The organism is Amycolatopsis sp. NPDC051758 (genome assembly GCF_044453095.1).
Taxonomy (GTDB): Bacteria; Actinomycetota; Actinomycetes; order Mycobacteriales; family Pseudonocardiaceae; genus Amycolatopsis.
Genome location: NZ_JBITCJ010000010.1, coordinates 240,696 through 427,543, shown reverse-complemented (window position 1 = coordinate 427,543; position 186,848 = coordinate 240,696). Strand labels below are relative to the sequence as shown.

Sequence of the window (186,848 nt, the reverse complement as noted above, 5' to 3'; positions counted from 1 at the left end):
AAGTCCTCCGGCCCGGCCGGTCGAGATGAACCGCGCTGTGCGGTCGGGTTGTTCGCCGGCGGTCGGGTGTAGCGCGGTCCACGTCGACCGGCCGAACCTGCGGACTTGGCCGTCCGCGCAAGCGCGGACCCCCACCCGGCGCGCTGAGGCAGAGCCGCGCCCCACAGACACCCCAGCCCCAGGAGGCACCGATGGACACCCAGACCCTCACCGGCACCGGCAACTGGCGCGAGTTCACCGACCGCGACGCCCACCAGGACCGCATCGCCGCCGACCTGGCCGCCGACAACGGCGAATGGTGAGGACCCTGCGATGCCACTGCGGTACCAATTCCTCGTCTACGCCGGCCTCACCATCCTGATCAAGCTGATCATGTTCCTGTGCGACGGCACCATGCCGTGGTGGCTTGCCACGATCATCGCCCTGGTCGTCGGCGCAGCCATCGCACTGATCACCGAAGACTTCTGGCTTGCCCGCGATGACGCGACACCCGAATCCGGCGACGACAACGCCTGACGGTTCTCACCCCTCCCCGGGTCCGGCGCAAAACGCGCCGGACCGGTCCGTCGCGACATCCCCCCCGATGGAAGGACCGCGATGTCCCGCACGAATCCAGACCCGCTCGACCAGTTCCTCAACGAAGCCGACGCCCAGCGCCGTCGCGTCGATCGCCAGCTGTACCCGGCGAGGCTGCTGGACATCACCAGGCAGGTCCGCGCCGCGGTGCCTGACGCGAACGCACTGCTGCTGGATCTCAGCACCCGCTGGGAAAGGCCGCTCGGCCCGACCGTCACCGCCGTCCGCTCGACCGCCACGTTCTCGGCGATGTCCCCACCGCAATGGCTGCGGGACTGGCGCGATCCGCAGGGACTCGAACGGACGTCTGTGGTCGCCAGGGTCCAGCAGCACCTTGCCCTCGCCCTGGGCCTGGGTGAGCCGGACGACCTCGGCTGGCACCACATCGACAACGACGACGAGGACGACAAGTGGCGGCTGGACCTGCTCGACCCGCTCGCCGTGAACGCTCTGAACACGTTCCAGCAGTAAGTGTTCGCCGACGCCGGGACCGAAGGCCAGTGGATCTACCTGGACTTCTTCAGCGCCGAGGACGGCGCGCGCCACTTCGCCCGCCGCGCCTGCCCGGCATGCGAGGGCGGCGGCCTGGTTGAGATCACCCCGAAGCTGCCTCACGGCGGTGACACCGACACCTGCCGCTGCGTACGCCGCCTGCCAGCCTGACCTCGGCACGGTGCGGAGCCGGACCGCGCGCCGCCTCCGCACCGCGGTCACCGGTGCAAGAACGGCACCAGGCGAATCTGAGCATCGCGATATCCGTTGCGGTGGCGTTTCAGTTTATCCGCGGAATGAATACTGTTCCTATTGATCGGACGGTTTGGTGAGCCTATTGCGTATCGCGCCCGGGCTCTGTTTGGTTGTGGTAGCCGGGGCGCTCGCCGCCCCCGGACCCCCGGCAGGCCTCTGGAATGAATCGGGGGTGAGGGGAAGCTGCGGTTTCGTGGTGGACCAAGGCGATTAATTCCGACATCCAGGCCAAAGAGCTATCACAGGCCATCAAGGGGGGTCAACACCAGGAAAAGCGCCTGGTGTTGACCCCCCTTGACAACCTGTGATGGCCGCTCAGCCAGGATGACGGAATGAATCGCCAAGGCCCCCCACTTTGCGGGTCGGAATTTTGACGACCTAGCGGTAGTCGAATTAGAAAATTGGCCAGAAGTCCCGGAAACCCTTTCGAATGATTGGTAATGTTGGTAATGTAGGCGTTGTCAGGGGAGCACGAGAACCCCGCCGGAGCTGCCAAACTCCGGTCACCACAAAGCCGAAGGAAACAAAATGACCTCCAGCACCATCACCCGCACGGTTCGCTCTCGCCGCACCCCGTTCGCCGCCAACCCGAACCGCTTCTGCAACGCGTGTGTCATGGAACTGTCGCGGACGGAGCAGGCGCAGAGCCGCGAACTCAAGGGCCGGTGCGAGCGGTGCGCGGAAATCGAAGCCCCTTCCCTCCGGTCGTTCTCTCCCGCAACCGTCGCGGCCGCCGAGCGCATCGAAGAGCGCGCGCGGCTGACCTCCCTCGGACTGGACCCCGAAACCGGCGACAGCCGCCGCTGTGGGTCGTGCGACACCAACATTTCCGCTCTCCCCGGCGCGGAGTACTGCTCCGGCACGTGCCAGGCCGACGCAGCCGAGCAGGCCGCCCCCGTCGCCACGGCCGTCAAGACCGCCGAGCCGAAGCCGCTTCCCAGCGACGTCCGTATCGCCGTTCTGTGGAGCATCCGCGAAGGGCTCACCGACCACGAAATCCGCGTCGGACTCAACAGCGCGTGGAACCTCCGCGAGGGCAACCGGTTCACCCCGGACGCCGTCGCCGCCGCCGCCCGCGCATGGTTCGAGGACTACAACCGCGAGACGTTCAAGCGCGGCGAGCGCAACACCAAGGTTCTTCGCACCCTCAACGCCGTCCGCCGCCTGGTCGAGGGCTGACCACGGCCACCGGCGGCCGGGTGCGACACCGCGCCCGGCCGCCGGTTCGCGAAACATCGGCGTGGGGGGGGGGGGGGGGGGGGCCCCCCGCCCCCGGGGCCCCCCCCCCCCCCCGCCCCCCCCCCCCCCCCCCCCCCCCCCCCCCCCCCCCCCCCCCCCCCCCCCCCCCCCGTACGNNNNGGGTTCCACCCACCCCGCGGGGGGGGGGGCGCGCGCGGCCGGGCGCGTGACCGGGCCGCCGCACCCCCCCGCCCCCGGCCCCGCCCCCCGGGGGGGGGCCCGCCCCCCCCCCCCCCCCCCCGATACGAGGGGGCTCGCGCCCCCTCGTGCTCCCCAGCGCCCACCCGCCCACCCGGCCCGCCTGCCGGCGGGCACTGAATCGGGCCTCGGCGCCAGGGCGCCTCCGCCCTGGTGCTGCGCATCTGGCGGGGCCGGCGCCTGGCGGCACCGTCCCCGCGTGCTCCGCGCCTGGCGGCGCTCCGCAAAACGCCACCCGGCCATGGAATCCGGGCTCCGGCGCCAGGGCGCCTCCACCCGGATGCCCCGCCTTTGGCCGTGGTGCTCGGCGCCTGACGGCGCTCCACGCACCGAGCCGGTGCTGGGCAACGACAAGCCGGACCACCCTCTCCGAACGTCACCGTGCTGCCGTCACGCCGTCACCGACGAGGACCGGAAGCGCCGCGCCCACGCCGGCGGGTCGCCTGCGGTCCTCAACGCCAGCCATCCGTGGCCGGGGCGCTCATGGAACGCCCGAGGGCAGCACCGCGCGGCAGGGGCACGCGCCGATGAACCTGCCCACCCGGGCGGGCGACGGTCCTCGCTGGCGCTGCGGGCCGCCCGCCCGGGCGAGCAGAACCCCCGCCGTCCTGCGGACCCCTCCCGCGCCGCGCTGGGCACCACCGCGTTCCACCAGCACCCAGCCCAGGAGGCGCGATCGTGTCCGAATACCCCGACCTGTACGCCACGCCGACGACCAAGCAGCTGCGCGACTGCACCGCCCGGCTCGCCGAGTCCGGCACCGCGATGCTCGCCCAGCTCGACCACATCGGCGCGCAACTCGGATGCAAGCGCGTGAACTGGTCGTGGAACACCGACTACGACTACCGCAACCCGGCGCCGCGGCTGCCGGTCCTCAACGGACTCGTCGACGGCCGCCCCGCCGCCGCCCGGCAAGCCGCGCGGCAATGGGCGAACGTGCTGGGCTTGACCGAAGCCCGGAAACCGAGCCGGGGGACCGTCACCTACGAAGGCGAGATCGACGGCATCAAGGTCACGGTCTGGGCCGTCGTCGACAACGTCGCGTTCGGTGGGAAGTTCGCCAACCTCAAGGTCTACGCACCCGACGTGATCCTGACCGCGATGCTCGCCTTCTCCACCGTCGCCGCCGGCGTGCTTCTCGCCCGGCACCACGAGCTCGCCAAGGCCCTCACCCGGTAGACGAGGCGCTGGCCCCGGCCAGGCGGCCGGGGCCAGCGCCACCTCCGAAGCACCATCCGGACCATCCCACCGCCCTGTGCACCGGCGTAAAACACCGACCACTACGGCCCGGCAGGCCGCGTCGCGGCCTACCGCAACGTCCGCCTCCCGCACACCGACGTCGTCTGCTCACGCTCCCCGACGAACTGCGCCGACCCGCAGAACCGGTTGAGGACACCGGCCGCCGCCGTCCACCTCGCCACGCGTCCTGTGCACTCCGTCGCAGCACCGATCCAGCCTGCACACTCGGACCGGGAGCGGCGGGTCACAGCGTCACCTCGCGGCAGCGGACCGCGAGCTGACACCACAGGTCAGCACACCACGCAGGGGCTTCGCGGCAAGCCGTCCACGCCCGTCCGGGCGGGTGAGACCAGCCTCGCTGCGCTCGGTCGCTGCGCGATCCCACCCGCCCGGACGAGCCCTTCCCACTTGCCGTCCTGCGGACCCCTGCCCGGCGCGCTGAGGCCACGGCCCGTCAGCACACCGAACCGCAACACGGGAGGCACCATCCAATGACCAGGCACTACCTCACCCCGAAGAACCCGGAGACCGCCGACACCATCGTGATCGGCTACGACCGGCCGCTGCGGACCTTCTTCGCCCAGGTCTACAAGGACCGCGAAGACGACGAGCCCACCTTCCTGCTGATGACCGGCTACCAGACCGGCCAGCACCCGTACGCGTACACAATCATCGACCTGGTCAGCCAGTACGCCTACACCCCCGAAGACCTCTACGCCGCGCTCGACGACGATCGGATCTGCGCCCCGTTCCGGACGATCCAGGAAGTCAACGCGATCACCCACTGGCCGGAGCACGGCCTCGCCGAACCGGTCCCCGCGACCTGACCGAACCCGGCGGCGCGGCCATCACGGCCGCGCCGCCAGACATCAGCTCCGGCGCTCCCACTCTTCCCTGATGCGACCCGGCGACACCCCGAGTCCCCACCTCGCCGAACAGGCGCACCGCCAGCTGGAGAACGTCGGCGACCTGAACAGGACCGCCGACGCGAACGCCGACGTCCAGGTCTACCGCTACAGCCGCCCGACCTGGAACACAAAAGGGTGGCTGAACACTCCGACGACCAGCTCACCGCCGCACTGCGGCACCTCGCCTCACCCCGCACGCACACGGCCGAGCTGCCCGTTGACCGCCGCCGAGTCCCCGGTGGCCAGCCCCCGTAGTGATCGAGCCCGCCACCCTGGGGGGAGGGGCGACGGGCTCGATACCGAACAAGTCGCGGCACCAGCCAGCACCGTTACGACCCGCTCTCCGGTTTCGCCGCGGCCCTGCAATCACACCGCCGCGGCCGCGTAGCTTCACATCTTGCCGTCCGTGGGTGCACGTCCAGGTGTTCACCGCACAGCCACTGCCCGGTCGCGCGGTCGCGTGCCGAACACCCGAGCCCGCGGCGCTCGACGCGGTGCCGGATCCCAAAGACGCCCTCCGCCCACGCCGAGCCCACCAACCGCCTTTTCCCACCCCGGCGCCACGAGCGGAGTTCATCGGCCGCCAGCCCCGAGGTAGGTCACCGCTACGCTCGTCCCGTCCCGGCTCCCGCGCAGCGCCCGGACCGTGCCGAAACGCCTCACCTGCAGCCGATCCGTTCGGGATCGCCGATCGCCTCGGACGGGCTCCTCATCACGCCTGATCCCGCGCCCGGTGCCAGTGAACCGCCCGGAGGTCAGCAGACCGGCGGAAGGACAGGGCGGCGATGAACCGGCCCGCACCGACCGGGTGAGACAAGCCCCTTCGGGGTCGCGCACGCGCGATCCCACACCGCTCGGCGGAGCCGAACCCCCGCCGCTCCTCGCTACAGCTCGGATCCCTCCGCCGCCCGCTGAGGCAGAGCCGCGTTCCACCGACACCGAGCACCAAGGGAGCCAGACCATGAACGAGATCACCGTCACCGGCAACGTCAGCAAGATCCACAAGACCCGCCACACCGCAGCCGGTGCGACGATCTTCAGCTTCGACGTCGCGATCAGCGATGGCTACTTCGACAAGGTCCGCGACAAGTGGATCTCGCGTCCGCCGGTCTTCCAGCCCGTAGTGGCCTATCGCGAGCTCGCCGCCAACGTGGAACAGACCATCCGCACCGGCATGGAGGTCATCGTCACCGGCAAGTTCCTCGACGACTCCTTCACCCCGAACGGCGCCCAGTTCCCGGTCCGCCGCACCAAGCTGGAAGCGTCGGTCATCGGCCCGAGTCTCCGCTACGCGACCGCAGTCGTCACGAAGACCAGCAAGTCCCGCGAAGAGGAGGGCCGGGAGCACAACCGCGAGCAGCTCGCACCCGCGGCCTGACCTTCCAGCGCCGGCACCGGGACCCCGGTGCCGGCGCTTCCTCCATCCAGTTCCAGCGACCACCGCAAGGCAACCGATGAACCGAATGCAGGAGAAGCCGTGACCGAAACCCACTGTCCCGTCATCACCGAGCACGCCGCGGAGATGAGCGGCGGCTCGATGCGGGTGTTCCCCGACGATCCGGAGATCGAGGCCGTCTATCCGATAGCCCGACGGATCCGCGCGAAGCAGCGCTTCGGCGGCCACGTCTACCGGCGCCGCATCATCGTCGTCGACGACTGGACGGAAGTTCCGCCGGCCTGACCGGCCAAGCCCCGCAGCGACGTTCGCCCGCGCACCAGGCGGGCGAACGTCGCGAAAACCGTCGGTACCCCCGGCTTACCCTCGAACGGATGACGGCGGTCGCCAGCCCGAAGACCGCGGCTGCTCAGCGGCGGCCGCGGCCGCAGCTCGTGGTCGGTCCCGTACGCCACGCCGCGGAAATCGAACGTTTCTGACGCAACGTGGTGATGCCGTCCGCCGCCGCTGACGGACCGCCCAACCCGCAGAGCGCTCCGACCAGCTCCGCGACGTCGTCGCCGAGCACGGATGGGAAGAGGAGCGCATTCGGGGATCCCGCCCAGACCGTCCTGTTCTAGCCAGCCGCCCCGTCGACCGCACCGCCGACCCCTGAAGGGTCCGGCGCCGCGACGACCGCGTACGCCGTGGCCCGAGGCTGCGGCTCCGCCGGCCCGCCGTGCCCACCACGAGCACTCGCCGTTTTCCTCGCCAGCGCCACGTCGGCGTGCTTCGCCAGCTGCGCCCAGCGGCGCAGGTCCTCCACTCGCTGCTCGGTCATCTCGGCGAGCTTCGCCTGCGTGACTTTCAACGTCGTGGCCGCATTTATCGCCCGCCCCGCCGCCAGTTCCGCTTCGGCTGCCTGCGGGTTGTCGGTGAGCGCGGACTCGAACGCCTTGCGCAGCGCACCGACGCGCTCAGCGTCGCTGTCGCGGATCTTCAGGGCGGACTCGAACGCCTCGCGCAGCGCAGCGTCGTTGGCGGCGCGAGCCTTGACCGCCGTCTCCGTGGCTTTGGCGACGGTCAGCACCGCGTCCGTACGGCGCTTCCGCTCGTCGTCCTCGTCCCTCTTCATCTTGGACCGGATCTCGCGTGCTGATGGCACAGCGACCTCCCCCGAAGTCGTAGGTTCTCGCCTCTGCGCCCACCACGCTAGATCAACGGCCGACCGCCGCGCATCCGATTGCCGCAGCTCACAACGTGCGCCGAGTCGCCTTTCGACGCCCGGCCCGGGCACCGGCCGCACGGCCTGACGGTTCCCGCGCCACCGCGATCCTAAGGTTTCCGGCACGACACGGGCGGGCTGCTTCGTCGTCACCGCGCCGGCGGCCGTACCTCGCCGTTGGCGAGGTAAAAGGACGACGGACGGCCTGACGGCCGGCCGTGTTCTGCCCGCTTCGCGGGCCCTGTGGGCGTGAGAAACACGCCCACAAGATCAACAACTTTGAGCTAAGGTATCGCTACGCGATACGAGGGAAAATGATCTTAGGGGGATTGTTTTCCCAGCTCACCTTGGGGGAGGTGACTGGATGGCGTGGGTTACGCCAATCGGGTCCGACCCGGCTCAGGTCGACTACCGGCTCGGCCTCGGACACGGCTGCGTAGCCGAGGGAATTAACGACGCGCAGCTGGACTACCACACTGACATGCGCGAGCGTCCGCTCGTGTGGGTCGGCAAGGGACTGGACGACCTCGGAATCGAGGCCGGAACAGAGCTCACGCCCGAAGATTTCGACAAGGCCCGCGCTCTGGTCAACGGCTACCACCCGATCACCGGAGAGCAGCTGGTCGCGCACAAGAAGGGCGTTCCGCACGAGGCGAAACTCGCGCTCGCCCCGCTCGTGCGCAAGATCGAAGGCATCGCCCGCGAAGCCGATGTCCCCGTCAACGAGGTGCTCACCAGTAACCGGATGCGCGCGATGTACGGCCGCGCTCAGCGCGCCGTCGAGCGCCAGGGTGAGGCCGCGGTGCTCCGCGCCGACTACGCCGGCCAGCTCGCCGACGCCGCGGGCCTCACCGTCGAGGAGGTGTGGGGCGAGGACGTCTTCACCGCCGCCGTCTCCCGGCTCACCAAGACCATCACCCACCCCGACGGCACCCAGGAACAGGTCGACGACCGCGTCACCATCGGCAACCTCGCCTACGACGTCACCCTGACCCTCGACGGCGACTTCCGTGCCGCCTACGGCCTCGTCGACGACGAGACTCGCGCTGAGCTCGACGGCATCTTCACCGACCAGGCGATGGAGACCTTCGGCTGGCTCGAGAATATCGCCGCGTACGGGATGCGCGGCCATCACGGCGACGGCCAGACCGCCGAGATCACCGCAGGAAACGGCCTCGCCGGCTGGGCGATGTTCCACCGCACTGCCCGCCCGGTCGACGGCGCGGCCATCGGCGACCCGCACTGGCACGTCCACTACACGCTGGCCAACATGACCAAGGGCGAAGACGGGAAGTGGTCCACCATCGCCGCCGGCGGCCGCGACCTGATGCGCCACGCCCCGGTCGTGGACCGGCTGCTGCAGGCCTCCGTCCGCGACGTGCTCACCCGCCGCTACGGCGTGCAGTACCGTCGCAACGACAGCACCGGCCGGTGGGAGATCGACTCCATCCCCGACGAAGCGATCCGCTTGTTCTCCAAGCGGGGGCAGGGCATCGAAGCGGCGCTGGTCGAGATGGGTCTCAGCCCCGAGGAAGCCACCAACGCGGTCCGCCGCGTCGCCGCGTCGATGACCCGCGAACGCAAGAGCGAGAACACCATCGCCTCCGACGAAACCCTCGCGAGCCATTGGCGGCAAGAAGCCCTCGACGCCGGGCTTGACCCCGACCAGATCACCCGCGACACCTTCCGTCGCGACCTGGCCGATGGCACTGGCACGCAGCCGCGGCCGAGCCTGGACGAACTCGCCACCTTGCTCCAGGACGTCGATTCCGGACTCACCGCGCACACCCGCCGCTTCTCCCGCATCGACGCGCTGGCCGCGGTCGCCGACGCGCTGCCCGCCGGCGGCAAGCACGCCGAGATCGAGCAGCTGACCGACCAGGTCCTCGAGCACGCCGGGTTCGTCAAACTCGCCAAGACCGCCAGGCCCGCCAACGCGCCGGAGCCGACCAACGGCGAACGCCGCCAGCTCGGCGCCGAGCACATGGCCAACGCCACCCTCTACACCACCCGCGACGTCGTCGACGCCGAAAAGGTCGTCGTCGCCAAAGCCGAGGCCAGCACCCCGGACCAGACCCGCATCCGCGTCAGCCGCGCCACCGCGGAGATGGCGGCCGGCACGATCGAAGCCACCGGCGGCTTCGAGCTGTCCGCCGAACAGCGCCGCGAGCTACTGCGGATCACCACTTCCGGCGCCGGGTTGGACTCGCTCGTCGGCCCGCCCGGCAGTGGCAAGACCACACTGATGGACGCGGTGCGAGCGGCGTACGAAGCCGAAGGACTGGTCATCGCCGGCGCGGCCACGCAGGGCATGACCGCGCAGACCTTGCAGGCCGAATCCGGCATTCCCAGCCGCACCATCGCGCAGTGGCTCTGGCGCATCTACAACGGCCCGGGCCTGCGCGGCGTTGACGTCCTCGTGCTCGACGAGGCGGGCATGATCGACGACCGCGCCCGCGCCCGCCTGTACATCGCCGCCGACGCCGCCGGCGTCAAGATCCTCGAGATCGGCGACCCCAAGCAGCTGCGCGGCGTCGGAGTCGGGAGTTCCTTCGGCGTGGTGCATGCGCTCGTCCGTGGCGGCGAACTGGAGGAGAACCGGCGGCAGTCCGAAGCCGACGAACGCGCCGCCATCGCCGCATGGCGGCGCGGCGATTACAGTGAGGCGCTCACCTCCTGGGCCGACCGCGACCGGCTGGTCGTCACCGAAACGGGAAACGAAGCCACCGCCGCGATGCTCGCCTCCTGGGTCGACCAGCGCCAGGGCGCGCCGGACGCGTTCACCGAGCAGCGCGGCCTGCTCATGGTCGCGGCCACCAACGAGATGGTTGACCGGCTCAACGACGGTGCCCAGGCTCTGCGGGCGATCGCCGGGGAACTCGGCCAGGACCGGACCTACGACCTGCCCGGCGGCCGGACCGTCACTTTCTACGAGGGTGACTACGTCATGGTCCGGGTCAACGAACGGCAGAACGGCGCACCGGATGTCCTCAACGGCTACCGGGGCGTCATCGACGCCATCCGCGACGATGGCAGCCTCGACGTCCGGTGGGAGCGCGCCACACGCGAAGGCCGCATTGTCGAATCCCGGGTGCTCGGTCCGGAGTTCGTCGCCAAGGGCGGCTTGAGCAAGGGCTACGCCCTCACCATCCACAAGTCTCAGGGCCTGACCATCGGGGCCGACGGCGCCGCCTGGACCGGGGATGACGGCCAGCGGCGTGGGGGCGCCGTGTTGTTCAGCGTTGCCGGAGCCGACAACCCCGGCAGCTTCGTCGCCGCCAGCCGGCACAAGCTGGCGATGTGGATGTTCCTCGCCCGCCAGGACGTCGAAGGCTCCCAGGACGAATATCTGCTCGGCCTGCCGCGCACCGCGGGGGAGCGCACCCGGCGCGTGATCACCAAGCTGGTCGACCGCGCGAAAGCCACCGAGATCAACCGCAACGACACCCCCGTGCTAGTCGACCTCGGCCTCCTCGAAGACCCCAACGCGCCCGCCCGCGACACTGCGTCCGCGCAACCACCGGGGCGGCGAGGGCTGTCCCCGGAAGAAGTCGAACAGCGCCGCGCGTTCCGCGCCCAGCGGCACGCCGCCGACGTCGTGCGCCGAGCCAAGGCCGAAGTCATGCTGCGCGAGGAATGGGGCGAGCACCCCGCAGTCGACCGGGTCATCCGCGGCGCCGCGTTCCGGTCCCTCGCCACCGTGCTCGACCGCATCGACAAGGCCGGCGGCGACCCCCGCGACCTGCTGCGCGCCCTCGACCCGGACGACATGATCGCCCCGAACGTCCGTGACGCCAGCCGCCTGACCACTGCGCTGGTCAAGGAGGCCGCGCTCGCCGACCCGGCGACGGCGCGCCCGCAGCACCGCCCGCTGACCAAGGCCCAGCGCGAGGCCCGCGCCGAAGCCGCCGAGCAAGCGCAGCGCACGGCGACCGCAGACCTGTTGCGCGAGGAATGGGGCGAGCACCCGGCGGTCGAGCGCGTCATCTCCGGGCCGGCGTTCGGCGCCATCGGCCAGAACCTTGCCGCCGCCGCGGCCGCGGGGCATGACCCGCGCGTCATCGTCCGCGACATCGACCCCGACCTGCTGGTGCGGCCGCGGATCGAGAACCCCAGCGCGTTCGCCGCCGCCCGGATCCGCGCCGCCACGTCCCGGCCCGAGCACGCCGACCCGGCTGGCACTCGCGGGGCCCGGCAGCCGGAGGAACCGCAGCCGCTTCCCTCCGAGGCGACCGCCCGACTCGACGTGCTGGTGCCCTCCTACGAACGTTCCCTCGCCCAGTTGGCCACCCGCCCGGCGCCGATTCCCGCCGCCGTCCCAGCGGACGCACCCGCCCAGCCGCCACCGGCCGCTGCCCGCCGCCGCGACGCGATGTGGCCCAGCTGGCTGCCGACCCCGCCCTCGCCGGAGCCGCTGGCCGGACGCGACCGGGCAGTGGCCGCCGCCACCGCCGACGACGGCCGGCGAATCCGCGCCCGCGTCGTCGAGCTCGGCCGGGACGCCGCCCGAAACCGACCAGACTGGGTCGAACAGCTCGGTCCCGCCCCCGAAGGCGCCGCACCGCGCGCCCGCTACCTCGCCGCCGTCACCACGATCGCCGCCTACCGCGAACAACACGGCATCACCGGATCAGACCCGGTCGGCCCGCCACCACCTGACGAACGCGTCCTGCCCGCCTACCAGGCCGCGGCCCAGGCGCGCATGCAACTGGAACGGGCGGCCGCAGTCAGCGCTCCGCCTATCACGACCGGGGATTCCAGAAGCACCGCCGACCAGCAGAGGCACAGCTCCACACCAATTCCCGGCGAAGCCAGCCGCAATGCAGGCACGGCCGCAGACGCTCGGCAACGTGCCGAACGGCTCGCCGAGCAGCAGCGTCGCGCCCAGAAGCCCCGGCCGGTCGAGGATCCACCCAGTCCAGGACCGAGCCAGGGCTCTCGCCCTGGTTACTGACCTCATCTGGCACGGCCGTCCGGCGGCACGGTGACCAATCGCTGGGTTGCGAACTGGCCCAGTTGGCTACGTCTCGCGAACGCGCCGCCCGGCTCGGCGCGACCCCGCACGAGCGAACTTCTCATCGCGTACGGGTCGATCCGGTGCGCCGCGCGCGGGGTGGCCACGCGCAACGGCAGGATGACGACCGTGCGGATCTCCTGGGACGAATTGGCCGAATCTCCGAAGAAGGCCGAGCAGCTGTTCGACCTGCTCATGCACGCCGAGTACGGCGACCGGGTGCGCACGATCAACGGTTCCGGAGGCGATGGCGGCCGCGATGCCTGGATCGAGGACATCCGCCGCGCGGTGGAGTTCAAGAGCTGGACGAAACTGGGCAAATCCCAGCGCGCGCAGGTCGTCCGCTCCGTCAAGCGAGCAGTCGGAACGGAGACCGCCTCGTGGGTGCTCGTCGCGCCGGTGCACCCGACACCGGGGGACTTGCAGTGGTTCAACAGCCTTAAAGGGCGCTACCGCAGCTCGTTCGAGATGGTGTTCCGCGATGTGCGCTGGCTGGAGCTGAAGCTCGCCGAGAGGCCCGACATCGCACGGTACATGTTGACCACCCCGCACCAGGAGGTAATCGACATGCAGCGCGAACTCGGCCAGGAACAGTCCGGCCTGGTCGAAGGCGTGCCGGACCTGCTCAAGCGTCTGGACGTCCTACGTAGCCGGGCTGACGAACTCTCACCGGTCTGGGGCCTGGACTTCGCCTCCCGAGGCGGACAGAACTCGGTGTTCGTGCGCCTCAAGCCGGGCAGCCCGCCCCAGCGCATCGAGGTCTACCTCGATGTCGTCGACGACGACCCGGCGGGGTCCGCCGTGACCGAAGCCGTCGCCACCGCGCTGCACTACGGCAGTGGCGCGGTCATCGAGCCCGGCTATATCAACCGCGTCGAGAACGAGGCGATCACCGCGCTCAACCTCCCGTGGGAGCAGGTCGCGATGGTGATGCCCGACCGGCGCGTCACCGCGGGGTTTCCGCGCGCGGCCACGTTGCGCGCTCGCACCGTCGACGGCGCGACGGGGCGCCCGCTGCACCTGACCCTGCACTATGCCACCGAGGGTTCACTCGGCATGTACGTGCACGGCACCGACTCGACCGGCATGCTGCGGCTGCGCCTGCGGATCGACCGCCCCGCCCCGGAGCAGGGATCGAACGTCGGGATGCTGCTGCAGTACGGCCCCGAGGACGCCCAGCACGCCGCCTCGGTCGACCCGGACGCGCTGCTGCGCACCGTCACCGTCCTCGACTCCCTGGACCAGGCGCCTGGCATGGTCCTGGTGCTGGACACCGAGCAGATCGACCTGGACGCCCAGACGCGCGAACCCACCGGGCACTTTGCACCGATCGCGCGCACCTTGCAGGACTTCGTCTTCGTCCGCGACGAACTCGACGTGGTCCTTCCGATGCCCACCCGCTGGTCGCGCCGCGACGAACGCAACATCGCCATCCTGGCCGGCCTGCTCCGCGGCGACGAGGTTTCCATGCCGCTGAGCACCACGGTGTGCCACCAGATCAGCACCGCAGAGGAGGCACGGCTCTACGTGGACCTCCTCGAGACCGGGCACGGCGGGCGGATCGACTTCGAGATGGTCGGTCTGACTCTGCCGGTCGGAGAGGTAACGGTGCCGGTCGACCCGCTTTACATCGCATTCTCCCGAGCACGGATCATCAACGCCAGTGAGGTCGCCGAGGCCTTGGCCGCCGAAGCGGAGTTCGTACCGATTGACGTCGGCCCGGCTCGCGGCTCAGCCGTCCTGGGGCGGAGGACGCCGTTCCCCGGTCCTCATCCGGATGGCGGGCCAGCGACGTCATCGGTCTGACCGCGTGTGGCAGGTCGCCCGGGTCTCAGCCGCCCGGAGAGAGCTTGACACGGTCAAGTGCGGCCGGCCACGTATGGAGAACGCATCACCGGGGCAACTGCGGCCACGGACGAAGCAGATTGAGTGAGACGCCGCCGATGCGCATCTCACTCAATCTGCTCCGTCGTGCGGTACGTCTCACCGATCCTGCTCTGCCCTCCGACTTGTCATCCGCCGCTCTCGATGGTGACTCACCCGGTCGAGGATCTTGTCCCCGGCGCCGTCTTTGGTCCACAACCGCGGCCGTTCTTGCGTGGTCTTCCACGGCCTATACCGCTCGGGCAGATCACGCCACGGGGGCACTGGTGCGCAGCTTCCACAGGATCGCGTTGATGACCTGGCGGTGATCCTGCCACCGCCGTCCACCGCGCTGCTACGGCGGCTCGATCACCGCCCACGCCTTCTCCGTCAACTCACCGCGACCAACCACCGGGCACAGCTACCAGACCGGTAGCTCACCCGCTTACAGGACGCGCCCTAGCCACGTTTGCCGACCACTTCCCGGAGACCCGGCGGACCTCTTCTCTCGGGGCGTACCCGACTCCGACGCCTGGCACCGATGGCGGCCGCTGTGTGCACTCTGCCCCAACCGGCACACCGGGCAGACCAGCCGGGGAGGTTGGAATCGCGGGCGGACTCAGTTGCCGGAAATGACGCGTCGATCGCGTTTGTACACAGGAGCCCTCGCAGGCAGGCCCGGCATCCGTCGATATCTGTACACGAGCTTGTAGCGTCGCCCGCCGCTCGTAGTCATGAATTCATGCGGTTGTTTTCTGTTTTGTTGGCAGTACGCGAGCGTCCTCGACAGCTCTCGCTTGTCGTTAGCTCGATTCTTTGAGATTACTTTGATGCGAGATGGGATTCCGTCGAATACTGCAGTCGGTAACTGCTCGGCTACCCACATTAGCCGCTTGCGATGTGGCAGTGCCTCAAGCTCCGCAGGTAGCTCGCGTCGACGGGGATGTCCTGCGGGGTAGACAAGCACAATCAAGTGCATCACAAATTTAGGGAAGAAGCCGAACGTTGCAACTGTTAAAGCCATCGTTCCAAGACCCCATGAGCTGATGAGTTCCAATAGGCCATTCATGCGAACCCCCATCCGGGATTCTTGAAACGCTCATCGCTTGCGGCCTTGCTGAGGATTGCACCTAGTTCGATTTTCCCCTTGTCGGTCAGATGGTAATACCTGCGCGGCGGTCGACCGGACGTCTCGCCGGCAGACTCCCAGCCGTCCGTTAGCCATCCCTCTTCGAGCATCGTGCTCAAGCGCGGGTACATCGCACCTGAGCGAACCCCGGACGCGCGAGACAGCTCGTAGCCCCAGTGTCGCTCGTCAGGAGCGTTCATGAGAGCTGCGGCAAGTCGGACCAAGGCGTAGGTGACGCGCATAGAGCTATTCTGACCTATGTCGTCGAAGGATGCAACATCGCCGGGACGGCGGAGCCGCTTCGACCTGCGCTCCTAGCTGGCCAGCAAACCCGTCGAAGCCATCGTGGACCGGGCACTAGCCAGGCCTCTCGAACTGGTGGTGAACTCCGGCGGCGAACCGCTGCTGTGCCAGCATCAGGCCGGGTGGACGCGGATGCTCAGGACGCTACGTGCAGTCGGGCCGATTTTGAGGTCGAGACCAACGGTACCATCGCACCCACAGCAGCGGCGCTCGAACCGGACCTCGCAGTCCGCTTCAACGTCGGTCGAACCCAGGTTGCAGCCAGCGCAGCAAACTGTGCTTGGCGTCCTCGAACAGGACCTGGGTCGCCGCCGTATGCGGGTCGGAAGCAAACTTCTCGTTGCTCCTGCCGTACTGATCGACAAGTATGGGATGTGATGCAGGTACAGCCTCGATGTTGCCGGACGGCCGGGGGATCACTGCCGGCGGAGGGGGAGACATGTTCGACCCAGACGTGGACTACCTCACGACGCAGTCTCGAGCTCTGTTGCGGGCAATCCAGGAGGAGGTCGCCGCGGCAGACGCCGGCCACGTAGAGGAAAACGGGCGGAGTTTGCGCCTGGCTGAACACCTGGCGGCTGAGGGTGGTGTTCGACGGCACGACATCCTGGCGGCCCGCGAGTTGCTTTTGGCGACCAGTGCATGGTTCCAGGGGAACGAGGAGGTGGCAGACCGCTTTGCGGCCAGAATGCACCGATTCGATCCGAGTTCGAAGGAGCTACTGTGTCACCTGATGCTGCTCGAAACTGGCTGGGACCTCGGGTGGCTTCCGCTCCAAGAACATCAAAAACTGCTGGAGTACGCACGAGCTGTCGGCCGGCCCGACATCGAGCTCCGTGCCGGGAAGATCACTCCGCTAGTCGTGCATCCGCCCTGGCCGAAGCGATGCCACCCCTGACCGATCCTTCCTTCCCGCTCGGCTTCGTCGGCCACGGCATGACCCCGGAGCGCGCTCGGGGGCGCTTCGCGATGTTGGCCTCGACGAACCTGTCAAAGTCGTCGTCGGTCAGATCCTGTCGCGCAGCGGGTTCGACGTGGCGCCGGGTCTCTTTGCACTCCCGCCAGGTCGCGTAGGTCGCGAGTCGGTTGAGCGCCGGCCACAGCCAGCGGTCGCGCCAGGCTGTCATCGCCGTGGACGGCCGGCTGCTGGAGCAGTAGGCCTCACGCCACGCCGCGTAGAGGTCGGAGAGCTCGTCGACGGCGACGCTGTGCCGGTACCAGCAGGGCGGAATGCTGACCTCACTGATTAACGGATATCGGCGGATCAAGTAGTCGACGAACCACCGTGTCTCCCGCCAGAGCTGCGCAGTCTCGTCTTGAGTGAGGAACTCCCACGTCCAGCGGGACGGCCGCGCCAGGTTGACCCGCTCGGTGAGGCTTTCCTCGAGCGCCTGGAACGCCTCGTCCAACGACTCGACCCGGGTGGCCAGGCGCCCCAGCTGGTCACGCTGCTCATCACTGGTGGCGACCAGCTCGGTGACAACCTCGGGCAACATCGACTCGTCCAGAAACGGGACGTCATCCGGGTCTTCCGGCGGGCCCAGCACCTCGGCGGCGGCCTGCGCGGCCGCCTTCTCAATCATGTCTCCGTCAAGTACGCCGTGCTCGCCCGGGGAGCGCCGCTTAGGCATGGGGCGCACCGCCGGATTCGCCACGATCGGTGTCGCCATCGTCGGGTTCCGTCTCCGGCGGCTCAATCGGCATCACCCCACCGGTCGCGGCGACCAGCTGTCGGGTCTGTGCGCGGGAACCCTGGACCCGATCGGCCAGGTCTGGGGTTTGCCACCAGCCGGGCAGGTCGACGAGGGTGGCCGGCATGTTGCGGTAGAACAGCAGGCCTTGCCCGTCGACCAGCTCCCTGATCTGGTTGATCGGCAGTGCGCTGCGGTACCGCTGCGAGACCTGTACCTGCGACCGACCTGGTCCGGTCGAGACGCTGGTCTGGTCGATCGCCCGTTCCTGCAGCAGCCGCGACATGGCTTCGAGGTCGCGGTAGTTGGACAGGCCGCCCAAGATCAGCTTTGTCGACGCGTTGTCCCAGATCTCGATCGCCTGCTCCGGCCCCCAACGCTGCCTGAGCTGGCTGAAGCTCTGCACGAAGACGTACAACTCAATGCCGCGACCTCCCGAGTCGGCCAGCCGCATGCTCAAGTCTTCCTGGGGACTGACATTCGCTGCTTCGTCCATGACGATCCTGAGTGGAGGATCGAGTCGCAGATCGCCTTCGGCAAACGCGGGGGAGGCCAACTGCTCGTCGGTCTGGAACTGGGAGAGTATTTCCGCTCGGTGCAGCACCTCCGACATCAAGGCGTTGACGATCGGTGCTGCGCTGTTCTTGCGGCCCCGGCTGACCAGGTAAAGAGTGTCCCGGCCGGACCGGACGAGGGCGTCGATGTCCAGTTGCGATTCACCGGGCCGGGGCGTGCAGGCGTCGCGGGTCTTGGGCGAGGCCAGCGGCCGCAGCAGCAGCGCGAGCGTGGAGTAGATGGCCCCGCCGCCGCTGGTGTCGTTGTTGCTGGCAGCGCTGTCGAGGATGCCTCGCAGCTCCGCGGCCACCCCGAATGCCGCGGCGGGGTGGGTGTCGAGGATCTGTTCCGGGCGCCGAGACTTCGTGGTGGTCCACAACCGCAACTCGTCAACGACGGCGCCAGACAGCGCCGCTGCGTGCAGCAGCGCGGCCATGACGCCCTCGGCCTGCCCGCCGAAGTACCCGCTGCCCTTGGTGTCGCCCAGCGGCCGGGCCGAGCAGATCGCCACCGCCCGGCGCAGCGCGGTGTCGTAGTCCTCGCACCCGGCGATCGGCGACCAACGCATTTTCGTCGGCCACGGAGTGCGGCCCTCCGGGTCGAAGACCATGACGGTGCCCAGCAGCTGGCGCTCCATGATCGTGAGCTCAAGTAAATCGAAGCGTGTGCTCGTGGCCACGATGGAGCCGGGCGCGAGCATAATGTCCTGGACCGCCTGGCGGCCGGTCTTGCCCATCCGGACCGGCGCGACCACCAATTTGCTGTCCTCGTGGGTGGCGAACAACGGGTTCCCGGTCTCGCGCTGCACCGCGAACCGCGCTCCGGCCTGGTCGGGATCCGGGTGCTCCTGCGCCGCCAGCGACGGTCGCAGCCGGCGCGCGGAACGGATCACGGCGTCGGCGCCGAGCCGCTCGTCCAGCACATCCGGCTTGGCCAGCCCGTCCTTGGACGGTTGGCGCTGCTCACGTCGCTGTCGGCGGTGGCGCAGCCACCGCAGAACCGCAATCACTGCCACGATCTCGCCGCAGAGCGCAAGCACCATCAGCAGGTAGGTAAGCAGCGACGGCGGCCACGCCGGGACGCCGAACAGCGCGTGCGCGAGCAGCGTGCTGTACAGGACGTCGCAGACGAGCAGGAACAGCCCGGTCAGCAGACTACCGGTGAACACCCCGACCATCGGCTGCGCAGCGGGCAGCTCACCCGGCTCGTAGGGATCAGGCTGCATCGCGAAGGACCCCGGTCAGCGACCCGTCGGTGTCGGTCAGCGCTACCTCGCGAGGGGAACGCTCATGACGCAACAAGATCGGGTCGTACACGCCGACTTTCATCAGGCACGTGCCCTGCTCCAACGACATGATCGTCTCAGCTGTCCCAGCAGGGAGGTTATACAGCTCGACGCACGCCTCCGCGTCGTCGAGAGACCCCTGGCCGTAGATGAACACCGTTTCGGCCTCCTGCAGAAGACTGCGGGCGGGGGAGTCCACGGGCATGTCGGAGAGGTGGTGAAAGCCGCCGACGTTGGCCAGCCCGAGACCTCGGCTGAGTTTCGTGTTGCGCCGATAGATCGTGCCCACGTTGCCTTCTGTGACGTGCCAGCCCTCCTCGATCACGTTCACCGTTTGCAGTTGCTGTTCCGATCGGCGGGCCAGCATGTTGGTCTGCCAGGTGTTGATCAGGGTCATCACCACGCGCAAGGCGGGGCCGTCGAGCGGGAGTCCGGAGATGTCGAAGTGGGTGAAGCCGCTGGGGTGATCGAGGTGCACCTCCGGGCTGGTCTCGGCATCGACCAGTCCGGCCAGGTCTTCCTCGATCATGCGCTCGAGCGCGAACGCCGGATCGAGACCCCAGTCCTGCAGCTCGTCGACAGTGCGGTTGAGCACCTCGGCGTCGTCAGTGGAGGGATGCAGCAGATGGTGGACGATGTCGCCGATCACCGGCACGCGGCCGCGCTCGCGGGCGCCGCGCGTCGCGGCGACCAGCGCCTGCCGCAGGGCCTTGCCTTCCCGCTCGGCGACGGGCCGGCCGAGCGCCTCGCCCAGCACCGCGCGCAGCAGCATCATCTGCCCGGTCGGGCGGGACAAGGCCGACCCGGACTCGGCGTCATCGAGCTGGTCGTCGCCGAGCGCGATGACCGGATCGAGCAGGTTCAGCCGCGACCCGCGACCGTCCACGGTGAACCTGATGGAGGGCGCGCCGAGGAACCGAGCGAGCCTGGTGTACTCACCAACGCCGGATTGCAGCTTCTTATCCACGACGACGACGCGGCGATCGTCGAGAAGCAGCTGCCGGATACATCCCCACGTCTTCAACAAGCTCGACTTGCCCTTGCCGACGTCGCCGATCACCGCCGCGTTCACGCTGGAGATCCGCCTGTCCTCGTAGGCAACGAACAGATCGTGGGTGACCAGCTGTCCGGTGAGCAGGTCCGTGCCGACGATGAGCCCGCGATAGGACGTCGGCGGCGAGCTGAGCGCCAGATTGAGCGCTTCGGCCTGGCGGGTGGTCGAATGCATCGGCTCGACGCGCGGCTCGTACCAGCCCCACCGATCCAGCCATCGCCGGCGACGCGGTGGCGGCAAGATCCGCGGAACGTGGGGTTCCGGTGCCGGCCGCGGCGGTTGCCATCCGACAGGTGCCGCGGTCTTTCCCTTTGCCGCAGCTTGAGCGTGGGGCGCCATCACGCCGCATCCCGTTCCGCTGCCAGCTGCTCACGCCGCAGCCGCCGGATGATCTGATAGTCCGGCTGAGCGATCCCGCCCCAGGAGCCGTAGACCTCGTCACGCACCAGCGCGGCGGCCAGGCACTCGCGGCGCACCGGGCAGCCGCGGCAGAGCCCATCGACGCGGGCACGTTCGGCGTCCAGCTCTTCGCGCCGCAGGAATCGGGTGCCATCGGGCAGGAAGAACTGCTCGGGGTCACCGCTGCGGCATCGTCGGCCGTCTGCCTTCTCCACACCGAGTTGCAGCTCATGAGGATCGGCGATGAGGAGATCCTCCACTGAGGACAGGCGCTGGTGGTGGAACTCTGTGGGGCCGCGCATCACGCCACCGCCATTCCCCGGGCGAGCGGATAGGTGGACAGGACCGCGAGGTCGTGTGCCTCGTCTTGCCACACCAGGTCGGTGATCGCCGAGCCGGCGGCCTCGTTGGCGACGCGCATGCACGCGCGGCGTAGCTCGGCCGGGTCGGCGGCGGTCACGGAGATCGCCATCGACCAGTCGACTCCCTGGTGCCCGGAACCCGGTGCCAGATCGCGGAGGCGTCGTTGCGACGCGGAGAGCAGGACCGAGTCGGTGCCGTCGTCGATGCTGCCGGACTTCGCGTCGCCCAATACCGACGCCGAGTCCTGCGTGACGTCCTTGACCGCGCGAATTCGAGCGGTCTTGTCGGGCACGAATTCCATCCGTACCGACAAGGTGCGGATCACCGACGGGCTGACGCTAGTCAGCAGCGGCGCGAGCCATCGCGGTCCCAGCGGGGCCGGCGCGATGCCGTCGCGCGGCAACATCGCGGTGCGGGTGTACCAGCGCTCGTTGACCACCAGCTGCTCGGCTGCGGTGACGTAGGACTGCCAGCAATTGTCCCACCTGGCGCCTTCATGGCGGTCGATGGGCCAGGACGGGTCTTGTAGGGAGCGCAGGACCGCGCAGGTGCGCTGCTCGCCGAGCACCTGTGGCCGGCTCAGCTCGGCCCGGGAAGCCAGGTCGGCCAGCCGGGCGAGCTCTTCGCGCACCAGGCCGGCCCAGCCGACGACTCCGGTCCCGAACGGCCGCGCCTCCTCGTAGAACTCGAGGGTGAGCGGAAATCGGGCGACGAGGTAGTTGCGGTGCTGTTCGGCGACCAGCGCGGTGCCGTCGACGAGGTCCTCGTAGGCCTCGACCAGGGCTGCCAGGCCGGGGCGTGTCGAGACCCGGCTCGCGATGAATGCACGGTGCAGGGCCGGGTCATGCGGCAAGATTCGGTTGATCTGCTGCAGCCCGCGGATGAACGACCCCTGCTTGCCCAGCTGGGCCAGCAACACGCCGTAGCGGATGCTCGTCGTGTCGTAGGAGTGCTCTGATCGCAGGCCAGCGGCCTGTCCCTGTACCTCGAGCACGACCGACAGGTACGGGCGTTCGCCGGGATTGTGGTGGTGCAGCACGAACAGGTCGTCGTATCCGGTGTCTGTCAGTGGTAGTGGTTCCACCCGTCCGAGCGGGACCGGTAGTTCCCACAGCAGTCCGGTTGCGTCTTCGGCGGCCGTCGCGCGGACGCTTGGGGCGATGAACTGCGTGTGCCCGGCTCGCCGGCGTAGCCGCCACCGCAGGGTCCACAGCCAGTTCTCGATGAGGGATCGACGGCCTGACCACGGATGCACGAGAGCCCAGGTGCCCCCGAGCAACAGGATCCCGACGACTCCGCCGACGACCCCGCGGACGCCGATCCAGAACACGAACGCGCCCGCAGCGGCAACGCCAAGTGCGGCGTAGGCCGGTTTGCTCAACGATCCGAGGAAGCTGCGGCGGCGAACCTCACCGCCCAGTACCGCGACACGCATCAGTTATCACTCCTTTGAGCGGGATCGAGATCGAGTTCGGCGCCGTGTCGGCTGTGCGCCGCGGTGCGGAGCCGGTTGAACGCCGCGACGCCGGCGTTGGCGGCGACTCCCCACGGACCGCTGGCCATTCCCGTGAGCGCTCCGAGCGCTCCGGCGTTCGCCGGGGTGCGGGCGAGCCCGGACGCAGACCGCGCGGTGGCGGCGAGGAAGCCGCCTGGCTGCTCGCCACCGGAGCCTTGGCCGGCCGGTGCATCGCCAGCCGAGGTTGCCGCCGACGTGGCTGCAGCCGCGGTGCGGGTCCACAGCGCCTGAACGGCCGCCGGGCCTCCACGCAGGACCTGCGCGCCGCCAGGGCGCGGCGCTGGGCCCGCCCCGTGGAGGCGTGCAGCGGCCGAGCCTGCCGGTGCGCCCGGCGCAGCGGACACCCGTGCGGCTTCGGCGGCACCGCGCGCCAGCCCCGCAGCCTTGCCGGGTTCCCGGCCGAACCCCAGCAACCGGCTGGCGGCATTGCCGACTGTTGCGCTCGAGGCTGCCTGCGCAGCGCCACGGGAGGTCGGTGACGACGTCGGCGTCTTCGGGCGCGCCGAACTCAGCCGCGCTCCGGCAGTTCCAGGCTGCGGTCGCGCAGGAGATGCCGTCGCCGGAGGCTTCGGCCCCGATTCGTAGGTCTGGGCGATGGATCGCTTGCCCGCGTCCTGCTGAGTGGCGCCCTTTGTACGGTGCCGGTCTGCGAGCGCCCCGACGGAGGCACCGACCGTCGAGGCCGTGCCGAAGCCGGATGACGGTTGCGAATCCATGCTGTCGGCAGCTGTGGGCAGTAACGGGAAGTACTTCAGCAAGGAAAACGGGGCCAGGCCCATGATCAGCAAGATCACGATGATGAAGACCAGCTGCGTCAGCAGCGGGATGCCGCCGGACTTCAGCGCCGGGATCGAGGCGTTCCCGTCGATCGCTTTGAAGCCGAAGCCGATCAGCAGGAACGTCACCGGCTTCGCCGCCAGTACCCCGCCGTAGGTCATCGGGACGCGCAGCGCCTTCTTGCGCTGTTTCGGGTGCACCCACATGCCCCACGCGATCCCCGCGACGAACCCGGCGAACGGCAGTGCCACCGACTGCATGGCCAGGCCGACGAACATGCTGAACGCGCCGATGACCATCAGCAGGAAGATGATGATGCCGATGATGACGCCGCCGGGGACCGCGGCCGCGGTGACTGTGCCGATCAGCGCCAGCTTGGCGACGGCGGAGTTGAGGGAGCCGGCTTGCCAGGTGGCGATGCCGTCGGTCAGGGCGTCGGTGATCTGCCCGAGGAACGTCGCGATCCCGGGCGCGAACACGGCGAGGAACAGCCCCAGCGGCAGGTTCTTGAACAGCGACTCCTGCAGTTCCTCCCGTCCGCCGCTGCCGCGGGCGGTGCGGATGATCATCAGGACGGCGCACAGCGCCATGACGGCGATCCCGATCCCGGCGGACGCAGCGTAGGCCTGCAGGAACCATGGTGCTGAAGGGTCGAACTTGCTGGATGCGGCCAACCCTTGAAGGACCTTGGCCGTGAGGTCGGTCGCGGATTGGTGAAGGGCGTTGGCGAGGTCGTCGACCGCGCCGGCCGGGTTGACCACGAACTTCGCGATCTCGACTGCCACGCCGAGGATCCCCATGAACGCGTCGACGAGGGCCTTGCCGCCGATGACCACGGCGGTTCCGACCGCGCCGAAGAATTGCCCGATCTTGTCGGCCCAGCTGGTGTGCTGGTCGATGTAGTGCGCCATCCCGGCGAAGAGATTGGCCACGCTGGCGTTCCAGGCGGTGCAGCGTTTCAGCATGTCCGGGTTGGACAGTGTCTTGCCGCAGTCGACGAAGAACGCCTTCTGGCAGAACGGTGATCCGGTGTTGCCGCACGGCTTTGCCATGAGATGGATCAGTGCGTCCGGATCGTCAGCACTTGCCGCGTACGGCTTCATCGCCTCGAGCGAGTCCGGGTCCGGTCCGGGCGCCCAGGTGAAACCCCACGCGTTGTCGGCTGGATTGGACCAGGTGCGCAGTTCGTCGGCGCAGTAGTTTTCGCTGAGGTGGTAAGCGTCTCGATCGGCTGCGCTGGCGGGGAAGGTTCGCGGCAGTTCAGGTGGTTCCTTGTTGGGGTCGCCGGCCAGCGTGCCCCACATCAACGTGCGGGCCTGGGGAGGAGCCGACCAGTACAGCAGGCGCGGCTCGTCCTGCATCACCGCGTTGATGTACATGGCCACGTTGCCGCCCTTGTTCACGCAGTCCGGGTCGTGAAACCACGGCCCGTCCTTGAACTCCGGTGTTCCGCCGACGAATCTCTTCAGGTCGGCGGGGAAGCCCTGCGGGACGTCACCGGCGGGGTTCGGCTGGGCTGGCTGCGCGAGGGCGCTCGGCGCGCTGAACGCCAGCAACGCGGCCACGGCGATCAGCAGCGCGGTCAGGCGCTGGATCATGCTCCCCCCAATCGTTCATGTCAGTTGATGAAGACGGTGTAGAGGCCGTTGGTCAGCGGCGGCACCGACGAGCCGGTGCTGGACTGCCCGTCGCCGGGCTGCGGTCCGTTCTTGGTGCGGAAGGAGACGACCTTCCAGTCGTCCTTCTCCCAATTGAGCGTGTAGGTCTGGGTCGACCACGTCTGCGATGTGGTGACGCCACCGCCGATGCCCGCTGACGACCCGACCGCGACGATCCACACCTCGACCGTGGTCGCCGAGCCGGCGAAGCTCGTGACTCGGGTCGTGACCGGCGTCTTGGACGTCTGATCGTCGCCCGGCGCGCCGGTGGCGGCCGACAGCGCCGCCCGGGCGTGCGCGTCGGCGGACGCAGCGATCCAGGTGGATGCGGTCTCGGCGCCGTCGGCGTTGCCGTGGGCGACTGCGGTCTGCACCTGCACGGCGTTCACCGCGGCGTTCGCTGCACCGGCCTGGTCGTGGGTGTAGCCGGATGGCACGCCGTTGCGGATCACCTTCGGACCGTGCGGCGCCCCGAGCCCACCGGCCGGCGCCGGTGCGGTCGGCGTACTGGCCGAGTTGGCCGAGCCGCTGCTCGCGCTTCCGATCAGCCAGCCGGATGCCCCGCCGACCAGCGTGGCGACGACGATCGCTGCGATGATCAGCCAGAGTCGGCGCGGTCGGGTACCCGAGGGACGGGCGGGCTGAGGTGCGTAGGTCGTCATCTGCGTGCTCCATGGTCAGAAAAGGGCGATCACTGCACCGAAGATGATGCCGATTCCGGCCAGGGCGGCGAGGGCAATTCCGGAACGTTTCGCGGACTCGCTGTGCTCCAGAACCGATCCCGGATGCCCACCACGACGAGCCGACTGCAGTTCGACGACAGCGCGGATCGCGCCGAAGGCGATGATCACAAACCCGATGCCCCACGCCCCGGCCAGCAGTTTCTTCCACGCCGAGTTGAACTTCATCCCGAAGAACGAGAAGTCCGGCGTGACACCGTTGAATGGATTCGGCGGGCTCCCTCCAGTGGGATCCGCGGGTACGGACGGCGACTGAGTGAGGAACTGCACACCCAGGTCCAGGTAGTGGTGGATCATGTCTATGCCTTTCTGAACGGCCGCGCGGTGACCGACGCGCCGAGTCCGTGTGAGTCCTGACGTACGACCGGTGCACCGCGCGCCGGCGGGTGCGAGTGGGTGGTGGCACGGCGCTGGTCGGGACGTTCGCGCCGGACGGCGGCAAGCTGGTCGGTTACTGCCGCCGTGACCATCACCCACGCGCGGCGAGTCGCGGGCGAGAGCCGGTCGATGGCTATCGGCGCGCCGGCCGCCAGCTGCGGATCGTGCGGAATCTCGAGGACCACCCCGCAGCGCGCGTGGAAGTGCTCGAGGATCCGCAGGCGGGTGGCGTCCGGGGGAGTGGTCATGCCCGGGCGCACCAGCACCACCGCGTTCGCGACCAGGTGCGATCGTCCGCCGACGAGGAGCGTGTCGAGCATCCATGAAGCCGCCTGCGCGACGTCGATGTCGAGCGTGATCGGAACGACCAAACAGTCCGCTGCAGCCACTGCCCACCGGAACCGGTCGGTGTGGACATCGTTGCCGCTGTCGATCACGGTCAGCCGGGCGTGCCGTTCCAGGAGCACCGCGATCCGTCCGCATTCACCGGACCCGACCGGGTGAGGCCGTGCCGGGTCGGTGTCGCCGACCAGGACTTCGGCGCCGGATGGCTGGCTGCGCAGATAGTGAGCCATGTCCCCGGCTGCGGTTGCGGAGGTTACGAGGTGCTCGGCGGCGGCGAGCAGGTGGGAGACCGTTGTGGCTGGGGTCCGCACCTCGGCGCGGTCGCCGAGATTGCCGCGGGCGTCGGTGTTGTCCCATGCGACGACGCTGCCGCCGCGAGCGACGGCGAGTGTGTGGGCCAGCACCAGCGTCGCGGTCGTCGTTCCGGATCCGCCCTTCGGGCTGGCCACCATGACCAGCCGCGACCCGCCGAGGTGCTGCCGGGCGGCAGCTTCTGCGAGCCGGTACTGCAGTTCGGCGTCGCCCGGCTTCGGCTTGAACAGCCCGCCGCTGAGTCGGCGGAGACGACCGCGCCATCCCCACCGGGCCGGTGCAGTGGCCGCCGACGGCGAGGGAGCTTCCAAGGACTGCTCAGCAGCGCCCGGCGGCTGCTCTGGCTGAGGACCCTTGACCGGCTCGACGTGCGGGGTTGTCGACCTGCTGAGATCGACAGGCGGTTCGGCGCCGTAACCTCGGGTATCTTCGCTGCGCAATGTCTATTCACCTCCTGGAACGGGGCGAGCGGCGACTTTGCGGAAATCTCCGCCGAGCCGCACGTCCGAGACCTTGACGACGTCGCCGCTTTGCGGCGCCTCCACCATCACGTGCCTGCCTGCGGCGACGCCGAGATACATCGCGACGTGGTGCTGCCCCCAAAACAGCAAGTCGCCCGGCTGCGCTTGGGAAAATGGGACAACGACCTTCGCGTTGGTGAGCTGGGTCCGGGACGGTTTGGTCAACGTGACGCCGGCCTGCGCGTAGGCGTAGAACGTCAACCCGGCGCAGTCGAAGCCGACCTTGTTGTAGTCACCGTGCTGGTCGGCGACCCCGCCGTCGTGGATCCCGCGAGTCGGTCCGTTGGCGTCGCCGCCGCCCCAGGCGTACGGGGTTCCGAGCCACGACAGCCCGGCTGCGATCGCCTTCGCGATCTGCGGAGACGCGGCGGTGACCTCTCCTTCGACCCGGGCCTCCGGCGGCAGCGTCACGACGTTCCCGCCTCGGATGTGGACCTGGATCTTTCCCTTCAGCGACTGGTCTTGACACTTGAGCGGGCCGCCGGCCGCGCCGTCGAACAGCGTGGAGACCAGCGCCTTGGCCAGCGGTTCCCACTTGGCGTACCGCTCGCCGTGCCCGCTGGCCTCGACCATTTCGGCGAGCTCGTCGTTCGTGCGGGGGTCGGTGTCGTAGCCGGGTGCTCGTTTCGTGAGCACTGTGAAGAACCCGCGGGTCGCCGGTCCGGGGGAGCCTTTGGGGTTGTAGCCGACGTAGGCGTTGTACGGTCCCGGCTGGATTTGCTGGAACAGCCCGAGCGCGTTGCCGTTCTGTGCGTCGGGGTTCAGCGTCGATTCCTGCATCGCTGCCTGGAGCGCGATCGTGGTTCCCCGGGCGGTGATGTTCAGGCCCTTGGCCGTGCTGACGATCGTCTGTGCCGCGGAGATCTGCGGCGGGGACAGCGTGATTCCGCCGAAGATGCTGCCGCCGGTCGGTGGCTGCGGCGGGTCTCCCGGTGCCGCGATCGGTGCGGGCGCGCTGCAGGTCGGCGGTGGCCCGACGGCTTCGGCGCGGTCGTCGTTGCCGAGGACGAGCACCGTCGCCAAGGCGGCGGTCACCGCCAGCGCTGGGACTGCGAGTAGCGCCTTCATCAGCCGGCGTCCACGGCGACGTCGACCAGCCAGCGTCCGTCGGTCTGCCGGACCACGGCCCGGGTGCTGGATTCGGGAGCGGTCTGGAACGGGCGGCCGTCGGCCATGCGGGTGCGGTTCGCGGTGACGATCACGAACACGCGGTTCTGCCCAGCGGGCGCCTCCGGGTCAACTTCGGCGGTGACGTGATCGCAGGCGCTGCTGACCTTCATGTCCTGCATCTGCCGGTAGGCCCCTTCGGAGTCACCGGCGGCGAGGTCGGCGGCTGCGGCGAAACTGGTTTGCAGCGCGGCGGCCCTCTGGACGTTGTCGTTGCGCGGCTGCCGCCAGTCGGAACTGCACCACTGGGTCATCCAGGCCGTGGCCACGGAGACCGGGGAGACGTAGGCGTCGGCGGTGAACGGCGGCGCGGGCGCCGGGGACGGCACGCCGGTCGGCGGGTTTGCCGTGGTCGTCGGGGGGACGGTGGCGGTGACGGGCGGCAACGCGACCGACGGGCTGGTCGTTGGTGCTGGTGCGCTGGCCGTCGCTTCTGCAGCCGGCGTGGGCGCGCCGGCCGAGCAGCCCGCGGCGAGGCTGGCCGTGGCGGCCAGGAACACGGCAGTGGCAGCCCGGGTGCGGGTGCTCACGAGGCACCGCCGGTTCCGTCGGCCGGCAGCACGTCGGTGAGCCACCGGCTGGCGAAGTCGGTGAACTCGCCGCCGTCGACGGCCAGGGCGAGGCAGTGTCCCGATCGGGGTTGCACGTACGTTGTCAACGGCGTCGAGAAGTACGGCTGCTCGGCCGCGTGCAGACTCTGCGGGCTGGTGCAGTCGACTGCGGTGCAGGCCCACGAGTCTCGGCCGCCGTTGGCTTCCAGTACCGGAACCGTGATCGAGTGGGACGTGACAGGGGACAGGCCGAGTAGGACTGCGTCGGGTAGCTCCGTGGCGCTGGAGGCGTCCTTGCTCGCTTCGTCGGCGGTGACCACGGCGGGGTCGACGTCGTCGGCGGCGTGGAAGAGCCCGGCCCGGACGCTGGGACGGGTGGTGACGTAGCCCGGATCCAGCGGACGCCCTTCCAAGGCCGCCGGATACATCGATGTCAGCGACGTGAGCAGCTGGTCACCGGAGATCAGGTGGCTGTAGCCGGTGAGGATCACAGCGCCGATGTCGCCGGGGTAGCGCGCGGCCGCGATGACAGCGGCCATGCTGCCCAGCGAGTGGCCGACCAGCGCGACGAGGCTGTGGTGGTGCCCGTCCAGGGCGCCGGTTCGGGCGCGGGTGATCAGCTGGTGCACGGCGTCGGCTTGGACGCTGGCGGTGACCAGTGCGCTGAGTGGATGGCTGCTGTCGCCGGTGCCGATCCGGTCCACGGCCAGCGTGTCGAAGCCGGCTGCGTTCGCCCGGCGGGTGTAAGAGTAGGCGTCGAGGCCGAGCCCGGCCCAATACATCCGGTTGTAGGTGCCACCCGAGACCAGGACCTGCAGGGGAGCACCGCCCTGCGCGGCCGATGTCGAGCAGAGCGTCGCGTGCATGGTGGCGGCGAGTAGTCCGGAGTGGACTGGTTCATCCAGCTCGGCGCATGTCGTCTGGCTCGCGGCCGACGCCGGCAGGGCCATCCCGGCGAGCAACGTTGCGACGAGCAGAATCAGCGTCGGCCAGAACTTGCCCCATGCCCGGCTGCCCGCCCGGTGCCGGCCTCGGTAGGCGCCGCTGCGGCGTCGAGGCGGATCCGAAGGGCGGGGCCGGCGAGTGTGTCGTCCTTTCACTTCTTCCCCCTGATCAGGCATTGAGGTCGCGGCATGCGACCGTGCGGGATGAGCGGTCTTCCCGCTCGTGGTCGGCGGCCTACCGGCTCGCCGAGGCGGTCCAGGCGTGTACGAGATTCGCGGCGAGCGCGGTGTTCGCCGCGGCGGCGGCGTTCGTGCGGCGCCCGTGTCCGCAGCCGGCACCGACCCCCTCCACGGGCCCTGCCAGCGCGTCGACGACAAGGCCGAGCGCCGTTCGGGTCTGGTCCGGATACGACTCGGCCACCACTCCCGCCATCACAGCGACGCCCCGTCGCAAGTCCCTCAGTGCGGCGTAGAACTGCGAATCGGTGGGTGGCGCAGCATCGCCGCAGGTAACGGGAAGGTGCACCGTCGGCATCGCGATGCCGAGTTCGGCCAGCAGTTCGGCCAGTGCGTTGAGGAACTCGACGGCGGTGGAGAGGTCAGTCGGCACGATCAGTGGCTGGTGTCCGATGTCGCCGTAGCACAAGTGAAGCACCCACTCGGAATTCGGCGCGGCGGCCACGAGCCCAGCAACTTGCGTGGCCAGCTCCCGGGTCAGCAGCGGCCAGTCCTCGCGCGGAGTCCTGGCGTAGGCCAGCAGGATCGTCACAGACTCGAGCTGGAACACGACGCCGTCGCTCCAGCGGTCGGCGATTTCGCGGACTTCGCCGGCGACCATCGCCTGCATCTCCGGCATCCACTCCGCCGACGCCTCCGCCGAGCCGGATACGAAGAACGCAAGATCCAGGGCGTTCGGGATGCTCACCTGAAGCCGAGACGGGATGGCATCGCCTACGAGGCGCTCCTTCACGCGAAACGCCTCTTCGGTCAGCTGGGGGCGTCCCAGCGCCAGGTCGGCGACAGTCAGGCGATGACCGTCGGCGACCGCGTAGTACGGCATGTCGTCGTAATCACGACTGGACCCGGCGCGCACCTGTACGAGGCCGGGCACCTCCGCTCGGGCGTTGAGCCAACCTATGACCCAGCCGGAATCGGCGTCGAAGGGCAGCGCCGACAAACGCGTGCCGTGGCGGTGATCCAGGTGCCACTGCATCGTCGAGAGGGGATCATCCCCGGTGCCCGCCGGCGCCGTCCCCACAGCGTAAACCCGCAGCGGTTTCGGAGCCCAGGGCGTTGTAACAGGCAGTTCTGCGGCCAAAGTGGACATGCGGTTCTCCTGGTGCCAAGTTCGGTGGAGCGTGACGGCGGCTGGGTCGTGTGGACCACGGGCCCGGACGACACAGCGCCGCCGTGCGGTTGGTGGGCAGGTGACGTACCTGCCCACCAACCGCGGGATAGCGATGCGTGAGCTGCGGTACGCCGGAGTCAGAACCAGATTCGGGTTCCGTCGGGGCCGACGCTGCCCTCGCGGGTACCCGGTGTCGCCCACCAGATCCGGACGCCGTCCGCGGAGATTCCGAGTTCGCGATTGGCGGGGTCGGTGACGTTGATCCGGGTCCCCTCGGCGAACACGGTCAGTTCGCGGTTGCTCGGCTGCTCTGCGGCGCCCGCCGTCGCCGTGGTCAGCAGCGCCGAGCCGCCTCCGAGCGCGGCGGTCAGCAGCAGGGTGCCGGCGGCCATCTTCTTGGTGTTGTTCAACATGGCGTTTCCCTTTCGGTGTTGGTGGTGCCTTGCGGTGAAAACTGGTGGCGGTGGGCCTCCCGGCAGGGAGGCGCGAGAAGACGTACGAGGCTGATCAACGAAGCGGCAGACCAGATGACCTCGAGGACGACTCCGATCTGCATGGCCAGGGCGAGCCCTCCCGCGAGCAGCCCAGAGCCGACCCAGTTCAAGATCAGGTAACTGGGCGACGTCGTCGCGATCGAGGAGCTCTGGGCGAGCAGGAACGCGATCAGCAAGAGGATCGAGCCGGTGAGCTGCAGAATTTGCGCGCTGGTCATCGGCCTCCTCCGCTCGTGGCGGTGGCGGCGAACTCGGCGAGGGGAACGTGCAGCCGGGGTGCCCGCTCCCCTGGGTGGTTGCGGTTGTAGGCCGCGATCAACTCCTCGTAGCGGGATGCGAGGGGATCGTTTGCCGGCGGAGCCGCGGTCAGGGCGTCGAGGCGGTGACACATGCGGTGGTAGATCTGGTCGGTCACGCGCGCGCGGCCTTGGCGGTGGCGCTCCAGCGCTGTGTGGCAGTGGGTGAGCAGGCGGCTTTCGTGGACGTCTCCGCCGTCGGTTCGGGGGCGTTGTGGCCAGCGATCGCTGGTTCCCTGGAAGCCGAGCTCGACCTCGATGAGCGCCGGGACCAGGTGCAGGTCGATGACCTGGGAAGCGCTCAGCTGCGCTGCGGGCGTGCTGTGGTAGGTCGCGAAGGCCTCGGCCAGCGCCGTCATCTCAGCATCAGTGAAGCTGGTCATGTCCGCGGTCCCGCCGACGTTGGCCGCGCGCTCGTCGAGAATCGCGCGGTTGGGTAGCAGGCTCGGCTTGTCGTGGTAGACAGCGGCCACGACGTCCCAGGTGTTGTAGGCCCAGAACGTGAACTGTGCGCGGACCAGTTGGTCATCCTCGACGTTGAGGTGGCCCGAAGGCGGCTGCAGGCGCGCGGCACGTGCGGCGAGTTCCTCTCGCGTCTGCGGCACGTGCGGGACGTCGTTCTCGGCGAGGATGCGGATGTAGGCCTGGACGAAGTGGACCTGCAGAGCCTGCGATCCCTGTCCATGCTGGAATCCGATGTAGGCAAGCCGCTGCACGTGGCGGGCGAGCGTCATCGGCGGCCGGTGGCGCCGTGGCGGCGAACCGGGGCGGCCAACTCCGCGGAGCCGTGTGACGTACCGCAACGCCAGGGCGATCAGCGGGCCGCTGGCCAGGGCCAACACGGCTGTGCCGGGAGCGGCGATGCCGGTTCGCACGGCGTCGGCCGGTCCGAGGATGGCCGTGGCGGTCCCGACGAAAACGACGTCGATGCCGATGCGGACCAGTGCGAGCCGGCGACCGCTGCGGCCGGTTGCGGACCGGTCGCCAGCCAGCACAAGCATGAGTCCGTCTCGTGGCAGCGGGCCGAGGTCGGCGGCCAAGTAGGTCGCGACACCGGCGCTGAAGATGATGCCGCCTGCGGCGAAGAAGATGAGGCGAGCGACGATGTTGGTCAGGGGCGGCAGTGCGGCCAAGACGGCGTCCGCGGTGACCGCGGGCACCACGAGACCGAAGACAGTGCCGAGGCCCGGTCGCAGCCGCAGCGGGATGAACGTGCCCAGCAGAACCGCCTGGCACAGGAGAATGCCGCTGCCGAGTGTCCAGCCGAGTGTGTGGGCGACGGCCAGGTGCAGGGTATCCATCGGCACCATGCCCAGCCGGCTGGTGACCAGCAGCGCGATGCCCACGCCCATCGAGAGGGTGCCGGCCCCCAGCAGACCGACACGTGCCCAGGGCAGCCGCCACGCGAGGGCAGCGAGGATACCGTCACGCCCGGCACGATCGGCAAGCGTGCGGTGTCGAGCATGGTAGCGGCCGGACCGATGCGCGGCTGGTATCGGAGACTTGCGCCCCCAGCGAGTTTCCTGTGCACGGGACGCGGTCTCGCTTGGCCTGACGCTCTGCTCGGCTGGGGCTGACTCGCTTCGTTGACTGGCCTCCGGAGCAGAGGTCGGTTCATCCGGGATAATGTCCATAGCTCTTACTGGTCCACGATGTGCACGCTCGGGGCCATCAGCTGGTCGTCGAAGTCACCGCGGGCGTAGCGACGTTGCAGGTCTGTGGCACGCTCGGCCGCGAGTTCATCGAGATCCGGCCGTCCCACGACGTCCTCGTTGAAAGCCTCGTCGGTTCGCGCCTCGAGCAGCTCGGCTGCGTCGACGGGATCGAGGTTGACGCCGAGATGCACGATGCCGGGTGCGATCCACAGCACCGAGCCGGGCGCGTGCAGGTACGGCTTCATGTCGTCGCCGACCAGTGAAGCGATCATTCCGGTGTGGACAAAAACCAAGATGGGCGTGTGCTCGTGGATGTGCGCGACCGCGTGGTGTCCGCCGTTCATTTTCACCAAGCCGCACGTGAGGCCCCTGGGATTCACGACGCCGGAGTGCACCAGCGGTGCCAGCTGCTGGTTTTGCGCGCCGAGAGCGTACGGGGGGAAGCCGGGAGTCTGAACGCGCAGATTGAGGTCGGTCGACATGGTTTTCCTTTCGGAGGTAGGGGAAATGCGTCTGGTGGGGGATGCGGTCGTGCCGCGGAGGAGGTTTGGGTCAGTACCGCAGCGCGTACCTGACGCGGCGGGCGAGCGATTTGTGGCGGCGGGCGTGGTGAAGGCGGGCGTCGGCATCGAGGACGTCGGTGGCCGCGCGGACCCGGTCCTGCGCCTGGTCGATGGCGTCGGGGATCGGGACGGCCAGGGGGAGGTCGAACAGCTCCACGATTCGCGCGACCCGGTCAGCGATGCTGCCGCGGACGACGTAGTACGGCAGGCCGAGTTCGTCCAGCGTGCGCAGCAGCAGTTTGTCGGACAGCAGCCGAAACTCCTCCGACACGGGGCGGTGGCCGTCGACGTGCATCGGGAACTCAACCGGGAGATGGATGTAGGCGTCGTAGAGGCGGCGGGCGCGGGCCTTCGTCAGGTCCCCGTAGATGTCCATGTACTGCTGGTAGAACCGGCGGACCCGGAACCCGGATGCCTTCTTGAGCGTCCGCAGTCCCCAGCTGGCACCGGGGTTGATCCCGACCCGCATCCGCGCTTCGCCGTACACCCACTCATGCACGACGGAGCCGTCGCTGATGAATGACCCGGGCAGCGATTCGTTCGCGACGCGTTCTTCGAACCGTCGGAGCCCGAGCTTGATCAGCTCCATCGCCGAGAGCTCCTGGACCTGTTTGCCGGGCACGACGTCCATGAGGATTTCGCGGGATGTCTTGGCGTGCGTTCGGGGAATTCCGGTGGCGATCGACAGCGCCTCGGTCGTGGTGCTCTTGCCGGTGGAGTAAGTGCCCGAGATCGCCAGGCGTAGGACGGTGGTGCCGGTGCCAGCGGTGGTCATGAGGGCCCTCCGAAGAAGATGCGGTCGGCGGCGGGGATGAGGTCGTCGACGGGTGGATGACCGGAGCGCAGCCAGCGCGCGAACCGGACGTGGGCGAGGTCGCTGGCCGGTGGTGTCTCCAACAGCAGTGGAGAGCGCAACTCGCGGGGAGTGGCCGTCAACATGGCTCTGCTGCCCTCGAAGAACTGCCGGCCGCGGGCGCGCAGCTGCGGCGGGAGCCAGCCGAGGAACGGGATCTCCAGTTCGCCGACGTACCCGGTGAACTCGGCCAGCTTGACCAGGTCCTGCGGTGCGTCGATCAGCTCCTCGGGCAGGATCGGCACGATCGTCGGCATCTCCGCGAGCACCACCAGCAGTGGCGCGCCGGCGTCGACGTGAGCGGCGATGGCGGCCTGCTCGTCGCGGCTGGGCCACAGGCCGATGGGGCGCCACGTCGCGACGCTGGTGCGCGCCCAGCTGAGCCGGGCTGCGCCTTCGGCGACGATGAGGATGTCGCCATGCCGAACCGCCGGTCGCGTGGTCATCGGCCCTCCCGCAGTCCCGGGAGCTCGTGAGCCAGCCGATAGTCGAACCGCAGACCGCTGAACTGAGCTCGCCACTCCGAGGTTCGCCAACGGCCGCCGGCGAAGTCGACGATCCCTGTGCGGACGATGGAAGTGGCCGAGCGGAAGGGCGCGCCGAGCCGCTGGTGCGGCGGCGGCCCGGAGACGTCGACGCGGCGCATCCACAAGGTATTGCTGGCCGCGCGGTCGATGTCGTCAAGTGCGTACAGCAGGCTCTGTGCGAGTTGGGCCAGCACGATCATGCCGTCGATGAACGTGATGGCGGGTTGGTACTTGCCGGTCATGCCGTCCGGGTGGATTGCTTCGCCGGAGATCCGGGTGGTGGCGGAGACGGCCGTGAAGTCGTCGGCGACGACGACGTCCTGCAGGTCGTAGTCGCGCTGCTGGTATCCGCGGCCGAAGTAGCGCCGGGTTGGTTCGCCGAGCGCGTCACCCACGTCGATCGTTTCGGGGGAGCTGGTCCGACGTGGGCGGCTGTGATCGTCAACGACCTCGCACACGGTGGCCAGTGCACCGACGTGGCCTTCCAGACGCGATACCGTCGTGCCCGAACGCTGCTCGGTTGCGGTGCACCGAGCCGAGAGGGCGACGTCGTCGAGCCGTTCCTGCGGTGCCGCGCCGGCCTTGATGCTCAGTCGTCGGATCCACAGGGCGCGGCGTTCCTGTTCGTCGAGTCCGTGGGTCGTCGTCAGGTGCAGCTCGGCGAGCTGCGCGGCCAGCACCGCGGCGTCCAAGGTGCTCAGGTGCGGGGTCAGCTGGGCGGTGGTGGATTTCGCCGACCAGTCGCTGGGGTAGCTGAGGTGCGCCCGGGCGAGCAGCTGGTTGACGTCCGAGTCGAGGGTTGCCTCGGTGATCTGGTGGGTGACGCGTTTGAAGCCACTGCCGAAGAAGCGTTGGTTGCGCGGGCCGAGCTGGTCGTCGATCGAGGCGAACCGACGCGGCGAACACGGGGCCGGGCTGGTGGTGCTCGATCGTGCGGCGTGCATGGGTACTCCTTGTCGTCGAGGGTTCGGCGGGTACGAAGCCGGGCTGGGTTGCGCGGGGCCGGGTGGGGAAGCCGGACCCGGCCCCGCGCTGGGATCAGCCGGTGACCGCGAGGTGGCCCGGCTTCGGCGTGACCGGAGTCGCGTCCTTGTCCGGGGTCTTCGCGGTCTTCGGCTTCGTGGTGGCGGTCGGATGCTTGCCGGGCTTGCTGGTCGGCGCGCCCGTCGGGACGCCAGTGGGCCGGCCCGTCGGCGGGGCGGGCTTGCTGGTCGGCGGCTCGCCGGTCGGCGGCTGTGTGCTGGCCTTGTCGCAGGAAACTCCGGCAGCGCGGACGGTTTCCGAGACTTTGCCGCTCTTGTCGGTGATCGTGACCGTGACGCCGGTGGCGCTGGGACCACCGGACTTTCCGAAGTGGACGTGGAAGAACGGCGTGTCCTGGTCGCCGCCGCTGTGGGAAACGGTGGTGACTCCTTGCTTGCAGCTGGCGGAGACCGATCCGACTGCCTTGCCGCCGACGGTGAGACTGCTGACCGAGGCCTTGGCGTACCCGGCTCCGGTCTCCGTGGAGATGCCGGTGGCGGAAACCGTCGGGTTGGACAGGGAGCCGGAGTCGGCGCTGAGGTTGACCGTGTTCGAGGCGCGGACGCCGAACGCGGTCGACCCCGAGGCGGCCGCGGCCGGTGACGCCGGCGTGCTCAAGGAGATGCCGACGATTCCGGCGGCGAGGATGCCGCCCAGGCCGGCGGCGGTCAGCGCCCGCTGGGTGGCGCGTCGTTCGATGGTGCGGACCACGTGGTCCCCCCTAAGGTGAGTGGGTTGAGGTGTTCACGCGATCTCGACGACGCTGCCCGGAGGCACGGTCTTGGAGATCACGTCGAGTGCGTCGCGGGGAACGCGGACGCATCCGTCTGAGGAGGCCCGGCCGTACACGTTGTCGGTGGGCCAGGTGTGGACGCCGACGGTGCCGGGGCCGGCGCCGAAAGTGAGGTGAGTTGCGGAGTGGGTGCCTAGCGGCATTACGATCGGGCTGAACGGCTTCGGGCCGTTGTCCAAGATGGACGCGAGGATGAAGGTTCGTCCCGGGGGTGTGACTGCACCGGCCTTGCCGACGCCGATGGTCCAGTGGCCGATCGGAGCGTCGTCGCGGTACAGGTCCAGGGTGAAGGTTTTTCGGTCGACGTCGATGCGGAATCGGCTGTGCTCGGTGGTGACAGCGGGGTCGTCGAGATAGATCCACCCAGTGGAGCTGTTGGGCCGGCTGGGAAGCAAGATCTGTGCCCAGCCGGGCTGCTCGGCGACGATCGGGACATTCGTCTCGGTCGCCAGGTCGGCGAAGCGCTGCTGAGCTGGCAGCGCCGCGATCGGCCGGCCGCCTGGCGTGGCGTAGATGGCGATCGTTGTCGACGGGTGCGCGATCTTGCCCGCGGTGCGTGCGGCAGGTGCCGGGTCGAGGGGAGCTCCTGCGACGGTGGCGAAGGTGTCGGCTACCGGCAGTTTCGCCAGGTCCTGGGCGGTAACCAGTTGCGGCGCTACCACGAGCTCGTTCTCGTCGGCGGACCCATCGACGGACGGCGTCGTTATGGTCGGGCTTTCGCTGGCTTGACCGGCCTGCGTGCCGGTCAATGCGGCTGTCAGGCTGCCCAGAGCGAGAACGACGGCCAGCCCGTAGGCGGCGAGGATCAGACCGCGTCGGCGGTTCCTTGCACCGGAGAGCGGCTCCGTAGTGCCGCTGGCTCCCGAAGGGGTAGTCGGGCCCGGTGAGGCGTCCGGCTCGGCCGCGTTCGGATCCGGCTGCGTGGCCCGGCCGTCGTCCGCGCTGTCCATTCCTCCTCCTTCCTTTGCTGTAGGGGGGTTTCGAGGTGTGGTGGCGACGCCGCGCGTCCCCCGAGGCGGCGGTGCCGCCACCACACGTGCCGGTGCTACTTGCCGAGAGCTGCCACGAACCCGGCATTCGGCGTGCCGACGCCGGTCACTGCGTCCCAGCCGGGGCCGCTCTGCAGCGTCTGGGGCTTGGCGTCGAAGTCGATGAAGTACGAGCCCCGCGCCGACGGGACCGCCACGCCGCCGTAGCCGAAGACCACGGGCGTCCAGACGCCACGCTTGTGCGGGGTGACGTCGGCGATGGCCGAGCTGCCCGCCAAGTCGTAGATCGCCGGGTTCAAGAACCCGAGACGGTCGGAGTTGGCGGCCTGGGCGGAGTTGGCCGTCAGGCCCGCGATCAGCGGCGCCGCGAGGCTCGTGCCGCCCGAGCCGTACTCGACGTAGCCCTGTCCCGGCACGGTCTGCCCGACCGCGAAGCCGGTGTAGGCGTCCGCCAGCGCCGACAGATCGGGGACCATGCGCTTCGTCCCCGCGGGCACCTTGCCGGCCTGGTAGTCGGGCCGGTCGAAGATCGACGACACGCCGCCGCCGGCGCCGCCGGCGAACGGCCCGTCCTTGTCCTGAGACGGGACGAAGGTGTTGCCGGACTGCACCAGCGCGGTGGAGGTCCAGCCGGTGTCGAACAGCTTGCGACCGGAGCCGTCGACCGCGACCGACGTCCCACCCACCGCGGTCACCCACGGGTTGGACGCGGGGAAGGCGGGGCTGGGCTTGCCCGCGACGCCGGAGTTGTCGCCGGCGTCGCCGGAGGACACGACGATGCTCTGGCCCTGGATCGCGGCCTGCACACCGATCGCGTCGACCTGCTGGCGGGTCGCGGCGGGCACGGTGCTCTCGCCGCCGTTGTAGCCCCAGCTGTTGGAAACGACACTGACCTTGTTCTCGGAGACCGCGGAGTTCAGCGCGGTGTACAGGCTGAAGCAGTCCTTGGCCGCGTAGTACCGGATCGTCGCGGCCGGGGCGATGGTGTGCGACGCCTGCACGTCGAGGGCTTGCTCGCCGGCCCAGGAGTCCGGCTCGCAGGACGGGTCGTTGTTGAATCCGCCGCTGGGCAGCGCGACGGAGTACTGGCCCGCGGCCAGGGCCGGGGAGCCGAAGTGCGCGGCGGCTCGGTTCGCGTCGGCCAGCGTCGTCGCGCCGTTGTAGGCACCGACGATGCCGATGCTGGTGCCGGCGCCGGTGTTGGCCGCGGTCAGGCCGTAGATTCCGCGGGTCTGGGAGGTGTGGTAGCCGCAGACCAAGTTGCTCTGCGCCCCGTCGCCGTAGACCTGCGGCACGGCGGTGTTGTTGGTCTGGCCCCATGAGGTCGCGCAGCTGGTGCCGGCCTCGGCCGCGGCCGCCGGAGTCGGCTGGGCGATGCGCTGCGGGGTGATGGTCTTCTCGGAGTCGTCGAGGCCGAGCACGCTGGTCACCGCCGCGCGCAGTGACCTCGGCAGGGTGATCGGCCGCTCCGGCGCGACCAGGGCGGCGGTCTGGCCTCCCTTGAGGGTGTGCCTGAACTTCGCGAGGGTGGTCCCGAAGGCTCGCTCAAGCGTCGTCGTGTCGGCGCTCGCCTCGATGAAGTGCCGGTTGCTGGTGACGCCGGCGACAGCCAGCCCCTGCTGGCGCAGCCAGGTGGTGACCTGGTCGACGGTGTCCTGGGTCGCGGCGAAGCGGTTGGTGAACTCGGCTGCGGACAGCGTGTGGCGGAACTGCGGTGATCCGGGCGTGCTGACGGCCTTGGCCAGAGCTTCGGCACCGGCCTCGTCCCTCAGCGCCAAGGCCACCTGGACGTGGCGCGTCATGTGGGTGTCGACGCCGCCGAGCTTGGCGGCTGGGGTCGCCCAGGCCGGGGTGCTGCCGGTGACCGCCACGCGGTCGCCGGGCCCGGCCTGGTTGTTCGCTGCGGTGGCCGGTGTCGCAGCCGCGATCCCGGCCAGTGCCGCGCATCCGGCGATCGCACTTGCCGCGCGAGATGGTCGTAATGCCATGTGTCGTAGCCCCTACTCGGTTTCTTTCGGAATTCACCAGGCGTGTTCGCAGTGCTATTGCGGAACCAGTTAGCTACGTGCGTTGGATAGAACTCGTGCAACGAACCTGTGTTGAGCACGGTGAATCGATCGGCTCGCGAGCGCTTCTGCACCTGGTGATCGCCAACGTTCCCCTGCTGGCTCTGTGAGCTGCGTTTTCTCAACTCGACTTCACTGTGCCCAAGGTTCGGGTTCGATGTCAACCGATGTTGTTGTGGACTTTCGAGAAACAAATTGTGCGTTATTTCGGGCATGGCGAAGTCCCTGGTGTCGCTTGGGTGCACCAGGTCTAGGAAAGTGCGTGAACGCGTTTTTTGAACGTCAGCGCTGTTCTATTCTCTCCAAAACAAATGGGATGCCCGAGCCGCACACGGTGGCACCGACTTTGTCGCGTTGCGGGACAAAGCCGGTGACGCGCAGGCGTTCACTGCGAGGTCCAGCCCCGAGTGTTGCTCGTTCGTGGTCGGTAGCCACCTGGCCGATAAGGCGCAGATGCTGGTTGTTCGCCGTGACCATTTCTGCGCATCCGATGTGCGCGGTCCGCCACGTCACCACGCCATCCACCTGGACTCGCGGTCCCGCGCGATCCGGTTGGGGCTGTTCCAGGGCGGTGCCTGGCGGTGGCGAGGCGCCGGATGGGAGCGCGGGGCTCGGAGGGCTCGAGCAGCCGGCCAGCGCTGCGACGGCGACGGCTGCCGCGACGGCCGTGACACGCGGAGCGCTGTGCGTTCGGTTAGTCACCGCAGACTCCGAGGATCACCGTCGCGGGAGCGATGCGCGATGGCCGCCGCCGCCAAGATCAGCGAGTTCGGTTCCTGCATGCGCGTGATCAGCGGCTGAAGCAGCTCACGCGCTTGGGGCGCGGTGAATCCGCGGCCGAGTAGCCAGACCTCAGCCGTCTGCTCGTGGCTGCGCCGGACGGCATAGATCTCCTGCGTAGCTCCGATGTGGCCGACGGTCCAGCATCCGCGCCGGGCGAGGGGTTGGTCGACCGGGTCATCGTCGTCGCGCCGCCAACGCGTTCCGAATGCCCTGCCCTCGATCGCATCCGGCCCGCGGCCCGAACCTGCTGCACGTCGAGAGTCGGCGAGGAAGTAGGCCGCGTCGCGAAATACCGATACCTCCGCTGGCACTGCAGAGCTGCGCGACCACCCTGCGGCGGCCTCCGCCAGCAGGCGTTCGTGCGGTGCGAGCGCGATGACGAACGACCGGAGGAGCTCCTGGTAGGTGACGACTTCCGTCCTCATGGCGGTGGTGCGCGCGTGGACGTCCGCCGCCGCCTGGAGGGCTGCGTGCGCAGCCTTTCCACGTGCGAACCATGCTGCACGAGGGGTCCTCAAACGCTCGCGCTGAGTCGCGAGCGCACGGGCCGCCTGGTCGACCTTGGCCGTGAGACGTCGTTCGAGAGCGCGGAGCTCTGCCTCCACTCGCAAGACTTCGGCAGCGATGTCGGGCTTCGGATGCAGCCAACGAGGATCCGCCAGCATTTGTGTGACGGCCGCTGCTGGGCTCAACTCGCTGGCGCGGCGGTCGGTGGGCAGCGCCAGCCCCCGAGCCAGTGCCGGTTCCCGATCACGAGGACCTTCGGTGTGATGGGGGAAACTGATGTGGACAGTCATGCCATCTCCTCGCCGCCGAGCTGGGCGAGCGGGACAGCGGCGTTGTCGGGGTTCGAGGTGGCCGGCGGTGCGACCCGCAACGCGACGCACTGGCGGGTAGGGCGTGCTCCCCTGGCGGCTTGGACGACGCCGGCCGCCAGAATCACCGAGTTCGGCTCCCTCATACGGGCAGCGACCCGGCCGAGCAGAGCGAACGCGCGACGCTTCGCAAATCCGGAGCCGAGCAGCCACACCTCATGGGGCTGGCCCCCAACCCGACGCGCTGCGTATATCTCGGTCGTCTGCTCGATGTAACCCAGTGACCACGGACCGGCTTGATCCCAGTTCTCGGCCTCCGGGTCGTCGTCGCCGTCGCGGCGCCAGAAGTGTCCGAACTCCTCGACACCGCCGATCACAGTCCCGCCCCACGCGGACGTGGCGCCGCGCCGGCTGTCGGCGGCGAGAAACGTGTTCTCGTCGGCGAACCCGACGATGCTGGCCGGGGCGGCGGGGGAGCGGCTCCAGCCGTCGGCTGCCCCACGCAGTTCGCCGTCCTCAGGGCCGAGAGCGATCACGAACCCGCGCAATATGTCAACGAGTGCCTGCGCGTCCTGCTGAGCCGCGATCTTGTCGGAGTGGCTAAGGATGGCCTGCCTCAGCCGACCGGTGGCCAGGCGACCGTCCCGACGGTTCTTGCATCGGCCCGGCTGCGCAGTTCTCCTCACGGCGTCGCGGGCGGCGGCGACCGCCTCCTCGGCGTTCTGACTGCTGGCCTGAAGCGCCGCGGCGGTAGCCCGCAAGCGGGCCTCCAGTCGGAGCACGTCCCGTCCGGCGTCGGTGGTGAGGCCCAGTCCGCCGGGGCCGATCAGCCACTCGCCGATCGGCCCGGGCACTTGACGTGCTCGATGTCCTGCTCGCAACACAAGACCGGCTCTGGTGTGTTTCCACACCAGTTGACGGTGCGCTGACATTCCTTTCCCTCCCCGTTTCCGAGCGACTTCGGCCGGCGCGCCGTCGTGCTCCTGGTGTCCGAGCACGGGCGACACGGCCCGCGGGCCGTCGTCTCCCTCAGACCAGCAGTGGTGTGCTGGCCGGCGCGCAGGCGGCGATCGTTCCTCCTCGCTGCCTGCGCGCGCCCCCTCTCCGGTCTGGCTCCGGCCGACGGGGCCATGCGCACGAAGGGTGCAATAAATGCGTTGTGGTGGTGCTGCGCAGCGCGGGTGACCAGATGCCCGTAATGGGTCAGGTCTCGCCGTGCACGCGCCCCATGCCGCTGCCCCTCGTGCTCGATCGCCAAGTGCTTCGATTCGAGTACTTCCCCAGACCCCTGCGCCGGGGAAGTACTCGATGCGATGGTGCCTGGTTCCGGCGCTGAACCGAGGTTCGAACCGTGCCCAGTCGATGCAGCAACAATAGAGCAGAGGGGGGATGCGTCAATGCGGGCAGTGAAGTTTTGTGTCCAGTTTTTGTCATTCCCACGAATAGCTTAAGTGAGATCACGCGCGTGGGCGCCCAGGCCATACCTAGCTAACTACTCTGGGTAGTATGTACTGATCAGGCTGTTGATGCCTCGAGGTCTGCCGGTGGGCGCGAGATGGTTGGTGCATCTTGCATGTTCGGAAATAATTGCGTTTCGATTCACCGAGATCGTCGTTCGAATTACCCATTTGCGATTAATCGCGAAGTCTGGAAGGCTCCTTCTTGCGCCGACGGTAACCCGTGATTAGGTAGCCGTTTCGCGTGGCTTAGGTAACCCGGCGTGGATCGTTAGGTACTGATTTCCCGCAAGTTGCGTGTGTTTGCCGATAGTGAAGACGTGCACGTTCACGGATTCTGGTTCTGACCCGTCTAAGCGCGTGTCGAACAGATTGTCGCCTGAAGGGGAGCCCCGAACCGTGGGTACACGCATCATCAACGCGTTGAAGTCGTTCCAACCGCATCGTCTCGCTGCGCTGTTCCAGGCGCGTACGTCGACGACGGAGCGCTTGTTCAGTGACGACTTCTGGGACAGGTCCCTCGCTATCGGGGATGCCCTGCGCGACAAGGCCGCCGTGCACCGAGGTGTTCTGGCCAACGGGCTGCAGGTCTGGGTCATCTGCCGCTACGACGAGGCCCGATCCGCACTGGCCGACCCGCGCCTGAGCAAGTCGATCGACGGGCTGAAAGCCGTGATCGAGGACCAGCTCATCCGCGCCGGCCTCGACCCATCGCTGTCGAACATGTTCTCCGGCCACATGCTCTTCCAGAACGACCCCGAACACGCCCGGCTTCGGCGCCTTCTGGCTGCAGGCTTCACTCGCGGACGCGTGGAGGGGCTTCGTCCGCGGGTCGAGCAACTGACCGCGGAGATGCTGGCCGAGCTGCCGCTGGACCGGCCGGCGGACCTGATCGACCGGATCGCGTTCCAGCTCCCGCTGACCGTCATCTGCGAACTGCTCGGAGTGCCTCTGCACGAGCGCGACTCGCTACGCGAGTGGACCGAGGCGATGATGGAGGATCACCCCGACCAGACCATACCTGCCTCGAAGGCCCTTGAGGCCTTCTTCGAAGAGCTGATCGCGGCCAAGCGCCAAACCCCGGAGGATGATCTGCTGTCGGCTCTTATCCAGGTCGCCGACCGCGAGGACCGGCTTGACGAGGCCGAGCTGATGGCCACGCTGTTCCTCATTTTCGTCGCTGGCCACGAGACGACGACCAACGCCATCGGCAATGCCGTGCGATGGCTGCTGCAAGACTCGCGGCGGTGGCGGCTGCTGGCCCAGCGGCCCGCCTTGGTTTCCAATGCAGTCGAGGAGTCGATGCGCTATGACTCCGCAGTGCGGAATGCGACTTTCCGTTACACCGACGAGGATATGGAGGTCGGTGGCGTGCGAATCCCCGCGGGGGAGGTCGTGCTGGTGTCCCTACAGGCTGCCAACCGTGATCACCGTCGGTTCTCCGACGCCGACGTGTTCGACGTGCATCGGGGCGACGCCCGGGCGCACCTGAGCTTCGGCCACGGAATTCACCACTGTCTCGGCGCGTCGCTCGGCCGCATGGAGCTGGAGATCGTTCTGGGTGCCCTGACGAACCAGTTCCCGAGTGCACGTCTGGCTGTCGGCGAGCGCCGGCTGCGCCGCAAGCACAGTGCGATCATGAACGGCTACCTCGCGCTGCCGGTCCATCTCGCGCCTCGGCGATGGCAGAAGTTGATCGACGATGTCCGGGTAGTTGTTCTCCGGGCGAAGTTGACGCTCGCCGGCTAGGCCCGTGCGTCGCGGTCGCGCGGCGCACAGGCCCGGGGCCACCACTAGGTGTGCCGGGCGGGGCTCGCCTGCGCGACGAACCACCTGGTGACCTCGACTCGCGAACCCAGATTCAACCTTCTGAAGATCCGCTGCACGTGACTGTCGATGGTCCGGCGGCTGAGCTTCAGCTCCTCGCCGATCTCGCGGTTCGTCCGGCCGGTGGCGACCAGCTCGACGATCTCGTACTCCCGTTCCGTCAGGCCTCCGGGGCGTACGTCCGGCGCGGCTGGAGGGGCTGCGGGGAAATCGTCCGTCACCAACTTGAGCAGAGCTTTCCTGGCCTGCAGCCCCCGGCCCCGTGGCTTCCCGATCTCGAGCTGCGATTCCCATCTCGCGTCACCGAGCTGCCGGCGTGCCATTGCCGTGATGGACGTCTGCAGCCGCAACCAGGGGAGTAGGCCAGGCAGAGATACCTCCGTATCCTCCTGGGCCGTCATCGTGGCGCCAAGAACCTCACCGCCGAGCTCGTGGAAGCCGAGCAGGATCGCGATCAGAGCGATCAACCACACGGTCCAGACCCAACCCCACTTGTCGCCGATGTCGTCCTGAATCCGGAGAGCCTGCTGCGCCAGTGAGAGCGCCTTCCAGGGATCACCGAACCGCATCTCCACCAGCGCGCAGGCCCACAGGGCCCACGAGATGCACCACTTCGCTCCTGCGGCGCGCGCTTCGGCCAGCAGGGCCTCGCTTTCCGCGATCGCGATGTCGCGTTCGCCGGCGAAGCCGGCGTCCATCACGCGAAAAAGCCACGCCATCCACCGAAAACCGAAACTTCCTTCGGCTTGAAACGCGTCCATCGCGCTCTGGAACAACGCCAGTGACTCACCATTTTGCACAGTGCCCGACGCAGTGAGCCACAGGCTTGTCGCCCGCGCGTAGAGGATGGGGCCGTAGGAGTCGAAACAGTCCAGCTGGTGCGCGGCGGCTTCCGCGGCGGCGAGCAGTGGCGCCGCCCGCTCCTGATCGCCCTGGCAGAGCGCGGTGTGCACGGCCAACGACAGGGCCGCAACCTGCAGCAAGGTCGGCTCTTCAGGATGCGCCTTCAAGCCGAGGTCCAGCATCTTGCGGCCGGTATTGAGGTTGCCGGCCAGAAAGAAGTACCGAGTTCCGACGACGCTGACCGGCAGTATGAGCCCGCGGAGCGCGGTGTCCGGCGCGGAGAGCAGGTGTTCCTGCGCCGCCCACGAGTTGGGCTGTTCCGCGTCGAGGTCGTCCAGCAACTCGTCCTCGTTCGGGCCGAACCAGGTTTCGGCTACCCGTCCCGTCCATGCCTCGAAGTAGTCAGCGTGCGCATCGCGCAGCCCGGCTGCTTCCGCTTCGGTCAGCAGGTCCTTGCCGAAGCTGCGGATCGTTCCCAGCATGCTGAACCTGGTCCGGCCGCGGTGTGGCTCCCGGACCAGGACGGACTTGCGGACTAGCGCACCCAGCAGCGGACGAACGTCGATCTCGTCGATGCCGCGGTCTCGGCAGATCGCTGCCGCAGCGGTCGCGTCGAAACTTCCTTCGAAAACGCTGCACAACGCCCACATCCGCTGTTCCGGCTGTTCCAGAAGACCGTAGGACCAGGCGATGGTGGAGTGCAGCTTGCGGTGGTGACGCTGCTCGGCTGATCCATCGACCAGCATGTTCAGCAGATCCGGGGGTGGGGAGGCAACCATCTCGCTCACCGACATCGCGCCCAGCGCGCCGGCCGCGAGTTCGATCGCCAGGGGTAGCCCGTCCAGAACCCCGCACAACCGCGCAGCGACCGGGTAGTCAGCCGGGTCGATTGGGTAGCCGCGGGCGTCCGCTCGATCGAGGAACAGCGCGAGGGCTTCGTGCACGTTCCGATCGACCACGCCTGCCTGCGCGGACAACTCCGCGACGTGCAGCGGAGGCACGTGCACCACCTTCTCGCCCTCAACGCCGAGCAGGTCCCGGCTTGTGGCGACAACCTGCAGTCCCTCGGCGTTCGGCAGCAGGGTTCGGAGCAGGCGGGGAATCTGGTCCTCACCGAGGAGGTGTTCACAGTTGTCCAGCAGCAGAAGCATCTCCCGGTGTCGTAGATGCTCGAGCAGGCGCGCGAGGGGATGCTTCTTGGTAGAGTTGTTCAAAATGCCGAGCGCGGTCGCCAGCGCCGACTCCAGGTGGTCGTCGACCGGCTTGACCTTCTCGAGCCAGACCGCGACCACGCCATCCCGGTAGGTGCCGGCGGCAGCAAGCTCCTTCTCCAAACGCAACAGAAGCCTGGTTTTTCCGACTCCGCCGGGGCCGGTCAGCGTCAGGAGCTGCGTCGAGGACAGCCGCTGCTTGATCTCGTTGAGGAGGTCGGTGCGGCCCACGAAGCTCTTCATCTCCGCCGGTCGTACCAGCGGCTGGACGGCGCCGTCGCTGGCAGTGCCTGCGCCGCGGCTGCCGACATCGACCTCTGGGTCGGCCGTGGCGTGAGCCATGTGAATCTCCCCCTGATCACGAACGTCTCCGGCGCTGCTGGGGCACCGATGAATCTTGAAGCCGATGACCGCGTCGCACGCATCCGCAATGGATGCCTGAGCGAACCTCGTGTCAACGAGGTCGTCGGCTCTCACCCCTTCCCGGCCAGCGCCTGTCTCCCGCAGGCTTCTGACCAGCGCCGACGCCCTCACGCCGATGGCTCTGGACACGGCTCTGGGTGAAACCATCGACACTGTTAACCTCGGGCCAGCCGAGCATAGGTGAGACGGGCGAGATGCGGATGGATCTGCTGTTTCGTCCTTCTGTGAAACTTTCCTGGGGTACGCGGCGGATGGCCGGTCACCTCGGACCGTCAAGAATCCGCAGGTCAGCGCCGATGTGTCGAGCCCGTTCGCTGGCGGAAGCGTGAAGCGGTCTTCTCTGCGAACGCGGATTCAGTTAAGGTTCACCTCGGACGTGGTAGCCAGGCGTACCCGCCGTGACACAGCTTGTTACCGGGGGCGGGAACGCGGCGCGTCCTGGGGGGACTGCACGCGCGACGGCGGGAGATGAGCCAGGTGGGACCGGTGGACAGGGGTGATCCCAATGGCACCTTCTTCGAAAAGCTACGTTATCTGCGATTTACGCATCGCGGGCTGAATAATCAGATTTACACGTACGCGCAGATCGCTGAGCATGTCACGAGGGTGACTGGACGACGCTGCGGAGAGGGAACCATCGAACGCCTATTTACTCCCGGCGCGACAACCAAGTATCCGTCTGAGGAGCGTTTGGCGGCAATTCTTTCGTTGTTTGGAAGGACCCCCGACGAGCTCGAAGCGCGAGGTGATCCGTCCGGCACATTCGGTCAGCGTGTCGCCCATCAACGTTACCTTTTCGCACAGCGAAATCGGGCCGGGAAACCTCCCAGCCTAGAGGAGATCGCCAGCTACATTCGTGGCAGGACCGGCCGGAGTTGTTCGGCGTCGTACGTGAGTCAACTGTTGTGCGACCGGGTCCCGTATGGACCTGCGAGGGACAAAATCGAAGCGCTGGCCTCATTTTTCGACGTCAGCCCGGCCTTCTTCTTCGGTGACGAGCAGTCGCAAGCGGTGATGGGCAACGAGCTGCTGCTGCGGGGCATGCGGGACTTCATCGACGCGCTGTACGACCTGGCACAAATTCGTCGCGAGGGGGTCGCCGACGTTTTCGATCACGACAGGCCGATGCATCTTGACGAATTCTCCGAGCTGACCGAGAGGGTGCGTTCCTCCATTGCCGAAGTTCGGGCCGAGCGGCTGCTCTCAACGCCGAGCGAGCAGGTGATGCCCGGATAGCGGGCGAATGGCGTATAGGGCGGGACTGCTTGTCGTCGAGGGCTCGGCCCTGCGCCGAAGCTCTATAGAATAAATGCTGTCGGCGGCACGGGGCGCCGCGACTGAAGGTGGGGAGAAGCGAATGCGAAGCAAACTGGTGGCCGCCATGACGGTGGCGGTTCTTGCAGGCGCGGCGACGGCAAGCTGCACGTCGGCGACGGACCCGGCAACCGGCCCAGGCATCATCCGAGTGGCGATTATCCTCGGAGGCATCCAAAACGATGGCGGGTTCAACCAGGCCGGCGCCTCAGCCGTGCGTGCGTTGCAGGACGAAGGGCAGATATCCGGCCAGATTCGTGAGTCGGTTGCCACCGCGCGAGACGCTGAACCGATCGTCCGCCAGTTCGCGGCTGATGGCTACGACCTCGTGATCGGCTGGTCGGCCACCTTCGCGGACTCGCTGTACCAGGTCGCCGGGGAGTTCCCGAAGACGAAGTTCATGGTGACCGGCGACGCGACCGACAAGCAGAAGACGACACCGAACGTCGAGACCTGGAACTACTCCGCGGAGGAGTTCGGCTACCTGCTGGGCTGGATCGCCGGGCAGACCAGGCTCACGCCTATCGGCGTCGTGGACGGCCAGGCTCTGCCCTCGCAGAAGCGGAAGTGGCACGGCTTCGAGCTTGGGGTGCACGCTGTGAACCCCGGTGCCGAGGTCCGCGCGCCCGTCTACACCGGCAGCTGGGAAGACGCGCAAGCAGCCAACCAGGCCACCGTGGCCCAGCTCGGCGCCGGCGCCCACCTGATCGCCACCAACAGCGAGGGCTACTCGCCTGGCGTCGCAGCTGCCGCGGCCGCGCGCAACGTCGCGACCGTCGGAATGAGCTCGGCCACCAGCGACGCCGCGAAGAAGGTTAATGTCGGACGCGCCCGGCTGGACATGCTGCCGATCCTGCGCGCCGTGCTGGACCGCCTCAAGACGGGCAAGTTCGGCGGCCAAACCTCTGTGTCCACCATCGCGAACCATTCGCTGGTGCTGGACACGATCACCAAAGTCGAGGCCACGCCGGCGCTTCCCGATGACCTCCAGGCCCGTGCAGCGGACTTGGCGCAGCAGCTCGCCGACGGGAAGATCAAGATCGGGTCGTGACCGCCGCACTCTCACTCAGCCGCGTCTCCCGCAGGTTCGGGATCGTCCAGGCGCTGCACGAGGTTGACCTGCGATTCGAACCAGGACAGGTCCACGCCGTGCTGGGGGAAAACGGCGCGGGCAAGTCGACCGCGATCCGGATCCTGGCCGGCCTCGACCAACCCGACAGCGGCACCGTCGAGCTCGACGGTGTCCCGGTCGATTTCCGTTCCCGCGCCGCGTCGATCCGAAGCGGAATTGGGCTAATTCCCCAGAACGGCAGCCTCATCGCCGAGCTCACGCTGGCGCAGAACTTGGCTCTAACCCGGCCTGAGGCCGTCCTCCGGCACCGTCGGCTGCGCGCGGTGCTCGAGGAGGCGGCGGCCTCCATCGGCGTCATGGTCGAAGTCGGCACCCCGGTACGCCGGATGGGACGAGCGCAGCAGCAACTCGGTGAGCTGGTCCTGGCCGCTGCCCAAGGAGCGCGGATCCTCTTGCTGGACGAGCCGACCTCAGTGCTGGACGCCACCGAGATCCGTGGGCTGTACGGCCGGCTGAGAAGGTTCGCCGAGGCGGGAATGACCGTCATGCTGATCACCCACCGGCTCAGCGAGGTCCGCGCCGTGGCCGACGTCGCCACCGTCCTGTCCCACGGAGAGGTGGCGTGGACCGGACCGGTCGCAGGGGTCAGCGACGCCGAGCTGGCACGCGCGATGGTCGGCGAACTGCCCCCGGACCCGCCCGCACAGCCCGCGCGGGCCCTTCCCGGTGCCGCCACCGTACTGAACTTGCGGGACATAGCGGCGACGACTGACGACCTGGCACCGATCCGCGACGTGAACATGGACGTCCGCGCAGGCGAGGTCGTCGCGGTCATCGGCACTGCAGGCAGCGGGCAGCGCGCGCTGGCGGAGGTCGCCGCAGGCGTTATCGTCCCCGCGCGCGGAACCCGCACGACGACCGGGCAAGTAGCCTACGTCCCCGAGAACCGTGACCGCGTACTCTTGTCGGCCTTGCCGGTGCGGTGGTCTGCGGTGCTGGCGCGGCTCAAAGAGCCGCGTTTCACCCGTTTCGGGATGCTCCGTACCGACGAGGTAACCGCCTTCGCGCGCGCACTGCTTACTCGGTACGACGTTCGCCCGCCCGATCCTGAGCTACCGGCGGGCGCCCTGTCGGGCGGCAACGCGCAGAAGCTGGTCGTCGGCCGCGAGCTGGACTCCGCACCCGCGGTCGCGGTGCTGCACGCCCCGACTCAAGGCCTCGATCTGCGGGCGGCCCGCGCTGTCCGGGCGATCATTCTCGACGCGGCCGCCGCGGGGACGGGGATCTTGCTGGTCTCGGCTGATCATGAGGAAGCGCGAGCGCTCGCCCATCGGATCCTTGTGTTGCGTGAGGGCCGGATCGCCGGCGAGTACACCGCGACGGCCTACGATCACGCTGTCCACCAGCTCGTGGAGGTACCGACGAGCGGCGGGCGGCCAGCATGTTGAGGATTCGCCTGCTGGTCGGCAGCATGGTGCGCACCCACGCGGTGACCGCGGCCTGCATGATCGGCGGGTTCGCGGTCGTCGCCTTGGTGGTCACGGCCACCGGCGGAAGCCTGCAAGCCGCGATTTCGGGCTGGGCCCGCGGCGCCTTCGGCACGCCGTACGCGGCCGTCCAGACCGTCGCCTACGCGGTGCCGCTGGTGCTGATCGCGCTCGGTGTGTCCCCGGCGTTGCGAGCGGGAGTGATCGCTGTCGGCGCCGAAGGCCAGATGATCGCCGGCGGCATCGCTGCCACCGCGTCGGTGTTTGCCTTGCCGCGTGACGCCTCGGCAGTGCTGGCTGTGCCTGCAGGAATGCTCACCGGGATGGTGGCCGGTGCAGCATGGTCGATGATCGCTGCCGTGCCCCTGCTGCGGTGGCGCGTGAACGAGATTCTCAGTGCCTTGATGGCGAACTACCTGGCTGTGCAGCTGCTCACCTACCTTCTTCGGACTTCGCTAGCCGACCCGGAGGGGTACTCCACCCCGCGCAGCGCCGACCTTCCCGCAGCGGCTCGGATCCCTTTCCTGCCCGTCCCCGGCCGGCTGACCGCCGGGGCGCTCGTCGTCATGGCGTTGGTGGCGGTCGGGATCTGGTGGCATCGAACCCGTTCGGCCCGGATCCTGGACATTTTCGCCGAGGACCGCTGGCTGGCCGCGCGGCTCGGGTTCACCCCAGCACGGGCGATTCTGGGCAGCGTCGGCGCGTCCGGGGCCGCTGCCGGGCTCGCCGGGTGGATGCAGATCGCCGGACCGGATGGCCGGCTCACGCCCGGCATCGCCGGGGGGATCGCGTTCACCGGCCTGGTGGTTGCGGTGCTGGGGCGCAATCGCCCGGTGCCGATCCTGGTCGCCGGCCTGATCATCGCCTCGCTGACCACCGGCGCCAACGGGATCCAGCTGCTGTCCGCAGCGACACCGACAGCGATCGGGGTTGTCACGCAGGGCGTGTTGCTGATCTCCGTCGCCCTTGCGATCGCGCTGTCCCGGCGGTCCCGCGCAGGTCGAGGTGCTGCGCATGGCTGAGCTGGTGATCCTGCTGTTGGGCAGCGCGCTTGCCGCGGCTGCGCCGCTTATCCTGGCCGGGCTGGGGGAACTGGCGCTGGAGCGGTCTGGGGCAGGGTTCAACCTGGGTATCGAGGGTGTCATGTTGTGCGGCGCGCTGGCCGGCGTGCTTGTCGGAGCCGCCGCCGGGCCGTGGGCAGGGGTCGCTGCAGGTCTCGGAGTCGGGCTTCTGTTCGGACTCGGCTTCGCGGCCAGTGCGGCGCTGGGCATCGACGTTGTCCTGATCGGCATCGCCATCTCGATCATCGGCGCCGGCGTGTCCACCTACCTGTTCCAGGTGATCGCCCCGGCTGGGCGGACCAACATCAGCTCGTCGCTGCTGCCGGCGGTTCGCATCCCGGGCTTGTCTGAACTGCCCGTCTTCGGGGCACCGTTTCATGCGGTCAGCGTCGGATTCGTTCTCGCGGCCGGGTTGGCGGCGCTGGCCGCGTGGGCTTTGCGCTCAACCCGGTTCGGGCTGCGGCTGCGTGCGGCCGCCGACGCGCGAACCGCCACTGCACAAGGCATCTCCGTGGCACGGTATCGGCTGCTCGCCGCGCTGATCGCCGGCGGACTGGCAGGGGTCGGCGGAACGGTGCTGGCGATCGCGACGGTCGGCAGCTTCACCCCGCTGATGACCGGCGGCCGCGGCTTTCTCGTGCTAGCGGTCGTGATCATCGGACGCCGGACCGCGGGCGGGGTTGTCGCTGGCGCCCTGCTGTTCGCCGGAATGGACGGCCTCGCGGTGCTGGCGGAGACCCGTGACCTGGGGCTTCCGTCGGAGGCTTATCACGCGTTGCCGTACTTCGCGGCGCTGGTGGTGCTGTGCGCACATGCCCGGTGGGAGACGAGACGAGCCACCAAGATCGAGAAGGCGGTGACCTTGAAAGAATCCGCCCGATGATCGGCCACCTCCCTGGTGGTCCTGTTTCCTGATCCTCACGTGAAAGGCGGTTCCATGACCGGCCCCGGCGACCTCTCCTCTGCCGCGCAGCTGTATGACTCCCTTGGGCAGAATTACGAGGACGCGTTCGGTCAGCAACCGGCAGTGGGGACTGCATTGGCTGACTTGCTGCCACGGCTGGGAGGCCGGGCGCGGGTTCTCGACCTCGGCGCCGGGACTGGCCGTCCGGTTGCCGCGGCGATCGCCGCGGCCGGGCATGAGGTCACCGGTTACGACGTGTCGGAGACGATGGTGAACCTCGCGCGCAGGCATGTTCCGCAGGCGCGCTTCGAGGTGGCCGACATGCGGGCGCTGACCTTCGCAGACGGGAGCTGGGACGTCGTGGTGACTATGTTCTCCATGTTGCAGCTGTCCCAGGCCGACCAGCGCGACATGCTGGCGCGAATCGCGCGGTGGCTTCAGCCGGGCGGGTTCTACGTCCTCGCGACCGTGCCACACCCACCGGGTTGCAATGGCCGGATCGGCGAATGGATGGGTCACACGGTGGAGACCTTCAGCTTCCCCGTGGCGACGCTGCGGCAGCTCGTCGGCGATGCGGGTCTGCAGGTCGTTCGCGAGGACGTCGTCGAGTTCACTCCGGCCAGCGACCAAGCCGACGTCGAACCGCAGGTGTACTTGACCGCCTCCAAACCTGCGGTCGAGTAAGAGCCGAATCAGGCAACGTCACTCTCTGGCCTGGGCGGTAATCCTCGCCCAATCGGCTTCGTAGAAGCCAGCTACCCGCCGATCGATCTGCGAGAGCCGGTCAAGCGCGTCGGTAAACGTCGCGCGCGCGTCCTCGTGCTGCCCGAGTTCGGCGAGGGCCAGGGCCCGCTCAGCCAGAGCCTCGGCATGGCCTTGGAAGTCTTCGCGGTGCCGGAACGCGGTGACCGCCTCGTCGCAGAACCGTATGGCCGCATCCAAATCACCGGCAGTGCGGTAAGTGCGTGCCAAGGGGACTGCTGCGACGCCCATGCCGTGGTAGTCATCATGGGCGCGCAGAATCTCGAAGGCGGCGAGCCCGTGCTGGATAGCGAGATCCAGCTGGCCCAGCTCGCGGTAGGCGCTTCCGAGGTGGGTTCGCGCGAGGGTCTCGCCGACCCGGGCCGCGACCGCTTGTGCGACGTGCAGCGCTTGTTCGCACAGTTGCGCACTACGCTCGTAATTGCCACGCCTGAACTCGATGTTGCCCTGCTCGATGTAGGCGAAGGCCACGAAGCGAGTCAGTGTGCCCCGACAGACTTCGATAGCGCGACTGGTCAGCACGTGTGCGCGGTCGAGGTCTTCCGGATTGCCGCGACGAAGGTAACCTTCGGCCAGTTCCTCAGCGGCCTGGGCGATCCGCAGAGACTCCCCGGACTTCTCGGCTGCATCGACGGCTACCTCAAGACTCTGGATCCAGACTGACACCGGACGGTGGTGAATGTAAAAGTCAAAGCTCTCCACCGGGATCCGCCACGCGGCAAACAACAGGCCGTGCTCCCGGGCGAGCTCGGTAACGCCGGTGATGGTCGGCAGTTCCCGCAGCGACCAAGCGTAGGCAGCATCGAAGTCCTCGAATGTCGGCGGTACGACCCCGTCCGGTGGCGAGTCGAGCCGGATGTGGTGTTCGGGGCGTTCCGGGGTGATCGCCCACGCGGCGTGATTCACCGCGTGCAGGTACCAATGGACCACGCGGTTGACTGCTCCTGCGCGTTCCTCATCCCATTCCGGGCGCCCCGCCTCTTCGGCGGCGTAGTCGCGCAGCAGGTCATGCAGCCGGAACTGTTGTGCGGGCAAGGCCTGCAGGAGTGACAGCTGGGCCAGCTGGTCCAGAACGCGAAACGCGTCTTCGGTGGCAATGCCAGCCAGCGCCGCCACGGATTCGGCGCTGAACTGCACGCCGGGATGCAGTCCGCACATTCGGAACACCCGGGCTTGCGTCGGGCCGAGGTGGTCGTACGAGTAGCTGTAGGCAGCGCGCACTCCGATCGTCTCGTCGTCGTCGACCTGCAGCTCGAGTGCGCGATGAGCGAGCATCTCGGTGTGCTGCTCGATGGTCAGTGTGTCGTTGGCGGCGATGCGTTCAGCGGCGATGGTCAGCGCCAACGGCAGAAACGCGCACAAGCTGGCCAGCCGTGCGACGGCCCATGGCTCGGCGTCCGCGCGTTGGTCTCCGACGAAGTTGCGAATTAGTGTAGCCGCGTCGGCCTTACTCATCGCCTGCAGCGCGATCGCCTCCGCACCAGAGTTGATGACGAGGCCGGACAGACGGACCCGACTGGTGACCAGGACCGAGGCACCGCGTGAGCCGGGAAGGACCTCGGCGACTTGCCGGGAGTCTCGCGCGTTGTCGAGCACGATCAGCACCCGATGATCGACGTTCGCGCGGTGTTCCAGCTGACCTCGCAGCAGAGCCAGCTGCATGTCCGGATGAGCCGGGATGCGGTCGTCGTGGACACCGAGCCCGCGAAGCAGCCGCTCGAGGGTCTCAGGCGCTTCCGCCGGCTGCCGGCGATCGAATCCGCGCAGGTCGGCGTAAAGCACGTGATTGAAATCTTCCTGGTGGCTGTTGGCCCACCACCGGGCCAGTGCCGTCTTGCCCACCCCGGGGGGCCCGAACACAAACGCCACCGTGGACCGATCCGAGAACGTCTCGTCGATCAATGTGCTGGTCAGCGTCTGCAACGCCTGCTCCCGACCAACGAACTGAGGCGGCTTGGGCGGCAAACCCGCATACGGCTCTGCCCGCGCGAATTCGGCTAGCGTCACCAGCGCACCGCGTGCCCCGAGTGCTCTGTCGATCGCCTTAGCCGCTTCTCGAGTAGGCGGCAGTTGTCCGAGCTCCATGCGACTGAGGATGCTGCGGGAGTAATTGACCAGCTCACCCAGCCGCTGGAGCGTCATCCTCGGCGTCTTCCGGAGACGTAGTCGACGCATGGCTGCGCCGAACTGCTCGGCCGCGGTGAGCGGGCGTCCCCCGGTTGCGGCAGCCTCATTCTGGTCGGACATTTCCGGCATCAGCCCCCTCGCGCACGCCACAGTCGATCGTGCCACATCGGTGATCAACACGGCGATACCCGCTCCGGGTGCTTTCGGTGGCGATGAGCAGGTGCGCCATCAGCGAGCTGACTGCTCCCGGGTGCGGTCGATGTGGCGGGCGCTTTGGAGCGGCACCACACATGTCCCTGGGCGGACTGCAGGCACGCGCGACTAGGCCATTGACACGCGATTCTTGCCGAGCGGTAGCTGGTCGCCGATCTCGAGATCCTCGACCAGCACTATGCAGATGTCGTTGGTGACGACGACGGGCGGGGCCTAAACTCCTTCGCGGTCTCAGGGGCAGAGCTGGTCAGTGACCTTGACGAGCGCGTCGGCCGGGTCAGTGTCGTCGAAGGTGCGGACGTGTTCGATCTGCAGCTCCACCAGCGCCTGGCGGGCATAGCAGTCGCCGAGCATCGTGCGGCGGGCCAGGCGCAGTAGCAGCAGGGAGCTGGTGTCGCGGCGGTCGACGTCGTCAGGGACGTTGAGCCGGTAGGTGTTCCAGAGGTACTCGGCCGCGGCCGCCCGGGTGACCGAGCGAGCTTCGCCAGGGGGAACGCGCGACAACATCGACGACGAGCCGGGCAAACTGGCGCCGATGAGGGCGAGGGCCAGGCCCTCGGGGTCGGGGCTGGAGGCCGGGAAGTCGAAGGAGCTGATCTCGGCGAGACGGCCGGCCTGACCATGGAGGTTCGCCACGCGCAGGGCCGCCAGGTAGGCGATGTCCTCGCAACCGAACTCGACCCAGGTCATGGTGTCCGGGCGCGGACGGTCGGCGGTGTTGGCCGGGTCAGGCGATTTGGGCCAGACCCGCAGGACGTGGACGGTCAGCATCCGTCCGGAGTAGACGTCGCGTGGCAGGTCGCCACGCGGAGCGCCGGTGACGGTGAAGGTCATCGCTAGTGGTGCTCCCTTCAGTGGTGCGATGGACAGGCGGTAGGGGGATGGTGAAGGTCAGATGCCGAGGCGCAGGAAGGCGAACGCAAGCAGCCCGGTGATGAGGTCGGCGATCAGCAGGTCACCGAGGAGGCCGTTGCGCCGGTGCTTGTGATGGCCAAGCGGCGCGAGGATGGCGAGTTCGGCTGCGGCAACCTCGAGGCGGCTGTTCGCGCGGTCGCGGAAGTGCTGCACCAGCTCGGCGGGCGTGAGCACCACACCGATGAGCCAGCCGGTGTTGGCCTCGGTGATCTCGCCGCGCGGCGGGATGTTCGAGCGGATCGTTCGAACGGCGATCACGAAGCACACCGCGAACAGCGCCGCGAACAGGACGGCCAGGCTGGCGCCGATGAGGTGCGCCGGGGGTAGATAGGGAAGGCTGAACGCGGCCGCCGTGCCGAGGAAGCCCAGGGCTGTCAGCTTGGCAAGGGCCGTTTTGCCGGCAGAGCGGATCTGCTCGTAGGCAACCTTGACGTCGTTCTCGGCGATGACGACGGCGTCGCGGTATTCGCGGATCTGCATCTCGGCGCTGAGGTTGGCCAGCAAGTCGGTGGCGGACGGGGTGACGGCGGATGGTTCGCCAGGGTGGCTCACTGATCAGTCCTTCCGGGCACTTGTGGAGGTCGGTCACGGACGCAGCACCTTCGGGGTTGACCAGTCGAGCCGTTCCGCGAGTTTCTTGAGGCACGCGGCCCCCCGACGATGACAGACGGTCGTGCGTACGCGCAGACGGTGCGCGAACAGGGTTCTGGGGGACGGACGGGCAAGCAACAGTTGACGAGATTCGGCCAGGTCGGGTGTTTGAGGTACTTATTCAAGCTGATCCTGCATCGCTCGCACCTCGGCGCGGCACTGCTCCGCGCGGGACCCGGACTGTCCATCCAGGAGGATCAACAGCTCATCGCACAGGGCACGGGCTGCCGCCAAGTCGCCCAGCTGTTCGTAGGCGCGGGCCGCGGTGAGCTCGGCGTCGACTCGATGGCGGCTCGCGCCGGCGTTCGCGACGTAGCCGTGCCCGCGGCGCAGGGCATCCAAGGCGAGACCGGGTCGGCCGGCGGCGAGGTATCCGTTCGCGAGGTAGGTCAGCGAACGCGCGTGTCCGGCTTGATCGTTAGCAGCGGCCATCTGGTCGACCGCCTGCAGCAGCAGTTCCACCGCACGGGCTGTGTCGCCGCGGGACTGGTGGGCTTGGCCGAGCCGGCGAAGGCGCAGGGCGATGCTGGGCAGGTCGCCGCGCTGGCGGTCCAGCACGAGCGCGGCGTTGAGGTCGGTTATCGCGTCGTCGAGGTGACCGGCCGCGGTGAGAGCCCGGGCCCGCGTGGACAGCGCCATGGCCTTTGCCCAGCTGTCGTCGGTGCCGTGCGCGAGCTGGACGGCCTCACCGGCCGTAGTGATGGAGGCTTCGGGCTCTTCGCCGAGCGAGGTCAAGGCGAAGGCAACGCGCGCGATTATCACCGCAGAGAGCGCGGTGCTGACCATGACCGCGGATCGGCTGGCTTTGGTCTGGCTGAGGACGATGTCCTCGAGGTGGTAGCCGGTGCGCAAGGGGTCCCAGACGGCCTCAGCTAGCTGAACTAACAGGTCGTCGAAGTCGAGTTCTGCGGCGGTATCGAGCGCCGCCATGATGTTGCGGCGTTCGATTTGGAACCACGCCTGGGCATGAGCCGGGGATGGGTGCCGGTGCCGGTCGGCCCGGCCGTCGGTGAACACGGGTGTGTAGCGGTGGGGCGATGGCTTGATCGTGTTGGCCGCGCCAGCGCACCGGTGCAGGTACCAGGTGATCAGTCGGCGCAGCTGTTCGTCCCTGAGGTCAGGACTGTCGACCTCATTCCGGAGTCGCTGGGCATGTTGGCTGACGCTGGTGCCGAGCGCATAGCGGCCGGGGCCGGTTTCGGTGACCAGGTGGGCCTGAAAGAGATCGTTCATGGCGTCTTCGACCGCGGTGAGCGACTGGTCGAGCGCGGCGGCGAGCACGGCGACAGTGCAGTCCGGCCCGGGATAGTCGGACAGCAGCCGGTAGAGCTGCCGGGCACGTGCAGGCAGGTTGTCGTAGACGACGGTCAACAGGTCTCCCAGGCAAGGACCGCCGACCGTCAGTGTGTCGGCGGGGCGGCGGCCAAGGGCAGCGGCGAGGTCGGCGGGACTCGTGTGCCTGTGCGTGGCGAGGAAAGCAGCCGCCACGCACAACGTCAGCGGATGACCTCCGCAATGGATGGCGAGATCGTGCCAGCCGGAACTATCGTCCGTCGGCACGGCTTGATCGCGGTAAGTGGCCAGCAACGCCGCGGCGTCGGACACGGGCAGCTCGGCCAGCGGGTAGAGCGCGAAACCATCGCGGACGAGGTCACCGAGCCGCAGGGGGCTGGTGACCACAACCGTGCTGGAATCTCCGCTTGGGATTAATGGGCGGACGTCTGCGGCGCGGCTGGCGTTGTCGATCAGCACCACGACCGGCGTGTCGTGGGTGCGCTGCCGGAAAGCATTGCTGCGTTGCACGAGGCTGGGCGGGACGTGCTCGGGGGCGACGCCGAGCTCGCGCAGCCATTGCCCCAGGACATCGTGGACAGTGACCGGATGACCATCCGCGGCGTTGAGCGTTGCGATCAGGGACGCGCTGCCTTGGGGTGCCTTATGGCCGGCGAGCCACGTTGCGGCGAGCGCGGTCTTGCCGATGCCGGGCAAGCCATGCAGCAGGATCCGCGTTGGCCCCGGCGTGGAGGCGCAGTCCTGCAATGCACCGAGTGTGTCGCTGCGGTCTACCCAGATGTGGGGCGCGGACATCGGGAACGGAGCCGCGGGGGATGAAGGTTCGCTAGTCAACCGGACTGGCTCCTTGCATCGTTGCCGGATGCAGACGCTGGTCGAGACTGGCGGCGTTGTACTCGCCGTAGTGCTGGCCGCGCCGCTGGATCCGGACCGGCAGGCTCCCCGCCTCGTGGACGCCGCCGCCGAGCAGGAAGTTGAGGCGACCGTGTCCCCCTGCCGGTGTTGCGGCATTCGGAAACGCCGCACCCTGTGACTGAACTGGTTGTTTGGCACAACCGCAGCGCTTCAGGGATGCGGTAGAGGACACGGCTGCCAGCCCAATCTTGAGCTCGCAGCAGACGCGGACACCGTACGTCATCAGGGTTTCTTTCTTCTAGTGAGCGGCGACGGCGTGTTGGGCGATCGTTTCGTCGATCCAACTCCGGAACTGTTCAGCGTTGCTGAAGGTCGCCGCGCCGTCGCCGGGAATCGCGCCGGTGGCGCGACTGAGAGTCCCGACAACGCTCGGCCGGCCGGCTTCCCAGCGGACGGCGGGGCCGCCCGAGCCGCCGCTGCCAGGTGGGTTGGAGGTGCAGAACTCCTTTTGCGACGGTGCGTTCTCGGCACAGTCGCTAAGGTCGGCCACAGTCACGCCCACCTGCTGGAGCTGGGTAGGCAGGCTTTTGGGGTGTGGGTCGTTGGACGTGCTGGCCCAACCGTAGAAGGTGAGCAGCTCGCCATCGAGTGGTGGGCGGCTGGCGAGGGGCACGGTCTGCACATTCAGCAGTGTGACGAGATGCATCAGGCTTATGTCGTCGACCTCGTCGGTTTGATCGCCCTGTTTCCACGTGAACCCGGGATTCTCGTAGATAGCGTCCACAGTCGAGGTGGCTCCACCTTGGGTGCGGTCCAGCGAGCCAGCCCGGACGTGGAACTGCTTGATCGCGTTGGGGACGGGCGGCCCGTCCTTGTGCGGGGGCTCACCCGTCTTGGAGCAGTGGGCTGCAGTCAGCACCCATTGCGGTGCTAGGAGTGCGCCAGTGCAGGTCGGTCGATCCCGCACGCCATAGCTGAGTGCGTCGTACTGCACCGACACCGACCAGGTCGCGGCCACGGGCGCGGGTTGACTGACGAAGTTCGACGCGTCCTGGGCGCTGCACGCGGCCGTGCCGATCACCGCCAGTGCGAGACCTCCGGCCTTGAACACGGAGATCGGTGTGATCTTGAAGGAACGCAAGGCGTGTTCTCCTTCCTCAAATTTCCGCGTGTGCGGTTGTTTCTCGAGCGGTGATGGTTCGGGCAGCGTTCCGGCGGCGTAGTCACGGGCCCCCAACGCGTCCTCGGCTCTCACCAGAGCGGCCTCGCCGAGGTCCTGGACACGCTCGATCGCCTCGGTTGTTTAGTCCTGAGCTCGATTCGGATGACCGTCGTTCACGGCGACTTCCGAACTGCAGCAATACGTGCGTCTCGTGGACCGGAGCCGGTTCGGCCCGGCACACGGCATGCCTGCTGCAGGCGCTCGATGGCGGCGTCGGGACGTCTGGCCCGGGCGTTGATCCGGCCAACCCGAGAGACCCGCGCCGCGTCCTTTTCGTCGCCGAGCGCGGTCAACATCTCCAGCGCTGTCCGTAGGTGCGCCTGTGCATCGAAATCGCGGCCGGCCTGCAGCAGCGCGTCCGACTATGCGACAGTGCCGCGACGGCACCCCACGGGAGATATCGAGCTCCGCCTCGATCGGCCGGCTTTGCTTCGTCGGTGTTGGTCATCCCGCGCGCCTCCTCGCGCCGCCGGGGGTGGCGACATCGTCGCATTGCGGCCGCGGTGGCTGCTGGCCGCAGTGTTCGAGGTACGCGCCAGTACGGCTTCCAGCGTCAGCCGGCAGTGACCTCGCCGCGGCCGCGTCGCGATCAGCGCCGTTGAGTACCGCTGTATGTGGCGGGCGACGGAGGCGGCTCCGAGGATCACGCCACCGCCGACGATGACGACTGCGAGAGCGATCCAGATGTGGCCGGGCTTATGCGGCCAGCGCGCCGTCACCGGCCGAACCTTGCGACGACGCGGATGTCGGGGCGCGTGTGGAGGGTGGGCCCGGGTCGGTCGACCCGTTGCTCGTCGGCGAATAACGGTCGGGTCGTGGTGATGTCGTCGCGCAGGTTGGCGGTCAGGATGGTGGCACTCCCTGTCGTCGGTAGGTGATGCAGGCGGCGTCGGCGTCGAGCGTTTGTCGCGACGGTGATTCAGATCGTGGTGGCGAAGCTGAGGACCAAGAGGTGGCTCGGTCGTTCGAGGTACTGGCCAGGCGGCAGCTGCTCGACGGGCGTGTCGGCACTGGCGACGGTGATCGTGGGATGGGCCTGGCGATAGGCGTCCCAGGCACGCACCTGATCGATGTAGGTGGTGGCCTCGCGGGCGGCGCGCCGGCCGTACGCGGCAGCACCGAGTTCGTATCGGCGGGTGGCGTCGTGCAAGGGGGCGATTTCGCGCCGGGTGAGATAGGCGATGCTGCCGTAACCGACGAGCGCGGGGGTCCCCGCTGGGATGGCGAGTGGCGGCAGGTCGCGTAGCTCGCCGGCGGCGGCGAGCTCGCAGGTTCCGACTGCTGTCGAGGCGAGCCGTAGCCACAGGCCATCGCACGATTCGCCCTGGTGAACGATCACTCCGGACCAGACCAGAAGCGGCCGGGAATAGGTCTGCAGCGCGTCGAGCCCGTGCCCGGTAACGATTTTCTGCTGGTCGTCGTCCCAGGTGAGGTTGAGCCGGCCGCCGGGGCCGATCCGGCTGGTGTATTGGCGGTCGTGGTTTGCGCCGATCAGGTGGGGGAGACTGCACCGTCGGCTTTCGCGCGCCTCCACGGTGTCGCCCTGGCGCTCGAAGACAAGGCTGCGGCTCGTACCGCGAAACCGCAGCGGCACCACCAGCCGGCCGCCGGGGGCCAGCTGGCTAACCCAGGCGTGAGGAAGGTCGTAGGCGCTGGCGGTGACGATGATCCGGTCGTAAAGGCCGGGAACGCCTTCGCCGCCGTCGCCTTTGATCACCTCGATCCGGTCGTAACCTAGGGAAGACAGGGCGCGGCGAGCTTGCGCGGCGACGTCTTGGTCGCGGTCGATGGTGACGACCCGGCGGGAGCCGGCTTGCTCGGCGGCGAGGGCAGCGGTGTATCCAGTTCCGGTGCCGATGTGCAGCACCGTCTGTCCGGTCCGAATGCCGAGCTGGTCGAGCATCATTGCAATCGTGAGGGGCTCGATGCCGGTGCCTGGATACGAACCGGCGGCGGCCTGCCGGTAGTCGTAGGCGTCGACGACCGGGACGCCGGGGATGAAGCGGTGTCGGGGCACGGTCGCCAGCGCGGCCTGGACTGCTGGGTTTTGGGCGTGTCCGGCGGTGACGATGTCACGGACCATCGCGTCGCGTAGCCGTGCGGGATCAGTGCGGAGGTTCATTGGATCCCTTGAGCGCGGTGATGCCTGCCGGTGCGAGGCAGGGAAGTGATCGGAGGTGCAGGTTGTTCGAGGGGACCGTTGAGCAGCGCGAGGGTGTCGTCGAGTAGCTGTTGGACGTCGCGCTCACGGACGTGCAATTCAGCTGCGATCTCGGCGATCGGGCGTCCGGTGCGGTGGCTGCTGCGCGCGGTCATCAGCTGTGCGGCGGAAGTGCCGACCGTCGCGGGTCTTGCCGATCGAGAGTCGGTCGCCGGGATGCACACCGCCATCGCGTCGGCCGGGGGGAGCGATTCGGCGTGGACGATCTCGGTCGGCTGCACGCTCAGGCGCATCGTGTCGGCGTGGTGGACGCCGCGGTCGGGGAGGAAGTTGAGGTCGCTGCCCTGCTGGGGCGGGCTCGGCGACACGGTGCACGAGGTGACCACTCGATGTCCCGATGTCTCGGCGGTGCCGAGTTCCCGGAACAGCTCACGGCGGCAGCGGACTGCACTGCTCATTTCTCGGCCTTGATGAGTGAGCAGTCCCGAAGGGGTGTCGCCTGCTGCCGAAATCGTTCGAATCGCTCGACGAGCTTGTTGAGCGTTCCGGTGTCCTCGACCTGCTCCAGCTCGTCTCCCCGGTCAACGAAGGCCACGACCGTTCCGGCGACGACGAATATCGAGAAGTGGCTCCCCAACCCGTCGTACACGCCGTCCATGATTTGGATGGATGCCCTGCGCGAGGAATCGAGTTCACGCAGCCAGGCATGTTGCTTCGCCATGGTTTCGTCGGAGCCGACTGGCCGCCGCAGAACTGATGCGTCCAGGACGAACGCTGCCTCGCGCATGCCACTGCGGAGGAAGGCGGCTCGGCGGGTGGCGCGCACCGCGATGGTGCGATCGATCAGCTCGGAGGGATAGCGGTAGCTGAAGTGACGCACCACGGCTTCGGCGTACTCAGGTTCCTGCAAGGCGGCAGAAATCAGCGACGGCTGGAACTGCCGCGTGGCCGTGGCTCGGGCTTCAGCCTCGAAGTACGCGATGAGCGTATCCGGATAGTGTCCTCGGTGGGCGTTCCACCACGGTTCGGCGGCGGCGGGCGTGGTTTGGTTCGTGAGCATGGTGATCCTTTCGCGAGGGTTCAGCTGTCGCTGGTCGTCACGTCGTGGTGCCGCTTGTGCGGCGCTTGGGTGCGGCCGTTCAAGGCGGCGAGGGCATGGTGGGCTTCGTCCAGTGCTGCGCCGCCGAGATCTTGGAGAAGCTCGACCGCCTCGGTCAGGTAGCCGCGAGCGTCTTGGGGGCGGTCGGCGCGATCGGCAGCCTCCGCCAGGGCGAGCAGCGCGCTGGCCTCGTAGACCACCGAGCCAGGACGGCGCAGCACCTCGCGGGCAGCCGTCAGGCGTTCGATGGCCCGGGCGGTCCGGCCTGCTCGCACGTCGAGCCGCGCCAGACTGATGTCAACGCGGGCGAGGTCCTTGTCGTCCCCGGCCGTGGCCAAGATCTTCCGGGCCGCGGCCAGGTGTGGCGCCGCCTCGGTGTCGCGGCCGGCGTGCAGCAGGGCGTCGGCGATGCGGCGATGGCGGGAGGCAACGCCACGGTCGATGCCGAGTTCGGCCTCGATGTGCTGGCTCGTGGTGTAGCACTCGATCGCCGCGTCGATGTCGCCGCGGGCATGGTGCACCCGCCCGAGCTGCTCCAGCGCCGCGGATTCGTTGCGTCGGTCGGAGGCGTCTTGCGCGAGCGCGACCGCGCGCAGCGTTTCTGCTTCGGCTGCGTCCGGCTGCCCGAGGTCGAGGTGAACTCGGCCGAGCTGGTAGCGCAGCCGGGATTCGGCGATGGTGTGCCTGCAGCGCTGTGCTGCGATGATCCCGAGCTGATGCGCGCGCAGCGACTCCGAGAGGGGTTTGCGGTAGAGCATCAGCTCCCACAGTGCCTCGCACAGCTGCCAGGCCAGCTCGTCGTGCCGGTCGGCGACCGCCTCCTCCAGCAGCGCCATCACGTTCGGCAGCTCGTGAGCCAGCCAGTCCAAGGCGTCGCCGTCGGTGTCGAACGGGGAAGCCTGGCCGGCCAGCTGCTTGGCCACGGGGCTGACACGCCACCGCAGCGTCGCCGGGATGATCGCCAGGTTCGCCCGGGTCAGCTCCCGTAGGTACCAGGCGCCGGCGCGGGGAATGACATCGTGTCGGTCGGTCTCGGGTTGGGCGCGCGCGTGTAGCCGGACGAGGTCGTGGAAGCGGTACTGGTCGTGCCCGGTTTCCTCGAGCAGGCTCGCATCGACCAGCATCTGCAGGCCGGCGCCGACCTCGTGCTCGGCCAGCTCGGTGACCGCGGCTGCCACGCCGACGCCGAACTCGGCCGCGGGCAGGGAGCCGAGCAGCCGGTACAGCCCGGTCTCCACGGGGTTGAGGTAGCGGTAGGACCAGTCGAACAGCGCCGTGATGGAGTCCTCCGGGCTGGCCGGGTGCGACAACGCGGCCAGCCGTGACCTCTCGTCCCGCAGCTGGGCGACCACCTGGGACACCAGCCAGCGGGGGCGGGTGATCAGGCGCGCCGCCGCCACTCGCAGCGCGATCGGGAACCGCCCGCACAGCCGGGCCAGCTCGGCCAGCGCGGCCGGCTCGCGGAAAACTCGGCGTGGGCCGAGGAGCTTGGTCAGTAGCGCCACTGCTTCGTCCTGCGTCAGCGGCTGAACTTCGACCAGCTGCGCGCCGTCGCCAATCAGGCCGTCCAGCCGCATCCGGCTGGTCACGAGGACGACGCTGCGGGTCGAGGTGGGGATCAACGGCCGGACCTGGGCGGCCGATGCGGCGTTGTCCACCAGGACTAGCAGCTGCATCTTCCGTCCGGCGGTGAGCGTCCGGTACAGGCCTACCTGTTCTTCTAGCGTGGCCGGGACTCGTTCCGGCGGGACGTTCAGGGCGCGGAGGAATCTGCCGAGGGCGTCGACGGGCGCCACAGTGGTGTCGGAGGAGAAGCCACGCAGATCGATGTAGAGCTGGCCGTCGGGGAATCGCTGGGCCTGGGTGTTGGCCCACTGCACCGCCAAGGCTGTCTTCCCTACGCCGCCGGGGCCGATCACGACGGCCACGCTGGCTCCCGACCCTTCCTCGCGGGCGGAGTCGCTCATCAGCTCGGTTAGGCGTTCGAGTTCGTCGTGCCGGCTGACGAAGTGTGTCGTCATGGCCGGAAGCTGGCGAGGCCCGGCGGGCTGCGGATCCGCGGCGGGCGCGCGGCTCGGCTGATCAGCTGACTCCTCGCCGGCCTGGTGCTGCCTGCCGCGGTTCTCGGCGTCGCCGGAGCGGGCTGGGGTGGCGGTCACCGCCGCGCCGTCGGGTGTTGCGGCGTCGTTCATCGCGTCTGTCCACTCGTGATTGGTCGTGGTCTGGGTTTGCGCACGTCGGCGACGGCGGCCAGGCACAGCGATTCGACCGGGCGTATCCCGGGACGAGGGCGGGGGTTGTGCCAGGCGGAGGTGTGGGTGATGCCGGGCTGAACGAGTCGGAGGCCGGTGAGAATGTCCTGTAGCTGTTCGGTGGTGCGCAGGTGACGCGGCGGTTGGTGGGCGGTGTTGCGGTAGGTGCGGCAGAGCTGTTGCCGTCGCTCGGCCAGGGCCGCGTCCGCGGCGTCGCCGGTGTCGAGGCCGTCGACGGTGGCGTGGGTGGCGACGACGAGGCTGCCCGCCGGCAGTCGCTCGGTGTAGCACCGCAATGTGGCCGTGGCGTCGTCGGTATCGGCGATGGTTTCCAGTACCCCGGTGAGCACCACGCACACCGGGGTGTCGTCACGCAGCAGTGCGCGTACGGCATCGGCGAAGAGGATGGTCCCCGGTTCCAGGAAGTCGCCGCGGACAGCGCTGACCTGAGGTAGGTCTGCCGTGAACAGGTCCAAGTGCGCCGCGACATACTCGTCGGGTTCGGCGTAGACGACCAGGCCGTCGCGGTGGGGGAGGACGTCGTCGTGCACCGGCCGGGCGAACGGCAGTCCGGCGCCGATGACGAGGAATCGGTGGATGCGCCGCTTGCGTTGTGCGAAGCGGATCGCGCGGTGCAGGAAGTCGCGCTCGTCGCGATAGATCCACGGCAGGCTCGCAACGAGGCGCGTGGCGTTGGCGCACCAGTCCCGGTCGAGGGCGAAGGACTTATCCCCTCCCAGGAAGAAGTCCCTGATCCGGGCTGGACTTGCGTTCGCCAGGTCCAGTGGCGGCGGCTCCCACTGGTCCGCCGCAATCTTCAACGCCGTGTCCGAAATGGATGGACAAGTCGTGAGAGCCGTGCTGACTCCCGGGGGCAGCACTACCTCCAGGGCAAGGGAGGAGCCGGCAGACTCCGGCTGCAGTGCCATGGGATCACCCTCCTGGCCGGGCCACGACGTATTGCGGTGTCCGGTGGTGGTCGGGGACAGGAGCGCGGTCATACGAGCTGTCCGGCGAGGATGCTTTCGGCGAGATGCCTGGCTCGGGCGCACGAGTTCTCGATGGCGTCTCCGGCGAGGCCGTTGACCAGTACACTGAATCCCTGGCTCGGGGCGACGTCGACGATGCTGTGGCAGGAGGTGGCACTGCCGTCGCGTCCATTGCTGAGAATCCATTGCCCGGCGGGGTAAGCGTCCACGGACGTCGGGGTCGGCGCGGGGGTGAATCCGGTGAGCAGCGGCAGTGGCCGGGATGCCGGGTAGAGGCGGAGTTCGGCCACGCCGGTCAGCGGCGGCGCGGCGGAGATACGGCACTGGGCTTGGGATCCGGCGCCGATCAGGACGTTCTCGTGCCGTTCTTCTCGTCGCGTCAGCCCGAGGCGTTCGGTCAGCGCCACCGGGACCATCGAGCACGGCGCGGCGAGGTAGCGGGTGAGGTCGAGCGGCCGGGCCGTGATCGGAGCAGGGGCCGGTGCGGCGCCGGGCGGGGCGGTGTCGGTGGGGCTGGCGCACGCGGCCGCGGACAGGACGGCTACGAGGCCGATCAGCGCCATGCGCTGGCGCGAGGCGGTCCGATGCGCGGCGCGCGTACGTGTTCCGTGGGGCTGGCGACGTCCGCGGCGGTCGTCCTGAGTACGCGAGGTAGTGGCGGTCAGCTGGGGCGGTGGAAGAGTCATGTGGAGGTCGTCTCGTGTGCAGGTGGCGGATGGGGGACCGGTCGGCTGCAGCCGAGGGCGGCCAGGATGGTGCGGGTTTGCTGGTCGGCGGGAACGACGCCGAGGTCGCCGATCTCGGCCCGGTCCGGCGAGGGCCACGAGTGGCCGGTGATGGCGAACCGCAGATCGGCCCACGCTGGGGCACGACGGTGATGGTGTCGACGTGCAGGGACAGGGCTCGGACCGCGGCGCGGCAGTAGTCAGTTCCGGCGAGGCAGCCACCCCGGTGTCGTGGAGCGAGGCGAGGTAGTCGGGAACGAGCGCGTCGCCCTGGCCGTAGCTAACGCCGGCCAACCACAGCGCAAGCGGGGGTCCGGTGAGCAGGTATCTGCGCGCCCACCCCGCCGGCAGCCTCCGCCACGACACCAACAGCCATCCCACCCCGGCGCCACCGCCGCCGCCGGCGAGGACTACGCCGAGGTACTGGGGGAACGGGACGTGCAAGGCGCCGCTCCAGGTCAGCGGGGTCATCGCAGCACCACGGACAGGACGAACGCCGCGCCGAGGGTGCGGCAGGCCAGGCGGAGGACCGGGTCGATAGGACGGCCTCTGCACAGCTGGGCGGGACCGGCGGTGAGGACGACGAGATCCGCGGCCGCGGCGCCGTACGCGGGCAGGAACTGGTCCAGGTACAGCCGCACGGGCCAGCAGCCGTCGCTGTCTGGGCCTGGGTAGGTGAGGCAGCGCCCGTCGAACACAAAGGACGCCAGCGCCGACACGCCGTAGGCGGCGCAGCCGCCGCAGAACAGCAGGATCAGGTGCTGCACCAGCCGGACGCTCGGCCTCACGCCGCCGGTCACCGGCTCTGCCCGTTCGCCGTCACGGTCCTCGCGGTCAGCAGCACCGTCTGCACTCCCGGGGCCGTCGACGGTGACGGCATCGCTGCGGCGTCACCCTCATCGACTGTGCCGCGCAGCTGGAACGCAGCGATCGTCGCGTCGAGGGCGCCCGGGGCGGCGACCGCGATCGGGATGCCGGCATCGGCGAAGCGCGCTGCGACCTCGGCGACGTCGTCGTCCGAGTGACCGATGGTGAGCTGGGTGAGGGCCTGCTGGCTTCCGGGCGGGGCGACGGTGAGCAGGGACAGGATCGTGGCGAGGGTGATGCCGGCGGGCCGCAGCAGAGCAGTGGCGAGGACGCCGACCGGCGCGCCGCACGCGAGCAGCTCTGCCACCTCGGGCAGCTGTGGCAGGACGTGGTGCCGCTCGGCGGGCACGTGCAGCACGAGCGCTCGGTCGGCGGCGGCACCACCGTCGACGAAGTCGTGCAGGTGCCGGGTGACCGGGTCGTGCTCGAGCACCACGATCCGCGCCCGCGCGGTGTGAAGGCTGGCCAGGGCGGCGTGGTTTGCCCAGAGCGGCATCCCGCCGGTGCCCAGGATCAGGAAGTGCCCGATGCTCTGGTCCAGCATCAGCTGGGCGGCGTCGCGGTCCCAGCGCGCGGCGGTGGCGGCCAGCCGCGGGAGCTGCGGGTAGGCGGCGACGAGGCCGGCCGCGAAGTCGCGATCGACGGCGGATTTGATGCTGCCGCCGAGCAGGTAGTCCCCTACCGGGTCCCGGCGTGGGCTCTCGACGTCGACGTCTGGATCGCCGGGGCGTCGCGGCGTCGTGGGGTACCACTTGTCGCCGGTCACCACAGATCGCTGCCTGACCCGGAGCTGGATCGGGCGGGCTGGTGCTCGCCCGTGATGCCCGCGTCCAGGCTCGCCTCTGCCCGGTAGAGACGGGCGGCGATCCGTCCGTACGTGTAGGCCAAGGACCGCAGGTCCGCACCCAACGCGCCCGGTGCCTGCCGGGCCGGCGGGTTGTCAGCCACCTGTTTTTCCAGCAGTGCCAACGTGATCCGCAAGCGTCGGAGAATCCTGTGGAGTTCCTCGGCCGCCTCGGCCTGGGTGTGACCAGTGTCGTGCCAGCGCACGTAAAACCGCGCGCCGGAGGCCATCGCTTCGAACGCGGCATATTCGTAGGCGGCGAGCGCCTCGTCGGCGCCGGTCCCGTCGGCGATGACGCTGGTGATCGCGGCATAGCAGGCGCAGGAGAGGCTAGCGGTCATGAGCCTGCTCCCGGTCGGCGCCGGACCTAGCAGCACCGGAAGGCCCTACTGCGGGGCAGAGCAGCAGCCAGCGGTTCGTCCGCGGACGCGTCGGTCGGCCAGCGAGGCCGCACCGTGGTGCGGCCTCGTGTGTCCGCCGGCGGAGGGAGACGGACGTCGCGGCCGGCTGAGCGAGCCTGTGCGACGTCGGATCGTCCGAAGCGGCGGCGGAGCCAGAGCCTGGCGGGTGGTGGGGCATGGGACGGAACTTCCTGCGAGACGGGAATCCGGCGCGAGGGCCGGGGGCGACCGACGATCGGCAGTCCTATTGCGACGGTGGCGCGACAGGCGACGTCGGAGGTGTTGCGGGCGGCGCATCCCGTGCGGTGTCGTTGCGGGACCGGGATGCGCCGCCGAGCGTTCTAGGCGGGTTCCGGTTCGTAGTGGCCGCCGAGGTGTTTGGCCAGGAACCGCTCCGCGGCCGCGGTGAAACTCAGCCGGTTCGCCGGTTTCACCAGGCCGTGACCTTCGTCGGGGTACAGCAGGTACTCGGGAGGTACGCCGTTGCTCCGCAGGGCAGAGACGATCTGGTCGCTCTCGGACTGGGGGACCCGGGGGTCGTTGGCGCCCTGGGCGATCAGCAGCGGGATCTTCATCTTCTCGGCGTGGAACAGCGGTGAGCGTGACCGCAGGAACTCGGTTTCGCTCGGGTGGCCCACCGACGCGTAGAACTCGGCGGCCATCGGGCCCCAGTGGGGCGGCATCGATGCCAGGAGCGTCTCGAGGTTGCTGGGCGCGCACAGGGCGATGGCGCAACGGAACAGGTCGGGGGTGAACGCCGCGCCGGCCAGGGCCGCGTAGCCTCCGTAGGAGCCGCCGTAGATGGCGACCTTGTCCGGGTCGACGTGCCCGGCTCGCACGGCCCACTCCACCGCGTCGACGAGGTCGTCCTGCATCTTGCCGCCCCACTCGCGCTGGCCCGCGACCGTGAAGTCCTTGCCGTAGCCGGTGGAGCCACGGAAGTTGACCTTGAGGCAGAGGTAGCCGCGGTCGGCCAGCCACTGCGCTTGCGGGTCCAGCTCCCAGGTATCCCGCATCGGCGGTCCGCCGTGCACCAGGAGCACGGTCGGCAGGTTCTCGGTGCGGCCCTTCGGGAACGTGAGGTATCCGTGGATGTCGAGGCCGTCGCGGGCGGTGAAGGAGAACGGTTCGACGGGCGAGAGCCTGCCGGCGAGACGCGGACGGTTGTGGAACAGCAGCGTCGCCTCTCCACTGGTCCGGTCGTAGACGTAGGTGGCGGTGGGGTCGTCGGCGTGGATGTAGGACACGATCCACGTGGTGTTGGCTCGGTCGGCGGAGACGATCTGCAGGTCGCCGTCATCGACCTCCGCCAGACGGTCGAGGTCGTCCCGGACCTCCGAGGCTATGGCGTGGGTGTGCAGGCGTTCCCGCCGGATCGACACCGTCAGCGGCTCTTTCGTCGCCGGATCGGTCCAGACGGAATGGACATCGTAGACCGGGTCCTCGGCGATGACGTCCTGCTCATCGGTCTCGAGGTCGATCCACAGCAGCCGGGCGGCGTTGGCGCCGGCCGAGGTCTTGACGAGCAACCGGCGACCGTCGCGGTCGAACCCCACCGGCTCCGTGCTCTGCGCGTCGGGCTGGTCGACCGTCAGCACGGGGCACCACTGGTCTCCCTTGCGCACCAGGATCGTCCGGCCGCCCTCCGGATCGGGGGCGATGGCGCCTCGCACCTGCAGCTCGCTGTCGGCCAGGAAACCAATGAACTCGCGGTTCTCGAGGACCTGGGTCAACTCACCCGTCGCAACCTCAATCTCGTAGACGTCGAAGAGCTCGGGGCGGTTCTTGTTGAGCGCGACCAGCACCCGGTCGGTGATCTGCGCATCCTGGCCGACCATCAGAGCCATGACACGGTCGAACGGCGTCAGGTCCCGGACGTCGCCGGTGTGCACCGATACCGCGTAGAGGTGCGTGTTTTCGTCACCGTCCTCGTCGCGCGGGTAGAGGAGGTGGTCGCTGTCTGGTGCCCACTCGTACTTCTGGATGCCGCGGTTGCGGTCGGTGGTGACGGGCCGGGCGCCATCGTCGGTCTCGAGCTCGATGGGGCATACCCACAGGTTCAGCACGCCGTCGACGGGGGCGAGCCAGGCCAGCCACTGTCCGTCGGGTGAGATCGAGGGGATTGCGCGCTCGGGATTGCCGAACAGGTCGACGCGCGGAATGAGCGAATCCGCGTGTTCTGCGGCGAGTTGCGGGTGCTGGGTCGTACTGGTCACGCTGGTAGGACTCCTATCCTGGTCGGAAACTGCCGTTGACGTCGGAATGCGGGACTGTGCAGGCGCAAGGTCACCGGTCCGCGTAGTCCTCTGTGGTGACGAACGTGATGCCCGCGGTCGTCTCGATGAAGTCGCGGTGGGCGTTGAGGTCGACGACGAGGGCCGGGCTGGGGATCGTGTGGTCGCCGATGGCGGCGCCGCGGCTGAGGAGACCCCGGACCAGCGGCTGCGTCTGAGTTCCGGGCTCGGGCAGGATCACAGCGGGCGCCCCGGAGTAGCCATTGCCCAAGTCCCCGGGTTCGGCGGCGTTGGCGACGCAGAACTCGTCCGGCCTGATCCCGCCACCCAGCCCGGCCTGGCGCCGGATGGTGTAGGTGTCGACCTGAGTGAGCATCCCCGGACCGCGGTGGCCGTCCGGCCAGCCCAGGCAGCTCACGGCGGTGCCGTCGGGGATCGGGCCGGCGAGCAGGCGGGTGGGTGCGACGTCGGTCGGTTCGGCGAGCCGGAGCAGCGCGAGATCGGCGTAGGGCTTGCGGCGGTCGGCGCGCGGGACGGGGCCGGCGAACATGGGCCGGTAGTTGTTCTCGACCCGGTCGAGGATCTCGTGGCGGGTGCCGGTGCCCAGGCGCGGGTCGCCGAGGAGGACGTGAAAGGTCTTCTCGGCGGTCGGGGGTTCCCCGGTTTCGGGTAGGTCGTAGGCCGGGCAGAACAGGTGCGCGCACGTCAACACCCAGTCGGGGGCGATAGCCACGCCGACGCCGGCGAAGTAGCCGCGCCGGTCGCCGCCGTCGTAGTGGATGGCGGCGACCCAAGGGGCGTCGATCGGGACTTCTGCCGTGTGGGGCGGCGTGTCGAGCGCCGCCAGTGCCTGCTGGTACACCAGCCGAGGGCCAGCCAGCAGCATTTTCTGCATGGTGCCTTGAAGGAATCGGGGAAGCATGTGCAGTTGTCCTTGTTTCGCAGGAGATTGAGGTTCAAGCGAGTGACGGGGCTCGTGTTGGCCTGCGGCCGTTGATCGGCCTCTGTCGCAGCGCGGCAGCTCGGGGAAGGGGCGCGTCTTGGGATTCCGGGCTGTGCCGGGTCAGGGGGTCCAGCTCAGGAACGCCGCGAGCAGCCTCGCCGCAGCGACGGCCAGAAGGCCCTGGCTGCGGTCCCGGATGTCGGGCGGATCCGCGCCGAGAGCCGGGGTGGTGATCGTGGTGGCGTCGACAGCTGTAGGCGTGGGCACGAGCAGTTCTCCTTGGGACAGTCCACGGTTCCGGCGGCAGTCGCCGTGCTGTCCTGGGCTTGGGTTCGTTGGGGGATCTGGTATTTGGTGGTCGCGGAGCTACTCAGGCTTGCGCAGCATCGGGAAGGCCGGTCTGGCCGTCATGGCTGAGATTTGGGCGGCCACACCGGCGCCGCGCGGCAACCCGAATTCAGCTGGTCGTCGTCGGCGGCGACGCCGACCGGCATCGGCAGCGCGGCGAGGGCTCTGACTGTATTTCTGAACCCACGAGCAGAAAAGTCCCTTCACGGTAACGAGATCGGTGGTGTCGCGGGAATACGACACACTAAACGGTGCGGACACCTGGCCGAGCACGAGGATGAAGGTGCGCGGCCAGGCGTCCGCGGGATCCCGCACACCACCGAGGCCATGTTCTTGACCGCGTGCACGAGAATTGCTGGCCACTCCACAGTGGCCGGTCGAGTCCGGACTGGTGCCATCAGACAGAAATTTCGACTTCTGTGGTGACGACGCCAATTCCGGGAGCCCTGGCTGCCCGCGAGGTCGGGATAATGGCGGTCAGGGAGTCATCAGTGTCCAGCCAGGGCGGCTCCGGCAGGTCCTCGTCCGGTCCTGGTTTCTGGGCAAGAACCGCGGCGGTGAAGTGCCCGCACACAGGTGGATCCATCGGCGGTCCCTCGGGGTACCACGCGAACGCCGGGCCGATCCCGGGCGGCAGCACGGTCGTGCCGCGGATCATCGCCTCGATCTCGGCCTGGGTGGCGAGGCTGCCCGTGCCGGGTCCGTCGTTCTTCAGCGCGGCCTCGAACTCGCGGGCCTGCGCGGCGAGGTCGGGGTGCTCGGGCAGGAACAGGTGCGTCATCGCCAGGAACGCGCCGACAGGCAGCCGGCCGAGGTGGGCTTGCACCACCTCGGCGACGTCGGCGCGGCTGCCGCCGTGGAACGACATGACCCCGCCCAGCAGCAGCGCGATGCGGTCGTGCGCGGGGGAGACCAGGCCGGGGTTCTCGCTGCCGGTGTTGTAGAGGGTGTCCCACATCGCGGTCGGGTCCCAGGGGTCGGCGTCGACGACGTGAACGCCGGTGTCGGCGTGGGCGAGGGTGCGCAGCTCGGCGAGAATCAGCGGGTCGCGGTCGACGTAGATCACGCTCGCGCGATCGGCGGACTGCTCGCGATTGAGAATCGCCGTTTCCCTGCGGCGGACGATCGAGTGCAGGTCGTCGTCGCGCGCGATGTTGGGCATGCCCGCCCCGGCGACCACGAGGCTGGTGACGCCGTGGCGGCCGGCGAGGTAGGCGGCCACGCGGTCGAGAAACTCCCGCTCGGACCGGAACACGAACCCCGCACCGGGCACCGACGCAGCGAGCTTGCCGGCGGCCTCGGGTTCCCGGGCGTGGGCGAACTTGACGCAGGGCCTGAACCGCTTGTCGCTGTCAGCGGCTACGCGGAAGGCGTCATAGAGGTAACCGACGTTGACCCTGTTCTGATCGACGCCGCACGGACGCCACCACCACGGCGCGCCGTCCGCGCGGAGGTTGGCTGGAACGGGGTGTTCGGTGCTGAGGTGAGTCATGGGTGCAGTCGCGCCTTAGTGACGTACGGAGTTGAACACGGACGTGGCCTAGTTGCGGGTGCGGGTCGCGGTGACGGGCAGGTGGGCGGGGCCGCGGGTCCAGGGCGAGGGGTGCAGTGGCACCTCGGTGGCGGGGATGTCCAGGCGCGCGTCGGGCAGGCGGTGCTGGACGGTCTCCACGGCGGTGCGGGTGATCAGGCGGCTGAGCCGCTTCGCGGGGCAGGCGTGCGGTCCGACGCCGAAGGCCAGGTGTGCGCGGTTGGCGCTGTCGAGGCGGTCCTGTCCACCGGCCCAGGGGTCGGTGTTGGCGGCGGCCAGTCCGAGGATCAGCGCGTCGCCGCGGGCGATGCGCTGGCCGGCGAGGACGGTGTCGCTGGTGGCCCAGCGGGTGGGCTGGTTGGCCATCGGCGGATCGGTCCACAACACGTGATCCAGGGCGTCGTCGATGCCCAGGTGCCCGCCGCGGACTTGGGCGGCGAAGCGGGGATCGGTGAGCATGATCCGCAGCGTCTGTGCGATCCACACCTGGGTGGTTTCCCATCCTGCTCCCAGCGCCAGCAGCATCGAGGCCAGGACCTCGCCGTCGTTGTGATGGCCGGGGTGATCGAGGAAGGCGGTGGTGAGGTCGTCGGCCGGTGCCGCGCGGTGCGCGCTGATAACGTCGGTGAGGATGGCTTCCATCTCGCCGAACAGGGCCTGGGCGTCGGCGCCGGAGCCGAACAGCGCGATGACGCAGGCTTGCAGCCGCTCGCCGAGGTCCGGGGTGATACCGAAGAGCGCGGCGACGGTGAGCATCGGTACCTGCGCGGCGTAGGAGGTGACCAGGTCGATCGGTCCGTCGGCGGGGAGCCGGTCGATGAGCCGGTCACAGGTTGCGCGGATGAGGCGGGCCGTGCGTTGCTCGTCGAGCCCGGCCAGGCCTGCGTAGATCGGGGCCCGCAGCCGGCGGTGTGTGGCGCCGTCGGAGAAATACGCGTTGGCGCGGGGAGCCATGATCGGCAGCAGCCCGGATTCCGGGCTGATGCGGCCATTGCGCAGCAGACGCCAGTGGTGGGAGTCGCGGGAGAAGCTCAGATCATTGCGCACCACGGCCCGGATTTCCTGATAGCCCATGACCAGCCACGCTGGGATCCCGCGATCAAGGTCGACCGGCGCGACTTGCCCACACTCTTCGCGCAGCTGCTGATAGGCGGATGCGGGATTGGGGCACATTGTGGTCGCCGAGAGCGGGGTCAGGTCGGTCAACTCGTCGAGGCGGTCGTTCGAGGGGGTGGTCATCGGATTCGGGCCTCCGCGGCGTCGAGACGGGTCAGGGCATGGCTGACCAGGGTGATCAGGGCGTCGACCGACGAGCGGCGGTCGAGGGCGTTGCAGTGCAGCAGCACTGCCTCGGGCAGGGCGAGCGCCTGGCGCACCTCGTCGTCGGCGTGGCGGGGCGCGTCGGGGAAATCGTTGATGGCCACGACGTAGGGCAGCCCGGTGGCCTCGAGCCGGTCGAGGACGGCGAAGCTGTCGTCGATGCGGCGCAGGTCGATGAGGACCAGGGCGCCGATCGCGCCCTCGGCCAGGCCGTCCCATAAGGACCAGAACCGCTGCTGGCCGGGGGTGCCGAACAGGTACAGTACGGTGTCGCCGGAGTCGCCGAGGGTGACCCGGCCGAAGTCCAACGCGACCGTCGTGGTCGTCTTGTTCTCGACGCCGTGAAGGGAGTCGACTCCGACGCTGGCGGCGGTGATCGCCTCTTCGGTGCGCAGCGGTGGGATCTCGCTTACCGAGCCGATCAGGGTCGTCTTGCCGACGCCGAAGGCACCGACCACCAACAGCTTGGCCGATCCGCTGACGGTATTGGGTACGTAGCTGATGCTGGTGGAGTCACAGCTTGCGGAGTCCGGCAAGGACCTTCTCCATCAGTTCGCGTTTCGGCCCGGCAGCTCGGATGCAGAGCAGTCCTTCGTCGATCAGGTCCGAGGCCAGCACCCGCACCACGCTCACCGGCAGTCCGAGGTGGGTGGCGGTCTCGACCAGACTTAATTGCCCCCGGCACAGCTCGAGCAACTCCCGTTTCTGGGGCGCCGTCCGGTCGGGGACGGGCCGGTGGAGCACCGCGGACAGCAGAGTCTCCGGCCGCAGGGTGGATTTCGGCTGAGTGCGGCCGCCGGTGAGCACGTAGGCCGGAACTGGGCCTGGCAAGTACCCGTCGTCGGAGTGGGACATCAGCCGCGGGCGGGAGTGCTCAACGTGGACTCGCCGACCTGCTTGACCCGCTCGGCCATCGAATGGGCGATCAGGCCGGGGCTGATGTCGGCGGCGGTCGCCACGGCCAGGCACGTCCGGTCGCCGGCACGGCGGACGAACAGAAAGCCATCGGACCATTGGCAGAAGGTCTGCTGGAACGAGCCTGCGAAGCCGGCGACCTCCTGCACCGCGGACGCGCTGCCGACCAGGGCTGAGCAGATCGCGGCGATCGAGTCTGCTCTGTCCTTGTCGATGCCGTCGGTGTGGGTCACGACGAGACCGTCGCTGGCCAGCACAACGCAGAAGCGGACGCCGGGAATCTCGGTCAGCTCCGCCAGCATCCAAGGATCCGTCGTGGACGTCATCGTGTTCCCTCGCTTTCGGTTTCGGCAGACGCTTCGCTGTCCGTGTGGGCGGTGGGGTCGGAGAGCGTGCCCTGATGCACGAACTCGGCCATGAACTTGCCTTCGGCGGCCGGATCCGGTGCTGCAGCAGGCTGCGGGGTACGGGTGTTAGTCCGGGTGCCAGCCGGCTCCCCCTGCGGGACTCGGATCGGCAGCCCGCCGGCGGTAAGCCCACCGCTGGGCGCAGCAGGAGCGAGCCGCGACTCCAAGCCCTCCCGGTGCTTACCCGACGTGGCGGGTGGCTCGGTGGGGCCCGGTTGCCGCGGCGCCGGTGTCACCGGGGCTTCCACACCGGCGGCGACCGGCACGAGCATGTGGCCGGGGACTGTCGTCACCGCGCGAACGCCGCCGTTCGCGGTGCTGTCGAGCCGGACCAGAAATTCGTGTCGCCGGGCGAGTGCGCCCACGACGGCCAACCCTGTCTGGGGTGGTTCGCCCAGATCGTGCAGGCTCACCGGGACGCGGCCGGACACACGGTCCTGGGCCCACGGCAGCAGCTCGGCGTCCAGGCCGTTCCCGTCGTCGTGGACCGTGATCGCCCATCCGGCGTCCACCGCCTCAAAGGTGACGGTGACCGTCGTCGCGGGCGGTGAGTACCGAGTGGCGTTGTCCAGCAATTCGGCCAGCAGATGGATCAACTGCTCGGCCAGAGTGTTGATCACCGCAACGTCCGGGTTGCCCATCACCTGGACCCGGGGGTAGTCGACGATCCGGGCGCACGCGTGCTGGACGACCTTGGCCAGCGCTTGCGGCTGCGGCCACTGCCGGCCCGGGAATCTCTCGGCCAGCACGGTCAGCGACTGCGACGCCCGAGCTTGGGTGGCCGCGGCGTGACTGATGCTGTAGTAGTCGCGCAGCGCATCCGGGTCGTCGGGATGCCGCAGCAGGATCTGATCGGCGAGGTGCTCCATCTTGTTGGCGGCGGTCTGCCAGCGCTGCGCCAGCGACACGAACGCGCTGACGAGGCCGGCCTCACGATCCCGTCTCTGCTCGACGAGCACCCGCACGGCCGCCACCGCAGCGTCCGTGACGGCGTCGCCGGTCGACACGGGCACGGGAGGGGGCTCCACGCCGCGGTTCATCGCGTCGAGTTGGCCGACGACCGTGTTGAGTGCCACCTCGCGGTCGTCGGCCAGCTGCTGGAGTGCGCGCAGCATCTCGTCACGGCCCTGGTCGGCGTCGCGGCGCCGGTCCAAATTGGTGTTGGCTCGTCGTGCGGCGTTAGCCAGCACATCGCCTGCGGTGGCCAAAGCATTGAGGCCGACCGCTCGGAGTCGTGCGGGGGTCTGGTGAGTCATGAGTGATTTAGTCCCGATTGTCCTGTTTGGCGAACCTGCGGTAGGCGTGACGGTGTCGGCGCCGTCCTGCGTGAGGTTTTCTCATTGCTGCGGTCCGGTACTGCTCGATCGCCTTGAGCTGCATGCGAAAGGGAGGCGCGGCCCCGAGAGTCGAGCCCGGTCGCAGGTCGGTTGGGCGGCCTCGCTGCGTGCCTATATGCCGGCGCCGCAGCAACACCAGCCATTAGTGCGGCGGTAGCGGGAAGGCGAGGTGGGATGGCGCAGCCGTGGCGTGGGCTGCCGGGGGAGTGCCACCCCACCGCCTGTCCGGTCGGGGGTGGTGCCGGACATCGAGGAGCCCGGATCCGGCGGAGGGGGACCACGTCCGCCGGTCGCGTGCGGGTGTGGGACACGCGACGGGCATCCCGAGAACGTCGGCATCGGCGCCAGCGGACGTCGTTACGACCGTCGATCGGTCCCGATGCGGTGACCGCCAGCAGGTGCCCGCTCTGTCGCGACCGCGCGGTGCTTACTGCGGCGGCGGTCGCAGGGCGGTCGGGCTCATGGGCGGATGTCATGACGTCCTTCGCAGAAAGGAGGATCTTGAAATCAGAAGTCACCAGGTGGCCGGCGGCGCGGTGAGCAAGGACCGGTCGAGCTCAGTGCACACGACACCGCGGGCGAGACCGAGCAGTCCGCGGTGTTCACCGCCGAGCTGGATCTCGGGCTGAGTACCGCGGGCGAGAATCTGTTTCACGGTTGAGCAGGCAGTCGTCGACGAACTGAAGGTTCGCTTCGGGCTCGTCGACCCAAAAGACAATAGACCAGGCAACGCCCTTGTCAACACGGTGAATGCAATTAATCAACGCCTTTTTTCGAGTCCTACGAATGGGCTACGCGGTATGACGTAGGACGGAGTCTTGCCACCGCTTAGTCGCAGGCTGGGTCGCTACGTCGTCGGCGTGTTCGCAGGCCACAGCGCCGAGGTGACGGTCCGGTGCACCCGGACAGCAGCCACGCCCATCGCGGCGGGAGAGGTACGGGTGCAGGGCGTGCGGCGTGTATGTGAGTGCGGCTACGTGGTGCAGGAAACGACTACGTCGTTTGGGTGGCCCCCAATACGCGGTTCTCCCAATGGCGCCCGGGGCGACGATCGCCGATTCTGAGTGGGGTGCGCACCCCTGCGCACCGGCGACGCAGCACGCGCCGCGCCGGCTCAGACCACCCCGGGGTGTCGGTGCGACCGCCAGGTACCCCCGCTGCAGCTCTCAACCTGGGAGGAGCACCGTGAGAGCCCCCCTACTGCCGCGCGCCGGGCGGCCCAGTGTTGCCGTTCGCGGGGGTCTCTCTCGCTCGTCCCGACGCACTCATGCGACGCGCGTGAAACCCGCGCAAGTACAGGCGTCACGTAGAAGAAGGGCACCGTGATGACGATGGAGATCGCGTTTTTCGGACGCGACTGGTGGAACCACGCGCACGACGTGGCGGCAGCACTGCGGGAGCGAGGCGCGGTTCATCCCGCGATCGTTCCGTGGGGCGAACGGGAAATCCCGGTCTGGGTCATCGCGCGCTACAACGAGGCGCGCGAAGCGCTGAATGACCCGCGGTTGTCCAAGGACGGCGCCGGCCTGATCAAGATCATGAACAAGCATCTCACCGTGGACGGCAAAGAACCTGAACTCAGCGCCATGTTCACCGCCCGCCACATGATCTTCCTGGACCCCCCGGACCACACCCGGCTGCGTCGCGTGCTCGCGAAACACTTCACCCGAGCGCGCATCGACCAACTGAAGCCGCGGATCGAGCAGATGATCTCCGAACTGGTTGACGAGCTTCCGCTCGGGCGTCCGGTCGACTTGATCTCCGGGTTGGCTTTCCCGCTGCCGCTCTACGTGATCTGCGAGCTGATCGGTGTGCCGGAGCGGAAGCGTGGGCTGCTTCGCGCGTGGACCTACGCACTGATGGAGGATCTCCCCGACAAGGCTGAGGCCGCATCGCGCAACATGCAGACGTACCTTATCGAGCTGATCAACAGCGCCCACGCCAACCCGGGGGACGACCTTCTCTCGGCGTTGGTTCAGGAGACCGCAGAAGATCGGCTCAGCATGGAGGAGCTGTTGGGCACCCTGTTTCTGCTGTTCGTCGCCGGGCACGAGACAACGACCGCGCTCATCGGCAACAGCATCGCCTGTCTGCTCGCTGACAACGGGCACCTGTGGCACGAGGTGGGACAGCGGCCGGAGCTACTTCCCCACGCGGTCAGGGAGTTCAGCCGCTACGACAGTGCCGTCGCTACCGCGACGCACCGGTACACGAAGGAGCCCGTCACCATCGGCGGGACGACGATCGACGCAGGCGAGATCGTGCTCGTTTCCCTCCTGAGTGCCAACCGCGACGAACGTCAGTTCGGCCGTGCCGATCAGATCAACATTCACAGGGAGGAGCCAAATCTGGCGTTCGGCTACGGCATCCACTACTGCCTGGGTGTCCACCTGGGCGTCCTGGAAACCGAGATCGCTCTTGGCGCGCTGACCCGACGGTTCCCGGCTGCTCGCATGGCCGTCGACAAGGCAGAGTTGGTCCGCCGGCAACCCGCGATGATCCCAAATAGCTTTGTAGACCTGCTGGTGAATCTGGGCTCGCGGGCAGCCGTGGACGACGCGCGCGAGGTCATGGCGACTCCAGGTTCCTGCCCGCAGGATCGGCATCCATGGTGAGATACCACGCGGCGATCCCAGTTCGGCTTTCCGTGCCCAGCTTGTGGTTGAGGTTGGAGATATGCGTGCCCACGGTGCGGGGCGCGATCGAGAGGTGTTTGCCTATCGCCGCATTCGTCCACCCTAGAGCTACGAAGCGGGCGATCTCGAATTCGCGGTCGGTGACGCCGTAGGGAAGCGTCTCCGGCGCTGGTGTGACCAGCGGCTCCAGTGCCAGGGCGTGCATCTTCCTCTTGGAGAGGTTCTGCCCGACCGATACGTAATGGTCCCACTGTTCGTCGCCGAGCTCGTGGCGTCCGACAGCTTCGGTCTGGCGCTGCCGGCGTAGGAACGGCAAGAGCCCAAGCACGCTGGCCTGGGTCGATTCTTGGCGAGCTCCGGCACCGCCCAATACCTGCGCGGCGGTCTTGTACTCGCCGAGTTGCGCGGCGATCAGCGCGATCAGCCACAGGCTCCATGCCGGTCCCCATGCGTCGCCGATCGCGCGCTGTAGCTGTAGGGCGTTCTGGGCCAACGTGGCGGCCCGCCGCGGGTTGTCGTCGAGCAGTTCGATGAGCCCGCACGACCATAGGGCCCAAGAAATGCACCACTTGGCTCCGGCTGCCTCGGCGTCGGCCAGCAGGGCCGTGCCTTCGGCCCGCGCGACGTCAAGGCAGCGCAGGAACGCCGCAGACATAACAAGGAACAAACGAGCCATCCACTCGTCACCCAGCGCGCCAATGGCCCGAAAGGACTCTGCAGCTCGCCGGAACCGATCCAGCGACTCGCGCGCTCGGTCACGGTCCGGCTCGACGAGCCACAGCCAGGTTCCGTGCGCGACGTCGAGCGGGGCGAACGCGTCGGCGATTCCGAGTGCACTGGCCGCGGCCTCAGCTTGCTCAAGCAGGGGCTTGGCGAGGTCATGCTTGCCCTGGATCAGCGTGACCCACACCGCCTGGGACAGCGCTCCTACTTGGAGCACAGAGGGTGCGTCAGAGTGCCGGTTCAGACCGGCAACCAGCATTCGGCGCATATCGCTGAGCCGGCCACCGAAGATGAGCGCGCGGGACTGGCCCAGATGGACCGCCAGTTGCAGTCCGCGTGTTGCGGTCTGCGAATCGGCGAGGAGCCGCTCCTGGGTTGCGGTCAGGTCGGGCTGGTAGTCGTTGACAGGCCACATCCATTCCTCCTCGCGTGGCCCGAACCAGTGCTGGACCGTGCGGGCGGCCAACTGCTCGCAGAAGGACGTGTGGGCTTGGTTCAGCCTGCCATCGTCGCCGGCCGCCGCAGCCCGTCGGCGCCCGAACTGGCGGATCGTCTCCAGCATCCGGTACCGCATGCGGCCATCGCGGTTCTCGGCCACGAGCAGCGATCTGCGGACCAGCCGGACAATCACGGCCTCGACCTCGGGTGGATCAACGTCGAGGCGAGACACGACTTCGACGGCGGCGACCAGGTCGAAACTGCTGCGAAAGACCGACAGCAGCGCGAACACGAGCCGTTCGGTGTCGTTGAGGAGATCGTAAGAGCGGGCGATGTTGCCAGCCATCGAACGATGCTGCAACTGCTCGGAGGTCCCATCCACCAGCGTCGGCAGAATGTTGTCCGCCTCGGCGCGGTCGAGCAGTTCCTGCAGTGTCTTCACGTCGAGCCGGCCTGCCGCGAGTTCGATGGCCAGGGGCACGCCGTCGAGCCGCCGGCATAGCTGCTCCGCGACCGGATAGTCGCGGCCGCTGATGGTGACCCCCAGCTCGGTCGCACGGTCGAGCAGCAGTCGAAGGGCGTCATGTACTCCCTCGTGGCTGGTGTTCGCGACCGACCAGTGGCCTTGGCCGTCGACCGGCTTGAGCTCGACGTCGGTGACACCGAGTACGTTGGCCACCCACCCGACGACCCGTTCGGTGGGCTCGGCGCACGCAGCCGTGCCGGGGCAGGGACGGAAGTGCTCGCCGATGAAGCCGACGCTTTCCTGCTCCGCGCCCAGCACCCACTGCGCCTGCGAGGTGTCGCCGTCGCCGAGTTGCAGCAGGTACCCGGTCGGCCTGACGCCGCAGTCGCAGCGGTCCTCATCCCCGACGCACAGCGGCGGAACGGGTAGCACGCGCTCACCCTGCACGCCGAGCCGCACGCGGCTGGTCGCCATGACCTGCAACCCGGCCGCGCGTCGTAACAGCGAGTTCAGTAGGCCCGGTACCAGGCCGCGTCCGGGAGTCTCGCCGACCAGGTGTTCGCAGTTGTCCAGCAGCAACAGCAACTTCCGGTCGCGGACGAAGTCGCACAACCGGTCCAGCGTTGGCGCTGCGGTGGTCTGCGGGATGTCGAGCGCGTCAGCGATGGCGGCGTACAGCCCGTCGATGTCTTCGTCGACGTCGAGAAGGCTGACTACGACGACGCCGTCCCGGTACCCGCGTTCCTCTTGCAGTTCGCCGGCTATCCGCATCAGCAGCCGGGTCTTACCAACGCCGCCGAAGCCGGTCCAGGTGACCAGCCGGGTGCCCGGGGTGCGCAACAGCCGTCTACCGCGTTCCAGCAACCCGCCGCGCCCGATGAAGGAGTTCAGCTCCACTGGTATGGACGGCACAGGGCGACTCTGCGCGTCTGGATTGAGGAATTTTTTGTCGCCGTTGCCAGTAGTCATTGTTGCGCTTTCACCCGGCAACGGCCGTTTGCCGGGTTCCGGATCGGGATCGACCTGTTCGGGCCAGGTGGAAGCCCACGGCATCACTCAACGTCGGGCGGCTCGGCGCCGCGCTGATGCCGATCACTGCGTGTCCGCCGGGTCGCTGCCAGTCTCCTGTGGACTGCTGGCAGCGAGTAGACATGAGATGCAGGGCATCCCCGTCCCGACAGCGACGTCTTCGGCGTCGCCCGGACTGATGGCCCACCCGCAGAGAGCCGTGAGGTGGTCGGGCATCACCGCCGGGCCGACTACTGGGAACAGATGTACGACGCGATCGGTTTCACCGACGATCCGGCCGCTCGGAAGTTCGATTCCCCGCCGCAGACGGGCAGCGACGATGCCCGCCGTCGAGCGCCGTGCCGGCGAGGGGGATTTGATGGGCCCATTCGCGGACACTTCGCCATGGGCGGAACCTGGAGGAATTGGTTGGAAGTCCATGATCAAGGGGTTCTGTCGTTCTGAAGTGGACGGCGGCGAGGAAAGCCGCCAAAGGCGGGCTCGCTACGTGGGCTACAGCCGAGGGCGAGGTTGGGGCCGCAACAGCCATGTACGGCCCCAACCATGTGGATCAAGTCCGTTCCTAGGCGGTCGGCGGGTGCTCGATGACCTCGGTGTCGCTCTCGTCGTCGTCGCCGATACCGCCGACGGCCATCGAGTTGGTGGTGAACACGTCGTTCATGGATTCCTCCCCTCCGGGGTGTTGTGTACGTGCACGACGATGCGTAGTCGGGGAACTTCGCTCGCCGTCCGGCTTGGTGTTGGCCGCGAGGTTGGTCAGCGGCCGAGCTGGGTGATGCCGTCGCGGCGAATCGGTCCGTCGTGGATGATCACGGCGGCGGTCGCGTCGTCGCGCGTGCTAGCTTCGGACGCAGCGTCGACGAGGGCGGCGGCACACGCGGCTGCGTCTCGTCCGTGCTCGCGGAGGATCATGACGATCTGCTTGGAACTAAGCGTGCGGTGGACACCGTCGGACAGGAGCAGGACGACCTCATCGAGAGTCTCGGCGAGCGCGACAGTGGTGGGGGTGGCGCGCGCAAGGGATGTGATGACGATGTTGTCGCGCTTCGCCGCGACGTCCTCTTCCGCGCCAGCGGCTCGGAGCCGTTCCCCCTTTGTGTGGGCCGTGGTGAGAAGGGTCAGCTCCTGGCCGTTCCAGCCGTACGCGGCGACGTCGCCGAGGTAGCCGATGGCAGTGGGCTGAGCAGGCCGGCACACCGCGAGAGCCATCACAGCGTCGGGGGTAGGCATCTCGTCGCCGCTGTCTTCGAGGAGTCCCGCAGCGGTCATGACGCCGGGCAGGACCCCCTTGCGGGCGCCGAGACGAACCGAGGCCTCCGCGCACAGTGGCGCAATGGCGGCGACCTCGTCGTTGTTGCCGATGCCGTCGACGACCGAGACCGCGAGCACTCCGCTGTTACGGAAGAGGAACTGTGAGGCGGCATCGCAAAGCAGAGGTCGGCGGCCGCGGCGGGAGGCTAAACCTGCGGTTGCTTTGGCGGGCGGTGCGCTCATGCGTCATTCCTTGTTATGCACTGACGGGAGTTCATGTGAGCCCTATAGTTTTGTCGATAGAAGATTCGAATTTGACCGTCAGTGCGGCTTCGGCTAGAACTTGCTCGTTGTAGGTAGTACGCGACGTCTCAGTTGCTCTCCTTGCATAGACACTTCCGCTGGTCGCCTGCCGCCCACGTTCAGTTGCTGTCAGTGGGCCGAGGCTCTTACCGTGCTCGTCCATCGTTGATCAAGCTGGATAAACAGTAGCATGGGACGAGGCTGTCGCGCACCTGCGAGGCGGTCCGGTTTCCCTCGGGTCCCTGCGTGGCGTTGACCTGGGGTTCCGTGGAAGTTGCCCATCGCAATGGGTAGCGGTAGTGTGGGCTCTGGCGGTCGGTGAGCCGCAAAACGGGTCGACGGGGGTTTCGTAAACGTGGCTGGAAACCAGAGTGGATCTCCTCAAGCGCGCGGGCGCGAACTCGCGAAGCAGGGTAGAGAACTGTTCGTCTCCTGTGGATCTGTGAAAGCGGCCGCCCTGGAGCTGATGAACCGTCATCGGGACCTGCCCAGCATCCAGGCGTTCCGGTACTCAGCTGGGCTATCGCAAGATCAAGCAGCGATCCGCTACAACGAGGTGGCCGGAAATCAGACGACGCTGGGGGGAACGACGATCAACGCGTGGGAAAGTTGGGCGCGAACGCGCGGTGCTCCTGGAGTTGGGTCTCCGCCATCATTTGCGAGCTTGCTCATCCTGGCACAGGCGTATGGACTAGGTCCGCACGGCGCGGGTAGCGAGGTCATTTTCCCGGGCGACCTTGTTCAGGAGGCATACGAGAAGCTGGCCCCCGAGGATCAGTTGGCACTGAAGGCCGCAGGCGACCACGCGCCCGCCGCCGCTGCCGGCGATTCACTTCAGGTTTGCAACTCGGTGGTCGGCGGCGCCCATGCGACCGATAATGCAGTCGGGCATGACTTCAACCTAGTTGTTCCGACTATCGATCATGGAAACCCGGCCATCTGTGTGTTCTCGCTACCTAACCCCAATCCAGGTCAGCTGCTCGACTTGACCTGGAACACCTTCGGGTTCGGCATCCAGCGACTGATGCGACAGATCAAGAGCCTAGGGCGACGGCTCGACGCGGACATCTGCATCGGAATAAACGAGGCAGGTTTGGTCATGGCAACCTTCTTGGCGTCCGCCCAGTTCAATCGCTGCTCCATCGGGTACCTCAGGTGCAACCGTGTTCGGAACGAGATCACGTTTGCGGCCGAGTCTCACTACCCTGAATCGGTCGATGCTCCGGTGATCGTGATCTGTGACTTCGAGGTCAAGCATGCTGACGTCGTCGGGCTCGTGGCGCGAGAACTGCGCGAGCGATACCCGGGAGCAGAGTTGTACTTCGCGGTGTTCGGCGCCATGACCAAGGGTAATTCGCTGGAGGTTCAAAGCTTTGACGATCTCACCGGCGCGGCAATTATGCAGGCAGCCAAGTTTGAGGCAGTGTTCATCGCCGCGACGATGAGCCCGCCGGGTATTGAGCCGCCTTTGGAGCTTCGCTGAGTAGATGGGAAAGACAGTGATGGAGAAGGTCAATGGCATCCCGGATCTTGCCGCCAAGATTGCCGAGATGGTACGCGGCGTGATGCGGGAGCTTCGTCCCAAACTAGTCGAGGCGGCACTAACCGGTCGGCGCGGCGAGAGCGAGAATCCGCGACACGAAGACAACTTCTTGTCGGAGCATGACCTGTGGATGCATCGTCGCTACCGCGAGCTGCTCACCCCGATTCTCGGGGCATTCGTCTACGCCTCCGAGGAGGCGGAGCCAGAGTTAGTCGGCGACGATTCCGACCCGGACCTTTGCGTGCTGGTGGACCCCTTGGACACCAGTGAACTCGCCGTCCGCGGGCTGCTCGGCTACACGCATGTCATGGTTTACTCCCGCGCCGCTGCGCGGCCGGTCATCGCGGTGGTCGGCGATATCTTTCATCACCTCCAGCTCTACGTCGGCGCGCGCGACGAGCACGGCATCGACCGCGCCTTCGTCGTCACAGCCGACTCTCAGGCATACGAATTGCGACAACACGCAAGTAAGCGACTCTCCGAGTCCCTGGTCACCAATTTTCTGATGCGTCCGGGTGAACGGTTCCTTCCGCTCGCACGGAAGTCGAAGCTTCTCGAAGCGCTCGACATGCCAGGCAACGACGGCAAGAGCAGGGGACGAATTGGGGTGGACTTCGGTTCCGTCAGCCTCTGCCATGTCGCGGCGGGCATGACGGAAGCTACTGCCGAGTTCGCCAAGGGTTTCGCCGTCTGGGACCTCGCCCCTGGGCACTACATCCTCCACGCGTCCGGCGGCGCCGTGCTCGATCTCGACGGGAAGCCCCTGCCGCTCGACTACCACTTTGGCTCGATTGCCGAGATCGCCGAGGCCATGGAACGTCGACAGCGGTTCGTTGCTGCCGGCACCGCTAGCCTCGCCGCGGAGATTGTTGAGAGTCTCCGCTAGCGACCTACGCCGCGACATCGTCTGGTAGCAGGCTAATCCGCGGTGTCGGCGACAGCGTGTGCAGCCGCCGCAACGGTACCGCCAGGTTGGTTCGTGAGGCAGCTGGCGCGGTGGGCCGGTGGGCCAGAAGATGGCGACTGCGTTGGCCGCGAGGGCCGGCCGCTCGCCCGACATTGGCGTCAGGGCAGCCCGTTTCGCGCTGTCCGGCCAGTGATCCGCAGGGTCGCATTCAGGACCTCATTCGCGTTCGTTCTCCTCGTCGGGTGTGTCAGACGGCCATGCAGGCGTGCTTGGTGAAGCCGAAGATGTCGGCGGCCACAGGCGGGGATGAAGCTCGAGTGGGACGACGTCACCGACCCGGAGCTGCGCTCGCTGCACGCGGTGGGCCGCGTTGTGGAAGTAAGGGCACGGCCAGAATTTGCCTGGGCACGTCGAGCACTCCGCGGGTGTTCCTGGGTCAGGCAGGTGCCGGGTCAGGTCGTTGATCGCCTCGGCGGCCAGCCCGGCTGGGCTGCTGGCTGCGACGATCAGTCCGGCCACCGGCCGGATGTTGATCCCCTCCATCAGTTCAGGCCAATCCGCTCGAGCCGGTCGGCGTCTGCAGCGCGGGAGGCCGGGCCGTGCCCCCGTCGAAGGTCCGTGGCCAGGTCGTCGTAGCCGCGTTCCAGTGCACTCAGTTGGGGCGATGCAACGACCCGGATCTCTGGCTCGGTCTGGGTGACGTGCGCGTCGGCCGGAGCCGGCCGGGCATCCAGATTGCCGCCACCCGGTCGATGAGCTGCCCGAGCGACTCGGTGTGCAGCATGCCCGCACGACTCTCGATGTGTTCGGTGACGGCGCACGGATCGACGCGATCGACTCAGCGCCGCGCATGCGTCGGCGCAGGAACGTCCTGGCCGCGCGGCCGCGCCGACCATCGGGTCGTCGGCGCGGTCACCGACGACCTGGGGAGTTTCCGGGCGCAACCGGAGTCCGACGGCGAGCGCGGCGGCCGGGACGGGATGCGGGTAGCCCCTGGCCCGGAGGAGGGCGAAGGCTCGGACCGCGGCCGCCGCGCGGGTCGGATCGGCCGGTTTGTCGAATGCGGCCCTGGGGCGCTCAGTTGCGCGGGTCATGAGGCCGGCCTGTCCGGTACGGCGGGACCGGCGACGCCAGAGCGGGTCATCTCCGATCGGGTGACGTGAATGACGATGCGGTCCCACAGCGTCGGGTCGCCGACCTCGGCGACGTGCATCCGGACACTGTGGGTACGGACATCCCAGCACGCGAGGACCCGCACACCTGCCCAGGCGGCAGTGTCGAGGAACAGGTGCTCCTCCGTGTGTCGATGCAGTGTCCGGCTCTGGTGCTGCACGGTCGGTAGACCGGTGCGCACGATCTCGGCGGCTGCGGGGTCCGCGATACCAAGCAGGGAGCATGCCGGGATTAGCTGGGCGCGCCGTAACTCGGCGATCAGCGCGGCCTGGTCGCCGCCGGGGCTGGTGGTGCGCGATGACTGTCTGGTGCGGGACGGCGTCGACTCAGTCCGGGTCGCGTTCATCAGTCCACCGCTCCGCTCACATTAGGCTTCGCGCGGGCGAGGGTGCTGGTGATCGAGTAGCGGTTGCCGCGCTCGCGGTGCCATGCCGGCGCGGTGATCTGAAGCGAGAGTCGCGTCATCCGTGCAGGCCGCCTTCCTGGTTGATACCCCTTAACTGCTGTCGCCGTACATGCCTCGCGTTGGAGTTAAGGGGTATCAACCGGAGGCTAGGCGCAGTGGTCCATTCAGTCAAGGGGTCTAAACTTGGTGGGGTGAGTTCTGATCGCATCTTCGATGAGCTGCGCCGTGACCCCGATCCGCTTCGCCGTGGGCGCCGGGCGACGGAATTGCTCACGCTTCACACCCAGCTGGCCACCGAGCTCGCCCGCATCCGCCGCGACGCGGTCGAGTGCGCTCGACGCGAACTGGACATGAAGGACGTCGACATCGCCCCGGAGGTTGGGGTGACCAAGAGTCGGTTGTCGCAGGTGATGAAGACTGCCCCGGCGGTCGAGCGCCTCTTCTTCGGCCACGGGCCGGTCAGTATCGGCGTGCCGTTCCGCTATCAGACCACCGATCGCGAACGTCCGCTGATCGCCGCCGAGGACGTCGAGACCGCCGACCGGCTCGCGGATCTCCTCCGCTCCCTGTCCTTCGTGGTCACCCGACAACAGATCGAGCCCGATCAGACGGAGCTGCCGCACGGCGATACCATGGTCGTCTGCGGCCCGAAGTCTGCTCCGGTCGGCGCCTTCCTGCTAGAGGCTGACCCCGCACTCCGCATGGTCCAGGCCGGATCCCGTTGGTGTATCGAGGAGATCGCCAGCGGTGCGCGACACGGCTCACCCGCCGACGAACCAGTGCCGGAATCCGGCGACATCGCCTATATCGCCCGGCAGATCCGAGATGGTCGGGTCCTGGTGCACGTCGCTGGCATTCACACAACAGGATCACTTGGCGCCGCTCATTTCCTGACAAACCAGCTCGCCACGCTCTTCTCAGCGACGGGAGACATATCCTGCTCGATGGTAGTGCGCTGCGTGGTCGACGATCGACATGTTACGGCCAGTGAGCTTCTCGCTGGGCCGTTCGTTTGGTGAGCACGGTGGACACTTTCGCCGCTCAGCTTCCGGCCATCGATGCCAGCGACGACAAGGTCGTCACAACGACCAATAGCGTGATCATGCTCGACGGAGCTTCAGCGTTCGTTCCTGTTCCGATTCCTCCTGCGGTCTATGCCCACGAGCTCGCCGCCACCCTGCAACGGCAGCTCGCTCACGTTCCCGGCGGCGATCTCAAGGAGCTTCTGGCCGAGGCTATCCGCGAGGTTGCCACGCAGTTAGATCTTCGTCCCGGCCGATCGCCCTCAAGCACGGTCACGATCCTGCGCGAGCACGATGGATGGCTGGATATCCTGCTGCTCGGCGACAACCTCGTCGTGCTACCCGAAATAACGATCACGGACACGCGGCTCAGCCGACTCGATCTCGCGCCCAGCAAACGATACCGGCAGCGCCTCGCCAACGGCTGTGGCTTCGACGAAACCCACCGAGCCCTCCTGCACCAGCTACAGACCCAGCAAGCCGCCCGGCGCAACCGGCCCGACGGGTACTGGATAGCTGAGGCGGAACCTGCAGCAGCGCAGAGCGCCGTGGTGAGTCGTTTCCGAACCGCCACGGTGCCGTGGGTAGGATTAGCCACCGACGGTGCATACAAGCCGATGCAGCATCTCCGCTTGGACGACTGGCCACAGCTGGCCTCCGCGGACGCCAACACACTCAGACAGATTCTGCGCCGATGCGAGGACTGGGAAGCTCAGGACGATCCAGCGGGGACGAAACTGCCGCGCGCCAAACGTCACGATGACAAGAGTATCGCGATGGTGCGATTCGCGTGACTCCGGAGACGGGGCCTGCCCACGCCCGTGCCTGGTGGCCCGGCATCGTCGCAAGACCTCGTAGGCCTCCTTTAATCCGGGCGTGCTGATAAGCGGCCATCGACTCCCGGTTGTGTGACCCAATGGCGATCAACCATTCGGGTACACAACACGGGCCGCCTGCTGACTGTCGACTCCGTGAGGCGTGGCAAGCTGCTGGCGGACGAAGAGTTTCGCTTCCGACCGCGTAGACAGAAAGAGGCACCTTGTGAGCACCGATGTCCTCGGTGAAGATCGTTGCGACGGGGACCGCGCGATGCGACTCCTTGTCACGGGCGGCGGGACCGGCGGTCACACCTATCCCGCGTTGACGGCAATCCGTACGACAGATTCTCGACTTAGCGCCTGCGGAGCGACGGTAGAGGTCCTGTGGGTCGGAACCGCTGCTGGGCTGGAAGCGCGCGTAGCCGAGAGCGAGGGCATCAGTTTCGTCGCGGTGGCCGCAGGCAAGATCCGGCGCGCGCGAAACCCGCTAAAGATGCTGTCTTCGGCGAATCTGAGGGACATGCTCAGGGTCCCGTTTGGGATGGTCCAGGCGATCCGGGCGGTCGCGATGTTCCGGCCAGACGTGGTGCTGGCGACGGGTGGTTACGTGTCAGTGCCGGTGAGCCTGGCGGCGTGGGTATGCCGGCGGCCGCTAGTGGTGCACGAGCAGACGGTCCGGCTGGGGCTGGCCAACCGATTGCTGGCCCGAATCGCGACGACGATGGCCGTGTCGTCGGCGTCGACACTGCCGTTGCTGCCCGGCAAGGCCAAGGGACAGGCGGTGGTTACCGGTAATCCGGTGCGGCCGGAGGTGCTGACCGGGAATGCCGCCAAGGCGCTCGAGGCGCTGGGACTGGACGCCTTCGACTCGGCGCAGCCGACGGTATACGTCACCGGCGGTGCCCAGGGCGCGTTGCAGATCAACGCGCTGGTCGGCGAGCTGCTGCCGTGGCTACTGGAGCGAGCGAACGTAATCCACCAGTGTGGCCCGGCCGCGGTAGAAACGTTGAGAGCCGCCGCGGCTCGCTTTCCGACCGATCTGGCGGGCCGGTACCTGCCCGTCGCGTTTGTCGGGCCCGAGCTACCGGACGTGTTCGCGCTCGCGGACGTGGTCATCTCGCGCAGCGGCGCCGGCACGATCGCCGAGCTGACCGCCTTGGGGTTGCCGTCGGTCCTTATCCCGCTGGCGTCCTCAGCCGGCGGAGAGCAAGCGCACAACGCCCGGCACCTCGCGGACGAGGGCGCGGCCAGCGCGCTGCTGGGCGAGGTCACGCCGAGCGTTCTGCGGGAGGCGCTCGAACCGCTGCTGACCGACCCCGCCCGCCGGGAAACGATGGCAGAGATGGCCCGCAAGCTCGGCCGCCCCGACGCCGGTGACCGGCTGGTCGATGTCGTGATGGAGGCAGCCGGAGCCGACGTCCGCTAATCCGGGCATCGGGTCAGCACTAGTTGCCGGTCAGGCGGGAAACCCGGACAGCGCGCGAGTCCAGTCGGAGCGCTCGCCCAGCAGGTGGTTGTCCCGGCTGTAGTGCGTCACGGCCAGTGTTGGGTCCTGCGGTCGGGGCTGGATGCGGTCGAGCCGGGGGAGGGTGTCGGTGATGAGTCGGCGGCCGTGAGCAATGGCCCGCCACCAGACGTCGCGGACTTCGTCGATGTCGGGCCAGATGGAGAACAGAGCCTCAGCGACGATGGGGCCCGAGTCGACGCCTTCGTCGACGACGTGAAGGGTGATTCCGGCGAGGTTGTCGCCGTTGCGGAGCGCCCAGTTGACGGGCCGCACTCCGCGGTAGTGGGGGAGGCGGCCGGGGTGGCAGTTGATGATCTGCGGTGTCGCGTGGATCAGCTTGGGTCCGATGATCTTGTCGTACAGGACGCTGACGACGAGGTCGCATCGGCCGGGCTCGAGCTCGCGCCAGTCACCGGAGTCGACGACGTGGACGTTCGGCCAGCGAGACCGGACGACCTGGGTGAGGCTGACGTCCCAGCTGGGTTCGGGTGTGGTCGGGATGACCGTGTCGAGGGCGGTGTCCGGCAGTTCGGCGATGGCTTCGCAGGCGTGGACGGCGAGGGCGCCCTTCCCGAGCACGGCGGCGCGGCGCATCACCGCCCGCCCCACTGGCTGGCGAGCGGCGTCGAAGGGCCGGTGAGTGCGGCAGCGAGAGTGGTGGTGATCTGGCCGATGTCGTCGTCGGTTAGGTCGGGGTGGAACGGCAGGCTGAGGATCTCACTGGCGACGGCCTCGGTGGCGGGGAGCGGTCGTGACCAGGGGGCGAAGGCCGGCTGGAGGTGGTTGGGCGGGTAGTGCACCCCCGCCTGGATGCCGGCGGCGTGCAGCTCTGCGTGCACGGCGTCCCGGACCTCTGAGGGCACACGGATGACGCAGTTGAACGGCACGGTGTTCTCGATGTCGAGATCGACCAGGGTCGTGTGTGGGATGCCGGCCAGGGCGGCGGCGTAGGTGCGCCACAGCTGCTGCCGGCGAGCGGCAACGGCGGGGAACCCGGCGAGCTGGACGCGTCCGATCGCGGCATGAAGCGTCGAGAGGTGATATCGGAACCCGAGCTCGTGCACTTCGTAGGACACGGCTGCGGTGCGCTGTTCGCGAGGAGTTCCGATGCCGAGCAGCCGGGCCCGCCGTAGCCAGCGGGCATCCTCCGGTGTGCGGGGGACGATGGCGCCGCCGTCGCCGCAGGTCAACGGCTTGATGGCATCGAAGCTGAAGCATGTCAGCACGCCGGTGGCCCCGACTCGGCGTTCGCCGTGGCGGGAGCCGAAGGCGTGTGCGGCGTCCTCGACGATTGCGATGTCGCGGTCGGCCAGCTGCGTGGCGATGGTGGTGAGGTCGACGGCGCGGCCGCCGTAGAGCACGGGCATGACCGCGCGGGTCGCCGGGGACAGGGCGGCCTCGATGTGGTCGGCGGTGACGCAGAGTGTGTCGGGGTCGACGTTGGTGAAGCGTGGCTCGGCGCCGGCGGCGCGGATGGCCTGCACGCTGGCACAGAAGGTCAGCGACGGAAGCACGACCTCGTCGCCCGGGCCGACCCCGGCGGCCAGAAGCGCCAGGTGGAGGGCGGCGGTGCCGGTCGCGACGGCGACGACGTCGTCGACGCCGAGGTAGGTGGCGAGGTCGTGTTCGAACTCTTCGGTCTCCGGGCCGTGACCGTATTGGCCGGTCGCCAGCACACGTTCGATCGCGGCCAGTTCGGTGCCGTGCAGGAACGGGCGCGCATTGGCGGCCGGTCCACTGGGGCTGGTCACGATAGTCATGCCCTCGCCGCCTCGCGCAGGTCCGAGCTTGCGGCCGTGGTGTGTTTCGGAGTCAGTCGTTCGGGGCGAGCGCGATACCAGGCGATCGTGTCCGCCAGAGCGTCGGTGAAGTCCCGGCGCGGGGTGAAGCCGAGGGCCGCGATTTTGTCCCAGGTCATGCTGTAGCGGATGTCGTTGGCGCGACGGTCCGGCACGTAGGTGATCGCGTCGGCATTCTGCCCGGTGGCCTGCAGCAGGAGCTTGGTCAGCTCCAGGGTGGTGAGGTCGATGCCGCCGCCGACGTTGTAGATCTGCCCGGGAACGCCGTTGCGCAGGACGAGCTCGATGCCTGCGCAATTGTCCTCGACGTGCAGCCAGTTGCGCGTGTGGCGGCCGCGCCCGTGAATCGTGACCGGCTCTCCGGCGAGGAGCAGCCCGAGGAACCGGGGAATCAGCTTTTCCGGGTGCTGGCGCGGACCGAAGTTGTTGGAGCTGCGGGTGATGCACACCGGTACGCCGAGGGCGACGTGGTAGGAGTTCGCGAGGATGTCGCTGCAGGCTTTGCTGGCCGCGTACGGCACGGTCGGCAGCAGCGGCGCGTCCTCGTCGGCGGTGCCGGTCGGGAGCGGCCCGTACACCTCGTCGGTGGACACGTGGACCAGTTTGGTGATGCCGGTGCGCATCGCGACGTCCAGGATGACCTGGGTGCCCATGACGTTCGTGCGCACCGACTGGCCGACGTCGTGCAGCGACCGATCGACGTGCGATTCCGCGGCCAGGTGCACCACCCAGTCGTGCCCGGGCAGGAGCGCGGAGACGACATCGTGGTCGCGGATGTCGCCGTGGATGAACCGCAGCTTGCCCGAGGCATCGGCGTCGGTGAGGTTGCGGCGGTCGCCGGCGTAGGTCAGCGCGTCGAGCACGGTCACCCGTTCGACGTCGTCGCAGGAAACGAGCCGGTCGACCAGGTGCGATCCGATGAATCCGGCGCCGCCGGTGACGAAGATGTTGTGCATGGTGTCCCTCTCTTGTGCTGTTCCAGCGATGAGACGGGGGATGCTCTAGTGGGCCTGGGACGTCCTGCCGGCAGCTGGCGGGCAGGAGGCATAGGCGGGCAGCAGGCCCTGCTCACGAGCCTCAGATAAGGTCGGTGCGGCGGCGTCTTTCGCCGACATCAGCGGAGCAGCCTCGTGCGGCCAGGCGATAGCCAGATCAGGATCGAGGGCATGCACGCTCCGTTCGTGCTCCTCGCGGTGCAGCTGAGACAGCAGGTAGAGCACGGTGGCGGGCTCCGACAGCGCCAGGTAGGTGTGCCCGAGTCCCGGCGCGAGGTAGAGCGCGGTCCGGTTGTCCGCTGTGAGGTGCTCGGCGTGCCAGTGTCCGTAGGTCGGTGAGCCGACTCGCACGTCCACCACTACGTCCAGTACCGCGCCGTGCAGGCACGTCACGTACTTCGCCGGTCCGACGGCGGTGCTCACCCGGATCCCGCGCAGCACGCCGCTGTGCGACGTCACGCAGTTGGCCTGCGGCACCACCCAGCCCACCCCCGTGGCGGCACCAAGCTGTCCACTGTGGAAGAGCTCGTGCAGGGAGCCGCGGTCGTCGGTGAATTCCGTCGTGGTGACTTTCCAGGCCCCAGCTATCGGCAGCGCCTCAACTTGTGACTGCATTCTCATCTCCTTCCTGGAATCGGCAAATCGCCGAGGCTGCGCGGCCGCACCGAAACGGGTCACGTTGCGCGCTGCGCGGGTCCGGTACCTGCGGGCGTCCAGCAGGGCCGCGAGTTCTTCGGCGATGACCACCTCGTGCTGGGTGTTGTGCAGCCATCGGCGGCAGGAGCCGCAGCCATCGAAGAGGTTGCCGAGGTCGCGGTAGTCGGCGGGGCCGATCATGTCGGTGGGATGCGCGAGGTCGTAACCGAGCGAGGCATGACAGACCGGGTGAACTTGCTGGTAGCCACTACTGGCGAGGTCGTCGGCGGGGTAGGCGTGCCGGTGGCGGTCACCGCTGTAGCGCCTGATCACCACACGCGCTGGTCTCGTTCCGCAGGTCATCGCGGCGCCCGCTCCTTCTTCCACCAGTCGTGACGGTGGAAGGACACCGCGGGCGCGGGGTGTGCCGCTAGGCTGAGACACGACTCACGGTGCGTTCACGCACACTCACGGTTCCCTAGGTTGGCGGAGGCGGCAATGACGACGGACACCACGGACACCGGCGGTCCGGAGGCCGAGGTGAACGTGTTCGCCGCCGAACTCAAGCGCTGGTATGACGTCCGCGGGTTTTCCCGTACCAGCCTGGCCAACAAGATGGGCTTCGACCGCTCCTACATCTCCAAGGTGCTCTCCGGCACGGAGAAGCCGTCCGAGTCCTTCGCTCAGCATGCGGAGAAGGCGTTGCACGCCGGCGGCGCGCTGCTCGCCGCGTGGCGCACCTACGACGCCGATCGCCCGGCCAAGAACCGCCCGACCCTGCTGCCGCCAGACCCGTCGGCGGGAGCCGGCGGCTTGGTGGTCGACCACGATGACGCTGTCCTGCGCTACCAGGATGGGGTCTACCGGTTGACCCAGCGTCGGCACCTGGTCAACCACGGCAGCGAGCCGATCACCCGCTACATGATCCGCATTTCCGTCGATCGCTACCCCGGTGACCCGGAACGTTCCAACCAGCTCTACAGCGAGAATCCGCTGACCTGGGAGGAGATCGGGCTGCGGGCCTGGCACGGGCAGGACCGCGCCAACCCGATGACCTGGACCGCTCACCACGACCGCGACGCGCTGAAGGAAGTGTGGCTGCTCTTCTCCGGGGAGCACGGCTACTTCCCGCTGTATCCCGGGGAATCCTGTTGGATCGAGTACGAGTACACCGTCACCGAAACTCACTGGGGGAACTGGTTCCAGCGTGCCGTCCGGCTCCCCACCCGCACGCTGTCGGTGTGCCTGGACTTCCCCGCCGCGCTCGCCCCGTCGGTGTGGGGACTACATACCTCGATGACCGCCCAAGCCATGCCGTTCCCCACTGCAATCGCCCGCGAGGACACCGGCGAACGTCACATCTTCTCCTGGTCCTGCGAAGACCCGCCGCTGCACGCCCGCTACCGGCTCGAATGGGACTTCCGCGGCCGCCCCGCCCACACCGACGGTCCACCCCCGAAGCCAAGTGAAACCATGGCCGCTCTCGGCATCATCCAGGACACCGACCCGCAGCTGCGCCGCCCCGCACGGCGCTTCGACCTCCCAGCTGAGGCCGAAGACGCCCGCCGGGTCGTCACCGCACTGAACTCCGCTGCTGAGCGGGTCGCCCAGGCCCACACGTTCGGCAAAGGCATGGGCATCGCGGCCCCGCAGATCGGCATCGACCGCGCCGCCGCGATCGTGCGCACCCCGGACGGCGAGTCGATCACCCTGTTCAACCCCACCATCATCGAAACAGCCGGCGACACCGACGAGCAGTACGAGGGATGCCTCTCGTTCTTCGACGTCCGCGGGCAGGTTCCGCGACCGCACCTCATCCACGTCGAGCACACCACCATCGACGGCACGATCAAGATCACTGTTTTCGAACGCGGTGACGCCCGCCTCGTCGCCCACGAGGTCGACCACCTGCACGGCACGCTCTACACCGACCGCATGCGCGACGGCGTCCAGCCCATCCCCGTTGAGCAGTACCGAGGAACCGGGACCAGTTGGACCTACAGTTGACACCGGTTTCTGGCGCCGCGGTGGCAGTGCCGGAAGGAGGTTTGCCTGCCGCGGGCGATGCACCGACGGCGTTCGTCGCTTGGGCGGCCGGGATTTGGCCGGCCGCCGACCGGCACTTCCGGCGGGTATTCCCGAATGCCAACTCGTCCGCATCGCCCACAGCGAGCAGATCGGCACAGTGGGCGGTTCCAGGGGGTGGCACGCAGTAGCTACGGCGTCCGCTCTGGCCGTTTGAACCAGCGGGGTTCGTGGCCGTAGGTTAACGGGTCAGCGGATGATCGTAACCGACCAGTGGCCCTGGTCGTCGATGAGTGTGAGCTCGACGTCGGTGACGCTGAGGACGTCAGCCACCCACCCAGCGACGTCTTCGGTGGGTTCGACGCCCGCTGCTGTGTCGGGGCAGGGACAGAAGTACTCGCCGAAGAAGCCGACGCCCTCCTCCTCGGTACCCAGCACCCACTGCGCCTGCTGGGTGTTGCCGTTACTGAGCCGCAGTAGGTACGAGGTCGGCTCGGCGCTGGACGAGGTCATCATCGTCATGATCCTTCCTTCGGTGGCGGCCAGGCAGCCCGGTTCGCCGGAGTGCAAGCTGTAGGCGCCGTCGGTACAGCGCCGCGCCGCAGCGGCCGAAGTGCGCTGACAGTCGCTCGCATTGAACCAGGTGACCTCGACCATCTCATGTGAACGAACTGCTCTGGCAGCGTCGGCGCTGAAGCCCAGCTTTGTGAGCCTGCGCAGCTGTCGCCGCGGCGCTCACGGCATCCTCCTCCGCTATTTTGGTGGCTTGCCACCAAAATAGCGGTCTGGGTTGTTTGGTGGCAAGCCACCATGTGATGATGGTCGCTATGCCCAGCAAGCACGGTGAGCCGGCACTGACTGTTCGGGCGCCCGTGGGCTTGAAGCGCGACGCGACAATGGAACTGAGCGGCCGTGGCCTGGAGATGCGTGCGTTCGTGGTGGCCTGCCTGACCGTTCTGACGAAGGATCCCGAGCAGTTCCTCGAAGTGCTGAAGCCGCATTGGCCGGAAAAGAAGCCGTATCTCGGTGGTCGGTCGGTGTCGAAGCCTCGGGTGGACGGATAGCACGCTGTCTGTGTCTGGGCTGCATCTGCGGCCTTTGAGCATGTGCGTTAGGGGGTGTTCAGCGGTCGGCTTCCTCCCGTCGGTGGACGCAGGGTGTTATTGCTTTGGGGAACGGGATGCGGGCGCGGAAGGACGCGCCGGCACCGCTCTCGGGAAGAGGTGCGGTCCAGGTGAAGGCAGGTGCGCGAGCGTGGGTTGCGGCGACAAGGACGCGGCCGTAGCCGAGACGGCGGTGATCGGCGGTGACGTGGACATAGTCAAGGGTCGCGGCACGACACGGCGTACACGCGGTGAGCGTGGCGCTGCCCACGGGCTTGCCGTCGAGCCACAGTTCGACTTTGCAGATCGTCGAACTGGTGGTGTGTGGGAGCGCGACGAGAACAAGCCCTTGCTCGGGTGCGGAGTCGGGCGGGTGCTGGCTGGTGATGTCGAGGTGGGCCCATTCGGCCAGGCGGCGTTCGCGCGGTTCGCGGGCTTCGACCTGGCGACATTCCTCGCAGAGTTGTGCACTGCTGGTCGTGACCGGATGATCTTGCGCGATGAACACCAACCTCTGGCAGGTAGTCCTCACCCGCGCCGAGCTGCCAACCGCGACACCACAGCCGCCGTTCGTGAACGCCCTGCTTGATGGGCGTGTCGACTGGTTGCGGCAGGAGCGGCTGACCGATGGCACGCCGTACTTGCTGTCTCCGACGTTCCAGTACGAGGTCGACCTCAACGACTTCTTCCGGTCGGCGGTCATGGCGCAGCGAGCACCGCTCACGCGACAGGGCTACGCCCGGGATCTTGCGGCGTTCCTGTCCTTCCTGTGGTCGGGGCGCGGACGCCGGTCCTGGCGCGACGCTTCCGAGGCCGATCATCTGGCCTACCTGGTATGGCGGCGCCAGGACCCGGCTGGGCCGCGGGTGTCCGGCGCGACGTGGGACCGCGAGGTCGCGGCGGTCAACCAGTTCTACCGCTGGGCGCTGCAGGCGGGACATGTCCAGGCGAATCCCATTCCGCAGACGTCTCGGCGCCCGCTACCTGCGGGTGTCGGCTGGGCTGGGTCTCGGACGCTGGACGAGCAGCGTCCGGCGACGTACTCCCACGACGGCGTCCGCGACCGTGTGGCCTGGCTCCCGCCGACGGCCTACCGGGTGTGGCGCGACGTCGGCCTGCGCGGCTACGGCCCCGACGGTCTGCCACGGCCAGGATTCCGGGGGCGATGGGCGGCCAGGAACGCCCTCTTCAGCGACCTGATGGTCCGCACCGGACTTCGACTACAGGAGCAGTCCGCCCTGACGACGTTCGACGTCCCGGCCGGTGGCGGCGCGGCGCCCGGGTATCGGCGATTCTGGCTGCCGGAGGCGATCACGAAGGGCACCTCGGCTCGCTGGGTGTACATCCCTGCCGGTGTGCTGGGCGAACTGCACGCGTACCTGACGTTCGACCGTGCAGCGGTCGTCGCCGAGGCCCAGGCCGACGGGCGGTACCGGCGGCTGCCTCGCCCGCTGGTCGTGGAGGATCCGGCCCGGCCGGTCGTGGCTCGCGCCGGGGTGGCGCGGTCGGTGGATGTCGCGCGGCTCGGGCCGGGGGAGCGGCGGCGGCTGCTGGTCGACGGCGAACGTGGTCTCGAACCGGCTGCGCTGTGGCTCGGCGAGCGGGGATGGCCGATCACGATCTCGCGCTGGAAAGGTGTGTTCGCTGAGAGCAACGATCGCTGCCGCACCGCGGGCCTCGACGCCCATTGCCACCCACACATGCTGCGCCACTCCTTCGCCGTGATCACCCTGGAACAGCTGCAGCGCGGGCACCTGGCCGCGCTGGGTGAGCTGACGGCGGCTCAGCGCGGCCAGTACACCCGGATCTTCGGAGATCCCCTGGACTGGGTCCGCCGGCGGTTAGGCCACCGATCGGTCGTGACCACCCAGATCTACCTGCACGCGCTCGCCGAGCTGGAGATGGAGACGCGCACGGCGCTGGTGCCGGACGGCTGGGAGGACCCACGCGAGCCGGCGGTACTCGGCATGGTCCAACAGGACGAGGCCGCGTGGTAACCGGTGACGGCCGAGGACGCACGCACCGCGGCCGTCGCGCAGAACTCCCCAGCACGGCGTTCTACCAGCCACCGTCCATGCCCGCCGAGTCCGGCCAGGACGACACGGTGGTGACGTTCGTCGGGGCGGACCAACGCGAGCGCCTCTTCGACGTCAGCGCACTTCCCCTGCCTGACTGGCATCCGCTCCTCGCTGCCGGTCTGCGGGCCTTGATCGGCCCCGGCGGCAGCCGCCGCACCGTGGCGTCAGCCAAAGGGACGTGGTCGACGATGGCCAGGTTCATCCGCGCCCTCGCCGAGCTGCCCGACCCGCCGCACCATCCACGGGCCCTGACGCCAGCCCAGGTCGAGAACTATTTCACTGACCAGCGGCGGTCGATTTCGGCTCAGTCCATCGGTGCCGAGTTGCTCCGCCTTCGTGGCTTGTTCCGCACACCGGCGCTGCACGCCGAACTCGAACCCACGGTGCTGGATCAGCTCAACCGCCGCACGACCATCCCGCGCACCGCCGGGAGCTCCGGCTACAGCGACGGCGAGCTCACCCGCATCCTGCGCGCCGCCCGCCACGACGTCGCGCAGCTGCGGGACCGGATCGACGCCGGCGAACATCGCCTGGCCGCGCTCGACGACGAGCATGCCGCGCTGCGCCAGCTCGCCGACACCGGCACACCCGTATGGACATCGAAGGGCGGCGCGAGCGCCGAGATGCGGCGCCGCCGCGACCTGGCCGGCCAGCTCTTCGTTACCCGGGCCGACCTCGAACCGCTGCTGCTTCTGCTGGTCGCCGTGACCCAGCGCAACATCGAGACGATCAAGGAGCTACCCGCCGAGCACCGCATCCTCGAGGGCCGCGCGGTCGAGGTGCACCTGACCAAACGCCGCCGCGGCCGCCAGCGGTGGCACGACACCGTCACCTGGGAAATCGGTCCACAGCACCGAGAACTCCATACTCCTGGCGGTCTCTACCTGCTGGCCCACCGGCTGATGGCCCGCGGCCGGGCGCTCAGCGGCTCGACCTCGATCTGGTCGATCTGGCGCAACACCCTCCGCAACCGGGCAGCCGACGGAGAACACGCCGACCCGTTCGCGCGCACGCTGGAGGCCAGCCTCAAGCTCCCCGCCTGGAGCGCCCGACACGGCCTGCGCACCGACGACGGCACCGAGCCGCTCCAGGTCGCGAGTGGGCGGCTGCGCACCAGCATGGAAGTCCGGCGGACCCGCGCGGCCGGAGGGCATCTGCCCTCGGCTGCCCGGTCCAACAGCGTAGCGGTGCTGTTCGCCGACTATCTGCGTGGCGACGCCACGGCGATCGACTGGGCCCACGACGTCACCGCCGAAGCCTTCGTCGACGCCGAGCACGCCGCGCTGCAGGCACACCAGCGCGCTCTGTCCGCCACCGGCGGCACAACGCTGACCGTCCATCCTGCCGGCTCGCCCGCAGATCCCGACCCGGCGACCGAGGCGGCATGGAACGCCTGCACGGACCCGCAGTCGCACCCGAGCACCGGCACAGCCTGCCGTCGGGTGTCTGCGCTCGACTGCTTCCACTGCGCGAACTGCGTGATCACCCCTGCACATCTGCCGGCGATTCTCGCACTGCGCGGTGCCTTGGACCAGCGCCGCGCCATCGAGTCGACGGATCGATGGTGGACGCGTTACGGGCCGGCCTGGGCCGCGATCCAGCATCACGTCCTGCCCAAGTTCACCCCGGCCGAAGTCGAGCACGCTCACGCCGGCGCCGTCCCAGCCACCTGGCTGGACCTGGTCGAAGACCCGTGGGAGCATCCGTGACCTCGACCGCCTGCGCCGCCGGCTCCCCGGCGGATGACCTGTTCGTGCTTGCCGGCCGCGCGCTGCGCCCCGGCGTCGCCGTCGAGACGACATCGCGGTTCGCGGACCTGGTCTGGGATCTCGGACCGGCGATCCTGCAGCACCACGCCGGACGCGTCCGCCTCGACTTCGCCCGTGTCCCACAGTCCTATCGCTACATCGCCAAGCAGCTCTGCCACGCCCTGCTGTCCGGACCGCTGCCGCCGGACGAGCTTCGTCCTGCGACCAGCACGGTGAGGCGCATCTTTGGTTACCTCACGCGGTTCCTGGCCTGGCTCGACACACAGCCGCCGGACGATGGCACTCAGGCACCGGTCCGGCTCGCCGACGTCACCTCCGCTCGACTGACGAGCTTCGAGCAACATCTGCGCGACTCCGGCGTATCGGCCGAGGGCCGGGCCGGGGCCTGCAGCGCGGTCCGGATGCTCTGGCGCTTCCGGCACTGCCTCACCGACGGTCTCACCGTCGACCCCGCCGGCCTCGCCTCCTGGGGCGTCCCCGCCGCGCAGCGACAGGAAAACACCACACCCCGGATTCCCGAGGAGGTCCTCGGGCCTCTGATCGGCTGGGCGCTGCGCTTCGTGCGGGACTTCGCTCCCGACATCGTGGGCGCCGCCGACGCCTTCCGCGACTATCGTCGTCCACGTCGGATCAACCGCCGAGGTGACAACACCGGCGTCGGCGCCCGGATCCAGCAGGTCCTCGACCACTACGTCGCCACCGGCGAACCGCTGCCCGGATACGAGCACAAGCCCAACCTGAAGTTCCTCGCCTGGCAGGCCGGATGTCATGTCTCGGCGCTCTACTACGGACAGCGGCCTGACGCCGTGCGCGCCGCTGCCGCGATCGTCGGAGTCGCGTCCGGCAGCCGGCTGCCGGTCCCGATCCGGGGTTGTCTCGACGGGCAGCCCTGGCTGCCAGGCATCCCTGTCGGTCATCCGCAGCACTCGGTGAGCATGCTGGGCAGGATCCTGGTGGTTGCCTGCTACATCGTCATCGCCTTTTTCTCCGGCATGAGGGACGGCGAGATCAAGCACCTACGCCGGGGATGCCTGCGTGTGCATCGCACCGCCGACGGGACGGCGTATCGGTGGAGCGTGCAGAGTGTGGCCTTCAAAGGCGAGCGCGACCCGCGCGGCGCGCCCGCGACCTGGATCATCGGTGAACCGGCGGCCCGCGCTGTCGAGGTCCTCGAGCAGCTGCAACCCGGCCGGTCCGACGCCCTGCTCTTCGCCACGCTCGACGTCACCACGGCGCCGCACACGCCCGAGGCGCGTGCCGCGAGCGGGAAGGTCCCGAGCGGCGCTACCACCAACCAGCAGGTGCGGGACTTCGTCGCCTGGGTCAACCGCTACTGCCAGGCTCACGACCGCGGCGATGCCATCCCGGACGTGCACGGTCAGCCGGTGCGACTGCGCACCGCTCAGTTCCGCCGCACGCTGGCCTGGTTCATCGCCCGGCGCCCGGGGGGCTCAATCGCCGGTGCCATCCAGTACCGGCACCTGAGCATCCACATGTTCGAGGGCTACGCAGGCACCTCGGACTCCGGGTTCCGCGCCGAGGTCGAAGCCGAGCAGGCCCTCGCCCGCGGTGAAGTACTGCTGAATCTGGCCACTGATCACGACCACCCGGACCTGACTGGCCCGGCCGCCGCCGAGGCCGGCCGCCGCCTCGACGGGTTCGCCTCGGCGTTCGCCGGGACAGTTGTGACCGACCCGGTGCGCCTGCGGCGGATCCTGCGGCGCGACGACCCCGCGATCTACCCTGGGGAGTACGTCACCTGCGTGTTCAACCCCGACACCGCACTGTGCCTGACCGACCGCGCGCGACCGGCGGCGCCCGAACTGTCTGCATGCCGCCCCCTCGACTGCGCCAACGTCGCGCTCACCAGGACCAACGTTGCCGCGCTGCGACGCGAGGCCGAACACTTGACGCACGAATTACAGCCACCGAGCCCGCTGCCGCCGCTGCTAGAGCACCGCCTGGCCGAGCGCCGCGACCGCATCACCGCATACCTCGCACGACACACAGCGGAGACCTCATGACGCGCCACACCGGCCTGCCCACCGTCGAGGATGTCTGCGCCGCGCTGGCCGCCTTGCACGCCTACGCCGAGACCACCCGCCCGCCGACCGTCCTAGCGCTCGCGCAGCGGGTCGGTCTGTCCAACACCACCTTCCGCCGCCACTTCCCAGCGATCGTCGCGCAGATGAAGGACTCCTCGACGACGCACCACGACCTCGGTCCCGCGGACGGCGCCGCCGTCCGCGGGACGGACCGTCTGGCGCAGCAGAACGCGCGACTGCGGCAGCGTAATCGCGAACTGAGCGAACACCTCGCACTGGCCACCGCGGAGATCCAGCGGCTCAGCATCGAGGCTCACAGACTGCGCGGCGAGTGCGCGGCACTGCGCAACGTCAGCACCATTCATCCGCGTCGACCGCGCTGACGCACCTTGCTCAGTCAACGGGGCCCGCCGTCTCGTGATCGTCCTGATCCGGCCACGGTCATCACCCGTACGCGGCAGTCGCGCTCCCGGTCATCGGTGCGGCTCGACGGTTGAGGACGAGGACGGTGACCAACGGTGCGACATGTGAGAAATTAACAATGACGAGTCCAAACGAGTGAACGTGCTTAGGGAAGACAAGTATCTCTTTCACGTTTCGGCGGACATCGCTAGCGTGATCACCCAGGGAGGAGCCGCGCCAGCGGACACTTTGGGGGAGGGATGGTGGCTGTCGTCGCCAGGGATTCTTGCGCAATAGCCTGCCTTTACCGATGTGCGCCTAGGCACCGGCGTCGCCGGTGGTCGTAAAATGAACGCCGGTGCTAAGCGGTACTCATCTCGCCTCACAGTCACCTTGTGCATGCTCATGACGTGTGCCGGATGCGTCGGCGGGGAGCATGCCGCGCTCGTGCACGTCCGTAAGGCATTGGTGAGTGCCGATGGGCGGTCGATCACGGTGCTCTATGAGCCGTCCAGTTGCGCTGGAACGCGCCTGGTCGCAACCCGGGCGGCTGATGGGATTCACGTGCGACTGCAGGAGGACGGGACGACGCCGACGTGCGTGCAGAGCAGAACGGCGAGAACTGCATCAGCTGCACTACAGCAACCCGCACAGCCGGCGGTCGTCATCGACGACAGCACGGGACGTCAGATACCCGCCTTTGACGGCGCTGAGCTGGCGGCAGTGCACTACCTTCCCTCGGGTTATGCGTTCGAGTCCGACGGGTTCGACACACAGTCGGGACTGCCGGTGTTGAGCGACGAGTCGCCCCTGGCGTGGACACGAACCTACACTGCGGGCGTCGGCCGCGCTGTGTTGATGATCAGCGAGGCGGTGGCGGAAAGCGCAACGCTGGTGAACTGGCCGGTGTCTGGTCCGGCCACCGTGCACGGTCACGCAGCCGACGTCCGCCGCGCCGGTTCGTCGCTGGCGATCACCTGGACAACGCCGACGAAACAGTTCGCCGTCCTAGCGTTGGTCCGCAACATGCGGACCGAGACGCCGCTACCCGTCGAGGAGCTGCAACGCATCGCCGAGGCAATCGCCTAGGGCCAGTCATCACTTGTACTTCAGGTATCTGGGGAGGGGAACCATGTTCACAAGTAGGCGAACACGCAGATCACTGCGTGCGATTCTCGTCGGCGCAGTTGCGGGTGCAGCCATCGTCAGCGCGAGCTCGACGGCGCTGGCGGCAAGCGGGCCGAACTCCGAAGCGGTCAGTTCCAGCGGTCCAGGCGTGGCTTGTCAGCCGAGCGGGGCAGCTGGTGAGCAGCTGTGTGTACGCGTAACTCGTAAGCCTGCTTCAGCTCCGAGACCCAGCGGCCGGGCAGCAGCATCTGCGGCGGACGAGCCGGTGGGGCCACAGGAGTGCCAATTCTCGCAGGGATTCGACTACGTCGAGAATCCGAATCGGACGATGTCGTGCTCGGACACGGTCTGGGAGTTGTTCACCACCAAGACCGAGGGTGGCTTGACCAAGAACACGGGGTGGATGAACTTCGAGAACCTGCAGTGGGCGGTGTACAGCCCGAACAGCACATCATGGCTGCACGGCGCCTACATCGCAGTGAAAGCCGGCGGCTGGGGAACGCTGGAAGACGGCGTCCAAGGCCGGATCGACCCGCTGTGCCGCGCTCCTCAGAAATCCCAATGTACGGCTGTGCAACCGTCCAATCCAGCCGATGGCACCCTGGTCACGCTGACGTCGGGCACCGTTTACGAGGTGACCTGGGGTGAAACCGACGCCAGCGACGTCTCAACGCAACCGGACAAATCGCTGGTCCGCTCGGACGTCGGACTCCGCATCTCCGGCCCCGGCAGCGGCGCTGACGTCCCAGCCTGGTCATTCGACGACGACTACCTCGTCGGGCGCTGCGACGCCCGCACCACCAGTACCGGCAACGTCTCCCGCGGCTGCGTCAACCACACGTTCACCCCGACGCTGAACCTGTCTGTCAGCACCCGCGGGTCTTCGGCAACCATGGTGGATTGGGCGCAAACCCACCTGAACTGGCACCCCGGCAAAGAAGGGCAGGGCGAGCCGCTTCACTACAAGCGCGAATACGACGACCGACGGACCGTCATGTGCGGCGCGTTCGTCCCCGACGCTGCGATGAACGAAGCGCTGATCCCCTACAACACCAAAGACTCCTGCGACGAATACGCCTTCGCCGCGTCCTACGAGAACCCAGCCAACACCGGCGCCATCCAGGACGGTGCCGAATGCGCACAGGTGACCGCAGTCCAGACCGACAACACCGGGGTGCTGGCCACAGACTGGCGCGACGTCACCGTGCTGGGAAACCCGACCGGAGCAGAAAAATGCGTACGCGGACACATCCCGCTGGCCCTCAACTCGGCCGCCGGCGGTGACTACGGCCGACTGGTGACATCCGCGCGGCTGATCGACAACGACCCGTTCTGGGTCGCGGTCAACCCGTGACCCGAAGCGCCACCGCTCGCGAGATTCGGCAGACTGAGACCATGCCAGAAGTCGATCACCACAAGAATCCAGCAGGCGGGGAACCAGAGTGGGCGTGGATCCTGCAGCATCCGACGGTCTTCGAGGATGACGGCCGCATCACCTTCGTCCGTAGCGCCGATGTCGCCGCCATCTTCGACGCATTCGGCCTCGATGCAGCGCAGGCCACACCGCAAAGCCTCACCGACTGCTGGTCACCCGATGGGGCTGCATACGACGGGCGCACCTGTTTGAGGGTGGCCACCTCGGGCGACTGGTCGGCGGCGATCGAGCCTGTCCGGGCAAGCACCATGCCCGATACCGGCGCTTCGACACTGTCGTTCGACAACGACGTCGTGGTCGCCACGATGAACCTCATGGGCCAAGGCTGGATCAGCCACATCGCACGCGGCCGGCTGCAGTTCGGTCTCGAGGTCGGCCAGGCCTACGACGGCCTGGCAGGCGAGGCCACAGCACGGTTCGAACGGCCAATGCGTGAAGCCGGACTGATCGACCGCGAGACACCACGCGACGCCCGCACCGAGTTCACCGCAGCCTTGGCGGTGCTGGCCCGCGAGTTCGGATTCAGCTTCTCCGCTGAACAGATCCGAGGACCTTTGCCGACGGTGTACTACCCGACCTGACGAGGGGACAGCATGTGATGAACGACCACACCGACAGAGCCCAGGCAGCCGTCACCGGCGGCGGTGGACGAGTGAACCGCCGAGGATTCATGCAGTTCCTGGGCGTCGGGGCCGCGGCGTCCGCAGGCAGCCTCGGCCTTGCCGGCACCGCGGCAGCGGACGGCACCACACTCACTGTCGAGCAGCGGCAGATGGTCCTGACCATCGCCCGCACCGGGGCCGTCTTCCCGGTTCCGTTCCGCGACCACGGGGAACCCGGCCCGGCCGTCAACCGCGCCACCGACCCCCGACTGCAGAACGCGATCGCCAGGACGACGCCGGAACGCATCAGCCAGACTCAAGCGGCTGTCGCGGCCATCACTGCCAAGAAGATCAACTCCGGGATCCAGGACGAGATGCTGAAAGCGCTCGCTGAACTCTATGGATCTTCCAATAGCCACGACCGCGTCGCCGTCACCGCGACCGTGGCATTGGCGATCACTACTATCGCGTCGGTGTATGACCCGAACGACGACGGTGCCGCGCATCTCTGGCTCAACGGGCTGCGCCTGCTCAACGAGAGAAACTACTTCACCCGCACCAGATAGAGGGGGACTCTGATCGTGCGCATTCCGTTGGACGTGCAGGAAAAGCTCAAGACCGGCAAGCAACAAATCCTCGCCCAGCACGGCGATGACCCGAACGTCACTGGCGCCGGGGTCAGTCTCCGCCGCCGGGACAACAAGTGGACCGACGAACCGGTCGTCGTCGTCCTCGTCGCCAAGAAGCGGGCCGAGAACCTCGTGTCCCGTCGCCGCCTGCTGCCGAAGTCGGTGAACATCAACGGCGAGAACTGGGGCGTCGACGTCGTCCAAGCCGGCCCGTTCCGCGCCGACACCCTGCGCAACGACTCACCCGACTACACCCGCTCGCCGGTCAAAACCGCGCTCGCCGACGACCCCGCCATCAAAGAGAAGATGCGCCCCGCCCGGCAGGGAAGCGGCATCTCCAACATCAACGACGGCCCCGCCGTCGGCACCCTGGGCTGCTACGTCATCGACAACACCGACGACACCGTCTGCCTGCTGACAGCCAACCACGTCATCGGCCGCTTCAACCACGGCCTCCCCGGCGAACCGATCATCCAACCCGGCGCCTACGACGGAGGCACCGCCGCCGACCAGATCGCCACGTTGAAGCGCTCCGCCCCACTAGTAGATGGCACCGAAGTGGACGCCGCGATCGCCCAGATCGACGACCAGTCCGCCCACACCGACGCCGTCGCCCGAGACTTGATGAGCCCGATCGCCCGCAACCACGGCGCCGTCGGGATGGTCGTGGCCGGCGACGCCATGGGCAACTGCTTCCTCACCCGCATGGACACCACCATCACCGCACTCAACGTGCGGACCACCATCAGCAAACCGACCGGCCCCGGTGGGGGAGCGGCCACAGGCATCGTCGCCCCCGACATCTTCATGAACGTCGAGAAAGTCGGCCGCACCACCGGCTACACCTCGGCCAGCATCGTCGGCCTGCACATGGACATCTACGTCGACACCGAACACGACCAAGGCATCGTCCGCTACGAGAACTGCTGCTGGACACTGTTCTTCAACTGGGCGGGCGACTCCGGATCCATCGCCTTCGCCGGCGGCACCGGAAATCTGCCGCTGTTCATCTTCATCTACTTCCTGCCCTGCATCATGCTGTCCTCATTGGAGAGTTACTACTCCATACCTCTGACCCAAGATGAGGCGCTCTCGGACAAGCTCCGCGACGACTTCCTCGCCAAGAGCCTCGTCGGACGCTTGATGATCTCCACCACCTACGTCAACTCCGAGTACGTCAACCAGCGTTTGGCGTCGATGGAAGGGAAGGACCACGCAACCGAACAGTCCTACGCCAAGTCCTACTACCAGAAATACCACGACTTCATCGCCAACGTGCTCGCCAACCCTGGCTCCTCCGATGAGGTCGTCACCGAAGACCACCTCCAGGACATCGCCGACATCATCTGGGGCCTGTACTCCTACCAGACCTTCACCTACGAGGAATACGCCTGCGCGCAGAACCTCCTCGCCTACGTCCTGGTGCCCACCAAGGGGATGAACCGCCAGCAAGTCATCGACTACCTCAACCAAACCTCGGTTTACCAGACCGTCTACGACCTGATCTCCCAAGTCACCTCGATCGAAGTGGTCGGTCCGATCTCGACCGAACACGGCTGAGGCGCCACGTTGGCACTGGACGACTTCTCCGCACGCGTCACCAACCGGCTGCGATACCTCGCCGCGGGAATCCCCGCACCCTTGCGTGGCTCAGTCGAGACACTCATCGCCCGGCCCGGCAAACGACTGCGCACGGCGATGCTCTACGCCTGCGCAATGCTCGGTTCCCCCTCACCGGGCCGCCCCGAACGCGCCGCCGCGGTCGTGGAACTGATGCACATCGCCTCTCTGCTGCACGACGACATCGTCGACCGTGCCGCAGAGAGGCGCGGCGCCCCCGCCGCACACACCCAAGTCGGCACCGAGTCGGCAATCCTCACTGGCCTCGCCTGCTTCTCCACAGCCGGAATGGAAGCAGCAGACCTCGGACCCGGCGCCTACCGCACCGTCACCCGCGCCGCAGCACGGCTCGCCTACGGACAAGTCCTCGACCTCGAACGTGCCTTCGACGTCGACCTGTCCATCGAGGACTACCTCGAACTCGCATCCGCCAAAACCGGAGAACTGTTCCGGCTCTGCTGTCGCATGGGCGCAGCCGAAGGCCGCTGCAAACCCGACGTCCTCCGCGCCGCCGTCCACTTCGGCAGTCGCACAGGCATCGCGTTCCAAATCCTGGACGACTGCCTCGACCTCGAGGCCGCCGCCACGGGCAAGCCTCGCGGCACCGACCTGCTGCGCGGGCTCATCGGCGCTCCCGTCGTCCTCGCCCTGACTCACGACACCGATCACTCACTGACGGCGCTGCTGCTCGATCCCCGACTCACCGCAGGCGACATCCCGGCAGTCGCCGAACACATCACCCGCCTCGGCGGCATCACCGCGGCCCGCGAGCTCGCCGCCACCCAACTCGACCACGCCCGCCACGGCCTCGACAGCCTGCCCGACACCCCCGGCCGCGCCGCCCTGCGTGGCCTTCTGCACAGCGTGGAGAACGCCCCGGCATGACTCCCACCAGCTACGACGTCGCGATCGTCGGCGCCGGCCCGGCCGGCAGCACCGCCGCCCTCGCCCTCGCTACGCGCGGCCACCGGGTCGCCCTCATCGGCCCACCACCGCAACATCCCGACCGGCAGATCCTGCTCGCCGGATCCGCTGTTCAGGCACTCACCGCTTTGGGCGTCGACATCGCGACCACACCCCATGCCCGGCGGGTAACTGCCATCCGGCTGAGCACGCGCGACGACATCAGCCCGGCCGAATTGGAGTTCCCTGGGCTGTGCCTATCCGACCACCACCTGCGCGACACCCTGCGCCAGGCAGCAATCCAGGCTGGCGTTGTCCACTTTGTCCGCGCCGCCACCGCCTTGCCCGCCGGCGAATCCACACCGTTGCGCCTTGACGACGGCACCACGCTCCAGGCCCGGCACATCGTCGATGCCCGAGGCTACCAACCATCAGGCCCCGACCCCACCGAAGAACCATCCCAGACGCCGGCTATCGGCTGGGCTACCAGTCAGCGTTTCACCACCACCACCACCACCACCACCACCACCGCGCCCACCGGGCCAATCCTGCATATGGCAGTGCCCGCCCAACACGCTCCCCGCGACACGCCCCTAGCCGTCTGGCTGCTGCCCGACACCGACGGCCACGTGACCATCACGGTCATCCACGTCGCCGCAGCTATTGCAGACCCGGCACCGGCGCTCGCACAGGGTCTGCAGCTCCTGGCCCACCGCGGCAGCGGCATCGCCGACCTGCGCCCGGCCGGACCAATCTCGACCGGAGCCCTCGACACCGGCTACGCACCCACCACGATCAGACACGCCCCCCACCTGCACATCGGAGACATTGCGGGGCTCGTCAACCCCTTCACCGGAGAAGGCCTCAGCTACACCATCGACAGCGCCACACTCGCCGCCGACGCTATCACCGCACACCGCGCGGACCCGCTGGCCGCGATCCGCAGCTATGCACGATCGCTCGAGCGCTCCTTCATCGGCTACTTCGAAACCTCGCGCCACGCCGTCCGCCGCTATCAGCTCGCCTGGCGCGTCTTGTCCGCTGCAGCCGACAACGACCACCCCTTCATCGTCAAAGGACGACGCGCGATCCTCCTACCCGAAGGCATCACCGGACTGGCTGACGTCGCTACGCTCACACTCGCTGACGACGATACCGCCGCCATCCGCCCCTTTCTCCTTGCCTGCGACGAAATCCTCGCATCCACCATCCGCCATCAATGGCCGTTCCTCGCCCGGCTGATGCTGACCAGCACCGGCGCGACCGGACGACGACTGCGGCCGGCGATCCTGTTCGCCGGCGCGGCATCGGCAAGCGGCACGCTGCCCGACCCCGACCTCGCACCCATGGCCGCCGCCATCGAACTGGCCAGCCTCGCCGCTCTCGCCTTCCTCACCACCGGCCCGCCGACATCGCCGGACCAACGGGGCATCGACTGGGCCGCCACCACCGTCATCCTCGCCGGCGACTACCTCCTGGCCGAGGCATCCCGTCTCATCGCCAGCCACGCATCAACCTACGCGTTCACCTTCGCTGAATGGCTTGACGACCTCGTCGCACTACGAGCCGCCGCGACATCCACCAACACCCCCAACGGCCAAGACATGTTCGAGACCATCTTCGAGTTCCCCGCCCGCGTCGGTGCCGAAGCCGGCGGCGTCGCCCCTGCCACTGGTGCTCAGTTACGCGAATTTGCCCGCTCCACCGGCAGCGGCTTCCTCCACACTGAAGAGCTCTTGGCGCTGCGCGGCGCAAGAACCCGTCTCGACACCACCCTGGCAGCCCTGATCAACGACAAAGTCAGCAACCTGCCGATAACGGTCCTCGACGACCCCAGCGAACGCCGTCACCAGCTAACGCAACGCATCGCCGCATGCGCCGACGTACACAGCCGGGCAATCCAGCAACTCGACGGCCTCACCGACACCATCGCCCGTCGGCTGCTCGCCTCCTTCGCTGACACAGCCTGCAAACCCGGCACACGAGAGAGCGTACCGCTGAGCTGAGCCATACAACGGTCGATCCGGCGCTCATGATGCACCGTCGGGCGGACTGCCAGGGCGCCGGTGGACTCAGGCCGTCGTGCGGCCCCGGGCACGATCGAGGGCTACAGGGTGCCGCCTCGTAGCAAGTCCCGCAAGTCGATGCCATGGTCACGGAAGAGCAGGCTGATGATCTTCGTCGCCGTCGCGACCGCCGTGGGGTTCGCGGCCAGGCCGATGGACAAGATCTGACGGATGTCGTCCCGGCGCACGGCCAGCTTCCATGAAAGAGTCGTACTGCGGATCCATTTTTCCAGCACAGCCAGACAGGTCTGGGTGTGGGCTGGCGCGAGGACGGTGAGCCGGTTGAGTACGGCAGCTTCGTTCTCGATCTGCTGTGCGTGGGTCAGCGTGGTGAGGAGTTGCTGCAGTGACCATTCCGGGGCGAATTGTCCGCTGGCGAACCAGCGGCCGAATCCGGCGAGCTCGCCCGCGGGCGCTCCAGCCCGGACAGCGGTGACCCGGAATTCCCACAGGGCCATCAGCCGGGTGACCAAGGCGGGGTCAGGTGCATTTTCTGTGCTGGTGAGGTTGCGTCCGATCGTGTCGAGAAGGTCGTGGGCGTCGTGGGTCGGGGCGCGATCGAAGTATCGGCGCAGGAGCCCGCCGTGGCTGTCGACGGTGATCTGGCCCCACCAGAGCTGGCCCACGAGATGATGTCCGATAGCCGAGGTTCGGAATTGTTCGGCCTCGTTGAGCGACGCACAGTCGGTGCGGTCGACCATCGCGCTGTACACGGGCACCAGCAGCGCTGAGGCCTCGGCGGTTAGGGGTGCGCCCAGGTAGCCGTCCCAGGCGGTGTCCATCAGCGGTTGTTGTTCCGACTCGAGGGGAAAGATCGAATCGACGTGCCCGGCAGCCCATTCGGGAGCCATCGACACCAGTTGTGGGAAGTGTTCGCCGTAGACCGAACGTACCGCCCGGGACGGGTCGACCTCGGGAGCGAGGTGTCGGCGGAGCAGGGTGAGAACCTGGTCAAGAGGCGCGTCGGGCGATCGGCGGTGCAGTCGCCACCCGTACGCGATCGCGGCCCGGATGGCATGGGGCCGCAGTGTGGTGTGGGCAAGTTGCACGAAGCCATCTTGCTGCTGTTCCTGGCCGGCCTCATCCTGCGGGGTCGGCTGCGGATCGCCGGACCAGGATTCGATGATCGACCAGAGTCGTGCGTCGAGGTTCGGTGCTACTGGGTTGGGTTGGGCGTTGAGACCGGACATCAGCAGGCGGAGCAGGTCCATCCGGAGATCGCGCCAGTCTCGGTCTGCCCCGTCCGCTGTCTCGAGCTCGGATCTTTCCTCGACGCGCTGGTTGACCAGCTCAGCGAGACTGATGATCGGTTCCCAGTTCAGATCGCTGCCGTCCTTGGCTGCTTCCCACAACCCGTTCAACGCCGCGCTGATATAGGCCGGCGGTAGTCCGACGAGAGCAGCGGCGTCTGCCGACCACCGGTTGGCCTCGCGGCGGACCGCCGAACTGAGCGCACCGCGCAGCGAGGCGGGGCTCAACTGCGGCCAGGGTTCGGAAGGTGGTTGCCAGGTTTTCAGGAAATCGATCAGCTCGCCGGTGGGCATGGCGGCGAGCTCGTCCGCGCTGATGGGGCCCTCTTCGTCCCTTGACCAGATCACGTAGGGCTCGGGGGCCGGCGACGCCGGATCGGGGGCCTCGCCGTACTCGGCGACCAGAGCCTGGTACCGAGCGTCTTGGTCAGGAGGTAGGACCGCTTGGATCGCGGCGAGGCGATCCCGCCGCCAGCATTCGGCACGATCTTGCGGAACTGGCCTGTCCGACGCTCTGGGCCGGGGCCCTTCATCGATGAGGACGAGCAGCCGGCGGAGGTGGTTGGTGTCGAGGCAGGCCGCTCGCCGGTGAGCCATCAGGAGGTACTCGTGGTCGAGGTGCCGGTCCTGCACGACGTTCCGATCGGTGAGCCGGGTGACGACGAGGTCGCACCCGCGTTCGTCGTTCTGCGCCAGGAGGTGCATGGCCAGCCTTCGGAAGAGTGGCAACGGCTGTGAGTCGAACACGGAGACGACTTCAGCGAGTGAGCTCGGGTCGGCGTCGCCGATGGCAGTTGCCGCGTCACGCACGGCGTTGGTCAGGGCGTGCAGCGCGTCCGACTCGGCGCGGTGTTCCTGACCGTCGATGTTCGGCCGCCACCGATGCGAGCCATCCGAGGCAGTGGCCTCGGCGTTGCCGTGGACCCGGTCGCGGCGAATCCCGTCGGCGAGCAGCTCACACAGCATTGCCAGTGCGGCGGTTCCGGCGGTGTCGACGAGCGCAGGGACGTGGTCCCGGAGGATGAGAGCGTACTCGTAGGCGTCGCTCGTGCTTGATGATCCGCGCTCGGGCACCTGGCCGAGCAGGACCCGGGCCAACGTCATGGCGTCGTCGACCTGACCGCCGGTTCCCAGGTGGACAACGAGCGCCCCGGCTTGGTGGGGGACCAGGAGACCGAACCGGCCCTTCGCGGCTTCGATGACCGCCGGAACCAGCCGTGCCGCGAGAGGCGTGGGGACTGCGAGGCCGATTTCGATCAGATCATGCTGTACCCGGTTGTTTTCCGTGGCCGGTATGGCCAGCGCCGTCGCCACCACCTCCTCGGGCGCGTCCGCGGCGATCCGCGCCAGATACTCCGACTCCGGCCAGCCCGGAACCATCAGCATCCCTGACTCGGCGTCCACCTCCGGCTGAGGTGGCGCGGTGAAGAACCCTTCGTCGCGCAGCGGGCCAAGCCACCCGGCCGAAGCACGCGAGAAAAAGTACGTCGACACCACCGTGGTGTGTGGGAACCGCTGCCGGAGCATGCGGGCGGCGGCACGCGAAGGCACCGGCTCGGCCAGGAGCGTGTCCAGACGTTCAAAGACCTGCAGGTAGCGTGCCTCGAAACGATCCATGACCGCGTCGAGAACCTGTTCGAACCGATCGACGAAGTCCAGGAACTCGTTGTCCGCTGGCCGAGGTGGGTTCAACCCCGGACGGTGAGCGCGGCTGGGGAGACTACCCGGCTCCGGTCCTGAAAGAGCGAGCCAAAACTCCGCTACGGCGTCGTCGCGGGCGATACCCAGGTCGACCAGCGTCGCGACGATCTTCGTCCGATGCCTGCCCTTGCTGTCGCCAGCCTGCACGTTGACCGGTTCCAGAACCGCGCGGACCGCGCTCTCGACCTCGCGCAGCGCATGCGCGACGAGATGTGTCACCGTGTGCAGCTGCGGGGTCGCGTACAACATCCCACACGCGTCGAGGAAGAACGCTTCGGCACCCAGGCCGACCTGCTTTCGGAGCCAGTGCGCGATCCGCTCTTGGCGAGGCGACAGGTCTTCGGCGGGTAGCATCCGATTCACCGACGTCATCGTATAACCGGCAGGGTTGTCGCCCGCAGGGCTGTCATCACATAGCGGGCTGAACTCCGGGTGATTCACTCTCCCGGTCCGACGCGGTAGCGATCGACCACCAATTCGGGTGGACGACAACGTCCGCGCATTAGCCAACAACGCGGTCGGAGACGAGCACTGGGACTTCGACGACTGACTGAGGCGAGGGTGAGGGTCCGGTCTGACCGCCTGCCAAGCCGACGGTCAACGGTCACGCTCTAACCAGGTCCACAAGCAAAGGGTGGTATGGAGCCGGTATCGATGGCTGTACATCTGGGTCATGCCGTAGTGGGTGAGGTAGTGGCTGCGCAGACACAGCACCGGGCTGCCGAGTGCGCGGCGAATGGGCAGGAGTTCGCCGAATTCGCCGCGGTCTCCAGAGCGCGGGCCACCCACGACAGGTTGGCTGGTCATCTCCGCGGTTAATGGAAGTCGCGAGACGGGCCCGTGGCCATGGTCAAGTCGAGGTGCTCCAGCCGGTCAGCCACGAGGGTGACCACGCCCTCGCTGGCCTGCACCTGGCCTCGGATGAGCAGGGCGGCGCTGGTGCGGGCGACCAGCCGCTGCCGTTGCCACAGCCCGGGCGAGACGAGGACGTTGGCCATGCCAGTCTCGTCTTCCAGGTTGAGAAAGGTGATCCCGCCGGCCGTCGCGGGCCGCTGGCGGTGGGTGACAGCGCCGCCAACCCACACCCGCGTCCCGTCCTCGGTCCGCATGAGTTCGGCGACCGTGATCGCGCCGCGCGTGGTGAGCAGCTCGCGCAGGTACTGCATGGGGTGGCTGTCTGGGGAGACGCCGGTGGCCCACAGGTCTGCGGCGGTGACTTCCAGCCGCGTCATGCCCGGCAGTGCGGGCGCGTCAAGACCTGGGGCGAGGCCGGGGAGGTGTCCGGCCCGGGTGGCCGCAGCCGCGCCGGCCGCCCACAGGTCCTGGCGCCGGTCGCCGCCGAAGCCGCTGAACGCGCCCGCGGTGGCCAGGGCTTCGGCGGCGTTCTTCTTCAGCTGCACCCGGCGAGTCAGGTCGCCAATGCTTGCGTATGGGCCGTGCGCGTCGCGTTCGGCGATGATCGCCTCGGCCACCGCATCGCCGAGGTGGCGGATGCCGGTGATGCCGAGGCGGAGTGCGACGCCGCCGGTGCTTCCGGGATCGGGTTCGAGGGTGGCGCCGGCGAGGCTCGCGTTGACGTGGGGTTCGCGGATGTGGACGCCGTGGCGGCGGGCGTCGGCGACCAGGGACTGCGGGCTGTAGAAGCCCATCGGCTGGGCGCGCAGCAGTCCGGCGCAGAACGCGGCCGGGTAGTAGCGCTTGAACCACGCCGACGCGTAGACCAACAGCGCGAAGGACATCGAGTGTGCTTCGGGGAAGCCGTAACCGGAGAAGGCGTGGATCTGCTCGAAGATCCGGGTGGCGAGATCGCGGTTGAGCCCGTTGGCCTCGCAGCCGGCGAAGAACCGTGCCATCAGTGCCTTCATCTTGGCGCTGGACCGCTTGGCGCCCATGGCGCGGCGCAGCTGGTCGGCTTCGGAGCCGCTGAAGCTCGCGACGTCGACGGCCATCTGCATCACCTGCTCCTGGAACAACGGCACCCCGAGCGTCCGATCCAAGCTGCCGGCGAGGAGGGGGTGGGCGTGCTCCCAGGCTTCGTCCCCGCGGCGGCGCCGGATGTAGGGGTGCACTGAGCCGCCCTGGATCGGGCCGGGCCGGATCAACGCCACCTCGACGACGAGGTCGTAGAACTTCCGCGGCCGCAGCCGCGGCAGCGTCGCCAGCTGCGCGCGCGACTCCACCTGGAACACGCCGACCGCGTCGGCTTCGCAGAGCATGTCGTAGACCTTGGGGTCGGCCAGGTCGAGTTTCCCGATGTCCACGACGGTGTCGTGGTGCTCGGCAACGAGGTCGATCATGTAGTGCAGGGCGGAGAGCATGCCGAGGCCGAGCAGGTCGAACTTGACCAACCCGACGGTGGCGCAGTCGTCCTTGTCCCACTGCAAGATCGACCGGTCGGCCATGGTCGCCCACTCGACCGGCACGATCTCCGAGACCGGCTGCTTCGAGATCACCATCCCGCCGGAGTGGATGCCGAGGTGGCGAGGAAAGTCCTCGATCCGGCCGGCCAGCTCGAGCACATCGGCCGGGATCTCGCCGGCGGTTTGCTGTTTCGTCGCGGCAACGCCGCCCCAGCGGTCGACCAGCTTGCCGTAGGCGTCCTGCTGCCCCGGGCTGTGTCCCAACGCCTTCGCCGCGTCCCGCACCGCCGAGGGCGCCCGGTAGGTGATGACGTTGGCGACCTGCGCAGCGTGGAACCGGCCGTGCTTTTCGTAGACGTACTGGATGGCTTCCTCGCGGCGGCCGGACTCGATGTCGACGTCGATGTCCGGCGGCCCGTCCCGCTCCGGCGCGAGGAACCGCTCGAACAGCAGGTTCCACTTCACCGGGTCCGCGTGGCAGATCCCCAGCGCGTAGCAGACCGCGGAGTTCGCCGCCGAGCCGCGGCCTTGACAGAGGATGTTGGCTTCCTTGCAGAACCGGACGATGTCCCACACGACGAGGAAGTAGCCGGGGAAGTTCAGCTGCTTGATCACGTCCAGCTCGTGGGTCAGCTGGGCGTATGCCCGCGGCGACTCGGCGCGGGTGCCGTAGCGGGTGGCGGCGCCGGCCCAGGTCAGCTCGGCCAGGAACGACATCTCGTCATGCCCGGCCGGCACCGGGAACGGCGGCAGATCGGGCGCCACGAGCTGCAGGTCGAACGCCACCTCCACGCCGAGCACGGCGGCGCGGCCGACGGCGCCGGGGTAGCGGCGCTCGAACCGGCGCCGCTGCTCCATCCCCGACCGCAGGAACGCCTGCCCCGATGGCGGCCGCCACCCCTCAAGCTCCTCGGCCGACCGCCGCGCACGGACCGCGGCGACCGCGTCGGCGACCGGTGCGTCGGTGGGGGTGGCGTAGTGGACGTTGTTCGACACGACCGTCGGCAACCGCAACGCACGGGCCAGTTCGTCGAGCAGGTCGTTGGCCGCGTCGTCGAGGGGCTGGCGGTGGTTGATCAGCTCGACGGCGACGTGGGAGTGCCCGAACCAGTCGACCAGCCGCTCCAGCTCGGCCCGCGCGGCGGCCGGGCCGTGCTCGGCGAGCGCGCGGCGGACGGGGCCTTTGCGGCAGCCGGTGAGGACGACGACGTGCCCGGCCAGCTCGTCTACGACCTCCTCGAGGTCGTAGACGGGACGGCCTTTCTCGCCGCCGGCGATCTGGCCGTGGGAGATGACCCGGCAGAGCCGGTGGTAGCCCTCCTGCTGCCGAGCCAGCACCAGCAGGTGCGACCCGGCCGGATCGGGCTCGCCGGCTTGCGGCGCGGGCAGGTCCAGCGACAGCTCAGCGCCGAACCCGACTCGCACGCCGAGTTCACGGGCGGCGTCGTTGAACCGGACCGCCCCGTACAGGCCGTCGTGGTCGGTGAGCACCAGCGCGTCCAGCTCCAGCCGGGCGGCCTCCTCGACAAGGGCCTCAGGGTGGCTGGCGCCGTCGAGGAAGCTGAAGTTCGAGTGGACGTGCAGTTCCGCGTAGGGCGCCCGCAGGCGTTCGCCGCCGTCGTCGCGGCCGCGGCGGTCGCGCAGGTCGGCCGGGGCGCCGGCGTAGCCCTCGCGCTTGCGCGACCACGCCGGGGAGTCGCTGCCGTCACCGCGGAGGGGCGCGCGCCCAGACGCGACCCGCTCGACCTCGGACCAAGGCACATTTGGGTTGTTGAACGCCACGACGAAACTCCCACCACACCAAGATCGCCGTGGGAAGTCAGCGACAACAGATCGAACGTATGTACTACGGTTGTGCGTGTTGAGCTTGAGGGGTGCGGCGCGGCCTGTCAACTCGGCGGTGATGCCAATAACAGCTGGCAGCGGGCGACACGCGGGGTCCGGCTGTGCCTGTTCGCGCTAGATCTCGTGGTCAACTGTACGATGGGTAATGGGCCAGAAGGATGAACTGCCGAGTCGGCTTGAGCGAGTGGTGGAGGGGACGAGATGTCGGGCACAGCGCCGAAGCCGGACTCGGGGGAGAAGCCGAATCTGGCCGGGGCGAAGGCGTTCGCAGCGTTCAGCGGCGATGATCGGTGGTACATCCTCGCCGACGGTGAGACGGTTCGTTACCAGCGTGCTGATGGCACCTTCGTGCCGGAGTACGACGAGAAGGGCGCGCGGCGGCTCACGATCCTGACGGCGTCGGTGTTGCGTCGCGGCACTGAAACCTGGCACGAAGTCCCGCTCGACGAGTAGGAAGCGCCGAGCGCAGCACCGGCCAATTCGGCTGACAACGTGACAGGCGCACGTGGAGCCACACACTGGTCACCGACGCGTCCAAAGGAGCCGCCGTGACGATCGCCGAGGCGCTGACCGACGAAGGCCCCGATCTGCGCTTGCCGGACAGGACGCCGACAGTGACCGCGTAGGAGAAGACGATCTGGCGCTCGCCGCTGTACTAGTCGTAGTTGCCCTCGGCCGTCCAGTGTGGATCAGCGCCGACGGCGCCCGTGAGCAGCTGAGCGACGTCGCCGCCATCGCCTTCCAGCACCACTTGCAGCCGTGCCAGAGGCCCGCGGTCCTGACCGGGCAGTGCTGGGCGAATGATCCACGGCCCGGCCGTCGCGAGAACCCGGCGCGGCAGCCCATCGCCGATCGCGACCGTGGCTGGCGGGTAGCTGAGTTCGCCGCGCTCGCTACAGCGCACGACGTCGCGCGCCGCGTCGAGCACCGCCGCGACTGGTGGGCGAGATGGTACGAGCGCCGGAGATGGGACGGGCAGACGTCCCGGCCATGGCCGGTCTTCGAGCATCGGGCGCCGTGGCTCGCCCCACGGGACGAGCCGGACCCGCTCAGCCGGGCCGCGGCCGCCGTCCAGCAGCGGAGTCACCACCGCGTCCGGGCCGAGCAGGCCCTGAATCCGCACCAGCGCCCGGCCTGCGCGCTCAGCCGCGTCGGCGTCCCGGCCGATCGACCCCAGCTGCAACTGCAGCGCCTGCCCGCCGACGACCTCCTCCGGATCGAGGGTCAACCGCACGATCCCGGCGCTGGGACGGTCACCGTCGCCGACGGTGAGCCATCCCTCGCATTGCCAGCGCACTCGGTCCGCGGTGGCGCGGGCGGTCAGCGGCTCGGCGCACCGCCACGCCCGCACCCGCTCCTCACCGGCCTCGGTGAGCGCGGTGATCGTCAGCCGGGTGCAGGCGAGCCCGTGCCGGGCGAGTCCGGCGAAGAACCGCTCACCGAGTGTCTTCGCGACGAACGCGGCCTCGTCGACCCGCTCCAGCGGATGCTCGAATGTCTCGGTGATCGCCAGGTCTGGCGGGAGAGCTCGGCGGACCGGCGGCCGCTGTGCGAGGCCCCGGGCGAGTCGGTGGGCGGTGATCGCGTCCCGGGGGAAGCGGCCGGCGACCTCGCGTTCGGCGAGGGCGGCGAACGCGCCAAGCGTGCGCAGGCCCAGCCGCTGCAGCAGCCCGACCAGCTCGCCCCGCTCCTCGCCCGGCTGATCTAGCGCGGCGACCGGCAAGGCAGCCAGGAAGCCGGCTGCCCCTCCAGGCGGGACGAAGGTGGCGCGGCGGGCGGCGAGGGTTGCGGCGAACAGGCCGTCGGCGATCCCGACCTGGCACTCGACGCCAGCGTGGGCTTCGACCTCGGTGATCAGCAGCTCGGCGAGGGCCTCTTCGCCGCCGAAGTACCCGGCCGCACCAGCGACCGGGACGGCGACGATCCCGGGCCGGACGACCTCGACCCCGACCGCATGCTGCTCGACAGCGGCCGCGACGGGTTCGAACAAGCGGGCATCGCGGTCAGGGTCGTGCTGGTGCACCACCAGCTCCGGGCACCGGGACTGGGCATCCCGGCGGCGCATCCCGCGCGCGATCCCGCTGCGGCGCGCGGCCGCGGAGCAGGTGACAACGCGGTTGGCGGAGAACACCGCCGCCGGAGCCTGGGGCGGGGTACCGGCGGCGCCACCGGCGGCGACGACTGGCCAGTCCGGGCACCACAGCACCAGCAACCGGACCGGGCCGCCGCTCATCCGGCCACCTCGGTCAGCCGCCGACCAGGGCGCGGCTCGCCGCGGGCGACGGTGCCGGTCGGTCCGGGTAGCAGCAGTGCGGCGGTCCGTGGGCGCGCCGCGGCGCCGCGGCCGCGGCTGGTCGCCACGAGCTCGCGGGATTGCAGGTAGCCGGATCCATCGGCGGAGATGCCGTGCCAGCGACGCTGGGACACGGACAGTTCGAGGTCGGCGCCGGGCCACGGGCTGGTGCTCAGCAGGACCGCGCCGCGGTTGCGGACTCGTCCGGCCAGCCGGCGCGCGAGCTGCGGCTGCACACCACGGGGCGCGACCGGTCCGAGCACGACCAGGTCGAAGCCGTCGATCAGGGTCGAGAGGACCGCGGTGAGTTCAGCGCCCGGGTCGGGAATCAAAGCGAGCTGGTCGAGCTTGACGCCGAGTTCCGCGGCAGCAGCGACACCGAGGTCAGGCATGCCGATGATGGCGGCCCACGATCCGGCTTGAGTCGCCTCAGCGAGCAGAGCGAGGACCAGCGCCGCCGACCCCGTCGCCGCTACGGTGGTTCCGCGACGCAGCCCACCTTCCGGCAGTAGACCAGCCAGCGCGGGGGAGACCGGAAACGTCCCGCTGGGCGCTTCGGGAGTTTCCGGGCTGGGGGTAGTCAGTTGCGCGGCTGTCCGAACGCCGGGTATCGCGGCGAGTCCAGCCACTGCCTCCGCTGACGCCACGCTGCACCTCCAGCACCACCAACACGCACCGGAGACACCCGCGTGGGGAGCCGCGGGCGACCCAGAACCTCGACTAGAACTTGTGTTCGAATGATGAAAGGTCGTCGCGACGGTGTCAAGCCAGGATTGCGCGGAGTTGCATCAGTCACAACAGGGCGGTCGGTGGGCATGTGAGCAGATCAGCGGCCTCCTGGGTGCGGTGTTACTCATCGTGGTCGGTCCACGTTAAGGCGGTGGTGGCCTGCTGGTGGAGGCGGACCGTGAGGTCGGGGCAGACTTCAACGGAAGCGTCGTTAGGAGGGCCCTGACGACGAGCGTGCGTCACGATGTTGTGCTTGGCGCAACATCGTGGAGCCTTCAAGACGCCTGGCTGGTGCGGCGCGACAGGTGCTGGGCGACAACTGACTTGGGCGCCTGTCGGGTGCCACCTAGGGAGACTCTTCGCGGCGCCTTTGCAGCAGCTCGAGGACACGTAGCGCCCGTTCCAAAGACTCGCCGTGCACAACCGGCCGTTGCTTGGCTAACTGGCGGTAGCCCTCGACGGCTTCGGTGATCGCAGCCAGGCCTTCCTCATACCGACCGAGCTCACCAAGCCGGATCGCATGGTTGTTGAGGCAACTGGCCAGGTCAGGCAGATAGGTGCCGGGGCGTTGCTCGGCGAGCCGGCGGTAGACATCGACGGCTTCGGCGATCGTGGCCAAGGCTTCTTCGTGTCGGCCGAGGTCACCAAGCCAGATCGTGTGGTTCTTGAGGCTTCTGGCTAGGTCAGGCAGGTAGATGTCGGGGTGTTGCTCGGCGAGCTGGCGTCGGATGTCGATGGCTTCGGTGATCGCGGGCAGGCCCTCCTCAAGCCGCCCGAGGTCGTAAAGCTGCGTTGCGTGGTTGTGGAGGCTTCTGGCCAGGTCAGGTAGATAGGTGCCGGGGCGTTGCTCGGCGAGCCGGCGGCAGGCATCGATGGCTTCGGCGTTCGTGGCTAGGGCTTCTTCGTATCGGCCAAGGTCACCAAGCCGGATCGCGTAATTGTTGAGGCTCCTGGCCAGATCGCACAGGTAGGTATCGGGGTGTTGCTCGGCGAGCCGACGCCACGCATCGACGGCTTCGGCGATCGCAGCCAGACCTTCCTCATACCGACCGAGGTCACCAAGCCGGATCGCATGGTTGCTCAGGCTTCTGGCCAGGTCAGGCAGGTAGATGTCGGGGCGTTGCTCGGCGAGCCGGCGGCGGATTTCGACCGATTCGGTGATCGCGGGCAGGCCTTCCCCATGCCGGCTGAGGTCGCAAAGCTGGGCTGCGTGGTTGTTGAGGCTTCTGGCCAGGTCAGGCAGGTAGATGTCGGGATGTTGCTCGGCGAGCCGGCGGCGGATTTTGACGGCTTCGGTGATCGTGGCCAAGGCTTCTTCGTGTCGGCCGAGGTCACCGAGCTGGGCTGCGTGGTTGTTGAGGCTTTTGGCCAGGTCAGGCAGGTAGATGTCGGGGCGTTGCTCCGCGAGCCGGCGGTAGACATCGACCGCTTCGGCGACCGTGGCCAAGGCTTCTTCGTATCGGCCGAGGGCACTGAGCCGGAATGCCAGGTGGATGAGGCTCGCGGCAAGATCGGCGTCGCTGAGGGAAGGATCGTCGAGAAGAGCTTGCCGCTGCTGGCCGACAATTGTCTCGGCGATGTCGACAGCGACGTCGGCGAGGACGTCCGTCTGATCCGGCAGCGCGTTTCTGAGCCTGAGCAACATGGCGGTGCCTGTGGTGGTTGAGGTGACAGTCTGCTCGAGGGCGCGCTGCAGCGGGGCGGGCTGCTCGATGCCAGGCGCGACCCGGACCGCTGCAACCAGCAGCCCGGGATGACGCACGCACAGTGAGGTCAGGAAATCGCCGGCCTGGGGCTGCACGACTGCGTGTGCCGCGGCCCGGGCCGTCACCCGCAGCAGTTGTTCCGCGGTTGTGTCGTCGACCTCGGCGGCGATGGCCTCGACGACGCCGGCGCGTGTGGTGTCCGCGACCAGCCGGCCGATCAGGCGTTCCGCGAGCCGGTCCGGTGCCAGCCCCGCGAAGGTGTCGGGTTCGGTGCCCGGGTAGAGATGCAGCAGCCAGGCCCGCACACCGTCGCGGCGGTCCCGGGGAAGCTCGGCCACAGCTCGAACACGCCCTAAGACCGCGTCCAGCTCCTGGACCGTTGTGGGGCTGAGCAGTGCCGTGGCCGCGACCACGTCCTTCTGCGCTGACGGGCTCAAACCCAGGTCCCCGGCGCCGGCTGCCCAGTGCCTGCGTTCGTGCTGGAGCAACCGATCCTCGGGCGAATCGCCGGTCGACGATTGTGCCGTGGTGGTGGCGTCGAGCAGGTCGGCCAGCGCGGTCATCTGCACAGCCAGCACCGTCTGCCCGCCGACCTCCGGCGCTGCTCGCTCGTTCACGCGGGCCGCCACGGCAGCCCAGGGCTCGTTCTCGTAGCCCGGGACGCGGGTGAGCGCGGCGGCGAAGGCGTGCACCGCCGCCCGGTAGCTGTCCCGGCGGTCCTGGCTCGTGTCATCCAGCACCGGCAGCGCCGCGACCCGGGCGGTCCCGGCCATGTCCTGCACCGCGTCACCGGCCGCAGGCAGGGTGTCGGTCCACCACGCACCCGCGGTCCGGGCGAGCAGCAGCAGCTTCACCGGAGCCGCACCGGTCCGCTGAGTGAGCAGGTCGACGACCTCGGCGAGCTGAGAAGTCCGGCCCTCGGCGTAGTCCAGCACCACCAGCAGCGGCACCCGGACCTCCGCCAGCACCGCCAGCTCGGCCGCACCCGCCCGCGGGTCCAGCCACACCGTCGCCCACCCCTCGCGGGCGAGCTGCCCGCCGAAGTGGTGCGCCAAACGGGTTTTGCCCTGCCCACCCCGCCCGTGCAGCAGCCAGACACCCAGCCCGGGCTCGCGCGCCCACCCGGTGAGCTCGGTGAGCAGGCCGGCGCGACCGTGGAACGGAACGACCGCCCGCCGCGCGGGCAGCAACCCCGCCGGCGAGGGCACCACCCGACCGCCGGGCACCTTCGCCTGCGCGTCGGCCAGACCGCGCAGCTCGACCGCCTCACACCGGACCGCCACCGACCCGGTGTGCGCGGCGAAGCCCGGGTCGCGCAGCAACAACGACACCGGCACCGCCTCCAGCACCGCATGCCCCCGCCCGGCCGGCTCGGTCGCGATGACCCCGACGACCAAGCCCTCGCTCAGCAACGCCGCCCCGGACATCCCGCCCCACGGCGAGTCACCCTCAGGCGGGAACCCGTCCAGCCGGGCCACGTAACGCCGGCCGACGATCCGGTCACCGGGATTGAGGGTCCCGCTCGCCTGCACCACATCGATCGGGCGGTCCGGGCGCTGCACCAGGTTCGGCACACCCCAGCTCTCACACGCCAGGCCCGCCCGGTGGGTGACCGAGCGGCCCCACCCGACATGGCCGGGCACCGGCTCCCAGGCGTGGTCCTCGACCGCGACCAACGCCGCGTCGTCCTCTCCGCCGGGGGTGCCGCACCAGAGAACCTTCCCCGTGAACTCACCCGGCCGGCCCGGGTGGAACACCGACACCGACGCCCCCACCTCACCCACGACATGGGCGGAGGTCAGCACCAGACCCGGTGCGACCTCGTAACCCGACCCCGGCCCGCCCGGACCGGTGACCGCGGTGACCCGCTCCCACACCCGCGCAGCTCCCTCAGCGGTCGACGGGCCCGGACACGGCACCCGGCCCCGCCGACCGGGCCTGATCACCCGCGACCAGCAAATCCCCGCCGCCCGGCTTCTTCGGTGTCAGGGTCAGCTTGACCTTGTGCGTGCGGCCCTGCGCCAGCCCGCCTTCGACGTCCGCGGAGACCAGCCACGCCTTGAACCCGGCCTTCACCTTGGCGTCCCGGCGCATCTCCACCGCGAACTCCAGCTCGATCGGGCCCACCACGAACTCGACATCGCTGCCGGCCCCCCGCGCCGCGGCGGCCATCAGCTCGTCTCGGACCGAGGCCACCGCGTCCACCAACTCAATCTCCATACTCACCACAGTCGCAGCTCTCGCGCGACTTGCAACACGCCCCGCCGGAGACGAGCGACGGCACGTTCAGACGGACAGCCTGCCAACGAGCTGGGAAAACCAACCCCCACCCGTGTGGATCCACGGTGGGTCTTCGGCGAATATTGCATGGTCGAATACGTGCACTGCACCAGCAGACCGTGCGAGGTAGCGACGTTCACAACATCGTGGGCGAGACGTGAAGACCTGATCACAGGCTCGCGGACGTTGGGCTCCACGTCATCTGCCGAGAAGGGCTGTGGGAAGGCGTGGCTGACTCCGCCTGCTGCGGGATTCGGCTAGGTTGGCTCGGTGAGCCTCGAAGTCACGGCGATCGCGCTGACCACCGCGGTGATGAAGGCCGCCGCGAAGATCTGGCTCGGCGACCGTGCGATTGCCGCTGACACCTCGGCGAAGGCCTTCGACCTGTTGGAGAAGCAGGTCACCGGCGCCAACGATCGCCGCAAGCTGAAGCTTCTGTTCACCAACCTCGAATCCCGGGTCGTCGACCAGCTCCTGCCCTTCCTCGACGTCGAGTTCCGCGGACTGCCGGAGAACGAACGCGCGGCGGCGGTCGAGGCGGCGCGCGCGACGTTCGACCGCGCCGCGCTGACTGACGACGACCTGTTCGCCACCGATCTCGACGCAGGGTTCCTCCGCCGCTACCTGCTCCGCACCGTCCCCGGCGTCCCACGCGAGTTCTTACTCTCGACTGATGCGACCGAGCTCTACCACCGGGTGGTGCGGGAGTGCTGCGCGTATCTGGTCCAAGTGACCAGCGCCCTGCCCAAGTTCCAGCCTGGCGCCCTGGTCCAGATCCTGCGGCGCGAGACGGAGATCCTCGAGACGGTTCGGAACGTGCTGGAGGCAATGCCGGAGCGGCGCCATCCGGACGACTTCGCCGCAGACTTTCGCAGGCAGGTGGTGGCAGCGCTCGACCGGATGGAGCTCTTCGGGGCAGACCTCACCGGCCCGACCCGGCTGTACCGGCTGTCGGTGGCGTACCTGAGTCTGAGCGTGAGCGCACACCACGACGGTGTGCCTGTCGACCGGATCGAACAGGTCTTGCCGCACGCCACACGGATCCTGGTGCGCGGCGAAGCCGGTTCCGGCAAGACGACCGTGCTGCATTGGTTGGCGGTGCAATGCGCGAGCCGGCAGCTGACTGGTGCCACCGGATGGGACGATCTCGAGCCGTTCCTGCTGCGGCTGCGTCGGTTCACCCGCTCGGAACTGCCATCACCGGAACGCTTCCTCGACGAGGTCGGCCGGCACATCGCCGATGAGATGCCCTCTGGCTGGGTGCAGCAGCGCCTGCGTAACGGTCAGGCCGTCGTTCTGGTCGACGGGATTGACGAACTGCCCGCTGACCGTCGATCAGAAGTCCGGAGGTGGTTGGGCGAGCTGATCAGCGCGTTTCCGCGGGCTCGGTACGTCGTGACGACCCGGCCGGCAGCGGTCGAACGCGACTGGCTGGCTGCTGAGGATTTCACCGAGGTCTCGCTGCAGCCGATGACTCCGCGCGACGTTCGGACATTCGTTGAACGCTGGCATTCCGCGATGCCAAACGACGACGCCCTCGTTGCCCGACGTGACGATCTGATCGCAGCCATCGGCACACGGTCCGCGCTGCGGCGCCTGGCCGAGACCCCGTTGCTGTGCGCGTTGCTCTGCGCCCTACATCACACGCGCAACGGACACTTACCGCACAACCGGATGGAGCTGTACGACGTCGCGTTGCGCATGCTGCTGGACCGCCGTGATGTCGAACGGCGAGTTCCATCCGACGTCCGGCTGTCCCTGACCGAAAAGCTTGTGTTATTGCGTCACCTCGCCTACTGGATGGTTCGTAATGGCTTCACTGACGTCCCTGCGGAAGCCGCCGAGGCCCGGCTTGCGGTGAAGCTGTCGTCGATGGGACAGGTCGACGCGACGCCGTACCAGGTCTTCCGCCACTTACTCGACCGCGGCGGCGTACTGCGCGAACCGGTGCCTGGCCGAATCGACTTCGTGCACCGATCGTTCGGCGACTACCTTGCAGCGGAAGCAGCAGTCGAAGAGGACGACATCGGGGTGTTGGAACGGAACGCGCACCGAGACGACTGGCGCGACGTGGTGGTCATGGCAGCGGGGCACGCCCGCCCTGAGCAACGGACGACGCTGATCGAGCGACTCCTGGTCCCGGACTCGAGCCCGGATAATGACATGGACTCAGAGACGCTCAAACGCTCCCTGGTGGCACTCGCTTGCCTAGAGACTTCCCCGGAGTTGCGCCCCGACCTGCGTGCAGCGATCAAACTCCGGACGTCGTCTCTGGTCCCGCCCGAGACGTTCGAGGTCGCTGAGCGATTGGCTGCGGCGGGCGAGTTTGTGCTGGACCTTCTCGCCGGGCCGGTCCCGGCAGACCTTGAGTCTGCCGCAGCCACCGTGCGCGCGGCCGCTCTCATCGGCGGTCCGGCTGCCTTGGAGCTTTTGACGGGCTATAGCGGGCAGGTCGAACCCATTGTGGTGGAAGAACTCGTGAAGGCGCGCGAGAGGTTCGACCCCGCCGAATTCGCCGAGCGCGTGCTCGCCGACTGCGTCCTTCCGAACGGCTGCCTGTCGGTGTCTCACCTCGCGATGCTTGCAGGCCTGGAACATCTGCGTTTCCTTGACACGCTCATCGTTGACTTCGCCGACGCCCGAGGTTCACTCGACTTCGTGCGACGCCTACCTCAGTTACGCGACCTGCGGGTGGCGGGCTTTGAGGGGTTCGACCTCTCTGAGCTGAGCGACACCCCGCTGACACACGTTGCCCTGCTCCAAGATGTTCGGCTGAACAAGCACACGTCCCACACATCAGACCTTTCGCCCGAAATGTTTGGGCCGTCTTCAGTTGACGTGTCGCCGCTCAGACGAGTTCCTCGGCTCGCACGCCTGACTGCCGAGGTCGAGACGCATGGCTGGTCGCACTTGAGCGATCTCCGAGACCTTAGGCGCCTGCAGCTCAGCCATGTAAAGCGATCCGATCAGCTGACCGAGTTGACCGCATTAGGGGAACGCTTGCGAGCGCTCGAGCTTCACCGGGTAATCGATTTGCGCGATCTCTCCATTTTGTCCTTTTTGGAGGTCCCTGAGGCCCTGCAGTTCGACTGCTGCGACGAACTCCGCAATATCTCGCAGCTCACCCAATGGTCGGACACGCTGACCAGCCTGCGGATGCATCGATGTCCGGTTGAGGACTGGACGCCGCTCGCCCGACTGACCCGTTTGCAAAAGCTGCGTCTCGACTCGACCGCGCCGATAGATTTCAGTTTGTTGTCAGAGCTGCGCTCGTTGCGGACCCTCTGGCTCGGTGGCCGGGGACAGGTCGACCTCGCTCCGCTAGCACGCCGGGCGAAACTTACGGTGTGGGTTGGAAGGGACACTAAGTTGTTCGGCGAAGACCAGTTGGGCCCGGACTGCAAGGTCAAGCGGTTCTGAATCGAACGCCAGCGAAGCTGTGACCGCGTCCGACTCGCCGAAGGAAGGAAACAGCCGGCCGCGCAACACACCTGCACGAAGCACCCGATCGCGGCTTGGTGTCGCATGTGAACGACAGGCACTGTTAAGCGGGTGGAATCACGTGAGTTTCGAGTGCGCTTGCCACTCGACGTGTCGCCCGCTCGGTACGCGGCGATTGTGCACGCAGTCGCCGGAGTCCTAGATGCCGCCGGTGTTGTCGCCACAGCGTCGATCGTCGTGGATCATGTGGCTTGCGACACGGAACTGAACGCTGGCTTTGACCGGTTCAGCGCCGCGTATCCCTGGAGCGACCGCTGACCGGGCTCGGGAAGCGCACCGCCTCAACTCCACGCGCCAGCGAACGGCCGTCGTCTCCCGGGACCCGCAAAGCGTGACCGTGAGTACCTCGATGCTCAGCACGGCGCAGCGGTCGATCAGTGAGATGGGCCCCGCCCCCGCAGGCGACATGTGTTACCCAGACTGGAGGCCGAAGTGGCACACGGCATTCGAGATGGCACCTAACGTCCCCCGATGGGGCGTTGACCAGCGTGGATCCGGCAGAGCTGGGCCGAACGGGTTACCGTCGAGGCAGCGCGATGGTGATTCGGGATGGAGGCTGAGCATGGCTGGGCGTGCTGCTTCGTCCCGTGTCCCGGAGTGGGTTGAGCCGATGCTGGCCAAGGCCGACGGCGGCCGGCTCCAGCAGGGCGCGGAGTGGGCGTATGAGTACAAGCTGGACGGCTACCGGGCCTGCATGCAGATCGCCGCGGACGGCACCACGGTGCTCACCAGCCGTAACGGCATCGACTTCACCCACGAGTTCGCCGACCTCGCCGGCGTCCTCGCCCCCGCGCTCGACGGCCGCCCGGCGGTGCTGGACGGGGAGATCGTCACCTACAACCAGGACGGTCAGATCGACTTCGGGCTGCTGCAGGAACGCCGCGGCCGCTACCAGACCCACCGTGCCTCGCACCGCCGCAACGAGCCGTTCGACGACGCCCCGATCCGGTTCCTCGCCTTCGACCTGCTCCAACTCGGCAAGGATTCGCTGCTGCGCGAGCCCTACGAGCAGCGCCGCGCGCAGCTGACAGCGCTGCCGATGCCGGACCCGTACCGGGTCTCGGTGGTGCGTGGCTTCACTTTCACGGAGCTGGGCGCCGACCGCCGTACCCCGCAGGACCTGCTCGATCATGTCGCCGCGACCGGGCACGAGGGCCTGGTCGCGAAGCTGCTCACGTCGCCCTACCTGCCGGGCAAACGCCCGGCCTACTGGCTTAAGCACGCCCTGATCCAGACCACCGAGGTCATCATCTGCGGGTGGCGGCCCGGGCAGAGCCGGCTATCCGGCTCCCTCGGCGGACTACTCCTGGGCGGACACGACCCGGACACCGGGGACCTGGTCTATATCGGTGATGTTGGCACCGGCTTCAGTGAAGCCTCCCGAGCGCAGCTGCTCACCCGCTTGGAGGCCCTCGAGCAGCGCCGCCACCCGTTCGTGGTGACCCCGCCGCGCGAAGACACCGCCCGTGCCCACTGGGTACAGCCCGACCTCGTCGGCGAGGTGGTCTTCCGACAGTTCACCCGCGGAGCCGGCCGGCTGCGCCACACCGCCTGGCGTGGCCTGCGTGAAGACCGCAAACCCGCCGACGTCCTCGCCCCACGCGCCCGCGAACGCATCGACGCTGAAACCGCCCCGGTGACGGGGAAGCGGCCGGCACCGCGCGCGGACGAGTCCGGCCTGGCCGCCACCCCACCGGCACCACTGGGGCCGAAGGTCACCGTGCAGGCCGGGAACCGGCGCCTCACCCTGTCCAATCTGGACAAGCAGCTGTATCCGTCGGGCTTCACCAAGGGCGAGGTCGTCCACTACTACTCCCACGTCGCTGAGGTTCTGCTGCCGCACCTCGCCGACCGCCCGGTCACGTTCATCCGGTTCCCCGACGGCGTCGGTGAGGGCAAGCAGCAGTTCTTCGAGAAGAACGTGCCCAATGGCGCCCCGGACTGGCTGCCCACCGTGGCGCTGCCGAGCACCGGCTCCCGCTCCGGCCGCGGCGACGGCACGATCACCTACGCGCTGCTGGAGGAGTTGCCGGCGCTGGTGTGGGCGGCGAACATGGCTGCGCTCGAGCTGCACGTCCCGCAGTGGAAGATCGACCCCGCCGGCGGGCGGTTACCACCGGACCGGCTGGTGTTTGACCTCGACCCAGGGCCGGGGACCTCGATCGTGGACTGCTGCCGAGTTGCCGAGCGGCTCCGCGACGTCCTCGTCGCCGACGGGCTCACCGCGTACGCGAAAACCTCCGGTGCCAAGGGAATGCAGCTGTACTGCGGCATCGACATCGACGATCCGGCGGCGCCGTCGGCCTACGCCAAGAGGCTGGCACAGCAGCTGGCCCGCGAAACACCCGAGTCGGTGACGGCAGTGATGGCGAAGGCTCAGCGCACGGGCCGGGTGTTCATCGACTGGTCCCAGAACAACCCGGCCAAGACCACCATCGCCCCCTACTCCCTGCGCGGCCGCGACCAACCCACTGCCTCGACACCGATCACCTGGACCGAAGTCGAGAACTGCTCACACGTCGCCCAGCTCACCTTCACTGCCGATGACGTCCTCGATCGCGTCCAACAGCTCGGCGACCTGCTCGCCGAGCTCGACGAGACCAGCGCTCCGCTGCCCGCGCGGTGACGTAGTTCGGCGCGGTTGGCTTGCAACGACGGTGCGGCTCGGCGGCAGACGGGGGGCGTTCTGCCGCCGAGCCAAACTGCCCGTGATCGGGACGGTCGGGGGCGTGCCGGACCGATCACCTCAGCATCAGACCAGAGGACCGGACCAGGACGAAATGACGCTCCAGAAATGAAATCACCGAGATGGGTGACGCGCCGATGTGTCGGTGCCCAGCGTGGCGAGGCCGGCGAAACTGCCGAGCAGCCCGGACGCCGAACGGCTCATTGTCGCCGACCGGGTTACAGAATCAGCTGCCGGTGCCTTATCCGATGCCTTGTCAGCTGGATCGGCGTGATTCGCTCGACGCAGTCAGAGTCACTCGCTGTCGACGGTAGGCATGGGTCGGCGCGCGTGGTCTGCGGCCAACGGCTTCGGTAGCTGCGGAAACGTCCTGCGACGCACTTCGTTTTCGTCGTATCCTGCGGATCTATGCCGACCAAGGGGAGGGCACCGCAATGTCGTACCAGCCGCGTCCTCGGCACCCACCGGCTGCATCTGCGGCCGGGGGACCCGGCCGTTGGCCGGGTGCTGTCGGCGCTGGAATCGTCGCGCCGTATCCAGGTGGTGGCCCGGTGCCACCGCGGCGGCGACGCACCGCGCTCTGGATTTCGCTGGTCGCGGCGGGGTTGTTCGTGGCCGTGGTGCTGGTGACCGGCTTCTTGGCGCCGGGCTTCCTCGTGCGTCACGATCGGTCGCCCGACTCTGCGGCGGCGAGCTCGCAGGTCACGTCCACCGGCGAGCCGAAGACGTCGAGGACACCGTTCTCGCGGAGCGACCCGGCGCAGCTGCGGGCCGCTCGGCAGGTGGCCGAGGAGTTCCTGCGTCGTCTCAATGCCAACGTGATCGACGGTTCGGCGGGCGCGAAAGCCATGGGATGCCCGGGTTCGGAGTCCTTGCTGGGCGGCACGCTGCTCGCCGTAGAGCCGCCCACGCAGCTTGCGATTCCGACGCAGGGCGAAGTGCGCTTCCGCGACCCTGTGATAGAAGTCGACGTCGCCGGTGTGACGGACCAGCACGCCGTGACAGGCTATGTCCGGCTGCAACCCTGGCAGGACCACCAACCGTGTGTCCGTATCTTGGTCATCCGGTGGTAGCCGACGCTCCAGCCGGCGAATCGCCCTGCCGCGGGTCGAGCAGACCCAGGAGCTCCAGCCGGGCGGTGATGCCGTTGAGGTTGCGGCCGAACTCGGCCACCAGTTCGGCCACGGTCGCCCCTTCCCTGCGCCGCTGGGCCAGTCGCTGTTCTTCGTCAGGTGTCCAGCGCTTGTGTGAGTTCGGGTGGACCCGGCGCAGGTCCTCGACCGTGTACGCCGGTGGTTGCTTCGGCTCAGGGCGGTGCTCGCCGGCGAGGTCGGCAGGGAACGGCGCCAGTCCCAGCTTGTACAGCCGCCAACGGATCGCGGCCTCCGTCCGGCCTGTCCGGGCCTGGATCTGAGCCGGTGTCCGACCGGCTTGATCCATTGCCGTCAGCTCGGCGTCATCCTCGGCGCTCCAGGCGCCCGCCTTCTCCGCTGGCGGCGGAAGCTCGGGATTGGCGGCCATCTCCTGCAGGCGGGTCAGCATCGTGACGCAGTCACCGAGTGCGCGGTGCTGACCGTCGAGCCGATGCCGCCGGTAGCCCGCCCCCTCAAGCGCAGGTTCGCCGACCCACTCGGCGTGTCGAGCCATCGCGTCTTCCCAACGGGCGGGCACCCAGTCGGTGGTGGCGGCCGTGCTCCAGCTGGGCAGCAGCCGGTTGGCCTCGGCGGTGAGGAGGCCGCGGTCGAAGGCTGCCTTCCAGCACACGATCCGCTTGCCCGACAGCAGCTGTACCAGTTCCTCGTGCAGCTCGGCGAACGCTGGCACGTCCGGATCTGACAGCATCTCGGGGATAATGCCGTGCTTGGCGGCCGCTTCAGCCGCGATCGGCTCGCCTTCGGGATTCACCAGGGTTTCCAGTAGCACCTCCCCGGTGGCGGCCACGACCGCGACTTCCAGCAGGCGGCCGTCGAAGTCGGTGGACTCGGTGTCCAGCAGCACGGTCTTCGGGTCGTCGAGCACCTCCTGGGCCCACAGCGCGGCCCGGTGCCGATCCACCGCGCGCCGATCGAAGTCCTCGACAAACTCTTCGTCGCGTTTGCGGGCATCGAACAACTCGACCAGGACGTAGCCATCCGGCCGCTGAGGATCGCCGGCGCGACGGCCGGCGACGCGCAGCTGCTGGTTTGTCATCAGGTGCGGGGGCACCTCATCGCGTCGGTATACCGGCACGTCGGGCATCAATGGTCTCCTCCAATAGCACGGCCGGGCTGACCCTTCGTATACACCGCACCACCGACAGTTCTGGAGACCGGTAGCGGTTCGGAGATGGAGCGCTGCCGGACTCAACCGCCGTGAACAGGCGTGGCGGGCTGCCGACCATGCTCATGACGACTTAAGGTGGCGGGCACGAAGAGCCGTTGGTGTCGGGCGCTCGATGTCGCCAATGCGCCCTCGGTCCGAAGCAGCGGGGTTCGCCGGCCAGGCCGTAACAGGTGCACACCACTACACATCGTGAACCGGAGTAGTCCCGATGACTCAGCACACCACGACCCGGTACTGGGTCTCCCGTACCGTCGAAGGCCTTGATGACGAGGCGGAGCGTGGCGAGGTCACTCTGTACGGCCCCGGGCCCGGCCAGAGCGGCCCGATCTCCGCTGTCGTCACCGGCGGAGGCTTCCGACCCGACGGGCTGACGGCCGCGGAGAGTGTGGTCTTTCTCGGCGGCATTCCCGAGGCGCCCAACACCGAGGAGGGCGTGGTGGCCTCAAGCATGCCCGGCAAGCCCGGCGAGATCACCACTACGCGGGTGTTTGTCCGCGCCGAGAATGTGCCCGACCAGCCGAAGTGACGGATCTGCAGCTCTACTTCGCACGCGGGCTGACGGCACCTCGGGGAAATTGAACCCTGCCGGATGACCCGGCCGTAGCAGCCCACGGTCATCGGCGGGCGGGGTCAGGCTCCGGACCTCGGCAAAGAGATCTCTGCTGGTCACCCGGTGGTTAGTGAGGTGTGTCGCCCGCGCTCGGTGCGGCTGGTGTCGGTTCGGCCCCTCCCGATACGTGCTCGGGCTCTGGCGCTCGTCGCCGACGCCCTGCCGTCTGTCCTGCAGCCGGATGACCTCGGAGTGCTCGACCTGCACGCCTGCCGACCACGACATGGGAAGTGCCGTCAGGTCCGCCCACTAACCGTTTGGGGCGCGTGTCGTCAGCAGGGCGAAGGTCGAAACGGCGACGATGGGTCATTCGAGTTGAAGGGGAGCTGCATGCCGACCGAGGATGAGGAGCGGGCGTGGCTGGCCCGCATCGAGAGGATGTTCCCGACGATCGAGGCGTGGTTCAAGCGCACCGGCGAGGTGCCGCCGATGCCGGCGCCGGGCAGCAGCTTGGCCCGAGACGATCAGGTTTACGGACGCCTGCCGCCGTCACACCTGGCCTACGGCGGCATCGTCACCGCTGCTGAGCACCTCGAGCTGTTCCGGGTCGGACTGACGGCCAGCAGGATCCTCTACCCGTCGTCGTACTTCACGCTGTTGCGCAGCGCGCTGATGGGCTCCACCCAGGCCCTATGGGTGCTCAAACCCCGGCTGCGGGCCGAGCGGATCGCGCACGCGCTGCAGCTCGTGCGCGACGACCTCCGGCAGAGCATGAACCTGCTCTTGGTCGACACGCCCGCTGAACTCGGTCTCGACGACGACCTCGACACCGCACGAGCGGGCCTGAATCGACGCCTGGTGGAGCTGCAAGCCGCAGCTGCGGCGGCCGGGCTCGACCCAGACAAGGTGCCCGGGTGGCGCATCAACATGACCGAGATGATCAAGACGGTGAGTGAGCTCGTGCATGCTGATCACCGCGGTGACGCCGACACCCGGCACGGGGCCTCACTGCTGTGGCGGCTGCAAAGCGGCCATGCGCACGCCACACCCTCGGCCCGGGTACGGCAGATCCGGGCCGAGCAGGTTCAGCAGCATCCCGATGGCACGCTGACCGGAGCGGCTACCGCGAGCTTCGCCGAGGTCGGCTCGGCCTCCGCGGCTGCGGTGCTGTTCCTCAACGAGGCGTGGCGGCTGTACGAGCTGCGTTGCACTGCACCGTGACGAAGGCGAAGCAGCCGGCCAGCGAGCCAGGAAACGCCACCTAGGCCGACACCGACGCGGAGTCTGCGTGAGCGACCTTCGCCCGCGGCCACCGCGTACTTCCCCCTTGCAAGTCGCCTGCACCGTCGACGCGAGGATCCAGCTCGGCGGCGGGTCAGCACGGGCCCGGTTGTGACCGCGTCGACCGCCGCCGGGCGGTTCCCGCACTACAGTCAGGCGCGTCAAGGTAGGGCTGAGTTGCCGGGCCACGAGAGTTTCCTTCATTCGAGATCCGGCCCGCTGACCTGCGGGAAGTCTCAATCGCTCACGGGCGGGAGAGTCAACTTGGGTTGACGACTGGTCGGGGACACAGCAGGGGAGTGTCCAGCATCCGGCTAGTAGCGGTGCCGGCGCGAGGAAGTGAAGCGAGTACGGACCGCTCGTTGAGAATGGGAGCGGTATGTGCTTGCCCAGCGCGATGATGATCACGGAACCGGATCACGGTCAGGGCTGATCCCCGTTAACTGTATAACGTCCTATGCGGCGCCGGACGGTGTACGCCGGGTCCACGGCTGGCCTGAGTGAAGTATGCGCACCTGGCTACGACCCGGTCAGGCCTCCTCCCCGAGCGCGCCGCAGGGAGGAGGCCCTCTGAAAGACGAGGCGACCGACTCGCACTGGCCGGTCAACGGGGATCCTGGCCAGTCCGGCTCGGCCAGCTTTGGCGGCGCCAGTTCACTGGACATGCACGAGATGCTGATCGCGGGATACGAACGGGAGCCGATCACCTGCGCGACCAAGTTCGAGCGCGGACGCGCCGATTCATTGGAGACCACCGCAACGAGTCCCGGATGCGGCTGATGGCCCACGGCGTCACCGGACACGATCTTGCCGAGAAGTACCCGACTCGATGGCCGACGTGATCCTGTCCTGGGGCACGCCCGATGCCGGCACGCAAACGTGGGGAGGAGGCCCCGATGGCCCTATGGCGGCCGCCGTGGGGGAGTGCGGCCAGGACCGGGATCACCCCGTGGCGACCGGGGAGGGTTGGTCGGCTGTCTGGCAGCGATCGTGGTCTGTGGAAGCGGGATCGCCGGCATCGGCAGCAGCCCTCTTAGTTGTATAACGCCCTATACGGCGGGCGATATAGGAGCCACCATTGCGATGGTTTCCTTAGAATTCGAAAAACAGCACATAAGGAGGCAGTCCGGGTGACCAGTCAGTCTGTTTCGACCGCCTCACCGCACTTGTAGTGCGCGCCGTTCAGCGGCGTGTCCACCGCGAACCGCTGGACGAGGTTCAGGAACTCCCGGCGGCAGTCGCCCAGGGTCAGGCGGAGGTGGATGTTTGGCCCCGGATGCGGCTGTAGTCCCGACGCGGGATGTCGATGCCTTCGACGCTGCCGGGCAGCGTCAGTGAGCCGCCTGCCTTGGGGGAGAAGGTAGCCCACCCCGCGATCTGGCGGGCTGGGTTGGCGGGCAACTAGAACTGTTCGTCCAACTGCACCTCTGCTATCGCTGCCTCTCCGAGCAGAGCTGCCCGAGCGCGCCCTTGTAGCCGCCCGGTGCGGGCGACAACGTGCGGGTCTGGACGAGCTCAAGTCGCCGCTCGGCGCAAAGAAATGGTGCTTGCTTCGGCCTACCCACGCGATGCCGGAACCCAGTTACTTCGCGCGTGGGACCAGTCCGGAAGCCGCCACCGCCAGGCTCTCCGCCCCGTCGACCCTTCGTGCTCACGGACCCGGCTCGATGTGGAGTCCCGTCAGGTCGGCGACCGGTGCTCGTTCACCAACTCGGCGCCAACGCATACCCGCTAGGTCGGTGAACGTGATCTCCAGCTGGCTTGCCGACGCCTTGAACAGCAGTTGCAGAGCCGGCGCCACGTCCTCGTCGTCGCCAAGCTCGTACTCGGGTTGCCACGGCTTACCGGGCAAGAGCGTCCGCTTGGGACCGTTCTTCGCGCGGAGATGTAGCCGCTCGCCGGTCTCGAGCCAGTTGGCTGCGACCACTTGGACATCGGTCACCGGGTCGGGTCCGAAGTTCTCGATTTTGATCGTGGGACGTGGGTTCTCCGCCTTCTGTGGCAGGTTGTTCACCCCGACGTGGGAGGTGTCGGAGTAGACCCATGAGCCACTCACAAAATAAGCGTGCACCCGCTGGCGCTCGGCTTCCCGCCGGCTTTCCCGGCCGACTTCGTCCCGAGCGATCCGCAGCGCGGCCCACGCTGCGTAGAACGCACCGAGCCCGCCGACCCACTGGCCGAGTCCTGCCCAGTCGTCGGGGCCGAGCCATGCGCGCGTGCCGATCAAGACGAGCACCGCGCCAGCAGCGCCGGCCAGGAGGTACCACGGGCGGGGACCGGTGAACAGCCGCTTTAGGCGGAGACGCGTGATCGCCCAGTTGACGGCCGCGGTTCCTCGCGGCAGGTCGGGTTCAGGCACTGGCCAGTCTCCTCTCTTCCTTCTCGCCGGGGCGCCCCGGCGAGAAGGAAGATTACGGACGGCCGCGGCATCATCGGGCTGGCCGGGTGTTACCGACCGTGACACCCGTCCCTGCGGAGTATGCAGGTGCGGTCCAGGCTGGGACCCAGGGAATGTCGTCGTCTTCGGTGGCGTCGGGACGTGGCTGGGGCAGTGGGCGGCCGTCGGCGAGCAGGTCGAGACGGGTCACCTCAGCGTAGGTGTAGCGGTTCGCCGCGCGTGTCAGGTGCGGGCACACCGCGTCGGCGACCGCGAGGCAGCGCGGGTGCAACGCAGTGTCGGAGACCACCCTGTCGCCGTCGAGGACGACCAGGGCTCTGGTGGGCAGCGGTTCGCCGCAGACCTGACACAGCCAGGCGTCCTGGGCCAGGGCTTGGCGGGCGCCGTCCAGCAGCCGCCACCACGGCGTCCCGTTCGACACCGGCGTCACCCACGGGTGCGGGCGGCCCTCGACAAGCGGCCGCGGCCAACCCGGCCCTGGGGCGGGGCGGTCGTCGCCGCGGCGGACGCGAGCTCGTTGCGCCCGCCAGAGCGCCACCGGAGACCCGGCGGCGAAACACTGCGGGTTCGTGCAGACGAGCTGGTCGTGCAGTTCGGGGTCGTGCTTCAGATCGCCGCGGCAGTCCCGGCACCGGAACGTCGCGGGCGAGGTCGGGGCCTGCGTGGCGGCGGAGCGGCTTGTTGCCGCGCCCGTGGACCCCGACGTTCGGGTGGTGTCGTCCGGCGAGCGGCTGGTCGAGACCGAGCCAGCAGGGGCGAGACCGGCGATGTCGTATTCGTCGTCGTTGGCGAGGTCGCAGCCGACGAGGTCGACGCGTTCGTGGCGGGGGACGGCGTAGATCAGGGTCGGGGAGCTGGCGGTGGTGTAGTGCGGGCACACGGCGGCGGTCAGGCGCGCGCACTTGAGCGAGCAGACGGCGCCGCCGTACATCTCGACCATCGTGCTGGTCTGGTTCGCCGGCGCCAGGACGTACACGACCTCCGTCCGTGGTCCGCCGCAGACCTGGCAAAGATCATCCCGGCGCATGCGGACGGCGCGATGGCCGTCGAACTTCCACGGATCCCAGCCGCCCCGGCGTTCACCGTCACTCGAAGTCGCGGCGAGCCACGGTTGCGGGCGTGACTGCGGCCGCTGGGGGAGCGGGGTTCCGGCGTTGTCGAGGTCGGCCGTGCACTGCATGCGTGGTCTCGGCCATCGCCCCGTCCCCGCATCGTCCACTGCTGCGCCTGCTCTGTCGTGCTGGCCTGGGTGGACTGTCACGACCGTTTCATGCCCTTCACCCTGGATGATCAGCCGACGGCTCCGCGCCGGCGTGCAGGGTAGCCGGTCCGTCCCAGCGGTCGCGGATGATGGTGGCTAGTTCGTCGAGATGCGTTCGGGCGTTCGCCGCGGCCTGAGGGTCGGCGGTCTCGAAGAGCCGATCGAGTTGGAGGAGTGTCGCGTGTGCCTGGCTGGCGGCTTGCTGTGGGGGCGCCGGCTCGGGAGCCCTCGTCCACTCCTCGCCCCACAGCGGGGACCCGGCCTGGCTGATGGCCGAGCGGAAGATCAGCTCCTCCACGTGGTCCGCGGTCAGGGCGAGTTGCGTCGCCCATGACGTCAGCAGCGCGACGTATCGGTCGTAGGTGGATGGCCGCCAGTCGTCGATGTTCAGGGGCGTATGTGCGTGGGTGATCAGCCAGCGGCGGACGACGGCGTCGAGGATCGGAGTGGCGTGCTGGGAGGATTCGGCGGCGGTGACGAACCGCAGGTACTTGGTGCCGAAGGCCACGCCCAGGTACCGCAGTCGGTTGTCGGCGAGGTTGCGGAACGCTGCGGGTCCGCCGTCGTCTTGGGCGATGCAGGCGACCTCGGCCAGTCGTTCGGCGGCGCGGGTGTTGTCGGTCAGCACGCGTGCGGTTCGCCAGGGGCCGTAGCCGACTGGTCCGTAGCCCCAGATCATCGCGACCAGGAAGGCTTGTTCAGCGCCCTCTGCGGTCCTGGCGTGCGCTGCGTGGCGGGTGGCTTCGGCTCGGTCGATTCGCTCGGGTAGGGCGCTGAGGAACGCGTGATGCTGCGGGAAGTACCGCAGCCACGACGGACGGGACCAGCTCGATGGCGGCTGCGGCGGTTCACCGCGTTCCCGCCATCGCTGAACGGCAGCTGTCAACGCGTCTGGAGCTGCCGTTTCTGGAAAGTCGTTCACGCGTCCCCCGTTGATTACAGTCGTCAAGTCGTGGTTTGGCCAGTACTGCCAGTTGCGTGCGCGGCCGGGTAATGGCGTCCCGGGTGGTCAGCGACGCCGCGAGCGCGGCGTCGATCTCGTCCTCCTCGCAGCGGAGCCGGGCGGGTGTCCAGGTCCCACGTCGCCGCGTAGTGCGCGGACAGGGCGGCCATCAGGTCGCCGAAGATGGCCACGATCGTGACCTGCCACTCGTGCACCCGCCCGGCGGTGTCGGCCCTGTTCTTGAACACGTGGCAGAGCACGGTCCCGGTGATGGTTCCGGCCATGACGGTGATCACGGTTTCCACATGCGGCGCTCCCGGGGATCTTCAGGCCGAGGTCGGGGGACGGGGCGCTGCCGGGACGGGTGGCCACCGGACCGACCGTCATCGCGCGGCTCCGGGCCGGCGCGCTGCGTCGAGGATCTTCTGCAGGTCGGAGATGTCGAAGAGGTGGGTGCTGAAGGCGCCGTCGCCTTCGCGGGCTTTCCGTTCAACCACAACGGCTTGGTAGCCCAGCAGCATGCGCCGGTAGACCGGCAGGACCGGCATGTGGGAGTTGCCGCCTTCGTGTTCGTCGTCGAAGTGGTAGGCCAGCCTGGACCACCGGCCGCTCTTGATCAGGTGCTCGGCGAGACCGGCCAGGCGCGACTCGTGTGCGTCATTGTGGTCAAACCCCCGGAATCGCAGCGTGCACTCCGCGCCCTCGCCCAGCTCGCCCAGAGCCTGGTCGCCGAGCCGGTCCAGCGCGGCTTCGATCGCGAAGAACATGTCCAGGATCTCCATGGTCAGCGCACCGTCCGCCGGGGTGAGCTCGTCGCTGATGGCGATGAACTCGCGGTGGTACTCGGTGGTGAACCCCTCCTGGAGAACCTCGATGCGCTTCTGGTGATGCTCGACCTCGTCGGTGTCGCCGGCGTTGGCACCGAGTCGCTTGAGGATCTCGTGCTGCAGGACCAGCACCTGTCGGTCGAGCATGCTCAAGCTCTTCGGTGCGCTCGTCGTCGCCGCGACCGTCGTGCGGCCGAGAAGACCGTCGATCGCGCCGCGCAGCAGAGCGCTCACGTTCGTGCCGCGACCCTGAGCGAGAAGTTCGAGCTCATCACGCGTCTCGTCATCCACGCGCAAGTTCAGCGTTGCCACCACACACCTCGTACTCTGTCAGACTGGCCGTATTACGGCATTACGTTTTGACGAGCGTAGCACGTATTGAATACTGTCCTGTCTCGCTGCATCTGGTGCCTGCGTCCGTTCGCGACCTGCGTGGACTCAGTTCGGTTGAGACGACCTCGGGCGGGTTGGTCTCACTGAATGTGGTTCCCTCGGCGGCGTCCAGAGCGGCTTGCCACGTGGTGACCGCGTCGTGCCGGTGTCCCCGCCGGACGTGGAAAGCGCCCAGGTTCCAGGCCAGGTGCCAGACGGTGTGGTGGTAGCCGATGGCGGCGGTGCGCTGGGTGGCCAGCAGGGTGGCGTGCTCGGCGTCCAGCCAGGCCAGTGCCGCGTCGGTGTCGGGCAGCGGGTGCGGGTGCACGCCGCACGCGGGCAGCTCGGGCCCGGCTTCCTGAAACGCGGTCGTGGACCTTAACCCGAAGCTCAGCGGTCCTCGTGCTTGTCCAGCATGATTCGCCCGGCTTCACGATCTGCCTGCTCACGACTGCGGCGGTAACCACATACGAGGCATGTGCCCGCGACGATGCCGGCGCCAAAATCGTCTACACCGCCGTCGGGAATCAAGGCTTCCCGGTCGCAGACTGGGCAGTCCTGGAGGGCCTCTCCAACGTCGCCCGGTGCTGGCGCATACCAGCCCGCCGCCTCGATCCGACGAGCGATCTCGTCCTCGTCGAGCAGGCTGAGGTATTCCTGTGCGATACCGGTGCGGATGCTGTCTGCCTCGGAATCGCCGCGTTGGTGGGCGTCGATCTGCTCGTCGAGCAGTCCGCGCAGGCGAGGGTGTTCGTCCAAGGCGAACAGCGCGTCGAGATGACGTTGTTCCAGCTCGCCGCGGCTCTCGTTGCCGTGCCTGATCGCATTGGCGATGTCGATCGCCTCCAACAAGTTCGCGGTCTCAATTCTCACGACCGCATGATCATGTGCACGCGGCGCAAACGGCTCGCGCTCTACCTCACTGGCCGGCCGGTGCTGCTCCGGCGGAACGGTGAGGTGCTGTGTCACCGTGAGCGTCACGGACTCTGCTACCTCACCGGCTGCGTCCCATTCCGCGGAGATAGCGTCCACACGCACCTGCGGTGGGACGAGCTCAGCGTTGGCCGGAGTCGTCTCCTGGCTGCGAGCCTTCGCCCCGAGTAGCTCCAGCATGGAGCGAGCGAACTTGACCCTGGGCTTGCCAGGCTTGTTCGGCTTCTGCGCGACGAACTCCTCGCCGCGCCATCCCGATCCCACGACAATGGCCAGGCCGTTGCTGAGCGCGGCGTCGAACAAGGACTCGGCACCGACCGCGTTCGGGTCTGATCGCAGCGCGAACGCGCAGCGGGCATACACGCGGGCGCGGCCGGCGAACAACGTCACATCAGAGGAGTCGGTGGAGTGCACGCCGAACAGTATCTGAGTCTGCGCGGCGCCGACACGCCGCGGACGAACAACGAGACCAGCGTGGTGGACGACGTCGGGGTTCCGGTGAGGTCGGGTGCGGCCGCGGTGGTCGACGAGCACGGCAGCCACGATGCGCAGCCGGGGGTAGCAGGTGAGCAAGTCCGTCGCGACCTCGGCGAGGTCCAAGTCCTCGACCAACCCCGGGTCGGCCGAACAGCGCGATCAGCTGGATCTCCCGTTCGCTCCGAGTGCTTCCGGCGCGGAGGACGAACTCGACCGCGCCGGAACGGTGGGCGAGCATGAGTCGTTCCAGGTCGCCGAAGCGGGGCGAGCGCGTCGGCGACCGTCGCACGCACCGCCGGCCATCGGTCCAACCTATGGTGCAGGTCAAAGAAGAGGAGATCGGGTGAATTCAGCGCACGATGATCTAAGTGGAGCGTCTGTCCCAGAACTGCTGGCCAGGTATGCCGCGATCCTGCAGGAACTACAGGATCGCCGGGTCGTGCGGACCCGCAACGCACCCCTGGGCGACTACGCCGAATACCTCGCTGTCCAGGTTTACGGCGGGACGCTGGCCACGAACTCGGTCAAGTCCTACGACCTGCTCGCCGCCGATGGTCGTCGAGTCCAGGTGAAGGCTCGGACCGTCGCGCCGGACACCCGAGCGAGCGCCGTGTTCTCAGTCTTTCGCTCCTTCGACTTCGACATCGCCGTGCTGATCACCTTCGACAGCGCCACTTACGCGCTGCGCCAAGCCCGTGAGGTTCCCGCCGTCGACCTGAAATCGGCCGGCCGGCATTCCGCCCACGTCAACGGGCGCTTGATCAAAATTACCGCCGGTCTTCAGCTCGGCGCCGACGTCACGCCGCGGTTCCGAACCGTCGTGTCGCGGTAGCCGCCGAACAGTAAGCGACCTCAGGCGCGAGGATGTCGTTGGCGCAGCCCGCCGCACTCGGCAACGTGGGCGCCCTCCACCGCGGTCATCACCAGGTGCCGGCTAGCAAGGACGACGTGTGTGTACCGAGCGGTGGAGGGCGGGGCCCGCTGGCGTAGATGAGAGCGTCATTGTGGCGACCCGCGATTTGAGGCGTCTGATCTAGGGTTGTCACGTCACCGCCAGGCGAAGGGGAGGGGCCGTTGACCGTTGAGGGACCCGCGTGGAGCTCTCCAGGGTTGCGCGTCGGGGTCGGCCGATACCCGCTGGCCGTCGAACAGCCGGTCATGTCGAAGGCCGCCAGGCTGGTGCCCGGGGTTACGACGGTGACGCCACACGCGCGGTACTTCGCCGTCCACGGTCTGGTCGCCGCCGAAGCCCGTGCGCAAGGCCTGGACCGGGAAAGAACCCAGGACCTGGTGCGCCGGGCCGAGGTGGCCCTCGCGGCCGTGTCCTTCGTGCACCACGGCGGCCACGACAGCACGATCGGCCGAGCGCACGGCACCGACGCGCTGATCTCCTGGCTCAAAAGCGGGATGGTGCCGTTGGCGGAGGCGTCCCGGGCCGGCAGAGGTGGTTACGTCGGGTCTGCATGGGGATTCTCCGCGGCCTACTTCGGATCAGAGCTGACCATCGGGGTGCTCGCACCCGACCGCGCGCCTGGCCCGGCCTGTGAGGAGCCGCTGCTACGCCGGTCCCTCGGCGAACTGCTCGAGCTGGCGCGGCGCGAGCAGCTGCAGGCCGACGACCTCGCCGGACATCATGACCTGTGCATCTGCGCGGGTGCCGGCACCGAGGACGGCGACTGGCTCGCCGGCCTGCTGTGCGGGACGGACACCCGGGCTCCAGACACCGAAGCGACCCAGCGACGTCGCGCGACGATCCAGCTGGTTGCCCGGATCATCGACACTCACAAGATTGGGACCGTCACCGGCGACGTCGGCAACATCTTGGCGTTCGGAAGCTTCCTGACCGAAGATCAGATCACCGCCCGCAGTCCCGTGGCCGGCGAATGGCGTGGCCTGGTCCTGCGCAACCACACAGTGTCGGCGTGGCGACGGCTGTGGGCGTGGCTGGTGAACGGGGTCTCCGAACTGACCCACGTCGACGACATGGTCGCCGCATTGGCCGACCAGCTCCCGGTGGGCACCGTGGAGAGTTTCCTGGCCACTCTTCCGCCGACGATGTCGGCCGCCGGCGAACCCACGAACGCCGAAGTGCTGCTCGGCGCCGGTTCCGACGGACCACAGCAGGACTTGGCCATCCTGGCGGCCGGCGCCGCCAGGACCCGTGAGCTGACCGGCCCGGCGCTGCAGGTCTTCGCAGGACGTCCCGATCAGGAGCTGACGCCCAGCTGGTTCTCGGCACTGCTGCACGCGCAACGTTCGTCGCCGATGGCGGACTTCGCATGCCGGCTGGTCCAGCTGTTGGTTGCCCGCAGCGAACGCGTCGCGTTCATGAAAACCCGGCGGAACGCGGACGGCACGCTCTGGTTCCCGGGCCGGCTGCGCTCACTCGATGGTGGCTGGCTCTACCGAACGGGAAAAGAGCGGCGCGGCAGCGTCAACCTGAGGCTGGACCGGCTCGGCAACGTCCTCGTCGGCGCCGGCGTGCTCGCCGCGGGGCCGGAGGGGCTGAGCGTGACCGAGAAGGGACGGGCTCTCCTTGGCTGACCGCGAGCCGCCGGAGGGTGCGGCGTCGCCGCTGACCTGGCTGCTGAAAGAGGAAGCGGCCGGGGACGGGCAGCTCGACCACGCCGTGTTCCTCAGCTACTCCCTCGATCTTGCCTTCTTCGAGTCCGTCGCGCTGGGACTCGCACGCAGCCTGGGCGCGCGCGTGACCGTGGTCGGCGACGCCCGCGTCAGCGCGCCCGACCCACGAGCAATTCGGCAGGCCGGCCGCTCCTACCTGGCAGGGCTGGCGGTCATGCCGGGCGCCTTCCATCCGAAGATCGTGATCCTCACCGGCCAGCGGCGTTGCCTGGTCGCGATCGGCTCGGGCAACACCACTCTGGCGGGCTGGCAAAACAACAAGGAACTGTGGACGGTCTTCCGCGGCACCGCCGACGAGGCGCCCGCCGCTGTGCACACCATGGCCGCCTGGTTGCGTGCCCTGCCGGTGCACGTACGGTTCTCGCGCGGGGTCGCCGAGGCGCTGCGCGCAGCGGCCGGGCAGCTCGAGTCTTTCCCAGCGACGGATGAGGGCACGCTGGTACTGGACAACCTGCAACGGCCGCTGCTCGAGAAGCTGCCAGTAGGACCAGTCGACGAGCTGCGCGTGTCGGCGCCCTTCCACGATCCCGGCGCGACGGCGCTGAGGGCGCTGGTCGATCGGCTGCAACCGCAGCGGCTGACCGTGGCGCTCCAGCCCGGCCGGACCATGGTGGACGGGCCCGCTCTCGCCCGTCTCCTCGAGTACACCGACGGCGAGCTGATCTCAGACCCAGAGCCGCGATACCGGCACGGGAAACTCATCGAGTGGCGCATCGGCGCGACGCTCTGGGCGGTCACGGGCAGCGCGAACGTGTCCTCCGCCGCGCTGCGCGGAACGCCGCGTACCGGCGGCAACTGCGAGCTGGCCGTCCTCAGCACCGTTGCCGAGTCGTTGCTGCCCCGGGGGCGGAACGTGCCGGCCGGGGAGGCCGCGAGCGAACGGATCCGGCTGTCGGAGCAGGCGCGCTCGGTGTCTCTGCTGGGCGCGACGCTGGTGGAGAACGGGTTGCTGGTCGAGTTCGCAACAACCGTGCCGGGGGAGGGCTGGGTCGAATACTCCGAGGTCCACGAGCCGCCAGAGACGTGGCGGCGCCTTGGCGTCGTGCCGCCAGGAACGATCGAGATGCACCTGCCCGGCCGATACATCGCGGGCAGCCGGGTCCGCCTCGTCTGCGGTTGGGACCCGGCGACTGCGGTCACGAGCCAAATCGTGCTGGTAGCCGATCTGGCCGGCGCGGCCAGCCCGGCCGCTGCCGCGGGTTCGCGCCCTCAGGTCACCGTCGAGGCTCTCCTCGGGGACTCCGTGCTCGCCACCCGGTTCCTGGCCGACCTGGCGACCTTGCGCGCGGCGCTGTCGCGGCAGAACACGCCCGCTGCCGCTGCGACGCCTGCGGGCACCGGCGAGACGGCGTGGGAGGTGGAGCTGCGCAGCGGCGCGGACCTGCTGGGCTTGCCGCTGATCCGCTTCGCGCTCGGACGCCCGCAGCGGGCGAGCCCGCCGCAGCGGGAGTGGACCGAACAGCTGGACGTTGACGAAAGCCACAGTGGCCTGGACGAGGACTCCGCAGAGGAGGACGTGGCCGACGATGCCGGCGCCGACCAGGCGACGCAGGCTCTGCGCGCGCAGCAACTGGCGAAGCTGCGCCGGTGGGCTGTCCAGCTCGCCGCCCAAGCCGACGGGGTGGCGACCCTCGACCGGCTCCTGCCGGCACGGCTGCTGCTGAGCAGCATCGGGCTGGGAGCGTGGGATCCCGACGACGACGGCTGGTACGAGCTGGTGGCCGCGGTCCTCGAGGCTCTCGGCCGCCAGGACACACCACCGCGGGAGGCAGAAGCTGCCCTGGGCAGCATCGCCGCCGTCGGCCTGGCCCTCATGCGGACGCGCACACCGCGCTACGACCGCGGCTCCGGGGCCGCCCTGGCCTACCGGCGCGCGGTCCGGGCGGTCGAGCACTTACTGCCCGCCGCCGAACCGGACCTGATCGGCGAATACACCCAGGGACTCGCCGCGCGCTTCGGCAGCGCGGTCGAGGTCGAAGCAGTGTGGATGCTGGCCTCGGAGCTCGTCCAGAACGATCCGATCGCGGACGCGATCCACGCCCTCGAGGAGCAGGGCAAGCAGGTGCACGCGGATCACCCAGCGGTGCTGCACGTGAACGGCGAAGCCCGCAGCCCGGCGTTCGCCGCATTGGAGGCGGTCGCGGCCGCGCAGGACACCACGCTGGGGGCGTGGGCGGGAACCGGCTCCGGCCGATGGACGCTGCTGCTGTGGCGGAATCCTGATCTCTACCGTGTCGACGCGACCGCCAAAGGGGTCTTGTGGCGGCACTACCGCTGCAACCGACGCATCACCCCACGCGCGCTACTGCAGGCACACGAGTTCGACTTGGCCGACCGGGTCCGGCGACCAGCGATGCTCCGGCCGATCCCCGAAGCCATCGAACTCATGCGGAGCCTGGGCCTTGACCCGGCACGGGGTATCTCCTGCCCACATGGCGACGGCACCTGAACGCTGCGCGGAGGCCCACGCCGGAGGGGCTAATTGGTGCCGACCGCGCCGGGGTCGCGGCGCGGTCGGCACCGGCGAACGCCAACGCGCCGAGTTCAGGCTGCTGGTGCGAATGGGCCGGTCGGCACGATTCCGACGACGGATGCCGCTTCCAGGTGCGCCTGCCAGCGTCTGGCACGTTGACGACTCAATCCACCAGTTCCAGCCGCAGCTGCAGGCGACACCCTCGATCGGCGAGCACCGCGCGCCTGGAATGTACTCGTAGTAGTCGTCGTGTGCGGCTTATCGTCCTGCTGCTCGTCGCCGTGCTCGCCTTGTTCACCGGAGAACCGGGCCTCGAAATTTGACAAAGAGTGGACACAAGCAGGATACGACTAGCCGGGCGACGAGCTCGAGACGAAGACCGGTCCGGACGGATACACGGATCGACCGCCCCGACGCGCAGGACGACCTTGTCGCCTACCTGGACGCCACCTCGCGGTCGGAGGACGGACGGTCAGTGATCCCGTCATGGGGGCGCCTGATGCCAGCGCGCAAACGTTAGGGGAGGGGACACGATTGTCCTATGGCGGCCGCCGTGGGGGAGTGAGGCCAGGACCGGATCACCCCGTAGCATCCGGGGCTGGTCGACTGCCTGGCAGCGATCACGGTCCATAGAGACCGGATCGCTGTTATCGACAGCAGCTACCTTCAAATTGTATAACGCCCTATACGACGTGCGATAAGAAAGCCACACTTACGGTGGGTTCTATAAAGATCCAAACCCAGCACCGAAACGCGCAAATGACAGGCACTCCGCGGCCACGAAAAGCGGACGCCCTACATCGATCCCGCCGACAGGCCTATGGCTTCCACTTCAAGACGGGCCCGGTCGTCGAGGGGGGAGGGAACGACCGGGCCCGTGCCCGCAACATACCCAGGCCAGTGCGGGAACCTACTGACCAAACGGGACTTCGGTGAAGACGGGCGCGGACGACGTCGGTCGCGTGCTCGCCCCGAGCAACTGTGACCTGCGGAAAGTCTCAATCGCTCACGGGCGGGAGAGTCAACTTGGGTTGACGGTTGGTTGGGGATACAAGCAGGGGAGTGTCCAGCATCCGGCTCCTAGCGGCGCCGGTGCGAGGCAGTGAAGCGAGTACGGATCGCTCGTTGTCTCAAACGGTCCCGTGCTCCTTTACTCCCGGCGCGACCAGTGGCGGTCTCGCGCTGGCGTGCAGGATAGTCGTTTCGCTGCAATGGGCGTGGACGACGTCGGCCAGATGTTCCGGTACAGGTCGACGTGGTGACGCACCGCCCGGTGCCGACCGGCGTCGCCGTTCACTCGATCGGAGTGTTGGCCCTGTCCGCGGGCCCGCGGCCGGTAGGGTTTCGGGTCGGTGTCGATGAGAGGGGCAACGTGCTGCGTGCGGTAGCCGACCGGTACGTGATTCTTCCTCAACCAGGGCGCGCGGGCGGTGCCGCCACTGTGGTCAAGGCGACCGATCACGTGACAGGCAAGCAGGTGGCGGTGAAGTTGATCCCGCGCACCGACACCGACCGAACCCATCGGGTGTTCTTCCGCCGTGAGGTCGATGCCCTGCGACGCCTGAACCATCCGAACATCGTTTCGCTGCTGGACCACGGCGAGGACGATGGCGAGAACGCCTTTTACCTCGTGTTTCCCTGGTTGGAGCAGGGCCTGCTCGACGTTCTTCCCGCAGCCGAGGACATCGGGTGGGACGACTTCGCCGACCAGTGGGCGCTGCCCCTGGCCGACGCGCTGGCCTACGCCCACGAGCAGGATGTCGTGCACCGCGACGTCAAGCCGGCCAACATCCTCGTGGGCGAGGAAGGCCAGCCCATGCTCGCCGACTTCGGCATCAGCAAGATCCGCAGCAGGATGGTCACCGAGGCGACCGTCGCGGAATTCGCTTCCCGCCCTTACGCGCCGCCCGAGCTGGACGAGATGACCAGCGCCACTCGCGATACCTGGGGCCTGGCGACCACCATCCTGCGCTGCCTGAGCACCGGCCCGTTCGAGGACTACCCGCACATCGCCACCGCGCTCGCGGAGATCAACGTGCCCCGCGAGATCGAGGTACTGCTGCGCCGCTGCACCAGCCGCAACCGGGAGAACAGGCTCGCCAATGCCGTCGTCCTGCGCGGCGAGCTCCGCGAGATCCGCAACCGGCGCAACCGCAAGTGGATCAAACAGCGCGCGGTCCAGCTGACGATCCAGGATAAGGCCGCCCGCCGGCTCGCCACGCCGCCGTTCGACCAGGACGCCGAGGCGATCGAAGCCGCCCTGCGCGCCGAATTCGCGCACGGCAGCCACCTCGCGCGCGTCGTCGACTCCGCTTCGGGCACCCGGCTGTCCGACACGTTCGATCTGGTCGGAGAGCAGTGTCGGCTGCGGCTGGCGATCGCGCCCGGCGGCGGTCCGTCCTTCATCGTGACGAAGCTGATCACCTCGGACGAGAACGCGCTGCACTGGGTCCGCCGTCACGGCTGGCCCGTCGCCGACGAAGTCGTCTGGACCGCGAGCCGCCAACCGCCGGCCGAGGCCCGAAGGGCGATGGAGAGCGTTCTGGCCGCGCTCGACGACCACTACATCGCCGTCGAGGAGGCCGAGCAGCGCCGCGACGAGAATCGCGTCTTCGACGTATGGCTCGACCTGCTCGACGCGAAAGACGACCTGGAGGACGCCCGTTCCGGCCCGCTGCGTTTCCGATCCGCCATGGTGGACGGCAAGCGGGTCCGCTTCAGCCTGGAGGCGGAGCCGGAGTCGGAGATCGTCGGGCAGGAACGCTTGTGGCGGTCCCGCAGCTCCGGCGAGCGCGCGATCGGGTCGGGTGTCGTCGTGGCGCAGGAAGGCAAGACCGTCATCCTCGCCTATCCGCAGCGCCCGTCCGGCGTTCCCCGCACCGGGGACCTTGTGCTGGACACCCGCGCGAGCCGGGCGGCCTTGCGTCGGCAGCGTGAGGCCGTGCTCAACGTGCGCTCCGGGATCGCGGTGCGGCCGCGGCTGCGTGAGCTGCTGGTGGACCCTCGCCGGATCGCCGCGCCGGCAGCGATCCTCGAGCCGGCCTGGTTCAACGAAGACCTGGACGAGGATAAGCGCACCGCCGTGACCCGGGCCCTGGCCAGCCCGGACTTCTTCCTGCTCGAAGGGCCGCCGGGCACCGGCAAGACCAGGTTCATCACCGAGCTGGTGCGCCAGGAGCTGCGCGCCAACCCGCAGGCGCGGATTCTGCTGGTGAGCCAGACCCATGTGGCCGTCGACAACGCCCTGGTCAGGCTGGCCGATGCCGGGCTGGAGGACCTCGTCCGCCTCGGCAAGGCCGGGGACGAGCGGATCGCCCAGCAGGCCCAGCGGCACCTGCTGGATCATCGGATGCCGTTGTGGGTCGCCGAGATCCGCGCCAACGCCGAGCAGCACCTGGCGCGGCTGGCCGCGGACGCGTCAGTCGAGCTGACCGACGTCCAGGGGGCGGGGGCGCTGCTGGAACTTCTCGCCGCGCTCGACGACCTGGCCTCCGCCCAGGCGAAGCTCGCCAACCTCACCGGCACCCGCAACCACCCGGGTGCCGCGGTCTCGCCTGGGGCCGAGGACAACGATGCCGTGTCCGACGCCGACACCCTGCGCGAGCAGGTCGAGCGGCACACCGCCCGGATCGACGGGTTGCGCGGGCGCGCCGGCTCTCTGCTCGGACCGGACCGACTCGACAGCGTGCTGCCTCCCGATACAGCCCTGACCGCTGCCGCGGTACGCACCGCCGTCGACGCACTGACCGCGTCGACCCCGGGGCTCGGGCAGCTGGCCGACATTCTCACGCTGCAAGGTGAATGGTTCCAGCGGATCGAGTCCAGCCGGGATCTGGAAGGTGTGCTCCTGCAGCAGGCCCGCGTGGTCGCGGGGACCTGCATCGGGTTCCTGGCCCACCCCGCCGTCCGGGAGCTGCAGTTTGATCTCTGCATCCTCGATGAAGCGTCGAAGGCCACGGCCACGGAAACCCTGGTGCCGCTGGCCCGCTCGACGCGGTGGGTGCTCGTCGGCGACCCCAAGCAGCTCCCGCCGATGCACGAAGAGGTCCTCGACCACGAGAACATCATGCGCCGCCACGAGCTGGAGCGCTCCGATGTCGAACGCACCCTGTTCCTGGACCTGCTGGGCAGCTCCCCGGCGGCGAACCGGCATCAGCTTACCCACCAGTACCGCATGCACCCCGGCATCGGTGAACTGATCTCGGACTGTTTCTACGATGGCGCGCTGCGCTCGGCGGCGAAGCCGGAACTGGCTGGCTGGGACCAGCTGTATAAGCCGGTCACCTGGCTGGACACCACCCACTCCGCGCTGCGCCGGGAGGACCGCCGCGGAACCAGCCTCGTCAACCAGTACGAGACTCAAGTGATCAAGGGTGCCCTGACGGAGCTGAAGGCCGCGCTGGAGAACGGCAGCGTGCGCCCCGAGGATTCCCAGCCGCTGCGGGTTCTTGTGCTGACTGCGTACCGCAAGCAGAAGGACGAGCTTCAGCGTGCGGTCGCCGGTCTCGGCTCGGCTCAGCTGGCCATCGAGGTGAACACCGTCGACGCGGTTCAGGGCCGCGAAGCGGACGTGACCTTCTTCTCGATCGTGCGCAGCAACGACCGCGGCGACCTCGGCTTCCTCGGGCAGCGGCACTGGCGCCGTATCAACGTCGCGCTGTCGCGCTCCCGGTTCGGGCTGGTCATCGTCGGCGACGCGACGTTCTGTCAGAATGCGCCCGGTCCGCTGCGGAAGGTCCTGACTCACCTGCGCAAGCACACTGACACCTGCCGGATCGGAGCGGCCCGAGCATGACCGACGCCACCGTCATCGCGGCACGCCTGCACAGCGAGCTGCATCCGGGCTACCAGCTGGTCACCGCGCTGGACGCCGTGGTCCCGTTCTCCTGGCTCACCCTCGAGGTGCTGGCCCAGCGACGCAAACCGCTGCCCGTGGTCGACGAGTTCGTGTTGCGGTTGTGCCAGCAGGGCGTGGACACGATCGGCGGGGTCGCCGGCGCACTGGGCATCGACGACGAGGCCGTGCGGTCCGCCGTCGCTCGCCGACTCTCCGACGAGCACCTGGACTACCGGCCCGATCTGCGTCTTGAGCACCGCGGCGGACGCCGCATCAGCCTGACCCGTGCCGGTACCGTGGCCGTCACGGACCTGCAGACCACCTCGCCGCAGCGGATCGATCACCTCCAAGCGTTCGACCGGCTGCTCTGGGAGCCGGCATCCCGCAAGAAGTCGGAACTTCTCACCCGGGCCGAGGCCCGCGCCCGCGAGCTCCTGCTGCTTCCTGCCGCTCGAACACGTGATGTGACCACCGACGAGGTCAGCCCACGCGCAATCAACCGCCTCCTCGTTCCCGCCGATCAAGGACCCGTTCGCGGGGCTTCCGGTAAGCCGGGTAGCAGCGAGCTGGTCGAAGTGCTGGCCGTCGACGCGGTGACCCGCCAGTACCTGCACTACCTGCCCGTCGTGGTCTTGGTGTTCGCCGCAGTCGGTTTCGACGACGTTCGGCTCACGGTCGTGATCGACGACATGGTCAGCGGCCCCCACGACCAGGCTCTGGCCGAAGCCGGTGGCGCGAGCAGCTTGAAGATCAGCGTCGAGCCGTCGCTGGGCGACCCGCCGCTTCCGCCGCACCTGCTGGCGGAGCGCGCTCCCCACGACACGGTGCGCGCCCTTCAGCGACGTGCCGATACGCCGCCGGCGCTCGAGCCCGGCACCGTGGTGTCCGACGACGACAGCGCCAGGGCCCGCGCCGAACTGGCCGCGCTTACCGTGCGCTGCGTACCTCCGTTCGAGCACCCTGAACTGCTCACCGCAGCCCTGACCGGTGCGCGCCGACGTTTCCTGTTGGTGACGTCGCTCCTGCGTGCCGCGGTCGTCACCGACGGCCTGATCGCCCAGCTGGAAGTCATGCTTCGCCGCCGTGACCTGATCGCCCGGATCGCCTACGGACTCGGCCACCCCGACGGCGACCACGACCCCGAAGCGCTGCGCCGCCTCCAGCAGCTGGCCGACGCCCACGACAACTTCACACTGGCGCGCGTTGACGAAGCCCTTCCGCACGATCTCATCTTCGACGACACCTGGATCAGCACCAACTTCGACTGGCTGTCCCACCACGGCGGCCCGCGCCGGGTGTACCGCCGAGAAGAAGGAACCCTGATTCGCTCGGCCGCGGCGGTCAGCGATCGTCATGACAGCTGCGCCGCCGTCATCGACTCGGCGACGACCAGCTAGCTTCGGACCCTGCACTCGCCTGAGCTGGCAGCCGTCATGTCGAAGCTGAGCGGCCGCAGCGCAGGGTGCGCGGCGGCCGCCGAACAGCGCCGCCAAGCCGGCACAAGCCGGACGCGCTTCGTGAGAAGCCGCTGACCGATGGCCAGTACCCCCCGCGGCGAAGTGACGTCCCTTCATTGTCGGAGGCATTGAGCCGTCGACGCGCCGGGCGCGTAGCGCCGAAGGCATGAGCGACCGAAGGCGCGACCGGCCCGGTCTGCGGCTGCCGGCTGCCCGGCATTGCCGATGTTCGCCCGCGTCCGATGTGGCAGTAGGTACCCGGCGACCTGGGCATCCGCCGCCGCACGGGAAGATGAGGGCATGACGGCTTCCGGTCTGGAACGCGCACGGCAGGCTTTGCGTGGGGGCGCCCCCGAGGCCCTGCTCGGGGAGCGGGAATGCGCCTGGCTCGACGTGAAGGAGGGCATCTACCGCCTGGACCAGCCCAAGGGGGCCGACGAGCTGGCCAAGGACGTCGCGGCGTTCGCAAATACCCCGCACGGCGGCCTGCTGGTGGTCGGATTCGCCGCCCGAAAGGAACACGGCGAAGAGATCGTCGAGGCTCTGAAGCCGGTTCCCCGCAAGCTGGTCAACCTCGATCAGCATCGCCAGGTCATCGCCGCCCGTGTGCTGCCCGCCCTGCGCGAGGTCACAGTCGAGTGGATCGACCGCGGTAACGACACCGGCGTCCTTGTGATCGACATTCCGGCCCAGCCGCGCTCAAGCCAGCTGTTCGCGATTCCGGCTCCGACGGACACCGCCGAGGTGAGCAAGATCGCCGTCGCTGTCCCGGTCCGAGATGGCGACGGCACCCGTTGGCTGCGGCCGCACGAAATCCGGCACCTCATCGGCCTCGGTTACGCCAACTCCGGCGACGGGGAGGACAAGCTGGCCGCCGTACTCGCGGCCATCCAGGCCCCGCACGCCGAGCAGCCGAAGTACACGGTCGGCGGCACCGACCCCCGCTGGAGCGGCATGCTCCGGCAGGCCGTCAGGGACCTCGCCGAACAGGGTATGACGCTGGGCGATCCCGTCTCCGATGCCGACCCGATCGGCCCCGGCGTGGCGCAGCACTTCCGTGAGCCGGGGCAGCAGGCCGGCTGGGTGCTGTGCGCCCAGAGCCGGTACCGGCCCGTCGCGGTGGCGGAGGAGATCTGGCAGGCGCTGCGTGAGCACGGAAGCGGCGCTCCGGACGGCGACGCACTCGGTGCGCTCGGGTTCCCGCCAGGAAATCCGACAATCGTGCGCGTCGTGGATCAAGACGCCAAGACGGTGCAACTCTCCGGCGGTCGCTGGGGCCGCGGCCGGCTACTGCGGTGGCCTGACCCGGCTGGCCGCGATTGGCGGTGGGAACCTCAGCCGGCGCCCAGCACGATGACGTCGGCAGCGACGCGTTCCTGGACGGGCTCGCTGAAACCGCCGCAGCTGCGGGCGCGTGTGCTGGGGATCCTGCCCTTCGCTGACGCCGACCAGGCGAAGCTCTCTCCGGGCGCGCTGGACACGACGCTTCCGCTGATGCCGTCTGGTGCGATGGGGACGTTCACCACGATGCTGTCGGCTCGCCGCGGCAGGCAACTGTCCGTGAGCGAGTGGGTCCCGGGCACCCACGGCAACGCCAGCGACCGGCTCAACCAGGTCAGCTCGATCACCGCCCCGGACGGGGAGCCCGCGTTGTCAGCCGAGGTGATGATGACGGTGTCACCCGCGTTGCACAGTTCTGCGGTCATCACCTGCGCCGAGGTCCGCGTCGAGAACTTCGACGCCTGGGCAAGGGCGCTGAAGGATCCGGTGACTGATCTGCGTTGGTCGGTGGACGAGCTGGTGAAGTTCTTCGGGGCGGCCTGGGTCACCGCGGCCGAGTTGCTGCCACACCTGGTCGACGCCGGTGGGCACGGTCTGATGCCGCGAAGCTTCTGGGCGGAGGTCCCGCGGATGGAGCTGTCGATCACCGCTGAGTCGCCGCACCACCACGAGCCTGGTCGACAGCCGCTGCTATCCGACGTCCTCAACCTGGATCCTTTGGGGCACAGTGATCGCCGTGACCAGCTGACCGAGCTGTTCGTCTCGGTCCCCTCGGCGCCGGGGCTGCACCCGGACGCACGGCGTCACCTGATCCGCTCGGTGTTGGTGGAGATGGCCCACAGCTACGGCTTCATGCAGGTCCAGGAGGAAACCTTTCAACCGGCGACGTAGAGGGTGATGTTGGCTCGGCTGCTGCAAGCGGTCCATGAGCCCGGCAGCCAACTCCAGTCGGGCTCAGATGGGCACTCGATGCCCGACGTCGTCCTTGTCTGGTCGACCTCGGCCGGCACGCATGCGAGACCGCGGCGGTCACACGGCTGATGGCCGGACCCTCCGCCTGATCAGCCCGCAATCCACCGCGCACTCGAACTGTCACGCGACATGTAAGGGCCCGTCGGATTCCAAGTTCGGCCGTAGTGCTGGCGCGCACGGCGCATCCTCGCCGCGCAGCACGCCGTGGAACTCGACCAGGGCAGGTCCGCCGACGCGGCGGCGGCCGGGCCAGCGGCGCACGCTCGCGCGCAAGGGCGCTGCACGCCGGGCCTGCGGGGACCGGCCCGGTAGACTTGAAAAGCTAGCGATCCCCGCGGCCGCGGGGCTGAGGACCGGACGCACGACGCTCCGGTACCCCAGCTCGCCCACGGAGGAACTGGATGCACACCGACACCGTCAACAGTCCGATCAGCGCCGCGGCACGCCGAATCTGCCGCGACGTCAACAAAAACGTCCACGCCATCACCCGTTACTACGACGCGGACGGCGGATACCTCCGCGGCCACGAGACGGGGATGTACTACACCGACCCCGCCGACCGGCCTGCGGACGCCGCTGTGCAAGCACCAGGGCGCCGCGACACCGCGGATCGGATGACCGAGCGCGAAGCCCAGGACCTCCTGGACGCGCACGCCTTGACCGGCCAGTACGCCGGTCAAGATCACGAAGCGTTCCTCCGCGACGTCGAATTCGCGCGCAGCTGCGCCCAGGAACGAGCTGACTTCGATGCCTGACCCCGGAACGACCCGAATCGCAGGCGCGACCCATTTTTGCGACAGAGGCGAGGTCCCTCGCGCAGTGCGCGAGGGACCATGAAGCCCTCGCCGAGATGGTTCGGAGCGCCCGCGGCCGGTTCCCCGAACTCGCTGCCGTAGGTCGGATCGTGCTGGTTGGGGGAGAGGCCGCCGGCGGACACCCTGCTCGTTGACTCCGCCCCGGGATTCGTGGCCAGCGCCGGCGCGAGTGCCGTCAGGCCGCTACCCGTCGACCGTTTGGGGGCGCGTGTCGTCAGCAGGGCGAGGGACGAAGCGACGACGATGGGACGACTACGAGGAAGGGGATCCGCCCGTCAGCAGCAAGCCGCGCTGAACCACCTTGTCGGTCAATGAGGGCGGCCTGTCGCGGCCGGTGAACGGACCTGCTGGCTGGGTTGAGCAGGTCGCGCCTCCGCTTGTCGTAGTGTTTCAAGTGTGCGGGGCGCTCCTCAACGGCTGTTGAGGAGCGGGGTAGGAAGGAGCTCGATCAGTCGATGGGCGGCGTTGACCCTCGCGGAGCGATTGCGTCGGCTGGAGGTGCCCGTGCGGCTAGCGGGTTGGCGTTCCAGGCGGAGGTGTTCGCCTTGTGGGCAGCCCGCGCGGTGGCGGAGATCGAGCCTGGGTTGGGGTTGGATCCGTCGGCACGGGTCGAAGCCGTTGGCTGTGAGACAGGTTTCCCGGTCGATGATGTCGGGATTGCCGTATCCGGTGGCGGATTCATCCTGGTGCAGGCGAAGGGCGGCTTACGCCGGCTCGACTCCCGGGCCGAGGACCTTCGCAAGGCCGTTGACCAGCTGATCAAAGCGATGACGTCCGGACTGCACACAGCTGATGGTGTCCGGCCTGTCGACCCTTCGCGCGACCGTCTGGTGATCGCAACCAACCAGCGCGGCAGCGCAGCGTTCGGCGCGCTCGGGACGGTGTGCGCGCGGCTTCGAGATCATCCACAGTCGTTGCCGCTGGATGACGCTGCGAAGACTGTCGAGGAGCGCCAGGCATTCGCGACCTTCCGCTGTGTGATCGAGTCAGCCTGGGCGGCGGCGACGGGGTCCGCGCCGACGGAGGACGAACTTCGGCAGCTTCTTCGGGTCCTGGAGGTCCAGCGCCTCGACTTCGACGCGGACGCGGGCGTGCACCGTGTGCGCGGTGTGAGCCTGCTCGAGCGCACCCGGGCCGCAAAGTCGTTCTCGGACTTGGTCGGGATCGGCCTCGAGGTCGCTCGGGAGCGTTCGTGGCGGCAGCGGCAAGCACTTGCGGCTGCACTTGGCGTATCGGCGAGTGCTGGCAAGAGTCGTGCCGTGGAGGCGTGGCGCCACGCCGCGCGCAAGGGCCACGGTCGGCGGGTGGCTCGCCTGACACCGCTCGTGGACCCAGCGCGCCGGGACGCGGTGCTGGCCTGGATGGCTGCGCTGGACGATCCGGTCGTCGATGTCCCGGCCGGCACGGTTCGGGTTCTGGTCGCGCGCCTCGGCGCCGGAAAGTCCGAACTGGCCGCTCGGTGGTGGGAGCAAGGTCTGCAGGCCGCCGCCGACGACCCTGACACTGACATCCCGTTGTTCTTCACCCCTCGCCACATCGCGACAAGCCTGGAACAGGCGGTCGTCGCCGAACTCGGGGGAGAGCCGGCCAAGTGCCGGGTGGTTCTCGACGACCTCGACAGCCTGCCAGCTCAGGAAGCGGGTCGGCTTCTGGTCGAGGCGCGTGAGCTCGTCCAGGTGTGGCCCAACGTCAGCGTGCTGGCAACGGCCCGCCCGGGGATCGTCGTACCGGCGGAGGAGAAGATCGACGTCGCCCCCTGGCCGGTCGGGCGTGGAGCGGATCTCGCGGAAGTGGCGATCGGCGATCACATTCCCCCGCATCTGTGGACCACCGAGACCGCAGACCTTCTGACGAGTCCGCTCACCGCACTGGCCCTCGCAGCTCGCGTTGACACTGGTCGCGACACGAAGGTGTCACGGGTCCAACTGCTGTCTGACCTCGCCCCCACGGTGATCAAGTCGCATCACATTGACGTGTCCGACGAAACCTGGCAAGACCTGGCGCGGCTCGCCGTCGCGCTCCTTGAGCAGCCGCTGACGGCGACCGCTGACTTGTTCCAGCCGCTGCCGCGCCTGCGTCGCCTCGTCGCTACCGATCTTGTCGTCCTGGACGACGGCACGTTGGTCTTTGCGCTTCCCGTCCTCGAGCAGTACTTCGGAGCCGAGGCGATCAGGTCGAAACGGGTGAGTCTCGAGGCCGTAGCTGCAGCCGGATCCTTCCCACGTTGGCGGTATGCGCTCGCCTTTGCCCTATCGAGCTCCGCCGCCCCGAAGCAAGAAGCGTTGCTGATCGAACTGGCGCGGATCAACCCAGCTGCGGCGTTCTGGGTCCTCGACGAGATCGCCGAGACCGAAGCACACGACACACTGGATGGTCCCTCCGATGAAGTGATCGCAGAGTTGATCCAGCGCCGCGACGCCAGCGGCGCCACGACCAGTCCCGACCTGACCGTCCGCGCCGGTCTGTGGCTCCGGGAGGCAGAACAGGCGCTGCTGACCGGGCTCGGACCGCTCGCCGAGTCGTTGGTTCGTCACCGCGATGGGAATCTGGTCCAATGGGGCGTCTGGCTGCAGGACGGCTACCTCACGCTCGCCCGCGCACGAGACACCGCCCCGCCGCCGGCCGTCGTCAAGCTGACCGAGATCCACCCGAGCCTCGCGCATTGGCACCGCTGGAAACAGTTTCCGTTTCCCACCAAAGACTTCGGGCGCTGGCTCCTTGCTCAAGACGAGCTGCAAGAACAGCTGCAGTCCGCGATCCGGCGACGGACCCTGCCGGTACCGCGCACGTCATGGCTGGCGCGTGAGCGCACCTACTTTCTGGCGTCCTTTGTTCAGGACTCAGCCTCCTCGCGGCGTCGCCCCATCCGCCTCGCCGAGCTCCGCGACACTGTCGCCGACCGGATGGAAACAGTGAACACATCCGTGCGGGCGACATGGCAGGGACCCGGTGGCCCCGTCGACTCCGACGACATCCGCTGGCTATCCGCCCAACTCACCCTGGAAGACGGCGACACCCTTCAGCCGCCCTGGCCCACCGGTGATCAACCCCGCACTGGCAGGTGGGCATGGCAGGCGTACTCGCCCGAGCTGACGCTAACCCTGGCTACGGCCATTGTGCGCGAAGCCCTGGTCGGTTACCGCCAGCTCGTTGAGCTCAACTTTCCCGCCTTCGGCCATGCGATGGGCCTGTACAGCATGCTGCCCCTGCGCGTCGAAGGACTCGTCGGCAGGTTCGCCGACGACAGCGTCAGCTGCGTCGAGATGCTTCTCAAGCTCCATCCCGACCCGAAGCAACATGACCGCGACGCTCCGGCCGTCGACTTGCGTATCGTCACCGACGATCATGACCGAACCTTCTGGGATTTCGGCCAAAACTACCGGCGCTCTCCTCGGACCACTTTCGGCCAGAATCCCCTTCAAGACATCCAGCTGCCACTGCACGTCAACTCTCCGGCAACCAGCCTGGCTTATAGATGGCTGGCCCAAGATCTCGCCGCGATCGGATGGCTCAAAAACAGCCACCGACTCGTCGGTTAACACCCCTGGCGGGAATCACCCGGTGCAGTTCGGCCCGGACGGCGGCGTTCACCGGCGCCGACCAGGGCGGGCAGCTGGCGGCGGTCGACCGGTCCTGCGGCGGGCTCGCGTCACTCGGGGGACCAGGACGCGGCCAGGCAGTCTTGGAGGCGCGCGTGCCTGAACTGGTAACTGGGCCCGGCGACGCGGAGCACGTCCCGGTCGCAGGCGTCGTCGAGGAAGCTCATCATCCGCAACGGTCCCACGCCCGCGAGGCGCAACTGGCAAAAGGTGAGTCCCGCGGCCCAGGTCTTGGAGGAGACGACCCCGAACACCAGCCCGTAGGGGATTCCGCCCTCCATGGCCGCGGTGATGGCCTCGACCGGCGTCCCGTGATCGGGGGAGGCCAGGATGTTAGCCAATCCGATCGCCAGGCCGAAGGCGAGCCCGAGCGTGAGCCCGAAGACCATCCGGTATCGGCGTTCACGCTGCCAGCAGGCCGGGGGAGGCAGCGGGCTGCGCAGGTCGACCGACGGACGGGCGAGGGCGTGGAAGAACCAGCTCACCAAGCCGGCGCCCGCGCCTGAGAGCAGGCCGGAGACCAGTCCGTAGACGTACCCGAACACCAGGGACAACATCAGCCCGAAGATCATCCCGACCGCCGCGAAGAAAAGCATCGTCTTCCTGAGCGTGGCGGGGGCGACGACCTCCGGCCAGCGGAATGTCGCCCACTGGCGGGGCAGGCCGCCGCCGGGGCCGTACACCAGCCCGAGGAAGACCGCCGAGACCGCCGCGTAAAACACGACTTTGGCGTTGAGGGCGCCCGAGACGAGGAAGCTGAGCCCGACGCCGAGGGTGAGGAACACGGTGAGGGCGGTGGCGGCCACCCGGAACCAGGCCGGTTGCCACCGCCGGATCAGCCACCACGCGAGATCCCGGGTGTGCTGCTCGCCCATCCGCGCGGCGATGTGGCCGAGCCAGTGGCGCGCCTGGGCAGCGGTGTACGGCGGCGCGGCCTGGCCAGGTCGGTGCGCGTATGCCGTGGTGAGAACCCGTTGCAGCAAATAGTCTTCGACGGCCTCGCGGCTCGGGAACCCGCCGTCGGGCAGAAGACGGGAAATGTCATCGCCCGGCGGGAAGGTGTCCCGGACCAGGCTGAGCATCAACGGGGTGTCGAGCGCCTGCGTGACCGGGTCATCGGGGTGCCGGCGCAGGTGATCCACCAGCCGCCGCCACCCGGGAGGGGGCGGATCGACGCGGCAGCGCTCGAGGTACGCGGCGGCCTGGCCGGGGGTGACCGGCCGCAGCTCGAGCGTGGCCGCTCCGGCGAGGTGACCGCCCACGGCGACGGCATCGGCCAGTTCCCGACTGCGGCAGAGCAAGACCAGCCGGGCATCGGCCTGCTCGTCCAATGCGCGCAGCGCCACCGGCCGCAGCCGTTCCGGCAGGTCGTCCAGCCCGTCCAGCAGAAGGGCGAGCCGGCCCGTTTCGACGAGTTGCCGCGCGGTTCCCCGGCCGTACTCGGTGGCCGCCAGGAACGGGTACTCCAGTTCCAGCCGCCTTGCCGCCCACGCGTTCAGCCGCTGACGGGACGGATCCCAGCCGGCGAGGGTGAGCAGGACGGGGACGGGCACGCTCCGCCGCTGGGCCGGGTCGGCGAGATCCGCCCGGTGCCCGAGCACATCGAGCGCCAGCATGATCGCTGCGCTGGACTTGCCCGCCCCGGCCGCACCGAGCAGGATGAGCCGGCCGGAGCCGATCCCTCCGAAGACACCCAGCAGATCCGGCAGACCGCCGTCGTCGAGCTGCCAGGGGCCTACCGGAGCCAGGCCGGGCACCGAAACCAGCCTCGACGCGGGCGACCTCACGGCGTCCGTCAGCAGACCGCCGACGCCCTTCTCCGACCACGACCAGCGAACCGGGATCCGGCTCGGGTGCAACAACCGGCGTTCGGCTGCGCCGCGCTCCCAGCGCAGTCGCGCGGCAGCTGCCACGGTCTCGGCAGCCGCATCGAGATCCACCGCCGGAGCGTCCGAGCGCCTGCGGAGCAGCCAGGTTCCTACGCCTGCCGCCGGCACCAGCACGGCCGAGACCGCCTGGATCACCGCACTGGTGAGTCCCCGGTCGTGCGTGCTGAAGAGCAGCCAGAACGTGCTCGCGGCGGCGCCGAGCACGACCACCAGCCCAGCTCTGACCACCAGTCGCTGGTACCTGACGTGAGACATGGAATCGGCCCTCGACCCATCCGGCGGTGATGTATCACGGTGCACAGGAACCGTGATACCGACGCGGTGTCGCAGTTTTGTCGCACCACCGGCAGCCTCGGCCGTGTCACGCTGGGTACCGAGGCCGGAACCGGGCGGAGGTGTGGCGGTGGATGACGACACCGAGTGGGTCGGACGATAGCGGGGCCGAGACCCGGCACGTCCGCGCCGCCGCCCGCTATCTCAGCGAGCTGCTGATTTCGTACCCGCCGTACCGCAAGCGCTGGGAGCGGCACGCCGAGACCGTTCAGCACCGCGGTTCCGGCGTCCACCAGAGGGCGGTCTGCCACGTGATCAGCGACCACCTCTGGCGCGCCGGCCTGAAGGAGACATCGTCGCGGGGGCTGAAGGACACGGTGAGCCGCGCGCTCACCGGCAAGCTGCTGTCCGCGCGCACGCTGCAATGGTTCATCGGCGCGTTCGACATGGACGACGTGCACGCCGCCGAGCTGCTCGCCCTGCGGTCGGGCGGCGACCCCGGCCGCCTGTCGGTCATCCGGCCAGCGGACATCACCACCGAACACCCCGTGCCCCGGCAGCGCTATCGGACGATCTCGTTGTACGAGCACCACGTCGTCGGCGCCGACGGGCTCCCCGTCCACCACCGCACGCTGCACGTCGTCCGGGCCATCGACGAGCTGCGCTGCTACTGCTACCGGTTCGATACGGATGCCGCGTCCGTCGAGGTCGTCCGCGGCGGCACGGCCGGGCCGCTCTACCGCACCGGGGATGACGGCATCTACGCCGTCGACATCACGTTTCACGAGCCGCTGCCGCCCGGCAAGACCGCTTCCTTCGAATACCGCACCGTGCTGGCTTACCGCCACCGGCCTCCACCGGAGTTCCGGCGCGCGGCCGTCAACCCCATCGCCAACGTCACCCTCGACGTCCACTTCGACCCTGCGCTGCTGCCTGCGAAGATCTGGTGGGCCGAATGGGACTCCCTCCGCAGCCGTCGGCCGGTGTACGAGGAACCCATCGCGCTGAGTGCGGACGGGTCGGTGCACCGCCACGTCGACAACCTGCAAGGCATCGTCGGCTACCACTGGGAGTTCCCCGCCACGCGGCACAGGGCGTGACCCGGCCGGCCCCGCCGCTATGCGGCGGCCGATCAGCGACGCCGAGTCCGCCACCAGCGCCGAGGGCGTGCTCTCGAAGACGACCGTCCCGCCGTCGGAACCCGCCTCGGGTTCGTCGCTGGAGGCTGGATTCTCCCGCTGGAGGAAGACGTGGAGGCGCAGGCGCTGCGCGATCACGGCTGGTCGATCTCGACGATAGCCCGTCATCTCGGACGTGATCGCAAGACGATCCGCAGCTACCTGACCGGTGAGCGATCGCCGGGCCCGGCAGGGCCGGACCCGTTGGAGCGGTTCGCCGCCTACTGCCGCGCCAGGCTCGCCGACGACCCGCATCTGCTGGACGAGGTCACCACGAGGTCACCGACCTGGTCTACCAGCGGCTACTCGACCTTCACCCGCGCGCTGCGCGGTTATGAGCTGCGCCCGCTCTGCGAGCCATGTCAGGTCGTCCGCGGCCGCGCCGCCTCGATCATCGAGCAGCCGCCGTGTGAGGAATCCCAGGTCGACTGGCTAGTACTGCTCGACCGGCCCGCGTCCTGGGGCGTGGGCCAGCAGGCGCATCTGCTGGTGGGCGCGCTGGGGCAACCGAGCCCCTGGCGCGACCCGCTCGCCATGCTGGGGCCTCGCCTCGGCCGTGACAGCGGTAGCTGCCTGGTAGGCAGCGTCGCGGTTCAGGTGTGGTCGAGGTTGTCGAGTTGGTGTTGGACGCGCTCGGCGTCGGCGTCGCGGCCTTGGTCCCGGTACAGCTCCAGCGCCTCTCGCCACACTCGGCGGGCCTGGCTGTGTTGTCCAAGGGCGACGAGGGGGCGCCCAACGCGATCGAGAGTGTCCGCGACCTCGTAGGCATCGCCAAGAGTTCGGAACAACGCGACAGCCTGGTGGTAGTGGTCAATGGCCTGCCGGTGGTCGCCGGTGCGGTAGGCGATGAACCCGAGGCTGTCCAGGGTGCCCGCCTCGCCACCGGGGTTGCAATGGTGTCGGTTCAAGGCTAGGGCAGCGAGGCAGTGGTCGCGGGCAGTATCGAAGTCGCCCAGACGCGCAGCTAGCCAGCCCACTTCGTTAAGCACAATCGCTTCTCGCGCCGGCTGGTCAACGGCACGGTAGAGATCGAGGGCTCGCAGGGAGTGGTCCAGCGCCCGACGGTCATCCCCACGCCGTCCCCAGGCGAGCGCGAGCGCCTCGCAGGTGTGTGCTTGTTCGGCGGTGTCGTGGTGGCGCACGGCCAGGTCGAAGGCCCGGTTCAGGTGTCCGATGGCCTCTTCGTGCTGGCCCAGCCGGGAGCAGGCGCGGCCCAGGATCCGGTAGGTGCGGACGCGGGTGATCGGGTCGGGCAGGTAGGCGGCGGCGATCAACGCCGCCCGCCACGAGGCGAGTGCGTCGCGCAGGTGCCCGCGCCGGAGGTGGAAGGTGTGCAGTGTCCAGGCGAGGTGCCAGACGAGTTGATGTCGGCCGACGGCGGCCGCAATTCGCTGCGTGTCCAAGAGAGTTGCGTGCTCGGCCTCCAGCCACGCCATCGCAGCCGCGGCGTCGGGCAGCGGGAGCGGATGGACGCCGGACGCGAGAGGGGCGGGGAGGACGAGCGGTCGTTGGGGGTTCAGCAGGCGGTCGGCGGCGTGGGCGGTGTGCAGGTGGAAGTCCCCCGCCCGCACCAAGGCCGCTTCCCGCACCTGCTCGGGCAGGGTGGAGTGGGCGGTGTCTGTGGCGTAGGCGCGGATCAGGTCGTGCATGGCGTACCGGCTACCGGGCCGTCGTTCCAGCAGGGAAGCGTTTTCCAGCCCGTTCAGCGTCCTGCGGGCGAGGTCGGCGGGCAGGCCGGTGAGGGCGGCGGTGGCGGGTGGGGTGGTGTCGGGACCGGGGGCGATGCCCAGCAGCGCGAACACGGTGCGCTGGGTGTCAGTGAGGTAGCGCAGGGACCAGGACAGCACGGTGGGCAGGCTGGCGGCCGGGTCGGTGTCGTGGTCAAGCGCCTCCAGCCCGAGATCACGCAGTTCGGCGGCGGCCTCCGCCAGCGCGGCGCCGGGGCGGGAACCGGCGGTGCGCACGATGATCGTCAGCGCCAGAGGGTGGCCTCCGCACAGCCCGATCAGGTCGTCCACTGCCTCGGGTTCGGCGGCGACGCGATCGGCGCCCAGGCGGGCGGCCAGCAGGCCGCGGGCCTCCTCGGGGGACAGGACGTCCAGGGGCAGGTGGCGGGCGCCGTATCGATCGATCAGCGAGTCCAGGCGGTGGCGGCCGGTGATAAGCACGGTGCAGGACGGCGAGCCGGGAAGCAGGGGTGCGACCTGGTCGGCGGTGGCGGCGTTGTCGAGCACGATGAGCATCCGCCGTCCGGCGACCAGGCTGCGGTAGAGGTTGGCCTGGGCGTCGAGGTCGGTGGGGATGCGGTTTGCCTCGACGCCCAGGGTGTCGAGGAACCCGCGCACCGCCGCCGCCGGCTGCACGGGTTCGTCGGAGGGGCTGAAGCCGTGCAGGTCGACGAACAGCTGCCCGTCGGGAAACCACTCCAAGTGCCGGTATGCCCAGGCCAGGGCGAGCCAGGTCTTGCCGATGCCCCCGGCGCCGCCGATCGCCGAGACCAGCACCGTCGTCCCCGCATGTGCCGGACCGGTGGTGGGGGCTGCGGTGGCCGGTTCCTGCGTGTCGGTGCTTGGTCCCTGCGGTGCGGCGGCGTGGGTCAGGGCGCGGTCCAGGCGGGCCAGTTCCGCGGTCCGGTCGGCGACCGTGCGCGCGGCGAGCCGGCGCGGCTGGGTGTGCCCGTGGTCCGCGTCGGCTAGCGGGGGTTGTGCGGTTGCTGCGCAGGAGGTGGTGGTGTGCCGATGGTGAGGTGGTCGCCGGTGGCAGCGCCGATGGTGATGCCGGGTCCGGAGCCGTGCACGTCGCCGGCGATGTGCACGCCGCGCGGTCCGGGACCGTCGTACCGAGCGTGTGTTCCGGGGCCGGTGGCAGGGCCGGTCGCCGCATGGCCGGCCGACGCGTTCTCCGGTGCCGGGGTGTCCGGCGGGCGTGGGGTGGGGTCGGCCGGGTAGGGGTGGTCGGGCAGGGCGATCCAGGCGCGGTCGTGGAAGGACTTCACCGTCACCTCGACGGGCCGGAACGTGGCCGGGTCCAGGGTGGTGGAGTTGCGTACGACCTCGTCGAAGACCAGCCCGGACACGATCATGGCCAGCACGCCCGGTGAACCGGTCAGTGCCTCGCGGACCGGGGCTGCGTCCAGCAGCCGGAACGCCGCAACCATCGAGGGCGAGGTCGCGCCATAGTCGTCGAAGGCGACCTCCCCGGCGTGCACCGCCAGCCGCAGCCGGGCGCGCGCGGCGGCGGGGCTCGTGCTGTTGTGACCACGTATTGCCCGCACCAGCGCCTCGGGTAGCACCTCCAGCAACGGCGCCTTCGGGTAGTCCGGCGGGACCAGTACCACCACGCCGTCCCCGGCGTCTCCGTGCCAGCACGCCTGCATCGGTACCCCGGCTGCCGCCAGTGCCTCGGTGACCACCGCGTACATCCCGGTCCGGGTGCTGAGCTGGTGGGGCAGCGTCCGGGTCGGAGCGCTGTAGCCCTCCACGTCGACCACAACGATCGTCCGGTGAACCGCGTGCCGATCCGTACCCGCCATGCAAACCCCCCGAGGGCAGAACCGCGTGGTGCGCCGATGAACTACCGTTCTACCGACCGGTGCGGACGTGTTCAGCGTCTTTTGACGCACTGTTCGCTCGTTCGGCCGTACGAGTCCACCGGACCGGGCGACACGCCGCCACTACGGCCTACCCGCTCGCAGCGCGCTCCACCACATGGATTGCCGCGCTCGGGATCACGCAACTGGGGTGCTGCGCGCTCGGTACGGCACACATGTTCCGCTTGGCAAACCGTCCCTGTGAGCCATGTCGTGCGGCAAGATTGCGCGGATGCGCCGAACGCTATGGGCCGCCGCCGGGCTGAGCACCCTCGCGACCGGGGTGACGCTGTGGTTGTTGACCCGTACCAACCTCGCTGACGGCCCGGACGTGGCCAACGTCCTCGCCCTGCCGGTGGGGATGCTCGGACTGGGCGTGTCCGTGTGGGCGCTACGGCCGCGGCCGCGCTACGACGACCCAGCGTTCCTGCACGCCGCCGCGACCCGGCTGCTCGACGCGGTCACCAACGCCGAGGCCCGCACCCTGGCCAGGCTCCTCGGCGACGACGGCGACCCTCGCCCCGCCGACCTGGCCTTTCTCCAGCCCCGGTTCCGCCCGTGGCGCGGGGACGGCGGCGCTGAGTCGGGCTCGTTGGCCGCCATTGCCGCCTACTACCGCTCGCTCAACCGCGGCAGGCTGGTGGCCATCGGGGAGCCGGGGTCAGGCAAAACCGTGGCCGCCCTGCGGCTGCTGCTCGACCTGGCGGCCGAGGCGCCGGGACGCTTCCGAGTGCCGGTCCGGCTGACGCTCGTCACCTACGACGCGGAGCAGATCACCCGGGCCACGCTCGACGCCTGGATCGCGACGTGGCTAACGCGCACCTACAGCGTCAAGGCTGAAGCAGCGGCCCGGCTGGTGGCGAACGGCTGGATCCTCCCCGTGCTCGACGGGCTCGACGAGATGCCGGCCCGACGCGCGAAACAGGTCGTACGGGTGCTCAACGAGCCGATGGGCCCGACGGGCGACCCAGTAGTGCTGACCTGCCGCACCGCTGACTACTCGACGGCGCTGCAGGACGCGACCGTCATCGAACTGGAACCGTTGACCGTGGACCAGATCGCCGCGTGGCTGGCCCACCGGTTCCCGGGAACGGTGGAACCCAGGTGGACGCCGGTGATCGCGACGATGCGCAAGCACCCCGGCGGGCGGTTGGCCAAGGCGCTCGCCTCGCCCCTGCGGCTCTACCTCGCGGTGACGGTCTACGCCGACGCGGCCTCCGCGCCGCGCGAGCTGATCGGCCTCAAGCCCGACCAACTGGAGCACCACCTCATGGCGGGCCTCGTCGCAGCCATGCTGGCGCACACGCCGCTTCCCCGGGGCGTGAGGGGGGACGAGGCCGCGGTCACGAGGTGGCTTCGCACGGTGGCGGCGGTCGACGTCATCGACGTGACCGCGTTGTGGTCCGTGCTGGGCCTGCGTAGGAGCGCGATCGGCTGGGGCGTCGGCTGCGCCTTGGGTCTGCTGGCCGCGACGCCATTCATCTGGCTCGCCGAGGCGGGGCTGCAACAGGGCGACAAACTGGGCGAAAGCAGGGGAGTGACATTTGCGGTCATCGGCGCCGGGGCATTCGTGGTCGTCGCCGCGGTCACCCGGATCGTACCGCCCGCTGCCCCGGGATTGTGGTCCCTGCGGTACTTGCTGCGCCGGGGCCCGCTCGCGGTCGGCGCGACGATCGGCGCCATGGTCGCCACGATCGTCATCCTCTTGCAGGAGACCGCCTTGTTGTCCGCGCTGCCCGCGCTAGCCCTGAGCGCGATGGTGGCGGTGAGCTCGTCGAGCCGCGAGGTCTGCATCCGGCCGAGCGATCCGCTGCGCTGGGCCAAGGCCCGCGCGGCGGCGCAGATAATGGCCTCGGTCGTCGCGATAGGTTCCGTGGCCGCCTCGTACACATCTGAAAACCCCAGCAACCTGGTGGGCGAGATCTTCGGTGTCATATTCCTTGCGGCGGACTTAGGGCTGCCGATCGGGTTCGCCCTCGCCCTCATCCGCTCGCCGATCGCCCGCTACCGCGCCGTGGTCGCGGTCGGCCGCTGGGGGAACCGGCTCCCGCTGCGCGCGGCGCGATTCCTGGACTGGGCGCATGAGGTCGGGCTGCTTCGCATGGCGGGCACCGCGGCTGAGTTCCGCCACGAGCGCCTGCGCGCCCATTTCCGCGAGACGTGACCGCGGCAAGCGGGGGCCGAGCGCTGATGCGCGCCCCGGGCTTCCGCCGCACCCGCTACCGCTGCACCGACGTCGCGGCCGCCACCCTCGAGGCCGCGACCGTCCCGCACGGGCTGCTGGAACTGGCGCAGCTGTTCGACGACCCATTGGCCAGCCTGCCGGTCATCTTCCACCTGCTGTGGTCCTCGGAGCTGGAGGCGACCTTGTCGATGCTGCTACACGAGAGCGCGATCGTCACGGTCCCGTTGCCCGGGCAGGCGGCCCATGGTGAGCCAGTGCCGACCGCGCGCTTCACCCGGGCGGCCTGGTCCAGTTCAACGACGTTGTCTGGACGGTCTCCGCGTTCGGCAGCGCGATCGAGCTTACCGACGACTCCACGCGCACCGAGCTGGTCCTGCTCGCCGCGCGCTGCTGACCTCGCCGGTATTGGTCGCCTACGAGGACCTGCTTACCGATCCGGGGTTTCAGGACGATCTGGTCCGCACCTACCGGGCGTTTCTCGCCCAGCGCCGCGCGATCCGCCCGGCCGAGGAGTACCGCTCGCTGACGGAGGAGGAGTGGAGGGAGTTCCAGCAGCACTTCCAGACCCGAAAGCTTGAGCTCGGCACGTGAGGCCGCCCGTACGGTACCCCGTGCCAGCACGAGCACGCCTGCATCCGCCTCGTAGGTCAGGTCAAGCCCACACGAACGAGTCGATCAGATGCGCGCCGACTTCGGTGGCCGATCCCCAGGCACCACCGGGTCGGCACTGAAGCGCTTCTCGACCGCGGTCGCGGGACACCGGGTTCAGCGGAATGAGGTTCGGCGGCATCACCGTGTTCGGCAAGCGCAGTCCAGTAGGCACGTCCGCCACGCTGTCCAGTCCTATTGCCGGCGCGCCAAGGCCGATCCGCAGACATCCGGGTGCAACGATGCCGGTCACGGAGAGTTAGGGTCTCGTACGTGCCAGATGGACAACAGAGACCAAGCCAACTAAGAGCACGAATGTAGCCAAGAAGTACGCGAAGACGGCAACCAAAACACCGTCCACGTCTGGGAACTGGTTGTACGTAGCGAACGCCAGCGAGAACGTCATTATCAACCCAAATCCCCATTCGGAAAGGCGCTCAATAGCCTTCTCTCGATCAATCTTGCTCATGGTGGGCGCACTAGCGCGGGTTAGATATAGATAGCTCGCGGACCCGGCAATCACCTGGATGACAACTGTTCCCCATGAGTAGAGATCTGCGTACTTCACTTCAGGAGTCGACTTAACGATGTCATTAATGGCGTTCGAAATGAAAAACGCGACCGCAGGAACTATTACGACCGCGATCAACCGTCGCAAATTCTTGGCTACGGAGATCATATCCAAGTCGGGGATGCTCGATGCTCCGTTTACTGCGTCTATAGTTAATGCCACCGAATAGAATAGCAGTACTGCTGATATGACAAACACTACGCCGGCAAGATTCTCCAGGACCGCTAGCCGTGTTCGGGATGCGGTGATCCCGGTTATAACAGCATAGTTGAAGCTCGTAAGGATCAGGCCAAGCAGTGTGGCGACGAGGACTCGCGCAGATGAGGAGAAGTCGGCGGGCCCCGTCGACCCTGGGATGGTAAGGCGGGCCGTCAGCAACAAGATCAACGCGGTAAATGCGAAGCCAGCCAGGACTCCAGCACACTGCGAGTACAACCCTGCCGCAGGAACTATATTGAATGTCGGGTCTGTCCTGTCCATTGCCACCTTCTCCTGGAAAAGTTCTGGCGTGTCGGCGCTCGGCGATTTCTGAGCCCCGGCGAGTCTGCCGCTCACGACCAGCAGCACGACCTGCACCTGATGGCGACGAGCGTGATGAATCAGATGATCAGCTCCACCGGCAGGCCCCGGCCGCAACGAGCGAGCGCACATGGCCACCGGGTCGTCACCGGTGTCCGCTGACTCGGTCGGCCAGGACGGCGTCCGTACCGGCGTCGGCGAACGACAGGATGTCGTCTGGCCCGCCGATCCCGGACACGGCGACCTTGACGACGTTCATCGGCACCAGCAAAGCCGTGAGGGAGAAAGCCCAGCTCCGGCGGAACCCGGCGGTGGCTGTCCGGACGGCGTGCTCGACGGTGGGCGAGGCCAGTCGGTGCCGAGCACCAGTCCCGAACCGGGCGGTGCCTGCTCGAACGTCTCCTTGACGGCCTGGACTACGACGGCGCGCTGATCCTCGATCAGGCCGCGGAACTCGTGCCCGTAGAGTTCCAGCAACTTCTCGGCGACCCGGACCGCACGTTCCTCCAGGTGCCGGCGGGCCTTCCGGCGAGCCATGCCTTCTACCGCTCGCCCGCCCAGGACCACGGTGACCGCGCCAGCCATGTCGCCGGTGAGCTTGTTCCCAGTCACAGCCTCGCTAGCGCTTTTGACGACGACCTCGCCGAGCTTGACCGCGATCGCTCCGAGCACGCTCACGCAGAAATCCCTTCCGGCCGTGGTCGGGGACAGTATCGCGACGGACCGCGCAGCTGTAACAAGCCGGCGGGAAGAAGTGCCCCAGATACCCGTTCGGCTCAGCAGCGGGCAGTGACCGCGGCTCGCCGGCGTCAGTGGTGATCAGTACACAGCGCCCGGTTGCGTGAGTCTCCACAACTGGCGGTGCCATCGCGGTCGGCGGTGGCGTGGCTGGAGCCTGGTCGCGCTACTGGTCATGACCGACCCACCCGAGTCCGGGCCCTGAACCGCTGACGGCCGGTGCCAGTCGTCGCCGAACGTGTCACCGGCGCCGCATGAACTTGCTGCATCGCAGGCAGGCCGCCATCGCCGAGATGACGGCAAGGAACAGCACGATCATCAGCGCCCACCCGGATGTGAGGCCGCCGGTCCCGGCCAGCACGCCCGTCACACCGACAGCGAGAACGGGAAGCATGGCGAGTTCGAGCCATGTGAGTCTTTCTGCGACATCCGGCTGCTGCTGATCACGGGCTACGCCAGTCGCGACGTAACCGCCGTTCCCCGCGGCCTCGTCGTCGACCGCCGCCGAGGCCACGGGCTCGCCGTTCGCATCGGACAGAGCCGCGGCTGTACCGATGCCCGCGACATCGTCCGGCTCGGCTTGAGCGGGTAAATGGTGGCGCTTCACGTCCAGCTCGTGCCACTGCTCAAGGATCCGCACCACCTGGTCGTTGGGCGCGGAGCAGGCTTCGAGCAGGGCGCGGACGTCCCGCGGGTCGCGCGGTAGTGTCGGCTTCTCCGGGTTGGTGAGCCGGTAGAGCTGACTGCGGGGGATCCCGGCCTGCTGGGCCAGGTACTTCCACGGCGGGCTGGCGGCCTTGGCTGCAAGCCGCAACACGGCGTTGAGCTCGGCGACCGAGGCGATCTGCAACCGCTCGTCCGGGAGCCGCCGCGGCTCGGGGGCCGTGCCGGTCGGGGCGCCAGACGGGGACGCCGTTCGCCGTAGCCGGGCGCGCGGTGTCGGGTTCCGGCGCCGTGCGTGGGACGGTGAGGTGCCCGGCGCGGTTGCCCCGCCAGCCTGGCACGGCCGCGGCCAAGGTGACGAGACCAAGCACGCCGCCGACAATGACGACGAGAGCGGGCGGCGCGTCCGGCAGGTTGATCCCGGCGACGCCGACGACATAGGTGAGGCCCAGCACGACGCAGAGGATGTAACCGGTGATGTAGACGGGGGTCATGGTCCTCCTGGATCTCGAACCGGCTTCCAGGCTGAGCCGAACGGCCCCGCCGACCACGACGCGGACCCACCGAGCGCTCACCGTTCCACCGACGAGCCAGTGCGGGAGGATTCCCGGGCTAACGTAGCCTGGTGGAGCTGACGAACGGCGAGTTCGCCGACTTCGAGGGCGGGAAGATTCCGGCGTCCCGGATTCGGGAGCTGATGGTGCGGGCGGACGATCTCGACCCGCGCGGCCTGCGCGTCCGCAACGCGCGCATCGAGGGGCAGCTCGACCTCTGCGACGTCTCCGCGAAGCGGCCGCTCGCGCTGCAGGACTGCACCACGGACGCGCCGGTCCTACTCGACCGCGCCCGGCTGTCCGCGCTCGATCTCACCGGCCTGGTGGCGCCCGCGGTGAGCGGGCCGTGGCTGCGGCTGGAGCACTACCTGTACCTCGGCCGCGCCCGGCTCGACGGAGGCAGCGACGACTACGCGCTCGACCTCGCCGAGGCGACCGTCGGTGGCCACGTGAGCCTGCGGGGCGCGCACTTCCGCAGCGAGACCGAGTACGCCGTGCACGCGCCCCGGCTGCGCACCGGGAGCGAGGTGTACCTGACCGACGTGGTCGCGGTCGGCACCGTCCGCCTCGAAGGCGCGTACATCGGCGGCAACCTCTACTGCGGGGGATCTTTCTTCGGCGGGAGCGACATTGCCCTGCTCGCCGTCGACATGCAGGTCGACGGCAGTGTCTTCCTGTCGCGCGGTTTCCGGGCCAGTGCCGAGACGTACACGGCGGTGCGGATGCGAGGATCACGCATCGGCGGGCAGCTCGTGCTGCGTGACGGCGTGGCGAGCGGGCCGGTCGCGCTGGACGTGAAGCAGAGCCGGGTCGGCATGGAGGTGTTCTTCCCGATGGGGTTCGCCGACGGTGAGGTGGACCTCGACGGTCTTACTTACACCGGCCTGCCCCGCGACGCCGGCCTCGACGACTGGCTAGACCTGCTGGCGCACAAGACTCCCCGGTACGCGACGCAGCCCTACGCCCAGTTGGCTGCCGCGCACCAAGCGGCCGGGCACGAACGGGATGTGCGGCGGATTCGCATCGCGCAGCAACGGGATCTCCAGCGCCGCGGACAGCTCACGCGCTGGGGCCGCCTGTGGCACCGGGTCACCGGCGCCACGGTGGGGTACGGATACCGCCCCGCGACTGCGCTGCTGTGGCTGCTCGGCACGCTGGCGCTGTCGATCGCACTGATCACCGGGCTGGCCGGCCCGGTGGGCGCCGTGCGGTGTTCCATCGTCGAACAGGTCGGGTACGCCCTGAACGCGGTCGCGCCGCTGGCGAAACTCGACGGGCAGCAACGGTGCCAGGTCGCCACGACCACCGGCGTCGGCCAGGTCGTCGTCGTGACGACCTGGATCCTGCAACTGCTCGCGTGGGCGTTCGCCACGTTGTTCGTCGCCGGTTTCACCGGGCTCGTGCGGAAGAACCCTTGACCACGTCGATGACCGCCCGGTAGCCCGGCGGGTTCCTAGGCGCCAGTACCTCGCCGTCGAGGACCGCACGACCGGCGTCGCCGAGCTGGCTTTCGGAGGGCCGGGCCGTGGTCGGGCCACACTCAATTGGGCGGTTTCCGCGCTCACTACGTCACCATGTGCAATTCTGGTCGTACTTTGGGTAGTTGACGGACTGGTGCGGCACCCTCGACCACGGAGCGGAATCATGATCGTAACCATCTTGTCGCGTGCCGCGAAGATCGCTGCCTGCGCGCTGATGCTGACCGCGGTCGCGCCGTCGGCGGCGGCGCCACGACTCAAGCCTGGGACTGCCCGGTGAACCGGGTGTGTGGCTGGGAGGTCTGGGAGGCCGAGGGGCTGAAGACGATCGAGACGCCGGCGCTGGCGCCGGGGCAGTGCCGCAACTTGCCCTTCACCCGCACGGCGGCCAACCGAACTGGCACCGCCCACATCTTGTGGGGAGGCCGCAACTGCACCGGCCGCGAGTATCCGCTGCTGGTCGGCGCCTACGCCTCAGCAGCGGCAGGAGCCTTGAGCATCAGCACCTACTGACCTGTCAGACCCGGGAGGCCCGTACCGACTGAGGCCGGGCGCCCAGCAAGCTGGAAAGCGCGGAGTCACACGATCGACCACTTCTCGGTCCGCATCAGCGCGTCCAGATGCGTTGGGGCGAGGCCGAGTTCCTGAAGGGCTGTCGCGACGGCGAGCGTGTGGCCGAGTCGCGTCAGCGCGGTGAGCTGGTCGGTGGTCTGTGGTGTGTTGCCGTGGGCGAGGTTGTTGCGTGCCTTGCCCATGAGCTGCCAGATGTCGATCGGATCGTTCACGATGCCGTGCAGAAGCGGTGGAATCGGCTGTACCGCTGCGGTGATGTGGTGCTGAAGATCGTTGGGGAGATCGGCGGCGAGCTGCCGGAATCGTTCGTGGAGCTCGTAGGAGCCGAAGTAGTTTCCCCATCGGCGCAACCAGGCCCGGTCGTCCTCGGAGACACCCTCGGCCTTCTTCAGTCGTTTGAAAAGGGCGTCCTTTTCTTTGTCGAATTCCTTTTTGTTCAGGGGCCCGGAACCGTGCTTGGCTGTGTGGAAGCCTTCCAGTGCGGCGATCAGCGCTACGAAGTGCGACGTCACGGGCAGCGGATTGCGGAATACCGACCTCAGGTAGTCGACGAAGACGGGCTGGTCGTTCGCCAGGGCGGTCCAGCGGGTGAGCAGGTCGGGCAGTGTCGCTCCGCTGGGGCCACATCGGAACAACGCGGGGAGCGCGTCGGGCTTCGGTAGGTCCGCGTCGTAGCGTTCCTGGGTGATCTCGCGCCCCAGCAGCTGATACTCGCCGTTGTCGTCGCCGACGGCGGCCCAGGTGACGGCCTGCGGTTGGGTGGTGGCGAGGCTGGTGAGTTCGGCCAGCGGTCGGGCGTAGTCGCGCAGCCAGGCGGGTGCCGGGCGGGCCGTCCCGGTGACGGTCACGATCGGCGAGGTACGGACCCGCAGTTCATACGGTGACGGAGCGTTAATCGTCGCGACGAAGTCGAGCGTGATCGTGTCGCCCTCCGCGGTTGTCCAAGTCTGCGTCGGGGCGGTCCACGTTCCGCTGAACTCCGTGCCTTTGGCCAGGGTGCGGGGAATCCTCGGCTTCAGGGGTGCTACTCCGGCAAGTTCGGTCAGTCCGCCGACCTGGAACCGGAATTTCGGGAACAGCAGATCAGTGTTTGCTCTCAGTCCGGGTCCTCGCAGGGCGAGATCGGCGCCGACGAGTGTGTGCTCCGGCAGTACGGGGGTGACCTGCGCGTTGAGCAGTGCCACGTCGTGACCGTTGCGCAGGAGGCCGCGCAGGGTCCCGTACTGGCGCGGGGTGGTGCTGATCCAGAAGCCCTCCTCGCTGTCGACGTCGCTGCCGGCGGAGGTTTCCATCGGAAGCCCGAAGGCGGTGCCGGATACGCGCCGTGCGGTCGGGAAGTCGAGATGCCCGTGGATTTCGTCGCCGTTGGCGAGCTGCCAGGTGATCGCGGATCCGGTGGTCTCGATCGGTGTGGTCTCTGGCGACGACGGCGATGAGACGCTCGGAGCGGACGCAGCGTGTGCGTGCGCCGCCGCGGCGGCGAGCCGCCGGCGCACGATCGTGCCCAGTGTCGCGAAGCGATCGGTGAAGGCCATGAAAGTCCACGTCTCCAAGGGAATTGCTTGACCGGGGTCGGTCGGCTGAACTGACGAAGCAGGGGCGCACGGTGGGCGGGCAGGGTGTGGATCCCGGACGGGAGTTCGGCGACGCGATCAGTCAGGGGGCCGGTCAGGCGGCGGTGAGCAGGTCGTCGAGCAGGGCGGCGGTGTAGGAGAGCGACGTGTTGAGGGATTCGTCGGTGTGGACGTAGATCCGGGATGGTACGCACGTCAGCGTGATCCAAGAAATCCTGTACCGCCGCCAGAGTCTTGATGAGCAGGGTGGCCAGGGTGGTGCGCCAGGTGTGGTCCGACTTGCACTTTTCAGCCACAGCACAGTCGGTTTCCGCACGCTGTAGAGCTCGCCCAGCTCGGGCGAGCTCACCGCGCGGACAGCGTCGGTGGGGGAGACCTCGCCGAGCCCGGCTGGGACGATGGCAACGTCGGCGTGCCGCTCGACGGCGCTCATCCGTCAGCCTGTGTCTTCTGGAGATCGGCGGCGGTGTCGAGGAGCCACTGCCGTTCGCCCTGCAGGAGTACCGCGATGCCGTAGGAGATGATGCGGCGGGTCTCCTCGCGGTAGATCTTGCCGTTGTCGTCGACCTCGGAGACCTGGTCGACGATCGCGTAGGACTCCATGTTGCCGGTCACCACCGCGTGCGGGACGGTCACGGCGCGCGGGCTGGACAGCAGGCTGCCGCTGAGTCCCTGCGGCGCCGGGCAGCTCATCTCCAGGGCCAGGTACGTGCGGTTCTCCCGGTCGGTGTAGTTGAAGAAGCGCTGCATGTGGCCCCGGATAGTCCGGCCGACCGGCTCCGCGCCGGCGTCGGCGGGATAGCCGAAGCATGCGAAGTCTCCGCCGTCCTCGATCCCGGTGGCCGGTGCGGTGAACACCTGGGTGTGCAGCATGCCGGTGTGCTCGGGATCGATCTCCTTGGTTGGTTCGGTGTGCAGCAGAGCGAGGTCGGAGGTCGGGTGATAGGCGCGGCCGGTGACCAGCCGCGGCCCGCCGATGCCGACCCCGGAGGCGACCAGCAGGTGGCGGTCCTCCGGCACGCAGTGCGCGGCGGTGAGAAACGTATGCGGGCTCAGGAACGCGCCGCAGGAGCCGGTGAACGCGGGCGGCTGCGGGGGGTCGAGAGCGTAGATCGCGCCCGCGGCGAACCGGTGCAAGAACTCCACCACGCGCTCAGCCTCCTTCCTGGTCCGGCGCACGCCGTGACCACGTGGTAGTCCCGACGTGCTTCCCGTCGCAAGATAGCGCCACAGCAGCCGCCCGGCGCGGCGCCGGGCGCTGAGCAGGGTGCTCGCGTCGTCGACGAGCACGGCGATCCGGGCCGAAAGCTGCTCGGGCGCGCGGGTGTGGTCACGCACGACGAGCGGCAGCCCGACGCTGCCACGGTCCTCTGCAGAAGCTCGGCGCCCGCAACCGCGTCGAGGCGATCGGGAAGGCCAGCGAAGCCGGGCTGCTGTGACATCCTCGGCCGGGTGACGCCGCCGACCTGCCGCGGCTGGCCGCCGAAGCCGGGCTCACGGTGCTCGCCCTCACCGACCACGACACCTTCGCCGGCTTGGCCGCGGCCACCTCAGCCACTTCCGAGGTCGAAATCGTCCCCGGCATCGAGATCTCCTGCCGGCTCGACGACGCTGAGGTGCACCTGCTCGACCTCTTCGTCGATCCGCTGCTCTCCCGGCACGACAGCACCGCGGAACTGTCGCCACCATGACCCCCGAGATGCAGACGTTCGAGGTCCTGTCACCCGAGCCAGCGAACAGCGGGTCCTGCGGATCGCGGTGGGCAACCCGAGTCTACGAGTGCTGTTCTCGCACATGGGCAAGATGGTCTACGTCGACAAGCTGGGCGTGAGCAACCTGGGCGAGCTGTTCAACGGCAGGCGCGCGCCCACCTATGACACGGTGGACTTCGCCGTGCGCGGCCTGCTCGACTTCGGGGCCGTCCACAACCGGTTCCGCGGCAAGGTTCCGGCCGATCGGCCGGTGTGGGCCCCGACGACGCCGTGGATGGAGGCGTGGCAGCGGGCGGAGTAAACCGCGTCCGCCCGGACCTCGCGCGCCGCACCGGCAGCAACAACGTCTTCCTGATGTCCGAGGACCAGGACTTCAGCCCCGCCACCAGTATGTTCGCCGCGATGAACCCGCCAGCGGCCGCCGCGCTGCTGACCGGCAAGTCCGCCGTCGACGCCGAAGGCGCCATCACCGCGGCCGACGTCGACCTGCTCAAGAACGCCGTGGGCGGCGACGCGACCGTGGTCGCGATGAGCGCGGACCGGCGACGACCACCGAATATGGCCGGTCCGGCTCGCTGATCGACCGGCCGGACCCGTGGAGCCTGGCTTCCCGCCGGTCACTTCGGCTGACGGGCGGCCACGGAGTAGGTGGCGAGGATCCGGTCACCGGTCAGCCGGTGGAACGCCAGCTGCTGTGCAATGGCCTGCTCCTCGTGCCACAGGTTCTGGCCCTGCGCCAAGGCCGTGGCGAACGCGACGATCGCGGTCTTGAACTCTGTCAGCTTGGCCGGGGTGATGACCCGCATCTGCGGAACCGCGATCGCCCGCGCGTCGTAGATGTCGACTGGGTGGACCATGACCGGCACCGCGGTGACCGCGCCGTAGGTGTCGGTGTTCCACTGCACTCCACCGCGCAGCTGGTCGGCATCCTTCTTGGAGATGCCGGTGCAGGTCAATTCCACGCCGGTCTTCAGCTCGATCACCGCGTTGCTGGTCGGGGAGAGCGTCCACAGGTTGTCCGGGCCGGTGTTGTACAGCCGTTCCGGACGAATGCTGCCGAACCCCAAGTGCAGTCCGAGCTTCGCCCAGGCGGCTTCAGCCTGGTCGGTGCGCTCCTCGTCCCACACGATCTCATCAAGCACCGCGCGCAACCCCGAGTACGAGCGCGGTGCGGTGCGGTGCGGTGCTACAGGATCACCAGGTCATCGGGAAGACGTCGCCGTAGACCACGGTGCCGTCGCCGGCCATCGTGGGCGCGGGCTGGGTGAGGACGTCGGCTTCGGCGTGGGCCCCGGATCGCAAGCACCCGGTGACGGGGTCGTGCACGAACGCGTCCGGCGCGTCGAGGTCGAAGGCCTCGCGCAGCGGCTGGCAGACCGGCTCCGGAGCGGGAGGTCGGGGCCCGACCTCTCAAAGTCGCCTTCGCTGGCTTCCACGCCGGACATCCGGTGCAACTCGACCAGGCCGGTGAACGGCGCCAGGCGACTTCGGTTTCGCACGCTCGCGTCGCCTCTACGAGTATGTCCGTTCTGCTCCGCTGTCTACGCGGTGACCTCGAGCCCGCGAGCTTTTGATGTCGCTACCGGTGAGATCATCAGTTCTCTGCGCCGTCGGCATCGGGCCGCAAAGTTCAACAAGCTCCTCGCCGAGGTCGGCAAGCAAGTCAATTCACGCCCACCGGTTCCTCCTGGAACAATTAGGTTGAGCGGCGGCTCGGTTTCCTTGCTGATCAGCATAGTCAAGCGCGGCTTCCACGAGCACGTCCAGAACCTCGAAGCTGACATCCGCTCATGAACGCAGGGTGCCGAAACGTACTTCGCCACTCATGTCCCGCTGACACCCGGAAAGACGAACGCAGGGCCGAGTGAGCGTCATCGAACGGCTATCTGCTCGCAGGCCCGAACACGCACCAGGATGGGCAGCGCGTAGCATTCACCGGTCGACAGTGTCGCCGTTCGCCTGGGGGCCGGAATGGAATTATCGATCAGCACGGCAGAAGACCAGCTCGCGCTCGAGAGCTTTCACCGCTGGCTCCGTGACGATGTCGATATCGCCCGCGCGGCAGCGATCAGCCGGGTGAGCACGCCAGACGATGGGCACATGGGAGCGGTGGAGGTCATCTGCATGACCCTGTCCACCTCGACCGGCCTGGCGAACCTCGCGATCGCCTACGCGAACTGGCGCAAAGCGCGGAAAGACCCGCCCACGTTGACGTTCACCGTCACCGGCCCACTGACCGAGGAACTACGCAAAACACTCGAGATACTCAACCACCCGGAGGAAGAGACCGACCTGCGGTGACCGACCTGCCTGCCCCCGTCGCCTCGCGGGCCGTGCTCTTCGGCGTGTCCGAGTACTCGAGTCAATCGCAGTTGCCCGCTGTCGCCAACAACGTCCGCGAATTGCGCCAGCTCTTCACCAACACCGACTTCTGGGGTCTTCCGGAGGAGCACTGCACGGCACTCCTCAACCCGGAGTCCACCGAGCAGGTGTTGGACGCCGTTCACACCGCGGCGGCCGCGGCGTCCGACGCGCTGGTGTTCTACTTCGCAGGCCACGGGCTGCTCGACGACCGAGGCGATCTTCACTTCGCGATGCCGACGGCCCACCAGGACCGGCTGTATCGGGCGGTGCGTTACGACGATGTGCGGCGCGAGATCTTCGGCGCGACGCACGTGCCGGCCAAGGTCGTCATCCTGGACTGCTGTTTCAGCGGACGCGCCATGCTGGGCGGCATGGGCGGATCAGACGATCTTGCCGACCGGACCCAGATCGACGGGACGTATCTCATGACCGCGAGCGCTGAGACGAAGCCGGCGCTCGCCCCTCGGGGTCAAGAATTCACCGCCTTCACCGGCGCGCTGCTTGACCACATGAAACGGGGAATCCCTGGCGGCCCCAACGTCCTCGACATGGAAACGTTGTTCCACCACGTGCGCACGGACCTGCAGGCCAGGCACCTGCCCGTGCCGCAGCAGCGGATCCGCAACGACGGCCGGTCGATCGCCCTGGTCCGCAACCGGCACGGCGCCTCGGGAGAGCCGGCCGCCGCGCCCCCCCCCCCGCCGGCCCCCCCCCCCCCCCCCCCCCCAGCGTTCGACCACCAGCGGCCGGGGCCCCCCCACACCCGTGTCGCGCCCACAGTCGACCCCCCAACGGCCGGGTGCC

At 68.5% G+C, this 186,848-nt stretch carries 149 protein-coding genes and 1 pseudogene; 63 read left to right on the top strand and 87 right to left on the bottom strand.

Going from position 1 to position 186,848, the window contains the following annotated elements; all coding sequences use genetic code 11:
* Positions 1-312: 312 nt before the first annotated feature.
* From ACIA5G_RS39990 to ACIA5G_RS39955, 8 genes are all read left to right on the top strand, one after another.
* Entirely contained in the window at positions 313-516 is a 204-nt protein-coding gene (locus tag ACIA5G_RS39990) for a hypothetical protein (RefSeq protein ID WP_395933056.1), read from the top strand.
* 81 nt (positions 517-597) lie between these two features.
* Positions 598-1,047 (top strand): hypothetical protein, encoded by a 450-nt coding sequence (locus ACIA5G_RS39985; RefSeq protein WP_395933054.1) that lies wholly within the window; start codon positions 598-600, stop codon positions 1,045-1,047.
* Positions 1,048-1,239 carry a hypothetical protein gene (locus ACIA5G_RS39980; protein ID WP_395933052.1) on the top strand — a complete coding sequence of 64 codons (192 nt, stop codon included), beginning with the start codon at positions 1,048-1,050 and terminating at the stop codon, positions 1,237-1,239.
* Between the two features lie 612 nt (positions 1,240-1,851).
* A complete protein-coding gene (locus ACIA5G_RS39975) occupies positions 1,852-2,502 on the top strand; it encodes a hypothetical protein (RefSeq protein ID WP_395933050.1) in 651 nt (216 codons plus the stop codon).
* Positions 2,503-3,438: 936 nt separating this feature from the next.
* Positions 3,439-3,939 carry a hypothetical protein gene (locus tag ACIA5G_RS39970; protein ID WP_395933048.1) on the top strand — a complete coding sequence of 167 codons (501 nt, stop codon included), beginning with the start codon at positions 3,439-3,441 and terminating at the stop codon, positions 3,937-3,939.
* Between the two features lie 551 nt (positions 3,940-4,490).
* Positions 4,491-4,826 carry a hypothetical protein gene (locus ACIA5G_RS39965; protein WP_395933046.1) on the top strand — a complete coding sequence of 112 codons (336 nt, stop codon included), beginning with the start codon at positions 4,491-4,493 and terminating at the stop codon, positions 4,824-4,826.
* Between the two features lie 1,042 nt (positions 4,827-5,868).
* Positions 5,869-6,285, top strand: coding sequence for a single-stranded DNA-binding protein (locus ACIA5G_RS39960; protein ID WP_395933044.1), 417 nt, complete (start codon positions 5,869-5,871; stop codon positions 6,283-6,285).
* A gap of 99 nt (positions 6,286-6,384) precedes the next feature.
* Positions 6,385-6,588 (top strand): hypothetical protein, encoded by a 204-nt coding sequence (locus ACIA5G_RS39955; protein ID WP_395933042.1) that lies wholly within the window; start codon positions 6,385-6,387, stop codon positions 6,586-6,588.
* A gap of 331 nt (positions 6,589-6,919) precedes the next feature.
* Here the strand turns inward: ACIA5G_RS39955 and ACIA5G_RS39950 are convergent, their stop codons facing one another.
* Complete coding sequence (locus tag ACIA5G_RS39950; RefSeq protein WP_395933040.1) at positions 6,920-7,417, bottom strand: hypothetical protein; 498 nt, start codon at positions 7,415-7,417, stop codon at positions 6,920-6,922.
* Positions 7,418-7,871: 454 nt separating this feature from the next.
* Between ACIA5G_RS39950 and mobF the strand changes: the two genes are divergently transcribed.
* Together mobF and ACIA5G_RS39940 are read left to right on the top strand one after the other, a co-directional pair.
* Positions 7,872-12,461 carry a MobF family relaxase gene (mobF, locus tag ACIA5G_RS39945; RefSeq protein ID WP_395933038.1) on the top strand — a complete coding sequence of 1,530 codons (4,590 nt, stop codon included), beginning with the start codon at positions 7,872-7,874 and terminating at the stop codon, positions 12,459-12,461.
* A gap of 30 nt (positions 12,462-12,491) precedes the next feature.
* Positions 12,492-14,327 (top strand): hypothetical protein, encoded by a 1,836-nt coding sequence (locus ACIA5G_RS39940; RefSeq protein WP_395933036.1) that lies wholly within the window; start codon positions 12,492-12,494, stop codon positions 14,325-14,327.
* A gap of 1,122 nt (positions 14,328-15,449) precedes the next feature.
* Here ACIA5G_RS39940 and ACIA5G_RS39935 read toward each other — a convergent pair.
* Positions 15,450-15,755, bottom strand: a complete 306-nt coding sequence (locus ACIA5G_RS39935) for a PadR family transcriptional regulator (protein ID WP_395933034.1) — start codon at positions 15,753-15,755, stop codon at positions 15,450-15,452.
* A gap of 500 nt (positions 15,756-16,255) precedes the next feature.
* Between ACIA5G_RS39935 and ACIA5G_RS39930 the strand changes: the two genes are divergently transcribed.
* Positions 16,256-16,714, top strand: a complete 459-nt coding sequence (locus ACIA5G_RS39930) for a hypothetical protein (RefSeq protein ID WP_395933032.1) — start codon at positions 16,256-16,258, stop codon at positions 16,712-16,714.
* Here ACIA5G_RS39930 and ACIA5G_RS39925 read toward each other — a convergent pair.
* The 26 genes from ACIA5G_RS39925 to ACIA5G_RS39800 form a co-directional block, all read right to left on the bottom strand.
* The gene (locus tag ACIA5G_RS39925; protein WP_395933030.1) at positions 16,665-17,486 is read right to left on the bottom strand and encodes a hypothetical protein; all 822 of its coding nucleotides are present in this window, start codon (positions 17,484-17,486) and stop codon (positions 16,665-16,667) included. The two genes, ACIA5G_RS39930 and ACIA5G_RS39925, sit on opposite strands and share 50 nt — an antisense overlap.
* Positions 17,440-19,287 carry a type IV secretory system conjugative DNA transfer family protein gene (locus tag ACIA5G_RS39920; protein ID WP_395933028.1) on the bottom strand — a complete coding sequence of 616 codons (1,848 nt, stop codon included), beginning with the start codon at positions 19,285-19,287 and terminating at the stop codon, positions 17,440-17,442. The genes ACIA5G_RS39925 and ACIA5G_RS39920 overlap by 47 nt, the downstream gene beginning before the upstream one ends.
* Positions 19,277-20,575, bottom strand: coding sequence for an ATP/GTP-binding protein (locus tag ACIA5G_RS39915; protein ID WP_395933026.1), 1,299 nt, complete (start codon positions 20,573-20,575; stop codon positions 19,277-19,279). The genes ACIA5G_RS39920 and ACIA5G_RS39915 overlap by 11 nt, the downstream gene beginning before the upstream one ends.
* Before the next feature lie 164 nt (positions 20,576-20,739).
* Positions 20,740-21,102, bottom strand: coding sequence for a WhiB family transcriptional regulator (locus ACIA5G_RS39910; protein ID WP_395933024.1), 363 nt, complete (start codon positions 21,100-21,102; stop codon positions 20,740-20,742).
* A complete protein-coding gene (locus ACIA5G_RS39905) occupies positions 21,102-22,598 on the bottom strand; it encodes an SCO6880 family protein (protein ID WP_395933022.1) in 1,497 nt (498 codons plus the stop codon). The genes ACIA5G_RS39910 and ACIA5G_RS39905 overlap by 1 nt, the downstream gene beginning before the upstream one ends.
* Positions 22,598-25,054: a hypothetical protein gene (locus tag ACIA5G_RS39900; protein WP_395933020.1), complete on the bottom strand. Its 2,457-nt coding sequence runs from the start codon at positions 25,052-25,054 to the stop codon at positions 22,598-22,600. Before ACIA5G_RS39900 ends, ACIA5G_RS39905 begins: the two co-directional genes overlap by 1 nt.
* A gap of 20 nt (positions 25,055-25,074) precedes the next feature.
* Positions 25,075-25,776 (bottom strand): hypothetical protein, encoded by a 702-nt coding sequence (locus ACIA5G_RS39895; RefSeq protein ID WP_395933018.1) that lies wholly within the window; start codon positions 25,774-25,776, stop codon positions 25,075-25,077.
* A 15-nt stretch (positions 25,777-25,791) separates the two neighbouring features.
* Positions 25,792-26,151 carry a hypothetical protein gene (locus ACIA5G_RS39890; RefSeq protein ID WP_395933016.1) on the bottom strand — a complete coding sequence of 120 codons (360 nt, stop codon included), beginning with the start codon at positions 26,149-26,151 and terminating at the stop codon, positions 25,792-25,794.
* Between the two features lie 2 nt (positions 26,152-26,153).
* The gene (locus ACIA5G_RS39885) at positions 26,154-27,200 is read right to left on the bottom strand and encodes a MinD/ParA family protein (RefSeq protein ID WP_395933014.1); all 1,047 of its coding nucleotides are present in this window, start codon (positions 27,198-27,200) and stop codon (positions 26,154-26,156) included.
* 132 nt (positions 27,201-27,332) lie between these two features.
* A complete protein-coding gene (locus ACIA5G_RS39880; protein ID WP_395933012.1) occupies positions 27,333-28,478 on the bottom strand; it encodes a C40 family peptidase in 1,146 nt (381 codons plus the stop codon).
* On the bottom strand, positions 28,478-29,107 hold the full coding sequence (locus ACIA5G_RS39875) for a hypothetical protein (protein ID WP_395933010.1): 630 nt from the start codon (positions 29,105-29,107) through the stop codon (positions 28,478-28,480). Before ACIA5G_RS39875 ends, ACIA5G_RS39880 begins: the two co-directional genes overlap by 1 nt.
* Positions 29,104-30,228 carry an alpha/beta hydrolase gene (locus ACIA5G_RS39870; protein ID WP_395933008.1) on the bottom strand — a complete coding sequence of 375 codons (1,125 nt, stop codon included), beginning with the start codon at positions 30,226-30,228 and terminating at the stop codon, positions 29,104-29,106. The genes ACIA5G_RS39875 and ACIA5G_RS39870 overlap by 4 nt, the downstream gene beginning before the upstream one ends.
* 79 nt (positions 30,229-30,307) lie before the next feature.
* The gene (locus ACIA5G_RS39865; protein WP_395933006.1) at positions 30,308-31,399 is read right to left on the bottom strand and encodes a hypothetical protein; all 1,092 of its coding nucleotides are present in this window, start codon (positions 31,397-31,399) and stop codon (positions 30,308-30,310) included.
* 158 nt (positions 31,400-31,557) lie between these two features.
* Entirely contained in the window at positions 31,558-31,833 is a 276-nt protein-coding gene (locus ACIA5G_RS39860; RefSeq protein WP_395933004.1) for a hypothetical protein, read from the bottom strand.
* Positions 31,827-32,132, bottom strand: coding sequence for a hypothetical protein (locus tag ACIA5G_RS39855; protein WP_395933002.1), 306 nt, complete (start codon positions 32,130-32,132; stop codon positions 31,827-31,829). The genes ACIA5G_RS39860 and ACIA5G_RS39855 overlap by 7 nt, the downstream gene beginning before the upstream one ends.
* Complete coding sequence (locus tag ACIA5G_RS39850; protein WP_395933000.1) at positions 32,129-33,556, bottom strand: YitT family protein; 1,428 nt, start codon at positions 33,554-33,556, stop codon at positions 32,129-32,131. Before ACIA5G_RS39850 ends, ACIA5G_RS39855 begins: the two co-directional genes overlap by 4 nt.
* A gap of 293 nt (positions 33,557-33,849) precedes the next feature.
* Positions 33,850-34,347 (bottom strand): hypothetical protein, encoded by a 498-nt coding sequence (locus ACIA5G_RS39845; protein ID WP_395932998.1) that lies wholly within the window; start codon positions 34,345-34,347, stop codon positions 33,850-33,852.
* Between the two features lie 70 nt (positions 34,348-34,417).
* Positions 34,418-35,203 (bottom strand): AAA family ATPase, encoded by a 786-nt coding sequence (locus ACIA5G_RS39840; protein WP_395932996.1) that lies wholly within the window; start codon positions 35,201-35,203, stop codon positions 34,418-34,420.
* Positions 35,200-35,727, bottom strand: a complete 528-nt coding sequence (locus ACIA5G_RS39835) for a hypothetical protein (RefSeq protein WP_395932994.1) — start codon at positions 35,725-35,727, stop codon at positions 35,200-35,202. The genes ACIA5G_RS39840 and ACIA5G_RS39835 overlap by 4 nt, the downstream gene beginning before the upstream one ends.
* Positions 35,724-36,752, bottom strand: coding sequence for an AvrD family protein (locus tag ACIA5G_RS39830; protein ID WP_395932992.1), 1,029 nt, complete (start codon positions 36,750-36,752; stop codon positions 35,724-35,726). The genes ACIA5G_RS39835 and ACIA5G_RS39830 overlap by 4 nt, the downstream gene beginning before the upstream one ends.
* A gap of 94 nt (positions 36,753-36,846) precedes the next feature.
* Complete coding sequence (locus tag ACIA5G_RS39825; RefSeq protein ID WP_395932990.1) at positions 36,847-37,542, bottom strand: hypothetical protein; 696 nt, start codon at positions 37,540-37,542, stop codon at positions 36,847-36,849.
* A gap of 33 nt (positions 37,543-37,575) precedes the next feature.
* Positions 37,576-38,574: a L,D-transpeptidase gene (locus ACIA5G_RS39820; RefSeq protein ID WP_395932988.1), complete on the bottom strand. Its 999-nt coding sequence runs from the start codon at positions 38,572-38,574 to the stop codon at positions 37,576-37,578.
* 95 nt (positions 38,575-38,669) lie between these two features.
* Positions 38,670-40,601: a protease pro-enzyme activation domain-containing protein gene (locus ACIA5G_RS39815; protein ID WP_395932986.1), complete on the bottom strand. Its 1,932-nt coding sequence runs from the start codon at positions 40,599-40,601 to the stop codon at positions 38,670-38,672.
* A 360-nt stretch (positions 40,602-40,961) separates the two neighbouring features.
* Positions 40,962-41,195: a hypothetical protein gene (locus ACIA5G_RS39810; RefSeq protein ID WP_395932984.1), complete on the bottom strand. Its 234-nt coding sequence runs from the start codon at positions 41,193-41,195 to the stop codon at positions 40,962-40,964.
* 182 nt (positions 41,196-41,377) lie between these two features.
* Positions 41,378-42,259, bottom strand: a complete 882-nt coding sequence (locus ACIA5G_RS39805) for a hypothetical protein (protein ID WP_395932982.1) — start codon at positions 42,257-42,259, stop codon at positions 41,378-41,380.
* Positions 42,256-43,131, bottom strand: coding sequence for a hypothetical protein (locus ACIA5G_RS39800; protein WP_395932980.1), 876 nt, complete (start codon positions 43,129-43,131; stop codon positions 42,256-42,258). Before ACIA5G_RS39800 ends, ACIA5G_RS39805 begins: the two co-directional genes overlap by 4 nt.
* Before the next feature lie 1,002 nt (positions 43,132-44,133).
* On the opposite strand from ACIA5G_RS39800, the gene ACIA5G_RS39795 reads away from it, so the two are divergent.
* Entirely contained in the window at positions 44,134-45,483 is a 1,350-nt protein-coding gene (locus ACIA5G_RS39795) for a cytochrome P450 (protein WP_395932978.1), read from the top strand.
* Between the two features lie 44 nt (positions 45,484-45,527).
* Here ACIA5G_RS39795 and ACIA5G_RS39790 read toward each other — a convergent pair whose 3' ends face one another.
* Positions 45,528-47,957, bottom strand: a complete 2,430-nt coding sequence (locus ACIA5G_RS39790) for an ATP-binding protein (RefSeq protein WP_395932976.1) — start codon at positions 47,955-47,957, stop codon at positions 45,528-45,530.
* A gap of 567 nt (positions 47,958-48,524) precedes the next feature.
* Between ACIA5G_RS39790 and ACIA5G_RS39785 the strand changes: the two genes are divergently transcribed.
* From ACIA5G_RS39785 to ACIA5G_RS39760, 6 genes are all read left to right on the top strand, one after another.
* Entirely contained in the window at positions 48,525-49,274 is a 750-nt protein-coding gene (locus ACIA5G_RS39785; protein WP_395932974.1) for a hypothetical protein, read from the top strand.
* Between the two features lie 121 nt (positions 49,275-49,395).
* Positions 49,396-50,403, top strand: a complete 1,008-nt coding sequence (locus ACIA5G_RS39780; protein ID WP_395932972.1) for a BMP family ABC transporter substrate-binding protein — start codon at positions 49,396-49,398, stop codon at positions 50,401-50,403.
* On the top strand, positions 50,400-51,872 hold the full coding sequence (locus tag ACIA5G_RS39775; protein ID WP_395932970.1) for an ATP-binding cassette domain-containing protein: 1,473 nt from the start codon (positions 50,400-50,402) through the stop codon (positions 51,870-51,872). The genes ACIA5G_RS39780 and ACIA5G_RS39775 overlap by 4 nt, the downstream gene beginning before the upstream one ends.
* A gap of 23 nt (positions 51,873-51,895) precedes the next feature.
* Positions 51,896-52,933 carry an ABC transporter permease gene (locus ACIA5G_RS39770; RefSeq protein WP_395932968.1) on the top strand — a complete coding sequence of 346 codons (1,038 nt, stop codon included), beginning with the start codon at positions 51,896-51,898 and terminating at the stop codon, positions 52,931-52,933.
* Positions 52,926-53,855 (top strand): hypothetical protein, encoded by a 930-nt coding sequence (locus ACIA5G_RS39765; RefSeq protein ID WP_395932966.1) that lies wholly within the window; start codon positions 52,926-52,928, stop codon positions 53,853-53,855. Before ACIA5G_RS39770 ends, ACIA5G_RS39765 begins: the two co-directional genes overlap by 8 nt.
* A gap of 54 nt (positions 53,856-53,909) precedes the next feature.
* A complete protein-coding gene (locus ACIA5G_RS39760; protein ID WP_395932964.1) occupies positions 53,910-54,560 on the top strand; it encodes a class I SAM-dependent methyltransferase in 651 nt (216 codons plus the stop codon).
* An 18-nt stretch (positions 54,561-54,578) separates the two neighbouring features.
* Here the strand turns inward: ACIA5G_RS39760 and ACIA5G_RS39755 are convergent, their stop codons facing one another.
* From ACIA5G_RS39755 to ACIA5G_RS39740, 4 genes are all read right to left on the bottom strand, one after another.
* Positions 54,579-56,945, bottom strand: coding sequence for an NB-ARC domain-containing protein (locus ACIA5G_RS39755; protein WP_395932962.1), 2,367 nt, complete (start codon positions 56,943-56,945; stop codon positions 54,579-54,581).
* Between the two features lie 264 nt (positions 56,946-57,209).
* On the bottom strand, positions 57,210-57,812 hold the full coding sequence (locus ACIA5G_RS39750) for a hypothetical protein (RefSeq protein ID WP_395932960.1): 603 nt from the start codon (positions 57,810-57,812) through the stop codon (positions 57,210-57,212).
* Positions 57,813-57,869: 57 nt separating this feature from the next.
* On the bottom strand, positions 57,870-58,445 hold the full coding sequence (locus ACIA5G_RS39745) for a hypothetical protein (protein ID WP_395932958.1): 576 nt from the start codon (positions 58,443-58,445) through the stop codon (positions 57,870-57,872).
* Between the two features lie 216 nt (positions 58,446-58,661).
* The gene (locus ACIA5G_RS39740; protein WP_395932956.1) at positions 58,662-60,584 is read right to left on the bottom strand and encodes a hypothetical protein; all 1,923 of its coding nucleotides are present in this window, start codon (positions 60,582-60,584) and stop codon (positions 58,662-58,664) included.
* A 115-nt stretch (positions 60,585-60,699) separates the two neighbouring features.
* On the opposite strand from ACIA5G_RS39740, the gene ACIA5G_RS39735 reads away from it, so the two are divergent.
* Positions 60,700-60,870 (top strand): hypothetical protein, encoded by a 171-nt coding sequence (locus ACIA5G_RS39735; RefSeq protein ID WP_395932954.1) that lies wholly within the window; start codon positions 60,700-60,702, stop codon positions 60,868-60,870.
* Between the two features lie 120 nt (positions 60,871-60,990).
* Here ACIA5G_RS39735 and ACIA5G_RS39730 read toward each other — a convergent pair whose 3' ends face one another.
* The 20 genes from ACIA5G_RS39730 to ACIA5G_RS39635 all read right to left on the bottom strand — a co-directional run bounded on the left by ACIA5G_RS39730 (position 60,991) and on the right by ACIA5G_RS39635 (position 80,942).
* Positions 60,991-61,947, bottom strand: a complete 957-nt coding sequence (locus tag ACIA5G_RS39730) for a S1 family peptidase (protein WP_395932952.1) — start codon at positions 61,945-61,947, stop codon at positions 60,991-60,993.
* Positions 61,948-62,833: 886 nt separating this feature from the next.
* On the bottom strand, positions 62,834-64,036 hold the full coding sequence (locus ACIA5G_RS39725; protein WP_395932950.1) for a methyltransferase domain-containing protein: 1,203 nt from the start codon (positions 64,034-64,036) through the stop codon (positions 62,834-62,836).
* Entirely contained in the window at positions 64,033-64,533 is a 501-nt protein-coding gene (locus ACIA5G_RS39720; protein WP_395932948.1) for a hypothetical protein, read from the bottom strand. Before ACIA5G_RS39720 ends, ACIA5G_RS39725 begins: the two co-directional genes overlap by 4 nt.
* Entirely contained in the window at positions 64,530-65,135 is a 606-nt protein-coding gene (locus ACIA5G_RS39715) for a DUF5753 domain-containing protein (protein ID WP_395932946.1), read from the bottom strand. Before ACIA5G_RS39715 ends, ACIA5G_RS39720 begins: the two co-directional genes overlap by 4 nt.
* Before the next feature lie 20 nt (positions 65,136-65,155).
* A complete protein-coding gene (locus tag ACIA5G_RS39710; protein WP_395932944.1) occupies positions 65,156-67,366 on the bottom strand; it encodes an ATP-binding protein in 2,211 nt (736 codons plus the stop codon).
* Positions 67,363-68,355, bottom strand: a complete 993-nt coding sequence (locus tag ACIA5G_RS39705; RefSeq protein WP_395932942.1) for an SAM-dependent methyltransferase — start codon at positions 68,353-68,355, stop codon at positions 67,363-67,365. Before ACIA5G_RS39705 ends, ACIA5G_RS39710 begins: the two co-directional genes overlap by 4 nt.
* Before the next feature lie 68 nt (positions 68,356-68,423).
* The gene (locus ACIA5G_RS39700; protein WP_395932940.1) at positions 68,424-68,978 is read right to left on the bottom strand and encodes a DUF3558 family protein; all 555 of its coding nucleotides are present in this window, start codon (positions 68,976-68,978) and stop codon (positions 68,424-68,426) included.
* Between the two features lie 629 nt (positions 68,979-69,607).
* On the bottom strand, positions 69,608-69,907 hold the full coding sequence (locus ACIA5G_RS39695; RefSeq protein WP_395932938.1) for a hypothetical protein: 300 nt from the start codon (positions 69,905-69,907) through the stop codon (positions 69,608-69,610).
* Positions 69,908-69,936: 29 nt separating this feature from the next.
* A complete protein-coding gene (locus tag ACIA5G_RS39690) occupies positions 69,937-70,773 on the bottom strand; it encodes an SAM-dependent methyltransferase (protein ID WP_395932936.1) in 837 nt (278 codons plus the stop codon).
* Positions 70,770-71,192 carry a hypothetical protein gene (locus ACIA5G_RS39685; RefSeq protein WP_395932934.1) on the bottom strand — a complete coding sequence of 141 codons (423 nt, stop codon included), beginning with the start codon at positions 71,190-71,192 and terminating at the stop codon, positions 70,770-70,772. Before ACIA5G_RS39685 ends, ACIA5G_RS39690 begins: the two co-directional genes overlap by 4 nt.
* 401 nt (positions 71,193-71,593) lie before the next feature.
* Complete coding sequence (locus ACIA5G_RS39680) at positions 71,594-73,468, bottom strand: S9 family peptidase (RefSeq protein WP_395932932.1); 1,875 nt, start codon at positions 73,466-73,468, stop codon at positions 71,594-71,596.
* A gap of 70 nt (positions 73,469-73,538) precedes the next feature.
* Positions 73,539-74,372 (bottom strand): trypsin-like serine protease, encoded by an 834-nt coding sequence (locus tag ACIA5G_RS39675; protein WP_395932930.1) that lies wholly within the window; start codon positions 74,370-74,372, stop codon positions 73,539-73,541.
* 177 nt (positions 74,373-74,549) lie between these two features.
* Entirely contained in the window at positions 74,550-74,696 is a 147-nt protein-coding gene (locus tag ACIA5G_RS39670; protein ID WP_395932928.1) for a hypothetical protein, read from the bottom strand.
* Positions 74,697-75,174: 478 nt separating this feature from the next.
* Positions 75,175-76,269, bottom strand: coding sequence for an SAM-dependent methyltransferase (locus ACIA5G_RS39665; RefSeq protein WP_395932926.1), 1,095 nt, complete (start codon positions 76,267-76,269; stop codon positions 75,175-75,177).
* A gap of 48 nt (positions 76,270-76,317) precedes the next feature.
* Entirely contained in the window at positions 76,318-77,547 is a 1,230-nt protein-coding gene (locus tag ACIA5G_RS39660) for a cytochrome P450 (protein WP_395932924.1), read from the bottom strand.
* Positions 77,544-78,164, bottom strand: coding sequence for a GTP-binding protein (locus ACIA5G_RS39655; RefSeq protein ID WP_395932922.1), 621 nt, complete (start codon positions 78,162-78,164; stop codon positions 77,544-77,546). Before ACIA5G_RS39655 ends, ACIA5G_RS39660 begins: the two co-directional genes overlap by 4 nt.
* Entirely contained in the window at positions 78,142-78,483 is a 342-nt protein-coding gene (locus ACIA5G_RS39650) for a DUF742 domain-containing protein (protein ID WP_395932920.1), read from the bottom strand. The genes ACIA5G_RS39655 and ACIA5G_RS39650 overlap by 23 nt, the downstream gene beginning before the upstream one ends.
* Positions 78,483-78,869, bottom strand: a complete 387-nt coding sequence (locus ACIA5G_RS39645) for a roadblock/LC7 domain-containing protein (RefSeq protein ID WP_395932918.1) — start codon at positions 78,867-78,869, stop codon at positions 78,483-78,485. Before ACIA5G_RS39645 ends, ACIA5G_RS39650 begins: the two co-directional genes overlap by 1 nt.
* Positions 78,866-80,206: an ATP-binding protein gene (locus ACIA5G_RS39640; protein ID WP_395932916.1), complete on the bottom strand. Its 1,341-nt coding sequence runs from the start codon at positions 80,204-80,206 to the stop codon at positions 78,866-78,868. The genes ACIA5G_RS39645 and ACIA5G_RS39640 overlap by 4 nt, the downstream gene beginning before the upstream one ends.
* 595 nt (positions 80,207-80,801) lie before the next feature.
* Positions 80,802-80,942: a hypothetical protein gene (locus ACIA5G_RS39635; protein ID WP_395932914.1), complete on the bottom strand. Its 141-nt coding sequence runs from the start codon at positions 80,940-80,942 to the stop codon at positions 80,802-80,804.
* Between the two features lie 670 nt (positions 80,943-81,612).
* On the opposite strand from ACIA5G_RS39635, the gene ACIA5G_RS39630 reads away from it, so the two are divergent.
* Positions 81,613-82,902: a cytochrome P450 gene (locus tag ACIA5G_RS39630; protein ID WP_395932912.1), complete on the top strand. Its 1,290-nt coding sequence runs from the start codon at positions 81,613-81,615 to the stop codon at positions 82,900-82,902.
* Here the strand turns inward: ACIA5G_RS39630 and ACIA5G_RS39625 are convergent.
* On the bottom strand, positions 82,856-85,603 hold the full coding sequence (locus ACIA5G_RS39625; protein ID WP_395932910.1) for a LuxR C-terminal-related transcriptional regulator: 2,748 nt from the start codon (positions 85,601-85,603) through the stop codon (positions 82,856-82,858). The two genes, ACIA5G_RS39630 and ACIA5G_RS39625, sit on opposite strands and share 47 nt — an antisense overlap.
* Positions 85,604-86,335: 732 nt before the next feature.
* A complete protein-coding gene (locus ACIA5G_RS39620; RefSeq protein WP_395932908.1) occupies positions 86,336-87,073 on the bottom strand; it encodes a hypothetical protein in 738 nt (245 codons plus the stop codon).
* Between the two features lie 502 nt (positions 87,074-87,575).
* Between ACIA5G_RS39620 and ACIA5G_RS39615 the strand changes: the two genes are divergently transcribed.
* Entirely contained in the window at positions 87,576-88,616 is a 1,041-nt protein-coding gene (locus ACIA5G_RS39615) for a hypothetical protein (RefSeq protein WP_395932906.1), read from the top strand.
* A 4-nt stretch (positions 88,617-88,620) separates the two neighbouring features.
* Positions 88,621-89,562 carry an inositol monophosphatase family protein gene (locus ACIA5G_RS39610; protein WP_395932903.1) on the top strand — a complete coding sequence of 314 codons (942 nt, stop codon included), beginning with the start codon at positions 88,621-88,623 and terminating at the stop codon, positions 89,560-89,562.
* Positions 89,563-90,673: 1,111 nt separating this feature from the next.
* On the opposite strand, the gene ACIA5G_RS39605 is transcribed toward ACIA5G_RS39610, so the two are convergent.
* Positions 90,674-91,102, bottom strand: coding sequence for a hypothetical protein (locus tag ACIA5G_RS39605; RefSeq protein ID WP_395932901.1), 429 nt, complete (start codon positions 91,100-91,102; stop codon positions 90,674-90,676).
* 251 nt (positions 91,103-91,353) lie between these two features.
* Here ACIA5G_RS39605 and ACIA5G_RS39600 point away from each other — a divergent pair, with 251 nt between their 5' ends.
* The 3 genes from ACIA5G_RS39600 to ACIA5G_RS39590 all read left to right on the top strand — a co-directional run bounded on the left by ACIA5G_RS39600 (position 91,354) and on the right by ACIA5G_RS39590 (position 94,428).
* Positions 91,354-92,181 (top strand): hypothetical protein, encoded by an 828-nt coding sequence (locus ACIA5G_RS39600; RefSeq protein WP_395932899.1) that lies wholly within the window; start codon positions 91,354-91,356, stop codon positions 92,179-92,181.
* A gap of 5 nt (positions 92,182-92,186) precedes the next feature.
* Positions 92,187-92,978, top strand: coding sequence for a hypothetical protein (locus tag ACIA5G_RS39595; RefSeq protein ID WP_395932897.1), 792 nt, complete (start codon positions 92,187-92,189; stop codon positions 92,976-92,978).
* 247 nt (positions 92,979-93,225) lie between these two features.
* Positions 93,226-94,428 (top strand): UDP-N-acetylglucosamine--N-acetylmuramyl-(pentapeptide) pyrophosphoryl-undecaprenol N-acetylglucosamine transferase, encoded by a 1,203-nt coding sequence (locus ACIA5G_RS39590; protein WP_395932895.1) that lies wholly within the window; start codon positions 93,226-93,228, stop codon positions 94,426-94,428.
* 30 nt (positions 94,429-94,458) lie between these two features.
* Here the strand turns inward: ACIA5G_RS39590 and ACIA5G_RS39585 are convergent, their stop codons facing one another.
* Genes ACIA5G_RS39585 through ACIA5G_RS39570 form a run of 4 tightly spaced genes read right to left on the bottom strand, consistent with a single transcriptional unit; the run spans position 94,459 to position 98,326 of the window.
* The gene (locus tag ACIA5G_RS39585; RefSeq protein WP_395932893.1) at positions 94,459-95,103 is read right to left on the bottom strand and encodes a formyltransferase family protein; all 645 of its coding nucleotides are present in this window, start codon (positions 95,101-95,103) and stop codon (positions 94,459-94,461) included.
* A complete protein-coding gene (locus ACIA5G_RS39580) occupies positions 95,103-96,269 on the bottom strand; it encodes a DegT/DnrJ/EryC1/StrS family aminotransferase (RefSeq protein WP_395932891.1) in 1,167 nt (388 codons plus the stop codon). The genes ACIA5G_RS39585 and ACIA5G_RS39580 overlap by 1 nt, the downstream gene beginning before the upstream one ends.
* Positions 96,266-97,264, bottom strand: a complete 999-nt coding sequence (locus ACIA5G_RS39575; protein WP_395932889.1) for a dTDP-glucose 4,6-dehydratase — start codon at positions 97,262-97,264, stop codon at positions 96,266-96,268. Before ACIA5G_RS39575 ends, ACIA5G_RS39580 begins: the two co-directional genes overlap by 4 nt.
* Before the next feature lie 45 nt (positions 97,265-97,309).
* Positions 97,310-98,326, bottom strand: a complete 1,017-nt coding sequence (locus ACIA5G_RS39570) for a dTDP-4-dehydrorhamnose 3,5-epimerase family protein (RefSeq protein WP_395932887.1) — start codon at positions 98,324-98,326, stop codon at positions 97,310-97,312.
* 111 nt (positions 98,327-98,437) lie between these two features.
* Here ACIA5G_RS39570 and ACIA5G_RS39565 point away from each other — a divergent pair, with 111 nt between their 5' ends.
* On the top strand, positions 98,438-99,946 hold the full coding sequence (locus ACIA5G_RS39565; RefSeq protein ID WP_395932885.1) for a peptide deformylase: 1,509 nt from the start codon (positions 98,438-98,440) through the stop codon (positions 99,944-99,946).
* Between the two features lie 267 nt (positions 99,947-100,213).
* Here ACIA5G_RS39565 and ACIA5G_RS39560 read toward each other — a convergent pair whose 3' ends face one another.
* Positions 100,214-100,621 carry a hypothetical protein gene (locus ACIA5G_RS39560; protein ID WP_395932883.1) on the bottom strand — a complete coding sequence of 136 codons (408 nt, stop codon included), beginning with the start codon at positions 100,619-100,621 and terminating at the stop codon, positions 100,214-100,216.
* 170 nt (positions 100,622-100,791) lie between these two features.
* Between ACIA5G_RS39560 and ACIA5G_RS39555 the strand changes: the two genes are divergently transcribed.
* Positions 100,792-101,028 carry a hypothetical protein gene (locus ACIA5G_RS39555; protein WP_395932881.1) on the top strand — a complete coding sequence of 79 codons (237 nt, stop codon included), beginning with the start codon at positions 100,792-100,794 and terminating at the stop codon, positions 101,026-101,028.
* Positions 101,029-101,086: 58 nt separating this feature from the next.
* Here ACIA5G_RS39555 and ACIA5G_RS39550 read toward each other — a convergent pair whose 3' ends face one another.
* Complete coding sequence (locus ACIA5G_RS39550; protein ID WP_395933069.1) at positions 101,087-101,575, bottom strand: GNAT family N-acetyltransferase; 489 nt, start codon at positions 101,573-101,575, stop codon at positions 101,087-101,089.
* Here ACIA5G_RS39550 and ACIA5G_RS39545 point away from each other — a divergent pair.
* The 11 genes from ACIA5G_RS39545 (at position 101,568) to ACIA5G_RS39495 (ending at position 115,684) form a co-directional block, all read left to right on the top strand.
* Complete coding sequence (locus ACIA5G_RS39545; protein WP_395932879.1) at positions 101,568-103,064, top strand: tyrosine-type recombinase/integrase; 1,497 nt, start codon at positions 101,568-101,570, stop codon at positions 103,062-103,064. The genes ACIA5G_RS39550 and ACIA5G_RS39545 overlap by 8 nt on opposite strands.
* A 77-nt stretch (positions 103,065-103,141) precedes the next feature.
* On the top strand, positions 103,142-104,854 hold the full coding sequence (locus ACIA5G_RS39540; protein ID WP_395932877.1) for a hypothetical protein: 1,713 nt from the start codon (positions 103,142-103,144) through the stop codon (positions 104,852-104,854).
* Complete coding sequence (locus tag ACIA5G_RS39535) at positions 104,851-106,938, top strand: hypothetical protein (protein WP_395932875.1); 2,088 nt, start codon at positions 104,851-104,853, stop codon at positions 106,936-106,938. Before ACIA5G_RS39540 ends, ACIA5G_RS39535 begins: the two co-directional genes overlap by 4 nt.
* Positions 106,935-107,342 (top strand): hypothetical protein, encoded by a 408-nt coding sequence (locus ACIA5G_RS39530; RefSeq protein ID WP_395932873.1) that lies wholly within the window; start codon positions 106,935-106,937, stop codon positions 107,340-107,342. Before ACIA5G_RS39535 ends, ACIA5G_RS39530 begins: the two co-directional genes overlap by 4 nt.
* A gap of 583 nt (positions 107,343-107,925) precedes the next feature.
* Positions 107,926-108,450, top strand: a complete 525-nt coding sequence (locus ACIA5G_RS39525; RefSeq protein ID WP_395932871.1) for a hypothetical protein — start codon at positions 107,926-107,928, stop codon at positions 108,448-108,450.
* 394 nt (positions 108,451-108,844) lie between these two features.
* Positions 108,845-109,843 (top strand): hypothetical protein, encoded by a 999-nt coding sequence (locus ACIA5G_RS39520; protein ID WP_395932869.1) that lies wholly within the window; start codon positions 108,845-108,847, stop codon positions 109,841-109,843.
* A 41-nt stretch (positions 109,844-109,884) separates the two neighbouring features.
* Entirely contained in the window at positions 109,885-110,505 is a 621-nt protein-coding gene (locus ACIA5G_RS39515; protein ID WP_395932867.1) for a hypothetical protein, read from the top strand.
* A gap of 17 nt (positions 110,506-110,522) precedes the next feature.
* Positions 110,523-111,092 carry a hypothetical protein gene (locus ACIA5G_RS39510; RefSeq protein ID WP_395932865.1) on the top strand — a complete coding sequence of 190 codons (570 nt, stop codon included), beginning with the start codon at positions 110,523-110,525 and terminating at the stop codon, positions 111,090-111,092.
* Between the two features lie 15 nt (positions 111,093-111,107).
* Complete coding sequence (locus ACIA5G_RS39505; RefSeq protein ID WP_395932863.1) at positions 111,108-112,715, top strand: hypothetical protein; 1,608 nt, start codon at positions 111,108-111,110, stop codon at positions 112,713-112,715.
* Between the two features lie 9 nt (positions 112,716-112,724).
* Complete coding sequence (locus ACIA5G_RS39500; protein ID WP_395932861.1) at positions 112,725-113,660, top strand: polyprenyl synthetase family protein; 936 nt, start codon at positions 112,725-112,727, stop codon at positions 113,658-113,660.
* Complete coding sequence (locus ACIA5G_RS39495) at positions 113,657-115,684, top strand: lycopene cyclase family protein (RefSeq protein ID WP_395932859.1); 2,028 nt, start codon at positions 113,657-113,659, stop codon at positions 115,682-115,684. Before ACIA5G_RS39500 ends, ACIA5G_RS39495 begins: the two co-directional genes overlap by 4 nt.
* A gap of 101 nt (positions 115,685-115,785) precedes the next feature.
* On the opposite strand, the gene ACIA5G_RS39490 is transcribed toward ACIA5G_RS39495, so the two are convergent.
* Both ACIA5G_RS39490 and ACIA5G_RS39485 read right to left on the bottom strand, forming a co-directional pair.
* Positions 115,786-119,067: a hypothetical protein gene (locus ACIA5G_RS39490; protein ID WP_395932857.1), complete on the bottom strand. Its 3,282-nt coding sequence runs from the start codon at positions 119,065-119,067 to the stop codon at positions 115,786-115,788.
* Between the two features lie 443 nt (positions 119,068-119,510).
* Entirely contained in the window at positions 119,511-122,837 is a 3,327-nt protein-coding gene (locus ACIA5G_RS39485) for an error-prone DNA polymerase (RefSeq protein ID WP_395932855.1), read from the bottom strand.
* A 264-nt stretch (positions 122,838-123,101) separates the two neighbouring features.
* Between ACIA5G_RS39485 and ACIA5G_RS39480 the strand changes: the two genes are divergently transcribed.
* Positions 123,102-123,353, top strand: a complete 252-nt coding sequence (locus ACIA5G_RS39480; RefSeq protein WP_395932853.1) for a hypothetical protein — start codon at positions 123,102-123,104, stop codon at positions 123,351-123,353.
* A 202-nt stretch (positions 123,354-123,555) separates the two neighbouring features.
* Here the strand turns inward: ACIA5G_RS39480 and ACIA5G_RS39475 are convergent, their stop codons facing one another.
* The 4 genes from ACIA5G_RS39475 to ACIA5G_RS39460 form a co-directional block, all read right to left on the bottom strand.
* On the bottom strand, positions 123,556-125,133 hold the full coding sequence (locus ACIA5G_RS39475; protein WP_395932851.1) for a DNA polymerase Y family protein: 1,578 nt from the start codon (positions 125,131-125,133) through the stop codon (positions 123,556-123,558).
* Positions 125,130-125,777 carry a hypothetical protein gene (locus tag ACIA5G_RS39470; RefSeq protein WP_395933067.1) on the bottom strand — a complete coding sequence of 216 codons (648 nt, stop codon included), beginning with the start codon at positions 125,775-125,777 and terminating at the stop codon, positions 125,130-125,132. Before ACIA5G_RS39470 ends, ACIA5G_RS39475 begins: the two co-directional genes overlap by 4 nt.
* A 491-nt stretch (positions 125,778-126,268) precedes the next feature.
* Entirely contained in the window at positions 126,269-129,505 is a 3,237-nt protein-coding gene (locus ACIA5G_RS39465; protein ID WP_395932849.1) for a tetratricopeptide repeat protein, read from the bottom strand.
* Between the two features lie 13 nt (positions 129,506-129,518).
* A complete protein-coding gene (locus ACIA5G_RS39460) occupies positions 129,519-129,848 on the bottom strand; it encodes a trypco2 family protein (RefSeq protein WP_395932847.1) in 330 nt (109 codons plus the stop codon).
* Between the two features lie 330 nt (positions 129,849-130,178).
* On the opposite strand from ACIA5G_RS39460, the gene ACIA5G_RS39455 reads away from it, so the two are divergent.
* The 3 genes from ACIA5G_RS39455 (at position 130,179) to ACIA5G_RS39445 (ending at position 137,168) form a co-directional block, all read left to right on the top strand.
* Positions 130,179-133,328 carry an NACHT domain-containing protein gene (locus ACIA5G_RS39455; protein WP_395932845.1) on the top strand — a complete coding sequence of 1,050 codons (3,150 nt, stop codon included), beginning with the start codon at positions 130,179-130,181 and terminating at the stop codon, positions 133,326-133,328.
* A gap of 643 nt (positions 133,329-133,971) precedes the next feature.
* Positions 133,972-136,035, top strand: coding sequence for a DNA ligase D (gene ligD, locus ACIA5G_RS39450; protein WP_395932843.1), 2,064 nt, complete (start codon positions 133,972-133,974; stop codon positions 136,033-136,035).
* A gap of 611 nt (positions 136,036-136,646) precedes the next feature.
* Positions 136,647-137,168 carry a hypothetical protein gene (locus tag ACIA5G_RS39445; protein WP_395932841.1) on the top strand — a complete coding sequence of 174 codons (522 nt, stop codon included), beginning with the start codon at positions 136,647-136,649 and terminating at the stop codon, positions 137,166-137,168.
* Here ACIA5G_RS39445 and ACIA5G_RS39440 read toward each other — a convergent pair.
* On the bottom strand, positions 137,155-138,333 hold the full coding sequence (locus ACIA5G_RS39440; RefSeq protein ID WP_395932839.1) for a 3'-5' exonuclease: 1,179 nt from the start codon (positions 138,331-138,333) through the stop codon (positions 137,155-137,157). The two genes, ACIA5G_RS39445 and ACIA5G_RS39440, sit on opposite strands and share 14 nt — an antisense overlap.
* 292 nt (positions 138,334-138,625) lie before the next feature.
* On the opposite strand from ACIA5G_RS39440, the gene ACIA5G_RS39435 reads away from it, so the two are divergent.
* Entirely contained in the window at positions 138,626-138,943 is a 318-nt protein-coding gene (locus ACIA5G_RS39435; protein ID WP_395932837.1) for a hypothetical protein, read from the top strand.
* A 414-nt stretch (positions 138,944-139,357) separates the two neighbouring features.
* The gene (locus ACIA5G_RS39430) at positions 139,358-140,188 is read left to right on the top strand and encodes a hypothetical protein (RefSeq protein WP_395932835.1); all 831 of its coding nucleotides are present in this window, start codon (positions 139,358-139,360) and stop codon (positions 140,186-140,188) included.
* 1,711 nt (positions 140,189-141,899) lie between these two features.
* Here ACIA5G_RS39430 and ACIA5G_RS39425 read toward each other — a convergent pair.
* The 6 genes from ACIA5G_RS39425 to ACIA5G_RS39400 all read right to left on the bottom strand — a co-directional run bounded on the left by ACIA5G_RS39425 (position 141,900) and on the right by ACIA5G_RS39400 (position 147,582).
* A complete protein-coding gene (locus ACIA5G_RS39425) occupies positions 141,900-142,607 on the bottom strand; it encodes a hypothetical protein (RefSeq protein ID WP_395932833.1) in 708 nt (235 codons plus the stop codon).
* Between the two features lie 70 nt (positions 142,608-142,677).
* Positions 142,678-143,826 carry a hypothetical protein gene (locus tag ACIA5G_RS39420; protein WP_395932831.1) on the bottom strand — a complete coding sequence of 383 codons (1,149 nt, stop codon included), beginning with the start codon at positions 143,824-143,826 and terminating at the stop codon, positions 142,678-142,680.
* A 97-nt stretch (positions 143,827-143,923) separates the two neighbouring features.
* Positions 143,924-144,829, bottom strand: a complete 906-nt coding sequence (locus tag ACIA5G_RS39415) for a hypothetical protein (RefSeq protein ID WP_395932829.1) — start codon at positions 144,827-144,829, stop codon at positions 143,924-143,926.
* Between the two features lie 23 nt (positions 144,830-144,852).
* Entirely contained in the window at positions 144,853-145,155 is a 303-nt protein-coding gene (locus tag ACIA5G_RS39410) for a hypothetical protein (RefSeq protein WP_395932827.1), read from the bottom strand.
* A gap of 78 nt (positions 145,156-145,233) precedes the next feature.
* Complete coding sequence (locus tag ACIA5G_RS39405) at positions 145,234-145,911, bottom strand: YfbU family protein (protein WP_395932825.1); 678 nt, start codon at positions 145,909-145,911, stop codon at positions 145,234-145,236.
* 528 nt (positions 145,912-146,439) lie between these two features.
* Positions 146,440-147,582: a hypothetical protein gene (locus ACIA5G_RS39400; RefSeq protein ID WP_395932823.1), complete on the bottom strand. Its 1,143-nt coding sequence runs from the start codon at positions 147,580-147,582 to the stop codon at positions 146,440-146,442.
* On the opposite strand from ACIA5G_RS39400, the gene ACIA5G_RS39395 reads away from it, so the two are divergent.
* From ACIA5G_RS39395 to ACIA5G_RS39360, 8 genes are all read left to right on the top strand, one after another.
* On the top strand, positions 147,548-148,291 hold the full coding sequence (locus ACIA5G_RS39395; protein WP_395932821.1) for a DUF6998 domain-containing protein: 744 nt from the start codon (positions 147,548-147,550) through the stop codon (positions 148,289-148,291). The two genes, ACIA5G_RS39400 and ACIA5G_RS39395, sit on opposite strands and share 35 nt — an antisense overlap.
* A 242-nt stretch (positions 148,292-148,533) precedes the next feature.
* Entirely contained in the window at positions 148,534-150,003 is a 1,470-nt protein-coding gene (locus ACIA5G_RS39390; RefSeq protein ID WP_395932819.1) for a hypothetical protein, read from the top strand.
* The gene (locus ACIA5G_RS39385) at positions 149,996-152,551 is read left to right on the top strand and encodes a hypothetical protein (RefSeq protein ID WP_395932817.1); all 2,556 of its coding nucleotides are present in this window, start codon (positions 149,996-149,998) and stop codon (positions 152,549-152,551) included. Before ACIA5G_RS39390 ends, ACIA5G_RS39385 begins: the two co-directional genes overlap by 8 nt.
* Before the next feature lie 1,282 nt (positions 152,552-153,833).
* Positions 153,834-157,370, top strand: a complete 3,537-nt coding sequence (locus tag ACIA5G_RS39380; RefSeq protein ID WP_395932815.1) for an AAA domain-containing protein — start codon at positions 153,834-153,836, stop codon at positions 157,368-157,370.
* 137 nt (positions 157,371-157,507) lie between these two features.
* A complete protein-coding gene (locus tag ACIA5G_RS39375) occupies positions 157,508-158,809 on the top strand; it encodes a hypothetical protein (RefSeq protein WP_395932813.1) in 1,302 nt (433 codons plus the stop codon).
* A gap of 360 nt (positions 158,810-159,169) precedes the next feature.
* Positions 159,170-161,041: an RNA-binding domain-containing protein gene (locus ACIA5G_RS39370; protein WP_395932811.1), complete on the top strand. Its 1,872-nt coding sequence runs from the start codon at positions 159,170-159,172 to the stop codon at positions 161,039-161,041.
* A gap of 482 nt (positions 161,042-161,523) precedes the next feature.
* A complete protein-coding gene (locus ACIA5G_RS39365; protein ID WP_395932809.1) occupies positions 161,524-161,877 on the top strand; it encodes a hypothetical protein in 354 nt (117 codons plus the stop codon).
* Positions 161,878-162,500: 623 nt separating this feature from the next.
* A complete protein-coding gene (locus tag ACIA5G_RS39360; protein ID WP_395932807.1) occupies positions 162,501-165,476 on the top strand; it encodes a hypothetical protein in 2,976 nt (991 codons plus the stop codon).
* Between the two features lie 110 nt (positions 165,477-165,586).
* Here the strand turns inward: ACIA5G_RS39360 and ACIA5G_RS39355 are convergent, their stop codons facing one another.
* Entirely contained in the window at positions 165,587-167,653 is a 2,067-nt protein-coding gene (locus ACIA5G_RS39355; RefSeq protein WP_395932805.1) for a hypothetical protein, read from the bottom strand.
* 179 nt (positions 167,654-167,832) lie between these two features.
* Here ACIA5G_RS39355 and ACIA5G_RS39350 point away from each other — a divergent pair, with 179 nt between their 5' ends.
* Positions 167,833-168,798: a hypothetical protein gene (locus tag ACIA5G_RS39350; protein ID WP_395932803.1), complete on the top strand. Its 966-nt coding sequence runs from the start codon at positions 167,833-167,835 to the stop codon at positions 168,796-168,798.
* A 671-nt stretch (positions 168,799-169,469) separates the two neighbouring features.
* On the opposite strand, the gene ACIA5G_RS39345 is transcribed toward ACIA5G_RS39350, so the two are convergent.
* Together ACIA5G_RS39345 and ACIA5G_RS39340 are read right to left on the bottom strand one after the other, a co-directional pair.
* A complete protein-coding gene (locus ACIA5G_RS39345; protein WP_395932801.1) occupies positions 169,470-171,380 on the bottom strand; it encodes an ATP-binding protein in 1,911 nt (636 codons plus the stop codon).
* Positions 171,381-171,568: 188 nt separating this feature from the next.
* Positions 171,569-172,408 (bottom strand): hypothetical protein, encoded by an 840-nt coding sequence (locus ACIA5G_RS39340; RefSeq protein ID WP_395932799.1) that lies wholly within the window; start codon positions 172,406-172,408, stop codon positions 171,569-171,571.
* 289 nt (positions 172,409-172,697) lie between these two features.
* Here ACIA5G_RS39340 and ACIA5G_RS39335 point away from each other — a divergent pair, with 289 nt between their 5' ends.
* Together ACIA5G_RS39335 and ACIA5G_RS39330 are read left to right on the top strand one after the other, a co-directional pair.
* Positions 172,698-174,629 (top strand): NACHT domain-containing protein, encoded by a 1,932-nt coding sequence (locus tag ACIA5G_RS39335; protein WP_395932797.1) that lies wholly within the window; start codon positions 172,698-172,700, stop codon positions 174,627-174,629.
* A gap of 426 nt (positions 174,630-175,055) precedes the next feature.
* The gene (locus ACIA5G_RS39330) at positions 175,056-175,241 is read left to right on the top strand and encodes a hypothetical protein (protein ID WP_395932795.1); all 186 of its coding nucleotides are present in this window, start codon (positions 175,056-175,058) and stop codon (positions 175,239-175,241) included.
* Between the two features lie 61 nt (positions 175,242-175,302).
* On the opposite strand, the gene ACIA5G_RS39325 is transcribed toward ACIA5G_RS39330, so the two are convergent.
* From ACIA5G_RS39325 to ACIA5G_RS39310, 4 genes are all read right to left on the bottom strand, one after another.
* Positions 175,303-175,551: a hypothetical protein gene (locus tag ACIA5G_RS39325; protein ID WP_395932793.1), complete on the bottom strand. Its 249-nt coding sequence runs from the start codon at positions 175,549-175,551 to the stop codon at positions 175,303-175,305.
* A 6-nt stretch (positions 175,552-175,557) separates the two neighbouring features.
* Positions 175,558-176,436: a hypothetical protein gene (locus ACIA5G_RS39320; protein WP_395932791.1), complete on the bottom strand. Its 879-nt coding sequence runs from the start codon at positions 176,434-176,436 to the stop codon at positions 175,558-175,560.
* A gap of 207 nt (positions 176,437-176,643) precedes the next feature.
* The gene (locus tag ACIA5G_RS39315) at positions 176,644-177,066 is read right to left on the bottom strand and encodes a hypothetical protein (RefSeq protein WP_395932789.1); all 423 of its coding nucleotides are present in this window, start codon (positions 177,064-177,066) and stop codon (positions 176,644-176,646) included.
* A 301-nt stretch (positions 177,067-177,367) separates the two neighbouring features.
* Positions 177,368-177,976, bottom strand: coding sequence for a hypothetical protein (locus ACIA5G_RS39310; protein WP_395932787.1), 609 nt, complete (start codon positions 177,974-177,976; stop codon positions 177,368-177,370).
* Positions 177,977-178,414: 438 nt separating this feature from the next.
* On the opposite strand from ACIA5G_RS39310, the gene ACIA5G_RS39305 reads away from it, so the two are divergent.
* Both ACIA5G_RS39305 and ACIA5G_RS39300 read left to right on the top strand, forming a co-directional pair.
* Positions 178,415-179,761 carry a hypothetical protein gene (locus tag ACIA5G_RS39305; protein WP_395932785.1) on the top strand — a complete coding sequence of 449 codons (1,347 nt, stop codon included), beginning with the start codon at positions 178,415-178,417 and terminating at the stop codon, positions 179,759-179,761.
* A gap of 336 nt (positions 179,762-180,097) precedes the next feature.
* Positions 180,098-180,334: a hypothetical protein gene (locus ACIA5G_RS39300; RefSeq protein ID WP_395932783.1), complete on the top strand. Its 237-nt coding sequence runs from the start codon at positions 180,098-180,100 to the stop codon at positions 180,332-180,334.
* A gap of 65 nt (positions 180,335-180,399) precedes the next feature.
* On the opposite strand, the gene ACIA5G_RS39295 is transcribed toward ACIA5G_RS39300, so the two are convergent.
* The 3 genes from ACIA5G_RS39295 to ACIA5G_RS39285 all read right to left on the bottom strand — a co-directional run bounded on the left by ACIA5G_RS39295 (position 180,400) and on the right by ACIA5G_RS39285 (position 183,306).
* Positions 180,400-181,929 carry a HEPN domain-containing protein gene (locus ACIA5G_RS39295; protein WP_395932781.1) on the bottom strand — a complete coding sequence of 510 codons (1,530 nt, stop codon included), beginning with the start codon at positions 181,927-181,929 and terminating at the stop codon, positions 180,400-180,402.
* A gap of 133 nt (positions 181,930-182,062) precedes the next feature.
* Positions 182,063-182,401: a hypothetical protein gene (locus ACIA5G_RS39290; protein WP_395932779.1), complete on the bottom strand. Its 339-nt coding sequence runs from the start codon at positions 182,399-182,401 to the stop codon at positions 182,063-182,065.
* The gene (locus ACIA5G_RS39285; RefSeq protein ID WP_395932777.1) at positions 182,398-183,306 is read right to left on the bottom strand and encodes a hypothetical protein; all 909 of its coding nucleotides are present in this window, start codon (positions 183,304-183,306) and stop codon (positions 182,398-182,400) included. Before ACIA5G_RS39285 ends, ACIA5G_RS39290 begins: the two co-directional genes overlap by 4 nt.
* Positions 183,307-183,338: 32 nt before the next feature.
* On the opposite strand from ACIA5G_RS39285, the pseudogene ACIA5G_RS39280 reads away from it, so the two are divergent.
* From ACIA5G_RS39280 to ACIA5G_RS39265, 4 genes and pseudogenes are all read left to right on the top strand, one after another.
* Positions 183,339-183,407, top strand: a pseudogene (locus ACIA5G_RS39280) (DNA-binding response regulator); the annotation flags it as partial.
* A 60-nt stretch (positions 183,408-183,467) separates the two neighbouring features.
* Positions 183,468-183,659, top strand: coding sequence for a hypothetical protein (locus tag ACIA5G_RS39275; protein ID WP_395932775.1), 192 nt, complete (start codon positions 183,468-183,470; stop codon positions 183,657-183,659).
* A 67-nt stretch (positions 183,660-183,726) separates the two neighbouring features.
* Positions 183,727-183,981, top strand: coding sequence for a hypothetical protein (locus tag ACIA5G_RS39270; RefSeq protein ID WP_395932773.1), 255 nt, complete (start codon positions 183,727-183,729; stop codon positions 183,979-183,981).
* Entirely contained in the window at positions 183,963-184,259 is a 297-nt protein-coding gene (locus ACIA5G_RS39265) for a hypothetical protein (RefSeq protein WP_395932771.1), read from the top strand. The genes ACIA5G_RS39270 and ACIA5G_RS39265 overlap by 19 nt, the downstream gene beginning before the upstream one ends.
* Positions 184,260-184,297: 38 nt before the next feature.
* On the opposite strand, the gene ACIA5G_RS39260 is transcribed toward ACIA5G_RS39265, so the two are convergent.
* Together ACIA5G_RS39260 and ACIA5G_RS39255 are read right to left on the bottom strand one after the other, a co-directional pair.
* Positions 184,298-184,822 (bottom strand): hypothetical protein, encoded by a 525-nt coding sequence (locus ACIA5G_RS39260; protein WP_395932769.1) that lies wholly within the window; start codon positions 184,820-184,822, stop codon positions 184,298-184,300.
* Positions 184,823-184,874: 52 nt separating this feature from the next.
* Positions 184,875-185,006, bottom strand: coding sequence for a hypothetical protein (locus tag ACIA5G_RS39255; protein WP_395932767.1), 132 nt, complete (start codon positions 185,004-185,006; stop codon positions 184,875-184,877).
* Between the two features lie 645 nt (positions 185,007-185,651).
* Between ACIA5G_RS39255 and ACIA5G_RS39250 the strand changes: the two genes are divergently transcribed.
* Together ACIA5G_RS39250 and ACIA5G_RS39245 are read left to right on the top strand one after the other, a co-directional pair.
* Entirely contained in the window at positions 185,652-185,981 is a 330-nt protein-coding gene (locus ACIA5G_RS39250) for a hypothetical protein (protein ID WP_395932765.1), read from the top strand.
* Positions 185,978-186,848: caspase domain-containing protein (locus ACIA5G_RS39245; protein WP_395932763.1), on the top strand; the 871-nt coding region annotated here is incomplete at its 3' end. The genes ACIA5G_RS39250 and ACIA5G_RS39245, both read left to right, overlap by 4 nt.

Coding starts and splice junctions, on each gene's coding strand:
- ACIA5G_RS39990 (WP_395933056.1), top strand. CDS start 313: ATGCCACTGCGGTACCAATTCCTCGTCTACGCCGGCCTCACCATCCTG.
- ACIA5G_RS39985 (WP_395933054.1), top strand. CDS start 598: ATGTCCCGCACGAATCCAGACCCGCTCGACCAGTTCCTCAACGAAGCC.
- ACIA5G_RS39975 (WP_395933050.1), top strand. CDS start 1,852: ATGACCTCCAGCACCATCACCCGCACGGTTCGCTCTCGCCGCACCCCG.
- ACIA5G_RS39965 (WP_395933046.1), top strand. CDS start 4,491: ATGACCAGGCACTACCTCACCCCGAAGAACCCGGAGACCGCCGACACC.
- ACIA5G_RS39960 (WP_395933044.1), top strand. CDS start 5,869: ATGAACGAGATCACCGTCACCGGCAACGTCAGCAAGATCCACAAGACC.
- ACIA5G_RS39950 (WP_395933040.1), bottom strand. CDS start 7,417: ATGAAGAGGGACGAGGACGACGAGCGGAAGCGCCGTACGGACGCGGTG.
- mobF (WP_395933038.1), top strand. CDS start 7,872: ATGGCGTGGGTTACGCCAATCGGGTCCGACCCGGCTCAGGTCGACTAC.
- ACIA5G_RS39935 (WP_395933034.1), bottom strand. CDS start 15,755: ATGCGCGTCACCTACGCCTTGGTCCGACTTGCCGCAGCTCTCATGAAC.
- ACIA5G_RS39930 (WP_395933032.1), top strand. CDS start 16,256: ATGTTCGACCCAGACGTGGACTACCTCACGACGCAGTCTCGAGCTCTG.
- ACIA5G_RS39925 (WP_395933030.1), bottom strand. CDS start 17,486: ATGGCGACACCGATCGTGGCGAATCCGGCGGTGCGCCCCATGCCTAAG.
- ACIA5G_RS39920 (WP_395933028.1), bottom strand. CDS start 19,287: ATGCAGCCTGATCCCTACGAGCCGGGTGAGCTGCCCGCTGCGCAGCCG.
- ACIA5G_RS39915 (WP_395933026.1), bottom strand. CDS start 20,575: ATGCATTCGACCACCCGCCAGGCCGAAGCGCTCAATCTGGCGCTCAGC.
- ACIA5G_RS39910 (WP_395933024.1), bottom strand. CDS start 21,102: ATGCGCGGCCCCACAGAGTTCCACCACCAGCGCCTGTCCTCAGTGGAG.
- ACIA5G_RS39905 (WP_395933022.1), bottom strand. CDS start 22,598: ATGCGTGTCGCGGTACTGGGCGGTGAGGTTCGCCGCCGCAGCTTCCTC.
- ACIA5G_RS39900 (WP_395933020.1), bottom strand. CDS start 25,054: ATGATCCAGCGCCTGACCGCGCTGCTGATCGCCGTGGCCGCGTTGCTG.
- ACIA5G_RS39895 (WP_395933018.1), bottom strand. CDS start 25,776: ATGACGACCTACGCACCTCAGCCCGCCCGTCCCTCGGGTACCCGACCG.
- ACIA5G_RS39890 (WP_395933016.1), bottom strand. CDS start 26,151: ATGATCCACCACTACCTGGACCTGGGTGTGCAGTTCCTCACTCAGTCG.
- ACIA5G_RS39880 (WP_395933012.1), bottom strand. CDS start 28,478: ATGAAGGCGCTACTCGCAGTCCCAGCGCTGGCGGTGACCGCCGCCTTG.
- ACIA5G_RS39865 (WP_395933006.1), bottom strand. CDS start 31,399: ATGTCCACTTTGGCCGCAGAACTGCCTGTTACAACGCCCTGGGCTCCG.
- ACIA5G_RS39860 (WP_395933004.1), bottom strand. CDS start 31,833: ATGTTGAACAACACCAAGAAGATGGCCGCCGGCACCCTGCTGCTGACC.
- ACIA5G_RS39855 (WP_395933002.1), bottom strand. CDS start 32,132: ATGACCAGCGCGCAAATTCTGCAGCTCACCGGCTCGATCCTCTTGCTG.
- ACIA5G_RS39845 (WP_395932998.1), bottom strand. CDS start 34,347: ATGTCGACCGACCTCAATCTGCGCGTTCAGACTCCCGGCTTCCCCCCG.
- ACIA5G_RS39840 (WP_395932996.1), bottom strand. CDS start 35,203: ATGACCACCGCTGGCACCGGCACCACCGTCCTACGCCTGGCGATCTCG.
- ACIA5G_RS39835 (WP_395932994.1), bottom strand. CDS start 35,727: ATGACCACGCGACCGGCGGTTCGGCATGGCGACATCCTCATCGTCGCC.
- ACIA5G_RS39830 (WP_395932992.1), bottom strand. CDS start 36,752: ATGCACGCCGCACGATCGAGCACCACCAGCCCGGCCCCGTGTTCGCCG.
- ACIA5G_RS39820 (WP_395932988.1), bottom strand. CDS start 38,574: ATGGACAGCGCGGACGACGGCCGGGCCACGCAGCCGGATCCGAACGCG.
- ACIA5G_RS39815 (WP_395932986.1), bottom strand. CDS start 40,601: ATGGCATTACGACCATCTCGCGCGGCAAGTGCGATCGCCGGATGCGCG.
- ACIA5G_RS39805 (WP_395932982.1), bottom strand. CDS start 42,259: ATGACTGTCCACATCAGTTTCCCCCATCACACCGAAGGTCCTCGTGAT.
- ACIA5G_RS39790 (WP_395932976.1), bottom strand. CDS start 47,957: ATGGCTCACGCCACGGCCGACCCAGAGGTCGATGTCGGCAGCCGCGGC.
- ACIA5G_RS39780 (WP_395932972.1), top strand. CDS start 49,396: ATGCGAAGCAAACTGGTGGCCGCCATGACGGTGGCGGTTCTTGCAGGC.
- ACIA5G_RS39770 (WP_395932968.1), top strand. CDS start 51,896: ATGGTGCGCACCCACGCGGTGACCGCGGCCTGCATGATCGGCGGGTTC.
- ACIA5G_RS39765 (WP_395932966.1), top strand. CDS start 52,926: ATGGCTGAGCTGGTGATCCTGCTGTTGGGCAGCGCGCTTGCCGCGGCT.
- ACIA5G_RS39760 (WP_395932964.1), top strand. CDS start 53,910: ATGACCGGCCCCGGCGACCTCTCCTCTGCCGCGCAGCTGTATGACTCC.
- ACIA5G_RS39750 (WP_395932960.1), bottom strand. CDS start 57,812: ATGACCTTCACCGTCACCGGCGCTCCGCGTGGCGACCTGCCACGCGAC.
- ACIA5G_RS39735 (WP_395932954.1), top strand. CDS start 60,700: ATGCAGACGCTGGTCGAGACTGGCGGCGTTGTACTCGCCGTAGTGCTG.
- ACIA5G_RS39725 (WP_395932950.1), bottom strand. CDS start 64,036: ATGAACCTCCGCACTGATCCCGCACGGCTACGCGACGCGATGGTCCGT.
- ACIA5G_RS39720 (WP_395932948.1), bottom strand. CDS start 64,533: ATGAGCAGTGCAGTCCGCTGCCGCCGTGAGCTGTTCCGGGAACTCGGC.
- ACIA5G_RS39715 (WP_395932946.1), bottom strand. CDS start 65,135: ATGCTCACGAACCAAACCACGCCCGCCGCCGCCGAACCGTGGTGGAAC.
- ACIA5G_RS39710 (WP_395932944.1), bottom strand. CDS start 67,366: ATGAACGACGCCGCAACACCCGACGGCGCGGCGGTGACCGCCACCCCA.
- ACIA5G_RS39705 (WP_395932942.1), bottom strand. CDS start 68,355: ATGGCACTGCAGCCGGAGTCTGCCGGCTCCTCCCTTGCCCTGGAGGTA.
- ACIA5G_RS39700 (WP_395932940.1), bottom strand. CDS start 68,978: ATGGCGCTGATCGGCCTCGTAGCCGTCCTGTCCGCGGCCGCGTGCGCC.
- ACIA5G_RS39685 (WP_395932934.1), bottom strand. CDS start 71,192: ATGACCGCTAGCCTCTCCTGCGCCTGCTATGCCGCGATCACCAGCGTC.
- ACIA5G_RS39675 (WP_395932930.1), bottom strand. CDS start 74,372: ATGCTGCTGGCTGGCCCTCGGCTGGTGTACCAGCAGGCACTGGCGGCG.
- ACIA5G_RS39665 (WP_395932926.1), bottom strand. CDS start 76,269: ATGACTCACCTCAGCACCGAACACCCCGTTCCAGCCAACCTCCGCGCG.
- ACIA5G_RS39660 (WP_395932924.1), bottom strand. CDS start 77,547: ATGACCACCCCCTCGAACGACCGCCTCGACGAGTTGACCGACCTGACC.
- ACIA5G_RS39650 (WP_395932920.1), bottom strand. CDS start 78,483: ATGTCCCACTCCGACGACGGGTACTTGCCAGGCCCAGTTCCGGCCTAC.
- ACIA5G_RS39645 (WP_395932918.1), bottom strand. CDS start 78,869: ATGACGTCCACGACGGATCCTTGGATGCTGGCGGAGCTGACCGAGATT.
- ACIA5G_RS39640 (WP_395932916.1), bottom strand. CDS start 80,206: ATGACTCACCAGACCCCCGCACGACTCCGAGCGGTCGGCCTCAATGCT.
- ACIA5G_RS39630 (WP_395932912.1), top strand. CDS start 81,613: ATGACGATGGAGATCGCGTTTTTCGGACGCGACTGGTGGAACCACGCG.
- ACIA5G_RS39625 (WP_395932910.1), bottom strand. CDS start 85,603: ATGCCGTGGGCTTCCACCTGGCCCGAACAGGTCGATCCCGATCCGGAA.
- ACIA5G_RS39620 (WP_395932908.1), bottom strand. CDS start 87,073: ATGAGCGCACCGCCCGCCAAAGCAACCGCAGGTTTAGCCTCCCGCCGC.
- ACIA5G_RS39610 (WP_395932903.1), top strand. CDS start 88,621: ATGGGAAAGACAGTGATGGAGAAGGTCAATGGCATCCCGGATCTTGCC.
- ACIA5G_RS39605 (WP_395932901.1), bottom strand. CDS start 91,102: ATGAACGCGACCCGGACTGAGTCGACGCCGTCCCGCACCAGACAGTCA.
- ACIA5G_RS39585 (WP_395932893.1), bottom strand. CDS start 95,103: ATGCGCCGCGCCGCCGTGCTCGGGAAGGGCGCCCTCGCCGTCCACGCC.
- ACIA5G_RS39580 (WP_395932891.1), bottom strand. CDS start 96,269: ATGACTATCGTGACCAGCCCCAGTGGACCGGCCGCCAATGCGCGCCCG.
- ACIA5G_RS39575 (WP_395932889.1), bottom strand. CDS start 97,264: ATGCACAACATCTTCGTCACCGGCGGCGCCGGATTCATCGGATCGCAC.
- ACIA5G_RS39565 (WP_395932885.1), top strand. CDS start 98,438: ATGACGACGGACACCACGGACACCGGCGGTCCGGAGGCCGAGGTGAAC.
- ACIA5G_RS39560 (WP_395932883.1), bottom strand. CDS start 100,621: ATGGTCGAGGTCACCTGGTTCAATGCGAGCGACTGTCAGCGCACTTCG.
- ACIA5G_RS39555 (WP_395932881.1), top strand. CDS start 100,792: ATGCCCAGCAAGCACGGTGAGCCGGCACTGACTGTTCGGGCGCCCGTG.
- ACIA5G_RS39545 (WP_395932879.1), top strand. CDS start 101,568: ATGAACACCAACCTCTGGCAGGTAGTCCTCACCCGCGCCGAGCTGCCA.
- ACIA5G_RS39540 (WP_395932877.1), top strand. CDS start 103,142: ATGCCCGCCGAGTCCGGCCAGGACGACACGGTGGTGACGTTCGTCGGG.
- ACIA5G_RS39530 (WP_395932873.1), top strand. CDS start 106,935: ATGACGCGCCACACCGGCCTGCCCACCGTCGAGGATGTCTGCGCCGCG.
- ACIA5G_RS39515 (WP_395932867.1), top strand. CDS start 109,885: ATGCCAGAAGTCGATCACCACAAGAATCCAGCAGGCGGGGAACCAGAG.
- ACIA5G_RS39510 (WP_395932865.1), top strand. CDS start 110,523: ATGAACGACCACACCGACAGAGCCCAGGCAGCCGTCACCGGCGGCGGT.
- ACIA5G_RS39495 (WP_395932859.1), top strand. CDS start 113,657: ATGACTCCCACCAGCTACGACGTCGCGATCGTCGGCGCCGGCCCGGCC.
- ACIA5G_RS39490 (WP_395932857.1), bottom strand. CDS start 119,067: ATGACGTCGGTGAATCGGATGCTACCCGCCGAAGACCTGTCGCCTCGC.
- ACIA5G_RS39480 (WP_395932853.1), top strand. CDS start 123,102: ATGTCGGGCACAGCGCCGAAGCCGGACTCGGGGGAGAAGCCGAATCTG.
- ACIA5G_RS39475 (WP_395932851.1), bottom strand. CDS start 125,133: ATGAGCGGCGGCCCGGTCCGGTTGCTGGTGCTGTGGTGCCCGGACTGG.
- ACIA5G_RS39460 (WP_395932847.1), bottom strand. CDS start 129,848: ATGGAGATTGAGTTGGTGGACGCGGTGGCCTCGGTCCGAGACGAGCTG.
- ligD (WP_395932843.1), top strand. CDS start 133,972: ATGGCTGGGCGTGCTGCTTCGTCCCGTGTCCCGGAGTGGGTTGAGCCG.
- ACIA5G_RS39440 (WP_395932839.1), bottom strand. CDS start 138,333: ATGCCCGACGTGCCGGTATACCGACGCGATGAGGTGCCCCCGCACCTG.
- ACIA5G_RS39435 (WP_395932837.1), top strand. CDS start 138,626: ATGACTCAGCACACCACGACCCGGTACTGGGTCTCCCGTACCGTCGAA.
- ACIA5G_RS39430 (WP_395932835.1), top strand. CDS start 139,358: ATGCCGACCGAGGATGAGGAGCGGGCGTGGCTGGCCCGCATCGAGAGG.
- ACIA5G_RS39420 (WP_395932831.1), bottom strand. CDS start 143,826: ATGCAGTGCACGGCCGACCTCGACAACGCCGGAACCCCGCTCCCCCAG.
- ACIA5G_RS39370 (WP_395932811.1), top strand. CDS start 159,170: ATGACGGCTTCCGGTCTGGAACGCGCACGGCAGGCTTTGCGTGGGGGC.
- ACIA5G_RS39365 (WP_395932809.1), top strand. CDS start 161,524: ATGCACACCGACACCGTCAACAGTCCGATCAGCGCCGCGGCACGCCGA.
- ACIA5G_RS39350 (WP_395932803.1), top strand. CDS start 167,833: ATGACGACACCGAGTGGGTCGGACGATAGCGGGGCCGAGACCCGGCAC.
- ACIA5G_RS39340 (WP_395932799.1), bottom strand. CDS start 172,408: ATGGCGGGTACGGATCGGCACGCGGTTCACCGGACGATCGTTGTGGTC.
- ACIA5G_RS39335 (WP_395932797.1), top strand. CDS start 172,698: ATGCGCCGAACGCTATGGGCCGCCGCCGGGCTGAGCACCCTCGCGACC.
- ACIA5G_RS39295 (WP_395932781.1), bottom strand. CDS start 181,929: ATGGCCTTCACCGATCGCTTCGCGACACTGGGCACGATCGTGCGCCGG.
- ACIA5G_RS39290 (WP_395932779.1), bottom strand. CDS start 182,401: ATGAGCGCCGTCGAGCGGCACGCCGACGTTGCCATCGTCCCAGCCGGG.
- ACIA5G_RS39250 (WP_395932765.1), top strand. CDS start 185,652: ATGGAATTATCGATCAGCACGGCAGAAGACCAGCTCGCGCTCGAGAGC.